The sequence below is a fragment of the Mesorhizobium sp. ORS 3428 genome, from assembly GCF_001854785.1.
Classification (GTDB): Bacteria; Pseudomonadota; Alphaproteobacteria; order Rhizobiales; family Rhizobiaceae; genus Mesorhizobium.
Window position 1 is genome coordinate 398347 of sequence record NZ_MDFL01000115.1, and the last position, 219747, is coordinate 618093.

Genomic DNA, 219747 nt, shown 5'->3' on the forward strand with positions numbered 1-219747 from the left:
TTGATTAGTTCAACCAAGCCGTCCTTCGGCCAATAACAACCAAGGGGCTGCCATCGTATTCTATTTTCAATGATACGGAATTGGCGCTTGGCGGRGGGAGTGGGATTCGAACCCACGGTGAACTTGCGCCCACGCCGGTTTTCAAGACCGGTGCCTTAAACCGCTCGGCCATCCCTCCATCGTGGTATTTCAACCACTTGGGAACATCGCTATCGGTCGATTTTGAGTGGTCGCCACCGAGTTTGGCTCCAGTGGCGTCCGACCGGTTCGCACTTCAATTCCTCTAGTGCGGCAGTTGGGGCTGCGTCAACCGCTACCGCGACGCTGCCCGTGCTTTTGGGCTTTCCATGGCTCCCGTCGGCCGTCCCGGCCAAAATGTCGAGCGTCCCAATTCGGCCCCGCGATTTTCTTGCCATTACAACAGCAAACGCTCATGTTCGGCTGTCTTCGCCAACCTTCGAGGCGGGTGCTTCAATGAAGGAAATTCCGCTGCATTTCTTGCCGCTGCTGATCGCTGCCGTCGTGCGTTTCGCGATCGGAGCGGTGTGGTTCTCACCAATGCTTTTTGGCAAAGCCTTCGCCGCACTGGCGGGCCGTTCGGAACAGGAGATCAGACAGGGGATGGGCAAGGCGATGGTAGCCGACTTCATCGGCAGTCTCGTCCTTTGTTTCGTTCTCGTCCACGCCATCGTCTACGCCGGCGCCACGACATTCGCCCAAGGGGCGGCCGTCGGCTTCTTCAATTGGCTCGGCTTCATCGCCATGCCGATGCTGGCGATGGTGTTTTGGGAACATCAGCCCTGGAAGAAATACGCCATCATAGCCGGCTTCCAGCTTGTGTCCCTGTTGATCATAGGTGCCGGACTGGCCGCCTGGTATCTCTGACCTAGGTGGCTGCCGGGATATCCGAATGCCGCCTGGAAGCTTGGCTTGACCGAGCGGGTCCGGCTCGCAACCCATGCACCCAGGCCGCGGAACTCCATTTCGGCGACCTTTGCTCAGAGGGCGATTTTCAGGCCCAGCTTGCCGCTGATGGTTGTGCTGTCTTCGGACCACTTGCCGCGAATTTCGGGGCTAAGCGTGGTCGAACTCGCCACCTTCAGGTTGAAACCGGAATAGAGCGCCACGGAAAAGTCCGCATCGTCGAACTCGCTCTTCAACCCATCGGCGCCCCGCGCAATAGCAGTCACATTCGCGTCGTCTGACCCCCGAGCCGTTGATTTCTCAGACAAAACATGCTGCTTGTCGCGCCCATGAAAAAGCCCTGCCTGATGGTTCTTGCGTCCCTGACGCTGGTCTGGCCGGCCAAGGCAATGGACAATGCGTTGCGCGCCGGCTTGCTGAAACTCGATCCGCAAACTCGTCTCGAGCAGCGTTGCGACGCCGAAGTGCTCGACCGGATCAGTCACGACGACAACAAATTCAAAGCCGACCGCGTCGTGGCCTATGCCTTCGCCACCCCGCAAATGAGCGCCGATGCTATAAAGAGCCCCGGCGCCGCGTTCCGCAGCAACGGTCAATGGTTCCGGCTGAAGTTCAAGTGCCAGACCGCGCCCGACCACATGCAGGTGCTACAGTTCCGCTACAAGATCGGCGACGAAATTCCCGAAGCCGACTGGGCAAAATACAATCTTTACGACTAATTTTAGCTATAGGCCTTCTCCCTGCCGTCAGCGTTCTTGACGCTGATACACCCGGCCTTTAGGCCCGTCAGGAATTGTCGACGCTCGTTTGAGGCAAGGATTTCTAGTTTATGGAAATATTTTCTGCCGCAGGCCTTTCAGCCCTTCTCCAGGTCGTCGCAATCGATCTCGCGCTCGCGGGTGACAATGCAATCGTGATCGGCCTTGCCGCCGCCGGCCTGCCGGCAGGTCAGCGCAAGCGAGCCATTCTCGTCGGAATTGCGGCGGCCACGGTTCTTCGCATTGTGTTCGCCCTGATCACGCAATGGCTGCTGAGCATCGGGCCGATGCTGCTCATCGCGGGCGGCCTGCTGCTCTTGTGGGTCTGCTGGAAGATGTGGCGCGAGCTGCGCGTCAGCCCCGAAGACGAACGCGACGCGACCGAAGCGCTGTCGAGGGGCGATTACAGCAACGATGGAGCGGTCGCCGGCAAGGGACCGCGCAAGACCTTCTCGCAGGCCGCCTGGCAGATCGTCATCGCCGACGTCTCCATGTCGCTCGACAATGTGCTGGCCGTCGCCGGCGCCGCCATGAAGCACCCGACGGTGCTCGTGATCGGCCTGGCCTTGTCGATCGCGCTGATGGGCTTTGCCGCATCCTTCGTCGCGCGCCTGCTGCACAGATACCGCTGGATTGCCTATCTCGGACTGCTGATCATCCTCTACGTCGCGATCAACATGCTGCTCGAAGGCGCCGTGCAGCAGTTTCCCGATCACTTCGCCTTTCTGGCTCCCTGGTTCGGGCCGGACGGCCACTGACCCTCTACGCCGGGCCGGCCTGGCCCCGCAGCGCATAGCGCGGCCAATTGGCCGGTTTGCTTGGYCCGGGAAGCGTGCTATTGCGCCGCGCGAATTGGCTTGGCCACGCGCGAGAGATCGGTATTTGAAGGCCTTGGCCGAGTTGCGATCTCTCCCTCAATTTCTTGGAAAATTGCTCATGTCCGCCCCACGCGTCAGTTTCGTCAGTCTTGGTTGCCCGAAGGCGCTCGTCGATTCCGAGCGCATCATCACCAGGCTTCGCGCCGAAGGTTACGAGATCGCGCGCAAGCACGACGGCGCCGACCTCGTTGTCGTCAACACCTGCGGCTTCCTCGATTCCGCGCGTGACGAGTCGCTCAACGCCATCGGCTCCGCCCTCTCGGAGAATGGCCGCGTCATCGTCACCGGCTGCCTCGGCGCCGAGCCGGAGGTCATCCGCGAGAAGCACCCCAATGTGCTGGYGATCACCGGTCCGCAGGCCTATGAGAGCGTGATGGCGGCGGTGCATGAGGCGRCTCCCCCCAGCCACGATCCTTACGTCGACCTCCTGCCGCCRCAGGGCGTCAAGCTGACGCCGCGCCACTACGCCTATCTGAAGATTTCGGAAGGCTGCAACAATCGCTGCACCTTCTGCATCATCCCGGCGCTGCGCGGCGATCTCGTCTCGCGACCGGCGGCGGATGTGCTGCGCGAAGCCGAGAAGCTCGCCAAGGCCGGCGTCAAGGAGATCCTCGTCATCTCGCAGGACACGAGCGCCTACGGCGTCGACATAAAGTACCAGACCAGCCTGTTCGGCGATCGCGAGGTGCGAGCGAAATTCCTCGACCTTGCCGAGGAGCTGGGCAAGCTCGGCATCTGGATACGCATGCATTACGTGTACCCCTACCCGCATGTCGCCGACGTCATTCCGCTGATGGCGGAGGGAAAAATCCTTCCTTATCTCGACATCCCGTTCCAGCATGCCTCGCCGCAGGTACTGAAGAACATGCGCCGTCCCGCCCATGGCGAAAAGACGCTGGAGCGCATCCGCGGCTGGCGCGAGATCTGCCCGGATCTTGCCATCCGCTCCACCTTCATCGTCGGCTTCCCCGGCGAGACGGAGGACGATTTCCAGATGCTGCTCGACTGGCTGGACGAAGCAAAGATCGACCGCGCCGGCTGCTTCAAATACGAGCCGGTCAAGGGTGCGYGCTCCAACGACATGGGGCTCGAGCAGGTGCCGCAGGAGATCAAGGAGGCGCGCTGGCACCRCTTCATGCAGCGCCAGCAGAAGATCTCGGCAACGCAGCTCGCCAAGAAGGTCGGCAAACGCCTGCCAGTGCTGATCGACGAAGCGCACGGCACCACCGCCAAGGGCCGCACCAGATACGACGCGCCCGAGATCGATGGGTCGGTGCACATCCAGTCACGGCGGCCGCTGCGCGCCGGCGACATCGTCACCGTCAAGGTCGATCGCGCCCACGCCTACGATCTTTACGGCTCGGCAGTCTGATCACGCTAGACTAGGTTGAGAGCTCATCAGCAGGCAGCCAAATTCGGATTGATGCGAGTTTGGCGAACGCCAGATAGTTGGCTGGAAAGCTTGTCATGTCGGGTCGCGGCAGGCCGATATTGCTTGATCTTGCTGCAAAACCGTTCGGCAAATCAGCAGAGGGAAGCCGTCACCACGAACGATTCTTGGGGGAATGTTAGCTTGTCGTCCGCCAGCATCGAAGCGTCAAGTCGGCAGGCGGCGTCGACGGCAATCGATCCAATCAGGCGCTCGCGCTCTGCYGCATCTTTCTCCTTCAAGAGCGCGGCCATCGGCGTTGCCGTAAGCTGAAAGCGGACATAGTCCAACATTGACGGGAAAGTGATTTGTTTGGCTACGGTGACCACATCGACAACATCGAACCCGGCCTGCTTTACCCACATGCCGACCTCCTCAGCGATGCAGGAAAGATGCTCGGAACGCTTCGTTCGAGAGGACTCCTCTCCCTGATACCTTTCAAGCGCCTGCACGAAGGCGTATGCCGCCGGCGTTCGTTCGATTGCGCTGTAGACGCTCAACCCAGCGCGCCCGCCCGATTTGAGCACGCGCACCATTTCCTGGAGAGCCAACGGACGATTGGGGAAGAACTGCAGCCCTAGCTGGCAGAGCACGACATCAAAACTGTYTGCATCGAACGGCAGGTCCTGCGCGCTACCCTCGACCMATTCGATAGTCGCGGACTTTCGCCGCGCCACCGCGAGCATCGCTGCGTTGAGGTCGATGCCGACTAGCCGCCCGGCGTGCCCGCGCTGCTCTAGCAGCCGCGCCACGACGCCGGTACCGCAGGCAATGTCGAGTACGCTTTCCTCGCGCCTTGGTCCAATTCGGTCGAGCAGATCATTGGCCCATACGGAAGTGATGGCCGGGACGAGATAGCGCTCATAAAGTTCAGGGGCGCTGGCATCCATTTGCCAATGTTCATGGGCCGACATGACTACCCCTGGAATACTCGCAACTGGAAGCCACGCCCCATGCTGGCTGACTTGGCGATAAACTGCAAGGGACGTCCGAAGGCCGGCTTCTGGCCCATCGCGTCGTTCAGCTGTGTTGTGGGCTCAGGCCTAAAAGGAAGGTGCCGCCGGCTGGTGGCGCTGCAAATGAAAAGGGCGCCCGTTGAGGCGCCCTTCCCTTTTGATCTTCCGTTCGCTTATTGCGGCAGCTTGTCGTCGATGCCTTTGACATAAAAATTCATGCCGAGCAGCGTGCCGTCGTCGGCGACCTCGCCGTCCTTCAGCCACGGCGAGCCGTCCTGCTTGGACACCGGACCGGTGAAGGGATTCCAGCCGCCGGCGATCTTCTTCTCGGTCGCCTCGGCCATCGCCTTCACGTCGTCGGGCATGTTGGTGTAGGGGGCCAGCTTGACCGCGCCGTCCTTGATGCCCAGCCAGACATTGTCCGGCTTCCAGGTGCCGTCCAGAGCCGCCTGCACGCGGCTGATGTAGTACGGGCCCCACTCGTCGGTCAGCGAGGTCAGCTGCGCTTTCGGCGCGAACTTGATCATGTCCGACGACTGGCCGAAGCCGTGCAGCTTGCGCTCTTCGGCCACCTGCAGCGCGGCGGTCGAGTCGGTATGCTGGACGATGATGTCGGCGCCCTGGTCGAACAGCGCCTTGGCGGCGTCGGCCTCCTTGCCCGGATCGAACCAGGAATTCACCCACACGATCTTGACCTTGAAGTTGGGATTGATCGACTGCGCGCCAAGCATGAAGGAGTTGATGCCCATCACCACTTCCGGGATCGGGAAGGACACGATGTAGCCGGCGAGGCCCTTCTTCGATTCCTTGGCCGCGATCTGGCCGAGCACATAGCGGCCCTCATAGAAGCGCGCGTTGTAGATGCCGAGATTCTTGCCGGTCTTGTAGCCGGTGGCATGCTCGAACATCACCTTCGGGAACTTCTTGGCGACCTTCACCTCGGCGTCCATGAAGCCAAACGATGTGCCGAAGATGATCTTGCACTTCTCGCGTGCCAGGCGCTCGAAGGCGCGGTCGGCATCGGGGCCTTCCGAGACGTTCTCGAGATAGGCAGTCTCGACCTTGTCGCCCAGCGCCTTCTCCACTTCCAGGCGGCCCTGATCGTGCTGGTAGGAATAGCCGAAGTCGCCGATCGGACCCGTATAGACCCAGYAGGCCTTCAGCTTGTCGGCCGCCTCGGCGGTTGCCGCGAGCGAGAGAGCAGCGGTCGTGGTCATCAGCGCAATAAGCAGTTTCTTCATCGTGTTACCTCTCTGAGTTAAGCCTTGGAGCTTCCCGTCTTTTTGTTGTCGTCAACGATCCGGAACAAATGGCTGCCCCAACGAAGCCGGTGTGTTCATCATCGTCAGCCGCTTGTTGCGCGAGATTAGAACGAGAACCACGATGGTTGCCAGATAGGGGAGCGAAGAAAGAAACTGTGAAGGCACAGGAATGCCAAAAGCCTGTGCATGAAGCTGGCCGATCCACACCGCGCCGAAGATGTAGGCGCCCGCAAGAACCCGCCACGGGCGCCAGGAAGCGAAGACCACCAGCGCCAGCGCGATCCAGCCGCGGCCGGCGCTCATGTTCTCAACCCATTGCGGCGTGTAGACCAGCGACAGATGCCCGCCGGCAAGGCCGGCGCAGGCACCGCCAAAGATCACGGCCAGATAGCGGTAGCGGATGACCTTGATGCCGAGCGCATGCGCCGACGAGTGGCTGTCGCCGATCGAGCGCAGCGTAAGGCCGGTGCGCGTCCTGAACAGGAACCACATCACGGCTGCGGTGAGCGCGATTGAGATGTAGAAGACCGGATCCTGGCCGAAGATCAGCTTGCCGACGACCGGGATCGAGCTCAGGCCGGGGATATAGAGGTTGGGCAGCCTGACACCCGGCTGGCCGACGAAGCTGGTGCCGATCATGCCGGAAAGGCCAAGGCCGAGCAGCGTCAGCGACAGGCCGGTCGCCACCTGGTTGGTGGCCAAGGAGAGCGTCATCACCGCGAAGAGCAGCGAAAACAGCGCGCCGACGATGATCGCGGCCAGCAGGCCGATCCAGGGCGATCCGGTGAGATAGCCCGCCCCGAAGCCGCCGACGGCGCCCATGATCATCATGCCTTCGACGCCGAGGTTGAGCACACCGGAGCGCTCCACGACCAGTTCGCCGATCGCCGCGATCAAGAGCGGCGTCGCCGCGGTCGCAACGGTTAGAAGGATGTTGACGGTGATGTCCATCAGCGGGCCTCCTCAAGCTTCGGCGCGGCCCCGAGTTTCGGCGCGGCAAAGCCGATCAGACGAATGCGGTAGTGGATGAGCGTGTCGCAGCCGAGCACGAAGAACAAAAGCATGCCCTGGAACACCCGCGCCACCTTGTCGGAGATGCCGAGCGCGCTCTGCACCGCCTCGCCGCCGAGATAGGTCAGCGCCAGCACAAGGCCTGCGGCAACGATGCCCAGAGGATTGAGGCGGCCGAGAAAGGCGACGATGATGGCGGTGAAGCCGTAGCCGGGCGAGATCACCGGCTGCAGCTGGCCGATAGCGCCGGAGACTTCCGAGATGCCGGCGAGGCCAGCCAATGCACCGGACAGCAGGAAGGTAAAAAACACCATCCTGTTGAAGCCGAAGCCGGCGAAGCGCCCTGCCCTCGGGCTCGAGCCCAGAACGCGGACCTCGAAACCTTTCAGCATGCGGCTCATCATCAGCCAGATCGCAACGGCCGCGACCAGCGCGAAGACGAAGCCCCAATTGGCGCGCCCGGCATCCGGCATCAGCTCCGGCAGGATGGCCGAATCGCCGAATTGGATCGTCTGCGGGAAGCCGTGGCCTTGCGGATCGCGCCAGGGTCCTCGCACCAGCCAGTCGAGGAAGAGCTGCGCGACATAGACCAGCATCAGGCTGGTCAGGATCTCATTGGTGCTGAAGCGGGTCTTGAGCAGCGCAGGGATCGCGGCATAAAGCGCGCCGCCGACCATGCCGAGCAGGAGCATCAGCGGCAGCACAAACGGACCCTCGAAATCGGGGAACAGCACCGGGACGATCGAGCCGAAGATGCCGCCCAGGATGAACTGGCCCTCGGCGCCGATATTCCAGATATTGGCTTTGTAGCAGACCGACAGGCCGACGGCGATGAGGATCAACGGCGCCGCCTTGATGGCCAGTTCGTGCAACTGCCAGATCTGGCTGATCGGCTCGACGAAATAGATTTCGAAAGCATTGAACGGATTGACACCGAGCAATGCGAACAAAACGGCGCCGGCAATCATCGTCAGCACGAAGGCGATGAAGGGCGAGAGCACCGAAAACAGCGCCGAGCGCTGCGGGCGTTTAACCAGTTCGAGGCGCATCATGCCGTCTCCATGGTGTGTTCGGCGTGGCCTGGCTCGGCGCCGCCCATCAGCAGGCCGATCTTCTCGAAGGTGGCTGCGGCGATGGGCAGCGGCGCGGACAGTTCGCCGTTGTGCATGACCGCGATCGCGTCCGAGAGTTCGAACAATTCGTCGAGGTCCTGGCTGATGACGAGCACCGCCGATCCGCTGCGGGCGAGTTCGATTAGCGCTTGGCGGATATGAGCGGCCGCACCCGCATCCACGCCCCAGGTCGGCTGGTTCACGACCATGACGCTCGGCTTGCGGTCGAGCTCGCGGCCGACGATGAATTTCTGCAGATTGCCGCCGGACAGCGCCGCTGCCTCCGGATCGGCCGCGCTCTTGCGCACATCCATTGCGGCAATGATGCGCTGGGCGGCGCTGTAGACGGAAGAATTCTTGACCATGCCGCCGGAGCCGACGAAGGACCTGCCATCAGTGGCATGGCGCGAAAGCAGCAGATTTTCCGAAAGCTTCATGCGTGGCGCCGCGCCATGGCCGAGGCGCTCTTCCGGCACGAAGGCGGCACCCATAAGCCGCCGGCCGGTGATGGACAGGCCGCCTGCATCCTTGCCGCGGATGCGCACCGAGCCGGGGTCCTGTTGCAGCACCTCGCCGGAGACGGCTTCGAAGAACTCGCCCTGGCCGTTGCCGGCCACACCGGCGATGCCGATCACCTCGCCGGCGCGCACGGAAAGATTGATGTTCTTCAGCGGAATGGCGAAAGGTGTCGCTGGCTTGCGCGTAAGCCCGCGGATCTCCAGCAGCGCGGGCGCGGTCTCGATGCCATCTGYCGGCGCGCGCACCACCGCCTTGACCTCGTTGCCGACCATCATGCGGGCGAGCGACGCGGCCGTCTCCCGGCGCGGATTGCAGTGGCCGACGACTTTGCCGTGGCGCAGCACCGTGGCGCGGTCGCAGATGCGTTTGACCTCTTCCAGCCGGTGCGAGATGTAGAGGATCGACTTGCCTTCGGAGCGCAGCCTTTCCAGCGTTTCGAACAGCTTGTCGGCTTCCTGCGGCGTCAGCACCGAGGTCGGCTCGTCGAGGATGATGAGCTGCGGCGTCTGTAAGAGGCAGYGGATGATCTCGATGCGCTGGCGCTCGCCGACGGAAAGGTCGCCGACCAAGGATTCCGGATCGAGCGRCAGGCCGTAGCTGTAGGAGAGCGCCCTCGCCTTCGCCGCTATGGTGCTGATCGGCGAGCCGTCGTTGAGGGAGAGCGCTATGTTCTCGGCCGCCGTCAGCGCCTCGAACAGCGAGAAGTGCTGGAAGACCATGCCGATGCCGAGCTTCTTGGCGACACCGGGACTGGTGATGATGACGGGCTTGCCGTCCCAGAAGATCTCGCCCGAGTTCGGCTCGAGCGAACCGAACAGCATCTTGACCAGCGTCGACTTGCCGGCGCCGTTCTCGCCGAGCAGCGCGTGGATCTCGCCCTTGGCGATGTTGAGGTCGATGTGATTGCACGCGGTCAGCGTGCCGAAAATCTTCGTAAGGCCACGAACCTCCAGCAGGTTCGCCCTGTCATGATTTGCACTCACAGTGCCTCCCATCCAGTTACCCGGATATGTTCGGTGTTCCCGCTGACATCGTATGCGCGGCAGACTTCGATCGGAAAGCGCCACCCAACTTGAAAGAGCTTCAAGAATTCCAGCGGAAACTCAAGGGGTAAGATACACCTATTGGGAGCTTGCGAAAAACCGGCGGGCCTTTTGGGCAAACCGTGCCCTCATCCACGGCATGGCGCTGAAGAACAAGGCAGCCGGCTTAAAGTGCGTCGCGCTGAAAGCGGACTGAGCGACGCGCTTTAAGCCGRCTGCCTGATGCATGTCGTTCTCCCAAAACCGCTGCGCACTTTTGGGCGACATGCATTAGGGAATGAGGACGGAAGTGCCGGTCGTCTTGCGGCCCTCGAGATCCGATTGCGCCTTTGCCGCATCCTTCAGCGCATAGCGCTGGTTGATCTTGATCTCGACCGCGCCGCTCAGCACCACATCGAAGAGCGCCTGAGCCGACGCCACCAAGTCCTCGCGCCTGGCGTTGTAAACGAAGATCGTCGGTCGGGTTGCGTAGAGCGAGCCTTTCTGCGCGAGAAGCGACATCGAGAAAGGCGGAATCGGCCCTGACGACTGGCCGAAGCTGACGAACATGCCGAGCGGCCTCAGGCAATCGAGCGAGGCGGGAAACGTGTCGTTGCCGACGGAATCGTAGGCGACATCGCATTTCCGGCCAGCGGTGATGGCGGCGACGCCGGCGACGAAATCCTGCTCCCTGTAGTTGATGACATGGTCGAAACCATGCGCCTTGGCGAGCTCGATCTTGTCGGCGGAGCTCGCCGTGCCGATCACGGTCGCGCCGAGATGCTTTGCCCACTGGCCGAGGATGAGACCGACGCCGCCGGCGGCGGCATGGTAGAGGATCGTGTCGCCGGCCTTCACTGGATAAGTGCGGCGCAGCAGATATTCCGCCGTCATGCCCTTCAGCATCATGGCCGCGGCCTGCTCGTCGCTGATGCCGTCCGGCACCTTGACCACGCGGTCGGCGGCGATCACCCGCTGCTCGGAATAAGCGCCCACATTGACGGCATAGGCGATGCGGTCGCCGGGCGTCAGCCAGTCGACGCCGGCGCCGATGGCCAGCACCACGCCGGCCGCCTCGCTGCCCGGGATCAGCGGGAGCCCGCCAGGAGGCGGGTAGAGGCCCGAGCGATGATAGACGTCGATGAAGTTGAGGCCGATCGCGCTGTGGCGGATCAGGATCTGTCCGGCGGCCGGCTCGCCGGGATCGGCATCCTCATAGGTCAAGACTTCGGGGCCGCCATGGGCGTGAATGCGTATTGCCTTGGACATCGCTCAATTCTCCCGGGATGGGGATAGGATTTAGCATGATCCCGAAAAGCAGGAACCGATTTTCGGAAAGGATCATGCTCCAGCAAAAAGTTAGGTCAGGGCTTCTTGGCGCCAAGATTTGGGAACATCTGCATGATGCCCCCGATGCAGGCGAGATAGAGGCCCGTGATGGTGATGCCGATCTTGGTGAAGTTGCTGACCTGTTCACCCAGGACGCCGATCTCGTTGTAAAAGCTGGCCAGTGCGGCCTGCGCCAGCGCCAGCGCACCGAAGGCGCACCACAAAAGGGTCACGCCGAGATTGATCGGTCTCAACCTCACCACCCGCACCGGATGAATGAAGTTGATCGGCAGGAAAGTGAGTATGGCGGCGACCACGACCACGGCGAAAGAGACCCATTGTCCCGGTTCGATGACGAAGAGCGTGAACACCACCATGTTCCAGACGACCGGGAACCCCTTGAAGAAATTCTCCTTCGTCTTCATGCCAGTGTCAGYGTAGTAGATCGCGCTCGACACCACGATGATCGCCGCCGACRGGAAGGAGAGGTTCTCGCCCATGAAGCCGCGCTGGTAGAGCGCGAAGGCCGGTATGAGCACGTAGGTCACGTAGTCGATGATGTTGTCGAGCATTTCGCCCGACCAGGTCGGCAGGATCTCCTTGACCTCCAGCTTCCTGGCGATCGGCCCGTCGATGCCATCGACAAAGAGCGCCAGCCCAAGCCACCAGAACATCGCGGTCCAGCGCTCCTCGCTCGCGGCGACGAGGGACAGGAAAGCCAGAAACGAACCGGACGCGGTGAGCAGGTGCACGGAGAACGCGCGCGCCTGCGGYCACGTCACTTTCTTCTTCGGCCGCGGAATCCGTTGCGCGATCTTCTTGGCCGCTTTTCTGGCTGTTGTGTTCTTGCTCACGGTCCTCGCCAGTCCAGCTTGCAGATCTCAGCCGAGCGGCCGGCGAAATTCCAGTTGCGGCCGAAGGCGCGCATCTTGCTCTTGTCCGACTTCGCCACAATGATTTCCGGCGCGATCCAGTATTCGGAATTGCTGATCACCGTGTCCTTCTCGCGTTCCTTGCCGGCTATGGGCGTCACCGCGCCGTCGATGATCTTCGGTATCTGGAAGACACGCGTCTTGTCGCGCGTCTCATAGGTGATCGGCACCTGCTCGACGCCGAGGAACTTGCCGACCAGGATCGACAGCAGCGACGTGGTGCCGCCGGCCTTGCCGGTGAAGATTTTTGTAAGCGCCTTGACCGCATAGACAGAGGCGCGCTTGTCGATGAACAGGCCGGCAGTCCAGTTGCCGCGGCTCATATAGCCCGGGATCTCCATGATCAGGCCGAGATTGAGGCCGGAGAGATCGACCTCGCCGAAATGGCCGGCATCGATGCGGAAGCCCGCCCAAGTCTGGCAATAGCCCTCGCTCGGCGGGTGACTGCCGAGCGACAGGACGCAAGGGCAAAAAACCGTGCAATTGCAGGAGAGTACCAGCTCTCCCTTCATCGCCCAGCTCTGATCCGTCATCGCATTCTCCCCTCACGCCGAAACTAATAGCAGGGCGGCGGCCCACACAAGCAGTATCGCACCAGCGACCTGGCTTGCCACCCTGCCGGTGGTCTGTTTTTCGATCAGGGTGAACAGGCCGATGAGGGCCATCCAGAAGACGTTCATCGCGCCCACGGCGAACATCACCAGCATAAGCGCCCAGCAGCAGCCGAGGCACCAGACGCCCTGCTCCATCCCCAGGCGAAAGATGYGCCCTGGCCTCGCGCTCCACTTGGCGAACAGGATCGAGAACGGGTTCCGGCATTTCTTCAGGCAGGCCTGCTTCAGGCCGCTGAATTGATAGAGGCCGGCAATCGTCAGCGCGACGGCCCCGGCAAAGCCGACCACAGGATCGAGCACCTGCCCCGAGGCCGCGAACCCATAGACGATAAGCGTCAGCGCGGCGAACGCCACCGAGGCGGCAAGCCAGGTCGTGAGGTATCCCGCGACCAGGACAAGTGGATTGACGACGGGCTCGCCTTTGAACCGGGCCGTGTCGGCAATTTCGCAATACGTGCGGATCATCGGCGACGCCGAAGGCAGCGTCGCCGCCACAGCCGTCAGGAACCACATCAGGACGAGCGCCAGCGCCTGCACGCCCGCCCAGCCTGMCAACGGCGCCGGCGTGAGACAAAGGGCGAAAAACCGGTCGAGGAATTCCGGCAGGGGCAAGTGCGGCAGGCCTTTGAGCAGCACATCGCCCGGGGCGACCCCGGCAAGGCGGCTTTCGGCAGCGCGAATCGCCATGGCGGCAAGGATGAACCATGCAAGAGCAATGCTCGCGCCAACAGTGAGCGTCATCGCTAGGCGCGGGCTGCGCGCAAGTCCTGCCATGGCGCGGCCGGCGCGGTCGAGATTGCTGAAATCATGCTCCTGGCCGGTCATGGCAATCGAATGGGCCGAATCGCAGCGTTGATCAAGCCTGCCGATGTGACCTATATCCACATATGGGCCGATGGGCCGCCCATCACACATATGGAAGCCTGGCGTGGAGCAGAACGACAAAGCCCGGATATTGGTTGCCGGCAGCGGCCCGGCCGGCCTGATCGCGGCACTCGGCTTTGCCGCGGCAGGCTTTGACGTGACGCTCGTTGGCCCGGAGGCCGCCAGCAGCGAYGGCCGCACCACAGCCCTCATGAACCCTTCCCTGAAAGTCCTCGATCGGCTGGGCGTACTGGATGAGCTCCGGCCGCAGGCGGCGCCGTTGAAAGTGATGCGCATCGTCGACGCGACCCGCCGGCTGATCCGCAGCCCGACTGTGACCTTTCGCGCCAGCGAGATCGGCGAGGAGCAGTTCGGGCTCAATCTGCCGAACAATATCCTGATCCCGGTGCTCGCCAAGGCGGTTGCCGCTCACCCCGGTATCGAATGGCGCAAGACGATGGTCGAGACATGGCGGCTGGAGGCCGACCGGGCCTATGCCGGCCTGGCCGATGGCAGCGAGGTCTCCGCGTCACTGGCGGTCGCGGCCGACGGGCGCCTGTCGCCGGCGCGCGAGGCCGCCGGCATCAGGGCCTCCGCGCGTCCCTATCCGCAGTCGGCGCTTGTTCTCAATTTCAGCCATCGCAGCGAACATGGCTTCATCTCGACCGAATTCCACACCGAGACCGGACCGTTCACGCAGGTGCCGCTACCGGGCAAGCGCTCCAGCCTTGTCTGGGTGGTGAAGCCGGAAACGGCGCGGGAACTCGCGGCGTTCGACGATGCCACGCTGTCAGCCCGGGTCGAGGAGCAGATGCAATCCATGCTCGGCCGGATTTCGGTCGAGCCCGGCCGTCAGGTCTATCCACTGTCGGCGGCCTCGCCCGGCCGCTTCGCGCAAAATCGCGTGGCGCTTGTCGGAGAAGCCGCCCATGTCTTCCCGCCGATTGGCGCACAAGGCCTCAACCTCGGCATCAGGGATATCGACGATCTGATCGGAATCGCCAGCGAAAACCGCCGCGATCCAGGCTCGCGATTGAGCCTCGCCGCCTACGACACAAGGCGCCGGCCCGACATACTGGCGCGCAGCAGTGCGGTGAACCTGCTCAACATGTCGCTGCTGTCCGACATGCTCCCTGCCCAACTGGCGCGCAGCGCCGGTCTCAGCCTGCTGGGCAGCTTCGCGCCGCTGCGCGCCTTTTTCATGCGCGAAGGCCTGCGGTCTGGCAGCGGCTTTCGCGCACTCGCAGGCGGCTTCAGGAAACAGGCCACGCGCTGAAACACCACATTTGGACTCTCCGGCCCGAGACCCTTGCGCGCCCCTCGATTCATGGCTTGGCAGCAAGGCGCCGCCGCAGCATTTGAATCGAAACAACGACTACGCCAAGAGGACCAAGCCGAAAGTCGGAGTCGATTTTTGCCTGCCTTATGTGTAGATTCAAGACCTTAGGCGCCCTGCGCGCAAGCCACTGACGGCGCCTCGGACCTAGGTGGTGAATGCGATGAAGACAGCCAAATTCGCGATCGGGCAAGTGGTTCGCCACCGGCTGTTTCCCTTCCGCGGCGTGATCTTCGACGTCGATCCGCAATTCGCCAACACTGAGGAATGGTATGAAGCCATTCCCGCGGATATGCGTCCGAATAAGGACCAGCCCTTCTATCACCTCCTGGCCGAGAATTCCGAGACTGAGTACATCGCCTATGTGTCCGAGCAGAACCTGCTCGAGGACCGGTCGGGCGAGCCGATCAGGCATCCGCAGATCGGCGAGATGTTCGACAAGCTACCCGACGGGCGCTACGAGCCGAAACGCCATTCGAAGCACTGAAGTGCTGAGCTATCGGCAACAAAAAAGCGGGACACTTGCCCCGCTTTTTGTTCTCCGCAGAAACGCTCCGGAAATCAGTTAGAGGTCTTCGCCTTGTCCTGCTCTTCCTTGAGCTTCTTGGCGAAGTCCTGATTGTTCTTGGCGACGAAGTCCTGCAGCTTCTTCTGGCGGTCCTCGATATCCGACTGCTGCAGCGGCGGGCCATCATAGGCGTCGCCGAAGCCCTGCAGCGCGACCTTGATCGGGTTCGGCTGGTTCTGGAAGTTGACTGAGGTGAGCGTGATCTGCTTGCCCTTCTTGAACGAACCGACCAGCTGGTCGGTAAGCGGTACTTCGGCCACGCAACGGTCCGGGAAGCAGATCACATAGTCGAGCTTCTGCGCCTTGCCGGAATCGATCTGCAGGCCGATGCCCGGGGGAACGAGGCGGCCGGTGGGAACCGTCACCTGGAACACCTTGCGGTTCACCTTGCCCTTCAGCTCGATCAGGCTGACGCCGGTGACGAGCTGGCCGTTGCCGGCGGTGACGATGTTCTGCACGTTGCAGATGTCGACGTCTTCCTGCTTGGTGCAGGCTTTGAACCAGCCCTGCGGAATCTGCGGCGGCTGCTGCGCCGAGGCGGTGAAAAGCCCCGCGCCCAGGACGCCGGCCACGCCTGCGGCCAGCACCGAAAGGCGATAAGCGTTGCTCGTCATATGGTGCACTTTCCTCTCAAATGATCCCGGGAGCCGGCTTCTTTGTGCCGTGTGGCCCAGCTACCTGTTGCCCAAATGAGGCAACAGCATGACTTCGGAGCGCGTGTTACACTGCCAGCGCCCCCGAATCCAGCCCGGTTTCCCCGATTTCTTCTGAACTCAATTCCCCATTGGCGCGCCGATTCAATCGGGGGGCGAAATGCTCTAGGGTGCGTGACGAATCACGAAGCTGCTCGGCAAGGAGACGGTCATGGACCGCGTTCTCGTTCGGCTGATCGCCGCGACCTCGTTTCTGGCCCTTTCGCTGCTCCCGGCTTTGTCGGAGCCGAAGCACGGCATCGCCATGCAGGGCGAGCCGGCGCTGCCTCCGGACTATACGCATTTCGACTACGTCAATCCCGACGCGCCGAAGGGCGGCAGCGTCACCTATTGCGTCGTCGGCAGTTTCGACAATCTCAATCCCTTCATCCTGAAGAGCCTGCGCACCACCGCGCGCGGCATGATCGACACCGTCTACGGCAACCTCGTCTTCGAGCCGCTGATGCAGCGCAATTATGATGAGCCCTTCAGCCTCTACGGCCTGCTCGCCGACAGTGCCGACATGGATCCGGACCGCAAGAGCATTGAATTCCACCTCAATCCCAACGCCAAATGGTCCGACGGCCAGCCGGTGACGCCCGAGGATGTGCTGTTCACTTACRATGTCTTCACCGACAAGGGTCGCCCGCCCTACAGCGATCGCATGAGCATGATCGCCAAGCTGGAGAAGACCGGCGACCACAGCGTGAAATTCACCTTCAATGACAAGGCCAATCGCGAATTTCCGCTGATCGTCGCGCTGACCCCGATCATTCCCAAGCACGCCTTCGACAAGGAAACCTTCGACAAGACGACGCTGAAGCCGCTGATCGGCAGCGGCCCCTATACCGTGGATAAGGTGCTGCCCGGCCAGCGCATCGTCTTCAAGCGCAATCCCGATTATTGGGGCAAGGACATTCCTTCCAAGCGCGGCTTCGACAATTTCGACCAGATCACGATCGAATATTTCCTCAACGCCAACGCCAAGACGGAAGCGTTCAAAAAGGGCATCTGCGCCCTCGACGACGAGACCGATCCGGTCAAGCGAGACCGCGATATCGACTTTCCGGCCTTCCACAAGGGTGACGTGACGCAGGAATATTTCGACACCGGCATTCCGCCTGTGGTGATCGGCTTCCTGTTCAACACCAGGCTGCCCAAGTTTTCCAATCCTGTCGTGCGGCGCGCGCTCGGCATGCTCTACGACTTCGAATGGGCGAACAAGAACCTGTTCGGCGGCAAGTTCAACCGCACCATGAGCTTCTGGCAGAACTCGGAGCTGTCCGCGCTCGGCCATCCGGCCGGCGACCGGGAGAAGGCGCTGCTCGCCCCCTACCCCGACCGCGTGCCTCCCGAGGTCATGGACGGGACCTGGCGGCCGCCTGTCACCGACGGTTCCGGCCAGGACCGCAAGGTGCTGAGGGCCGCCTTCGAGCTGTTGAAAGGCGCCGGCTATCACGTCCAGGACGGCCGGATGCTCGATCCTGAGGGAAATCCCTTTGGCTTCGAAATCCTGACGTCGTCGCAGGATGAGGAGCGGCTCGCGGCTCTCTACCAGCGCACGCTGGAGAAGATCGGCATCAGGGTTACCATCCGCAGCTTAGACGGCGACCAGATCCAGTCGCGCAAGCAGCGGTTCGACTTCGAGGTGCTCGTCGGCTCGAGCGGCTTCAACAATTCGCTGTCGCCCGGCAGCGAGCAGGTCGGGCGGTGGGGATCCGGCGCCRCCAGGCAGGAAGGGTCGTTCAACCTTGCCGGCGCCGCCGATCCTGCCATCGATGCGGCGATCAACGCGATGCTGAACGCACGCACCAAGGAAGACTATGTCGCCGCGGTGCGCGTGCTGGACCGGCTGCTGATTTCCGGCAACTACATGGTGCCGATGCAATACAACACCCAGCAGTGGCTCGCCTACTGGAACTATCTGGAACATCCGCAAAAGACCCCCATATTCGGCTATCAGCTGCCTGCCTGGTGGCGGAAGCCCAATTGACCGACCTCTCCGTCCAACCGGCAAGGAGACGACCATGAGCGCCGAGAACTCCATCACCGTCGATGTGGTGTCCGATGTCGTGTGCCCATGGTGCTTCATCGGCCAGAAACGCTTGGACAAGGCGATCGCCGCTGTCGGCGACATCGGCGTGCATGTGCGCTGGCGGCCTTTCCAGCTCGATCCGACCATTCCGCGAGCAGGCGTGGATCGCCGCCAATACATGCTGGGCAAATTCGGCAGCGAGGAGCGCATCCGCCAGATCCATGCGCGCATCGAACCGCTGGGCGAAGCGGAAGGCATCCGCTTCGCTTTCGGCGCYATCAAGGTCGCCCCCAACACGCTGGACGCTCACCGCCTCATCCRTTGGGCGGGCGCCGCCAGCGAGGACGTGCAGAACCGGCTGGTGCGCCGCCTGTTCCAGCTGAATTTCGAGGAAGGCGCCAATCTCGGCGACCATCCGGTGCTGGTCGATGCCGCGCGTGAGGCCGGCATGGATGCTTCGGTGGTCGAGACGCTGCTGCCGACGGACGCCGATGTCGACGCCGTACGCAACGAGATCGCCACCGCCTCGCGCATGGGCATCACCGGCGTGCCCTGCTTCCTGCTCGAAGGCAAATATGCCGTCATGGGCGCGCAGGATGTCGACACGCTTGCCGACGCCATTCGCCAGGTCGCCCAGGCCAAGACACGCGGTGAGCTGGAAACGGCAGGCTAGCCGCCCAGCTGGCGATCGACAAAGAGAACCTCGCCGACAAGAATCATTTCCGGACAGTTCGCAGGCTCTGCAGGTGGCGATTCGGGCAAGCCGGAAGACGTCAAGGACGGCCCATTTCGCCATATTTCGTGACCGCGCGTCAGCGAAACCGGCCGACCGGCACGGTATTTTCGTTCACAAAACTGTGTTTTTAGTTTCCCTAGGGGAAACTCAGCGCTACCGCTAGGCGCTGCCTTCAACGCACTGAAATAACACAGAAAATCGCGCCAGAAGGAGCTTTCTGACGATTCCGTCCTGTTGCCCCCATGCCACTATGGGCAGCCAGATGCACGTTCAGGGGGCAGAAAAATTAACAGAAAATGATCAATTGGTGTTACTCTGTGTAACAAACTAAGAAAGGTTTGGGCGGGATCGTGATTCGGGTCGGCAGACCACGACGTACAGTACCGGCAAAACTAGCTAGCGAGGCGGCAAAGCCCTCGCCCCTGACGCCGGTATCGTCAATGCGCACTTTCTGGGGGCTGATGCGAGCCTACTGGTTCTCCGACCGCTGGAAGGAAGCCTGGACCCTCACCCTGGTCATCGCACTGCTTACAGCACTCTCCAGCAAGGCGGGCGTATGGTTTGCCATGGCCTCGGGTGAGTTGGTGAACTCGATCGCCTTCTTCCACGACGCGGCCAACACCAACCCGCTGCAGTCGCTTCTGACCAATGCCGGCATATTGATGCTGCTGGTCGTGCTCAAGGATGCCGGCTTCACCGGCGTGCGCAATCTGGTCTCCGCGACCTTGCATCGCAAATGGCGCGGATGGCTGAACAGCCAGTTCAACCAGGCGCTGCTCGACGGCAACCATACCCATTTCCATGCCCAGCACGGTTCGGCGGCCGGCGGCATCGTCGCTCCCGACAACATCGACCAGCGGATCCAGGAATCGATCAAGGACATGACCGGCGGCGCCATCGGTCTTGCTATGGGCGTGCTGGGTGTCGCGACCTCGCTCTATTTCGTCGGCGAGAATTTGATCGGGGCCTCGGTCGAGGTCAAAGGGCTGGAGTTTCTCGGCAGCTACGGCAGCGCTGTGCTCGCCTTCCTGGCCGTCGCCACCTATGTGCCCCTCAACACCTGGATCGCGGTCAAGCTCGGTGGCCTGCTCGAACGTCTCAACATACGCATGCAGCAGGCCGAGGGCAGCTATCGCGGCGAACTGACGACGTTCCTGCGCCGCAGCTTCCACGTCGCCGCCTCGCATGGCGAGGATGTGCAGATGGCCATGCACGACCGGCTTTATGTCGACATCGACAAGACCTGGGGGCGACTGAACGTCGTCAACACCAGCTACATGTCGTTCGAGCTGATCTACAATTTCATCGGCGCCCGTATTGTTGCCTACGGACCCGGCCTCGTCCCGTTCATCCACAACGGCTTCGACCTCAAGGGCTACATAACCGGCTCCGAAATGGTCGCCCAGTTGATCAGCCAGTGCTCGTGGTTCATCCATGTGATGCCGGCGATTGCGACGCTGAGGGCCAACAGCCAGCGCGTGACCGAACTCGCCAACGCCATCGAGAACGTCCAGCATCCGCAGGAGTTCTACCGCCAGACCGGCCGTTCGGACTTCAGCTTCGCCACCCAGAACCCAGTGTTCGGCCTGACCATCCAGAAGCTCGAGCTGGCGCATCAGGGCGAGGACGCAACGCCCTTCCTCAGCGCCGCCAATCTGCGCTTCCGGCGCGGCGAGTGGACGTTCCTCAAGGGCGAGTCCGGTTGCGGCAAGACCTCGCTGATCAAGGCGATCAACGGCCTGTGGCCCTATGGCCGCGGCACCATCGTGTTCCCGGAGGGGGTGACGAGCTTCTATGCGGCCCAGGAGGTCAAGCTGCAGCAGGTCTCGCTGAAACAGCTCGTCTGCCTGCCCGGCTCGGAAAGCGATCACGGCGACATGCAGGTGGCGGCGGCCCTGCACAAAGCGGGCCTCGGCGAATTCATCGAGCACCTGGCCGAGGAGAGCCGCGAGGGCAAGATCTGGGATCAGGTCCTGTCCGGCGGCCAGAAGCAGAAGCTGGTGGTCGCCCGCATCATCCTGCAGCAGCCGGGGCTGCTGTTCCTCGACGAAGCGACCGGCGCGCTCGACCCCGAAGGCAAGATCGCCTTCCACGAGGCGATCAAGGCCAACTGCCCCGATGTCACGGTGATCAGCGTGATGCACGAGGCCGTGCCGCCACGGTCCCTTTCCGGCGAGGAATTTTATCACAGCGTCGTCTCAATCACCGACGGCGTCGCGACCAAGAAGCCGCTGGTCCCCACCCTGCCGCGCGAGCTTACGACCATCCTCGCCCAGCCTCGGCCAACGGAGGACAAATGGCTGCGCTTCTCGCGGCGGCTGAAGCAGAAATAGCAGTCTTGCCAGACCTTTGAACGGCCGCCGGGCCGGTGCGACCGATCACAGTCGCGCGATCCGGCGTTTCCTCACCCGATTCCGCGCTCTTCGCGATTGACTCGGCAAAAGGCGCTCCTATGTTGCGCCCGCTCGCGAACTTCAACTCGAACCCGCGAGCAGAAAGGTCAACCCGCCATGCCTGGCGACAGTCACAGTCGAACGCAACCGCCGTCCGCCTTGACGTGACCTGACGGCTCACGTCCTGCCGGACGGCAAGGAGTGAGCCATGAACGAAGTCGCACACGTTTTGGACGACGAAGCCATCGCCGTCGCCCGTGTTCTTGCCAACGACCACGTCGCCGACGTGGTCGAAGCCCTCAACCGCGAATCGCGTGAGACAGCCATCGAGTTGCTCTGCGCGGTGCCGTTCGAACGGCTGGTCGATATCTTCGACCAGCCGGAACTCGAAAGCGCCCCGGAGCTCGCCGAAGCCCTGCCGCGCGACAAGGCAAGCAAGCTGCTGACCGCCATGTCGGTCGACCGCGCGGCAGATATTCTGCGCGAGCTCGACGAGCCGGCGCGTTCCGAGCTGCTCGCCACGCTTGCGCCGCCGCTGCGCGCAACGCTGCTTTCCATCCTCGGCTATCCGGAAGGCAGCGCCGCTTCGATCATGACGACGGAGTTCGTCAGCGTGCCGCCCGACTGGACGGTCGGCCGCACACTCGATTACATCCGCAAGGTCGAGCGGACACGCGAGACGATCTATGCCATCTACATAGTCGATCCGGAAACGCAGCAGCTGCTGCGCTCAACGGGGCTGCGCCGCCTGATCACCGGGGAGCCGGAGGATTCGATTCTGTCGGTGGCGCCGGATCGCATGCCGGTGACGGTCACCCCGCTCACGGATCGCGAAACGCTCGCGCAAATGATCTCCAAATACGATCTTCTTGCCTTGCCGGTTGTGGATCATGGCAGGATCCTCGGCATCGTCACGGTCGACGACATCATCGACACGATGGTCGAGGAAACGACCGAGGACGTGCACCGTTTCGGCGGTATGGAGGCCCTGGACGAGCCCTACATGAAGATGGGCTTCCTCGCCATGATCCAGAAGCGGGCCGGCTGGCTCTGCGCGCTGTTCCTTAGCGAGATGCTGACGGCCAACGCCATGCAGAGCTACGAAGGCGAACTGGAGAAGGCGATCGTGCTCACCCTCTTCATCCCGCTGATCATGAGCTCCGGCGGCAATTCGGGCTCGCAGGCGACCTCGCTGGTCATCCGCGCGCTGGCGTTGCGCGAGATCGGTCTTCGCGACTGGTGGCGGGTAGCGCTGCGCGAGCTTCCGACCGGACTGGCTCTCGGCTCGATCCTCGGCATCGTGGGCATCTGCCGCATTGCGCTCTGGCAGTATCTCGGCCTCTACGACTACGGCCAGCACTGGGTGCTGATCGCGGCAACCGTGGGCGCGGCGCTGATCGGCATCGTCACCTTCGGCTCGCTGTCGGGATCGATGCTGCCTTTCGCGCTGAAGCGCATCGGCTTCGACCCGGCGAGCGCATCGGCGCCGTTCGTGGCGACGCTGGTCGACGTCACAGGGCTGGTGATCTACTTCTCGGTAGCGTTGGTCATCCTCCGCGGCACGCTGCTTTAGCCGCATCGTCATTCACCGTCGCCGGCTCCGCCGGCGGCGGCCTCCACCGTACCGTAAATCGCGTCGCGCTTCGCGTCCGGGAATGCTCCGGCCACGCCGGCGATTGCCGCTTTGGTCAGTGCCACCGTTAGATCTACCGACGGGTCCGCGAATCACGAATGGCCATGGACGCCGCCCCAGCGCCACGTGCCGCAGGCCCGCGCATCAGCACGGTCTACACCGAGGAGTGGGTTTAGATGCGCTCGCCGTTCTTCACACGGTAGGTCGGCTTGTACATGGTGACGAGTTCCTCCGCGGCGGTCGGGTGCACGGCCATCGTGCGGTCGAAGGCGTCCTTGGTGAGCCCGGCTTTCAGCGGAATGCCGAGAAGCTGCGCCATCTCGCCCGCGTCCGGTCCGAGAATATGGGCGCCCAGCACCCTCCGCGATGCACTGTCGACCACAAGTTTCATCAGCATCTTCTCGTCGCGGCCCGACAGCGTATGCCGCATCGGGCGGAAGGAGGCACGGTAGACCTCGATGTCCGGGAAGCGCTTGACCGCCTCATCCTCGGACAGGCCGACAGTGCCGATTTCAGGCTGTGAAAACACGGCTGTCGGAATCGTGTCGTGGTCCACCGCCGTCGGATTGCCCTTGAACGCCGTCTCGACGAAGCACATCGCCTCGTGGATGGCCACCGGCGTCAGTTGCACGCGATGTGTGACGTCGCCGATCGCCCAGATGTTGTCGATGTTGGTGCGGGAATATTCATCGACCACGATCGCGCCCGTCTTGCCGAGTTCCACGCCGACGCCTTCGAGCCCCATATTCTCGGTGTTGGGAATGCGGCCTATCGCCAGCATCACCTGGTCGACCGTCAGCGTCTGGCCGCCGGAAAGCAGAACGTCCAGCCTGCCCTGCGGGTTCTTGCTCACCTTTTCGGAGACCGAGTGGGTGAGGATCCTGATCCCCTTCTTCTCCATGGTCTCGTGCAGCGAGCGGCGAAGGTCCATGTCGAACCGCGACAGAATCTCCCGGCCGCGGTAGACCAGTGTGGTTTCGACGCCGAGCCCATGGAAAATATTGGCGAATTCGACGGCGATGTAACCGCCGCCTTCGATCATCATCGCCTTCGGCAATTCCTTCAGATCGAACGCTTCGTTTGAAAAGATGCAATGCTCGTGGCCGGAAAGCGCCGGATGCGGGGCAGGCCTGCCGCCCGTGGCGATCAGGATCTGGTCGGCGCTGACGGTGCGGTCTTCGGCAACCAGGTAAATGGAATGCCGGTCGACCAGCACGGCGCGCGAATGGAAAGTCTCGCCGCCGGCGCCCGCGACGTTCTTCTTGTAGATCGCCTCCAGCCTGGCGATCTCCTTGTCCTTGTTGGCAACTAGCGTCGGCCAGTCGAAGCTCACCTCCGGCACAGTCCAGCCGTAGCCGGCTGCGTCGGCAAAATGCTCGGGAAACTGCGAAGCATAGACATAGAGTTTTTTCGGCACGCAGCCGCGGATGACGCAGGTGCCACCATAACGATACTCTTCGGCGATGGCGACGCGCTTGCCGAGGGACGCCGCCACACGGGCCGCCCTCACTCCGCCGGAACCGCCGCCGATGACGAAAAGATCATAGTCGTAAGCGGCCATTTGGAAGGCTCCTGCGATAAGATGGGCATCCCGCCAGAGGTAGGCTGCCAAGCGCTAAAAGAAAAGCCCGGGAAACCCGGGCTTTTCTGGTCCAGCGCGCGTCAGCCTGATTGACGCGGATCAGTTCTGCGAATCGTCAGCCGGTGCCGAGTTGTCGGCAGGTGCCTGGTCGTCGGCCGGGGCAGAATTGTCGGAGTTGTCGGGAGCCTTGGCATCCGTCGCAGGAGCCGGCTTCGCCGGAGCAGTGGCCTTGGCCGCGGCGGCGAGCGTCTCGCCGACCTGCTGGGCGAGGTCTCGGGCGACGCCGTTCTGCCAGATGTCGGCAGCCTTCACCAGGTCGCGCGTGACCGCCGGACCGCTGTCCAGCAGCTTCTTGCCGGAATCGGAACTGTAGAACGTGGCGATGTCGTTGAGTTCCTTCTCGGAGAACACCTTGGCGTAGGCAAGAGCGGCCTCCTTCTCGAGGTCGGCGCGGCGTGCCGCCAGGCCCATGGCCTTCTCGGTCACCGTCTTGYCGATCAGCTCCTGCATGTCGGGGTTCTTCTGGATCAGCTGGTTCTCAAGCGCGGCCGCCGCCTGCGGCAGGATATTGTCGAACGGGTCCGTGGCGTGGATCGCCGCCACCGCTGCGCGCGCGGCCTTGAGGTGCGATTCGCTTATATCCTGCGAAAACGCCGGTGAAGATAGGGCAAGGACGACTGAGGCCRCCAGAAGTGTCGAAAGGCGGCGAACCCGTTTATGCAACATCATGGTCGATAGAACTCCCTGGTTTTCGGGCGGCATGGACGGTTTGGATGCCGTCGCCGCCGGCGATGATGGCCGTTGACGCCAGYCCGATGAATAGACCGTGCTCGACAACGCCTGGAATGGCGAAGAGAGCATTCGAAAGCGCTCTTGTATCCGGAATGCGGCCAAAAGATGCATCGAGGATAAAGTGGCCGCCGTCTGTAACAAAAGGCTGGCTCCCCGTCATCCTCAATGTCACCGGGCCGGAAAGGCCGAGGCCTGCCGCGGCCGCGGCGACCGCGATCTCGGTGGCGCGTAGGCCGAACTTGTTGACCTCGATCGGCAGCGGAAACCGGCCCAGCGTGTCGACCATCTTGGATTGGTCGGCAATGACGATCATGCGCTGCGACGCCGCCGCAACGATCTTTTCACGCAGCAGCGCCCCGCCGCCGCCCTTGATCAGGGTCAGCGAAGGGTCGATCTCGTCGGCGCCGTCGATGGTGAGGTCCAGCTCGGGCGTTTCCTCGAGCGTCGACAGCGGCACGCCGAGCTCGCGGCAGAGTGCCGCGGTGCGCTCGGATGTGGGCACGCCGATGACGGTAAGCCCGGTCGCCACCCTTTCAGCGAGAAGCYGGACGAACTCGTCGGCGGTCGTGCCGGTGCCGATGCCGAGCCGCATGCCGTCACTTACGTGGGCAAGGGCCGCGCGTGCGGCCTCGACCTTCAACTGCGTTGCGTCCATGCCGCCATTGCCCCGATTTCGCTGGTTTGGCGCGCCTCCTAGCATTTTTGCCTGTCCCGTCAAAGGCTCTGCCTGTGGACCGATAGAGGCGGCTTGCTTGCCCACCGCGCAGCTTGTATCGGCTGCGGCGTTTCAACCGCTGCAGGACTGGCCATGACCCGACCGATCATCGTGTTCGACCTCGACGGGACAATCATCGATACCGCACCGGATCTGCTGGACAGCCTCAACCACAGCCTGGCGGCCGGCGAGTTGGCGGCGGTCGACGAAGCGGGTTTCAGGCGCTTCGTCGGCCACGGCGGCCGCGTCATGATCGAACGCGCGCATGCTGCACAGAACAGGTCGCTGATGGCCGAAGAGCACGATCGGCTGCTGAAACTCTTCCTCGACCATTACACGCTGAACATTCCCGGAAAGTCGCGCCCCTACCCCGGCGTCATCGCCGCGCTCGACCGCTTTCAGGCGGCCGGCTACCTGATGGCGGTCTGCACCAACAAATACGAGGCCAATTCCGTGGCTCTGATCGGGGCGCTCGGTATGGCCGACTATTTCGCGGCGATCTGCGGCCAGGACACCTTCGCCTTCCGCAAGCCCGACCCGCGCCACCTCACCGAGACGATCAAGCTGGCCGGCGGCGATCCCCACAATGCTTTGATGGTTGGCGATTCGCAGACCGACATCGATACCGCCAAGGCCGCCGGCATTCCGGTGGTTGCGGTCGATTTCGGCTACACGGACCGCCATGTGCGCGAGTTCGAGCCGACACTGGTGATCTCACATTTCGACACGCTGACGCCGGAACTGGCCGAACGGCTGATTGCTGCGGCGCGCTGAGCGGGGTCCAGATCGAACCGGCAAGATGTCGCGAAACCAATCCGCAGGATAACCCCGGYACATTGCCTTGACTTCGCACACCTGCCTCCCTTATATCGCGRCTCGCTTCGGCCTTCGGGCAGCGAGCGGGCGATTAGCTCAGCGGGAGAGCACACCCTTCACACGGGTGGGGTCGCAGGTTCAATCCCTGCATCGCCCACCATCCGACACCATGAGTGTGTTGGATGATCAGGCCGCGGAATTCCCTGTATCTTTTACCAGCAGAGCGGTGGCGCTCGACGCGGCTCTTCAGATCAGCCCTCTGCGCACGCTCAGATGCGTCACCGCCGTCACCAGTATGGCGCCGGTCATGAAATAGAGCGTGGCCAGGATGTTGCCGTGATGGAAATGAACCCCGGCAAGCAGCAGGGCTATTGCCACGGCAAGAAATGCGATGATGCGAACGAGTTCGTCGGGCATGGGGCGATCCACAAATGAAAAGGATGGCCGCCCTCAATCAGCCGAATGCTCAATAGAGCGGTTTTTCGACTTCCGCAATCGATCTGATGCCGGATTGTGATGAGACGCGCCCGTGTCGTGCCGACGTCGATGGGCTGCCAAACCATTCCACTGCGGCGAATAGCGTCAAGCGACGCGCCGCGCACGTTTCCCAACCCTTGTCGGTCGACCAGCTATCGCGCCGGCCGACGCACGCTTCTGTGATCGTCTTCACATACGCCGCGCGAGCTTCGCGCATACGTGTTGCATTGGGGTGGTGCACTGGCTTGTGCTTTGTCGAGCAGGTTCGAAACGGCTTCCAGGCCTGAAAGCCCGGCCGTTCCTCGCAGCAAATTTCGATCACCTAGACATTTTCAGGTTTGCTGTCCGCGCGCGTTGGCCACCTCCCACCCACGTGCGCGGACGGCGTTTCAGATCGAGCGGCGCTCCCGCCACCGGTTCAGTCAAGACAATGCTGGCTAAGTTGCGCGGAACGAAGCTGGTTGCACCCGACCACCGCCGAAAAGCGTGGGTCCCGGTGGCGGCCGTCGCCGATGGAGACGAAGCTTTGATCGAGCATGCACTTGGCCTACAATTTCCGCTCAACGAGAGGCGGAATCGCATCATGTCCACAGTCAGCGCAGACGACAGGAGCGCCCTGCCGCGTCTGGCGCGGATCGATCCGCGTCAGTTCGACCTGCTGTTCGGCGGCTGCAAGGTCGAGCGCTACGCGGCCGGTCAGCATTTGTTCGTCCAGGAGGATGCGTCCGACCGCATTTATGGCGTGATGAGCGGCACTGTCGAAATATCGCTCTATTCGCCGGGCGGCCAGAAGCTGGTGGCCAATATCGAGCTCTCGCGCAGCCTCATCGGAGAGATCGGTGCCTTGGACGGACGCCCTCGCACCGCAACCGCGATCTGTCTCACCGCATGCGAGCTGGTTTCGCTCAACCGAACGCAACTCTTTGATCGCATTGAAAAAAATCCGCCTCTGGCGCGCGCAATGATCGAGCTTCTGTGCGCGCGGCTGCGCTGGGTCAGCGGCGAACTAGGCGACCAGGCCTTCTTCGGCATCGAGGCCCGGCTGGCGAAGCGGCTAGTGTTCCTCAGCAGCGTCATGGCAGACCCGGCCGGCTGGATTCCGATTTCGCAGTCGGAGCTCGGCGAGTTCCTCGGCGCGACGCGCGAATCGGTCAACAAGACGCTCAACGACTGGCGCAACCGGCAGATGATCGCCATCAAGCGCGGCGGGCTGCGTATCACTAATGCCGCAGCGCTCAACCAGATCGCCGCATCGCAGGATGACGACTGAAGCAATTCCAGGAAAAATGTGAAACGGTTTTCCGTTCGGAATTGCGTCAAAACAAAGGGATAGAGCGGTTCTGCGTTTCCGTGACCCGGTGAACCGCTCTAAGCTATTTTGACCCGAATCAGAGCCGCGAGATCAGGTAGCGCAGCGCGGACCGGCTCGGCATGAAGAAGTAGCCGCCGCCCTTGGTAGTGACGAATTGCGGCATATCCTTAAGCACCGTGACCTTTTCCCATGACGGGATCGAGAACCGGCCGCCGCCGTCGCGCGCGCCGATCGTCGGATCCTTTTCGCCGACAAGGCCCTGGAACGAGTTCGACGAAACCCAGGTCTGCTGGATGAACTCATACTGACGCTCGATGTCGGCGTTGAGGCACATGAAGAGGAGGCCCTTCTCTGCCTTGCCGTCCCGGCCCTTCTTCTCATAGGTGCGGCCGACGCGCAGGATGCGATGGCGCTTGCCGATCCTGATCTGCGTCTCGCGATCTTCGCCAAGCGAATCGCGCGGATTCGAGCGGCGTATGTGCGAGCCGAGCGGACAGCGATGCCCCTGCGGGTCCTCCGCGCCGAGCGCGAAATCATTGTCGGCACCGCGGCCCGGCCGTCCGTCGGGGTTACGCACCAGCGAGCTGCCGTCCTGCCAGCGTCCAAGCATCTTGGCGGCCACCCAGCGGGGCGTGACTGTGTCGTCACCGGTCTCCTGCGCGGCCCGCGCGGCAGCGTGCTTGCAGTAGTCGCTGAACAGTTCGACATGCTGCTCGAACTGGCGCACGACCAGGAAGGAGCCGTTGCGGCCAAAGTCGCGCGGCGGCGGAGGCTGGCCGGGAATCTGCCGGTTCCGCCGCACCTGCGACAGGATGCCGGCGCGGTCCTGCGCTGCCTGGACGGAGGGCGAGGCCGGATAGAAGCCGTGCTCGTCGCGATAGCCGAACAGGAACTCGCCGGGCGCCACCAGATGCATGGAAGCCGCCCCCTTGTTGGCGCGCGACGTGCCCTTGACGATCGGTTGCGAGATACCGTCGGCGAAGCCGAAATGCTCATAGGCACGCTGACGCTCCGACCTGCCGTTTTGCTGGGGTTTCGCGCCGTCCGTCTTCGGCTCGCGGTTCACGACAAGCGGCAACTCGGCGACGATTTTCATCCCGGCGCCAGTCGTCTTCCGCTTCGCGGCCGTGATCTCGGCCTTAAGCACGGCCGGCTTCTCGGCGTAGCAGATGACAACCGCGTCGACCGGCGTCCTGGCGGAGCCCCACTGCCACTTGTCGGGCGCGTCCGGGCCGCTGTCGTCAAGGATGCGGCTGCGCTGCGGATTGCCCATGCCGTGGCGAAAGGCGGCTGGAAACGTGTCCAGCGGATCGTCGTCGACRCCGCCCCTAAGCCCGAGACGGCGAAGGCCGTCGGGACCGAAGGCCACCGTCATGGCCCGTCCGACGGGCACACCGTCGCCAAAGCTCGCCTTCTCGATGACGAAGTCCAGCCACGCTCTCCGCTCGATTGCCGGCAGGTCTTCCGGCACCCGGATCGCCAGCATATGCGCGTGGCCGAGTGCGCCGAACGGACCGAAGAAGATGGACTGGATCTCGCCTGACTCCAGTTCCTCAATAGGCGAAGGGGCAGGCTCGCGGCCGACCGCTTCCTCCGCCCTCGCCTGCGGCCGCGGCAACGAGCCGAACAGGCTCACCCAGTCGCGCGCCTCGTTACCGGTCGCCGAGGCAATGCCGCGCCTTATCCTGGAATTGATGCGGATGCGCGTGGTGTTGAGATGGGGATAGGCCGAATACCAGAACAGCGTCGGCACCTGCTGGCGCCGCGCCCAGCGCTTGAAACGGTCGCCGTCGCGCGCACCGTCGAGGAACAGCCAGCGCGTGCGCGGATAACCTTCCGTGTTGCTCCAAACGCCGGTCAGGCCAGCGGAGGCCTTGGCGATGAAGTCCTCCAGATAGCTTTCCCAGCTGCCGCCGTAATTGGAGAAGAACACGAGCCTGTCGGTGCCCGGCAGCAGCACCCAGCGCGCGAAGTGAATGGTGCTGATGTTGGCTAGGAAGCCCGGCCGGAACACTTTCTGCGCCGATATCGAAATCAGGTAGAAGGAAAATCTCAACGCCAGCCGCCGCAAGATGCCGAACTTCATCGTCGAGATCGCGGTGAGATGATTCTGCGCTGCATGGTCCTCGTTGGCGAGGATCTTGTCCAAGGCACCGATATCGACCGGCGTGCTCTGCGGCCGGTCCTTGTCCTCCAGCCGCCGCAGGGCGAGGAAGCACAAGCCCATAAGCACCAAGGCAGTGGCCAGCAGCCCCAGCACTGCCAGCAGAAGCGCGGTGCCGGCTATGGCGATGTTGGTGAAGGTGATGCCGTGCGGGTTTCCGAACACCAGCACATAGGTCATGCGCCAGCAGGCAAGGACGACGATCGCGACGGTGGCCAGCACTGCYGGCGCAAGCAGCGTCGTCGTCAAGGCCTGCCACCAGCGGCCCGGCGGCCGCTCCAGCAGGCTCTCGGCCGGCTCAAAGGCCCAGCCGAACTGTCCGAGGCATTGCACATGCCGCCGCGCCTCGGTCAGCACCGCAAGCGCATTGCCGGTGCCTGCCCGCGGCGTTTCGACAATCTCGCGCACGCTGTCGGCAAGCTTGGCCTCTGCCAGGATGCGGCGCACGGAATGGCCCGGCGTGCCTGAAAAGACCAGCCCCGCCGTGCTGCCGAAGGACGGCGATATATCGATGTGATGCTTCTTCAGGAAATCATCCAGCGAGCCGCCATCCGCCAGACCGCACGCGTCCCTGAAGATCGGCCTCAGCCGGTGGCCAAGGGCTTGCGTGACGGTGCCAATGACATCGTCGGTGCTGCCGTCGCCGGAAATTTCGAACACCAGCGCCCCGGTCTCGATGCCCGATTTCTCGTCCCTGCCGGTTGCTGCGACGGCAAGGCTCGTGAAGTGAATCGTGCCTGCCTTGTCGAGCGCGCCGGCCACCTCGTGGATCGCCGGATTGCCGAGGGCGCCAACCTTGTCGCGCACGGCATCCAGCGGCACCGAGCGCCTGATCGGACAAACTACGGTGACCATGGACTGGTCGACCGTGCGGCAAAGCGGCGAAGGCTCGAAATCGACCTTGAGGTTCGCCGGATAGGCGCCGACATAGGCCAATTTGCCCGCCCTGCCCCGGGCGCGGTTGAGCTTCGGCTTGCTGAACAGGGCGCGAACGCATTCTCCGATCTGTATGCGGGCGATCTCGGCGCCGATGCAGAGATGAATGCCGTGGCCGAAAACCATGTAGTCGCGGTGGGGCCGAGAAGTATCGAACTCGTTTGGCCGCTGCACGATTTCCGGATCGAACATGGCCGACAGCGTCGCCGGCATCACGACTGTTCCGGCTTTTACCCGACGCTCGCGGCGCGTGCCCTTGCCGATCACCGCATCGCGCGCCGCGTAGCGCCACGGGCCGACCCAGATCGGCTTGAAGCGCATCGCTTCGAGTATCGCCCGGTCGAGCTTTTCGACGCTGTTTTCGGCAAGCGCCGCGTCGACGGCCTGCCGCGCATCGGCGCGCGACAGGATCACCTCCAGACAATTGCCGCCGGCAAGCACATTGGTCGGGACAAAGCCCGCGATCATGCCAAGCATGATGGAATGAATGTCGGGCAGCGACAGCCGTCCCTGATCCATGAGCGCGACGAGGCGCGCCAGCGGCCGCCCGTCCTTCCCTGCCCTGTCCCTGATCCCGGCGATGGAACGATCGATGGTCTTGATCAGGCGATCGCCGCCGACGACGGCGAGCTGGCGCGTGGTGGGGCTGGCGGTCGGATCGGAAAAGAACAGCGCGCTGAGCGCAATCGACCAATCGGCGAACTCGGTTTCATCGTCGATCTCGAGGCCGAAATAGTCGCGGCAGATGCGCACCGGCACGATCTTCATCAGCCCGGCGATGGCGTCGAAGCCGGGGCTGGCGCGGGTCATGATCTCGCGCGAATGGCGCTCGGCGACCGGCCTGACGGCGGCCTCGACTTCGGCTGGGGGAAACGCGCTCAGCACAGCCGACTTCATTTGCCGATAGGCGGCACCATCCTGCATGCCGAGAATGAAGTTCGATCCCCTTGCCAGCTCCGCCATTTCCGGTCCGTAGGGCGTTTCGAATTCGTCGCCGCGCTCCAATATGTCGCGCACGTCGATGCCCTTTGTGACGAGCAGGAAATTGCCGAAGGCAAGGTTTGGCCAGAAGCGGCGCAGCAGCGCCAACAGCCAGCGCGGGTCGCTGAGAAAGAAACCGGCGATGCGCGAAGCAAGGCCCTTGGACCGAAGCCGGTTGATGTCGAACGGCGGCATTTCGATGACCGGACGCTGGGCCCTCTGAGCTGCCCGCACAGCAGAGAAATATTTCAGTTTGAACATGCGCGCTCGAGCCCCCCGGCGGTCCACGTCATTGAGATGCCGGCAACCTCATGGCCTAGGTTCGCCTGGGTCCGGCGTATGTGAATTCCATCACAGTCGTCTGCCCTCGGCGCCGGCGATCATGCAATCGACTTGGCTTGATCGAAATTGGCGATCAGGAAATTATTCTTCGCAGCGTCGACGAACGGTATCCAGCGAATCCTCTGCTCGGAAAAATCCGGATGCCTGGTCGCGAAGATGGCAAGTTCCCGCGCGGCCTCATCCCGGCGGCCGCTCCGCATCAAGGCGCCGATTTTCAGGAACCGGGCATAGAAGTAGCCGGGCGAAAGGTTGAGCGAGCGCTCGGCGACGGCAATGGCCGCCGGCCAGTCCTCGACGAAGCAGTAGGCCGCGGCCAATTCCCCGAGATTGTGGAAGCGGTAGAGGTCGAACGGGCTCAGCCGCTCGGTATCCAGGAAGAACGGAATCGCGCCGGCGGCATCGCCGAGCAGCAGGCGCGCGCTGCCCATCGCAGAGCGGGCGAAGGCAAAGCTCGGATTGATATGGATCGCTTCGGCGAGGTGCTCGGCCGCCGATGCCGGCTGGCCGCGCATGATGTCGGCCACGCCGAGATAGGCGTGCGGGCGCGCGTCTAGGCTATCCATCAGGAGTGCCTTGCGCGCGAATGCCTCGACCTTGTCCAGGTCGTCGCTGTCGCCGAAGCGCAGCCAGGCCCGCCAGAAATACCACCATGCCAGCTCGTTCAGCACGGCGCTGGAATTCGGATCTTCCTGGTAGGCCTTGTCGAAGAATTCGAGCGCGATTTCGGTGTCGCGTCGCGTGCGCCTGTTCATGTGCCAGCGCCCGCGCCGCACCAATTGCCAGGTCTCGAGGCTTTCCCACGGCACCTGGAAGGTCCGCACCTGCTCGGCCCTGTCGACCTCCTTGTCGAGGATCGAGACGATCTCGCTGCCGATCTGGTCGCGCAGGCGGAAAATGTCGACGAGGTCGCGGTCGAAGCGCTGCGACCAGACAAGACGTCCGTTTGACGTATCGGTGAGCGAAGCGTTGAGGCGTATCTGCCCGCTGAAGCGCGCCAGTGTGCCGCTGACGATATAGCGCGCGCCAAGTGCGTTGCCGATGAGCCTTGTTCCGAGGCTGTCGTCGCGGAATTGGAAGCTCGAGCCCTTGGCGATCACCGAAAGCCATCGGGTGTTGGAAAGGCCGTAGATGATGTCCTCGGCGACGCCGTCGGCCATGTAGCCGACATCGGGCTCGCTGCCGGTGCTGTGGAACGGCAGCACCGCGATTGCCGGCGGTCCCTTGGGAGAGGGTTTGTAACTACCGGCAGCTGTGGGGATAGCGGCCAGGGGAGCCGTCACCGCCGTGCCGTTGCTGCCGCGCCCGGCAATCAGGACGCGCACCGGCAGGGCGATGTTCTTCAGCATGAACTCGCCGAGGTCGGTGAAGACCGCCGCCGTCTTGTCCTTCACGTGATGCCAGGTGGTTTCCGAAATGGCGAGACCGTCATGCGGGGCGAATTCCTGGAGCCGCGCGGCAATGTTGACGTCATCGCCATAGAGACGGCCTTCGCGGACGATCACGTCGCCGGTATTGATTCCGGCTCGAAACGGCATCCGCATCTCCTCGGCCACAGACGCATTGAGCTCCATGATCCGATCCTGGAAATCGAATGCCGCGCGCAAGGCTTCGATCGGGTTGCCGAACTCGGCCATGATGCTGTCGCCGGCGACGCCAAAGGTGCGGCCTCCATAGGCGCCACAGCTGTCGGAAATGATGTCGCGCCTTTCCTCGAAGGCCGCGACGGCGAGTTCGTCGTCGATGCCCATCAGCCGCGAAAAGCCCACGGCGTCGATGGAAATGATTGTCGCGAGCTGACGGGTGTAGTTCCGTCCAGCCATGGTAGACCCCCCGGTCCCTGCTTTCGGTCCAGAACTGGCGACTTCCGCTCTCAAAACACTTCGCCGTTTGCCGACCCGGCAGGCCCGGCGCGCCGTTGCCACCCTGTTGGCGGAAGTCTAACAGGGTCTGGTCGAAAGCTCTACCACGAACGGCCAATGGAACGCGCCGCGGGTCCAACCCATGGTTAGCCGTTTGCTACCTGAAGCACCAGGTCGCAGAACCCCCATTACATATTGAAATATCGGGGCTTTGAGTAATTCAGGTTTTGCGAACGGACCCTTGCAAGCACTCTTGCCGCCCGGCTGTGGAGCAGGCGTTATCCGCCCGTGGCGGAACCAACTGGCTGGGATGCGAGTTTTCCGCGCACTCATGCCATCCTACGAGATTGAGGGACAGTCATGCGCGCTGTTGTTTTGGCTAGCGGTATTGCGTTCTTCCTTTTCGGAGGATCGGCTTTCGCGGCGGACGATCAAGCGGTGCCGCCGCAAAATGCCATAAAGCTCTCAGACATCGTCGCCAAGGTCGAGAAACGCAACGACTTCCGCTATGTGAAGGAACTCGACTGGAGCCGCGATGGCTACACCGTCACCTATTACACGATCGACAAGGCAAAGGTCGAAATCACCTACGATCCGGTGACGGGCGAGCCGAAGTAGGCGCGCGGCCAGGCCCATTCCCCGGAAATTGGCGTCAACGCGTGTTTGACGGCTGAGATCGCCAGTGCGCGGCGCCGGCTTCGGCCGGCGCTCATCCGAAGCAACCGCAAGAAAGCGCGAGGCGGTTGCCCGTCCGAAATTGCGTGAAACAGCAGCGGCTCAGCGAGACCATCAAAGCTGAACCGCCATTGCTCAGATTGACGGGGCGCGCACCGCTTCGGTGACGTCGAGCGCCTGCATCAGCTTTGCATCGCGACCATAGACGTCGTCGAAATACTCGACCTTGCCGGACATGTCCGGCCAAGCGGTGAAGTAGGCGACGTAGACCGGGATGACGCGCGTGACATTTTCGGTCGAATGGCCATGCTTCAGCTTCTCCGCGATATCGTCGACGGAGATGCCGAGTACTGCGGCCGCCATGCCGCGCGGATCCTGCAGGCGAATGCAGCCGTGGCTCAGCGCGCGCATGTCGCGCTCGAAGAACGACTTCTGCGGCGTGTCATGCATGTAGATGGCGTGCTTGTTGGGGAAGAGTATCTTCAGTTCGCCAAGCGCATTGGCCTCGCTCGGCTGCTGGCGCACGCTGAAGGGGATTTTGGCGCCGTAGGCGCCCCAGTCGACCTCGGCCGAGGGGATTCGCCTGCCGCTGGAATCCGTCACCTCGTAGCCGGCGCGGTCGAGATAGCCCGGATCGCTGCGCAGCCTCGGCAGCATCTCGTTGACGATGATCGACTGCGGCACGCCCCAATAGGGATGGAAATCAACCTGCTTGATCTGATTGTAGAAGAAGGCGGTCTGGTTGGTGACCTTGCCGATGACCGCGCGTGTCTTCAGCTTTTCTTCGCCATTGTCGATATAGCTCGCGGTGAAAGCCGGCTGGTTGATGAAGACACGCGGGCTGCCGAGGTCGGAGGGAAGCCAGCGCAGCTCTTCAAGCGCGACCTTGACCTTCTCGATCTTGTCGGCCTTCGACGTGCCGGCGAGCGTAGCCACCGTGCGCGGGCCGATGACGCCGTCGCCCTTCATGCCGGCCCGTTTCTGCACCGCCTTGATCACCGGCACAAGTTCGGGATCGTAGACCTCGCTCGTGCCGAGCTTGGCGAGGGTCTCGCCATAGTCGCCGCCCATCTCGTCATCGAGATTGCGAGCGATGAGCGTCAGTAGCTTAGGCAGTTCCGGGCTGCTTTCGCCGGGCTTCAGGAGCAGCTTCGGATCGACGACGATCTCGTTCTCCTCGCTCGCCTGAAGCGATTCCAATTCGACGCGCAACGCCTGGTATTCCGGGTTCTGCGGGTGCCGCGATTCGAGATAGGTGCGCACCTCCTGGGTGTGCGCYAGCGTCTTCAGCACAGCTTGGAGATCGAGCGGCTTGGCCGGGAACTCGTAATAGCCGGTCATGCGGTTCGGGTCGACGCGGCCGCTCTGGGCGTCATGTGCATAGCGCAGCACACGCGCCGAAAGCGCCATCTCGAAGCGGACCAGTTCCTTCTTCCGCTCTTCCGGCGTGGCTGAAGTGGTGGCAGCCGGGACTTCGACGGCGTAGTCCGCCGGCGTCAGACCGTAGCTGGCCGCCTCGCCGAGCACCCGCACGGCATCCTGAGCCCTACCGTTGGGGGCGTCGCCGTCCACCCAGATGAAGTCCGGATTGGCCGAGTAGTAGGCGATCAGCGCCTTGGCGATGTCAGGTTCGGCAAAGAGTTCATAGTCGCTCAGCCCGGCCAGTGCGTCGCGGAAGGCAGTGGCCGTCACGGATGGCACAAAGGCGGCGTCCTGCGCGGTCGCAGGCGGCGGCGCCGGCAGCAGCGACTTGAAGTCGACGCGCACAAGCTTGTCGGGCTTGTAGGTGTAATAGGTCGGGCTGTTGATCCTGGCGCCGCCCTCGCCATCGGCGCCTGGCAACACCTTGCGCAGCCTCGGCGGCGGCGGAAATTCACCTTGGGGATTGTGCCGAATGCCGCCGCCAAACAGCATGTCGAACAAGCTTTGCGCGCTCGCCGGCTGCTGCCCGAAGGCAAGTACCGCCGCAATCGCCATCGGCATGACGRCCTTTTTGTTCCCAAGGATTTTCATGCTTCACCCGYACCGGTTGAACCGGTTCCCGTTCCGCGCCGTTTGACGGTCTCGCCCACCGCATGGCGGATGTAAGGCGCGACTATACCGATTCACACCGATTMCGTTAAGCTTCTATAAATTTCCGCAGCCGTGTTGCAGAACGGTTTCACCTCCTTGCCTGTCGGGAACGGATAAGGGCGTTCGCGGTTCCAACTGCTTGAGAACAATCAAGCATTCGCGCCACCATCGATGTTAAGCGCCGCACCGTGACGAAACAGGCTTGGTGGTTGGCGAGTCGCGACGGAGCCAAGCCGGCTGCCCGTGCGATGATAGCACCAAGGGCCATGGCTGTGTGGGCATTAGCCTGCACCCAAGGCGTGAAACATCAGTCAGTGACAAACATTGGTCTTTGTGATCGAAATTTCAGCGGCCGCAAATCGTGGCCGGGAGGATGTGCCATGAAAAAGGGTTATCGTCAGCTTCTCGATGAGGCTAATGCCGAGATCGAAGTCGTGTCGCCTGAGGAAGCGGCGTCCCTGCTTGAGGATGACGAGACGATCTTTGTCGATCTGCGCGATCCCCGCGAAGTCGAGCGCGACGGCAAGATCCCCGGCGCGAAGCACGTGACGCGCGGCATGCTGGAATTCTGGATCGACCCCGAGAGCCCCTACCACAAGCCTTTCTTCGCCTCGGGAAAGACCTTCGTCTTCTTCTGCGCCGGCGGCTGGCGCTCCGCCCTCGCGACCAAGACGGCGCAGGACATGGGCCTTACGCCAGTAAAGCATATTCTGGGCGGCTACACCGCCTGGAAGGCGGCCGGTCTACCGGTCGAGCCAGGTCAAAAGAAAAAGGCCGACTGACTGAATTTTCGCAGTTCCGGCTCAGTCGCGGGACTACCTGCTCAGTGCAGCGTCGATTCGCGCTCCGTCACGAAGCCCACAGCGTGCGCGACAACATCCTTATCGGAAAGGATGCGGCGGTGGCCAAGCCCTTCCGCCCAGTGCAGGCGAACATGGCTGCCCGCTTCCGCATATCGTTTTGCATGGTCGGCATGGACTTCGCGATCGTCCGGCGCGTGGATGACCAGCGTCGGCAGCAACGCCTCGGCGAGCTGGCGGTCGCCTGTGTATTCGCTGAGCGGCCGACCCGACAGGTGTTTCACCCTGTCGGCCATGGCGACCCGGGAGCGCGGCCCGACATTGAGCCTGCGGCTGAAGTCATCGAAAATCGCCGGCAGCGAGCTCGGCGCCGCGATCAGCACCAGCTTTTCAGCAGCCAGCGGCGGCATGCCTTTCACGGAGCCAGCGACCGCATTGGCGGCGACCGCGCCGCCGAAGGAATGGCCGACCACGGCGGCAAAAGGGCCGAACCACTCGCCGGCGACCCGCGCCGCATCCACGGCGGTCACCATGTTGAGATGCCGGCCGAGCGAATGGCCATGGCCCGGCAGGTCGAGCGAGACGACCTTGTGGCCGGCGCCGCGAAACCCTTCGATCAGCGCACGCATATATTCGGTGCGCGAGCGCCAGCCATGGATGACGAGCACGGTGCCGCGATAGCCCTCGCCCGGCTCCGGCCGGAACTCATGCAGCGCGACGCAATCCGTCCTGGTTTTCAGCCTGTGATGGCGCGCCTCGGCCATGAACGCGGCGGCGCGCTCGACAGCGCGGCGCTCGCCATCGCTCAAGGCCTTGACGTTGGGCGTGCGGCAGAACAATTCGAACGCCGCGCGGCCGCTGAGACGTGGCGCGACATGCTCGGCCRCACCAAATACGCCCCGGATGATCTTCAACCCAAATGATGCCATAGTGGCCGTCCACCAATTCGTTCAAGCATGAACATAATAGTTCAAACATGAACATTACGCAAGAGCTGCCCTGGGACAATCCGCGCTTTCGCAACTGGGTTGCGGTGGCACGCGCCTGCCATGTGCTGGAGCGCACGCTGGCGACGAAGCTGGCGCCGCTCGATCTAAAGCCGGCGCAGCTCGACGTGCTGATGAACCTCTACCGCCACCCCGGCATGTCGCAGCACGACCTGGCCCGCAAGCTGCTGGTCGGCCGCTCCAACGTCACCATGCTGTTGCCGCAGCTCGAGGCGCGTGGCCTGCTGCGACGCGAAGGAGATGAGAAGGACAAGCGGGTGCTGCGGCTCAATCTCACGGAAGCCGGCGAGGCTCTGCTGATGCGGGCGCTGAAGGTGCATATGGCGCTGATCGAGAAGGCGATGAGTCAGTCGACGCCGGAGCAATGCGACATGATCGGCGAGCAGATGCGCAAGATCGCCGAGGTGCTGAAGGAAGCCTGAGCACAGGTTTGCTGCGACTCGGCTTAGGTGTGCTGAGATTTCGGTCAGGCGAGTCGAAAATGGTGGGTTCCGAGAACCGGAGCGGAGCGTACTTAAAGTACGTGAACACCGGAAGCGCAGGAGCCCGCCGTTTGCAGGCCGGCCCACCGGAAAATCGGCCCCTCTACCACATCGTCTTTTTGGCCCGCTCCGGCCATTCCCTGTCGTAAGTCTCGCCGTCGATATTCTTGCGGCTGGCGATCTCGAGGATCCGGCCCGGCGTCGGCAGCGCCTTCGGGTCGACATGCTTTGCCGGATTCCACAGATCCGAGCGCACAATGGCGCGGGCGCACTGGAAATAGACGGTGTCGACGGCGATGACCGTGACCGACCGCGCCGGCTTCCCGTCGACGGTGAAGGACGCGCAAAGTGCCGCATCGGTGGTGATATGGGCGCGGCCATTGACCCGCAGCGTCGTGCCGGAGCCAGGCACCAGGAACAGCAGCCCGACGCGCGGGTCGCGAATGATATTCTTCATCGAATCGGCGCGGTTGTTGCCGCGCCGGTCGGGCATCATCAGCGTCTTTTCATCGACAAGGCGAACGAAGCCGGCGAGATCGCCGCGCGGCGAGCAGTCCAGCCCTTCCGGCCCGCAGGTCGCCAGCGCCACGAAGGGCGAGGCCTCGATGAAGGCGGCATATTCGGGAATGACATCGTCGAGTTCCTTGACCAGCGAGGCCTCGCCGGGCCGCCCGTAGAGCGCCTCGAGCTGTTCGACCGATGTGATGAGCGACATCTTTCGCCTCCCGACATTTTGCCGGCGCTACTCCATGTCCATGACGCCTTGACGACGGCCGGCGGTGAAACGGGCAGGCACAGGCTAGCGATCGCGGCTCAAGCCCTTCTCTGCAAGCTCGGCGAGATAGGCCTTCCAGCGCTCGTCCTTCTCATGGCCGAGCGTGTGAAGATAGTTCCAGGTGAAGATGCCGGTGTCGTGGAAATCGTCGAAGGTGATGCGCACCGCGTAATTGCCGACCGGCTCGATCTTGAGGATCGCGACGTTGCGCTTGCCGGGCACGGTCACCCGCTGGTCCGGCGAATGGCCCTGCACCTCGGCCGAAGGCGATGCAACGCGCAGCAGTTCGGCAGGCAGTTCGAACGGGTCATGCCCCGGAAAGGTCACGGTGAGCAGCTTACGGTCCTTCGAGACCCTCAGTTCCTTCGGCGCCGTCATGTATTCTTCCTGTGAGCGTTCACCCTTCCCTACGCTGCTTCGCGCAATGCGAAAAGGTCATGCAAGGCAGCCGACACGCGATGTCGGTCGGGGAATGTTACCAAAGATCAAGACCTTCTATCTTGAATGCGGCACAGGATCGTATCACATAGCCATATATAACGACGCCGCTGAGGCCACGGGAAGCGCTTGCAAATGGACATGATCGACCCCTTCGGTCGCACGATCAGCTATCTGCGCGTGTCGGTTACCGACCGCTGCGATTTCCGCTGCACCTATTGCATGGCCGAGGACATGACCTTCCTGCCGAAGAAGGACCTGCTGTCGCTCGAGGAACTCGACCGGCTTTGCAGCGTCTTCATCGAAAAAGGCGTGAGGAAGCTCCGGCTGACCGGCGGCGAGCCGCTGGTGCGCAAGAACATCATGCATCTGGTTCGGCAGCTGTCGCGGCATCTGGAGAGCGGCGCGCTGGACGAGCTGACGCTCACCACCAACGGCTCGCAATTGTCGCGCTTTGCCGCCGAGCTCGCCGATTGCGGGGTCAAACGCATCAACGTCTCGCTCGACACGCTCGACGCCGACAAATTCCGCCAGATCACCCGCTGGGGCAATTTCGGCAAGGTCATGGAAGGCATCGACGCCRCACAGGCGGCGGGGCTCAAGGTCAAGCTCAACGCCGTGGCGCTGCGCGACTTCAACGACGCCGAAATCCCAGAGATGCTGCGCTGGGCGCACGGCCGTGGCATGGACCTCACCGTTATCGAGACCATGCCGATGGGCGAGATCGATGCCGACCGCACCGACCAGTACCTGCCGCTGTCGCTGCTGCGTGCTTCGCTCGAGCGCCAGTTCACGCTGACCGACATCCCCTACAAGACTGGCGGCCCTGCCCGTTATGTCCATGTCGCCGAGACCGGCGGCAGGCTCGGCTTCATCACGCCGATGACGCACAATTTCTGCGAAAGCTGCAACCGCGTGCGGCTGACCTGTACCGGCACGCTCTACATGTGCCTCGGCCAGGAGGACGCCGCCGACCTGAGAGCGCCGCTGCGCGCGTCCGAAAGCAACGAGCTGGTAAGCGAGGCCATCGACGAGGCGATCGGGCGCAAGCCCAAGGGCCACGATTTCGTCATCGACCGCCGTACCAGCCGTCCCTCGGTGTCGCGCCATATGAGCGTCACCGGCGGCTGATTTTTTCTGAGCAATGGTGCAAGATCGCCCCGGTCACTGACTTTTGGGGGCATCATGACGCGTCTTCATCTCATCCGGCGCTTGCCTTTGGCGATCGCCTTGTCGTCGTTGCCGGCCGTCGTCACGGCAACGGCGGTTGCAAAGCCATTCACCTACGTCAATGCGCGCTTCGGCACCGCCTGCACCTTTCCCGACGAGATTTTCAGCGACCGCTTGCCGGAGCCTGAGAATGGCGACGGGCAACAATGGCTGAGCACTGATGGCGCCAGCCTGACTTGCTCAGGCATCTACAACATCGACAACGATACGCCGAAGAGCTTCGTCACCGGCGAAAGGGCGAACACCGGGCCAGGCTACAAGGTGACCTACAGCAAGACCGGCAAGAACTGGGCAGTGCTGTCCGGCATCAAGGGCGACAAGGTCTTCTACGACCGGCGGCTTTTCGGGAAGGACGGCGTCATCCGCAGCGTCTGGGTCGAATATCCTGCATCGCTCAAGGCGAAATACGATCCGCTGGCCGGCTCAATCGCCGCCAGCCTGCGCGGCCCTTGAGGCGCGCGGGCGCCGCGCAAAAGAAATCGTCCGCGCGGACTTCGGCCCGATTTACCACCGGTCCGTTCCGGCCTAGCCTTCGCAAGCGTTTTCGCATCCAGGGGGTTCTCATGCGCAAATTCTTGCTTTCGCTTGCAATGCTTGGGGTTGCGTCCGTGCCGGCCGCCGGCCAGTCGATCGGCGGCACTTACACTGTCTCCGGCACCAATTTCGACGGTTCGCAGTATGGCGGAGAGGCGACCATCACACTGACCAGCGACACCACCTGCACAATCCATTGGGAAACCGGCGGCTCGTCCTCCGACGGCATCTGCATGCGCAACGACAATGCCTTTTCCGCCGGCTACGTGATGGGCAAGGAAATCGGCCTCGTCGTCTACAAGGTGGAGAAGGACGGCTCGCTGCACGGGCTATGGACCATCGCCGGCCAGAACGGCAATGGCACCGAGACGCTGACGCCGAAATAGGCGTCCGGCATGGCTTGGGGTCGATATTGTGGGCTGCGGAGAAATCCGTGGCCCATTTCTTTGGCGTTGCTGTCTTGCGTTCGACTGCTAGAGGCTTGAACCGAAATAGACGGAAACGCACTTGCCACTCTCACCCAATCTTCGCGGCGCGCTGTTCATGGTCGTGGCCATGATCGGCTTTACTTTGAACGACGCGATCACCAAGTTCTCTTCCGAAACGATGAACATGGCGCAGGTCATGCTCGTGCGCGGTGTTTTTGCCTCGCTCTTCGTCGGCCTGCTCGCCTGGCACCGCGGCGCGCTTGCCAGCCCCGGCACCATGCTGCAGCCCATGGTGGCGGTGCGCGTCGCCGGCGAGGCCGGCGCCACCGTGTCGTTCCTTATCGCGCTTGCCCATTTGCCGATAGGCAACGTCTCGGCTGTGCTGCAGGCGCTGCCGCTGGCGGTGACGATGGGCGCGGCGCTCGTGTTTGGCGAGGGCGTCGGCTGGCGTCGCTGGCTCGCCATCGCTGTCGGCTTTGCCGGCGTCTTGATCATCGTGCGGCCGGGCTTCGAAGGCTTCAGCGTCTACTCGCTGCTGGCGCTGACAAGCGTCGCCTGCTGCGCGGTGCGCGACCTCGCCACCAAGCGGATCCCGCAAGCGATACCGACCATGCTGGTGTCGACGGCGACCGCGCTGGCCATGACGGTCCTGGGAGCGCTGCTGCTGTCGCCGATGGGCGGCTGGACGCCGATGACGGGAAAGGCAACCGCGCTGCTGGCACTGGCGGCGGTGCTGGTTCTCATCGGCTATCAGTTCATCATCATGGCGATGCGCTCGGGCGACATCTCCTTCATCGCGCCCTTCCGCTACACGGCATTGCTGTGGTCGATCCTGCTCGGTCTCGTCATCTTCGGCGACATCCCCGACCTGCCGATGACCATCGGCGCCGTGATCATCATTGGCTCCGGCCTCTATGCGCTCTACCGCGAACGCGTCGTCGGCCGGCGGCAGCCTGCCGCCGAAAGCGCTGGACCCGACATGGCGCCGGACGGCATATAGGCCGATGGACCAAAGCATTGCAGGCATCATCCTGGCCGGCGGCCAGTCGCGCCGGATGGGCGGCGGCGACAAGCCCCTGCTCCCGCTGGGCAAGGGCAGGCTGATCGAGCATGTCGCCGCGCGTCTCGAACCGCAGGTCGACACGCTGGCGCTCAATGCCAATGGCGACCCCGCGCGGTTTTCGGGCACAAACCTTCCGGTGCTGGCCGACACGGTTCAAGGCTATGCCGGCCCGCTGGCCGGCATCCTCACCGGCCTCGGATGGGCGGCGACGGACACCGCCTGCCGCTCGCTGGTGAGCGCGGCGGGCGACACGCCGTTCTTCCCCCGCGACCTCGTCGAACGATTGGCCGCTGCAGCCAGTGAACGGCCCGGAGCGATCGCTGTTGCCAGTTCCAACGGCAGATGGCATCCGACCTTTGCCCTTTGGCCGCTTGGCCTCGGCGATGCCCTGCGCCATTTCCTTGTCGACGAGGACAACCGCCGGGTTTCGGCCTTCATGGAGCGGCACGGTTTTGTCCAGGTGGAGTTTCCGATGATCGAGGCCGAAGGCCAGCGGATCGACCCGTTCTTCAACATCAACACGCCGGACGATCTTGCAGAGGCCGAACGTCTGTTGCAAAGCCTCAAGCCATGAGACGCATATTCGGTATCACCGGCTGGAAGAATTCCGGCAAGACGACACTGACCGAGAAGCTGGTCGCGGAACTGGTGCGGCGCGGCTGGACGGTGTCGACCGTGAAGCATGCCCATCATGACTTCGACATCGACAAGCCGGGAACGGACTCCTTTCGCCACCGGCAGGCCGGCGCCACGGAAGTCGCGGTCGTGTCCGGCCGGCGCTGGGCGCTGATGCATGAACTTCGCGATGAGGACGAGCCGAAGCTGGATGAAATCCTGTCCCGGCTGGCGCCCTCGGACATCGTGCTGGTCGAAGGCTACAAGCGCGAAGCGCACAAGAAGATCGAGGCGCGGCGGCTGGACGCAAAGGACCGAACCCCGCTTTCGATCAATGACCCGAACATCGTCGCCGTCGCCGCGGATTTCAAAGTCGAAGGCGAAACCCTGCCGGTCTTCGACCTCGACGATACGAAATCGATAGCCGACTTTATCGAGCGCGCGACCGGCCTCGTCGGTCCGGGCAACTAACGCTGCGGCAGACCGCGATTGCCGTTTGCGGTTGTTTTGCAGTTGCTTTTTTCTTGGAAAGAGTGGGAGTATCCGCCGCAGCGGGCGGTCAAGACGGCTCCGCCCCCAAGAGCCGCACGGGACAGCGGCCATGACAATATGAGAGGATTATCATGCGTATTGCACTGCGTATCGCGCTTGCCGCTTCGGCCGCGCTGCTGACACTCGGCGTTGCCCAGGCTCAGGAAAAGACCCTGAGGATCGGCACCGAAGGCGCGTATCCGCCCTTCAACAACCTGACCTCGGACGGCCAGTTGGTTGGCTTCGACATCGACATCGCCAAGGCCCTCTGCGACGAAATGAAGGTGAAGTGCACCTTCGTCGCCCAGGACTGGGACGGCATCATCCCGGCGCTCCAGGCCGGCAAGTTCGACGCCATCGTCGCCTCGATGTCGATCACGCCCGAGCGCGCCCAGAAGGTCGACTTCACGCACAAATATTACAACACGCCTTCGGCCATCGCCGTGCCGAAGGATTCGACGCTCAAGGGCGTGACCAAGGCTGACCTTGCCGGCAAGACCATCGGCGTCGCCACCACGACGACGCATTTCAACTATGCCTCGAAGACCTACACGGACAGCACGATCAAGGGCTATCCGAGCAGCCCCGAGGAGCAGGCCGATCTCGCCAACGGCCGCCTCGACGCGATCGAGGACGACATCGTCGTGCTGCAGCAGTGGCTGGATTCGCCCGACGGCGCCTGCTGCAAGATCCTCGGCCAGCCTTCGCCGCAGCCGGTGGATATCTTCGGGCCCGGCGCCGGCATTGCCGTGCGCAAGGGCGAGACCGATCTGGTCAACAAGCTGAATTCCGCGATCGACGCCATCCGCAAAAACGGAAAGTACAAGGAAATCAACGATAAATACTTCAAGTTCGACGTCTACGGCAGCGAGTCCTGATCCTTCAGGGCGGTGAGGAAACTCACCGCCCTTCCTCCATTCCGGGATCGTCACGGAGACCAGACTAGTCGATGCCAGCCCAAAGCATTTGGACACTTCTGAGTTGGGGACCGGAAGGCTGGAGTGACGACATTGCGTCGGGTGTGCTGGTCACGATTGCGCTGGCGCTCGCCACCTTGCCGATCGGCCTGGTGATCGGCTTCTTCGTCGCTTTTGCCAAGCAGCACGAAGAACCGTCGCTGCGGCTGGCGGCCAACGTTTACACCACGGTCTTTCGCGGTCTRCCCGAACTGGTCACACTGTTCCTGTTCTTCTTCGGCATGCCGCTCATCCTGCAGCACCTCGTGCGCTTCTTTTGGCCCGCGGCCACGGTCGACGTAAACAGTTTCGTCGCCGGCTTGATCGTGCTGTCGCTGATCTTCTCCTCTTATACCAGCGAAGTCTTCCTTTCTGCCTTTCGCGCCATTCCCAAGGGCCAGTATGAGGGCGGTTACGCTATCGGCCTTTCGAAATGGCAGACGATGCGGCTGGTGATCCTGCCGCAGCTGCTGCGCATCGCTTTCCCTGGCCTGGAGAACTGCTGGCTCATCCTGCTCAAGGACACGTCGCTGGTATCGGTGGTCAATCTGGCGGAAACCTTGCGCAATGCTGGTGTGGCCGCCCGCGTCACCAAGCATTCGTTCCTCTTCTACAGCGTCGCGGCGCTGGTCTTCCTTCTGCTGGCCATCCTGTCCTCGGTCGCCACCGGCTATATCCTGCGCTCGCTGGGGCGGAAGGAGGCGCGATGAGCATCAGCCAAGCCATTGCAGTCGAGCGCCCCCCGCCGCAGGCCCGCGGCTGGCCGCGCGCCCGCATTGTGGGCTAYGCGCTGGTCGGCCTCTGGATCCTCTTCGGCCTCGGCATCCTGGCTTATCTGGTCTACGCCTGGAACGGCGAATTCTTTGCCAGATACGCGCCCGCCTATCTGCAGGGATTGGGCACGACGCTGTCGCTCGTGACAGTCTCGATGATTGCCGGCGCAATCCTGTCCTTGCCCGTCACTTACGCCCGCATGTCCAAGAACCGGATCCTGTCCGGGCTGGCCTATTGCTACGTCTATTTCTTCCGCGGCACACCGCTGCTCGTTCAGACCTATCTGGTCTATTACGGCATTGGCTCGTTCCGGCCGCAGCTTGAAATGGTCGGACTGTGGTGGTTCTTCCGCGACGCCTTCTATTGCGGCGTCTTTGCCTTCTCGCTCAACACCTCTGCCTACCAGGCTGAAATCCTGCGCGGCGCCATCGAAAGCGTTCCGAGGGGCCAGTGGGAAGGCGCCGCTTCGCTCGGCCTGCACAAGCTGCAGACGCTGCGCAAGGTGATCCTGCCCCAGGCGATTATCGTAGCATTGCGGCCTTACGGCAACGAACTCGTGCTGATGATCAAGGCTTCCGCGATCGTCGCCATCATCACCGTCTACGACCTGATGGGCAATGCGAAGCTCGCCTACGCCAAGTCCTTCGACATCCAGGCCTATATCTGGGTGGCGATGGTCTATCTGGTGATGGTCGAGATCCTGCGCCACGGCGTCGAATGGATCGAGCGCCGGATCACCATCCACCTCAAGCGATGAACCGTTGCGCATCGGCCTGCACCAGTCGATGCCGCTCTCCGTGCCTTGACGAATCCGCTGCAGGGCATAGAGCTTCCGCAGCTGAAAAATCGTTCTCGGAAGGGCTTCTATGGCATCGGTTGCATTTCTCGGTCTTGGCGTCATGGGCTATCCGATGGCCGGTCACCTCAAGAACAAGGGCGGCCACGACGTCACGGTCTATAACCGCACCGCGGCGAAAGCCGAGCAATGGGTAGCCCAGCATGGCGGCAGTGTGGCGCTGACGCCGGCCGAAGCGGCCGAGGGCAAGGATTTCGTCTTCTCCTGCGTCGGCAATGACGACGACCTGCGCTCGGTGACGACCGGCGCCAAGGGCGCCTTCGCCGCGATGAAGAAGGGCTCAGTCTTCATCGACAACACCACGGCCTCGGCGGAGGTCGCGCGCGAACTGGCCGAGGCCGCTGAAAAGGCCGGCTTTTCCTTCCTGGACGCGCCGGTATCGGGCGGCCAGGCGGGCGCCGAGAACGGCGTGCTGACGGTGATGGCCGGCGGCGAGCAGGCCGCCTTCGACAGGGCCAGGCCCGTCATCGACGCCTATGCCCGCATGGTCGGGCTGATGGGGCCGGCAGGCGCCGGCCAGCTCACCAAGATGATCAACCAGATCGCCATTGCCGGCCTCGTTCAGGGGCTGGCGGAAGGCATCCATTTCGGCAAGAAGGCCGGGCTCGACATCGAGAAGGTCATCGAAGTGATCTCCAAGGGCGCTGCCGGCTCCTGGCAGATGGAAAACCGCCACAAGACGATGAATGCCGGAAAATATGATTTCGGCTTCGCCGTCGACTGGATGCGCAAGGATCTCGGCATCTGCCTGGCCGAGGCCAACCGCAACGGCGCCAAGCTGCCGGTGACGGCGCTAGTCGACCAGTTCTACAAAGAGGTCCAGGAAATGGGCGGCCGGCGCTGGGACACATCCTCGCTGCTGGCCCGCCTGGAAAAATAGACGGCAATGACCCTGCCAGATCCGAGCTGGAGCGCCGACGACATTGTCGCGCATTTGCGCTCGATCGGCAGCAAGGAGAATCTTGCCGGCATGGCCCGGTTCGGCATCAACACCGCGACAGCGCTTGGCGTCGGCAATTCCGACCTGCGGCCGCTGGCGCGCAAGCTGAAGAAGAACCACACCCGGGCGCTGCGTCTCTGGGAGAGCGGCATCCGCGAGGCGCGGCTGATGGYGGCATTCACCGGTGAGCCGAAGAAGCTCGACATCGATCAATGCCGGCGCTGGGCGGCCGATTTCGACAGCTGGGAGATCGTCGACACCGTTGCCGACCTGTTTGCCGCAACATCGTTCTGGCGCGAGCTGATCCAGGAATTCGCCGAGGATGAGCGCGAGTTCGTGCGCCGTACCGCCTTTGCCATGCTGGCCTGGGGCGCGGTGCACCTGAAGAAGGAACCGGACACCACCTTTCTTGCCTGTCTATCGCTGATCGAGAAGCATGCCGGCGACCCACGCAACTTCGTCCGCAAGGCGGTCAATTGGGCGCTGCGGCAGATCGGCAAGCGCTCGATGGCGCTGCATGCCCCTGCCGTGGCGCTTGCCGGGAAGCTCGCGTCATCGCAGGACAAGACGGCTCGCTGGATCGGCAAGGATGCGGTGAGGGAACTTTCCGATGCCAAAACGCTCGAACGGCTCGCGGCCGCAAAAGCCTGACCTCGCCGGCCTTCGCTTCATCGAGGTGACGCCGGAAACGCGCAGCCGTTTCGAAGACCTGTTCGCGCAGCCCGGCGCGCCGAAATATTGCTGGTGCATGGCCTGGCGCCATTCCAGCCGCGAGCACGTCCAGAACGACGAGAAGAAGCGCATGATGATGGCGTTGATCGAAAAAAGCACACCGGTTGGCATCGTCGCCGAGCTCGACGGCAGGATCGTCGGCTGGTGCTCGGTCGCGCCGCGCGAGACCTATCGCCGGCTGTCGAAGCAGCAGGACGACAGCGAAACCGGCGTGTGGTCGATCGTCTGCTTTTACGTGCCGAGAGCATTACGCGGTGGCGGCTTCGCCTCCGCCTTGCTCGACGCCGCCATCGACCATGCCTTCGCCAAAGGCGCTTCTACCATCGAAGCCTATCCGGTAGACGAGGCCGCACCGAGCTATCGCTTCATGGGCTTTCGCGACATGTTCACCGCTCGCGGCTTTCATGAGATCGGCACGGCCGGTACGCGCCGGCACGTGATGCGGCTGAGCCGTTGAGCCAGGATCAGTCACGATGTGCTTTTTATCAATTTTGGAAATGGACTGGCCGAGGATGAAGACCATGAGCAGGCGTTTCAAATCACGCGCGAGGCTGATGGCTGTGCTCATGCTCACGGCGAGTGCTGGCGATGCCGCGGCTGAACCCATGCATATCTTCTGGAAGGATCTGCGCCCTGCCACCCAGGCGGTCGCCGAAGACGCCAACCTGCCGATGATCGCGGCAAAACTGCCGGATCATGGCGAAACGCTGTCGCTCAATCTCCAGGACAAGACCGTTCAGCTGGCCGGCTATGCCTTGCCGGTCGATCGCGAGGGCGACCTCGTCTACCAGTTCCTGCTGGTGCCGTGGAYGGGCGCCTGCAGCCACATGCCGACGCCGCCACCCAACCAGATCGTGCTCGTCACGCCGGCGCATCCTTACAAGATGGCGGAGGCCTATCAGCCGGTTTCGGTAACCGGCGTGCTGAAGCCCGGCATGGAGAAGAGCCAGCTCTTCATCCTCGACGGCGTCTCGATCGTCCAGTCAGGCTACACGGTGCGCAATGCCGACGTGGCGAGCGTCGACRCCGTGCCGGACGCCGTCACCCTGCCGGTCAACTCGCCCTGGAATTTCCTCAACAAAARGAAGAATTAAAGCATGTCTCCCGAAAGTGGGAACCGGTTTCGGGACAAAGACATGCGTAGATCAAAACCTAAAGCGGATGGAGCGAGTCTGAAAGATCGCGACGCGCTTTAGGCCCAGTCACTCACGCCGCGTTCGCACCCGCTTCCTTGTCCAGGATCATGTAGTCAAGCGGGATTTCGGTCGTGTATTTGATCTGCTCCATGGCGAAGGACGACGACACGTCGCGGATCTCGATCTTGGCAATCAGCCGCTTGTAGAAGGCGTCATAAGCCGCAATATCGGGCACCACCACGCGCAGCAGATAATCGACGTCACCGCTCATGCGGTAGAACTCGACCACTTCCGGAAATTCCTGGATGACCTCGGAGAAGCGGCGCAGCCACTCATGGCTGTGCGAATTGGTGCGGATCGACACGAAGACGGTGACGCGCACGTTGACCTTCTCGTGGTCGAGAATGGYCACGCGCCGCTTGATGACGCCCTCTTCCTCGAGCTTCTGGATGCGCCGCCAGCACGGCGTAGTCGACAGGCCGACTTTCTTTGCGACATCGGCGACCGCAAGCGTCGCGTCCTCCTGCAGGAGGCGGAGAATTTTTCGGTCAAGGCGGTCCATCGGGAGACTCCAGGGGAATAGTTTCGCTATATTCCCTTTTATCCGGGCCTTCTACAAGAAAGAAATTCTGCCAAAGGCAGCAAAAGCGAGTGATATCTTGCCGAATGCCTAACCGATGCGATAGCGGATTTCCGACCTGAGGAAAGGCAGCAAATCCATTTCGAACCAAGGATTCTTCTTCAGCCAGCCTGTATTTCGCCATGACGGATGCGGCAGCGGCAGCACCTTCGGGCCAGCCGCCGCGTCCCAGATCGCGCGCCAGTTCCTCACCGTCTCCGTCAGCGACGGCCCGCGGGCCCTGCCCATATGCCAGGACTGCGCATAGCCCCCGATCGTCAGCACGAGATCGATCTGCGGCATCAGCGCCATGAGGTCGGCGCGCCAGGCCGGCGCGCATTCGCGGCGCGGCGGCAGGTCGGCGCCGTTGGCATCCTGCCCCGGGAAGCAGAAGCCCATCGGCACGATCGCGAATTTTTCCGTGTCGTAGAATTCTTCGCCGCTCACCCCGAGCCAGCTCCTGAGGCGATCTCCCGAAGCGTCGGTGAACGGCATGCCCGAGATGTGGACCTTGGTGCCCGGCGCCTGGCCGGCAAGCAGGATGCTGGCCTTCGATGACGGCAGCAGCACCGGACGCGGCTCATGCGGCAGCGGCCGGCCGCGCGGATGCTCGATGCAGATGCGGCAGGCCCGCACCCGTGCCGTGAGACTTTCCAGGTCTTCGCTCATGCAGGGCAATCCGTCCAAGCGCAGGCCAGGCCTCAGGCAGCAGCACTTGGCCGGCTGGAGAGCGCGGCGTGCCAGCGCAGCACGTTCGCGCATTCCTCGGGCACCTTGATGCGCGCCGGCTTCATGAAGTCGACGGCGATCAGGCCGGTGATGTCGGCAACCGAATAGAAATCGCCGGCGGCGAATTCCCTGTTCGCCAGTTCGCGGTCGAGGATATGCAGGAACTCGATCGCCTTTGGCTTGTTGGCTTCGCCCCATTCCGGGATCTGCGGCACCTCCCAGTCCTTCATCGCCGGATGGATGTGCCGGAAGGCGGCGGCCACGCAGCTGAACAGGTTGAACTCCATGCGCCTTTGCCACATCTCGACCATGGCCTTCCCGAGCGCGCCCTTTCCGAACAAGGCCGGCTCCGGATGCAGCTCCTCGAAATAACGGCAGATGGCGATGGATTCGGTGATGATGGTGCCGTCGTCGAGCTCGAGCACCGGCAGCCGGCGCAGCGGATTGCGCGATGCCACCGGTTCTTCGCGATGCTCGAGCGCGCCCATGTCGACGGGCACCAGCGGAATGGTGAGCCCCTTCTCCGCCAGGAAAACCCGAACCCGTCTGGGATTCGGCGCGCGGCCGCCATCGAACAGCTTCATTCCATTCTCCCGATCTCCATCAATCATAGGGCGCGCTTTCGCCGATCACCAGAAGCGGAACAACTCGAGCAGCACATCGCCGAGCGAAGCCAGCATGCCGTGCCTCCTTTCGACCGGCTGATCGTGATGGCTGTCGCGCCAGTCCCGCGGCCGCTCGAATGAGCCGGCCCAGATGCCGACCTTGGCCGCCCGCGCAACTGCCTCCTCGGTCTCGAAGTCGCCAAAGGCGACGGCCCATCCGGCCTGCACCTGAGCGCGGTTGAGATCCGTGTCGCCTGCCCTGCAGTTGCCGAGGAGCCGGCCGTAGCGGTCGCGCTGCCAGCCGCTGCAGGACACCCGCCTGTCGGCGATCAGCCTGACCAGCGACTGCCGCGCGAGCTTGCCGCAGGGATAGTCGACGCCGTCCTTGCGGCATGTCTGCGTGTATTCCGGAGCGTCGATGCCGCGCATGCGGATGCGCTCGGCACCCAGCGTGATCGAATCGCCGTCATTGACGATCGCGGTGCCCTGCTCGTTGCGCGTCTCGAAGCGGTCGAGCCGCGCCGCCACCAGGATGAACAGACCAAGCACGATCGCGGCCAGCGCGTAGTCCAGCAACCTGCGCCCGAGGCTTGGCGGCGGGGCTGGTGCATATCGCCGGCGCGGTCTTCGCGACCAGGAACGGCTCATATGGCAAACAGTCTCTTAATCATTCGAACGTAGCTTAACGAACTGGAAATCGCTGCGCGCGGAAATTGAACTTGCATGCCTTTGCTACGCTCGGACACAGCGGACAAATTCATTGTGGACCGCAGGAAACCGCATCGCAACAGCGATGTGGCGCGCGCGGTGCGCAGGACGCGTGACCGCCTTTCGCAGCGAGCCGGCAGCCTCGACTTCGACCGCGAGCTCCTCAAGCTGCACGCGCGCGCCATGGTGGTCAGCGCGGCGGCGATCCCGCTGCTCGTGCTCGCAGTGGCGGCGGTCGGCCGGCTTGCGGGCCTCGACAAGCAGATTGTGGTCTGGGCGCTGTCCACGCTGCTCTGCTACACCATCGTCACTTTCATGGCGCGGCGCGTCGAGCGCACGGAAGCCGCCGAGCTTGACCCGGTACGGACGCGCCGCGAGTTCCTGATCGGCCATTCGCTTTGCGGCCTCGGCTGGGCCTGGTTCGCGTGGCTAGGCTGCGGCGCATGCCAGGTCGACCAGTTCCACGTCGCCAAGGCGATGGTGCTTCTGGTCGCAATGGCGACGACCGCCGTGATGGCATCTTCGCTCGGAGGCGCCCTGCTCGCGACCTTCGCCGTCCCGGTCGCGGTCTATGTCTATGCCGTCGCACGCCTCTGGATGCCGATCGAAGCGATCATGGCGGTGCTTCTGGTCGCCGCCCTGCCCTTCTTCGGCTATGTCGCGCGCCATCTCAACCAGGCCTCGTGGATGGTGCTCTCCTTCCGCTCCGAGAAGGACGCGCTGATCGCAGAAGTCGAGACGGCGAAATCGATGTCCGACGAGGCCAGGCGCCGCGCCGAGGACGCCAATCTGGCGAAGTCGCGCTTTCTCGCYTCCATGAGCCACGAGCTCAGGACGCCGCTCAACGCCATTCTCGGCTTCTCGGAAGTGATGGCCAATGAAGTTCTCGGGCCGATGAACAACCCGACCTATCGCGATTACGCGCACGATGTTCACGAATCCGGCCAGCATCTGCTCGACCTGATCAACGAGATCCTCGACCTCTCGCGCATCGAGGCGGGCCGCTACCAGCTCAACGAGGAACCGGTTGTGCTGGTGACGATCGTCGAGGATTGCTGCCACATGATGGAGCTCAGGGCCCGCAACAAGGACATCCGCGTCATCCAGGAATTCGAGACGACCCTGCCGCGCCTGTTCGCCGACGAGCGCGCCGTCCGCCAGATCACGCTCAACCTGATGTCCAATGCCATCAAGTTCACCCCGTCGGGCGGCGAGGTTCGCGTCCGCGTCGGCTGGACAGCGGGCGGCGGCCAGTACATCTCGGTCAAGGACAACGGTCCCGGCATACCGGAAGAGGAAATCCCTGTGGTGCTTTCCGCCTTCGGCCAGGGCTCGATCGCCATCAAGAGCGCCGAGCAGGGGACCGGTCTCGGCCTGCCGATCGTGCAAGGCCTGCTCGACATGCATGGCGGCGAGTTCGAGCTCAACTCCAAGCTGCGCGAAGGCACCGAGGCAATCGCCATCTTTCCGCTGAGCCGGGTGATGGAAGAATTGCCGGCACTGCCGACTAAGACCGTCGCCGCGCGGCGGCGCTAGAGCAATTCCAGGAAAAGTGTGAAACGGTTTTCCGTTCGGAATTGCGTCAAAACAAAGAGATAGAGCAAGCCGTTCAGTGCCGAACCGCAGCTGCCATGCCGGAGCTGGTGAGCGCCGCGGCCTTGACGAGACCGGCAGCCAACGCGGCTCCTACCCCTTCGCCGTGGCTGACGCCGAGATCGAGCAGCGGCCGCAAACCGAGTCGCTCGGCGACCTTGGCGTGGCCAGGCTCCGGCGACAGGCCGGCGAGCAGGCAATGGTCGAGCGCGGAGGGATTTGCCCTGTACAGCGCCGCGGCCGCCGCGGTCGCCACGAATCCGTCGAGCAGCACCGGGATCTTTTGCATGCGGGCAGCGAGTATGGCGCCGCATATTGCCGCGAACTCGCGCCCACCGACCCGGCGCAACGCTTCGAGCGGTTCGCCGAGGCCGGCGCCATGGAAAGCCTGCGCCCTGTCGACCACTTCGGCCTTGCGCCTGATCATTGCCGCATCGGCGCCCGATCCGGTCCCGACCCAGTCGGCACCCTTGCCGCCGAACAGCGCCGCACCCAGGGCGGCCGCGATCGTGGAATTGCCGACGCCAAGATCGCCCAGGCAAAGAAGGTCAGCGCCGCCTGCGACCGCCTCCATGCCGAATGCCATGGTGGCGGCGCAGCCGCGCTCGTCTAGCGCGGCTTCCTCGGTGATGTCTCCCGTCGGAATGTCGAGCGCCAGATCGAAGACCTTCAGCCCGAGGTCGTTGGCGATGCAGACCTGGTTGATCGCCGCACCGCCGGCGGCGCAAAGCTCGACCGCGTTGGCGGTCGCCGCCACCGGCCGCGGCGAGATGGCATGCCTCACCGCGCCGTGATTGCCGGCGAAGATCGCCACCAGCGGCCGGTTCACCGCAGGCGGCGCGCGCCCGCTCCAGGCCGCGAGCCAGGCGGCGATGTCCTCGACCCGCCCCAGCGAGGCTTTCGGCTTGTCGGCCTTGGCAAACAGTGTGCGGACGCGAGCTTCGGCGGCTGCGTCCGCCGACGGCAGCGTCGCCAGCAGGTTGCGAAAATCATCGAAAGGTTTTGCTGTCATGTCAGATGCGCTCTTTGTAAGGACGAGGCAGCGCGGCATAGCCGCCTTCGCGGCCCGGCACAACCGCGGCAATGCCGCGAAAGCACTGGTCTGCGGCGCATTGCGGAGGGCTTGCATTGGCTTTGCGGTTGCACCATGTGGAGTGAAGGCAAGAGAACAGCATGACCGCCATCGAGTCTCCCTGCATACTCGTCTGCTCGATCGACATGAAAACCGGCTTCTGCTTCGGCTGCGGCCGCACGCGCGATGAGATCGCAGGCTGGATCGCGATGACGCCGGAGGATCGGCGAGCCATCATGGCCGAGTTGCCGGCCAGGCTCGAGACGGTCGAGCGGCGGCCCCGCCGCGAGACGCGGCGCGCCCGCATGGCGCGCGAGCGCGGCGTGCCGTGAGAAAGAGTTCGTCATGAACCGCCTGTTCTGGATCGTCATGCTGGTGATCGGCGTAGGCTTGATCCTGCTGATGATGAACGATTCCGCCGGCAGCACCTTTGGCATCGAGAACCGCGATTTCAGCCGGCTTATCTGGGTGGGTGTCCTGGTGGCGGTGATCGGCGCCAGCCTCGTTCGCTCGGGCCGGCCGCTTGGTGGCCTGGCGCGCAATCTCGGCATCTGGGCGGCTATCGTGCTGGCGCTCATCGCCGCCTACCAATATCGCTACGAGTTGCAGGACGTTGCCAGCCGCGTCACCGCCGGCCTCGTTCCGGGCAGCCCGCTGGCGCTGGGCGTGGACAATGGCCACGCCACGGTGATGCTCGACAAGGCCGACAACGGTCATTTCGAGGCGCGCATAATGGTCAATGGCAGGCCGGTGCGGGCGGTGGTCGACACTGGCGCGACCAGCACGGTGCTGACGGCAGAGGACGCTCAGGCAGCCGGCTTCAACCCGGCCGCGCTCAACTTCACGGTGGCGGTCGCGACCGCCAACGGCATGGCGCGCGCAGCCACCGTCAGGACCAACGAGGTGGCGATCGGCGGCATCGTGCGCAAGGACATGCCCGTGATGGTGGCCGCGCCCGGCATGCTGGAGCAAAGCCTGCTCGGCATGAACTTCATCGGCTCGCTGTCGGGCTTCGACGTGCGCGGCGACCGCATGACCCTGCGCGACTAGGCCATATCTCCCGAAAGTCGGAACCGGTTTCGGGAGCGAATCTGAAAGATCGCGACGCGCTTTGGTACCAGCCGCTCGCAAAAGCGTCAGGCGGCCTCGGCCTCCGCCGCCGCAAAGTCGACTGCCGCGAATGCTGCCTTGAGAATTTCAGGCCCGGCACCGGGTTTGTTGGCATCGCTGGATAGAATCTGCCGGTAGCGGCGCGCGCCGGGCATTCCATGGAACAGCCCGACCATATGGCGCGTGACATGACCGAGCCGCCCGCCCTTCTCGATATGCCGCGCGGCATATTCGGCCATGGCCTCGATCAGCGCCGCATGGTCGAAGGGCGCGGGCGCGTCGCCATAGAAAGCTGCGTCGACGCCGGTCAGGATGCCCGGCGTGTGGTAGGCCGCACGGCCAAGCATGACGCCGTCGACATGGGCAAGATGCGCCGCTGCCTCCTCAAGCGATTGGATGCCGCCATTGATGCCAATGAATTCCTTCGGCTGCCTGGCTTTCAGCCGGTAGACGCGCGGATAATCGAGCGGCGGGATCTCGCGATTTTCCTTGGGGCTCAGCCCCTCCAGCCACGCCTTGCGCGCGTGCACCCATAGCGCATCAGCGCCGGCCGCGAGCACGCCGTCGGCCAGCGTGTCGAGAGCGGGTTCCGGGTCCTGGTCGTCGACGCCGATGCGGCATTTGACGGTGACGGGGACCTTCACCGCGGCCTTCATCGCCGCGACGCATTCCGCCACCAGCACCGGCGTCTTCATCAGGCAGGCGCCGAACGTCCCCGACTGGACGCGGTCGGACGGGCAGCCGACATTGAGGTTGATTTCGTCATAGCCGAACGCCTCGCCGATCACGGCCGCTTCGGCGAGCTTTCTTGGATCGGAACCGCCGAGCTGCAGCGCAACCGGATGCTCGGCATCGTCGAATCCAAGCAGGCGCTCGCGCACGCCGTGGATGACCGCGTCAGCCACCACCATCTCTGTGTAGAGYAGCGCGCGGCGCGTCAACTGACGGTGGAAGAACCGGCAATGCCGATCTGTCCAGTCCATCATTGGTGCTATGGCAAGCATCGTCTGCATTAGGTTCTGTTCATTCTTTCAGGCGGGTCCCGCAGTCAAATTCGCAGCTACGATCTAGTATATTCTCTTTTAATTTCAAACAGTTCGAATCACGGAGGCAAAAGCCCTCCTCCTGAGGGATCATTTCCCTCTTCACAGATCGGTGAAAACAGCAATAGTGCCATTTGAACTTTCCACAAATAAGCGTAAAATTTCTCTGCTCAAGTTTGTGAGCAGGAGGCGTACAGGCAGTCATGCCTGTTGAAGAGGGGCGGGTTGAGTATGCCCTCATCGTCGATGCTTCGTGCCCGCCTGAGGCGGGTTGCCGATGCGCACAGGACGCATCCGCCGAGCAATGTCTAAGGGGGCATGGAGCGGAGGCGTAGTGGCGGCTCCTCCCAACACCCTCTACCCCCTGAGTTAATTCACCCCCAGTTTCGTCTAACGATGGCGCGCAGCGCTGGCCCTGCCAGTGGATGCGTGCCCGTGCGGCCGGTCGCCAGCGTTGGGGCTGAATTCGCGCCTGTCGCATTGAAACCAGGGAGAGTCACGATGGCGCTCGACATCCTGACCGACATCATTATCGACGAGCCCTCCGGCCTCACGAGCGGTCATGTTGATCCGTCCGTGAGACCGCACAAAGCCAAACACCACGCTGCAATGTCTCCTAAGTCGCGACGGTCCGGGCGGACCGACCGCCTTCCCGGCCGACTTCGTGCAGGCCCCATCCACTCGGATGGCTTCAGTGACCATCGGAAATCGAGACTGCGAAACAGAAACGCCGCGGCGCATTCGCCGCTGAGCAGGGAGATACACCATGTCACTTACCATCACCGGCAACGTTATTGAGGACGAAAACCTCGGACTGACAACCCTTGCAACGGACACCGACGCCACCGATCCCGACGACAATGTCACGCTGTCCACCTTTACGGGAAGCATTCCCACCTCGTCCTCGCTCGGCGCCGAACTCAAGACGCTCGGCATCTATCCCGATACGACGACGAACAGCGCCAACGGCACGACCCAGGCGATTGGCATTTCCAAGGACGCGATCGTCAGCAGCGACCTATCGAATTTGATTTTTAGCAACAGCAGCGGCGGAGCGTTGAACGGCGTCGACACGGGCTTCAAGGCCATCGATGGAAATGAGATCTACCTCTTTTCCGACTCGAGCAATCCCGACATCGTGCTCGGCCGCGAGACAAACAGCACCGGCGCGGTCGCCTTCGCGCTCCTCCTGCAGCCGACGAACACCGGCGCGACGATCTGGGTCGTACAGTACGAGGCGCTCACCAACAAAAACCCGGCCGTGGGGGAGGACRCAAACACCCTCGATCTTTCCAACCTCGTCTACGTCAGCGGATCGTCCACGACGTCGTTCAACATCGGCACCAAGCAACCCGGACAGAACTACTGGCTGCCATTCACCAGCAGCGGTGGAACGTCGACCGTCCTTGTGACTGGGCTCGACACCAGTTCGTCCAACCCCGACACGGTCAATACCAGCTCGGTCGGCGACGGCAGCAATAGCCAGGCAATCGGACCAAGCGCTGCCCTGCGCTTCGATTTCGTGTCGAGCTTCTCCGGCGGCTCCACCAAGGACAAGACCTTCCTCACCGACGGTTCGCTCAAGAACCTCGTCTATAACGAAGGCACGGGCGCCAGCTTCGACATCAGCCAGGTGACCCCGACGGGCAAGAGTGTCAACGTCAAAATCATCGCACAGAACGAGTCGAGCACCACGTTCGACGGCACRCAGACGAACACCTCAACGAACACGGTCGCGCTCGGCGAAATCCAAGTCTTCGACAGCACCGGGACCCTGATCGCCGATTCGGCGCAAACCACCGGCAACCACGGCATTACGTTTGGCGGCACGACGAGCGCCCCCGATGGAACTGTCAACGGCCTCAAAGCGGGCGAGAAGGTACAATTCACCTCCTTGAACGGCGCGCAGTTCGACCAGTTCGTGGCCAAGAACATCATGCCCCCGGGCAACACGCCAGGCTTCGACATTCTCAACGTCACGCAGATTCGGACGAATACCGGCACCGGGGAGGTCGGCTCGCACATCATCTTCGAGGATAGCGTGCCGAGCGCAAGGRCCAATACGCAGACGAAGACGGTCGACGAGGACGCGCTGGTCGGCGAGACGACCGGTGAGACCGGCTTCAGCGGCTCGGCCAGCGGCAATGTGTCGAACCTATTCAATTCAGGCACCGACACGCCGCTCACTTACCGCCTGGCGCCCCTCACGCCTGCGCAATTGGCCGCGGCGCTGYCGGCGCTCACCTCGGGCGGAACCGCAGTGACTTATGCGGTCTCGAGCAGCGCTGGTGTCGACACACTGACCGCCAAGGCGGGAACGACAACCGTGTTCACGCTCGCGCTGACCGAGGCGACGGGGGCCTACACCGTGACGCTATTGGCGCCGATTGATCAGGAAACGCCGCAGACCGGCTCGCCGGAAGGCAAGTTCTCCTTCGACGTCAGCTCACTGATCCAGGCAACTGACAAAGACGGCAATTTCGCCGCCGGCGACACCGCCACGGCGGCGGCCAACGCGCTTAGGCTCACGATCATCGACGACCAGCCGACCGCCACGGCGAGCACCACGTCGGGAACGGTCCAAGAAGACGCGCTTTCGACCAATTCCGCTAACAATCTCGACCCGTCCGGCGCGACCGCGACCGCTTCGGGCAGCGTCACGACGCTCTTCAGCTCAGGTGCGGACGTGCCCCTCTCCTTCACGCTGTCCAGCGTAACGTCCAGCCTGACGAGCCAAAACCTAAAGTCGGGCGGGACAGCGCTCGTCTATAGTGTCTCGAGCGATCACACCACACTGACTGCGACCAAGGGTGCAGGTGGAGCGACCGTCTTTACGCTGACGCTAAACACGAGCGGCAACTGGGCGTTCACGCTCTCGGCACCGATCGATCACGCACCGGGCGCGAGCGACTCGAGCAATACGACGATCGACTTCAGCTCGATCTTGCAGGCAAGTGACTTCGACGGCAGCGCGGTGAACGCCGYCGCCAAGGCGTGGACGGTCAAGGTCGTAGACGATGTGYCGGAGAACTTCACGCCGTCCGCGATYACCAGCGCCGACAACTTCCTGGACAAAGCCGGCCAGAATCCGATCACCAAGGATCTGACCGACAACRCCAGCGATCCCTATCCGACGCTCGCCATCGACCAGCACGCCGGCGCCGACGGCTTCGGTGCGCTGAGCTTCATCGGCACGGACGGCGCGAATCTGACCGGCCAACTCGACGGCGGCCCGACCCAGCACCTGCAAGCGAACGGGAGCGACATCTTCCTGTTCGGGTTCGGCACGGGCACGCTGACGGCGACAACCGATCAGACAGGCGCCGGGCTTCCCGGCGGCGCGAGCGGATCCATCAATACGGCGGACGAGGTGTTCACGATCACCCTCAATCACGCCAGCGATCAGTACACTTTCAACCTGCTCCAGGCGATCGGCAACGGCGCGAGCCTCAACTTCAGCGACTTCGCGGACGTGCCGGCCGGCGACTATGCATGGTTCGCGCTCCCCTTCACTCCTCCGCCCAACAATATCCCTCCGGGACCAGTTCAGAACACACAGTCTGTGGTGTTCACCGGCAAGGTCGCCGGCACGGATACTGTCAACCCGAGTTCGATCGGGGTGGGGACCGACAAGCAGGCGGTTGCTCCGGGTGGGGCCATCCGCATGGACTTCGTCGACCATGTTGGCTCGATCAGCACGAAGACGGCGATGTCGTCGCTCACCAATCTCAGCTTCAAAGATCACTACGAGGTCACCAACGCCGGCTTTACGCTCGCCCAGGTCAACCCGACGGGGAAGACCGTGGACATCCGCTTCGACGCGTTCAACGTCCCGACTGCGGCTTCGACCTTACAGACGACGGACACCAACCAGCAGACAATCAATGAAGTCAAGATCGTGACGGAGGATAGCAGCGGCAAAATCACCAGCACCCTTGCCGACTTCACCGCCGATACGAGCAACTACCAGATCAAATTGAACGGCAGCACCGTTGAGACCGTGTCGGTCGATTTCGCTCCCACTGCCGGCACAAGTGACCCCGGCGGCGTGGACGTAACCGGCCTCCAAAACGTTCCGGGGGTCTATGTTCTCGTCGGCACGTCGAGTGGCTTCGACCGACTGCTGGCGACCAACATCGGCTCGGCTTACAACAACAAGGACACGTTCGACGTGGGCGCGGTGTCCGCCGCGACGTTCGCCGCCGGGTCCGACGTCAACATGGCGTTCAACCTCGCGCTGCAAGATTATGACGCATTCAGCAGCGGCGCGAACGTCGACCAGAGTGGGAACCTGATCGAGGCTTCGACGGGCACGCTCAACGTCAAGCTGACCGCGCCGCAGTCCGTGTAACGGTTGCGGTATTCTTCGGCCGAGCTGGGCTCCCGGCTCGGCCTTTTGGGGGCGGCCGTGGACCAGGCGAACGGCGACATGACCGACGTGGCCGCGGAGGCCGAGCCCCCGCCCAAGCCAGCGCGCGCCCCGACGGAGCCGTTCAAATTCAGGCGCCGAAGCGCGCGCGATGGTTTGGCTGCGCTTCTGCCGATCCGGGAGCCCGCCTTGGCCTTGTGGGCGGCAGTGAACCCGGCGAAGAGCGACATGACAGACGCGTCCGCAGAAGCAGAGCCGCCCAAGGTCGAACATCGGCCAACTGAGCCGCTGAGAGTCGAACCCGCGCCTGCGCTCCCTTCCACGCCGATGGACTCTGGCCTGGCTGGACTGGCGGTGATCGCGGGATACTACCGTATCGCCGCCGACCCGGCGCAGATGCGCCATCAGCTCGCGCTGACTGGGCGCTTCGCCGCGGCCGAGGATATCGTCCGCGGCGCCAATATTCTGGAGCTGCGCTCGCGCATCCTGCGCCGAGTCACGGCCAAGCGACTCGCAGCAATTCCCTATCCCGCGCTGATCGGCCTCAAGGACGGCACCTTCGGCGTGCTGGCGGCCTCACCCACGAAGGGGCTCGCCCGGCTGCTCGATCCGATCGCCCGCATTGCCCGGGAGCTGCCGATCGAGGACATCTCGGCGCTCTCCTCGCGCGAGGTCGTGTTGGTCACGCGCCGCTTGGGTGGGGCGGGCACAAACCCCAGAACTTTCGGATTCCGCTGGTTCCTGCCCTCGATCCTACGTTACCGGCGACCCCTCGCCCAGGTCGCGGTCGCGTCGCTCTTCGTGCAACTATTCGCCCTCATCACGCCGGTATTCTTCCAGCTCATCGTCGACAAGGTTCTGGTGCACAAGGGGGTGTCCACCCTCACCGTGCTGATCGTCGGCCTGGTGACACTGGGACTGTTCGAGTCGGTCCTGCAATTCCTGCGCGCCTATACGCTGAGCCACACCACCAACCGGATGGATGTCGAACTCGGTCGGCGCCTGTTCCATCACCTCTTCCGCCTGCCGCTCGCCTATTTCGAGACGCGCGCGACCGGCCAGACCGTAGCGCGCGTGCGAGAGCTCGAGACGATCCGCAACTTCCTGACCGGACAGGGGCTGACCTCGCTGCTCGACCTCGTCTTCACGCTGGTCTTCTTCGTCGTGATGTTCGTCTATTCGCCCACGCTGACGCTGGTCGTGCTCGGCACTGTTCCCGTCTATCTCCTGATTGCGGTGCTGATCCGCCCGGTTCTTAGCGAGCAGATCAATGAAAAGTTCAACCGCGGCGCGCGGTCGCAGCAGTTTCTCGTCGAGTCGATCGTCGGAGCGCCGACCCTCAAGGCGGCGAGCGTCGAGCCGATGATGCAGGCGCAATGGGAAGAGCGGCTTGCGTCCTACGTCCGCACCTCGTTCGACGCCGGTGTCACCGGCGCGCTTGGCCAGAACCTCATCCAATATGTGAGCAAGGTGACGACCGCGCTGATCCTGCTCTTCGGCGCGCAGGCGGTGATCAACGGCGCGATGACGGTCGGCGAGCTGATCGCGTTCAACATGATCGCCTCCCAGGTCGTTGCGCCGATCCTTCGCCTCTCGCAGCTCTGGCAGGACTTCCAGCAGGTCCAGGTTTCGGTGGCACGGCTCGGCGACATCCTGAACACGCCGCCGGAACCCGTGCCTCAGAACCTGCTGACACTGCCGCCCCCCAGGGGCGCGATCGAACTTCGCGGCGTGTCGCTCCGTTATCGGCCCGACGCGGTCGAAGCTCTGCGCAACGTCACGCTTTCGATCGGCGCAGGCGAAGTCATCGGCTTCGTCGGTGCGTCGGGCTCGGGTAAGTCGACGCTGGTCAAGGTGGTGCAACGGCTCTATTCGCCGCAGGTTGGGCAGGTGATGCTCGACGGCATCGACATCGCCCAGCTCGATCCGGGATGGCTTCGCCGCCAGATCGGAGTCGTGTTGCAGGAGAACATCCTGTTCAACCGATCAATCCACGAAAACATCGCGCTCGGCGATCCCGCGGTGCCGCGGGGTTGGGTGATTCAGGCGGCCAGGCTCGCCGGCGCTGACGAGTTCATCGCGCAGATGCCGCAGGGCTACGACACGATTATCGAGGAGCGCGGCGCCAATCTCTCGGGCGGGCAGCGCCAACGCATCGCCATAGCCCGCGCGCTCGCCACCAATCCGCGCATCCTGATCTTCGACGAAGCGACCTCCGCGCTCGACTACGAGAGCGAACGCATCGTCCAGGAGAATATGCGTGCGATCGTGCACGGCCGCACGGTGCTGATCATCGCCCATCGCCTGGCCGCGGTGCGCCCGTGCACGCGCATCGTCGGAATGGAAAGAGGCGAGATCGTCGAGGTCGGAAGCCACGAGGAACTCCTCGCACGCAAAGGCCTCTACGCTCGGCTCTGGGCGCTGCAATCGGATCAAGCGAGGGTCGGAGCATGAACCAAAGAACCGTGCCGCCTCCCTCTCCGGCGCCGCAACCCGCCAACCGATCTGGTGCGGTCATCTGTGGCCGCGATCGCGAATTCCTGCCGGCAGCGATCGAAATCTTGGAAACGCCGGCGCCGCCGTTGCCCGTCGTCACGATGCTGACGATTTGCGCCTTCTTCGCGGCCGCGTTGGCCTGGTCGTTCTACGGGCGACTCGACGTGCACGCGGTGGCGCCCGGCAAAATCGACACGGCCGGGCACGCCAAGGTGATACAGCCGCTCGATCCCGGCAAGGTCGCCGCAATACATGTCGAGAATGGACAGCGCGTGAAGGCGGGAGACCTGCTCCTGGAGTTGGATCCCGCGGAACCGGCGGCTGAGGAGACCGCGCAACGCGACGCGCTCAATGCCAACCTCGCCGAAATCGCGCGCCGGCGCTTCGCCATCGCGACGGCGCGAGCCGTGCTCGACGGTTCGAAATCGGGCGAGGTGGACGAGCACGAGGTCCTAGTTGCGCGGCTGGCGCAAGCCGCGGCCGACCCCGAACCGCAAATCGTCTGGGAGGCAGAGTTGCCGGAAGCGATGCGCTTGCGGGAGGCTTCAGTGCTGACGGCCGACGTCAACCAGCTCATCGGCTCCTTGCAGAGCCTCGACAAGCAAAGTTTGCAGAAGGAGGCGACGCGTCAGCGCCTCAGGATGAGCATCGCCTACCAGAACAAGTTGATCGAAACGCTCACCCAGCTCGTCGGCACCCGCCAGGAGGCGCTCAATCGGCAAGTCGGCAGCAAGGTCAATCTCTACGACTCCACACAGCAGTTGGAAAAATCGCAATCATCGCTTGCCTCGGACGAAGGTGAACTGATCGAGACCGATGCCGCCCTGAGGGAGCTTAAGAGCGAGAAGGTCATGGCGCTCTCGCACTTCGTCGCCGACAACGAGAACAGGCTCGCCGACGCCGAGCGCAAGGCGGACGAAGCCAAACAGGCGGTCGCCAAGGCAGCCGCACGCCTTGCGCGCACCAAGCTCTATTCGCCGACCGGTGGCATCGCGCAACAAGTCGCCGTGACCACGGTCGGCCAAGTCGTGACAACCGGGCAGCAGCTCCTGGTCGTGGCGCCGACGGAAGGCTCACTCCAGGTTGAGGCGCTCGTCGCCAATCTCGACATCGGCTTTGTCAAACCCGGCCAGAGCGCGGTGATCAAGGTCGACGCCTTTCCCTTCACCCGTTTCGGCGTGCTGCACGGCAAAGTGAGCCGCGTCGCACCCGAAGCGGTCGAGGAGCAGGAGGCCAAGCGTGACCTTGCCAATGCGGCAGCCGCGGCCAATGCGAACGCTGCCGCACCTGCCAGCCAGGCCGGACAGCCCCAGAGCTTCGTCTTCCCGGTCACCATCGCGCTCGATGAACAGGCGATGGACATAAACGGGGAGATGATCCCTTTGACTTCAGGCATGACTGTGAGCGTGGAAATCAAAACTGACAGCCGCCGCGTGATCGACTACCTGCTCTCGCCGATCACCAAGGTAACTTCGGAGGCTTTCAGGGAGAGATGATGCTGGCTATCGCGTGACTACACGCATTCGTGAACCGCAGCGATCGGAGCCGGCGTAACCTGCGCCGCCGCCGCGGCGAACCTCCAGAAGAACCTGCCGCTTCCGGCATCGCCGGTGGAGAGGGTTCGCGCAACAACGCCCATTGGAGGACAAGCATGTCAAACCGCCTGATTTCCGCTGCCGTCGCCAGTGCCTTTGCCGCCGCCATAGGCGCCGCCGCCGTTGGCTCTGCATCCGCCGCCATGAGCGAGGCAGAAATGATGAAGATGCGGGAGATGACCAAAAAGGAGGTCGCTTCCGGCAAGATGGAGAAGTGCTTCGGCGTGGCGCTGAAGGGTCATAAYGACTGCTACGCTGGCGCTGGAACCACCTGCGCCGGCACATCCACCAAGAACTACCAGGGCAACGCCTTCAAGCTGGTGAAGAAGGGAACCTGCACCGCCATGACCACACCCAATGGCCATGGCTCGCTGAAGCCGATCAGCTGACCCCAGGGACTCCGGGCAGGTGGCACGGCCACCTGCCTGTTTCGATTGCCTTCTTGGGAGCTCGATCATGGACATTCCTGCGCGCGCCGGGGTGGGACTTAAGCCGCAGCACTACCGCGAGATACTGGAAACGACGCCGGACATCGGCTTTTTCGAGGTTCACGCCGAAAACTACATGGGAGCCGGCGGTCCTCCGCACCGCTACCTTTCCGCAATCCGCGAGCTCTATCCTCTATCGTTGCACGGGGTCGGACTGTCGATCGGCGCGGCGAGGCCCCTCGACCAGGACCATCTGAGGCGCCTGAGGGAGCTGATCGGCCGTTACCAGCCGGGGCTTTTCTCCGAGCATCTAGCGTGGTCGAGTCATGGCGAGGCGTTCCTCAACGATCTCCTGCCGATGCCCTACACGAAGGAAACGCTCCACCGCATCGTCTCTCATATAGACGAGGTGCAGGAAACGCTTGGCCGGCAGATGCTGCTCGAAAATCCTTCCACCTACGTCGCCTTTGCCGAAAGCACCTATGCCGAGCCTGATTTCATCGCCGAGGTGCAGCGGCGCAGTGGCTGCGGGCTACTGCTCGATGTGAGCAACGTCCATGTCGCCTCGACCAATCAGCAATGGGATCCCTTCGCCTATATCGACGCCTATCCGCTTGGCGCCGTCCGGGAAATACACCTTGCGGGCTTCACGCCGGAGACCGACGAGAAAGAGAGACCGCTGCTGATCGACACCCACAACCGGCCGGTCGACCCGCTGGTTTGGCAGCTCTATGCCTATGTGATCGGCAAACTCGGCCCGACGCCGACACTGATCGAATGGGACGCCGACTTGCCATCCTGGGGCGAGTTGCACGCCGAGGCCCGACGCGCCKAAGCATGCATGAAGTCTCATGCGCCACGACAGGAGACGCGCCTTGCAAGGGCTGGCTGAACGACAGCAGGACTTCGCGACTGCCCTGCTTGATCCGGCTCGCGCCGTGCCGCCGGGCATSGTCGGGCCCGATGGCTTGCCAAGTCCGCGTCGCTTTGCGGTTTATCGCAACAATGTCGTGGCCGGCCTCATCGAGACTCTGAAGGAAAACTACCCCGCCGTTCATCGCATCGTCGGGGACGAATTCTTCCGCACCATGRCAGGGCAATTCGCGACCGCCCACCCACCGCGGTCCCCAATCATGCTGGGCTACGGCGCGGACTTCCCGGAATTCATTGGCGGGTTCGAGCCTGTGGCGACGCTTCCCTATCWGGCCGACGTGGCGAGGGTCGAGCGCGCCTGGATCGAGGCTTATCACGCCGCCGATGCGGAGCCGCTTTCCGCCGACGATTTTCTCGCCATCCATCAGGACCGCCTCGCCGATGTCAGGCTGGCGCTCCATCCTTCGCTGCGTGTCACGCAATCGCAGTTTCCCGCCCTCACCATCTGGCGCATGAACATTGCGGTCGGCGAGCCCGCACCTCTCGATATCGACGCGGGCGGCGAGGATACTCTGATCATCCGCCCGGGCGCAGAAGTCCGTGTTCACCAAATCCCGACAGGCGCCGCGGCTCTTGTCAGGAGCCTAGGCGCCGGCAGGCCAGTGGTGGCCGCGGCTCTCGCCGCGTTTGAGGTCACAGTCCACTTCGATCTTAGCGCGACGTTGGCCGGACTGATCGAAGCCGGTGCTTTCATCGGTTGGAGCCTGGAGCAAGAGGCCGGAGGTGAGCCAGCATGACTTCCGCCCCGGAACTGGTCCGTAYGCTGATAAGGTGGCTGTCCTCGGTCGCCATGGCTGTGGCGCCGCTCTTTCTGCGAGCCGCTCTAGCGGTGCCGTTTTTCCGCTCCGGCCTCACCCGTTGGGATGGCTTCCTGCAGCTCTCGGACAGCACCATCTATCTGTTCGAAGAGGAGTTCAAACTGCACATCTTCGGCGCCGAGTACGGTTTCCCCATGCCAGATGCCGTTGCCTATCTGGTGGCGACGGCCGAACTCACCTTGCCGGCACTGCTGGTTCTCGGCCTCGCCACCCGCTTTGCCGCGTTGGCGATGCTCGTCATGACAGCTATTATTCAGCTTGTGGTGCCCGACGGCTGGGCCGACTTCCATCTGCCCTGGGCCGCCATGGCGATCTCCATCATCGCCCTTGGCGCAGGGCCCGTTTCCGTTGACCGGCTGGTCGCGCAACGATTTGCTACCAAGGCGCATAGCCAATGACCAACACGCCCTTCCTGAAACTTGTGGGAGGAGGAACCGCTCCTTCGCCGCAGGTGCGGGAGCTGGATTGGTCGATCCTTATGGCCAGGGCTCAGGACGGCGATGCCAACGCCTACCGGCGGCTCCTCGAGAGCATCACGCCATACCTTCGCGCCCACGCGGCGCGCTGCCACCGCAATCCCAGCGACGTCGAGGATGYGGTGCAGGATATATTGCTCGCCCTGCACGCCGTGCGCCGAACCTATGATCCGGCGCGGCCGTTCGGTCCCTGGCTCACAGCCATTGCCAGGCGCAGGTTGATCGATCGCCTGCGGCGCCAGGGCCGCCGCCGGGCCTTCGAAACGGAATTTGAGCCCGCGCACGAAACCTTTACCGAGCCGCCCGCGAACCTTGAGGACATGACGAAGACCCATGAGATTGCCGCCGCCATCGACCGCCTTCCCTCCAGGCAGCGTCAAGCCGTGCGGTTGACCAAGATCGAAGGACTGTCGCTGAAGGAGGCCTCGGCGGCGAGCGGCATGAGCGTGGCGGCACTCAAGATCGCCACGCACCGCGCCGTCCAACGCTTGCGGCGTTTCTTCTCTGGCGGGAGTGAAACATGATCCCAACGGACGATCTCATCTCCGCCCTTGCGGCCAACCTGAGACCGGTCAGGCGGCTCCGCCCGCCGCTGTTGCGCGCCACCGGATTCCTGCTTCTGGCCGCATTGATCCTCTCCATGGTCGCTGCCGCGCATGGCTGGCGGCCGGGGCTGCTTGATCGCCTGGCCGAAATCCGCTTCGCCTTGAGCCTCGCGGGGGCTCTCTTTACCGGCGTCCTTGCCGCGGTCGCTGCGTTCCTCATCAGCCTTCCCGGCCGTTCACGTCACTGGCTTTGGCTGCCCCTTCCCGCGCTTGCCTTGTGGCTCTTCTCGATCGGCTATCAGTGCCTGGGTTTCTGGACACCGATGGACCCCGGTGGCGCGTCTCCAGGCGAGACGGTTTCGTGCATCGCCACATTGGTGCTGACGAGCGTGCCATTGGCGCTGGCCCTGGGCCTCATGCTTCGCCATGCCGCCAGCTTCAACCCCGGGCCGGTGATCTTCGCCGCAAGTCTTTCGGTAGCCGGGATCACTGCAGCGGCGCTGACCCTTTTTCATCCAATCGACGCCAGCGTCGAGATCCTGATGTTCAATCTCGGCACCGGATTGCTGATYATGCTGTCCGGCGCCGCCATCAACCTTTTCGTGTCGCACCGCGTGGAGACGCCGGAATGATCGAACGATCGCCAATCAGCAACCCAACAGGGTCGCGCACCGCCCTGTCGCTTGCCCTTGGCGGCCTTTCGGCAGGTCTCCTCGCTTCCGCCTGCTGTATCCTTCCCCTCGCCCTGGCTGTCGCGGGAATCAGCGGCGCGTGGATCGCGCGCCTCACCGCGCTTGCGCCCTATCAGCCATACTTCCTCGCGGTCGCGGCCGTCTCCATCGGTCTCGGGTTCTGGCGCCACCGCCGCAGCGAGGACGCCTGCCTTCCAGACTCGCTTTGCGCCAGTCCCGTCTATCGCCGTTCCACCCGCTGGATCCTGTTGGCAGCGAGCCTCATTGCGGTGTCGGCCGCCGCCGTCAATGTCTTCGGGCGGCTCAATCTGTAGGAGGTCCCCATGCGAATTGCGATTGCGATTGTTGTCCCGCTCCTGGCCGCGGTGCCCGCCGTAGCAGCACAGCGCACCGCCACCTTCTCGGTGCCCGACATGACCTGCTCGCTTTGCCCGGTCACTGTTGAGACCGCAATCAGGCACCTCGACGGCATTGTCTCCGTTTCGACCAATGTCGATGCCAAGACTGCAACAGTCGTCTTCGACGACAGCAAGACGAGCGCGACCGCGATCGCCGATGCTTCCACGAACGCCGGCTACCCCGCGGCATTGGTGAAAGAGCAATGATTGAACTCACCAGCACCATCACCTGCCCGGCCTGCGGTCACCGCAGAACAGAGACAATGCCAACCGATGCCTGCCAGTACTTCTACGAATGCGAAAGCTGCAAGGCTCTCCTCAAACCCCTACCGGGAGATTGCTGCGTGTTCTGCTCTTACGGCGATCATCCCTGCCCACCGAAACAGCGAGAGGGCCGGTCCGGTGCAGCGGGCCAACATTGCTGTTGAAGCAACAACGCCTCTCGCCGCGCCAGTTCTGGCGCAGCGCTCCGATTTTTACCGAACTTCCGACTCGGGCCTATCGCCTCAGGGCGTAGACATTGTCCATGGACGGGCCGCCCAGCGGCAGCGCCATGTCGTCGTCGAGCAGCCGCGTGATGCGGGCAAAACCGACGAAGGCCTTTCTAGCTTCCTCGGCGGACATGGTGCCCGCCATCGCCGCCGCACAGCAATTCACGGCGCACTGATAAACGGGGCCGCGTCGTCCCGTTGGCCACTTCCGCAGGAACACCATTGCTTCGGAGACGCCATCGACTTCCTCCAAGGGGTATCCCTGCCCACGCGCAATCCGCACTGGGGTAAAGAAATGCAAGCGATCCATAGTTTCCTCCCGGTCGACCGCAGAGCGGCCGAACACCATTAAACGCATGTCCGGCGACGTGGTTCCAAACAAATTTGGTTGCCGGTCGAAAAAGTTCGAAACCGGCCGCACGGCGTCCCGACCCGGCAAAAAGGCTGGCGCCGACTCAGCCACGACCCAAGTTCACAGTCGYGATAACTGTGATTCTCATTGAATGTCTTTAAGGCGAAAGCCGGCAAATGGGTTGCTTGCCGGTTCCCCAGCGTCAGGCTTAACCTTGATAGTTAACGCGTGAGGGCGCGTTTTGCAAAAAAGGGGAACATTTGCAATGACCATACAAGGCGCATCACCCGGCCTGTACAACGAAGATCTGGCTCCGGCAAGGGTCAGGAATTGGGGACCGTTTTCGATCTTCAACGTTTGGACGTCCGACGTCCATAGCCTCTGGGGCTATTATCTCGCCGCAAGTTTGTTCCTGTTCTGCGGCGGCTTCGTGAACTTCATCATCGCCATCGGCATCGGCTCACTGATCATCTACGGCCTGATGAACCTCGTCGGCTATGCCGGCCTGAAGACCGGCGTCCCCTACCCCGTGCTCGCCCGTGCCTCCTTCGGCATCTGGGGCGCCAACATCCCTGCGCTGGTGCGCGCCGTCGTCGCCTGCTTCTGGTACGGCGCGCAGACGGCTGCGGCGTCGGGCGCGATCGTCGCGCTGCTGACCCGGCTGCAGTGGTTCGATGAATTCAACAAGAACTCGCACCTTCTCGGCCATTCCACCCTGGAAGTGATCTGCTTCGTCGCCATCTGGGCGCTGCAGCTCCTGATCATCCAGAAGGGCATGGAAACGGTGCGCCGTTTCCAGGACTGGGCGGGCCCGGCCGTGTGGGTGATGATGCTGATCCTGGCGATCTATCTCGGCGTGAAGTCAGGCACCTTCGCCTTCACCAGCGACATCCCGATGGACGTGCTGCTCGACAAGACCAAGGATGCAGGCGTGCCCGGCACGCCGGGATCGTGGACCTCGCTGTTTGCGGTGGCGGCGATCTGGGTGACCTACTTCTCGGCGCTCTACCTCAACTTCTGCGACTTCGCCCGCTACGCGCCCGACAACGCGGCGCTGCGCAAGGGCAATATCTGGGGCCTGCCGGTCAACCTTATCCTGTTCTCGCTGGTTGCCGGCGTCACCACGATCGCCGCCTACGACGTCTATCACGAGGTGCTGCTCCATCCCGACCAGATCTCGGCCAAGTTCGACAGCTGGTTCCTGGCGGCTCTCGCGGCGCTGACCTTCGCGGTGGCGACACTCGGCATCAACGTCGTGGCGAACTTCGTCTCGCCGGCCTTCGACTTCTCCAACGTCTTCCCGCGCCAAATCGACTTCAAGAAGGGCGGCTACATCGCGGCGCTGATCGCGCTGGTGCTCTATCCCTTCGCGCCGTGGGAAGGCAGYGCCGCCTCCTTCGTCAACATCATCGGCGCGACGATGGGACCGATCTTCGGGGTGATGATGGTCGACTATTATCTGATCCGGAAGGGCGAGGTCGACGTCTCGGCGCTCTACCGCGAAGACGGCGAGTTCCGCTTCCAGGGCGGGTGGCACGTCAACGCCTTCATCGCTGCCGGCGTCGGTGCGATCTTCTCCTCGATCCTGCCCAATTTCACCAACTGGCTGCCGTCATGGTGGGGCGTCTACGGCTGGTTCTTCGGTGTGGCCATCGCCGGCGCCGTCTATTACGTGCTGCGCACGATGAGGATAGGCGCCGGAGCCAAAGTGGCGAAGGCCTGAGATAAGGCAGTAGGCAGCAGGGACTAGGCAATAGAGAATGCCACCTACTGCCTACTGCCACTGCCTACCATCTCGGCCAGCCTGCGCACCGTGTTCCAGTTGCGCGATGTGCCGATGCCCATGCGCTTGTGATTGGCGGCCGCAAGCAGCCGCGAGCTTGGCCTGTCGCGGGAAAAGACGAGCCAGATGTCGCCGCCGACCAAGAGCACCTTCTCGTCCTCGGCGGCACGGGCCTGAAGCCCTGATACGGCATCGTCGGCTACAGGTTGCCGCATAACCCGCACCGCAACCTGATCGCCGGCTTGCGCCGATTCGGCCGGGAAAGGATTGCCGGCCGCAAGCTTCAGCCAGTTTTCGGCGCTGCGCACGATGATGTCGACATGGCGGCCGAAAGTCGCTTCGAAGGCCTTTTCCAGCCGCAGTTCGAGATCGGGAACTTTGGTCGTCCGCGCCTCGAAGACCAGATTACCCGTCGCCACCAGCGTGCGGACATTCTTGAAGCCGAGTCCCTCGGCCATCGCCTTCAGGTCCGACATGACAAGGCGCCGCCCGTCGCCGAGGCCGATACTGTAGAGCAGCGCGACGTAAGTCTGCATGGCCGATTGCCAGCCGCCCGCTCACACCAGGCGGCTCTGTTCCACCGCGGCCGAGATGAAGCTTGCGAACAACGGATGCGGTTCGAGCGGCCGGCTCTTCAGTTCCGGGTGATACTGCACGCCGATGAACCAGGGATGGTCGGGATATTCAACCGTCTCGGGCAGCACGCCGTCCGGCGACATGCCGGCAAAGACCAGGCCGCATTCCTCGAGCCGCTGCTTGTAGTCGATATTGACCTCGTAGCGGTGCCGGTGGCGCTCCGAAATCTGCGTGTCGCCGTAGATTTCGGCGATCTTCGAGCCCTTGGCGAGATCGGCCTGGTAGGCGCCGAGCCGCATCGTGCCGCCGAGGTCGCCGCTCGCCTTGCGCTTCTCCAGCATGTTGCCCTTCAGCCATTCGGTCATCAGGCCGACGACCGGCTCGTCGGTCGGACCGAACTCCGTCGAAGAGGCGTGCTCGACACCGGCCAGCGACCGCGCCGCCTCGATGCAGGCCATCTGCATGCCGAAGCAGATGCCGAAGTAAGGCACCTTGCGCTCGCGCRCGAACTTTGCCGCCAGGATCTTGCCCTCCGAACCCCGCTCGCCGAAGCCGCCCGGAACGAGGATGCCGTGCACCTTTTCCAGCCAGGGCGTCGGGTCTTCCTTCTCGAAGATCTCGCTCTCGATCCAGTCGAGCTTGACCTTGACCCGGTTGGCGAGGCCGCCATGTGAAAGCGCCTCGATCAGCGATTTGTAGGCGTCCTTGAGGCCGGTATATTTGCCGACCACGGCAATCGTCACTTCGCCTTCCGGATTGTGGATGCGATTGGAGAGCGCCTGCCAGGGCTCCATACGCGGCTTCGGCGCCGGGTCGATGCCGAAGGCGGCCAGCACCTCCGAATCGAGCCCCTCCTTATGGTAGGCCATCGGCACGTCATAGATGTGCGGTACGTCGAGCGCCTGGATGACGGCGCTTTCGCGCACGTTGCAGAAGAGCGAAAGCTTTCTCCGCTCCTCTTTGGGAATCGGCCGGTCGGCGCGCACCAGGAGAATGTCGGGCGCGATGCCGATGCCGCGCAGTTCCTTGACCGAGTGCTGCGTCGGCTTGGTCTTCAATTCGCCGGCGGTCGGGATGTAGGGCATCAGCGTCAGATGCACATAGACCGCGTTGTTGCGCGGCAGATCGTTGCCGAGCTGGCGAATCGCTTCCAGGAACGGCATCGCCTCGATGTCGCCGACCGTGCCGCCGATCTCGCAAAGCACGAAGTCGTAGTCCTCATTGCCGTCGAGGACGAAATGCTTGATCTCGTCGGTGACGTGCGGGATCACCTGCACGGTGGCGCCGAGATAGTCGCCGCGCCGCTCGCGCTCGATGATGTTCTTGTAGATGCGGCCGGTGGTGATGTTGTCCTGCTGGTTGGCCGAGCGGCCGGTGAAGCGCTCGTAATGGCCGAGATCGAGATCGGTCTCGGCGCCGTCATCCGTAACGAAGACTTCGCCATGCTGGTACGGCGACATCGTCCCGGGGTCGACATTGAGGTAAGGGTCGAGCTTTTTGATCCGCGCGCGATAGCCTCGCGCTTGCAGAAGAGCCCCAAGTGCTGCTGCAGCGATGCCCTTTCCGAGTGAGGAAACCACGCCGCCAGTGATGAATACATATCGCGCCATGGGAGTCATCGCTTAACGCGGCCTGATTGATTCCGCCAGAGAAAAAACCGCCGCGAAGGCTTTTTCTCAAAATGGCGCCAGTGCCCGCGATGGGCATTTTCCTGAAGCATGTCGTCCAAAATGCTAAGTAATTTGGAGCAACGACATGCGTCAAAAACAAAGTTTCAAAGCAAAAGGGCCGGCGGTGCCGGCCCTTTCGGCAGTTTGCTTCAACGCGTCAGATGATGACGACCTTGGTGCCGATCTTGACGCGATTGTAGAGGTCCATGACGTGCTCGTTGATCATGCGGAAGCAGCCGTTGGAGGCGCTGGTTCCGATCGACTGCGGCGCGATGGTGCCGTGGATGCGCAGATGCGTGTCCTTCTTGCCGTCATAGAGGTAGATGGCGCGCGCACCGAGCGGATTTTCGCCGCCGCCGGGCATGCCGTCCTTGTACTGGCCATAGTGCTTCGGCTCGCGCTTCTGCATGTCGAGCGTCGGGATCCAGCGCGGCCATTCCTGCTTGTCGCCGACGGCGACCGTGCCCTTGAACTGCAGGCCTTCGCGGCCGACCGCGATGGCGTAGCGGCGCGCCGTCGAATAGCTCTCGACCAGATAGAGGCGACGGGCGTTGGTGTCGATGACGATGGTGCCCGGATCGTAGCCGGAGAAGGCGACGTCCTGCGGCACGAATTCCGGCTTCACCTTGAACGGCCTCTTGGCGTCCTTCTTGGCGAGCGCGGCGTCGAGCGCCCGGGTCTCGGGCAGATAGCTGATCGAGCTCACCGAGGAGCCGCCGAACAGGCCGGCGAACAGCCCGCCGCTGCTCGTCTGCTTCTGCCCGGGCTGCTCGCTGCGCAGCTCACCATTGTTGCCGGTGGTCGTGATCTCCATCGCCTCGGCCGGAATCGGCTCCTCGGTCTGGACGGAAGCGATCGACGCGACGGGCTCGAGCGGCGCGATGATCTTTGTTGTCTTCATCGGCTTGGCATCAGCCACTTCGGCCGTCACCCCCTTCCTGGCGAGCCATTCCTGGCGCGCGGCGTCCGCCTTGGCCTTGGCTGCCTCGCGCATCGCCATCTTGCGGGCTTCGAGCACCTTCTCCTTGGCCGCTTCCTTGTCGGCCGCGATCTTGGCCTCGAGCTTCTTGATTTGGGCGAGGTCGTCCGGGGTCGGGTTTTTCTTCTTCTTCAGAAGCCTCAGCTGCGATGCGTCGCTCTTGGCGGCGACTTTGATGGCGCCCGTCGTCTCGACCGATGGCGAAGTGGCCAGGTTTGCCGGCGAGGCAAAGGCCGCGGATCCCATGCCGAATACGGCACAGAATCCCAAAAGGATGAAGCTGCGAAGCTGCATGGCGAAGATCCGATTTTCTATGCTAGTTGCCCACGGCGTCGCCCGGCGCCCCCCAAGGACGTCGAAAAGTGCCGCGCGCAATCTATAATCGATTAGCCAGCGCCCTCTCAAGCTGAGCAAAGCGCTACATTTGGTTGAATCTTCGTGATCGAGCGGCATTTGCCGCGACTGTGTTCAAAGAACAACAGATCGCGGCTGCAAAGCTTGGCTGACTACTGGTTCGGAACCTGCGGTGTGACCGGCAAGGTGACGCCGTTCGCAGCCGGCGGCGTGGTCGGATTCGCGGGCGCCGGCGTGGCGGGGGCAGTGGCCGGAGCACTCGTCGAGCCGCCATTCGAAAGCGGCGTCGTGGTCGTCGCGCCGCCTGACGGAGCCGCCGGCGCGGCAGGCTTCGAGCCGCCCACCGGACCGTTTGCGCCCGGCAGCTGGTTGAGCACGCCCTTGCCGGCGGTGTTCGACGACGCCGGTGCGCGGTCGAGGATGTCGATCGGCTTCTCGCCGTAGCGGGCGAGGATGGAAAGAGCCAGYGAGGTCACGAAGAACGCCGCGGCAAGGATTGCGGTCGCGCGGGTCAGCGCATTGGCGGCACCCCGCGCCGTCATGAAACCGGAACCGCCGCCAATGCCGAGACCGCCGCCTTCGGAGCGCTGCAGCAGCACCACGCCGACGAGGGCGAGCACGACCATGAGGTGGATGACGATCAGTACGGTTTCCATAATTTATCCTGGCGAGGCCTTGCGCGGCCGCGCATACGACCGGTGATTTGGAGGCGGCTCCTTACAATGCTTTGTCGGCATTTCCAAGCCCGTGGCCGGGAATATGGGGAGCAATCCCGCCGTTGCAACGATTCGGGCCGCGCGCCTGCCGCCGCGGTCGGGCGCCGGCGGCTGTCAGATCTTCATATAGGCTTCCGCTATCGCGAGGAAGTCGGCCGCCTTGAGGCTGGCGCCGCCGACCAGTGCGCCGTCGACATTCTCGACGCCGAGCAGTTCCTCGGCGTTGGACGGCTTGACCGAACCGCCATAGAGAATGCGCATCTTGGCCGCGGCATCGCCGAGCAGCGCGGTGAGCTTGCCGCGTATATGCGCATGTGCCTCGGCGACGTCGGCAGCGGTCGGAGTAAGGCCGGTGCCGATGGCCCAGACCGGCTCATAGGCGATGATGGTGTTGGCGGCGGTGGCGCTCGGCGGAACGGATCCGGCAAGCTGGCGCGACAGGACATCGAGCGTGCTGCCGGCCTCGCGCTCGGCGCGCGTCTCGCCGATGCAGATGATGGCCACCAGCCCTGCCCGCCAGGCGGCCGACGCCTTGGCATTGACGATCGCGTCGTCATCGCCGCATTGCTCGCGGCGCTCGGAATGGCCGACGATGACGTGGCTCGCGCCGGCATCCTTCAGCATCTCGGCAGAAATCTCTCCCGTATAGGCGCCGCTCTCCTTGGGATGGCAATCCTCGCCGCCCGCGCGAACGGGGGTGCGTGACAGGATTTCGGCAGCCTGATGAAGCAGGGTCGCCGGCACGCAAACCAGAGCTTCCGTCTCCGCATCGAGCCCACTCATGAAGCCGTTGCCGATCATCCTCAACTCGTTGAGCGAGGCGCTGGTGCCGTTCATCTTCCAGTTGCCGGCAACGAGCGGACGGATTCCAGGGGTCATGGGGTCGGGTTCTCCAGGCGACATTAGGCAGCGCCCTCACTACCAAAATCAGGCCACAAAGCAATCGACAGTGGGCCGGAAGGACGCTATTGCGCTTGTTTCAGACTCGGCGCATGCGAAAATGCGCAAAAATCGGAAGTAGGCATGCTTGGTTTTTTGAGAAGCGCGGCAAGCACCTGGGTCGCGAAGGCGTTGCTGTCCTTGCTGGTGGTGAGCTTTGCCGTCTGGGGTATTTCCGGGCGCCTGTCGGGAAGTTTGGCCGGCCATCATTCCGTGATCACTGCCGGCGGTACGACGGTCTCGATCAATGAATATCGCCTCGCCTACGATCGCCAGGTCAACCTGCTCTCGCAGCAATATGGCCAGCGCATCACGCATGAGCAGGCGAAGCTGCTGGGCATAGACAACCAGGTTMTGGCGCAGCTCGTTTCGGGCGCCGTGCTTGACGAGCASRCCCRCAAGCTTGGCCTTGGCCTTTCCAAGGACCGGCTGGCCGAGCTGACGCGCGAGGATCCGGCCTTCAAGGGCCCGAGCGGCCAGTTCGACCGCAGGACCTTCGAATATCTACTTCGCCAGGTGGGTATGYGTCCCGAGGACTATCTCAAGAACCGCTCGCAGGTGGCGGTGCGCCAGCAGATCGTCGAGGCGATTTCCGACGGTCTTAAGGCGCCGCAGACCTTCCTGAAGGCGGTCGCGCTCTATCGCGGCGAGGACCGCACGATCGACTATCTCGTACTGCCGAAGACGCTGGTCCAGCCGATCGAGGCGCCGTCCGACAGCGCGCTGAAAACCTATTTCGAAGCCAACAAGAAGAAATACGCTGCGCCGGAATACCGCAAGTTCTCCTATGTCCGGCTGGAGCCGCAGGACATCATGGATCCGTCCGCGGTGACCGATCAGCAGATCGCCGACGACTACAACAAGAACAAGGCGCGCTACACCACACCTGAAATGCGCACCATCGAGCAACTGGTGTTCAAGACGCCGGACGCTGCCAAGTCGGCATATGATTCCCTGAAGGCCGGCGCCACCTTCGACAAGATCGTCACCGCCGAAGGCAAGACCCAGGCCGACACCGTGCTCGGCACGCTGCCCAAGGACAAGATCGCCGACAAGGCGGTGGCGGACGCGGCCTTCTCGCTCAACGTCAATGAAGTGAGCCCCGTCGTCCAGGGCGCCTTCGGCCCGGTGCTGCTGCGCGTCACCGAGATCAAGCCGCAGGTGGTGAAGCCGCTCTCGGAAGTGTCCGACCAGATCCGCAAGGACCTGGCGCTCGGCGAGGCAAGCCGCGTCCTGCTTGACGTGCACGACAACTACGAGGACACCCGCGCTTCCGGCGCCTCGCTCGCCCAGGCAGCCGACAAGCTGAAGCTCAAGGTCGTCACCGTCGACGCCGTCGACCGGAGCGGCCAGCGGCCGGACGGCACGATCGTCAAGGACCTGCCGCAATCGGCCGACCTCATCAAGGCGGTCTTCGACGCCGAGCCGCACACCGAGAACGAGGGCCTGACCACCGCCGACAACGGCTTCGTATTCTACGAAGTCCAGTCGATCACGCCGGCGCGCGACCGCACGCTGGACGAAGCCCGCCAGAAGGTGGCGGCCGACTGGACGGCTGCCGAGACCGACAAGCGGCTCGACGCGAAGGCGCAGGAGCTCGAAAAGCGCCTGAAGGCCGGCGCGACGCTCGATGTCATCGCCGGCGAGCTGAAGCTCGAGAAGCAGACCAAGCGCGGCCTGAAGCGCGAGGCCGACGACGCCGATTTCGGCAAGGAAGGTGCCGCCGCCATGTTCGGCGTCGGCGAAGGCGGCACGGGTCTGATCCCCTCGCCCACCGGCGACGGCCAGATCCTGTTCAAAGTCGCCGAGGTCTTCGAGCCGGCTGGCGCCGATGGCAGCTCGGTTCCGGAAGACGCGCAGAAATCCTTCGGCGCCGGCATGTCCGACGACCTGCTCGACCAACTGGTGGCACAGCTGCAGTCGCAGTATGACGTTCGCATCGATCCGGCCGCCGTTTCGCAAGCACAGACACGATGAGCGCGCTTAAGACACACATAGCCAAGATCGCCACCGGCACCGCGCTCTCCTTCGAGGAGGCGCGCGAGGCCTTCGACATCATCATGTCGGGCGATGCGACGCCCGGCCAGATCGGCGGGTTCCTGATGGCGCTGCGCGTGCGCGGCGAGGCGGTGAGCGAGATTTCCGGAGCGGTCGCCACGATGCGCGCCAAGATRCTGCGCGTCGAAGCCCCCGAGGGCGCCATCGACATCGTCGGCACCGGCGGCGACAATTCCCACAGCGTCAACATCTCGACCGCTTCGGCCTTCGTCATCGCGGCGGCGGGGGTTCCGGTCGCCAAGCACGGCAATCGCGGCCTGTCCTCGCTGACCGGTTCCGCCGACGTGCTTATGGCGCTCGGCGTCAAGATCGACATTTCACCGGAGGCGATCGGCCGCTGCATCCATGAAGCCGGCGTCGGCTTCATGTTCGCGCCGGCGCATCATCAGGCCATGAAGCATGTCGGCCCGATCCGGGGCGAGCTGGGCACGCGCACCATCTTCAACCTGCTCGGACCGTTGTCGAACCCGGCCGGCGTCAGCCGCCAGATGGTCGGCGTCTTCCTGCCCGAGTGGATCATGCCCGTGGCCGAGACGCTGAAGACGCTCGGCGCAGACCATGCGTGGGTCGTGCACGGCGACGGTTACGACGAGATCACCACCACCGGCGAGACGCAGGTGGCCGAACTCGCCGGCGGCGAGATCCGCAGCTTCACGCTCACCCCTGAGGCGGTGGGGCTGAAGCGACACGGCAAGGAAGAACTGCGCGGCGGCGATGCGGCCTACAACGCCAAGGCATTACGCGATATGCTGAGCGGTGCCGCCGGCGCCTATCGCGATACCGTGCTGATGAATGCCGGCGCCGGACTGGTAGTGGCAGGCAAGGCGACGACGCTCGCCGACGGCATCGAAGCCGCCGCGCAAGCCATCGACAGCGGCCGGGCACTTGCTGTGCTCGACAGGCTCGTCGAGATTTCGAACGGTTAGAACTTTGTCCGATATCCTGCGCAAGATCGAAGCCTACAAGCGCGAAGAGATCGCGGCGGCGAAATTCGGCGTGCCGCTTGCCGAGATCAAGGCCAAGGCGAAGGATGCCGAGCCGCCGCGCGGCTTCCTCGCGGCGCTCCAGACCAAGCGCAAGGCCGGCGGCTTCGCGCTGATTGCCGAGATCAAGAAGGCAAGCCCGTCCAAGGGTCTGATCCGCGCCGACTTCGATCCGCCGGCGCTCGCCAAGGCCTATCAGCAGGGCGGCGCGGCCTGCCTTTCGGTGCTGACCGATGCTCCCTCCTTCCAGGGCGCACCCGCATTTCTGACCGCCGCGCGCGCCGCCGTCAGGCTGCCCGCCCTGCGCAAGGACTTCCTCTTCGACCCATATCAGGTTTACGAGGCGCGAGCCTGGGGCGCGGACGCGATCCTGATCATCATGGCAAGCGTCGACGATGCGCTGGCCGGCGAGCTCGAAGCGACCGCCTTCGAGCTCGGCATGGACGCGTTGGTCGAGGTGCATGATGAGACCGAGATGGAGCGCGCGCTCCAGCTGTCGTCGCGTCTCATCGGCATCAACAACCGCGACTTGCGAACCTTCGAGACCAGCCTCGACGTTTCCGAGCGGCTTGCCGCCATGGTGCCGGCGGACCGGCTGCTGGTCAGCGAGAGCGGCATCTTCACTCATCAGGACTGCCGCCGGCTGGAGAAGAGCCGGATCGGCACCTTCCTCGTCGGCGAGAGCCTGATGCGGCAGGCCGATGTGGCAGCCGCGACTGAACTTCTGCTGACGGGCAAGGCGCCGGCCGAGGCCGTTTGACGATGCCCGGCCTCACCCATCTCGGCGCCAAGGGCGAAGCCAACATGGTCGATGTCGGCGACAAGGCCGAGACGAGCCGCACGGCAATCGCCGAAGGGTTCGTCTCGATGCGGCCGGAAACACTGGACATGATCCTGGCCGGCGACGCCAAGAAAGGCGACGTGCTGGGGACCGCGCGCATCGCCGGCATCATGGCGGCGAAGCGCACGCATGAACTCGTTCCGCTCTGTCATCCGTTGCTTCTGACCAAGGTCGCCGTCGAGATCGAGCCCGACCGCTCGCTCCCCGGCCTCAAGGTGACCGCGCTTGCCCGCGTCAGCGGCAAGACAGGGGTGGAGATGGAAGCGCTGACCGCCGCTTCGGTCGCCTGCCTCACCATCTACGACATGGCCAAGGCCGCGGACCGCGCCATGGTGATTTCCGGCATCAGGCTGGTCGAGAAGACCGGCGGCAAGTCGGGCGACTACAAGGCAGGTTCCTAGATGGCCTTGGTTCCGGTCGCCGAGGCGCTCGAACGCCTGCTGCAAGGCGCTGCCGCGCTGCCCGGCGAAAGCGTTCCGCTGTCGGACGCAGCCGGCCGGGTGCTGGCCGAATCGGTGGTGGCGCTGCGCACCCAGCCGCCCTTCAACGCGTCGGCCATGGACGGCTATGCCGCGCGCTCTGCCGATGTGGCGTCGGCACCGGCCCGGCTTTCCGTGATCGGCATGGCGCCCGCGGGGCGCGGCTTTGCCGGCGCCGTCGGCAAGGGCGAGGCCGTGCGCATCTTCACCGGCGCGCCGCTGCCCGGAGGCGCCGACACCGTCGTGATCCAGGAGAATGTCCGCGACCTTGGCGGCGGCAGCGTCGAAGTGACGGAGCCGACCGCGCAAGGCCGCAACGTCCGGCGCCGCGGGCTCGACTTCGGCGAAGGTGACACGGTCCTCGAAAAAGGCCGTGTGCTCGATCCGGCAGCGCTTTCGCTGGCGGCCTCAGCCAACCATCCGAGCCTCAGTGTCGTGCGGCAGCCGCTGGTCGCCATCATCGCCACCGGCGACGAGTTGCTGCCGCCAGGCAGCACGCTCGGTCCCGACCAGATCATTTCGTCCAACGCCTATGGCGTCGCCGCGGTGGCGCAGTCGGTCGGCGCGCGTGCGCTCGACCTTGGCATCGCCGCCGACCGCCAGGATGCGATCGCGGCCCTCGTCGGCAAGGCGGTCGAGGTTGGCGCCGACGTCATCGTCACGCTCGGCGGCGCTTCGGTCGGAGACCATGACCTGATCCACGACGTGCTGACCGGCCAGGGCATGAAGCTCGACTTCTGGAAGATCGCCATGCGCCCCGGCAAACCGTTGATGTTTGGCCGGCTTGGCGGCATCCGCTGCATCGGCCTGCCCGGCAATCCGGTGGCAAGCCTGGTTTGCTCGCAATTGTTCCTCAAGCCGCTTCTGGCGCGTCTCGGCGGCCGCAGCTTCCGGCAGGACATTCGCGCGGCACGGCTGGGTGTCCCCATGCGCGCCAACGATCTCCGGCAGGACTATGTGCGCGCCGTCGTGCGCGAGGATGCCGGAACGCTGATCGCGACGCCGTTCGGCATCCAGGATTCCTCGATGCTGAGGACGCTGGCCGACGCCAACGGCCTGATCGTGCGYGAGCCTTTTGCACCGGCCGCGGAAGCCGGCGCCGAATGCAGCGTTCTGATGTTACGCTGAACAAAACGTCAACACATTCACTAAACTTTAAACGGTTGCGGAACACAACTGGAACAGATAGTGTTTGTTCTGGGTTTGTTTTTCTGATTCTGATTTCAGAACCCATGGGGGCCGCCATGCTGACGCGCAAACAACATGAACTTTTGATGTTCATCCACGAACGGCTCAAGGAAAGCGGCATTCCGCCGTCCTTCGATGAGATGAAGGAGGCGCTCGACCTTGCGTCGAAGTCGGGCATCCACCGCCTGATCACGGCGCTGGAGGAGCGTGGCTTCATTCGCCGGCTGCCGAACCGGGCGCGCGCTCTCGAAGTGCTGCGCCTGCCCGATTCGATCGCTCCCGGCCTTAACGCGGCGAAGAAGTTTTCGCCGAGCGTCATTCAGGGAAGCCTCGGACAAGGCAATCTCAGCCGGCAGGTCAAGCCTGCGGCGCCCTCGCGCACCCCGGCGCCCAGCAATGACGACGACGCCATCCCGGCAGTGTCCATACCGGTGATGGGCCGTATCGCCGCCGGCGTGCCGATCGACGCCATCCAGCACCAGACGCATTCGATCTCGGTGCCGCCGGACATGATCGCTGGCGGTGAGCACTATGCGCTGGAGGTCAAGGGCGACTCGATGATCGAGGCCGGCATCTTCGATGGCGATACGGTGATCATCCGCAACGCCAATACCGCGAGCCCGGGCGAGATCGTGGTGGCGCTGGTCGATGACGAGGAAGCGACGCTGAAGCGCTTCCGCCGCAAGGGCGCCTCGATCGCGCTGGAAGCTGCCAATCCGGCCTACGAGACCCGCATCTTCGGGCCTGATCGCGTCAAGGTTCAGGGCAAGCTCGTCGGGCTCATTCGCCGCTACTGAGTGACTGCGGCGCCTCTGGCTTTYCGGGCTTCTTGTAGGGCGCCAGCCCCCTCGCCTCTCGCGAATAGCTTCGCTGCTCATGCCAGGGACGGTAAGGCTTTTGGACGGCATACTGGACCGCTGGTCGCGCCGTCGCCGATTGCGCGTCGAAGTAAACGGCCGCGCTGCCGTCACGCGCCAGTTGCCGCTTGGTGATGACGAGGATGCGTGGATCACCGCAAGGATTGTAGGCGGTGGCGTCGTTGATGACGACGAGGTCGGCGAAGCCGCAGGCCGGGCGGGCGCTGTCGTGGTTCTCGGCGAGCGCGACGATGGCGCCGGACGGATGCCGGCCAATGCAGAGGTCGCCCGTACAGTAGAAGGGCGATCCCGGCGGCAGGTCGACAGGGTCGGCGATGTCCAGCGCGCCTTTGGCGAATGTCTCCGGCGGCACGATCGTTTCGGCCTCTAGCGCGCGTTTCCAGTTGTCGGTGGTGAATTCGTTCGAGCGGGCACGGTTGATGGCGAGTTCGCCGCCGCCGATCGGCATCGCCACCAGATGGGCGTCCTCGGAGATCAGCAAGTCCGGTGTGCGCACTTGCGAAATCGTCAGCAGGCCGGCCAGCGCGAAGGGAACGGCCGCCAGCCTCAGCCAGGTGGTGGCCATGGTGGCGATGACCAGCGCGACTGTCGTCAGCAGCACCGACTGGATCGAGATCAGCCCCACGGCATCGACCGGCGAGCGTTCCGAAATCCAGGCCGAGATCGCAATCATCGCCGTCAGACCCTTGCCCATGACATAGAGGAATGGACCATCGAGGCCGAATGGCATCGTCAGCGCGCTCAAGACGGCAAACGGCATGACGATCAGCGAAACTATTGGCATGATCCCCAGATTGGCGAGCAAGCTGAGCGGCGACACCCGCTGGAAATRCCAGATCGCGAAAAGGATCGTTGCGCTGCCAGCGATGATCGACGTCATGGCGGCGCCGCCCATTCCAACCGCCAGTTTTCGCGACAGGAACCGCAGGAACGAACGCTTCGCCGGAGGAGCTCTGCCTTTATCGGCGCGGTAGTCGGCCCAACCGGTATAGGCGCCGACAAGGGCAGCCGTGGCCGCGAACGACATCTGGAAGCTCGGGCCCACCACTTCGTGCGGCGACACCAGGATGACGGCGATGGCCGAGATCGCCAGATTGCGCATCGTCAGCGCCGCGCGGTCGAAGAGCACGGCGACCAGCATGACAGCGAGCATGATGAAGCTTCGCTCGGCGGCCACCACCAGGCCGGAGATAACGAGATAGGCGGCGATCGATACCAGCGCGATTGCTGCGGCGTATTTCTTCACCGGACGGCGTGAAGAAAAATCCGGGAACAGTGCGAAGGCGCCGCGCAGCAAGAACATGATCGTGCCGGCGACCAGTGCCATATGCAGGCCGGAAATCGAGATGATGTGATAGATGCCGGTCCGCCGCATCGCTTCGTTGATGTCTTCGGGAATGCCGGCGCGAACGCCGACGATCAGCGCCGCGGCGATCTCGCCCTCGGGACCGCCGACGGTGCTTCTGATGTGCTCCGCAATGGCCTCGCGAGCATTCTCGATGGCGGAGTTGATGMTCGCCCCCATCGGCGGATCGGCGGGCGCTACGACTTTCGGATCGCCAAGGAAAAAGCCGCTGGCGCCGATGCCGGAAAAATAGCTGTCGAAGGAGAAGTCATAGCTTTCGGGGCGCACCGGCCCGGTCGGCGGCAAGAGCCGGGCATAGCCCGTCACCAACGATCCCGCCTTCATGTCGGGCGGGATCCTGCGTGCCGAGAGCCTGACACGATCCGGTGCGTAGCGCAGCTTCGGGTGCGCGGTCGAGATGAGGTCGACGGTCAGCCGCACGCGGCCATTGGCCATTTCCTCGGCGATGGCGACGCGGCCCGTCAGCCGTGTCTGGATCTCGGAGCCGAGCATCGGCGTGGCGGCGCGCCACGTCTCGACCTTCGCGGCGACAAAACCTACTGCGCAGAACAGCGCCGCCATGAAAAGGAGATGCGTCTTCGGCGATGCGCGGGAAACCGCCGCGCAGGCAGCCAACAGCGCTACCGCCGCCAGCGGCCTGTAAAGATCGGGTTCCGTGCTCAGGGAAAAGTAGACGATGACGCCTGCGGCCAGGAACACCGGCACCAGCAGGAAGCCGATGCCGCGGTCAAGCTCCGTGGTGGCGGCCTCGGTGACGTTCCGGCAAAACGCGGGAAGCGAAAGGCGGCGGAGCTGCCTGCGGACCCGGTCGATTGTTGCCGGCGGAGAAGATGCGCCAGAGGTCCTGCCGCCCCGTTCCAGGATCTCCGTAGCCGGACGCGGCAGCGGAAGCGAAATCGGCGTCGCCTCAGCAGGCGCGGTACCGGCAAACAGCAGGCGCTCGCTGACGCCAGCTGTCGTCCCCTCGCCCTCCTCCGAACCCCGGCCACGTCCAGCCATTGGGTCTGCCCCTTGCGCCCCAGACCTCCTATGCTACATGAACGCCGACCGCGCGAAAGTCCGCGCAACGCGCCCGCTTCAGTGCTTTTTCGAGAGTTTCATGTCCGACAAGGTCGTTACCCGTTTTGCCCCTTCGCCTACCGGCTACCTGCATATCGGCGGGGCGCGCACGGCGCTGTTCAACTGGCTCTACGCCAAGCACACCGGCGGCACGATGCTGCTGCGCATCGAGGATACCGACCGCGAGCGCTCGACCGAGGCCGCGACCGCCGCCATTCTGGACGGGCTGACGTGGCTCGGGCTCTCCTGGGACGGCGAGGCCGTATCGCAGTTCGAGCGCGCGCCGCGCCACCGCGAGGTGGCCGAAGAGCTCGTGCGTCTGGGCAAGGCCTATTACAGCTATGAGACGCCCGCAGAACTCGAGGCGATGCGCGAGGCCGCACGCGCCAAGGGCCTGCCGCCGCGCTACAACGGCCAGTGGCGCGACCGCGACCCGTCCGAGGCACCGCCCGGCGTCAAGGGCGCGATCCGCATCAAGGCGCCGACCGAGGGCGAAACGATCGTGCATGACCGCGTGCAGGGCGAGGTGCGCTTTCCGAACAAGGATCTCGATGACTTCATCATCCTGCGCTCGGACGGCAACCCGACCTACATGCATGCCGTCGTCGTCGACGWCCACGACATGGGCGTCACACATATCATCCGCGGCGACGATCATCTGACCAACGCCGCGCGCCAGACCGTGATCTACAACGCCATGGGCTGGGCCGTGCCGTCGATGTCGCACATCCCGCTGATCCATGGCGCCGACGGCGCCAAGCTGTCGAAGCGTCACGGCGCGCTCGGCGTCGAGGCTTATCGCGCAATGKGTTACCTGCCGGAGGCTCTGCTCAACTATCTGGCCAGGCTGGGCTGGAGCCACGGCGACGACGAGGTGATGTCGATCAAGGACATGATCTCCTGGTTCGACATCGACGACGTCAACAAGGGTGCCGCCCGCTTCGACTTCGCCAAGCTCGAGGCACTGAACGGCGTCCATATGCGCAAGATGGACGACAAATCCCTTCTCGACATCTTCGTCGCCACCTTGCCCTATCTCGAAGGCGGACCGGCGCTCGCGGCAAAGCTCGACGACAGGCGCCAGGCCCAATTGCTTGCCGCCATGCCCGGCCTCAAGGAGCGGGCGAAGACGCTGGTAGAGCTCGTCGAGGGCGCCGCCTTCCTGTTCGCGGAGCGGCCCCTGCAGCTCGATGAGAAGGCCGCGGGCTTGCTCGGCGCTGACGCGCGCGCGATTCTGCGCGGCGCCCATGCCGCGCTCGCGGCGATTCCCGGCGAGTGGAGCGCTAGCGCTGCGGAAGCCGCTATTCGTGACTTTGCGCAGGCCGGAGGCCACAAGCTCGGCGCCGTGGCCCAACCGCTGAGAGCCGCGCTCACCGGCCGGAGCACCTCGCCCGGCGTGTTCGACGTGCTTGCCGTGCTGGGCCGCGACGAAAGTCTGGCGCGCATTGGAGATCAAATCGATTAGGAGCGAACTGGCCCAAGAAGATTGGCATTGAAAGGTGTGTTTCGCAGTGCAACATTAGGCCTTGGCCCAATCTGGCACGCACCCCCTAAAATGCGGTGGTAAGTTCGCGCATTCCGGTGATTTCGACGTGTCGTTTGCAGGAATTGCCTTGCCGGCATGAGGAAACATTAAAGGAGTTTGCAATGAGCGAAGCTGCGACAAAGATGGAAACGGGCAGCAAGACGCGCGAGTCGACCGCCAAGCTCGAGCTCGCCGGCAAGACCCACGAATTCAAGGTGCGAAGCGGTTCGGTCGGGCCCGACGTCATCGATATCGGTTCGCTCTACAGCACCACCGGCGCCTTCACCTACGATCCGGGCTTCACCTCGACGGCAAGCTGCGAGTCGGCGATCACCTTCATCGATGGCGATGCCGGCATCCTTCTGCATCGCGGCTATCCGATCGACCAGCTTGCCGAGCATGGCGACTTCCTCGAGGTCTGCTACCTCCTGCTCTACGGCGAACTGCCGACCAAGGCGCAGAAGGACGACTTCGACTATCGCGTGACGCGCCACACCATGGTGCATGAGCAGATGTCGCGCTTCTTCACCGGCTTCCGCCGCGACGCGCACCCGATGGCCGYCATGTGCGGCGTGGTCGGCGCGCTTTCGGCCTTCTACCACGACTCGACCGACATCTCGGACCCGTACCAGCGCATGGTCGCCTCGATGCGGCTGATCGCCAAGATGCCGACCATCGCCGCGATGGCCTACAAGTACCACATCGGCCAGCCCTTCATTTATCCGAAGAACGACCTCGGCTTCGCGGCCAACTTCCTGCACATGTGCTTTGCCGTGCCGTGCGAGGAGTACAAGATCAATCCGGTGCTGGCGCGCGCCATGGAACGCATCTTCATCCTGCACGCCGACCACGAGCAGAACGCATCGACCTCGACGGTGCGCCTTGCCGGTTCGTCGGGTGCCAATCCATTCGCCTGCATCGCCGCCRGCATCGCCTGTCTTTGGGGTCCGGCGCATGGCGGCGCCAATGAGGCGGCCCTCAACATGCTGGGCGAGATCGGCCATGTCGATCACATCCCCGAATTCATCGCCCGCGCCAAGGACAAGAACGATCCGTTCCGCCTGATGGGCTTCGGCCACCGCGTCTACAAGAACTACGATCCGCGCGCCAAGATCATGCAGAAGACCGCGCATGAGGTCCTGGGCGAACTCGGCATCAAGGACGACCCGCTGCTCGACATCGCGATGGAACTGGAGAAGATCGCGCTGACCGACGAATATTTCATCGCCAAGAAGCTCTATCCGAACGTCGACTTCTATTCGGGCATCACGCTGAAGGCGCTGGRCTTCCCCACCACCATGTTCACCGTGCTGTTCGCTGTCGCGCGCACCGTCGGCTGGATCGCGCAGTGGAAGGAAATGATCGAGGACCCGCATCAGAAGATCGGCCGCCCGCGCCAGCTTTACACCGGCGCCACAGAACGCGACTACGTGCCGATTGCGAAGCGGTGATTTGAGCGAATAGCGAAATAGCGAGTAGCGAATAGGGAAGAAAGCTGCGAAGCGCTGAGYGACCCTACCTCGCTATTCGCTACTCCCTGTTCGCTCTCCTTATGCATCCCAGCACCACCTCGGCAGCGATCTCGCCGGAGGGCTTTCCAGTTGCCATGCGCCTGGCGATCTCGGCAAAGCCGGCCTTCTGCCAGGCGCGCATGCCGGTATCGGCAAACAGGCCTTCGAGCTGGCGCGCCAGGTTTTCCGGCCGGACGTACTGATCGTAAAACTCTGGCACCAGCGTGCGGTCGGCGATCAGGTTGGGCAGCAGCGCCGACCACGTCGTCACGAGATGTTGCAGCAGTTGCCTTGCGATCGGATCGAGCTTGTAGCTGGAGACCATCGGGACACCTGACAGCGCAAGCTCAAGTGAGACGGTTCCCGAGGCGATCAATGCCGCGTCGGCTTTGCCGAAAGCCTGCCATTTGCGCTCCGGATCGGTGATGATCTCGGGCTTCTCGTCCCAGTTCGCGACCGACATCTTCACCAGGTCGGCGACTTGCGGCACCGTCGGCAGCAGCAGCCGCAACCGGTGGCCGCGCTGACGCAGGACCGACATCGTCCTGCCGAATGGGTCGATAAGCCGGCGCACCTCGCTGCGGCGCGAGCCTGGCAGCACAAGCAGCGTCTTGACACGATCCTCCGACAGGTCCCGCGGCAGGCTTTGCGCCTTGGCGGCGCTGAGCACGCCAGGGTCCTGCGTCAGCCGGTGGCCGACATAAGTGCCCGGAGGCCCTCCGAGGCGGGCAAGCGCCTTCGCTTCGAAAGGCAGGATGCACAGTATGTGATCCACATAGGGCTTCATCGCCGCAGCCCTTCCCGGCCGCCATGCCCACACGCTCGGGCAGACGTAGTGGATGATCGGGATAGCGGGCGCGGCGGCGCGGACCTTTTTGGCGACGCGCAGCGAAAAGTCGGGGCTGTCGATGGTGATCAGGCAGTCCGGCCGCTCCGCCGCTATGGTGGCGGCGGTCTGGCTGATGCGACGCATCAGCCGCGGCAGGTCGCGCAAGACGGCGCTGAAGCCGATCAGCGCGATCTCGCTGCCGTCGAAGAGCGGCGTCAGTCCAAGTTCCTTGAGATGCCGACCGCCAATGCCGACGAGCTGGATCCTGCGGCCGGTCGTCTTCTCCAGCGCGCGCACGATGTCGGCGCCCAGCAGGTCGCCCGATTCCTCGCCGGCGACGATGGCGATCTTCAATGGCTTCTCACCGGCCATGAGCCGGCTCCGTTGCCGGGAAACCGACGATGAACAAGCCGAGCGCATTGGCGCGCGACATGGTCGTCGGACCTTCGAGAATGAGCGAGCGGCCGGCCTCGACAGCTATGCCGGCCAGGCCTGCGGCATGCGCGGCCTCGACCGTCTGCGGGCCTATCGCGGGCAAGTCGGCGCGCAATTCCTGGCCCGGCTTGGCGCATTTGACAAGAACGCCGCGCGTTCTTCCGGCGAGCCTGCCGTGTTGCCGCAACTCTCTCGTCCGCTCCAGCAGGCCGGCCGTGCCCTCGATGCCTTCCAGCGCGATGACCCGCCCGCCGATCGCAATTGCCGCCTGGCCGATATCCATGGCGCCGATGGCCTTGGCTGCGGCGCGGCCAGCCTCGATATCGCGCCAATCCGCTTTCTGTGGTCCTGCGGCGGTCAACGTGCCCTCGCCGGCGGCGAGGCCCGGAACGACCTCATGCGCGCCGACCACCTTGATGCCCCGCCTCTCTAGGCTCCGCGTCAGCACCTTCAGAAGCCCGTCATCGCCGCGCGCCAGCGCGACGATCACCGATGGCACGATTGCCAGCAGCCCGAAGCTGAGGCGCAGATCGGTCAGCCGCGGCCTGCGCTTGATTTCACCGGCAAGGACCAGATGGGTCACGCCGTGGCTTTTCAGCGTCGCCACCAGGGAGCCGATCTGCTCGAGTGCCATGGTGACGTGTTCGTATCGGCGGAGCTGTGCGCTGTCAGCCTCACCCTCCATCAACAGAATGAAGGGCGCATAACCCTGCGTGGCGAGGCCGTCGGCGACTTCCACTGGAAGGCTGCCGCCCCCGGCGATGATACCGACCCTGGAGCCCGGCGCGAGTGCGAGCGCTGACCCGGCGGGCTCAGCCCTCGTCATCGCCATCGTCATCGCCGCCACCGCCCTTGAGCGGTGGGACGGCATACTGCCGCTTGCCGCGACTGCTGATGAATTCGATCATCTTCATCGCCGTCGGCGAGGAGGCGAATTTCGCCTTGGCAATCTCGACATTCTCACCGACGGTGCGAGAGTGGTCGAAAATCGTCCTGTAAGCCCTGCGCAGCAGGTAGATTTCAGCCCGCGGCAGTCCGGAGCGCTTCAGGCCGATGATGTTGAGCCCGCGCAGCTTGGCACGATTGCCGACGGCTATCGCATAGGGAATGACGTCGCCAACGACCGCCGAGCAGCCGCCGATGAAGGCGTTGTCGCCGATGCGGACAAACTGATGAACGGCGGTCAGGCCGCCGATATAGACGTTGTCGCCGATCTCGCAGTGTCCGCCGAGCGTCGCACCGTTGGCGAAAGTGGCATTCTTGCCGACGACGCAGTCATGGGCGATGTGGGCGTAGGCCAGGAAATTCCCGTTGTTGCCGACGATCGTCTCGCCGCGGCTGGAATCCGTGCCGACATGCATGGTGACGCCTTCACGGATGGTGCAATTTTCGCCGATGACCAGCGTGGTGCGCCCGCCCTTATGCTTGGTGTTCTGCGGCGGCGCTCCCAGCGTTGCCATCGGATAGACCTTGGTCGAGGCGCCGACGGTGGTCGCGCCCATCACCGAGACATGGCTGACCAGCTCGACGCGATCGCCGATGATGGCATCCTGGCCTACATGGCAGAAGGGCCCGATGCGCACGCCTTCGCCGAGCTGCGCACCTTCTTCGACGACCGAGGAAGGATGGATTGATGTCTCAACTTTCATGAGCATTTTCGAACCGTCAGCCGGTGACCATCATGGCCGAAACCTCGGCTTCGGCGGCCTTTGCCCCGTCGACCATGGCCTCGCAGGCGAATTTCAACAGGTTGCCGCGCTTCTTGATCTTCTTGACGTGGATCCTGAGCTGATCGCCCGGCACCACCGGCTTGCGGAACTTCGCGTTGTCGATGGTCATGAAATAGACCAGTGACGGCTTTTCCGTGTTGAGGCTGCGGATGCAGATCGCGCCGGCGGTCTGCGCCATGGCCTCGATGATGAGCACGCCCGGCATCACCGGCTGCTGCGGGAAATGACCCTGAAAATGCGGCTCGTTGATGGTCACGTTCTTGATGCCGACAGCGGAGTCGTCGCCGTCGATGTCGACGATGCGGTCGATCAGCAGGAACGGATAGCGGTGCGGGAGGAGCTTCATAAGCCCCATTATGTCGACCGCTTCGAGTGTCGTCGTAACCATGTCAGCCATTTCCGTCGCCCTGCTTGCGGCTCTTGGCGACCTTGCGCAGCCAGGCGATCTCGCGCAAGGCTTCGGCCATCGGCTGTGCCGGATAACCTGCCCAGATCTCGCCTGCCGGCACGTTGCTCATGAATCCGCTTCTCGCTGCAAGCTTGGCCCCAGGGCCTATGGTCAAATGATCGGCAAGACCGACGCCGCCACCCATTGTGACGTTGTCGCCGACGACGACCGAACCGGAAATACCCGAAAGCCCGGCTATAATGCAATTGCGGCCGATGCGAACGTTGTGGGCGATCTGCACCAGATTGTCGATCTTGGTGCCCTGGCCGATGATCGTGTCGGACATCGCGCCCCGATCGACCGTGCTGTTCGAGCCGATCTCGACATCGTCCTGGATGATGACGCGGCCGATCTGCGGCACGCGCTCGGGCCCCTTGGCGCCGCCAACGAAGCCGAAGCCGTCCTGGCCGATTCTTGCGCCGCCATGGATAATGACGCGGTTGCCGATGAGGGCATATTGGATGCTGGCGCCCGGACCGACGTAACCGTCGCGGCCGATCTTGCACGAGCGGCCAATGACGGCGTTGGGCGCAACGACGGTGCCGCTGCCGATGGACACGCCGGGACCAATCACTGCGCCGGCCTCGACGATGGCGCCGGTTTCCACATGCGCGGACGGGTCGATATGCGCTTGCGGCGAAATGCCGGTTTCGCCCGTCATCGGCCCAGGAGTGGAAGCCTGCGGAAACAGCAGCCGCCCGACCATCGCGAAGGCCTGCTGCGGACGCGGATGCACCAGCACCGCAATCCCCTGCGGCGCTCGGTTGGCAAAGTCGCCGGGGCACAAAACGGCAGCAGCCTTAAGCGACTGCATCAGAGCGAAATTGCGCTTGCCGTCGACGAAAACGAGCGCGCCGTCACCGCCCTCATTGGCAGGTGCCAATGCTTCGATGGCAACATCGGCCTGCGAGGAATCAACGAGATTGGCGCCGGTCAGATTCGCGACCTCGCCGGCCGTATACCGGCGTGAAGGCGCGAAGAATACCGGATCGGTCATTCCAGAAACATATCCAGCTCGGTCGGATCAGCCTATTCCGGGTCGTCAAACGACCCGGAAACATCGCAACCCACGAATTAGAAACGGGTCGCTATGCCGAAGTTGAACTCCTGCACTTTGTCGGTCGGCTCCTTCTTGACCGGAACCGCATAGTCGATGCGGATCGGGCCGAACGGCGAAGCCCACATCAGGCCGACACCGACCGAAGCGCGCCACTGCATGCCAGTTGTCGACGGGTCAACCAGAGCGTCGCCAAGCTTATTGCCATACAACGTCGCTGCATCTGCGAAGACTGCACCACGCAGCCCGAAGCTCTCCGGAATGACCGGCAACGGGAACTGCGCTTCTGCCGAGGCATTGAAATAAGTCGTGCCGCCGAGATGGTCGCCACTGGACCCCACAGCTACGGGACCGATACCACCATACTCGAAGCCGCGTATCATGCGATCATTGCTCTGGAAGTAGTCAAAGATGCGCAGATCGTTGCTACCATAGCCTTCTATGTGGCCAGCGCCACCGGAGACCAGCCCGACCAGGTCAAGCTGCTCGGAAAGAGTCTGGTAAACACTTGCACGCCCGGTCACTTTCACCCACTTGGCATCGCCGCCAAGACCAGCGAACTCTGTCGTGCCGGTGATGTAGAGACCCTCATGCGGGTTCTTCATGTCGTCGATGGTGTTGTAAACCAGACCCAGGCTGACCGAAGACTTCAGCCAAGGGCTTTCCTCAATACCATTTAGAATGGCCTGAGAGATGTCACAGCCGGGGTCAGGAACTCCGTCGCCATTGGCATCGCAGCTGTCGGAAAGCTTATATTTCTCCTGCGCGATGTTATACGCCAGTTGGGTCGAGATGTTGTCGGTAATCGGTAAGCCGAAACGGATGGTCGCGCCGGTGACGTCGCTGTCATAGTGCTTGTATTCGCGGGTCGACTTATAGATATCGAAGCCCGCGGCGATGCGCCGACCGAGGAAATACGGCTCGGTGAAGGAAATGCTGTAGTCGCGCGAATGCCTGYCACCGCCGGCCGCCAGCTTGATGTACTGGCCGCGGCCGAGGAAGTTGCGCTCGGTGATCGAGCCCTCGACGGACGGACCCGGCGTGTCGCCGCCGGTCGAATAGCCGGCGCCGATCGAGAACTCGCCGGTCGACTTCTCGACCACGTCGACCACCAGGACAACCTGATCGGGAGCCGACCCGGGAACAGTCGAGATATCGACTTTCTCAAAATAATCCAGAGCTTCCAGCCGCTTCTTCGCGCGCTGGATGAGGACCTGGTTGAACGCATCGCCTTCGCTGACGTCGAATTCGCGACGGATGACGTAGTCGCGCGTGCGGTCGTTGCCGCGGATCTCGATGCGCTCGATATACGCCTTGGTGCCCTGATCGATGGTGTAGACGATCGAGATCGTGTGGTTTTCGAAATTGCGGTCGCCGCGCGGCGTCACCTGGGCAAAGGGATAGCCGGATCCCGCGACCTTCTCGGTGAGCGCGACGAGCGTGTCCTCGACGTCCTTGGCATTGTAGACGTCGCCCTTGTGGGTTTCGACCACTGATTGCAGCGCCTTCGAGTCGACCTCGGGGATGGTGCTTTCGACGCTGATGTCGCCGAAGGTGTAGCGCTCGCCTTCCTGCACCGTGATCGTGACCGTGTATTTGTTGGTGGCCTCATCCAACTCGCCGACAGCCGAGACGACCTGGAAGTCGGCATAGCCGTGATTGTAGTAGAACCGGCGCAGCAATTCCTGGTCGGCGCGCAGCTTGTCCTCGTCATAGACGTCGTCGCGCAGCACGAAGGAAAGCCAGGACGAACGCTTGGTGTTGATCACGTCCGACAGGCGACGGCTGGAAAAGGCGCTGTTGCCAACGAAGTTGATGGCCGCGATCTGYGTGCGCGCGCCTTCATTGATGTTGAAGACGACGTTCACGCGATTGTCGCCGAGATCCATGATCTGCGTGGTGACGGCGGCGTCGTCGCGGCCGATGCGCTTGTAGGCCGCCTTGATCGCCTCGACGTCGGCATCGAGCGCCTGCTGCGAGAAAGTCGCGCGCGGCTTCAGCTGAATGGCCGCCTGAAGGGCGTTGTCCTTGATCTTCTTGTTGCCCTGGAACAGGACCTGGTTGACGACCTTGTATTCGGAAACCTTGACGACCAGCGTCGAGCCGACCTGGTTGATCTGCACGTCCGAAAACAGCCCGGTGCCGAACAACGCCTTCACTGCTGCGTCGATGTCAGCGCTGGAGAAGGCCTTGCCAGGCTTGATCGAAATGTAATTGCGGATGGTTTCGGCATCGACACGCTGGTTGCCGCGGACCTCGACCCTGCTGACAACCGCTGCTTCAGCTACCGATGTGGCAACGAACTGCACTGCGAGCGCGCCTGGCATAACCAGCGCGGCGGACAAAGCCGCCGCGGACGCGGCGCTCAGAAACTTGGATGCTGCCTTCATCGGGCTTTTGTACCTTTTTCTCGTAGTCCCCACGGCGAGAAAACCGGACGTGCGGTATTTTCCCTTACCGTATTAACCGGATTTTCCCTACACGCAAGGCTCCCGGTTAATTTGTATTTACTTAACCCTGTTGCGTGGCTTTCGCGTCACGCATATCCCCACGCATGGTAAACGGCGTCTCAACAGGGTCGGGGCCGAAGCCAAATTCCTTCATGATTTCAGCACCCAAACAGATCATTCCAAAAAACGAAGCCCATGAAGCCGAGCACCAGGATGAGACCGGTCCGATAGGCCATCTCCATCATCCGCTCCGACACGGGCCGCCTTATGACGGCCTCGACGCCGTAGAACAACAGGTGGCCGCCGTCGAGAGGGGGAATCGGCAGAAGGTTGAGAATCCCTATACCGACTGACAGAAATGCCACAAGCTGCACCAGCCACTCGAAGCCGAGTTTGGCGGCCTGACCCGACATTTTTGYAATCTTGATCGGTCCGCCCAGCTGGCATCTGTCCTCGCGTCCGACGACAAACCGCTTCAGGAACTGGCCGGTGCGCTCAATGACGTGCCCGGTTTCCTCGACGGCCGCCGAAAGCGCACCGGCGGGGGTGTAGGAGATCAGTCTCGGCTGCCCGAGCTCGGCGTTGTTGGCGACGCCGATGATCGCGACCTTGACCTTGTTGCCCAGGGCATCCTGCTGCTCCATCAGCTCTGGCGCCGCCGTGACGGTGATTTCCTTGCCGTCGCGAAGCATGGTGAAAGTGATGGTGTCGCCGGCGCGGCCCGAGACCAGACGCTGAACGTCGGCGAAGGTCTCCACCTTGGCGCCGTCGACTTTGACGAATCGGTCGCCAGGCTGGATGCCTGCCCGCGCCGCCGGACTGCCGGCGGTGACTTCGGCCACCATGGGCTCCATGACCGGACGGCCGTAAAGCGAAAACAGCACCGCGAAGACAGCGATCGTCAGCAGGAAATTGAACAGCGGCCCGGCAACGACCGTCGCCGCGCGCTTCCAGATCGGCTGGGTGTGGAAGGCGACCTCGCGCTCGGCCTCGGTCAATGATTCGATATCTTCGGCGCTCGGCTGGCTCGACGTCGCGTTCATGTCGCCGACGAATTTGACATAGCCGCCAAGCGGAATGGCGCAAAGCTTCCAGCGCGTGCCGCGGCGATCGTTGAAGCCGAAGAGTTCCGGGCCGAAGCCGATGGAGAAGGCCTTCACGCCGATGCCGCACCAGCGGCCGATGAGATAGTGGCCCATCTCGTGCACGAACACCACGGCGGTGAGCACGAACACAAACGGAACGAGCGTGCCAAGGACGAACCCTTGAGTGCTGAAGAGCGTGTGAAGAATATCGTTCAAGTCATGCCCTCAAATTAGCCCAGCGCGACACTCGGACGCGACTGTGGCATCAATCCGGGCGAATCCGCGGTCCGCGTCGTTTTTCGCCCCGCGGCGACGCCATTCAGTTCGGAAACAGCCCCATTGCCGGATGGTCGGCGCCCGCCGCGATCCAACCAATGACGTACAGGGTGAAGGCGGCCGCGACAAGTCCGTCCACCCTATCCATGATTCCGCCATGGCCGGGAATCAGATTGCTCGAATCCTTGCAGCCGTGCCGGCGCTTGACCCAGGATTCGAACAGGTCGCCGATCTGCGAAACGACCGAGAGCGCCAAGGCCACAACACCCAGCATGACGAGATTGCCGGCCCCGGTCACGATTGCCAGCAGCAACCCGGCGACAACGCCGCCGACGGCCCCGCCAAGCGCGCCGCTTTGCGTCTTGCCGGGCGAGATAGACGGCGCGAGCTTCGGACCGCCGACCGCGCGGCCGACGAAATAGGCCGCTATGTCGGTCGCCCAGACCACCGCGAACAGGAAGAGGATAGCGATCAGTCCGGAATGGTTGTCACCGCGCAGGTAGGCGAGCGAAAGGCCGGACAGGGCCGCGTAAACCAGTCCCGACGCCTCCCATTGCGCGGTCCCTTGGATGCTTGTGGCCGTTGCGGCGATCGCGGCTAGTACTGCGATCACAAGCAGCAGCCACAGAGCCGGCAGCCCGGCAATCAACGCGACAACGAAGACCGCGATCAGCGCTTCCGGCAGAAAGCCTGACCTGGCGCCGCTTGCGGAACGGGACATGCGCGTCCATTCGTAGAAGATCAGTGCCGCGATCGCCGCGCAGAACAGGCGGAACGGCAGCCCGCCGAGCCAGGTGAGAACAAGCGTAACGGCCGCCATCACGATGGCCGAGATGACGCGCTGCTGGAGGTTGCTCATCTGCGTCGGCGCTACAAGGCGACGTCTCGGGCGGCGAGCCCGCCGAAGCGGCGTTCGCGACCGGCAAAGTCTCGCAGGGCTTCGGCCAGATGCTCCCGGCTGAAGTCCGGCCAGTAGCAGGGCAGGAAGACGAGCTCGCTATAGGCGGCCTGCCACAACAGGAAGTTCGACAACCTGAGCTCACCGCTGGTGCGGATCACCAGGTCCGGATCGGGAATGCCTTCGGTGTCGAGCGAACCGGCAAAGCTCTCCATCGTGATCGCGTCGCTGTCCATCTCGCCGCGCGCGACGGCTGCGGCGAGCTTGCGCGCGGTGCGCACGATCTCGTCGCGGCCGCCATAGTTGAAGGCGATGACAAGCGTCAGCGCCTCATTGCCCGCAGTCAGCGATTCGGCTTCCTGCAGCAGGCCCCTGATGTCGGGCTGCAGCCCTTCCCTGTCGCCGATCACCCTTACCCGCACGCCGTTCTGGTGCAGCTCGGCGAGGTCGCGACGGATGAAGAGTTTCAACAGACCCATCAGGTCGCTGACTTCCGATTTCGGCCGCGACCAGTTTTCCGACGAGAAGGCGTAGACCGTCAGACAGGAAATGCCGAGCTCGGGCGCGGCGCGCACCGTCTTGCGCAGAGCCTCCACGCCGGCACGGTGGCCGGCAAGCCGCGGCATGCCGCGCGCCTTGGCCCAGCGTCCGTTTCCATCCATGATGATCGCGACATGCGCGGGCGTTGCCATGGTCTCGCTTCCGAGCCGGTAAAAACCGACCCTAAACCTGCATGATCTCAGCTTCCTTATCGGAAAGCAGGTGATCGATGGTGCTGATCATCTCGTCGGTCAGCTTCTGAACCTGGTCGGAGCGCTTGCGATGATCGTCTTCGCTGAGCGTGCCGTCCTTTTCGGCCTTTTTCAGGAAATCCATGCCGTCGCGGCGCACATGGCGCACCGCGACGCGCGCATTCTCGGCATAGCTATGCGAGATCTTGACCAGTTCCTTGCGGCGCTGCTCGTTGAGTTCGGGCAGCGGAATCCTAAGCGTGGTGCCGTCGACGATCGGGTTGAAACCGAGATTGGACTCGCGGATGGCGCGGTCGACGGCGCCGACCATCGACTTGTCCCACACTGAAACCGACAGCATACGCGGCTCCGGTACCGAGATGTTGGCCACCTGGTTGATCGGCATCGCCGTGCCGTAGGCCTGGACCTGGATTGCGTCGAGCAGGTTGCTGGACGCGCGGCCGGTGCGCAGCGAAGCGAGATCGTGCTTGAAGGCCGCGATGGCTCCGTCCATGCGCCGCTTGAGGTCGTCGTACTCGCCACTCATGATCATCTCCTCGACCCGTTCGCCGGGTTCACTGTTTGTGTTCTGGCTTCCCGCGAAACCAGCGCTCGCCTAACGATCCCGGCCTCGGTCAATTGTCRGCGACGATCGTGCAATGGCCGCCGCCTCTCAGAATTTCGCCGAAACCACCTTTTTCGTGGATCGAATAGACGATTATCGGAATGTTGTTTTCGCGCGCAAGTGCAATCGCGGCCGTATCCATGATCGTAAGCCCGCGTTTGATAACCTCGGCATGACTTATGCGGTCGAAACGGATCGCGTTCGGATCCTTCTTAGGGTCGGCCGAATAGACGCCGTCGACCTGGGTGCCCTTGAAGAGCGCGTCGGCGCCGATCTCGGCGGCGCGAAGCGCGGCGGCCGAATCGGTGGTGAAGAACGGATTGYCGGTGCCGCCGGCGAAGATGACCACCTTGCCCTGGTTCATGTAGGCCGTCGCCTGGCGCTGCGAGAAGCTCTCGCAGAGCTCCGGCATGGCGATGGCCGACAGCACGACGGCGTCGACGCCGATCTTGTTGAGCGAGGTGCGCAGCGCCAGCGAGTTGATCACGGTGGCCAACATGCCCATGTGGTCGCCGGTGACGCGGTCGCCGCCCTTGGAGGCGACGGCCACGCCGCGGAAGATGTTGCCGCCGCCGATGACGACGCCGACTTCGATGCCGAGCGCCCTCGCCTCGGCAATGTCGGCGGCGATGCGGTCGACGACCGAAACGTCGATGCCGAAATGCTGTTCTCCCATCAACGCTTCGCCCGAAGCTTTCAGCAAGACACGTCGATAGAGGGGCTTCACCGTCATCTGGTTCCTCGAAAATCTCGGCGCGGGCAAATCTGGAGGCGAAAGCTGCCCCGCTTCGCCTGGCGGCGCTGGCATGATGGTTCGACCCGATACACGAAGGGCGCGGCGATGTCACGCGAGGCGCGCCCATTCCCGGACCTTTCACGCGGCCGCCGTTTACCGATCTCTCCCGGGCCTAACTTTCAATACACGGGCCATTGGCTCTGGGTTCGGTCCCGCTTGACACTATGTCGCGGAGGACAATTCTGCACTTAGACCGACCGGTCGGTCTAAGTGCAAGGGAGGTTAAGTTGCATATCGCAAAGGAAATGATCGACGTGAGGCTGAACGTGCCCGGAGCCGTCGTCCGGCAGCAATTGGGATTTGGCGACGCCACTGGCTACAGCCAGATAAGCGGCGAGTACTTCAGCCTTGCCGCCGGTGTGGATACAGCGCCATTGTTCGAAGGGCTGGACGGCAACATGTGCCAGTGTCCGCATTGGGGCTTTGTCCTACGCGGCCAACTGACGACAACGGACGCGGCAGGGCAATCTGAGACTGTGAAGACCGACGATCTCTTCTATTGGCCGCCGGGCCATAATGTTAAGGTCGACGAGGATGCCGAGATCGTGATGTTCAGCCCACAGCACGAACACAGCCATGTGATCGATCACATGATCGCGCGGACCAAGAAATAGACATCAGCCGGAAGGCAGGCTGGGAGAGAGCAGCGCGTGAGTGCAGTCAAGGAGCGCATGATCGAGGAAGGCCTGCGGATGCTGCTCGAACGGGGCTACAACGGGCTCGGCGTTCAGGCCGTGCTGGAGACAACCAATAGTCCCAAGGGCTCATTCTATCATTATTTCAGAAGCAAGGAGGACTTTGCCCTGAAGGTGATAGACACCTACGTTGCCGGCGTTCACGCGCTGCTCGATCGCTGCATGAGCGATCGAGCGTTGCCGCCGCTGCAGCGGATCAGGCTGTTCTTTGAGACGGTCGCTCGATCCTATCGGGACGAGGGGTATCTGGGTTGCCTGATGGGTGGGCTGGGGCAGGAACTGTCCGGCGTCAGCGAAGTCTTTCGGGAGAAGATCGAATGGTGCTTTTCTTCCATCGCCCAACGCCTGGCGCCGGCCATCGAGGATGGCGCAACTGGCCGGGACTGTGCCGGCAACAACCGATGCGCGTCATCTCGCCGATCTGCTTGTCGACTGTTGGGAGGGCGCCGCTCTGCGCAGCAGGTTGCGACGTGACCCAACGCGCTGATGGCGATGCTGGATTTCTATCTCAACTCTTTGACTGCCGCCGCCGATTGAGCGGGCTCATAGCAAGACGGTGCGGGGCGCCGCGCGATTCGCAACGCCCTGCATAATTACCCGCCAACGCGGCGCAACCTATCAGTTGCTGCTGATGCTCACCGCCTCGCCTTCGACCAGGACCGGCGGCGAATAGCCGGACGGCTTGTCGCCGGTCACGACACCGCCGGTCACCCTGACCTGGATCTCGGGTCCAAAAAAGCAATGCGGGAACGGCGCCGGCGCGCTGCTTGCCGAATCGAGCCGCTTGCGAAGCTCGGGCGGAATCGAAAAGTCGAGAGCCGCGAGATTGTCCTGCAACTGGGCAAGCTTCGTCGCGCCGAGGATGACACTGGCGACACCGGGCTGCGTCGCCGCCCAGTTGAGCGCAACCTGGGCCATGCTGCGCCCGAGTTCGGCGGCCACCTTTTCGAGCTCCGCTACGATGGCCCAGTTGCGGTCGCTGAATTTCTGGAAGCCCGGATGCGTGGTCTTGCGGAAACCGTCGAGCCTTCCGGCATTGCCGGCTTGCGTCGGACGGTATTTGCCGCTGAGCAGGCCGCTGGCCAGCGGGCTCCACACCATGATGCCGGCGCCGTGACGTGTGGCGAAAGGCACGAATTCATGCTCGATCGAGCGTTCGGCCAGCGAATATTCGAGCTGCAGGGCCGAGACCGGCTCATAGCCGCGCAGTTCCGTGATCGCCTGCGCCCGCCCTGCATACCAGGCCGGCACGTCGGAGAGGCCGATATGGCGCACCTTGCCCGCACGCACCAGGTCGTCCAGCGTGCGCAGCACCTCCTCGGCCGGCGTCAGCCTGTCCCACACATGCATGAGATAGAGGTCGATATAGTCGGTACCGAGCCGTTTCAGCGAAGCGTCGACGGCGCGCATGATGTTCTTGCGGCCATTGCCGCCGGCATTCGGATTGCCGGGCTCCTTGTTCATCGTGAATTTGGTGGCGATCACCGCCTTGTCGCGCAAGCCCCGCTCGGCGACGAACTCGCCGAGCCAGGTCTCGGCCGTGCCGCCGGTGTAGAGGTCGGCGGTGTCGAAGAAATTGCCGCCGGCCTCGACATACGCATCGAACATGGCGCGGGCGGTATCCCTGTCCGCGCCCCAGCCCCATTCGGTGCCGAAGGTCATGGTGCCGAGTGCCAGCCGGCTGACGCGCAGGCCGCTGTTGCCGAGCGTGTAGTAGTTCATGGTCATGATGGTCTCCGATCCTGTCTGCTTATTGGCCCGGGGTCATCTTGACCCACGGATTGCCGCGCTCATGCGTCATGCGGAAGATGAAGCCGTCGACCTTCCAGCCGGCGCCGGAGCGGATAAGGTGGTGCTCATAGGTGCCCCAGACTTCCCAGAGCGGGTCGCCATTGCCTTCCATCCGGTTCCAGGCATAGCCGTTGGAACTGACCGTCGCATCGGCTTCGATAACGACATGATGGTTGGTGCGCAGGTGGAGGCTCGTCTTGCTTCCCTTGAGATTCGCCGCCCAGGTGCCGATCAGGTCGTCGGAGGCGATGGTCGCGGGCGGCTGTCCGGAAAGACTGCTGAAGTCGACGGCGACGCGGTCGGCGAAATAGCTGCGGGCCAGCTTCCAGTCCTGCGCATCGACGGCGCGGTCGATGGCGTCTGCAATGCGGATGACGGCGCGCTCATCGGCGAGCGCCTTCCAATCCGCTCGCTYAGCGCCGCCGGCATCGACCGGCGCCAGTGCCAATCCTGCAGCGAAGGTAACGTGCTTCAACGCGTTCATGTCTGTCTCCTGTTTCATCAGCCCCACCGCCGATGTGTTGGAGACAATGTGGAGCAGGACGCCGACATCGATAAGATTGCATTATTTGCAAGGACCATGCGATATCGTTCATGAATGGACCGCGACCTGCTCACCCATCTCCCTGTCATCGTTGCCGTGGCTCGTCGTGGCGGCTTTGCGCTTGCCGCGGCCGAACTCGGCATGAGCCCGTCTGCGGTCAGCCACGCGGTGCGGCTGGTCGAGGAGCGCATCGGCCAGCCGCTGTTTGCGCGCACGACGCGCAGCGTTTCGCTGACCGAAGCCGGGAAGGCATTGGTGGAGACGGCGGCCCCTGCCCTCCAGGACATCATGGAGCGCATGGACCGCATCCGCGGCGTCAAGGGCAGGCCCTCAGGCCTGCTCAGGATCAATGCCTCCAACATCGCGATCCCCCTGGCGGTGACGCCGGTGGTTGCGGCGATGGCCGAGCGCTACCCGGACGTGACGGTCGAGGTTTTCGCCGACCAGGCCCTGGTCGATATCGTCGGAGAGGGGTTTGATGCCGGCATCAGGCTGGGCGAGATGATCGCGCAGGATATGGTCGCCGTGCGGCTCACGTCGCCCTTCAAGGCGGTGATCGTCGCTTCGCCTGGCTATATCGGAAAGCACGGCCGCCCGCGCGACGTGGCCGACCTCGCCAACCACAACTGCATCGGCTACCGGCTCGTCCGCTCGGGCGGGCTCTATCGCTGGGATTTGAACGAAGACGGCAAGGATGTCGTGGTCGAGACGCACGGCACGGCGGTCGTCACAGATTCGTTGGCAGCGATCGATCTTGCGCTTGCAGGGGTCGGACTCGCCTATGTTTTCGAGCCGCTGGTGCGCGCCGATCTTGCCGCCGGTCGCCTCGTCCAAATCCTGCCGAAGACGGCGATAGAGGAGCCTGGCCTCTTCCTCCACTTCCCGCGCCGGGCGTCGATGGCGCCGAAGCTGCGGGCCTTTATCGATACCGCGCAAGAAATCGGCCGGGCATCCATGCGGACACCCGGCCGAGTTGCCTGAGCTCTCTAGCCTTACCTTTGCTTTGGGCTATTTCTTGACCGCGGCCGCGACTTCCGCCGCGAAATCGGTCGTTTCTTTTTCGATGCCTTCGCCGAGCGCGAAGCGCAGGTAGGCGCTGATCTTGGCCGGAGCGCCGATCTCCTTCTCGGCATCCTTCAGAGCCTTCTCGACGGTGATGTCGGGATTGAGCACGAAGGCCTGCTTCAGAAGCACCACTTCCTCATAGAACTTGCGCAGCCGCCCTTCGACCATCTTCTCGATGATCGCCTCCGGCTTGCCGGACTGGCGCGCCTGGTCGGAGAAGATCGCCTTCTCGCGCTCGACCAGCGCCGGGTCGACTTCCTCGGCGGTCAGCGCGACGGGGTTGGTCGCCGCGACATGCATGGCGACCTGGCGGCCGAAAGCATTCGCGGCATGCTCGTTGCCGGTGGTTTCGATCGCGACCAGCACGCCGAGCTTGCCGAGGCCATCGGCGACGGCATTGTGGACATAGGTCGCAACCGCGCCATGCGGCACAGTGAGCTTGGCCGAACGGCGGAAGCCCATGTTCTCGCCGATGGTGCCGACGGCGTCCTTGATGGTGTCGGTGACCGACTTGTCGGAGCCCGGGTAGTTGGCTGCGGCCACCGCCTCGCTCGTGCCGTAGGCGAGCGCAACCTTGGCGACCTTGGCGACGATCTCCTGGAAGGCGGCATTGCGCGCGACGAAGTCGGTCTCGGAATTGACCTCGACGACGGCTGCCTCGCGGACACCGGAATCGACCCCGATCAGGCCCTCCGCCGCTGTGCGGCCGGCCTTCTTGTCGGCCTTGGAGATGCCCTTCTTGCGCAGCCAGTCGACGGCCGCTTCCATGTCGCCGTTGGTTTCGTTCAACGCCGCCTTGCAGTCCATCATGCCCGCGCCGGTCAAGTCGCGGAGTTCTTTGACCTGTGCAGCCGAAATGCTCATTGTCGCCTCTTTGTTTCAAATGCGCCGACGCACCATCGAATCCGATGATGCGCCCGGCAAAAGCGCTTTAGCGCGCCAACTTATTGGAAAGATGAAGGCCGAAACCGGCCTTCGCTTCTCAAGCTTCCGGAGCCTCGGCAGCCGGGGTGTCGAGCGCCGGCTCGACCGGAGCCTCGGCAGCCGCGCCGATATCCATGCCGAGCGCGCCCTGCTGGCGGGCGATACCGTCGATCGCAGCCTTGGCGACAAGATCGCAATAGAGCTGGATGGCGCGGGCCGCGTCGTCATTGCCGGGGATCGGGAAGTCGATCTTGTCCGGGTCGCAGTTCGAATCGATGATGGCGACGACCGGAATGCCGAGGCGCTTGGCCTCGAGGATGGCGATCGCTTCCTTGTTGGTGTCGATGACGAACATCAGGTCCGGCGTCGAGCCCATGTCCTTGATGCCGCCCAGTGCCTTGTTGAGCTTCTCGCGCTCGCGGTCGAGGTTGAGGCGCTCCTTCTTGGTGAGGCCCTGGGCCTCGCCGGCGAGCGTCTCGTCGAGCTTGCGCAGGCGCTGAATCGAGTTCGAGATCGTCTTCCAGTTGGTCAGCATGCCGCCCAGCCAACGCGAGTTGACATAGTATTGGGCCGAACGCTGCGCCGCGTCGGCGACAATGTCCGAGGCCTGGCGCTTGGTACCGACGAACAGCACGCGGCCGCCCTTGGCGACGACGTCGGACACCTGCTTCAGAGCCTGGTGGAGCAACGGCACGGTCTGCGACAGATCGATGATGTGGATGTTGTTGCGAGCGCCGTAGATGTAGGGCGCCATCTTCGGGTTCCAGCGGTGGGTCTGGTGGCCGAAGTGAACACCAGCTTCCAAAAGCTGGCGCATGCTGAAATCAGGCAGAGCCATTCTTAGTTCCTTTCCGGTTGGCCTCCACGGACGCAGGCATTTTCGGACGGATGTCCTCGAACGCCACCGGAGGTTTCAGCCGGATTTCTCCCGGACAGACACCAAAGTCCGTGTGTGGAATGAGCGCGCATATAGAGGGGAAGCGCCCTAAAGGCAAGCCGGCTGCCGGAAAACGCTTCCGCCTGCGGCGATCCGCGCAGTTTCAGCGTTTTAGCTTGCCGTTAGGCACCCGAACGCGGCGGAAGACCGCCACGATCTCCTCGCGGCTGCATTCGACCGCGCCGAGCCGCACGGCGCGGTCGCGCTCGAAGCCGGTAATATCGTAATGCGGCGCCGAAGTCTTCGGCGGCCCCTGATAGGAGGAGCGCTTGATGCCGAGCTCGGCCGCGAAACGGTGCAGTTCTTCGGTGTCGTCGGCGAGCAGATGGCACCAGCGATGGCCGGCCCATTTCCAGATCGCCGCATCGACATAGACAGCCATCGAACTTGCCGCACTCCAACCGACATGGCCAGCCCCGCCCACAATCACCGGGGCAACCTCAAGTCAGCGATGATAGAAGGGATTCGGATAGGAAATGAAGCCGCCGGCGGCTTCGCGCTCGGTGACGATCCTGGTCACGGCTTCCTGCATACGTGAGCGCAGCTCGGCGAGCGCCCCGTCGACCGAACCTTCATAGGCATGCAGCGCCAGCGGCTCGGGCACGCGGATATGAGCGCAGCGCGGCCCCGCGGGTTGCGGGATGAAGCGGTTGATCGTGTCGCGCAACGTGCTTTTGCAATAGTCGTTGCGGATGCGCTTCAGATGCTCGGCGATCTCCTCCTGCGTGATCGTTTGCTTGGCGAAGGCCCAGGGGCCGACGCGCTGGATGCGCTGGATCGTTTCCACCCGTTTTCGCACCCGCTTCTGYGTTTCGCCGTCCGCATTGCCTTCGCGCAGCCAGCGGCGCGAGCGCCGCAGCAGTTCGGGCAGGTCGAGACCGGTCTCGGCTGCGAGGTCTTCGGCAAGCCGCCGGCCAAGCTCGTTGAGCGCGYGTTGCTGGCGAACAGCATAGGACGCGCCCTCCTCCGCCGTCAGGCCGCAGGCCTGCTCGTCCCGGGACAGCAGGGCCRAATAGATGCGGTAGACGCGATCCGGAAGCGAACGATCGCGAGGATCGCCAATCCTCAGGCTTTTTTCCACATAGGCGCATTCCCTGGCGAGCGGCCGTTCGACATTGCCGGTGAAGGCGAGCTTCCAGACAACCGGAGCAACCCAGGCCTTGAAATCCCCGTTCGTTTCGCGGCCGCGCTTCAGCGCCTCGAACCCCATCTCCACCGCACCGGGAAGCAACGGCCCGACATGATTGCTATGCCAGCCGACGCCGCCTTCCGGGTGGAGCAGCACGCCATGCCCCTTGAGCGCCCAGTCCACCGAATGCGCCTTGGCGGCCTCGCTGTTGCCGGGGATCTGCGCGATCAGATTGTTGGCCAGCCAGAATTTCTGCATCAGCCTGCCGAGGCCGTTGACGACGCCATGCGTCGCCCATGAAGCGGCGAGCGGGCTGACGCGCGAGACGACCTCCTTGTCGATCATCCAGTCGGTGAAGAATTCCGGATGGTTGGGCGTGATCAATGTCGCCTGTCCGGCTCCACAGCAGGCCTCCAGCCTTTGCTGGTCGGCGGCAGGAAAATCCAAGTGGCGGACATTGGCAACGCCGCGCAGGCCGGCCAACCGGTTGAACGGCAGCAGGTCGCGGAACCCGGGAACCCCATGCAGCATGACGACGCGGTTAACGACCGTCATCGCCCTGATCAGCRCCGGATTTGGTCGCGGCGCCACGAACACGTCGATCCTGCCCAAGCTGTCTCCCCCGAAACGCCCTTGGGGAAGGTTGGAACCGGATTGCGGCGCCTTCAAGTCAGGCCGTGTGGGCGGGCGGCGTCTTGGTTAACACGTCGCTATTTCTTCGAAGCCGGGCAAGGCTTGGCCTGGTCGAACAGCGACAGGTTCACCAGCTTGCCGGTCATCGAGAAGTCGCCATAGTCCATGACGAGGTCGCGCGTAATGCCGTTCTCATGCAGCTTGAAGCTGATCCGGTATTCCGGCACCTCCTCGCCGCTTTTATCGGTATCGTCGAAATAGGCGATGTCGACCGGCCAGTATTTGTCGGCGGCGAGCTTGGCGAGCGCAGGCGCTTCCGGGTCCGACTTGTCGGCCACGGTCTGCTTGCCGACGACAACGGTGGTCGTCATCACCTTGTTGGCATCCTCTGAGCCGTCGAACAAATTGGTCTGATAGAAGCTCTCGCCCTTTTCGGCCTTGCCGATCAGCTCGACCAGGTGCTGGGTGGGAAACTGCGTGGCGGCAAGTTCCAGCGTGCTCTTCTCAGGCTTGTCGATATCGACCTTGAGGCCCTTCGGCTCCCTCGTCGCCACGCCCTTGACTTCCTTGTCCAGGTTCTGGTCGACAAAGGATTTCGTCACGAAGGAGAAGGTCTTGCCTTCGGCGTCCTCGAATGTCGTCGTCTGCTGGTCTGTCAGTCGGGTGTTGTCGTTGGTGACGATCTGGGTGACGAAGCGGAACTTCACCGTATAGCCCTCGCAGGCCGAGCCATTGAACTCATACACCATCCGGCCGGAAATGCCGGTGATGCCCGAGCGGTCGGAGGCCTTGTTGAGGGTGAGATCGTAGACGGCGCGGTGCGCCTGCAGCGCGGCCACGGCGTAGGCTGGAGCCATCGGGACGGCCGCCGACAGGAGGGCTGCGGAAAGGAAAAGGCGCGTCACGCGCATGAAGTGCTCCGATCGTCGCGACCGATGGCAGGCCGCAGGGAAACATGGTCCAGCTTAAAAAAAGTCGTGGCGGAAGCGAGGCAAAAATAGCAATTTCGGCCCAACCAACGCGGCGTCTTCCAGCAATAAGGAAATCCAATGAGCGAAACAATCGAAAAGCGGCTAAGCGATCTCGGCGTCACCCTTCCGGCTGCCGCCGCCCCCGCCGCCAACTACGTGCCCTACTGCCGCACCGGCAACACGCTGTTCACCGCCGGCCAGTTGCCGCTGAAGGACGGGAAGCTGCAGGCAAGCGGGCTGCTCGGGCGCGACATCGATACGGCCGCCGGCAAGGAGGGCGCGAAGTTCTGCGCCATCAACATCCTGGCGCAGGCCAAGGCGGCGCTCGGCGATCTCGAGAAGATCCGCCGGCTGGTCAAGATTACCGTCTTCGTCGCCTCGGCACCGGACTTCGTCGAGCAGCATCTGGTCGCCAACGGCGCTTCCGATTTCCTGGTCGCCGTGCTCGGCGAACGCGGCAAGCATGCCCGCTCCGCCGTCGGCACCGCCTCGCTGCCGCTCAATGCCGCGGTGGAAATCGAAGCGATCTTCGAAGTCGAGTAGACGAGCCTGACATGACCGATCTTTCCTGGCTGATTGCCCGCCCGGTCGCGCACCGCGGCTTTCACGACATGAACAAGACGCGCTGGGAGAACACGCTGTCGGCCTTCGCGGCGGCGGCCGAGCGCGGCTACGCGATCGAATGCGACGTCCATATTTCGTCGGACGGGGTCCCGATCATCATTCATGACGGCGACCTGAAACGGCTGACCGGCTCGGACGGCTTTGTCTGGCAGCGCACTGCGGCCGAACTCACGGCACTCAAGGTGGGCGGCACCAAGGACCATGTGCCGACGCTGCAGGAAGCGCTCGACCTGATCGACGGCCGGGTGCCGCTGGTGGTCGAGTTGAAGGGCGTTCCTGGCCATGATGAAGGGCTGGTGGCAAGCGTCGGCAGACTGCTCAGGCGTTACCACGGCAAGGTCGCGATCATGTCGTTCGACCACTGGCTGATCCGCGATTTCGCCAAGGATGCGCCAGGGATCCCGAGCGGGCTGACCGCCTATGGCAAGGACAATCAGCTGATCGAAGCGCATTTCGCCATGCTGGCGCACGGCATCGCCTTCACGTCCTACGCAGCCGGCGATCTGCCCAACCCGTTCGTCAGCTTTGTGCGCGAAAAGCTCAGGATGCCCGTCATCACCTGGACGGTGCACGATCAGCCGGCGATCGACCTCACCTTCAAATATGCCGACCAGATGACGTTCGAGGGTTTTGAGCCCGATCTGGTCAAGGTCGCCTGAGGCGGTGTCCGAAACGTGACTTGCGACGGCCCTGCCTGCRCTTAAATAAGCCCCCATGGATCAGGGTGAAAACGACGATGGACGGGAAACGAACGCGGCGTATGCGATCCGCGTCGCGGCGGGCATAGGCGCGTTCACCTGCGATGAATGGAACGGCTTCGCCGGAACCACGCGTGATGATAAGGAAAGCGGCTACAACCCGCTCGTTTCATTCGCTTTTCTGAGCGCGCTGGAGGACTCCGGCTGCGCTGTCCGGCGCACCGGCTGGCAGGGCCATCACCTGAGGCTCGAGACGGCGCAGGGCAGGCTGCTGGGTGCGGTGCCCTGCTATCTCAAGTCACACAGCCAGGGCGAATATGTCTTCGATCACGGCTGGTCGGATGCGTTCGAGCGCGCCGGCGGGCGCTATTACCCCAAGCTGCAATGTTCGGTGCCGTTCACACCGGTCACCGGCCCTCGCCTGCTGGTCGGCAGGGGCGAGGRCACCGCCTCCGTCAAAGCCGGCCTAGCCGCCGGCCTGAAGATGGTGACCGACAAGCTCGGCGTGTCTTCCGCGCATGTCACCTTCGCGGCTGAGCCGGACATTGCAACGCTRGAAGCGGCCGGTTTCCTGCATCGCACGGACCAGCAGTTCCATTTCTTCAACGAAGGCTATTCCAGCTATGACGATTTCCTCGCCACGCTTGCCTCGCGCAAGCGCAAGGCGATGAAGAAGGAGCGGCGCGAGGCGCTGGCGGACGGCATCAGCATCGACTGGCTGACCGGCAGGGATATCACGGAAAGCGCCTGGGACGACTTCTTCGCCTTCTACATGGATACCGGCGGCCGCAAATGGGGCCGGCCATACCTCAACYGCCAGTTCTTCTCGCTGATCGGCGAGCGCATGGCCGATGACATCCTGCTGGTGATGGCCAGGCGCAACGGCCGCTACATTGCGGGTGCGATCAACTTCATCGGCTCGGACGCGCTCTACGGCCGCAACTGGGGCTGCATCGAGGATCATCCTTTCCTGCATTTCGAGGTTTGCTACCACCAGGCCATCGACTTCGCGATCGAGCGCAAGCTGAAGGTGGTGGAAGCAGGCGCGCAAGGCGAGCACAAGCTGGCGCGCGGCTATCAGCCGGTGACCATGCATTCGGCGCATTACATCGCCCATCCCGGCCTGCGCAACGCGGTGGCCGACTATCTGCGCCGCGAGCGGCGCGAGGTGGAGCGGATGGGCGAATATCTCGAAGAGCACACGCCGTTCCGCAGGGACCTCAAGGAATAGGCCGCAGCGCGCTAGCTTGCGATCATTGCGGCTTTCGAGCCGCGATCGGGACAAGGAACGAAAAGCATGCGACCAGGAAGAAGATGCCGCCTGCAAGCGTCAGCAGATCGCCCGCGCGCCATGCCGCGGCGATGAAGAACAGCGCCGACACGATGAACAAAAGCCAACCTGCTATGATCCACTTCATGGGCGCTCCATCTTGACGCTGCCCCCTCCGGCGACAAAACATCGTCGATCATAAAACAGCGAGGGACCATGACCGTCTACGACACGAACAACATTTTCGCAAAAATCCTGCGCGGCGAAATCCCCTCGCATCGCGTCTATGAAGACGATGCGGTCGTTGCCTTCATGGATGCGATGCCGCAGGGCGTCGGCCACACGCTGGTGGTGCCGAAGGCACCGTCGCGCAATATCCTCGACGCCGATCCGGCAACCTTCGGTCCGCTGTTTGCGGTGGCACAGAAAGTGGCGGTGGCTGTTAAGAAGGCCTTCAACGCCGACGGCGTCACCCTGATGCAGTTCAACGAGCCGGCCTCCGGGCAGAGCGTCTACCACCTCCACGTCCATGTCATCCCACGTTTCGACGGCGTGCCGCTCAAGCCGCATTCCGGTCAGATGGAGAAGCCGGAAGTGCTGGCCGAAAACGCCGACAAGATCCGGGCGGCGCTGGGAAATTGAAACCCGCAAGTCCGTCGACCGTACCAGGCGGATCGAAAGCCTCGAACTGACAAGCCCGATTCAGTTTACCGCGAGAACCTTCGCGCAGCCTGATGTCTTTTCGAGCCCCGGCGGTTGCGTTGCCGCGCCGGGTGCGATCGTTTGCACTCGAATTGTCTGGTTAGGAAATATCAAACCATCTCGCACTAAAAATGCGGCGGCGAGCGATCGGGGTTTCAAAAAAACCATGGAAAATTCGGTTGTGAAGTCGCCCCTGGCGAGGACGGCTGTCGGACGCGTCTTTCTGATTGCCCTGGCGAATGCCTTTCGACGGCACAGGCTGCTGCACGCAATGGCCGCAACTGCGCTGCTTCTGGCTACAGCGGTCGGCATGCATACCGGARACATGCCGGATTTCGGCGTATTGGACGAATACACTGAGTATCTATTTATTGCTTTCTGGATCTGCGGCAGCGTCTTTGCGCTTGGCGTCTTTCTCCACCTGGCACTCGTCAAGCGGGATCCCGAACCGCTCGGCACCTTCCTGAAATCGCTCGGCGACTTCTTCGGCGACGCCGAACGCATTGCCAACGGCCTGAACGGCCTGGCCGCGAGCATCGTCTTCACATCTGCCTTCGGCGTGCTGAAAGGAGCCATCGCAATCCTCTCCCCATTCGCATGGGACGAGGCGCTGGCTGACGCGGATCGCATCCTGCATTTCGGCCGCGCGCCTGACGAATGGCTATGGTTCATCGTCCAGTCGCCAGTTGCCTTGAGAATGCTTAATCTCGCGTACAATTTCTGGTTCGTCGTGCTCATCGCCACGGTTTTCACTGCCTGCATCACTCGCAACGATACGAAGCTGCGTCACCAGTTCCTGATGAGCTTCATGCTGGTGTGGACTCTTGGCGGCTTTTTCCTGGCGATGGGGCTGTCGTCGGCCGGGCCGTGCTTCTTTGAGCGGCTGGGACTCGGCGATGACTTTCGCCCGCTTATGCAATCACTTGCCGCCGCCGATCGCATCTATCCGATCTGGGCACTCAGCACGCAAGACATGCTGTGGAACGGCTATACCGGTGCGACCAGCGGCAGCATAGGAATATCCGCCTTCCCTTCCATGCACGTAGCGATCGCGGTGCTTTTTGCCCTTTACGCGAGGCGCCGCTCCTGGCTGGTCGGTATGCTGATGTGGGTATTCGCTGGCATAATTATGGTCGGCTCGGTCGTGCTCGGCTGGCACTATGCCCTGGACGGCTACGCGGGCGCGCTCTTGTCGATCGTGATCTGGAAGGCATGCGGCCATTTCCTGATCCGCTTCGGGCCCGAGGACCTGGCTTGAGCTCCGCAACCGGCAAGTCATGAAAAAAGCCCCGTTGCCGGGGCTTTTTTGGACTTCCAGGCCGATCAGCCTTTGCGGGGCAGTTGCGGCACCAGGCTGCGCTTGCCGCCGTCCTTGCCCTTCGGCTCCGGCTTCCGCCCCACCGCCTTCTTGGCGGCCGGCTTTTTCGCCGCCTTCCGCGRCCTCGGCGCATCCTCCGGCTCTTCCTTCTTCGGCTTCACCGGGGCTTCGTCGGCGAGCGACTCGAGCTTCAGGCCGGTCTCGCCGGTTTCCTTCTTCTCGACGGTGACGCGCACCGTGCCGCCCTTCTTCAGCTTGCCGAACAGCACCTCGTCAGCCAGCGGCTTCTTGATGTGCTCCTGGATGACGCGGCCGAGCGGACGTGCGCCCATGCGCTCGTCATAGCCCTTGTCGGCCAGCCAGGCGATCGCCTCGGGTGCGAGGTCGAAGGTGACGCCACGCTCGGAGAGCTGGGCCTCCAGCTGCATGACGAACTTCTGCACCACCTGATGGATGACTGGCACCGGCAGCGAGCTGAACGGGATGATCGCATCGAGACGGTTGCGGAACTCCGGCGTGAACAGCCGGTTGATCGCCTCGACGTCGTCGCCCTCGCGCTTGGTCGAGCCGAAGCCGATCGCCGCGCGCTGAGCGTCASACGCGCCCGCATTGGTCGTCATGATCAGGATGACATTGCGGAAGTCGATCTGCTTGCCGTTATGGTCGGTCAGCTTGCCGTGGTCCATCACCTGCAACAGGATGTTGAACAGGTCCGGATGCGCCTTCTCGACCTCGTCGAGCAGCAGCACGCAATGCGGATGCTGGTCGACACCGTCGGTCAACAGGCCGCCCTGGTCGAAGCCGACATAGCCGGGAGGCGCACCGATCAGCCGCGATACGGTATGGCGTTCCATGTATTCCGACATGTCGAAGCGGATCAGCTCGACGCCGAGCGAGGCCGCGAGTTGCTTGGCGACTTCGGTCTTGCCGACGCCGGTCGGGCCCGAGAACAGGTAGGAGCCGATCGGCTTCTCCGGCTCGCGCAGGCCGGCCCGCGCCAGCTTGATCGCCGATGTCRGCGCGGTGATGGCGGTGTCCTGGCCGTAGACGACGCGCTTCAGCTCGACATCGAGGCCCTGCAGCACCTTCTCGTCGTCGGCCGAAACCGTCTTCGGCGGGATGCGCGCCATCGTGGCGATAGTCGCCTCGATCTCTTTGATGCCGATCGTCTTCTTGCGCTTGCTCTCCGGCACCAGCATCTGCGAGGCGCCGGTCTCGTCGATCACGTCGATCGCCTTGTCAGGCAGCTTGCGGTCGCTGATGTAGCGGGCCGAGAGCTCGACCGAAGCCTTGATCGCTTCGCTCGTATAGCGGACCTTGTGGAACTCCTCGAAATAGGGCTTCAGGCCCTTCATGATCTCGATGGCGTCCTCGACGGTCGGCTCGTTGACGTCGATCTTCTGGAAGCGCCGCACCAGCGCGCGGTCCTTCTCGAAGAACTGGCGGAACTCCTTGTAGGTGGTCGAGCCGATGCAGCGGATCGCACCCGACGACAGCGCCGGCTTCAAGAGGTTCGACGCATCCATGGCGCCGCCGGAAGTCGCCCCTGCCCCAATCACGGTATGGATCTCGTCGATGAACAGCACCGCGCCGGGATAGTCCTCGAGTTCCTTGACCACCTGCTTCAGCCGCTCCTCGAAGTCGCCGCGGTAGCGGGTGCCGGCCAACAGCGTGCCCATGTCGAGCGCGAAGATGGTGGCATCCTGCAGCACCTCGGGAACGTCGCCTTCGACGATGYGCTTGGCGAGGCCCTCGGCGATCGCCGTCTTGCCGACGCCGGGGTCACCAACATAGAGCGGGTTGTTCTTGGAGCGGCGGCACAGCACCTGGATGGTGCGGTTGATCTCGCTCTCACGGCCGATCAGCGGATCGATCTTGCCGGACCGCGCTTTGTTGTTGAGGTTGATGCAGTAGGCCGACAGCGCGTCCTGCGGCTTCTTCTTGCCGCCGTCCTCCTGCGGCTCGGCGCCGTTCTGACCGCCCTGCTCGTCTTCGGCGCCGCGCGGCGTGCGCGTCTCCGAAGCACCGGGGCGCTTGGCAATGCCGTGCGAGATGTAGTTGACCGCGTCGTAGCGGGTCATCTGCTGTTCCTGCAGGAAATAGGCGGCGTGACTCTCGYGCTCGGCGAAGATGGCGACGAGCACATTTGCACCCGACACTTCCTCGCGGCCGGATGACTGCACATGGATGACGGCGCGCTGGATGACGCGCTGGAATCCGGCGGTCGGCTTGGAATCCTCGTCGTAGCCGGTGACGAGGTTGTCAAGCTCGGTGTCAATATAGGTCAGAACGGTGTGCTTGAGCTCGTCGAGATCGACATTGCAGGCGCGCATGACGGCGGCCGCCTCGGTGTCGTCGATCAGCGCGAGCAGCAGGTGCTCGAGCGTTGCATATTCATGATGTCGTTCATTGGCGAATGTCAGCGCCTGATGTAGCGCCTTTTCCAGGCCTTGGGAGAAAGCCGGCATGTTACCTCACTTCTTCTCCATCACGCATTGCAGCGGATGCTGATTCTGTCGGGCGAAATCCATGAYCTGAGACACTTTGGTCTCGGYCACCTCGAATGTGTACACCCCGCACTCGCCCACTCCATGATTGTGAACATGCAGCATGATGCGTGTGGCGGCCTCGCGGTCCTTCTGGAAAAAGCGCTCCAGGACGTGAACCACGAACTCCATTGGAGTGTAGTCGTCGTTGAGAATGAGGACCCTGTAGAGGCTGGGTTTCTTGGTCTTGGTTTTGGTGCGCGTAATGACGGCTGTGCCGCGACCGGAGTCGTTTCGGTCACCGTCACCTTGCATTCGCACCACGCCTGCCGTGGCAGTCAAACCGATCGTCACGTGTCCTGCCTTTTCGAATCCTCATGCGAGTTCAACATGTAGGTCTTCGATGAACGATTTTAAGCCCTTCTGTTTAGCTGACAATATGGCTAGGTGGCCAAACTTCAGCGTTTTTCTCAATCGTGAATGCGGCAAGGCCCGGGCGGTTGCGGCCGCGCATGAAAAAACCCGGCCGCGCTTCCGCGACCGGGTCCTTTCTGTAAGCCGGCTGGCCGTGCCGGGCGTGCCCGGACGAAATTACTTCGCCTTGGCGACGACCGATTCGAACGGCTTGTAGGCTTCCTTGGCGAGCTCGGCATAGAGGTTGCCGATCTTGCTGGCCTCGGCCACGAAGCTCTCGTAGCTCTGCTTGGCGTAGTCGGTCTGGATCTCGATGGCCTTCTCGATCGACTTGGYGGAGAACAGCTTCTCGAAGGCGGCGCTGCCGGCCTCGAAGCTCTTCTTGGTGTATTCGCCGGCCTCGGTGGCGATCGCCTGCGCGCCCTTGGTGAGCGAGGCGAAGCTCTTCAGCCCGCTGTCGGCAAACTCCTTGCCGTATTTCGTGAAGTCCTCATAGGTCTGGGTCATTTCATACTTCCCTTGGTTTGAAACGCCCATTAGCCCCGGGCGCCCTTGTGCAATGCACCTCAATATATTGTGCATTGCACAAAAGTCAAGATTCCCTTGCACGGCAAGGGGTCTCGAAAGCGCTGCGACGGTTCAAATTCGAATAAACAGAAGCTCAAATCGCYGGAAATTGGTGAACGCCGCGGTTACCATAAACGGATTGGTAACGCTGACCGCGATAGCTTGGCCGGACGCGGGGCAGGCACTCCTCGGCCGCCTCCGGGGCAACAAGAATTCAGGGTAAATTGCGGTGCGTCAGGCGTTGTCGGGCTTCGTCTCCAAATCTTCATTCTCCTTCAAGGCAGTCATGATCGCCGCGCTCGCGGTGACGATTGTCGCCGCTGACGTCGCCACGGCTCTTGCCGCCAAGTCCGCGGCCATCGTCGTCGACGCCAAGACCGGCAAGGTGCTCTATTCGGCCGACGCCAACGGCAGGCGCTACCCCGCCTCGCTCACCAAGATGATGACGCTCTACCTCACCTTCGAGGCGCTGGCGAAAGGCAGGATCAGCAAGAACACGCCGGTGCCGTTTTCGGCCCATGCGGCGGCAGAGCCGCCRACCAAGCTCGGCGTGCGCGCCGGCGGTTCGGTGCCGGTCGAGACCGCGATCCTGTCGATGGTGACGAAGTCGGCCAACGACTCAGCGACCGCGCTGGGCGAACTGCTCGGCGGCAGCGAAGACAATTTCGCCCGCATGATGACGGCCAAGGCGCGCCAGCTCGGCATGAACGGCACCGTCTTCCGCAACGCCAACGGCCTGCCCGATCCCGGCCAGTTCACCACGGCACATGACATGGCCATGCTTGGCATCGCGCTCAGGGAGCATTTCCCGCAATACTACGGCTATTTCTCGCAGCGCTCATTCCTTTATGGCCGCCAACGCATCAACGGCCACAATCGCCTGCTCGGCCGAATCAGGGGTGTCGACGGCATCAAGACCGGCTACACGCGCGCCTCCGGTTACAACCTGGTTTCCTCCGTCGCCGACGGCGACCGCCGCCTTGTCGCCGTGGTGATGGGCGGCGCTTCCGGCCGCAGCCGCGACAACCAGATGGCCTCGCTGATCAACACCTATCTGCCGCGCGCCTCGACCCGCGGCGGCGGCAACCTGATCGCCAAGGCCGGCGGCGACGGTCCGGTCAAGACCTTGGCGAAGGTCTTCTTGCCGAAGCAAGACGCGCCGACCCCGGACGAGAAGCCGGCCGTCGATGACACCGCCGTCGCGTCGGCCGACGACAGCGCCCCTGTCGCCGAGGAGACCAAGCCGGTGATCCAGGTCAGGAAGGTGAAGACGCTTGCGGTCGCCGCCATGGCTCCGGCGCCTGCTCCGCAAGAAACCGCATCACAGACCGAAACCACATCCCAGACGGTTGCCGCCTATGCCGAACAGACTCCCGCGGCTGCGCCGACCGTCGATCCGGTCAAGACGGCGTCGGTGCCGTCGGGATGGGCTGTGCAGGTCGCCTCCTCGCCCACGCAGTCGGGGGCCAAGGCTCTACTCGACAAGACGAGCAAGCAGGCGCCGAAGATCCTCGCCGATGCCGAGGGCTTCACGGTCGCGTTCGACAAGGGAGGCGTCACCTACTACCGCGCCCGCTTCGGCGGCTTCGGCTCGAAGGACGCGGCCTGGAAGGCCTGCGATGCCCTGAAGCGAAAGAAGATCTCGTGCTACGCCGTCCAGCAATAGGCGGCTTTTGAAATCTCCCCGGAAGGTTCTGCGTCGAAGGAGACTAGTCGTGATTGGAGAGCAAGACGTCCTTGGCTTCATTGATTCGCGCCGCCAGGACAGACGTCCCGCCGACATCGGCGTTCAGGCGCTGCATCAGGCGGCGGTGCGCCTTGCGGATATCCGCCGCGGCAGCCCCCGCTTCAAGACCAAGGATCTTGTAGGCCTCCTCCTTAGTCATGGCGCCCGCACCTGGCGCAACACCCAGCCCTTCGCCACTGTCAGGCTGCGTGTCCTCGCGCCAGACGGGAAAACGGCCGTCAAGATACGTCTCTAAGAGCTGGCGGCTCTCCGGATCGGGGCGCAGCTCGGCATAAAGTTGCTGCAGGTCCGCGATGCCCATGGTGCCCAGCATTTTACCCTCATAGCGGYCGGCCAGAACCAGCCCATCGAGCTTGCCGCTGTCGTGGTCGAGGTCAATTTCGAGAGCCGCAGTACGCACGGTCGAGCGCATGGCCGAGATCGCTTTCGCCGGCGGCCGTCCGGCCCGCATCCAGGCATACCAGCCTGCCGCTGCGACCATGAGCAGGCCGCCGAAGCTGCTGCGGCCAACCACGAGCATCGTCGCACCGATCAGGCCCAGCAGTGCAGGTCCAAGGGTTCTGAGATTGTCCGCCATCCTGGCGGCGTCGGCGCGTACGAAGATCGTCGCGGCGCCGAAAAGCACCAGCAGCAGGGCCGCCAACGCGATGATCACGCCCATCGGTTTGCATCATCCGGATGATTGCGCCTGTAGATMAGGATGGGGTTTGGACTCGATGCTTGCAAGCCCCATATCGCATGAGCCGAAGGACCAGCRCAAAATGACAGCGCAGTGCTGGGTTAGAGCAGGCCGAGTTCGGCAAGCTCCATTCGCAGTTTCGGCGGCATCTCGGCCAGTGCAGCCTTGCCCTTGCCGAGATCGGCCGGGGCATCGGAAGGCTTGAGATAGCGCCAGCCCTGGAAGGCGCGGCGCGGCTGCCAATCGGTGCGCACAACTTCGGGATCAAGGACGAGGTGGCAGCGGCCGATGCCGTCGTCATCGACGAAGGGCCGGATCTCGGTGATCAGTTGCCGACACTGGACATTGCCCTTGATCACCCAGTAGAGCGAGCCACCTTCGGTGATTTCGGCGCCCCGCGTCGGCACCATGCGGGTGGTGTGCCAGTGCTCGGCCGGCTCCCCGGCGCGGCGCCGCTCGTCGAGACGGAAGGCAATCCACTCTTCCAGATCCTCGACGCTGTCGCAGCCGACGCACAGTTTGATGAGATTGAGCATTCTTGCAATCTAGCGACCGCAAGGTGGGGGTTCAACGCCCCGAGTGGTTTTGCACAGGCAAGGTACCGCTGACTCAAGACGCCTGAGTTGCTGTCTCGATAGCCTCGGCGACCCATTCGTTGAGGCTCTTGTTTTCGGCTGCCGCTGCTGTGACGGCGGCTTCATGCACTCGGGGGTCAAGACGGACGTTGAATCGACCGGAAAACTCTCGAAACGGTTTGATGCCCTTTTCTCTGCATATGGCGAGGAAAACCTCTAGGGATTTCGCCCCTTCCCTATAGAGCTGCTCGACGTTCTGGGCATAGAAATCTGCGCCTCCCGCAAGTCCCAAAAACTCACCCCTGAGCATTCCGATCTCCGGATCGAAAGCGACGGATGCCTTGTGACCGTCGATCTCAATGATGTTCTTCATGGTCTCACTCCATGGCTATCCAGCCATTTCCTGATGCTGGTAACCGCCCCCTTGTCCGTATCCGGTGTCGGATGTGGTCGATGAAAGAMCCGCACCTCCCCGAACAAGAAAACTCCCACACGCGATCCTTMGCGCTCACTCACCTCAGCACCCAACGCAACAAGCAAGGCCTCAATATCCGACCATCGAATCGTGCCGCTTACCGGCCGCGCGAAAATCTGTTCCAGCGTCGCAAGGTGTTTGCGCTTCATGCGCTGTAGTACCATAAAATGGTATCAGCGAACAAGAAATCAACTGCCAGATTAGAAAAACGGGCTCAGCACTCGACCACGTTTACGGCCAGTCCGCCGAGGCTGGTTTCCTTGTACTTCTCGTTCATGTCGAGTCCGGTCTGGCGCATGGTCTCGATCGCCGCGTCGAGCGGCACGAAATGCGTGCCGTCGCCCTTGATGGYGAGCGAGGCAGCCGTAACAGCCTTCACAGCGCCCAGCGCGTTGCGCTCGATACAGGGCACCTGCACGAGGCCGCCCACGGGATCGCATGTCATGCCGAGATGATGCTCGAGCGCGATCTCGGCGGCGTTCTCGACCTGCTCCGGAGTGCCGCCCATGACGGCGCACAGCCCCGCCGCCGCCATTGCGGAGGCCGAACCTACTTCGCCCTGGCAACCGACCTCGGCGCCGGAAATCGAGGCGTTGGACTTGATGATGCCGCCGACGGCCGCAGCCGTCAGCAGGAAGTCGCGGATGCTCGGCTGGTCGGCTTCGGGATGGAAATGCAGCCAGTAGCGCAGAACCGCCGGCAGCGTTCCGGCCGCACCGTTGGTCGGCGCGGTCACCACGCGCCCGCCGGCCGCGTTCTCCTCGTTGACCGCCATGGCGTAGATCGACAGCCAGTCATTGGCGAGCAAAGGGTTGGGCCGGTTCTGCTGCCACTGTTCCTGCAGCTTGTCGTGCAGTTGGCGCGCGCGGCGGCGCACCTTGAGCCCGCCCGGCATGATGCCGTCCTGCGAAAGGCCGCGGTCGATGCAGCCCTTCATCGCGCTCCAGATCGCATCGAGACCAGCGTCGAGTTCCTCGCGCGACATCTGCGTCTCCTCGTTGACGCGCTTCATCTCGGCGATGGAGAGCCCGCTCTTTGCCGCCATCTTCAGCATCTCGATGGCGTTCTTGAAGGGGTACGGTACCTTCTTGCCTTCCGTCGTCGCCGAGCCCTTGGCCTTCATGCGCTGCAATTCTTCCTCGGAAACGACGAAGCCGCCGCCGATCGAATAATAGATGCGCTTCAGCAGCAGCCGGTCGGATGCGTCGTAGGCGTAGAACGCCATGCCGTTGGCGTGGCCGGTCAGCGGTGTCTTGCGGTCGAGCACAAGGTCCTTGGCGGGGTCGAAGCGATAGGTCGGATGTCCAGGCGGCGAAATCCGCTTCTCCGCCCCGATGCGGGCAACGATGCCATCCGCCTCGTCAGGATCGACGGTTTGCGGCAGCTCGCCCGCCAGGCCGAGGATGACGGCGCGGTCCGAGCCATGGCCGATGCCGGTATAGGCAAGCGAGYCGTGCAGGCTGGCACCGATGCGATCGACCTTTACGCCGGCCGGGCGCGGCCAGTCGCCGGCGAGGACCTCGTCCAGGAACCGGCGCGCGGCCGTCATCGGCCCCATCGTGTGCGAGCTCGACGGTCCGATGCCGATCTTGAACAGGTCGAAAACCGAAAGGAACACGGGTCTGTCGTCTCCTGAGGCCGTGGTGAAAATCTACATATAGGAATTCCTATGACGTTTCCGCTGTTTTGCGTGTCGCGTCGCTGCGTCAGCCGACCTTGTTTGCTCCGCCAGCGACATCGCCAAGCGCTTGCCTGGGCCGTCGAAGAGCCTACGGGCCCTGTGGTAAAAGGCGTGCATGGGCGATTCCATCCATCTTTCAGCCGCCGATCTGGCGGCGCTGGCTTTCTTCCTGGTCGTCTGGGTGCTGCACACGCTCGCCTCGGACGGCAAGCTCGTCAGCCGCGTGTCGCTAACCACCRCGATGAACGCCCAGCGCGAAGCCTGGATGCGCAACATGGCCGAGCGCGAGGTGCGCATCGTCGACGCCGCCATCATGAACGGCCTGCAGCAAGGCACCGCCTTCTTCGCGTCGAGCTCGCTGATCGCGCTCGGCGGGTGCTTCGCCCTGCTTGGYGCATCCGACCGCGTCCTCCAGGTTCTGGCCGACCTGCCGTTCGGCGCGGCCTCGTCGCGCGAAGCCTTCCAGACCAAGGTTTTCGGCCTGGTGCTGATCCTCGCCTTCGCCTTCTTCAAGTTCGGCTGGGCCTACCGCCTGTTCAACTACTGCTCGATCCTCATCGGCGCCGTGCCGATCCCGCATGGCACGGCCGCGCGCAATCCCGTCAGCGAGACGGCGGTGTGGCGCGCGACGCGCATGAACGTGCTTGCCGGCAAGCATTTCAATTCCGGCTTGCGCGCCGTCTTCTTCTCGATCGGCTATCTCGGCTGGTTCGTCGATCCGACGGTGTTCGTGCTGTCGACGCTCGTGCTGCTTGCCGTGCTGGTGCGGCGCCAGTTCTTCTCGGCCGCACGCCAAGCAGTGCTCGGTCAGCCGCCCGGCGCTGGGAAAGGCTGATCGATGCGGCCTGAAAGCCAGTAGGCGAACAGCCCGATCCATTCACGGATCGCCACCGTGGTCGCCTGCAGCGAATCTGCCGGATTGTCGCGGAACAGACCGATGCCTTCCCTGCCCGAGGTACGATAGTCGACTGGCCAGGGAATAGTCGGAAACCCCGCCTTGTCGAACAGCGCCTTGGCGCGCGGCATGTGGAATGCGGAGGTGACCAGCAGCCAGGTTTCTCCCGCTTCGGTTGCACCAGCCTGCGCGAGAAGACGGCATTCTCATATGTGTTGCGCGACTTGTTCTCGAGGATCAGGCGATCGGCCGAGACGCCAAGAGCGGTCAACAGGCGCGGCGCGGTGTCGGCATCGCCCTCGCCGTCCAAGAAAAGCTCGCCATTGCCGCCGGTGACGACCACTTTCGCTTGCGGGAAGCGCCGCGCGAGGATCGCCGTCTCCACCATGCGGTCGCCGCCGCTGTTCAGCTCATAGCCGCCGCGCGCAAGGTTGATGGCGCCCTCGAAGCCGCCGCCGAGCACGACGATGCCGTCGACCTTTTCCGGCAGCGGCGGCTTGGGAAAACGCTCCTCCAGCGGGGTGAGCATCATCGCGCCAAGCGAGGTCCAGGCCGAAAGGACGAGGATCAGGAAGGCAAGCACGCTGCCGGTAGCTGCAAGCCTCCTCCGGCCGAAAAGCGCCGCCAGCAGTCCGGCAAGCAGCAGGAAGATCGCCAGGTTGAGCGGTTGGATGAAGAACCAGAGTATCTTGGAAAGATAGTAGAACATTCCCTCACCCCATTACAGCGCCGCGCGTCATTTTGGACGCGCAAAGGACGCTGTAACACTTAATGAACTAGATGAGGGATGATCCTACCACCACTTGTCCGGCTGGAACCTGCCCGCCGCCTGCTCGATGACATGCGCGGTCTGGAACAGCGTTTCCTCGTCGAACGGCCGGCCGATGAGCTGCAGGCCAAGCGGCAGGCCCTTGCCGTCGAGGCCGGCAGGCACCGAGATGCCGGGCAGTCCGGCCATGTTCACCGTGACGGTGAAAATGTCGTTGAGATACATTTTCACCGGATCGGAGTTCATGTCCTCGTCGGCGACGCCGAAAGCGGCGGACGGCGTTGCCGGCGTCAGGATGACGTCGACGCCGGCGGCAAAGACATTTTCGAAGTCGCGCTTGATCAGCGTGCGCACCTTCTGCGCCTGCAGATAGTAGGCATCGTAGTAGCCCGCCGAGAGCACATAGGTGCCGATCATGATGCGGCGCTTGACCTCGCGGCCGAAACCGGCGGCGCGGGTCTTCTCATACATCTCGACAATGTCCTTGCCGGGCACGCGCAACCCGTAGCGCACGCCGTCGTAGCGGGCGAGGTTGGACGAGGCTTCGGCGGGCGCAACGATGTAATAGGCCGGCAGCGCGTATTTGGTGTGCGGCAGCGAGATGTCGACGATCTCCGCGCCGGCTTCCTTCAGCCAGGCAATGCCCTTCTGCCACAGCGCCTCGATATCCTCCGGCATACCCTCGACGCGGTATTCCTTCGGAATGCCGACCTTCATGCCCTTGATCGGCCTGCCGATCACGGCTTCGTAATCCGGCACCGGCCGGTCGACCGAGGTCGTGTCCTTCGGATCGGAGGAAGCCATCGACTTCAACAGGATAGCGGCGTCGCGCACGTCGCGCGCGATCGGCCCAGCCTGGTCGAGCGACGAAGCGAAGGCGACCACGCCCCAGCGCGAGCAGCGGCCGTAGGTCGGCTTGATGCCGACCGTGCCAGTGAAGGCCGCGGGCTGGCGGATCGAGCCGCCGGTGTCGGTCGCGGTGGCGCCGGCGCAGAGGAAGGCGGCGACGGCCGAAGCCGACCCGCCGGAGGAGCCGCCCGGCACCAACTGGGCGTTGTCCAGGGTGCGCGCGGTCTTCGCGCCACCGGCCGACACAAAGCCGCCGTCGCCGTGATGCGTCGTCGGCATCACTACCGTGTCGAGGCGCGAGCGCCGCCACGGATTGATGACGGGGCCGTAGTAGGACGTCTCGTTGGACGAGCCCATGGCGAACTCGTCCATGTTGAGCTTGCCGAGCATGACGGCGCCATCGGCCCAGAGATTGGACGTGACGGTCGATTCGTAGTGCGGCTTGAAGCCGTCCAGCACATGGCTGCAGGCCTGGGTGTGAATTCCTTCGGTCGCGAACAGATCCTTGATGCCGAGCGGAATGCCTTCGAGTGCTCCGCCTTCGCCCCGGGCGAGCTTGGCGTCGGAGGCCTTGGCCATCTCGCGCGCCTTGTCGGCGGTCACCGCGACATAGGCGTTCAGCACCGGATTGGCGCGCTCGATCGCCGAAAGATAGGCTTCCGTGATCTCGGCCGCGGTGATCTCCTTGCCGCGCAGCTTGGCGCGGGCCTCGGAAATGGTGAGATGTGTGAGGTCGCTCATCAGGCAAGGCTCTTTTCGTAAAACACCGACCACTCGGAGTCGGGATAATCCAGCACCGGGCCGCAACGCGAAAACCCGGCGCGTTCATAGACGGTCCAGGCGGCGGGATGGCGGTCGCCGGTCTCGAGAACCAGGCGTTTCAACCCTTCCTCCCGCGCCAGCGCTTCGACCCGCGCGACGATCTGCGCGCCGATTTTCTGGCCGCGATGGGAGGGCCGCGTGTACATGCGCTTGACCTCGCCGATCGCGCCGTCGTGGCGCTTCAGCGCGCCGCAGCCGACGGCAAGACCACCGTCGCGGGCGATGAACACGGTCGTGTCCTTGCCGGCCATCTGCTCGACGGTCAGGTGATAGCAATGTTCCGGCGGCGTCAGTTCGAGCAGCGCGGCGTTCAGTTCCGCGACCAGCGCGCGCACGTCGTCCTGCAGAGGCGTCTCGACGGCGATCTCGACGGCCATCGTGCCCTACTCCACCACCTTCGGGACGAGGAAGAAGTTCTCGTCGGTGGCCGGCGCGTTGGCGACGATGTCGGCCGCCTTGTCGCCGTCGGTGACGACGTCCTGCCGCTTCTTCATCTCCATCGGCGTGACCGAAGTCATCGGCTCGACGCCGGATACGTCGACCTCGTTCAACTGCTCGACGAAGCCCAGGATGGCGTTCAATTCGCCGGTCATGCGTTCGGCGTCCTCCTCGCTCACCGCAATGCGGGCAAGGTGCGCGACGCGCTTCACGGTCTGAAGATCAACGGACATATCTATCGCCTCGGGAAAACCAGTGCGGGCTATAGCGGCGCGACGCTTGCGACGCAACATCGATCCATGCCGGACGGAACGGCATGCCGATGTTTCCGGCGCCGCGTAAAGCAGCGCAACCCCGTCGCCGCGTGGCGGAACGCCTTAGATCGTGATCGGCTTGCCGATTTCCGGGAGCGCCACCTGGACGCCGGACCCTTCCATGCCGGCCACGAATTTGTCGGCGGTCTGGTCGATGATCGGGAAGGTGCCGAAATGGCAGGGAATGACCGTATCGAAGTTGAAAAAGCGCCGGCAGGCAAGGGCTGCCACTGCGCCGCCCATGGTGAAGCGGTCGCCGACGGGCACGATGCCGATCTTCGGCTCATGCAGTTCGTTGATCAGTCCCATGTCGGAGAAGATGTCGRTGTCGCCCATGTGGTAAAGCGTCTTGTCCTGCGGGAAATGCAGCACGAGCCCGCCCGGATTGCCGAGATAGGTGTTGGYGCCGCCTTGCCCGCCGAACGAGGAGGAGTGCAGCGCCTGGACAAAGGTTGTGGTGAAGGGACCGCAATCGACCGTGCCGCCGATATTACCGGGGTTGATCTTTTGGTCGCTGACGCCCTGGYCGACGAGATACATGCAGATCTCGAAATTGGCGACCAGCATGGCGCCGCTCTTCTTCAGCACCTCGACCGAACCGCTGACATGGTCGTTGTGGCCATGGGTGAGCAGAACATGCGTCACACCTTCCGCCGGCCCTTCCCAGCCGCCCGTCCAAGACGGATTGCCGACCAGATACGGGTCGATGAGGATGGTTGCGTCCTTTGTTTCGATGCGAAATGCCGAATGGCCGTACCAGGTCAGTTTCATGAACGCGTTCCTCGATTTTCCTGTCGTCAAAGGATAGAACGCCGACGGCAAATTGAAAGTCCCGCGGCTCGTCAAAAAGTCGCATAGAGAAAGAGCGGATAGAGCTGTTGAGCATTATCAGCATTGATGAATTGCCGGCGCGGCTTGCGGGCGGTCGCACGCTCGCCGGCCTCGATCTGGGCGACAAGAYGATCGGGGTCGCGGTGTCGGACCGTGGGCTTTCCTTCGCCCATCCGCGCCCGGTCATCCTGCGCAAGAAATTCTCAATCGACGCCGCCCAGTTGCTTGCGCAGCTTGAGAAGGACAATGTCGGCGCGGTCGTGCTCGGTCTTCCTGTCAACATGGACGGATCGGAAGGGCCGCGCGCCCAGAAATCGCGCGCCTTCGCGCGCAACATGGCCGGCTTGTCCGACCTGCCCTTCGTACTGTGGGACGAGAGACTGTCGACGGTCGCCGCCGAAAGGACGCTGATCGAGATGGATTTCTCGCGCAAGAAGCGCGCCGGCAAGATCGATTCGGCGGCGGCTGCCTTTATTCTGCAGGGAGCGTTGGACCGGCTTCAGTCGCTCGGCCGAGCCCCTCAGGACTGACCGGACCTTCCCGGCGCTGCCTGATCCATTCGGCGATCTGGCGCCGGCGGCGGAAAGCTACCAGTCCGAGCAACAGAAAACTGTCGAACACGCAGGCCCGTGCGACCATTCCCGGGATGATCGCCGGATCGATGCCGAGCATCTGGCCGTAGAGCTGGAAGACAAGGTCGTGCAGTTGGCGGCTCAGCATGACGTAGCCGAAATTCATGTCGTTGAGCGACAGGAAGAACCAGCCCCAGAACAGGACCAGCGGAGCCGCCCAGAATGCGAACAGGGCGCGCATCAGCGGCGGCCTCCCGGCCTCGTTTCCGGATGGCCGGAGATGCGGGAAAGCAGCGAACTGTGCGCGGCGCCCGTCGCCATTCGGTAGGCAGCCAGTCGCGCTTCGCTCTCATGCAGAGCCGTTGCGGCGAGTGAGGAGCGTCGCTCGGCGAGCACCGCGACGTAAGATGCGAGCAGCGCCGTCATCTGGATGGCTACCACCATGAACAGCCCGTTGATCCCTTGCGCGGCACCGCCCACGAGGATGATCGAAAGCAGGAAAGAGGCGGAGATGAAGGCGATGCGCACCACCGCATCGCCAGCATCCGGCCTTGTCGCGATGTTGAGCAGCGTTTCGAGGAAGGCCCAGCAGAACAGCAACGCGACAATCAGCAGAGCGATCACAAGCGGCGCCACGACGACGGCGTGTTCCAGACCCTGGAAACGGCTGCTTTGCACCGATACGCCAAGCACGCCGAGCGCCGACGCGATGCCGCGATTGCCATCCATGCAGATGTAGGCCAGCAGGGCGAAGACGACCGCCCAGTGCAAGGCCAGAAATGATGTCAACACGTGTCGCATGCGCTTCCTGCCTGGTAGAGCACGGGAGGCTCATGGTTAACCCTTCCCTACTCCAGCAGGCAGAGAGTGGGCCCTGCACACACTCCCCGCAATGGAAACCAATTGTTAAGGTTAACGGTGATCCACAGGCGGTCGATACGACCGTGTTTCAGGCAGGCTCAGGTCAGGGGCGGATAGAGAGTGTCGATGATCATGCGCGCGTCATGGCGCGAATCGAGCATGCCGTAGGTGGTACGCCACTGGCCACCGAGGCGCGTCTCCACGAAGGCGTCGGCAATCCGCCCTGCTCCGAGCCGGCGCAGTTCTGCCGCTGCCGCCGACAGCGCCAGTTGTTCGGTGAGCAGCCTCGCCGACCCCTGGTCGGTCGAAGCCACCTGCATCGCCGCCTTGAGCACGCCGATGGTGCCGCGGCCGCCGGCGCCGAGGTCGCGGTCGATGCCGGCCAGCACCTCGTCGAACAGGGCCGGCGCGCGGCCAAGCACGCGCAGCACGTCGAGCGCCATGACATTGCCCGAGCCTTCCCAGATCGCGTTGACCGGAGCCTCTCTATAATAGCGGGCGAGCGGTGCTTCCTCGACATAGCCATTGCCGCCGAGGCACTCCATGGCCTCGTAAAGCAGTGCCGGCGCGATCTTGCAGACCCAGTATTTGACCACCGGCGTCATGGCACGGGCAAAGGCAGCCTCGCCGCGATCGCTCGCCGCCTCATCGAAGGAGCGCGCCAGCCGGAACGACAGCGCCGTCGCGGCGGCAACGTCGAGCGCCATGTCGGCCAGCACGCGCTGCATCAGCGGCTGGTCGACCAGATTGTTGCCGAACACCTGCCGATGGCGGCTGTGGTGGATAGCCTCGGCGAGCCCCGCCCGCATGATCGCCGACGAGGCGACCGCGCAGTCGAGCCTGGTCAGGGTGACCATATCCATGATCGTCTTGATACCGGCGCCGGGCTCGCCGACCATCTCGCCGATCGCGTTGACGAATTCCACTTCCGACGAGGCATTGGAGCGGTTGCCGAGCTTATCCTTGAGCCGCTGGAAGCGGAAGCCGTTGCCGGAGCCGTCACCCAGGATGCGCGGAACAAGGAAGCAGGACAGACCTTCCGACACCTGGGCCAGCACCAGGAAGGCATCGGACATCGGCGCCGACATGAACCATTTGTGCCCGGTGAGCCGATAGAAGCCGTTTCCCGCGCGCTCGGCTCTTGTAATGTTGGCGCGCACGTCGGTGCCACCCTGTTTTTCGGTCATGCCCATGCCGAGCGTCAGGCCGGTCTTCTGCACCGGCGGCTTCTGGGTCTGGTCGTATTTGCGTGTCGTCACGCGCGGCGCCCACTCACGGAACAGTTTTGGGCTCGCCATCAGCGCCGCCAGCGAGGCGCTGGTCATAGTGATCGGGCAGAGATGCCCTGTCTCGAGTTCGGCGGTCAGGTAGAAGCGCGCCGCCCTCACCTGATGGCGGCGACCGATTTCGGCGTCGCCATTTTCCCAGACCGAGGAGTGCAGCCCGTTGGCAACCGAGCGCCGCATCAGCGCATGGTAGGCGGGATGGAACTCGACGAAATCGATGCGCCGGCCCTGGCGGTCATGCGTTCTGAGCTTCGGCGTATCGGTGTTGGCGAGGCGGGCAAGCTCCTGCGCCTCCTGCGTCATGACGAACCGGCCGAGCCCGTCGAGGTCCTTGCGCACCGGATCGGAAAAGCGCTCGCCAAGCTGGATGAGCAACGGATCGCCGCGCCATGCATTGCCGCCCGTCAATGGCGGCGGCTGGTTGATCACGTCGTCGTTCACGCCCAATCCTTCAGTCGGCAGAGAGGTCCTTACCATCTCAAGGCCGCGGTCGCGAATCCGAAGCCACCGGGCCTTATAGCCCAAGCAACACAAGGCGCGCGACGAAAATACCGGGGAGAAAGCGCGCAATCCAAAGCTGGCGCTTGCGGCAGGCAGGAGCGCACCCTATAGCAGCGCCTTGAGATGACCGACGCTTCGTCCCTGCCGCTCTTTCCCCACCGCCATCTTCTGGGCATCCGCGACCTTTCCCCGGCCGATATCGAGCTGCTGCTCGACCGCGCCGATCAGGCCGTGTCGATCTCGCGCCAGCCGCAGAAGAAGACCTCGACGCTGCGCGGCCGCACCCAGATCAACCTCTTCTACGAGGCCTCGACGCGCACGCAGTCGTCCTTCGAGCTGGCGGGAAAACGCCTCGGCGCCGATGTCATGAACATGTCGGTGGCAAGCTCCTCGGTAAAGAAGGGCGAGACGCTGATCGACACCGCCATGACGCTTAACGCGATGCGGCCGGACATCCTGATCATCCRCCATCAATCGGCCGGCGCGGCTGCGCTTCTGGCGCAGAAGGTCGGCTGCTCGGTGGTCAATGCTGGCGACGGCGCGCATGAGCATCCCACGCAGGCGCTGCTTGACGCGCTGACCATCCGCCGCGCCAAGGGGCCGCTGTCGAAGCTGATCGTTGCGATCTGCGGCGACATCCTGCATTCGCGCGTCGCCCGCTCCAACATCATGCTGCTCAACGCGCTCGGCGCGCAGGTGCGGGTCGTGGCCCCCTCGACGCTGCTGCCGTCCGGCATAGACAGGATGGGCGTGATCGTCGCGCGCTCGATGGCCGAGGGGCTGAAGGATGCCGACGTGGTGATGATGCTGCGCCTGCAGCGCGAGCGCATGGAAGGCGCCTTCGTGCCTTCGGTCCGCGAATATTTCCGCTATTTCGGCCTCGACGCCGAAAAGCTGAAAGCGGCGAAGGACGATGCGCTGGTCATGCATCCGGGACCGATGAACCGCGGCGTGGAGATCGCCTCGGAGATCGCCGACGGGCCGCAGAGCGTCATCCAGGAACAGGTGGAGATGGGCGTAGCCGTGCGCATGGCGGTGATGGAAGCGCTGCTCGACCCTCGCCGCAATTCTGAGGGCCGCAACCATGAGGGACGCGGCGCATGAGCGTGACGGTCTTCAGCAAGGCGCACATCGTCGATCCCTCGCGCGGCGTCGACGAGATCGGCAGCGTCATCGTCGACGGCCGCAAGATCGCCGCTGCCGGCAAGGCGGCGCTCAACCAGGGCGTGCCGGAAGGCGCCGCCGTCATCGACTGCGCCGGCAAGACGATCATTCCAGGCCTGATCGACGCGCGCGTCTTCATCGGCGAACCCGGCGGCGAGCATCGCGAGACGATTGCCTCGGCAAGCGTAGCAGCGGCGACCGGCGGCGTCACCTCCATCGTCATGATGCCCGACACCAACCCGGTGATCGACAATGTCGCGCTGGTCGAGTTCGTGCTGCGCACCGCAAGAGACACTGCGAGCGTCAACATCTTCCCGGCGGCAGCGATCACCAAGGGCCTCGACGGCCGCGAGATGACCGAGTTCGGGCTGCTGCGCGAGGCCGGCGCCGTCGCCTTCACCGATGGCCGGCACACGATCGCCAGTGCGCTGGTGATGCGCCGGGCGCTGACCTATGCGAGCGATTTCGGCGGCGTCATCGCGCATGAGACCCAGGATGCGGACCTCGCCTCGGCCGGCGTGATGAACGAGGGTCTTTATGCGAGCTGGCTTGGCCTGTCCGGCATTCCGCGCGAAGCCGAGCTCATTCCGCTGGAGCGTGATCTGGCGCTGGCGCGGCTGACAGGCGGCGCCTATCACGCCGCCAAGATCTCGACGGCGATGGCGGCTGGAGCCGTGAGCCGGGCCAAGGCTGACGGCGCCAATGTCACGGCCGGCGTCGCCATCCACAACCTGTCGCTCAACGAGAACGATGTCGGCGAATACCGCACCTTCTTCCGGCTGACGCCGCCCTTGCGCGCCGAGGATGACCGGCTGGCGATGATCGAAGCGATCAAGGACGGAACCGTCGACATCATCGTCTCCTCGCACGACCCGCAGGATGTCGACACCAAGCGCCTGCCCTTCGCCGACGCCGCCGCAGGCGCGATTGGGCTCGAAACGCTCCTTGGCGCGGCACTTCGGCTCTACCACAATGGCGACGTGCCGCTGCTCAGGCTCGTCGAAACGCTCTCCACTGCGCCGGCAAGACTGTTCGGCCTTCCGGGCGGCACGCTGAAACCGGGCGCGCTGGCCGACCTCGCCGTGGTCGACCTCGACGAGCCCTGGATCGTCAGCGAGAGCGGGCTGCGCTCGCGTTCCAAGAACACCTGCTTCGAAGGCGCGCGCCTGCAGGGCAAGGTCTTGCAAACGATGGTGGCGGGCCGCACAGTGTTTTCGGCCTAGGATGCATCGGGTTCAGGTGAAGGCGGCCTGACCTGAAGCATTACACGTTCGTCGATGATCGCTTGGGGATTTTGTGGGGGAAACAATGGGTTACGTTCTCGCGCTCATCTTCGGCTACCTGCTCGGCTCGATCCCTTTCGGCCTGCTGATCACCCGTGCGGCCGGCCTCGGCGATGTACGCAACATCGGCTCCGGCAATATCGGCGCGACCAATGTGCTGCGCACAGGCAACAAGGGCCTCGCCGCCGCGACGCTGCTGCTTGACGCGCTGAAGGGCACCGCCGCCGTGCTGATTGCTGGTCGTTTCGCGCCCGAGTTCGCGCTGACCGCCGGCTTCGGCGCGTTCCTCGGCCATCTTTTCCCGGTCTGGCTCGGCTTGAAGGGCGGCAAGGGTGTCRCCACCTATCTCGGTGTGCTGCTCGGCCTTTCCTGGCAAGGCATGCTGGTCTTCGCCGTTGTCTGGCTCGCCATGGCCTTCCTGTTCCGCTACTCCTCGCTGGCAGCCCTGACGGCGGCTGTTGTCGTGCCGATCGCGCTTTATTTCATCAGCGCGCCTCAGATCGCCGGACTGTTCGCGCTGATGAGCCTGATCGTCTTCGTCAAGCATCGCGCCAACATCTCGCGGCTGCTCGCCGGCAACGAGAGCAAGATCGGGGCGCACGGGTGAGCGGGCCTACCGCCGGCCCGCGCCTCAGCGACCGGCAGCGGCTTGCCTGGCTTCGCCTCATCCGCACGCCGAATGTCGGCCCGGCCTCGTTTCGCGAGCTGATCAATCGCTTCGGCTCGGCCGAAGCCGCGCTCGAAATGCTGCCCGAACTGATGATTTCGGGCGGCGCCAGCCGCATCGTGCGCATTCCGCCGGTGGCTGAAGCCGAAGCGGAGTTGGAAAGGGCCGGCCGCGCCGGCGCCCGCTTCGTAGGTATCGGCGAGGCCGACTATCCGTCCATGCTGAAGACCACGGACAACCCGCCGCCGCTGCTGGCGGTGAAGGGCGAAGGCGCGGTGTTCCGCCTGCCGGCGGTGGCGATCGTCGGCGCCCGCAACGCCTCGCTCGCTGGTATCAAGATGGCGCGCATGCTGGCGGCAGATCTCGGTCGCGACGGCTACGCAATCGTGTCTGGCGTGGCGCGCGGCATCGACACTGCGGCGCATCAGGGCAGTCTTTCCACGGGCACCATCGGCGTGCTGGCCGGCGGTCTCGATGTCCCCTACCCGCCGGAGAACGCCGGCCTGTGCGAGGACATCGCCGAGCGCGGCGGCGCCATCGTTTCGGAAATGCCTTTCGGTTGGCAGCCGCGGGCGCAGGATTTTCCGCGCCGCAACCGGCTTGTTGCCGGCATGGCGCTCGGACTGGTTGTGGTCGAAGCCGCACAGCGCTCCGGCTCGCTGATCAGCGCCCGTCTTGGCAACGAGATGGGCCGGCTGGTCTTCGCCGTGCCGGGCTCGCCGCTCGACCCGCGCGCCGCGGGCTCCAACGCCCTGCTCAAGGACGGCGCCACGCTCGTCACCGAAGCCGCCGACGTCCTGGCCGCGCTGGCACCACTCGCCGGCGTTCGCGTTTCCCGCCACGCGCCGCTCGCCGAGGCGCCCGACCTGTCGGCAATGCCGCCGCCGGGCGACAATGAGCGCGCCGACGTGCTGGAAGCGCTTGGGCCCACGCCTGTCGCCGTCGACGAGATCATCCGCCACACCGGCCTGAGCGCCGCGCAGATTGCGATGGTGCTGCTGGAACTCGACCTCGCCGGACGGCTCGAGCGCCACGCCGGCGGGAATGTCTCGCTGGTTTTCGGGCACTCATGAAATCGCTCTAGCGGAACAAATAACGCGAGACCTCCGGGTTGCCGCGCCGCCACATCACGTTATCCAGGAAATAGTGGTGCACGTTGATGAAGATCAGCACGATGAAGAAGAACAGCGAGGATCCGAGGACTTGCCTGTCGTAGGGGATCAAAGCTGTCATCGCCATCGGGATTAGCCAGAAACCGAGATATCCTAGCGCCCCGCCCCCGACGATAAATCCCAGCACCCGCAGCCTGTAGAGCGGTCCAAGAAAGGACAGTATCCTTGGTTCCGGCTCTCCTGCGGCATCCGGAACGTCGCGCTCGACATTGGTCTGATATCGCCAGACCACCGCCAGATATTGCAGCGAGTGAAGCGTGGGTATCACGAGCAGCCAGAGCGGATTTATTCTCGCAATCAGGATCCACAGATAGAGCGACGCCACGTAGGCCACGATGCCGTTATACGGCAGGGCACGGCCATTTCTTCGCCAGCGATTGACCAACATCAGAACCGTGGCTGCCGTCGATGYGACGGCCGCCAGCAGGGCAATGCCAGCGATCCAGGAAGGAGCCGCGAATGTGTAATAATCCAGGCCGTAATATTTCCCCTGGGTGACTGCCGTGTTCGTCTGCAGCCATGCCAGGATCCACACGGCGTAGCTGTTGACCAGCAGCACCTTCTTGTCCCGGTCGTTAAAGAATTTGCGCTTCAGGACGGCGTCCACCATCAGCATGCCGTAGCCCTGCTTGACGTAGTGCCAGCCCACGAAAAAGAACATGGCATTGGCCGCATAGCCCAGCAGGCGTGCGTTCGCCGTCGCCGCGCCATAGGCAAAGAAGGAAGTCATTACCAGGGGAACAACGATGCCCGCGAAAATGTAGCGAAACTGCAGGCCTCGATCGTACCCGTCCCCGCTCACCTTCCGTCCGAAATTGCGATAGAAAATCTGGTATGAGTGGGCGAAGTGGGGATAGTTGATCAGATACGCCACGACCACCATTGTTGCGGCGACGACAGCTTCATATTCGAGCGGCACCAACAACAGAATTGGCAGGATCACAAACGCACTGCCGCCGAGCATGAGGAAGTCGACGACCGGGCCGAAGAGATACTTGCCGGGCGTCGCCGCCTTTGGGGCAGACGCATCTACCGAAAGGTGAAGTGCCATTATGGAGCCTCCCTCGGGAGGCCGACTTTAACCACCGCCCCGCCTGGCCACAAGCTTGGCGCCGCTGCTCTGCGCTGATGCTGAAATGAATGCCCTGCTAGATAGGCAGCTGTGTCCGCTTCGGCGACTGCAGTTCGCGCCCCATCTTCGCCGCCTGAAAAATCGTCATCAAGATCAGGATCGGCTCGCCTTCGGTCGGGTTGATCGTCACCGCCACACGGCCAAGCTCGTCGCTCATGACGCAGGTCCAGTCTTTGACTGCGATCACCTTCTTCTCGGCCAATTTCGCCCCCCCCTTAAGCCTGTCCGCAACGGGACGCTACGCGAGTCATCCAGATGGATAAGACTGGACACGGGAACGCAATCGGCCGCAGACACTGATCGATCCTTCTTGCATGGCGGCCACGGTGCCCGCCCCGATTCAACTTCCGTCCTCGCCGAAGCGATCGGCATTTCGGGTAAGCCTTCAGCGGCATTGGTCTCGCGTCAGCATTAGTGCCTCCCTCACCCACGCCAACGTTATATTAGCACTTGCTTGCATTCAATTCCGGCTAGGAGCATAATAATCAACGAGCGTACGAGGAGCTTTGAGGGAGGTTCCGATGCGACCGATCCTTCTGATCGCCGCCGCCGTCGCTGCGTTCTTTGTCTGGGATGGCTTGGCAAATAAGAGCGCATATCGCATTGCGCTGATGAAGAGCGTTGACCAAGCAGAGAACTTCCAAGGGCTCGTTCGGATCTCCTGGAATTAGGACTGCAAGAAGGGAAACGGGTCGACAGCCAAGCACCCTTCGGCGCTGCGCTTCAGCGTGTATGATTGAGCAGCCTGGTGGCGGTGGCTTCACGACCGTGTTCGGAATTGGCGCGATCGATCCCTTCCACGGTGATCGCCAGCATCCCGTTTTCGATCCTGCATATCCAGCCTTTTGCTTTCAGATACCAGAGATGAAACTCCAGATGTTCGCGCGGGCAGCCCGACAAGCGTTCGAGTTCCGAGTCGCCGATGCCGGGATGATTGACGTCTTGCCGGCGTTTTACATAAAGAAGTGAGAGAAGTTTCGCTTGAATGACGGAATCCCGTTCGACGCTTTTGGGATCGGCCGCCTCCTCGGTCAGCTCGCGACGGAGAATCAATTGGTCCCTATACCGAACGTCGTACTGCGCGCGCTTGACCGGGTCTTTGAGCGTATTATGGGCCTCCACGATTTCGCTGAAGCGTGATTCATTGCCGGTTTCCCGATTGTCGGGATGGTAGCGCATTGCAAAATAACGGAATATCCGCTCGATCGTTTCCGAGTTTGCGTTCGGGCTGATTTCCAGAACTTCGTAATAGTCAACAAACATAGTGGTGTGYTTTCCACGGAATCGACATTACGAACACCACTCCCCGCAAGCAGCATTGCGCAACCGCTCCGCCCATGCAAGCCGGCTGCCCGTGCCGGTGGACAATTCCGGCGGATGACTGCCAAGCCAATTGGCAACCGCAGCACTCCACGAATTTTCCGGAAATCTTGGTGAGCGCGATGGGATTCGAACCCATGACCTACTGATTAAAAGTCAGTTGCTCTACCGGCTGAGCTACGCGCTCCCGCGGGCTGGAAACGCCGCCCTCGAAATTGCGCGGGAACATAGGGAGAGTGCATCGGCCGGTCAACCGGAAAAAGAGCGTCCGCAAGGCTTGCTTTTCGCGACATCAGGGCCCTCCCCGAACCTTGCCTCCGGCAAGCTCGGCGGAGAGACGCATCCCTCGGGCATGTCGTCTTGATCGGATTCGCGCATAAGAGATTAAGTTATTGTTTTAATTAATGTTCTTGTTCCGAGCCGGCTGCCTGTGTCGACGGCCGTGGCTCATTGAACGCGGTGTGGCGATTAACGGAACAATTGCACTGCCGGTCCCGTTTGCCTCCTGCAAGGGACGGCAACAATCCACGAGGAGAAAACCATGACCAAGATTTCATCGGGTCTGCTGGCGACCGCTCTATCGGTTTCTTTCGCCGCGGCGGAGATCGTGCCAGTCAATGCGCAGCCGAATTATGTGCCACAAGGCCCGGACCTGTCGAATGTCCAGACAGTACAGTACCAGGACTGGAGGAAGCGCCGTAGTTTCAATCGGAGCGGCATTTATGAACGCAATGGTGCCGTGTACTGGAACGGCCATCGCGGCTATCGCGAATATCACCGCGGCTACCGCCGTCACGGCGATTTCTGGTTCCCGCTGGCCGCGTTCGCCACCGGCGCGCTGATCACCGGCGCCATCGTCAACAGCGAGAACAACCGTATCTACCGCGGCGACGCACATGTGCAGTGGTGCTACGACCACTACAGAACCTATCGCGCCTCGGACAACACCTACATTTCCAGCGGCGGCGTAAGGCGTGAGTGCCGATCCCCTTACTGAGGGCATTCAGTACCCCCGGGGACCGTTGACCGAGCCCGCGCCGCGGCGCGGGCTCTCTCTTTGACGAGCCTTACCGCGCACTCAGCGTCCTGCGAACAGCATCGCGCCATCCCGCGAGTTTCGCCGAGCGCGTAGCTGAATCCATCTCCGGCTTGAAGCGCCGGTCGAGCGCCCAGGTCTTCGCAAAGTCCTTCGCCTTTGGCCACACGCCGGCTTTCGATCCGGCTAGCCAGGCCGCGCCCAGCGCGGTCGTCTCCAGGATCGTCGGCCGGTCGACCGGCGCGTCGAGAATGTCGGCCAGCCGCTGCATGGTCCAGTCGGAGGCCACCATGCCGCCGTCGACGCGAAGCACGGTCTTGGCAGAGGCGCTCTTCCAGTCCTTGCGCATGGCGTCGAGCAGGTCGCGCGTCTGGAAAGCGACGGATTCGAGCGCGGCGCGCGCGAACTCCGCCGGCCCCGTATTGCGTGTCAGCCCAAAGATTGCGCCGCGCGCGTCCGCGTCCCAGTGCGGCGCGGCGAGCCCGACGAAAGCCGGCACCAGATAGACCTGCTGCGCGGGATCGGCGGCGGCCGCCAGCGCACCGCTCTGTTCGGCCTTACCGATCACCTTGATGCCGTCACGCAGCCACTGCACGGCGGCGCCCGCGATGAAGATCGAGCCTTCCAGAGCATAGGTCGTCTTGCCGTCCAGCCGGTAGGCGATGGTGGTCAGCAAACGGTTCTTCGAGCGCACCAGATCGGCGCCAGTGTTGAGCAGCGCAAAGCAGCCGGTGCCGTAGGTAGATTTCAGCATGCCTGGCTCGAAACAGGCCTGGCCGATGGTCGCCGCATGCTGGTCGCCGGCGACACCCAGTATCCTCATCTCGGCGCCGAAGAGGCTCTCTTCGGTGACGCCGAAATCGTCGGCGCAATCCTTCACCTGCGGCAGGAGCGCGGCCGGTATGTTCAGGATGGCCAGCAGTTCGTCGTCCCAGACATTCTTCTCGATGTTGTACACCAGCGTGCGCGAGGCATTGGTCGCGTCGGTGGCGTGCACCTTGCCGCCGGTGAGCCGCCAGATCAGGAAACTGTCGATCGTGCCGGCGAGCAGTTCGCCCTTCTCGGCGCGCTTCCTTGCGCCCTTCACCTTGTCCAGCATCCAGGCGATCTTGGTGCCTGAGAAATAGGGGTCGAGCAGCAGCCCGGTCTTGCGGGTGAATTTCTTCTCCAGCCCCTGTTTCCTGAGCTTCTGGCAGAGCGGCGCGGTGCGACGGTCCTGCCACACGATGGCATTGTGGATCGGCTTGCCGGTCGCCTTGTCCCAGATGACGACGGTCTCGCGCTGGTTGGTGATGCCGATTGCCGCCACATCGGAAGCCGTGCGGCCGGCCGCCTTCAGCGCCGCCTTCACCGTCGCGACCACGCTTCCCCAGATGTCTTCCGGGTCATGCTCGACCCAGCCGGAAGCCGGATAATGCTGCGTGAATTCCTGCTGGCCGACGCCTGCCACCTTCATCCTGTCGTCGAACAGGATCGCTCGCGTCGATGTCGTTCCCTGGTCGATAGCCAGCACAAAACCGCTCATTCCGTCCCTCCGCTTCTCATGCAACAGGGGAGACGGCAAAGCCGCCTCCCCCGCATTTCCTGGATGGGCGAGCACGCCCAAGCCATGCAGTTACTTCTGCCAGCTCTTGACCAGCTCGTCATAGTTGACGGTGATCGGCTTGTCCTTCTCGTTCTCGACCTTGAGCTGCGGCGCAAGGTTGCCCTTCGAGACGGCTTCCTTGTTCCAGTAGTCGAGGTCGTGCTCCTCGGCCATCTTCGGGCCGATGTCGCCCTGGACGCCCGACTTCTCGAGACGCTCCAGCACTTTCTCCTGGTCGGCGCAGAGCGCATCCATCGCTTCCTGTGCGCTCTTGGCGCCCGAAGAGGCGTCGCCGATATTCTGCCACCAGAGCTGCGCCAGCTTCGGATAGTCCGGAACGTTGGTGCCGGTYGGGGTCCACTGCACGCGTGCCGGCGAGCGGTAGAACTCGATCAGACCACCGAGTTTCGGAGCCCGTTCGGTGAAGCTCTTGTCGTGGATGGTGGAGTCGCGGATGAAGGTGAGACCGACATGGCTCTTCTTCACGTCGACCGTCTTCGACACCACGAACTGTGCATAGAGCCAGGCGGCCTTGGCGCGGTCGGTCGGCGTCGACTTCAGCAGCGTCCACGAACCGGCGTCCTGGTAGCCGAGCTTCATGCCGTCCTTCCAGTAGACGCCGTGCGGCGACGGTGCGACGCGCCATTTCGGCGTGCCGTCGTCGTTCACGACAGGCAGGCCAGGCTTGGCCATGTCAGCGGTGAAGGCCGTGTACCAGAAGATCTGCTGGGCGACCGCGCCCTGCGAGGGCACCGGACCCGATTCGGAGAAGGTCATGCCCTGCGCTTCCGGCGGCGCATAGGCCTTCAGCCAGTCGAGGTACTTCTGGATGGCGTAGACCGAAGCCGGGCCGTTGGTGTCGCCGCCTCGGGCGACGCAGGAGCCGACGGGGCGCGAGTTCTCGTCGACCTTGATGCCCCACTCGTCGACCGGCTTGCCGTTCGGGATGCCCTTGTCGCCATTGCCGGCCATGGAGAGCCATGCGTCGGTGAAGCGCCAGCCGAGCGAGGGGTCCTTCTTGCCGTAGTCCATGTGGCCGAAGACCTTCTTGCCGTCGATCTCGCGGCCGGTGAAGAATTCGGCGATGTCCTCATAAGCCGACCAGTTGACCGGAACGCCGAGGTCGTAGCCGTATTTGGCCTTGAAGTCGGCCTTGTTCTTCTCATCGTTGAACCAGTCGTAGCGGAACCAGTAGAGGTTGGCGAACTGCTGGTCGGGCAGCTGGTAGAGCTTGCTGTCCGGCGCCGTGGTGAACGACTTGCCGATGAAATCGTCGACGTCGAGCATCGGATCGGTGACGTCCTTGCCTTCGCCCGCCATCCAGTCCGTCAGGTTGCGCACCTGCTGGTAGCGCCAGTGCGTGCCAATAAGGTCGGAGTCGTTAACCCAGCCGTCATAGAGGTTCTGGCCGGTCTGCATCTGGGTCTGGATCTTCTCGACGACGTCGCCTTCCTGGATGGTGTCGTGCGTCACCTTGATGCCGGTGATGGCGGAAAAGGCCGGCGCGAGCACCTGCGATTCATAGGAATGGGTGGCGATGGTTTCCGACACGACCTTGATTTCCATGCCGGCAAACGGCTTGGCCGCGTCGATAAACCACTGCATCTCCTTTTCCTGGTCGGCGCGCGAAAGCGTCGAAAGGTCGCCTATCTCCTTGTCCAGAAAGGATTTTGCCTCGTCCATCCCGGCATAGGCATTCCCGGCCCCGAGCAATAGTACGAGCGCCGTCGTTGATGTTAAAATTTGCCGTCGCATGTGTCTCCTCCAGTCTTAGGTTGCAAGTGCGATCTGGGGCGGCCGCCGGCACGCGGCCGCTCCAACATTTCCCCCTCTATACGTATCGGAATACGCCAATCGCGTAGACCACGGAGAGAGCGAGAGCCCACCACAGGTTGGGCCCAATCAGACCCAGCCAAGCGAGATGGATGAAGGCGCTGCCGAGCAGCGAAACGAAAAGGCGGTCGCCGCGCGTCGTCTCGAAGCGCAGCACGCCGACGCGCGGATTGCCGCCGGGCGAGACATATTCCCACACGCCCATGCCGCAGAGCATCAACGCGATGACGATGAAGAAGGCGGCCGTAGGCCAAGTCCACGCCATCCAGGAGAAGTCGAGGTTCATGGATCAGATCCTCCCCGGGACGAGGCCATCGGTGACGGCATTGCGGACGAATTCCTGCGTTCGTCTCATCACACCCTCCCCAGGGCGAAGCCCTTGGCGATGTAATTGCGGACAAACCAGATGACGAGCGCGCCGGGGATCAGCGTCAGCACCCCGGCGGCGGCGAGCAGGCCCCAGTCCATTCCGGCGGCCGAGACGGTGCGGGTCATGGTCGCGGCGATCGGCTTGGCGTCGGTCGTGGTCAGCGTGCGCGCGATCAGGAGTTCCACCCACGAGAACATGAAACAGAAGAAGCAGGCCACCCCGATGCCGCTCGCGATCAGGGGCATGAAGATCTTCAGAAAGAAGCGCGGGAAGGAATAGCCGTCGATATAGGCGGTCTCGTCGATCTCCTTCGGCACGCCGGACATGAAGCCTTCGAGGATCCACACCGCCAGCGGCACATTGAACAGGCAGTGCGCCAGCGCCACCGCGATATGCGTGTCGATGAGCCCGAAGGCCGAGTAGAGCTGGAAGAACGGCAGCGCGAACACCGCCGGCGGCGCCATGCGGTTGGTGAGCAGCCAGAAGAACAGGTGCTTGTCGCCGAGGAAGCGGTAGCGCGAGAAGGCATAAGCCGCCRGCAGCGCCACCGCCACCGAGATCACCATGTTCATCACCACATAGGTGATCGAATTGATGTAGCCGGAATACCAGGACCTGTCGGTGAAGATGATCGTGTAATTGCGCAGCGTCGGCTCGTGCGGAAAGAGCGTCAGCGAGGATACGATCTCCTGGTTGGTCTTGAAGCTCATGTTGATGAGCCAGTAGATCGGTAGCAAAAGCACGATGATGTAGATCGTCGGCACGATCCACCACCAGCGCGATTCCTCGCCGCGACGCCGCATCAGCCGGRAGACTTCGTCCTGCGACAGCTTGCTGCCCACTTCGGTGATGGCGGTTTCGCCCACGCTGGTCGCTCTCTCGTTCGCGCCCGCCATATCAGCRCTCCGCGTCGTAGTTGGTCATCACGGTGTAGAACACCCATGACAACAGCAGGATGATGAGGAAGTAGACGAGCGACATTGCCGCCGCCGGACCGAGGTCGAACTGGCCGAGCGCCATCTTGACGAGGTCGATCGACAGGAAAGTCGTCGAATTGCCGGGACCGCCACCGGTAACGACGAAGGGCTCGGTGTAGATCATGAAGCTATCCATGAAGCGCAGCAGCACGGCGATCAGAAGCACGCGCTGCATCTTCGGCAGCTGGATGTAGCGGAACACCGCCCAGCGCGACGCGCCGTCGATCTTGGCCGCCTGATAGAAGGCGTCCGGGATCGAGACCAGGCCGGCATAGCAGAGCAGCACGACCAGGCTCGTCCAGTGCCAGATGTCCATGATGATGACGGTGACCCAGGCGTCGAACGGATCCTGGACGTAGTTGTAGTTGAAGCCGAGCGCGTTGACGTAATAGCCGAGCAGGCCGATGTCGTTGCGACCGAACACCTGCCAGATCGTTCCGACCACATTCCATGGAATGAGCAGCGGCAGCGCCATCGCCACCAGGCAGACCGGCACGCCCCAGCCCTTCTTCGGCATGTTGAGAGCGATGAAGATGCCGAGCGGCACTTCGATCGCCAGGATGATGAAGGAGAAGACAAGGTTCCGCGCCATCGCTTCCCAGAAGCGCTTGGAGTGCAGCAGATCCTCGAACCACTCCGTGCCGGCCCAGAAGAAGACGTTGTTGCCGAAAGTGTCCTGCACCGAATAGTTGACGACGGTCATCAGCGGGATGACGGCCGAGAACGCCACCAGCACCAGCACCGGCAGGACAAGGAACCAGGCCCTGTTGTTCCAGGTCTTTTCCATCTATGCCCCCATCTCGACGCGCCATGAACCGGCATAGATGTTGATGCCGGCCGGGTCGAAACGGACCCTGGGTTCGGCCGGCACCTCGTCGTCCTCGCCGATCACGGCGGCGATCTCCTTGCCCTCGAGAGTGGCGCGAACCACCTTGTGGCGGCCGACGTCTTCGACCTTGCTGACCGACACGGCCATCCCATCACGGCCGAGTCGCACATATTCGGGGCGGATCCCGAGCTCGACGGCGCCGGCTTCGGCATTCGGCACGCCCGGCAGTTCGATGCGCTGCGAGCCGAGCATCGCCACCTTGCCCTCGAGGGCGACCGGCAGGACGTTCATGCCCGGCGAGCCGATGAAATAGCCGACGAATGTATGGCGCGGGCGCTCGAACAGTTCGGCCGGCGTGCCGATCTGCACGATCTCGCCGTCATACATGACCACGACGCGGTCGGCGAAGGTCAGCGCCTCGGTCTGGTCGTGCGTGACGTAGACCATGGTGTAGCCGAAGCGGCGGTGCAGTTGCTTGAGCTGCGAGCGAAGCACCCACTTCATGTGCGGGTCGATGACCGTGAGCGGCTCGTCGAACAGGATGGCGTTGACGTCCGAGCGCACCAGGCCGCGGCCGAGCGAAATCTTCTGCTTCTGGTCCGCGGTCAGCCGGCGCGCCTTCCTGTTGGCCATCGAGGCGAGATCGATCATTTCGAGCGTCTCGCGCACCTTGCGGTCGACATCGGCCTCCGGCACGCGGCGATTGCGCAGCGGAAAGGCCAGATTATCGTACAGGGTCATGGTGTCGTAGATGACCGGGAACTGGAACACCTGGGCGATATTGCGCTCCTGCGTCGAAAGCCTGGTCACATCCCGACCGTTGAACAGYAGCCGGCCATGCGACGGGTGGAGCAGCCCCGAGATGATGTTGAGCAGGGTGGTCTTGCCGCAGCCCGACGGCCCGAGCAGCGCATAGGCGCCGCCATCCTCGAAAGTGTGGTGGACTTCCTTCAGCGCAAAGTCCGAATCCTTGCGCGGGTTGGGCAGATAGGAGTGGCGGATGTGGTKGACCTCGATGCGCGCCATCGCTTCCTCCTCAGGCCGCCAGCTTCGAGGCCGTCACGGCGCGGCCGTTCTGGTCGAAAACCATGATGTGGCGCGGGTCGATGAACACCTCGACCTCGTCGTCGGTCTCGAAATCGAGGACGCCGTGCGCCAGCATCACCCAGCGCGCGTCGGCGAAGTCGAGATGCACGAAACTCTCCGAGCCGGTGATCTCGGTGACGGTCACCTTGGCCCGCACCGGCACGGCGCTGGCATTGGGACGTTCGAGCGACAGGTGGTGCGGTTGGAAGCCGATCGTATAGCCGGCGTCCGGGATGCCGAGCAGTTCCGGCGGCACCGGCAGCTTGACGCCGCCATCAAGCAGGAAATCCGATCCCCTTTTGGCAAGCACGATGGTGTTGAGCGGCGGATCGGCAAAGGTCCGCGCCGTCACCAGGTCGACCGGCTTGCGGAACACTTCGACGGTCGGACCGAATTGCGTGACGCGGCCTTCCGACAGCGTTGCCGTGTTGCCGCCGAGCAAAAGCGCCTCATGCGGCTCGGTGGTCGCGTAGACGAAGATGGTGCCGGCGGCGGCAAAGATCTTCGGCAGCTCGGCCCGCAATTCCTCGCGCAGCTTGTAGTCGAGATTGGCGAGCGGCTCGTCGAGCAGAACTAGGCTCGCGTTCTTGACGATGGCGCGGGCGAGCGCCGTGCGCTGCTGCTGGCCGCCAGACAGGCTGAGCGGCGTGCGGTCGAGATAGGGCGTGAGCTTGAGCAGCGCCGCGGCGCTGCGCACTTCCTTGTCGATCCTGGCCTGCTCGACGCCGGCGACCCGCAGCGGCGAGGCGATGTTCTCGTAGACCGTCATCGCCGGATAGTTGATGAACTGCTGGTAGACCATGGCGACGTTGCGCTTCTGCACCGGCTGCCCGGTGACATCTTTGCCGTCGAACCAGACGGAGCCGGATGTCGGCGCGTCGAGGCCCGCCATCAGCCGCATCAGGCTGGTCTTGCCGGAAAGCGTCGGGCCGAGCAGGACGTTCAGCGAGCCGTGCTGAAGGGTCAGCGACACGTCGCGGATATGCTCCTGCGCGCCGACCGTCTTCGTCACGTTCCTCAACTCCAGCATCACGCCTCCTCCCAGGCCCAGCGCATTATCGGGCGGTCGTCACTCGGCCGCCGCGACGTGGCGCCGGTTTAGTCCATGCATGAATTCTTCGAGCGCCGCTGTCTGCTCGCGGCTGAAATGCAGGCCGCGCTTTGTCCTGCGCCACAGCACATCCTCGGCGGTGACCGCCCATTCGTTCTGGGCGAGGTAGCGCACCTCGGCCTCGTAAAGGTCGGCGCCGAAATTGCGGCCGAGATCGGCAGCCGACTTGGCAAGGCCGAGCAGTTTCTCGGCGCGCGTGCCGTAGAGCCGGGTGAGACGGCGCGCCAGCCGCTGGTCGAGGAACGGATAGGCGTTCTTCAGCCTGGCAACCTGCGCATCGAACTCGGTCGCGGGGAAATCGCCGCCGGGCAGCGGTGCATTGGCGGTCCATGGCTTGCCGCGCTTGCCGAGAAACCCTTCGATCTTCTCCAGCATCGATTCCGCCAGCCGGCGGAACGTCGTGATCTTGCCGCCGAAGGCGTTGAGCAAGGGGGCCGCGCCCTCCCCGCCTTCGGCCTTCAGCACATAGTCGCGCGTCGCCTCCTGCGCCTTCGAGGCGCCGTCGTCATAGAGCGGGCGCACGGCCGAATAGGTCCAGACGATGTCCGACCGTTTGACGGGTTGCGCGAAATATTCGCTCGCCGCGGCGCACAAATAGTCGATCTCGGCGTCGCTGATCTTCACGTCATGCGGATCGCCCGGATAGTCGCGATCGGTCGTGCCGATCAGCGTGAACTCTTCCTCATAGGGAATGGCGAAGATGATGCGCCCGTCCTTGTTCTGGAAGAAGTAGGCGCGCGGGTCGTCGAACTTCTTGCCGACGACGATGTGGCTGCCCTGCACCAGGCGGACATTGTGCACGTCGTTCTGGCCGACTGCTTTTGCCAGCACCTGATCGACCCACGGCCCGGCCGCGTTGACGAGGAGGCGCGCGCGGACTTCCTCGCTCTCACCGGTCAGCGCATTCTGGATCTTGATCGTCCACAGCGGACCGTCGCGGCGCGCGCTGGTGACTTTGGTGCGGGTGCGGATGACGGCGCCACGGTCGGCCGCGTCGCGGGCATTGAGCGCCACCAGGCGGGCATCATTGACCCAGCCGTCGGAATATTCGAACGCCTTGCGGAACAGCGGCTTCAACGGCTTGCCGGCCGGATCGGTGGCCATGTCCAGCGTCTTGGTCGCCGGCAGCAGCTTGCGCCCGCCGATATGGTCGTAGAGGAACAGGCCGAGCCTGATCAGCCAGGCCGGGCGCAGGCCCTTGGCATAGGGCAGCACGAAGCGCATCGGCCAGATGATGTGCGGCGCGTTCTTCCACAGCACCTCGCGCTCCATCAGCGCTTCGCGCACCAGTCGGAACTCGTAAAATTCGAGATAGCGCAGGCCGCCATGGATCAGCTTGGTCGAGCCGGAGGACGTCCCGCTGGCGAGATCGTTCATCTCGGCCAGGAAAACCGAAAATCCGCGGCCAACGGCGTCGCGGGCGATGCCGCAGCCATTGATGCCGCCACCTATGACGAAAATGTCATGGATCGGGGATGCGTTCACAGGGTTCCTCCACGATTTCGCATTGCACCATTTTCGTGTTTCGCGAAACCGTGGCGGAATTATTTCGAACTAAGAACGAATGTCAAACGAAATATCACAGGCGTGTGAGCTGCTTGTGAAAACGCGTTATCCGAGCGCCGTCTCGATCAAACGAACCTCCGTTTCCTCACAGATCCTGCGCACCGAAGGGATGTCGCAACGGTCGGTGATGAAGGTGTTGACCTGCGACAGATGGCCGATGCGAACCGGCGCCGTGCGCTCGAATTTGGTCTGGTCGGAGACGAGTATCACGTGACGCGCATTGGCGATGATGGCTTGCGCCACCTTAACCTCGCGAAAATCGAAGTCGAGCAGCGCGCCGTCATGGTCGATGGCCGAGGCGCCGATGACGGCGTAGTCGACCTTGAACTGCCGGATGAAATCGACGGCGGCCTCGCCGACGACACCGCCGTCGGAGCCGCGCACCACGCCGCCGGCGATCACCACCTCTATCGAAGGATAGATGCGCATCCTGTTGGCAACATTGATATTATTGGTGATGACCATAAGCCCGTTATGGTCGAGTAGCGCCTTGCTGACGGCTTCCGTCGTGGTGCCGATGTTGATGAACAGCGAGGCGTTGTCGGGGATCAGCCTGGCGGCGGCGCGACCGATCGCCTCCTTCTCCTCGGCGGCGATCTTGCGCCGCGCCTCGTATTCCATGTTCTCGATGCCGGACGGGAACAGCGCCCCGCCATGGATGCGCGTCAGCAGGCGCTGATCGCATAGATCATTGAGGTCCTTGCGGATCGTCTGCGGCGTCACGTTGAAATGGGTCGCAAGATCTTCGACCAGCACCCGGCCATGGTCCTTCGCCATCTGAATGATCTCGGCATGGCGTGGCGAAAGAAACATCCGGCAATCCTCCCATTTTCGTTTTTCACGTCTATATCGGAAAACGAAAGCGATGAAAAGGTTTAAGCCGGCTAATGAACTTCATGTGATTGCAAAGGCAAACCTGTCCGCAACCGGCGAGCGTCCTCATGGCGCGGATGCTGCAAATGCGTAATCAGCTGAACACGATCTTCGCTTCGAAACCGCCGAAGATTTTCGATCGGCTCGGCGGTCTAAGGTGGAGAGGCCTCGATACTCCGGAATTTTCTCGCCTGGTGCGATTGYCGGCCGCACGCCTCGACCAGTTGCGGAAATTCTTCGTTGTTCATGCAGCCCGCCGAATGGGCGGCACATCGGGCCGCTTCAGCTTTCAGTCATGTTGAGGCAACGGGGCCGCGTGYGTTGCAGCGCCCTACCCCGGAAAGTCCGGCAGACTGGCGAAGRCCGTCTTGAGCGCGCTCGACCAGCCCTCGGAAATGGCGCGGTAATACTGGTCGTCCARGCCGATCCGCTTGTTGAGGGCGACCGTGAAGACGTCCTTCTCCAGGAAGAGCAAGTCGAGCGGCAGGCCGACCGACAGGTTCGATTTCAGCGTCRAGTCGAAGGAAACCAGGAGCAGCTTGACCGTCTCGGCAAGGCTCATCGCGCGGTCATAGGCGCGGATGATGATCGGCTTGCCGTACTTCGTCTCGCCGATCTGGAAGAACGGTGTGTCGTCGGTCGCCTCGATGAAATTGCCCTCTGGATAGATCATGAACAGCCGCGGCGGACTACCCTTGATCTGGCCGCCGAGGATGAAGGAGGCGTTGAAATAGGAATCGGCCTTGTCGCCGTTCGGCGACGAATGCGCGATCACCTCCTTCACCGTTTCGCCGACCAGCCGCACCGCCTGGTACATCGATGGTGTCTCGAGCAGCTTCTCATGGCGATCCGTGACCGCCTTGTTGCGCTCGTCCAGCAGGCTGACGACGGCTTGGGTGGTGGCAAGGTTGCCCGCCGACATCAACACGATGACACGTTCGCCGGGTTCTTCCCAGACATGCATCTTCTTGAAGGTCGAGATCGAATCCATGCCGGCATTGGTGCGCGTGTCCGACATGAACACGAGCCCGCGATCGATCTTGAGGCCAACGCAATAGGTCATGGTCGCTCTTTCACCAGCGAATCGTGCCGCGATTACTGCTCGACCGTGACAGTGACGGCAAGCTTCTCTTGCGCCTGTCCGAGCAATATTCCCGACACCGGCGAGGCATCGCGATAGTCGCGGCCCGTTGCCACCCTCACATAGCGTTCGTCGGGGGAGATGYCGTTGGCKGGGTCGAAGGCGACCCAACCGAGGCCCGCTACATGCGCCTCGGCCCAGGCATGGCTCGCCGCCTGCTCGACGGACGCGTCCATCATCAGATAGCCGCTGACATAGCGGGCGGGAAAACCCATGACGCGCGCCGCGGCGGTGAAGATATGGYTGTGGTCCTGGCAGACGCCGCTCTTCAACACCAGGGCCTCTTCCGCCGGCGTCACAACGCTGGTCGCGCCGGGCTTGTAGGCGACGCGCTCGCGAATGCTGCTCATCAGCCTGTGAAGCCGCTCGATATCAGGCCCCTCACCCACCTCTCGAGCGAGCTYGCGGATGCCATCGCCGGCGGCGGTGAGTTGCGTTTCCTGGCCGAAAAGCCAGAGCGGCGCCAATCCACGGTGCGGGCCTGACACGCCGGTCGTGTCGCGCGTCATCACTTCGCCAGCTGCCTCGACAGTGATGGTGTTGTGGCCGCCATCGGCGCTCACGAGTCGCGTGTCGTTGCCGAAATGGTCGTTGAAACGCACCTCCTCGCGCGCGCCGTCGATCTTGATTGCCCAGGAAGACACGGTCTGCGTATGCCCGTTCATCGGCAGCAGGCGAAGCCGCTGCAGCAGATACTGCACCGGCGCGTCGTAGCGATACTCGGTCCGGTGGGTGATCTTGAGCCGCATGATGCCCGCCCCTTCGGCGCTCAGTAGAACCGGTAGTCCTGGGCGATCTCATCGCCCAGCCTGGTGTTGTCGCGAATGAACTCGGCCAGGAACTCGTGCAGGCCGTGGTCGAATATGTCCTTGATCGAGCCCTTCTTCAGCATCGCCTGGATCTTCTCGGCGGTTGCATGGCACGCGTGGCGCTCGCCATAGTCGTCRGCGAGGAACCTCAGGTGCTCGCCGAGGAAGCGGTAGCAGAAGGTCAGCGAGCGGGGCATGCGCACGTTGAGGATCAGATAGTCGGCAATGTTGGTCGGCTTGTAGTCGGCGTCATAGACCCAGCGATAGGAGCGGTGCGCCGACACCGAACGAAGGATCGACTCCCATTGATAGTTGTCGAGCGTCGAGCCCACCCAGGAGATCGACGGCAGCAGCACATAATATTTCACATCGAGGATGCGGGCCGTGTTGTCGGCGCGCTCGACATAGGTGCCGAGCTGCGAGAAGTCGAAGATCTCGTTGCGCAGCATGGTGCCGTAGAAGGATCCGCGGATCAGCGCCGTCTCGCGCTTGATGGCGTCGAGCACGGTCGGCAGGTCGCGCTCGTCGATCGGCCTTGCCAGCATGCGCTTCAGCGACATCCAGGCTTCGTTGATGCTCTCCCAGGTCTCGCGGGTCAGCGCGGTGCGCACCATGCGCGCATTGTTGCGCGCCGTCTCGATCGACGCCATCGTGCTGGACGGGTTTGACGTATCGCGCAGCAGGAAATCGGAGACGTTGGCAGCCGTATAGTCCTTATATTTCAGCGAAAAGGCATGGTCGGAGCCGGCGCTGAGCAGCACCGAATTCCATTCCTCRGACGCGTCTTGTGTCCGCGTCAGCGCCATGCGCAGGYCCGCATCGACCAGGCGCGCCATGTTTTCGGCCCGCTCGATATAGCGGTTCATCCAGTAGAGACCGTTGGCGGTGCGRCCGAGTAGCATGTCAGGTTGCCCTAATGCTGAGCGAATAGCCAATAGGGAATAGCGAATAGAGAAAATTCACATTCATGATTTCTGCTGCAAACTCCTGATCACCGATCGGAGCATTTTGCCAACTTCTTCAGCCTGGTTGAGCAAGCGGACCAACTCTTTCTCGACCAACAAACCAACCTTTTCCGACAAGATCACGTGCGTTTCCAACTCCTTGAGGGAGCCTTGCGCCATTCGAAGAAATTGGATGAAGGATCCGGTATTCTCTCGGCCATGACTTTCCGCGACGTTTGCGGCAATAGAGGCAGCCGAGCGTCGTGTTTGGGAAGTCATTCCATACGCCTCGCTGTTCGGAAAGCCTTTCGTCGCCGAGTAGCAATCTACCGCCAAGTCCAAGGCCGCCTTCCAAACAATCAGATCTCTGTAGGAATTGATCGCCGTCTTATCCCCCTCTTTCGCTATTCGCTATTCCCTACTGCCTATTCCCTTGTCTCAATCATCCAGCACCCACGTATCCTTCGTCCCGCCGCCCTGCGAGGAATTGACGACCAGCGAGCCTTCCTTGAGCGCAACCCGCGTCAGGCCGCCGGGCACGATCTGGATGCGGTCCGAGACCAGCACGTAAGGCCTGAGATCCACATGCCGCGGCGACAGCCCCTTCTCGGTCAGGATCGGGCAGGTCGACAGCGCCAGCGTCGGCTGGGCGATGTAATTCGCCGGCTTCGCCTGCAGCTTCTTGGCGAACGCCTCACATTCCTTCCTGGTCGCCGCCGGGCCCACCAGCATGCCGTAACCGCCGGAGCCGTGCACTTCCTTGATGACCAACTCGCCGATGTGCTCCAGCACATATTTCAGGCTGTCCGGCTCCGAACAGCGCCAGGTCGGGATGTTGCCGAGGATCGCCTTGCGGCCGGTGTAGAACTCGACGATTTCAGGCATGTAGGAATAGATCGCCTTGTCGTCGGCGATACCGGTTCCCGGCGCGTTGGCGATGGTGATGTTGCCGGCGCGGTAGACGTCCATGATGCCGGGAACGCCCAGCGCGGAATCCGGCCTAAACGTCAGCGGATCGAGGAAGGCGTCGTCGACGCGCCGGTAGAGCACGTCGATCTGCTTGTAACCTTCGGTCGTGCGCATGGTGACATGGCCGTCGACGACGCGCAGATCCTGCCCCTCGACCAGTTGCACGCCCATCTGGTCGGCAAGGAAGGCGTGCTCGAAATAGGCGGAGTTGTAGCTGCCCGGCGTCAGCACGGCGATGGTGGGCGCGCCCTTGGCACTCTGCGGCCGCACCGCGGCAAGCGACTGGCGCAGCAGCTGCGGGTAGTTCTCGACCGGCCGCACTTTGATCTGCTGGAACAGCTCCGGGAAGAGCTGCATCATCGTCTCGCGGTTCTCCAGCATGTAGGAGACGCCCGACGGCGTGCGGGCATTGTCCTCCAGGACGTAGAATTCGTTCTCGCTGATGCGGACGATGTCGACGCCGATGATGTGGGTATAGACGCCGGCCGGCGGCTTCACCCCGATCATCTCTGGCAGGAACGCATCGTTCTTCGCCACGAGTTCTCTCGGAACGCGTCCGGCGCGCAGAATTTCCTGGCGGTGATAGATGTCGTCGAGGAAGGCATTGAGCGCCTGCACGCGCTGCTCGATGCCCTGCGTCAGCCGGCGCCATTCCTGGCCGGAAATGATGCGCGGAACGATGTCGAAGGGGATCAGCCGCTCCGAGGCTTCCTGTTCGCCATAGACGGCGAAGGTGATGCCGGTCTTGCGGAAGACCCGCTCGGCATCCTGCATTTTCTGGGTAAGCCTGGCCGGGTCCTGTTGCTTCAGCCAGCGATCGTAAGCCTGATATGGTCTTCTCAGTCCGGAGGTTTCCGGAAGCATTTCATCGAACGCTGCCAATCGCGTGCTCCCCTCTGGAAGCCATTTCACTGGCCTCGCCGAAGAAAATCAAGCGCAATCGGTGATTTGGACGGCGGCGGCAGCCGCTCTATGCAAATTGCCTAAGATTAGGGCAGGACAAACCACTTCAGGTCAGGCTCTGCCTCGCAGCAGAGCAATGCCAGCCGGTCAGAAGGCCCGGAAGGTGACGATGGTGAACGTGTCCTTGATGCCGGGAAGAATCTGCACCTTCTCGTTGACGAAGTGGCCGATGTCCTCCTCGTCCTCGAGATAGAATTTGGCGAGCAGATCGTAATTGCCGGCGGTCGAGTAGATTTCGGAGGCGATCTCGGCATCGGCAAGCGCGCTGGCAACCTCATAGGCCTTGCCCAGATCGCACTTTATCTGCACGAAAAATGCCTTCATTGCCCGGTCCTGCCAGCTTCTACGCGAATAAGCGGCCCTTGTGGCAGACTGCCGTCCGGCTTTCAAGCATCGGACAGCACGCGCCTTGGCGACCGCTTGCCGCAATTTCGCGGCCATAGATCATCGCACCGGCAAGAATCTTCCGACGGCGATGAAACCGCGGCGCCCGGGCCGGCGTATGTTAGACTGCACGCTCGCAACGCGAATTCCGGGAAACAGGCCATGCGCCGCGCTTTGTTAGCATTCGCTCTCGTTCCGATCTTGGCAACCATGGCCTATGCCGGCGATGCCGAAATCAAGGCGGCGCAAACGGTCATCGAGAGCCAGCTCAAAGCTTTCCTCGCCGACGACGGCGCCACCGCCTACAGTTTCGCGGCGCCGAACATCAAGCGGATATTCCCGACCGTCGACACCTTCATGAACATGGTGACCAACGGCTACGCGCCGGTGCGCAAGCCGCAAAGCTATTCCTTCGGCAAGGTGGAGCAGACCGGGCCGGCCTCGATCATCCAGCAGGTGCYGATCGTCGGACCCGACGGCAAGKACTACGAAGCGGTCTATACGCTGGAGCAGCAGCCGGACGGCACCTTCAAGATCACCGGCTGCAGCCTGCGGGCGGCGAACTCGGTAAGCACTTGAGCCTTTACAACGCCGGAATATCGCCCCTCGCCCAGCCTTCCGAAATCTCCCCGGCGCGCGCTTCGAAGGCCTGAGCCTCGATGGCAGCACGGAGGTCCTGCATCAGCTTCTGGTAATAATACAAATTGTTCCAGGTGAGCAGCATCGCACCAAGCGATTCCTGCGACCGCACGAGGTGATGCAGATAGGCGCGCGAGTAATCGCGCGCGGCCGGGCAATCGCTTTCCTCGTCCAGCGGACGCGGATCGTCGGCATGGCGGGCGTTGCGCAGGTTGATCTTGCCCCGGCGTGTATAGGCCAGGCCATGGCGGCCGGCGCGCGTCGGCATCACGCAATCGAACATGTCGATGCCACGCGCTACCGACTTCACGATATCCTCCGGCGTGCCGACGCCCATCAGATAGCGCGGCCGGTCGGCCGGCAGTTCCGGACAGGTGATGTCGAGCATCTCCAGCATGACCGCCTGCGGCTCGCCGACCGCGAGCCCGCCGATGGCATAGCCTTTGAGATCCATCGCCGTCAGCGCCTGCGCCGAGCGCAGGCGCATCGCTGCGCTGTCGCCGCCCTGAACGATGCCGAACATCGCCTTGCCCGGCTGGTTGCCGAACGCCGTCTTGCAGCGCTCGGCCCAGCGCAAAGACAATTCCATCGCGCGCTCGATTTCCCTGGGCTTGGCCGGCAGCGCCGTGCATTCGTCGAGTTGCATCTGGATGTCGGCATCGAGCAGCCCCTGGATCTCGATCGACCGCYCGGGCGACATCTCGTAGCGCGCGCCGTCGATATGCGAGCGGAAGGTGACGCCCTTCTCGCTGAGCTTTCTCAGCTTCGCCAGCGACATTACCTGGAACCCGCCGCTGTCGGTCAGGATCGGGTATGGCCAGCGGGTGAATGCATGCAGGCCGCCAAGCTTCGCCACGCGTTCGGCGCCTGGCCTGAGCATCAGGTGATAGGTGTTGCCGAGTATGATGTCGGCGCCGACGCCGCGCACCTGTTCCATATACATGGCTTTGACGGTGCCGCCGGTGCCGACGGGCATGAAGGCCGGCGTGCGGATCTCGCCGCGCGGCATGCTGATCACGCCGCGCCGCGCCTTGCCGTCGGTGGCGAGCACCTTGAAGGAGAAGGTGTCAGTCATTGCGTTCCTTTTCGGGCGTCTCGGCTCGGAAAAGCAGGCAGGAATCGCCGTAGGAGTAGAACCTGTAGCGGCTCTCGATGGCATGCGCATAGGCCGAACGCATCGTCTCCAGCCCACTGAAGGCCGAGACAAGCATGAAGAGCGTCGAGCGCGGCAGGTGGAAATTGGTCATCAGCATGTCGGCGGTGCGGAAACGGTAGCCTGGCGTGATGAAGATATCGGTCGGTCCCGACCAGGGGTCGATCCTGCCGTCTTCGCGCGCTGCGCTTTCCAAGAGACGCAGCGACGTCGTGCCGACGGATATGATCCGCCCTCCCCGCGCCTTTGCCGCATTGAGCGCGTCCGCCGTCTCGGCGCTCACCGAGCCGGTTTCGGCATGCATCTTGTGATCGGCGGTATCGTCGGCCTTCACCGGCAGGAAGGTGCCGGCGCCGACATGCAGCGTGACGAAGCGGCGCTCGACCCCCCTGGCGTCGAGCGCGGCAAACAGCTCCGGCGTGAAATGCAAGCCAGCGGTGGGGGCGGCGACTGCGCCCTCCTCCTTGGCATAGATGGTCTGGTAGTCGCTGCGGTCGCGCTCGTCGTCGTCGCGTTTCGAGGCGATGTAGGGCGGCAGCGGAATGTGGCCGACGGCCTGGAGCGCCTCGTCGAGGAACGGACCGGAGAGATCGAAGCCGAGCAGCGCCTCGCCCGCCTCGCCCTTCTCGATCACTGTGGCGTCGAGTTGGCCGAGGAAGCAGGAATTCTGGTCATGGCCGAAATGGATGCGGTCGCCGACGGCAACGCGCTTGCCCGGCCGCATGAACGCCCGCCAGCGGTCCGGCGCCACGCGCATATGCAGCGTGGCCTCGACCTGCGCCATAGCCTCGCCGCGCTTGCGGATGCCTTTCAGTTGCGCCGGGATGACCCGGGTGTCGTTGAACACCAGCACGTCGCCCGGCTTGAGCAGCGACGGCAGCTCGCGCACGATCCGGTCTTCCACGCCTTGACCCGGCCTGACGACCAGCTGCCTGGCGCTGTCGCGCGGCTCGGCCGGGCGCAGCGCGATGCGCTCCTCCGGCAGATCGAAGTCGAACAGGTCGACGCGCATCAGAACAACCGGATGAGCAGCGCTCCGGCCAGCAGCAACACGGCGCCGGCAACGCGGCCAAGCGAGATTTCGCGGACGGTAACGCCGAGGAAGCCGGCGCGGTCGACGAGCATGCCGGCAATCAGCTGGCCGGCGACCAGGAAGGCCATCAGCGCCGCCGCGCCGATACGTGGCGTGAGGATGGTGGAGAGCGTGACATAGAAGCCGCCGAGCACACCGCCGGCGACGAACAGCCACGGCTCCGGCGCCTTCCAATCGAGCGAGATGCCCTGCAGCTTCACCACCGAGACGGAGATGATGCCGAGCACGATGGCGCCGGACAGGAAGGAAAAGGCCGCGGCCGCCACCGGAAGGCCGAGGCCGCGCGCCAATTGCGAATTGATCGGCGCCTGGATGGCGATGAAGGCGCCGGACAGGATGCCAAGCAGGGACCAGACTGCGCCCATCATCATTCTCAAGCCTTACTGGACGTCGGCCGCAACCTTCAGCGACACGATCTTGTCGGGATCCTGCACCGGCTCGCCGCGCTTGATCTTGTCGACATTCTCCATGCCTTCGATGACCTGGCCCCACACCGTGTATTGGCGATTGAGGAAGGAAGCGTCGTCGAAGCAGATGAAGAACTGTGAATTCGCCGAATTCGGGTTCTGCGCGCGCGCCATCGAGCAGGTGCCGCGGCCATGATTGGCATTGGAGAATTCGGCCTTGAGGTCCGGCTTGTCGGAGCCGCCCATGCCTGCGCGAGACGGCGCGTAGGTGGGTTTCGAGGAATTGCCGAACTTGACGTCGCCGGTCTGCGCCATGAAGCCGTCGATGACGCGGTGGAAGACCACGCCGTCATAAGCACCTTCACGCACCAGTTCCTTGATGCGGGCGACGTGGCCGGGCGCAAGGTCCGGATACATTTCGATCACGACGTTGCCCTTGGTCGTTTCCATGATGAGCGCGTTCTCGCGGTCCTTGATCTCAGCCATGTCAGAAAATCCTTTTAAAATTGAGTGGGTTACTTGCTGTCGGCAGCGATCCGGACCTTGATCATGCGATCGGGGTCCGTGACCGTGCCATTGTCCGCCTCATCGCCCTTCTTGATCTTGTCCACCAGTTCCATGCCGCTGACGACCTTGCCGACAATGGTGTACTGGCCGTCGAGGTTCGGCGCCGGYGCGAACATGATGAAGAACTGGGAATTGGCCGAATTCGGATCCTGCGAGCGGGCCATGCCGACGACGCCGCGCGTGAACTGCTCGGTCTTCGAGAACTCGGCCGGCAGGTCGGGAAGATCGGAACCGCCCGTGCCGACAGCCTCGGGGTTGAAACCCTTCTTCATGTTGCCGAACTTGACGTCGCCGGTCTGGGCCATGAAGCCGTCGATCACGCGATGGAAGGCGACGTTGTCGTAGGCGCCCTCGCGCACCAGCTTCTTGATCTGGGCGACATGCTTGGGCGCGAGATCGGGACGCAGCGCAATCGTCACGTCGCCGTCCTTCAGCGTGATGATCATGGTGTTTTCCTTGTCGGCGGCAAAAGCCGGGAACGATGCCGCCAAAAGGCCGGCAAGCACGACAACAAACGAAGCGAGCTTCTTCAGCTGCATGAACTCTTCTCCGAGGTCTTTGTTGCATGCATGCCGTTGCCCCAAAACCGGGATCCACTTTTGGGCGACATGCACTTATTTCGCGAATTTGGCAGTGAGCGCGCCGGCGACGGCGGCCGGCACGAACGGGCGGATGTCGCCGCCCATCGAGGCAATCTGGCGGACAAGTGTGGCGGTAATGGTGCGCACCGAGGGGCTGGCCGGCAGGAATAGCGTCTGCAGTTCCGGCGCCATCGTCTCGTTCATGCCGGCCATCTGCATCTCGTAGTCGAGATCGGTGCCGTCGCGCAGGCCACGGATGATGATCGAGGCGCCGTGCCTCCTGGCGGCGTCGATGACCAGGCCATCGAACGATACGACCTTGATGCGGTCACCATCGCGACCGAACTCCGCCTTGGTCGCGGCCTCGATCAGCTTCACGCGTTCCTCGAAGGAAAACAGCGGCGTCTTGCCCGGATGGATGCCGATCGCTGCGTACACGGTGTCGGCCACCGCCAGCGAAGCCTTCAAGACGTCGAGATGGCCGTTGGTCAGCGGGTCGAAGGAGCCGGCGTAAAGGGCGATGCGTTCGGTCATGGCAGGCTTCTAGAGCAATTCCAGGAAAAGTGTGAGCGGTTTTCCGTCCGGAATTGCGCAAAACAAAAAGATAAAGCGGTTCGCCGTTTCCTTGAAACGGTGAGACGCTTTGAAACGGTGAGACGCTTTAGCGAGCCTCTCCAACAAAGGCAAATCCCATCGATGCGCCCGGCCGTGAACCTTTCACGGAGATGAACGACGGATGAAGGCGACAATCACGAATGCTTCACGCTGCGTTCACTAGGTTGCCGCTTCAGGAGATGAAACCAAAGCACCACCTTATCGTTAGCACGGTAGGAGAACACGCAAATGCTGATCTACATGCTTGCTACTGCAATGACCATCGTGATGCTGATCGCAACCGCATTCGGGCTGCATCAGGAAGCGGCGCGGGTGCGCGTCAAGGCCAACGCCAAGCGGCTCGAAGGGCTCGCCGGCCGCAAGGCTGATCGTCACTTTTGATCTCACGCACCGGCCCAAAGGCCGGTGATGACAGAGCAATTCCAGGGGAAAGCATCTAGCGGTCTTCCGTTGGGGATTGCGCGAAGACAGATGGTTAGACGCCTATTCGGGACTTCCTTGGCCCGTATCCTCGGTGCCCGCCTCGCCTGACACCTCTTCGGCTTCCTCTTCGGCCTGCGGTTCCGAAATCCGCTCCACCGACACCACTTTCTCGCCTTCGGCCGTGTTGAAGATGGTCACGCCCTTGGTGGCACGGCTGGCGAAGCGTATGCCGTTGACCGGCACGCGGATGACGGTGCCACCGTCCGACACCAGCATGATCTGATCGTCATTGCCGACCGGGAAGGTCGCGACGAGGCGTCCGATCTCGGCCGTCCTCGACACGTCGGTGGCGCGGATACCCTTGCCGCCGCGGCCCGTCAGGCGGAAATCGTAGGACGACGAGCGCTTGCCGTAGCCGTACTCGGTCACCGTCAGCACGAACCGCTCGTGCGCCTTGAGGAACTCGTAACGCTCGTCGGAAAGCTCGGCTTCCTCGCCGACCTCCTCATTGGTGAGCGCAATCTCTTCCTCCTCGCCGGCCGTGCCGGGAGCAAATCGCCGCTCGGCCGCTGCACGCCTCAGATAAGCGGCGCGTTCGGCGGGCGAAGCATCGACATGCTCGATGATGGACATCGAGATCACGCGGTCCRTCTCGGCCATGGCGATGCCGCGCACGCCGACGGAGTTGCGACTCTGAAAGACGCGCACGTCACTGACCGAGAAGCGGATGCACTGGCCGGAATTCGCGGTCAACAGCACGTCGTCATTGTCGGTGCAGGTCTCCACCCCGAGGATCTCGTCGCCCTCTTCGTCCAGCTTCATGGCGATCTTGCCGTTGCGGTTGACCTGGACGAAGTCGGACAGCTTGTTGCGGCGCACCGTGCCGCGCGTGGTGGCGAATATCACGTCGAGCTCGCCCCAGCTCGTCTCGTCCTCGGGAAGCGGCATGATGGTGGTGATGCGCTCRCCCTGCTCAAGCGGCAGCATGTTGATCAGCGCCTTGCCACGCGACTGTGGATTGCCAACCGGCAGGCGCCACACCTTTTCCTTGTATACGATGCCTCGCGAGGAAAAGAACAGCACCGGCGTGTGCGTGTTGGCGACGAACAGGCGGGTGACGAAATCCTCGTCCTTGGTCGACATGCCGGAGCGGCCCTTGCCGCCGCGGCGCTGCGCCCGATAGAGCGACAACGGCACGCGCTTGATGTAGCCGGAATGGCTGACGGTGACGACCATGTCCTCGCGCTGGATCAGGTCCTCGTCTTCCATGTCCGCCCCGCCCTCGGAGAGCTCGGTGCGGCGTGGCGTGCCGAACTCATCGCGGACGGCGATCAGCTCGTCCTTGACGATCTGYTGGATGCGTGCGCGGGAAGACAAAATGTCAAGGTAATCAACAATTTCGGCGCCGATCTTGTTCAACTCGTCGGCGATCTCGTCGCGGCCAAGCGCGGTCAGGCGCTGCAGGCGCAGATCCAGGATGGCGCGCGCCTGCTCCTCGGAAAGATTGTAGGTGCCGTCCTCATTGATGCGATGGCGCGGATCGTCGATCAGCTGGATCAGCGGAGCGACGTCATGGGAGGGCCAGCGCCGTTCCATCAACTGCTCGCGCGCCGTCTGCGGATCGGGCGCCGTGCGGATCAGCTTGATCACCTCGTCGATATTGGCGACCGCGATCGCAAGACCGACCAACACATGGGCGCGCTCGCGCGCCTTGCGCAAGAGATACTTCGTGCGGCGGCTGATCACCTCCTCGCGGAAGCCGACAAAGGCCTTCAGCATGTCGATCAGCGTCAGCACTTCCGGCTTGCCGCCATTCAGCGCCACCATGTTGGCGCCGAAGGAGGTCTGCAGCGGCGTGAAGCGATAGAGCTGGTTGAGAATGACGTCGGCGACGGCCTCGCGCCTCAATTCGATGACGACGCGGTAGCCCTGGCGGTCGCTCTCGTCGCGAATGTCGGTGATGCCCTCGATGCGCTTCTCGCGCACCAGTTCGGCCATCTTCTCGATCATCGCCGCCTTGTTCACCTGATAGGGAATCTCGGTGATGACGATCGATTCACGGTCGTTGCCGCGCGCTTCTATGCTGACGCGGCCGCGCATGACGATCGAGYCGCGGCCCGTCGAATAGGCGTTGTAGATGCCGGAACGGCCAAGGATGATGCCGCCGGTCGGGAAATCCGGGCCGGGCACGATCTCCATCAGTGACGCTAGGTCGATGGCTGGGTTGTCGATGACGGCGATGGCGCCGTTGCATACCTCGGCCAGATTGTGCGGCGGAATGTTGGTGGCCATGCCGACGGCGATGCCCCCCGAGCCGTTGACCAGCAGATTCGGGAAGCGTGCCGGCAGCACCCGCGGCTCGGTGGCGGAGGCGTCGTAAGTGTCCTGGAAATCGACGGTTTCCTTGTCGATGTCTYCCAGCAGCTCATGCGCAACCTTGGTCAGCCTGGACTCGGTGTAACGCATCGCCGCCGGCGGATCGCCGTCGATGGAGCCGAAATTGCCCTGCCCGTCGATCAGCGGCACGCGCATGGACCAGTTCTGCGCCATGCGCACCAGCGCGTCGTAGATCGAGGCGTCGCCATGCGGATGGTATTTACCCATCACGTCGGCGACGGGGCGCGCCGACTTCACATATTTGCGGTTCCAGTGGTAGCCGCTTTCATGCGAGGCATAGAGGATGCGGCGGTGAACGGGCTTCAAACCATCGCGCACGTCGGGYAGCGCGCGGCTGACGATCACGCTCATGGCGTAATCGAGATAGGAGCGCTGCATCTCCTCGATGATCGAAATCGGCTCGATGCCGTTGKGGCCGCCCTCCGGCCCGCGCGGTGTATTCTGGTCGGTCAAATCAGGTCACAATCCAGTCGGGAATCACTGACCGGTTATATAGGAAGCCCGGCCAAAACTCCAATATCGGCGCGACTTTTCCAGAGACAATTTTGGTGGTAATTTCAAATGGATACCGCTGATTGCGACGATATGGCCAAGGTCGGTTTCGCCGCCGCGCGGCGAGGTCGGCGATGGATCGAGCGAAAACCGAAAGCGCAATGAACCGGGCCTCATGGTTGCCTCTGCGAGCGCTCAGCGGCTGGACAGCAAAGGACCTTAACCGCGATCTGGCGGCCGGCATCAGGTGCCGATCGAGCTGGCGCAGGTCCGGGTACTTCGGTCTGGTGGCCGCCGAGCGGCTCCGCCGCCGGCGAGCAGCACCCCGGCGTGCTGGTCGCGGCATTCCAGGCGCCGCTTTCCTTCGTCAACGCCGACCGTTTCAAGCGCGGCCTGCTCGACCTGATCGATGCAAAGGGCGAAAGCGTCAAGCTCATGGTCCTGGAGGCCAGCAACATCGTCGAGATCGACTATACCGCCGCGCAGACGCTGATCGACACCATCCGCCATTGTCGCGACAAAGGCGCAGTGTTCGCTATAGCGCGCATGGAGTCGCTGCGCGCGCAGCAGGCGCTGGCAAAATTCGGCATCGCCGATCTGGTCGGTCCGCAGCGGATATTCCACAGCGTCGACGACGCCATCAAGGCGCTCGGCCCAGGACAGACCCAACAGCAGGACGATGTGCAATGACCAGCCAACGCGAACCCATCCTTACTCCCGTGGCCGTCAAGGAACTGCGGCCGACGCAGATCACAGTCGGCATGCGCGAGGTGGAGTTGAAACGCCAGATGATCCGCGCGCAAAGCGGCAAGGAAACCGGCACTTTCCTCGGCCGTCACATGGTGCCCGTGGTGYTCGGCCCCAAGAAGCGCAACTATGTTGTCGACCATCACCACATGGCGCGGGCCCTGCTCGAGGAAGGCATCAAGGACGTGCTGGTGACGGTAACCAGCGATCTGTCGAAGCTCGACAAGGACGCCTTCCTCATCGTGCTCGATAATCGCGGCTGGATGCACCCGTTCGACGAGAACGGCAAGCGGCGCGACTATGATGCGCTGCCCAAGAGCATGGCCGATCTAGTCGATGACCCCTACCGCAGCCTCGCCGGCGAGTTGCGGCGGCAAGGCGGCTTCGCCAAGGACACGACGCCGTTCAGCGAGTTCCTGTGGGCGGATTTCCTGCGCCGGCGCATCGACCGGAATGCGGTCGCGAAGAATTTCGACAAGGCGATGAACAAGGCCCTGGCGCTCGCCAAGAGCAAGGAAGCGGACTATCTGCCGGGCTGGTGCGGTCCGATAGCGGACTGACTGCAGCGGCGTAGAGCACATCGCAGTCTTCACGCGGGCTCAAGGATCCCGGAAAACCGCTTCATCGTGGGCCTTAGCTCCGGCTTGAAACGAGAATAAGCCGCTCCAATTCCCTCCAGCAGGCTCTGCTTGCATATGAGGGCGGCCATGGACGTCTTTTCTGCCAAGACCGGATTGCACTCCGCTGGAATTCGGTTTCTCGCTTTCGCTTCGGTTGTGACGGTCGCCTTCGGTTTGGACCTCGGCCCGACGCAGGCCGCGCTGCTTGCCCGCRTTCCTGCCGCGCGCGAAATGGCGGTCTGCGGCGACACGTTGTTCGTCGGCACCAAAGGCTCCTCGGTCTATTCCTTGCCTGTGTCGGGCGGCCGCGCCCGAGTGGCCGCCTCCGGATTCTCGGCTGCGAACGGCGTCGCATGCTCCGGCAGTCGACTGTTCGTAGCCTCGCGAAACAGCGTGACCGCTTTCGAGATCGGGCCGGGCGGCGCTCTGAGCGGCCGGCGTGACATTCGCCGAGGGCTCGCGAATTCCGGCGTCCACAGCTTGCGCTATATCGGCGACGGGCCGGATTCCAGGCTCTACGTCTCGTTGGGGTCGCCCTGCAACATCTGCTTGCCGCATGGACTGCAAGGCACGATCGTCAGCATGAAGCAGGACGGGTCCGACTTTCGGCGCGTCGCCTGGGGCGTGCGCAATTCGGTCGGCTTCGACTGGCAAGGCGGCACCATGTTCTTCACCGACAATGGCGCCGACCGCATGGGCGACAACATCCCGCCTGACGAACTGAACGCGCTCCGGCCTGGCGGCTTCTACGGCTTCCCCTATTTCGGCGGACGAATCCGGCTCAAGGGATTCGAGGACGCGCGGCCGCCCGCGCAGCAGATTTCACCCGTCTTCGACTTCCAGGCGCATGTCGCAACGCTGGGAATCCATTTCTTCCGCAGCCTCGGCGGCGACGCCCTGGTCGCCGAGCACGGAAGCTGGAACAGGTCGGTTCCGGTCGGCCGGCAGGTCGTGCGCGTGCGCTTCCGCGGTGGGCGGCCGGTGTCGGCGACGACTTTCCTCCGAGGCGTCGGCCGGCCCGTGGATGTCAAGGAAGCGCCGAACGGTTCCGTCCTCGTATCCGACGACAGCGGGGGCGCGATTTACGTCTTCAGGCAATGACACGCGGCAACCTTCCCAGCTTCTGACTGGAGAACCGGAGGCGTCCCCCGGTCACGGCGAAGTTGCAAGTCCAATCAACAAGTCCAATCAAAAAGCGTCCGGCTCTATCACATGCCGGATCCTGACGCGATAGGCGCCGGGCGCCTCCCCCATCTCGCGCCGGAACCGGCGGTTGAAGGTCGAAAGATCGTTGAAGCCGACGTCGAAGGCGATCGTCGAGATCGCCTCGTTCGACATGCGCAGCCGCACGGCTGCCCGGTGCAGCCTGGTCCTCAGCAGGAACTGGTAGGGCGTCATGCCGGCCACGTACCGGAAGGTGCGCAGGAAATGATACGGACTGGTGGCCGTGCCGTTGGCCAATTCCGTGAGCGACAGTGGCCGTTCGGCATTGAGCTCGATCAGCCGGACCGCTTCGGCGACGCGTTTCTGGTCGCGACGGCTGGGCGTCCGGACAGCCTTGGCGGAGCCGGGCGCATTCGCGACCACCGCGCCGGCAATGCGCAGGCCGAGCTCCTCGAATGCGTCGCCATCCCCCGTTTCCCGCGCGGCCTCCGCTTCCGCCAGCAACGATGCCAGCGCCGGCAACGGCGGCAGGCGCGGAGCGGTGAAATCGAGATGCTTCACTCCGGGCACATCGGCGACGACGCGCTCCATATAGGCGGGAGAAAAATGGAAGGAGAGGCAGCGGTCGCCGGCACCATGCTCATGCCCGCATTCGTAGCAGGCGCCGGGATTTCCGAGCAGGATGRCACCGGGAGCAAGCACCGCCGTGCCCTGGCGCGTCCGGTAGCGGAACGTGCCTCGCGTTACCGCGGCGACGCAAAAGCTGCGGTGCTCCTCCTCGAACGGCCTGTCGCCGGCGCGGGCCGTGCAGACTACGTCGGACACCTGCCAGCCATGCCCGGAGCCAAGTTTTTCCTCAGTCGTCGTCATGGGCAAAAAAGGTAGCAATTTTTCCCAAGCGCAGAACCCGACCATGGGCCTATTGCTCACCCTCTCCTGACAAACGAGGCAGCAGCCATGACCGACCCCTTTGCCGAAGCCCTGCACAGCGACGAGCCTGATCCGGATCTCGCCGAAAAGCTCAAGCTCTACGGCCGCTTCATCGGCGCTTGGACATTTGACGCCACGCGTACTTTGGAGGACGGCACCCGGCTTACCGGTCGCGGCGAAGTGCATTTCGGCTGGGTTCTGGAAGGCAAGGCCGTTCAGGACGTCTGGATCCTGCCGGCGCGGGACGCCGGCCCCTCGCCGTCGCTCGGGCCATGGACCTTCTATGGCACGACCTTGCGCGTCTACGATCCCGGCCTCGACGCCTGGCACATCTTCTGGAGCGATCCGCGAAGCCGCTATTTCAGCCGCCAGCTCGGCCGCGCCGAAGGCGACACGATCGTCCAGCAGGGCGTCGACGACACCGGCTCCTCGGTGCGCTGGAGCTTCTCGCGCATCACCGAGAACTCGTTCCGCTGGCTGGGCGAACGCTCTCATGACGGCGGCGCGACCTGGCGCATCGAGGTCGAGTTTCTGGCCCGGCGCTTGGGTGAAAGTTGATGCCTGTCCAAGGTCGCAGCGGCGTGAAATGAGGGCCTTGGCGATCCTTCGCGCCGGCTTTCGCCCTTCGCACATCATTTCGGTTGTCCCTGTTTCCAGCGCCCCGGCTTTGCTCTACCAATTGCAAAGCTTGGGCTTCGCCCCGGCGGGAGGGGACCAGCGATGCCGAGCTTCGACAGCCTGTTCAACGCCTTCGTCACCATATTGGTGACCATCGACCCGCCGGGGCTGGCGCCGCTCTTCCTCGCCATCACGCGCGGCATGAACCGCGAGGAGCGTCACCAGGTTTCCGTCCGCGCTTCGGTGATCGGCTTTCTGGTGATGGCATTGTTCGCCGTTGCCGGCGCGGCGATTCTGTCGGTGTTCGGCATCACGCTGCYGGCCTTCCGTGTCGCCGGCGGTTTCCTGCTCWTCTTCATCGCCTTCGAAATGGTGTTCGAGCGCCGTCAGGACCGCAAGGAGAAGATCGGCGACGTCGCCATCACCAAGGACATGATCCACAACATCGCCGCCTTCCCGCTGGCGATCCCGCTGATCGCCGGCCCCGGCGCGATTTCTGCAACCGTGCTGCTGTCGGGACACTTCGAGGGTTTTGCCGCGCAAGCAGCCCTGGTCGRCATCATTGCGATCTGCCTTGTGCTCACCTTTCTGGTGTTCGTGCTGGCCGAGCGCATTGACCGCATCCTCGGCCAGACCGGCCGCTCGATCCTGACCAGGCTGCTCGGCGTCATCCTGGCGGCGCTTGCCGTGCAATTCGTCGCCGACGGCGTCAGGGCACTCATGGCTGCTTGAGCAGCATCCCTACTGCCTACATACCGACGGCCTACTTCACCGCCGTATCGACAACCTCGAAGTCATGCGTCACGGTCGCCGTCTTGGCCATCATGGCGGTGGCGGAACAGTATTTCTCGATCGAGAGGTCGATTGCCCGTTTGACCTTGTCGCGTGAGAGCGACCGACCCTTGACGATGAAATGCATATGGATGCGGGTAAACACCCGGGGTTCGGTCTCGGCCCGGTCGGCATCGAGCTCGACCACGCAGTCCTCGACCGCTTCGCGGCCTTTTTCGAGGATATGGACGACGTCATAGGCCGAGCAGCTGCCGGTGCCGATCAGCACCAGTTCCATCGGGCTTGGCCCCGGCGTCCTGCCTTCAGGCCCGTGCGCCGTGCCCAGCACGACCTTGTGACCGCTGCCGGACTCGCCGACGAAGGTGCGTTCCTCGACCCATTTGACGCGTGCTTTCACGATAATCTTCCTTGCGAGCTTGCTTCGCGGCGGACGAGTGGCCCGCTGCAAATGTTTGTTTTGACGCAATTCCGGACGCAAAACCGCTGCGCACTTTTCCTGGAATTGCCCTTTGTTTATACGCAATTCCGGACGGAAAACCGCTGCGCACTTTTCCTGGAATTGCTCACTGGCCGAACACGACCGCGTGCATGATCCGGCCGGGCAGCAGCGTGAAGATGCCGGCGCCGATCAGTGCGAACAGATAGAGCTTTATCATGGCGCTGCGATGCGCCGCCACCTTATGGGTGTGTGCATACCAGACCGCCAGCGGCGCCGTGACCAGAACGAGGATCGACAGGAGATGGATCGGGCTGAACGGCCCGAACAATCGAATCTGCTGGATCCAGAAGCTGCTGAGCGCGACAACCAGCATCAGTCCTGCCCAGAGATACCCCAACGCGCGGTGACGCGGCGTGCCTTTCGGCAATGCCAGTTGCGCTCCGCCTATAGCCAGCGCGGCAAAAGCGRCAAATGCGTGCCAGGGAATGGGAGGCGGCGCCGATAGGAGCGGTCCGAGCGACATCGCGCCTCCCTCAAATGGTCATCGCGATTTTGATGCTCAGAACGGAATCTYGTCGTCAAGCTCGCGCGAGCCGCCACCGCCGCCGCCCCTGGAGCCGCCACCGCCACCGCGGCTGAAGCCTTCGTTCGGGCCGGACTGGCCGAAATCAGAGCCACGGCCGCCGCCGGAATAGCTGCCGACCTGGCCGCCACCCTCGCCGCGCGCGTCGAGCATCTGCAATTCGCCGCGGAATTTCTGCAGCACGACCTCTGTCGTGTAGCGGTCATTGCCGGTCTGGTCCTGCCATTTGCGCGTCTGCAACTGGCCCTCGACATAGACCTTCATGCCCTTCTTCAGATACTGCTCGGCCACTTTTGCGAGCTGGTCATTGAAGATGACGACATTGTGCCACTCGGTCTTGTCCTTGCGCTCGCCAGTGTTCTTGTCACGCCAGCTTTCCGACGTGGCGATGCGGAAGTTGACGACCGGGTCACCCGAATTCAGGCGGCGGATTTCAGGGTCCGCCCCGAGGTTGCCCACCAGAATGACCTTGTTGACGCTACCCGCCATCGCACTTCTCCGCGCTCATCCGAAACAAAATTTACGTCGCCGCACCTTACAGCCTGCGGGTCGCTGCCGCCCGCTAAGGCTGGCTTTTCCCACAAGGTTTTTGTTCTCTTTTCGTTCTAGCCGCGACCAGCAGTCCTGTCAAGGAATGTCGGCAAAGACGTGGTCGGACCGGCACATCCTGATATGGCGATTAAATAGCAGCTTGCCAAACCAATAAGTATCGACTTATGCTTTGGCAATGATCGAAACAGAGATTTTCAGGGCCTTGGCCGATCCAACGCGCCGCGCCGTTTATGAGCGGCTGGCGGCCGGCGAGATGACTGTCTCCGAGCTGCGCGCCGGCATGAGCGTGTCGCAGCCTGCGGTCTCTCAGCACCTTGCCGTGCTGCGCGGCGCCGGCCTCGTGGCCGAGCGGCGCGCCGGTCGCAACGCCTATTACCGCGCCGAGCCGCAAGGCCTCGATCCGCTGCTCGGCTGGATCGAGCGCTACCGTGCCTTCTGGCCGGAGCGCATCGAGAAGTTGAAGACCGTTCTGAAGGAAATGGACCAATGACGGCAACAAAGCACCCGACAGCGACCGACGCGCCGCTCTGCTTCGAATGCGAGCTTGCCGAGCCGCCGGAGAAGGTCTGGCGAGCGCTGACGGAACCCGAACTGCTCGCCGCCTGGATGATGCCGAACGACATGAAGCCGGAGGCAGGCGGGCGCTTCGCCTTCGCCGGACCCGACACGCTGATCGACTGCGAAGTGCTCGACGCCGAACCGGGCAGGCTGCTGCGCTATTCCTGGTGCGCGCGGCCCCGCGCCGACACAGCCGACCGGCCGCCGGCATTCGACAGCCCCGCCTTCGACAGCCCCTCTTTTGACAGCATCGTCACCTTCACACTCGAGCGCACGGTCTCCGGYGGCACGCATCTTCGCATCGTTCATGACAGCTTCGTGTCGGCGGCGAAGCCAGTCGTTGCCGTGGCCGGCGCCGGCTGCGGTTTGTCGCTCAACGCCCGCAAGAATCCCACGGCCGCCAACGCCCCCCGCATGATGCTGCGCGCGGCCTGACCAAAGACAAATCGAGGAGATTAGGCCATGAGCGCCCTTGCCAACCTGGTGCCGATGGTGATCGAGCAGTCGAGCCGCGGCGAACGCGCCTTCGACATCTTCTCGCGGCTTTTGCGCGAGCGCATCGTCTTCATCAACGGCGAGATCAATGACGGCGTGTCGGCACTGGTCTGCGCACAGCTCTTGTCGCTGGAATCGGACAATCCCGACAAGGAGATATCGATCTACATCAACTCGCCGGGCGGCGTGGTGACCAGCGGCTTCGCCATCTACGACACGATGCAATACATCTCCTGCCCGGTGTCGACGGTGTGCATGGGTTTCGCGGCGTCGATGGGCTCCTTCCTTTTGATGGCCGGCTCGCCGGGGCGGCGCATCGCGCTGCCCAACACCAGGATCGTGCTRCATCAGCCGCTGGGCGGTTTCCAGGGCCAGGCCTCCGACATCCAGCGCCACGCCGAGGACATCCTGCGCACCAAGCGCCACATGACGGAGCTCTACGCCAAGCATTGCGGCCGAACTTACGAAGAGGTCGAGCGAACGCTCGACCGCGACTATTTCATGACCGCCGAGGAAGCCAAGGCCTGGGGTCTCGTCGATCACGTCTACGACACCCGCAAGAAGGCGGCCTGATGTGGACGGACGACGCGCGGCAAATTGATCGCCGCGCGACTGGCCTCGCCTTCGGCGCGCCTCTATAGTCGGTGGATGATCCGAGATCGATCCCTGAAGAATCTGGGCGTTGCCGTTGCCGCGCTCGCCGGTGCGACGATGGTTGGCACGGCAGCCTTTGCGGATGATAATTCAACGCAAAAACTGCCCGGTGTCAGCGGCGACTACCGCATCGTCAAGCCGGCTCCGCAGCCTGAGCCGGACGACGCACAGCCCGCCAGCGGCAACGGCCAGTTCAAGATCGGCGATACCGATGTCAGGATTTCCGGCAGCATAACCGTCGATATGGGAGCGGGCGGTATCAGACTTCCCAATCACTGATCGCGCGGCACGCCGCAGAAATACTCTGCCTGCAAAATGTAAGCCCCGCCGCTGCTTCCGCAGGTGGACGGGGCTTTCATGGATCTGAAAATCCAACTTTAGCCGGGAGTGGACTGCCGGCGTTCTGTTTCGGATGCAACGCGGCTTTCAGCCGACGATCCGACTATAGTCTCTGATTGTAAGCAATCGGYAGGTCACGGTTTATCGGGCTGGCGCTTACGCCTGCCCTTGGCCCTTAGGCCCGCCGCGGCTCCATCACTGTGTGGAGCCTCAAGGGACTGTCCGGTGGCGTCATGCTCCGCTCCTTCTGTCCATTGCGACCATTGTCCTGCGAAGCTCTAATCGCTAACGCCTGCGGCGTCTCGCAGGCCACCTTAAGGTGGCGAGGCCATCGAAAGACGGCCGGCTTCGCTGACACCCCGACACTGCCCCCGCGGCTCGCCGGCGTCAACAGTTCAATAGCCGGTTACCGAAAAATGTGATCGCCCGGAGGTTACGTGTGGGTAAGCCGACTGTGGATCAATGTTACGGACATGGGGAGCGGGTGTTTCCACAGCGGTTTGTCAGGAGCATGTTCGACCTTTGTTCTTTCCGCTTGCCCGCTCGCGCGAAAGGCGGTTAAACGCTTGATGCGTTACCCCGAAAAACGGCACCGTTTTTCGGAAAGGATCGAGAGTGTGGCGTCACTCGACGCGGCGGCGAGACTACCTACATAGGGGATGGCCGGGACAAACCCGCCAATCCAGCAAATTCCAGACCTGAGGCGGCGACCGGCAATGGCCGACCAAAAATACCTTTCCATTCGCGGGGCGCGCGAACACAATCTCAAGAACGTCGATCTCGACCTGCCGCGCGACAGCCTGATCGTCATGACCGGTCTGTCAGGGTCCGGCAAGTCGTCGCTCGCCTTCGACACCATCTATGCCGAGGGCCAGCGCCGCTATGTCGAAAGCCTGTCGGCCTATGCCCGCCAGTTCCTGGAGATGATGCAGAAGCCGGATGTCGACCAGATCGACGGCCTCTCGCCCGCCATCTCGATCGAGCAGAAGACGACCTCGCGCAATCCGCGCTCGACGGTCGGCACCGTCACCGAAATCTACGATTACATGCGCCTGCTGTTCGCACGCGTCGGCATCCCCTATTCGCCGGCCACCGGCCTGCCGATCGAGAGCCAGACGGTCAGCCAGATGGTAGACCGCGTACTGGCGCTGGACGAAGGCACACGCCTCTATCTGCTGGCGCCGATCGTGCGCGGCCGCAAGGGCGAGTACCGCAAGGAACTGCTGGAGCTGCAGAAGAAGGGTTTCCAGCGCGTCAAAGTCGACGGCGTCTTCTACGAGATCGCCGACGTGCCGGCGCTGGACAAGAAATACAAGCACGACATCGACGTGGTCGTCGACCGTATCGTCGTGCGCGGCGATCTGGCGACACGGCTGGCGGACTCGATGGAAACCGCACTCAAGCTCGCCGACGGGCTGGCGGTAGCCGAATTCGCCGACAGGCCGCTCGATGCCAGCCAGACCGGCGAGGACTCGGTCAACAAGTCGAAGAACGAGACGAATGAACGCATCATGTTCTCGGAAAAATTTGCCTGCCCGGTCTCCGGCTTCACCATTCCCGAGATCGAGCCCAGGCTGTTCTCCTTCAACAACCCGTTCGGCGCCTGCCCGACCTGCGACGGCCTCGGCAGCCAGCGCGCCATCGACGCCAAACTCGTCGTGCCGGACGAGAATGTGTCGCTGCGCGACGGCGCCATCAGCCCCTGGGCGAAATCGACTTCGCCCTATTACGCGCAGACGCTGGAGGCGCTCGGCAAGGCCTATGGCTTCAAGCTCGGCGACAAGTTCAAGGATCTCAGCGTTGAGGCGCAGCAGGCCGTGCTGCACGGCACCGGCGAGCGCGAAATCACCTTCCAGTATGACGACGGCCTGCGCTCCTACAAGACAACCAAGACCTTCGAGGGCGTCATTCCCAATCTCGAGCGGCGCTGGAAGGAGACCGAGTCGGCGTGGATGCGCGAGGAGATCGAGCCCTTCATGTCGGCCACCCCCTGCCCGGCCTGCAACGGCTACCRCCTAAAGCCGGAAGCGCTGGCGGTGAAGATCGCCGGAAAGCATATCGGCGAGGTCACGGAGCTGTCGATCCGCAAGGCGGACATTTGGTTCAACGAATTGCCGGCGCAGCTCAATGAGAAGCAGAACGAGATCGCGGTCAGGGTGCTCAAGGAAATCCGCGAGCGGCTGCGCTTCCTCAACGATGTCGGCCTCGACTATCTGACCCTGTCGCGCAATTCCGGCACGCTGTCGGGCGGCGAGAGCCAGCGCATCCGCCTGGCCTCGCAGATCGGCTCCGGTCTCACCGGCGTGCTCTATGTGCTGGACGAACCGTCGATCGGCCTGCACCAGCGCGACAATGCGCGCCTGCTCGATACGCTGAAGCACCTGCGCGACATCGGCAACACGGTGATCGTCGTCGAGCATGACGAGGACGCCATCCTCCATGCCGACTATGTCGTCGACATCGGTCCGGCCGCCGGCATCCATGGCGGCCAGATCATCGCGCAAGGCACACCGCAGCAGATCACGGCCACCCCCGCCTCGATCACCGGCAAATATTTGTCTGGCGAGCTCGAAGTGGCGACGCCGGAGCTGCGCCGCGAGGCGAAGAAGAACCGGCGGATCAAGGTCGTCGGCGCGCGCGGCAACAATCTGAAGAACGTGACGGCCGAGATCCCGCTCGGCACGTTCAGCTGCGTGACCGGCGTGTCCGGCGGCGGCAAGTCGACCTTCCTCATCGAGACGCTGTTCAAGGCGGCGTCGCGCCGCATCATGGGCTCGCGCGAGCATCCGGCCGAGCATGACCGTATCGAGGGGCTGGAGTTCCTCGACAAGGTCATCGACATCGACCAGTCGCCGATCGGCCGCACTCCTCGCTCCAACCCGGCCACCTATACCGGCGCCTTCACGCCGATCCGCGACTGGTTCGCCGGCCTGCCCGAGGCCAAGGCGCGCGGCTACCAGCCCGGCCRCTTCTCCTTCAACGTCAAGGGCGGCCGCTGCGAGGCCTGCCAGGGCGACGGCGTCATAAAGATCGAGATGCACTTCCTGCCCGACGTCTACGTCACCTGCGACGTCTGCCACGGCAAGCGCTACAACCGCGAGACGCTGGACGTCTTGTTCAAGGGCAAGTCGATCGCCGACGTGCTCGACATGACGGTCGAGGAAGGCGTCGAGTTCTTCGCGGCGGTGCCGGCCGTGCGCGACAAGCTGGAGACGCTGAAGCAGGTCGGCCTCGGCTATATCCACATCGGCCAGCAGGCGACGACGCTGTCCGGCGGCGAGGCGCAGCGCATCAAGCTCGCCAAGGAATTGTCGCGCAAGGCGACCGGCAAGACCCTCTACATCCTCGACGAGCCGACCACCGGCCTGCATTTCCACGACGTCGCCAAGCTGCTCGAAGTGCTGCACGAGCTGGTCGACCAGGGCAACACGGTTGTGGTGATCGAGCACAATCTCGAAGTCATCAAGACCGCGGACTGGGTGCTCGACCTCGGTCCCGAGGGCGGCGACGGCGGCGGCGAGTTGGTCGCCTCCGGGCCGCCGGAAGCGATCGTGCGCGAGAAGCGCAGCTATACCGGCCAGTTCCTGAAGGAGCTTCTGGAGCGGCGGCCCGGAGGCAAGCGCGAAGCGGCTGAGTGAGCACGCAAATCGTTGGTGCCTGGAGAGCGTTTGAATGACCCTTAGAAGAGCGCTTGCCGGCGATCTCCAGGCAGTAGTCTCCCTGACCACCGAAGCCTACGCCCCCTACACCGCCCTGTTTGGCGCGCCGCCGATCCCGGTGACGGAAGACTATGCGCCGCGCATCGAGCGCGGCGAGATCTGGCTGCTGGAAGAAGGCCCCGAACTGGCCGGGCTGATCGTCCTCGAACGGCATCCTGACCACGCCATGATTTTCAGCGTCGCGGTGACGCCGGCCTTCCAGGGCAAGGGCCTCGGCATCAGGCTGCTCAACTTCGCCGACGAGCAGGCGCGGTCATGGCACGTACCGGAGGTGCGGCTCTACACCAATTCGCGGATGGAGCGGAACATCGCGCTCTACAGCGCCTACGGCTATCGCGAAACGGGTCGCCGGCCCAATCCGTACCGGCCGGGATGGGCCGTCGTCGACATGGCCAAACCGGTCGGCAAAGCCGCCTGATCGCAAACTGGGAGGAAGACGATGACCAGCCTAGGAAAGATCCGCTCAGGCATGGGCGGCTGGACCTTCGAGCCCTGGGACACCTCCTTCTATCCGGACAAGCTCRCCAAAGCCAAGCAGTTGCACTACGCAAGCCGCCAGGTGCCGACCATCGAGGTCAACGGCACGTTTTATTCCAGCTTCAAGGAACCGACCTTCGTGAAATGGGCCGGCGACGCGCCCGACGGTTTCGTCTTTTCGCTCAAGGGCAACCGCTTCGTCACCAATCRCCGCGTGCTCGGCGAGGCCGGGGAATCGATGATGCGCTTCCTCGGCTCCGGCGTCGCCGCGCTCGGCGAGAAGCTCGGACCGATCCTGTGGCAGTTCGCGCCGACAAAGAAGTTCGATGCCGATGATTTCGAGGCCTTCCTGAAGCTGCTGCCGGAAAAACAGGACGGCGTGGCGCTACGCCACGCGCTCGAAGTCCGGCACGACAGCTTCATCGTCCCGGAATTTGTGGGCCTGGCGCGCAAGTACAATGCCGCGATCGTCTATGCCGACCATGCCAAATATCCGGCGATCGCCGACGTCACGAGCGATTTCGTCTATGCACGGCTGCAGACCGGCAGCGACGACAATCCCGACTGCTACACGCCGAAGGGGCTCGACGAATGGGCCGCGCGGACAAAGACCTGGGCGCAAGGCAAGCAGCCGGCCGACCTGCCGCGTGTCGATCCCAAGACCGATGTGCCGGTCAAGCCGCGTGACGTGTTCGTCTACTTCATCACTGAGGGCAAGGTGCGCGCCCCCTTCGGCGCCATGGCGCTGATGAAACGGGTGACGGCGTAGCGAAGCGGAAAACTGCGCAGCGAAATTTCTCGCAACTCGCCGGTTCGTAACGTAATCGATACTTCTTGCTCCACTAATGCACCTACGCCAGGTTGCAGAAGCCCGGCGCGGCAAGGACGGGTGCATGCTGCTCGACTACAACTCATTGCTGCTGGCCGTCGGCTTCTCCGCGGCCTGCCTCAGCCTCACGCTGTTCGGATCCTGGCTGACCGCCCGCTCCGACAGGTTCCTGCTGACATGGGCAAATCAGTGTGCTTGTGGTTGTGGTCGAGGTCTTTGGCTATGACGCCTATATCGAAGCGCCCGGAACGGCACTCGGGGTGCTGACTGTGGCACTGCTCCTGCTCGGCTTCTCGGTGATGCTGGGCGCCGCCCACCAGTTCCGTACCGGCCGCTCGCCGCTGCCGCGCATCGCGCTTGGCACCGGCATCTCCTTTGCACTGGCGTTGCCGCCTATGGCGCTCGGCTATGACGGGCTGGGCTTCATGCTGGAGAATTTCCTCGCCGCGCTGCTCCTGTTCGCCACCGCACATGAATATTGGAAGGGCCGCGAGGAGGCGCCGGCGCAGCTCGTCGGCGTGGCGCTGCTCTACTCGCTGGTTGCAGCTTCCTTCGTATTGTGCGGGGCGGTACTGGCATGGGACGGCAAGCTGACCCTCGGCCACGCGCCGAGCAACTGGGCGGAGGACCTGAGCCTGATCATTGTCATCGCCTCGATGACCGGTATCGGCGCGCTGTCGCTGGCGCTCAACCAGGGGCGGCTCGCGCGCCACCACAAGCGCGAGGCCGAGACCGATGCGTTGACCGGGCTGCTTAACCGCCGCGCGCTGTTCGATCTGCACGGCAATGCGCCCGTCGGTGCTTTCATGGCCGTGGTGGTGTTCGATCTCGACGGTTTCAAGGCGATCAACGACCGGTTCGGCCACGCCGCCGGCGACGAGGTGTTGAAGGTCTTCGCCGCAGAACTGTCCTGCAACCTGCGCCCGAACGACATCGCCGCCCGCATGGGTGGCGAGGAATTCGCCTTGGTGCTGAAACGCGCCTCGCCCGAGATGGTCGAAGRCACGGCCGAACGGATCAGGGCTTCGTTCGCGGCCCGGACGATAGAAACCGAGACGGGCCGTCTCAAATGTACCGTGAGCGCCGGCATCGCCTTCGGCAGCGGCGAAGGCATGAGTTTCGACAGGGTGYTCAGCGCCGCCGACAAGGCGCTTTATGCAGCAAAGCGCGGCGGCCGCAACCGTGTGCTCGACATCCGCCGCTGCGCCTGAAGCTTCGAGCAATTCCAGGAAAAGTGCGAAGCGGTCTCCCCTCCGGAATTGCGTCAAAGCAAATAGGACGGGTCCGTGCTTCTTTGCGCCGTCAGTGCTGCCCAATCACTTCATTGAAGGCGTCGAGGTCCACGTAAAAGACCTTGGTCATTTCTCCAAGCAGTTCGTCCTCGTCATAGCCTTGCGACATGAGGATGTTGATCGCGGTCATGATGTCGACGCGTTCGGTGAGGCGTCGCTTCTGATAGTCTTCGGCAAAACGTTCCATCGCCTTCCCCTGGCAAGGTCTTGTTGGACGCATCGACCGACAATCACTGCGGAGAAGCTAGGCGGGATTGCTTGCGTGGAACTTGCCGGCGAGCCCGCGCCTTGCCCCCATTCGCGACTGGTACGGAAAGCGGCCGACTCACCAAGGCCAAGGAAAGACTAGCACGCGGCCTTCAGCGCGCCAGGGTTGTCTATCGTAGTATGGACGAAAGAATAGGCGAGGTGCAGCGAGCGCCGTGACTTCCTCTTCCTTRGGCCTATTCTGCTCCCCTGCACTTTTCGGCCGATCTCATGCGGCACGAATACGATGCCCGACCGGGCGCAGTCATACGCCGCGCTCCGGCCGGGCGCCTTCCCCTCGAAGGCTATGCTGTCGCTCGTCAGCCTTCGGTGGCTGGCGAATGATCTCGTCGGCGCCTCCAGGCCGCCGCACAACATGCTTTGCAATCGACATGCCAGATCGAAGGGTTCTATCGCAAGCTGAAGATAATATAGTCTTTTCAATGTGTTACAGTTCAAGGCGCTTACCCGCCGACGCAATGCGCGTTGCGGGCATTTGAGAAAACTTTGCGCAGCACTGCCTAGATTTCGCCCAGACGCTTGAGGCGCCTGGATTTTTGACCTCAACCGCAAATCAGCCAGTTCCGAACTGTTGCGAGGCGACCGCGAAATGGGGCAAGGTCGCCGCCGAAATGAGCGAACCGCATGGCTTTTCCAAATCGCATTGTTCTGAGCTTCCTGCTTCTCGTGTCCGCCGCGAGCGGCGCCCGGGCCGAATTCTCGGAAGGCAAGCTGCCGGACGGCATCTATCGCTGCGAGGTCTACCTGCTCGGCATGTTCCTCAACCTCGGCGACATCACCATCAAGGGCAGCCTCTACAGCGGCCCGGTGACTTTCGGCAGCGCGCCGCAAGCCTACAACTACCAGATGGACGCCAATGGCGAGATCAGCTGGCTCGGCCCGCTTGGCGGCTACACCAGCGGCGGGAATTCGATCTCCTTGACGCAGGCGACATTGGACGGCCCGGGCGCGCCCGCCTTCGACATCATCATGAAACAGCCCGACGGTGCCTTCACCGCATCCACCTGCACCAGGAATTGACCTGACAAAAAGGGCGCGGAACCCTGTCGGGTCCCGCGCCAGCAGGCAGTCGGGAGGTAGTACTAGATGTCTTTGGCCGATATCTGGGCGGCGATGTAGTCGGCCTGGCGGATGGCCAGCGACACGATGGTCAGAGTCGGATTTTCGGCGCCGCCGGTGGTGAACTGGCTGCCGTCCGAGACGAACAGGTTCTTGATGTCGTGCGTCTGGCCATGCTTGTTGACGACGCCGTCGGCAGGCTTCTCGCTCATCCGGTTGGTGCCGAGATTGTGGGTCGAGGGATAGGGCGGCGTCGGGAAGGTCCTTGTCGCCCCGACCGCGGCGTAGAGCGCCTGCCCCTGCTTGTAGGCGTGGTCGCGCATTGCCGTGTCGTTGGGGTGATCGTCGAAATGGACGTCGGCAATCGGCATGCCGTGTTCGTCCTTTTCGTCGGCATGCAGCGTGATGCGGTTCTCCTCGCGCGGCATGTCCTCGCCGACGATCCACAGGCCGGCCATGTGGTCATAATGGTCGAGCGCCGTGGTAAAGGAGCGACCCCAGCCGCCCGGATTGAGGAAGGCCGCCATGAACGGCAGACCGAGCGACAGCGTCTCCATCTCGTAGCCCCCGACGAAGCCGCGCGAGGGATCGTGCCGCGCCTCGTCGCGGATGATGCCGGCCATCGTGGTGCCGCGATACATGTGCACCGGCTTGTCGAAGACGGCATAGACCGAGCCCGTGGTGTGGCGCATGTAATTCCTGCCAACCTGCCCCGACGAATTGGCGAGACCGTGCGGGAATTTGCTCGATTCGGAGTTGAGCAGCAGCCGCGGGCTCTCGATGGAGTTGCCGGCGACTGCAACGACGCGGGCCTTCTGCTCCTRCAGCTTGCCGTCCTTGTCGGCATAGACGACGCCCGTCACCTTGCCGCTGGCGTCATGGTTGATCTTGATCGCCATGGAGTTCGGCCGCACCTCGAGATGGCCGGTCGCCTCGCCCTTCGGGATCTCCGTATAGAGCGTCGACCATTTGGCGCCCCATTTGCAGCCCTGGAAGCAGAAGCCGGTCTGCTGGCAGGAATTGCGGTCGTCGCGCTGCACCGAATTGATGGCCATGTTGCCGGTATGGCATTCCTTGTAGCCGAGCTTGTCGGCGCCGGCCTTGAGCACTTTGAAATTGTTGTTGCCGGGCAGCCTTGGCCAGTTGTTGGTGCCGGTCACGCCCATCTTGGCCTCGGCTTTGGTATAATAGGGCTCCATTTCGGCGAGCGTCACCGGCCAGTCGAGAAGGTTCGCGCCCTTCACCTTGCCGTAGGTCGAAAGCGTCTTGAATTCATGCTCTTGGAAGCGCAGCGAAGCTCCCGCCCAGTGTGTGGTAGAGCCGCCGACGGACTTGACGATCCAGGCCGGCAGGTTCGGGAAATCCTTCGCCACGCGCCAGTCGCCCGAGGTGGTGCGCTTGTCCTTCCAGGCGAGTTGGGTGAAGGAATCCCACTCGTCATTGATGAAGTCGTCATACTCGTGACGGGCGCCCGCCTCGAGTATGACGACGTCTATGCCTTTCTGCGCAAGCTCGTTGCCGAGGGTGCCGCCGCCGGCGCCCGAGCCGATGATAACGACCACGCCGTCGTTCTTGAGATCAAATTGTGCTGCCATGGTTTCCTCCCATGAAATCGGTCAAAAGYGGTTCATCCGGTCGGAGCGGTTCAGCGACAGAGCGGCTCAGAGCCACTCGATGTCGTTGAAGCCGCGCGCGATGTAGCCGCCCTTGGAATAGGACTCGCCCTCGTAGCCGAAGATCGGCCACACTTCCTTCTGGTTGTAGAGGCTGACGACGAGGCCGCTGCGCACCGTCTGGAAGAACGGCGTCTTCTCGACCTCCTTCAGCAAGGCCACCCGCTGTTCTTCCCAGCCGAGCCCGCGATAGCCGCCCTTGCCGGCCTTCTTGTCGAGCTCGGCTATGCCCTTCTCGATCAGCTCCTTGTGGGCCGGATCCTTGGCTGCCGTTTCGTCATGGCCCTTGACGGCGATGGCGTAGTATTTGTCCGGCACCTGATCGTGCGGATAGATGTCGCGCGCCACCTGGATCAGTGTCGCCATCGTCTCGGGCTTCAAGGCCGAGGTCTCGAGGCCCCAGGCATGTTCGGGGCTGATGACGGCGCTGCCCGAAATGATCAGCAGCGCGCCTGCGCCGCCGCGTTTGAGAAGCTCGCGCCGCGAAAGGCCAGGCTTCCTCTCATGCGGCTGCCCTTCATAGATCGTGACCATGATTTTCCTCCCTGCTTGTTGGTCGCACTCAAAAGAGTGCCGTTGCTGGCGCCGCGCCGGCCCGCGCGGCCCGTTGTCCCCTATAGGAAGCGCCCTCCCCGTTGCAGGACCTCGATCTTGTAGCCGTCGGGGTCTTCGATGAAGAAAAAGCGGGCGATGAGCGCCCCGTCGCGGTTGAACTCGACGATCTTCTTCGGATTGAAGCCGAGCGCGCCGAGCCGGTCGTGCTCGCTGTCGAGATCGGCGACCGAGACCGCAAGATGGCCGTAGCCGTCGCCCAGCGCATAGGGCTCGGTGCGCCCCTTGTTGACGGTCAGCTCTACTTCGAACGAAGTGTCGGCATTGCTGAGATAGATCAGCGTGAATGTCTCGAAATCGAGCCGCTGCGCGACATCGAGGCCGAAGGCCTTGTTGTAGAAATCGACGGACCGGGCCTCGTCGAGAACCCGGATCATGGTGTGGATCGCCTTCGCCAAATCGGACTCCGCAGCTTTCATGCTCTCGAAGGCGATTATGCGCGCCGGCGAAAAAAAGTGGTGGCAGCCGATTACCACGCGTGCGCCCGCAAAATGGGTAATGTCGCCCCCGTTCCTAAGGACGAAAGTCCGATTGCCGTTGCCGGCCGTCAGGCCGAAGATGGCAATTGCAGGCAGTATTCAAGAGAGGCGCCAACCGGTTCAATCGGCGCCCAAGACCGACAAGAACGGGAGGTAACGATGTGCAGAGTCTTTGCCGGGCAGGATCCGGAAGGCTACCGGCAGATCAACCGGTCGATCCGCATAGACGGCCATTCGACGAGCATTCAGCTCGAGGCGACATTCTGGGCGCTGCTCGACGAGATCGCCGAGAGCCAGGGATTGACGACGCCCAAATTCATCTCGACCCTCTATGACGAGGCGATCGAGATCAACGGCCAGATCCCCAACTTCGCCTCGATGCTGCGCACCACCTGCGCGCTCTATCTGCGCGGTCACCGGCCGACAGCAGGGGAACGGGCAGCGCTGAAGCAGGTGGCTGCCTAATCCATGTCGCCCAAAGTGCGCAGCGGTTTTGGCGGAACGGCATGCATCAAACGAGACTTGAAGCGCATCGCCTGAATCCGTTGCAACGCGACGCGCTCAACTTGCCGTCGCGATTTCGAGCGCCAGCCGCGTCATGTCTCTGAACAGCGCCTGGCGTTCTGCGTAATCGGTCTGCTCGTCCGTGGCGACATGGTCGACCACGGTCAGCAGCGACAGCGCACGCGCGCCGAACTGCGCCGCGATGCGGTAGAGCGCGCTGGTTTCCATATCGACCGCCAGCGCGCCGGCCGCCCTCGGCCCGTCAAACCGTGCGCGGCCGTCTGGATGATGGAATATGTCGCTGCACACTGTCAGCCCGGCGCGGCAGGCTATGCCGAGATCGGCGGCTAGCTGCAGTGCCAGTGCGTGGAGCGCCGGATCCGGTCCCGCCGGCTGGTATAGTCCGAACACCTGTCCGCTCATGGCGCCCTCGGCGCTCACGGCACTGGAAATGACCAGGCCGCGCAGCGGCACATCCTCGGACAGGGCGCCGCATGTGCCGGTGCGGATCAGCGTTTTGGCGCCGTGGAAGTCGAGGAGTTCATAGGCATAGATCAGGAAGGACGAAACGCCGATGCCAGTTGCCTGGATGCTGACCGGCTTGCCGCGGAAGCGGCCTGTGAAGCCGAGGGCGCCGCGACGGCGATTGACGCAGCGCGGCGACTTCAGAAAGGTCTTCGCCATCCATTGAGCGCGCTCGGGATCGCCCGGCAGCAAGATCGTCTCGGCATAGTCGCCCCTGTGCGCCTCGATGTGCGGCGTCATGCATGACCCCCATCACGCAGCCATCCCATGTCATCATGGCAGGGTCGCCCAGATGCGCAAGCATCTTGTCAGGATTCCAGAACGTCCTTGACGATGGTGGCCAGTTGCTTGAGCGAGAAGGGCTTGGGCAGGAAACCGAAATGCGCGTCGGCCGGCAGGTTTTTGGCGAAGGCGTCCTCGGCATAGCCGGAGACGAAGACGAACTTGACGTCCGGCTGCCGCTTGCGCAGTTCGCCGAGCAGCGTCGGACCGTCCATCTCCGGCATCACCACGTCGGAGACGACGATGTCGACCTTGCCGCCGAGGGCTTCGAAGACCTCCAGCGCCTCGACGCCGGAAGACGCTTCATGGACGGTGTAGCCGCGCGAAGTCAGCGCCCGCACGCCGCCCATGCGAACGGCGTCCTCGTCCTCGACCAGCAGCACCGTCGCCGAACCTGAGAGATCCTTCACGGTGTCGGCCGGCTTGGGCGGCGCCGACGCCGCCGCGGCCGGCGCCTCACTTTGCTCGATGACCTTCTTCACCTCGGCGACGTGGCGTGGCAGGAAGATGCGGAACACCGTTCCTTTGCCCACTTCGGAATCGCAATAGATGAAGCCGCCGGTCTGCTTGATGATGCCGTAGACCATGGACAAGCCAAGGCCAGTTCCCTTGCCGACCTCCTTGGTGGTGAAGAACGGCTCGAAGATCTTCTTCAGCACATCCGGCGCGATGCCGCTGCCGGTGTCCTCGACCTCGACGAGGACATAGTCGGCCGCGGTAAGCTCGCGATAGCCGAAGGACTTGCACTCATCGGCCGCGACGTTGCGGGTGCGCACCGTAAGATCGCCGCCGGCAGGCATAGCGTCGCGCGCGTTGACGGCAAGATTGACCACCACCTGCTCGAATTGGCCGATATCGACCCTGACCGGCCACAGGTCGCGGCCATGGTCGATCTTGAGGCGGATGTCGTTGCCGACCAGGCGGGCAAGCAGCATCCGTAGGTCGGCGAGCACGTCGGTGAGGTTGAGCACTTCCGGCCGCAGCGTCTGCTTGCGCGAGAAGGCGAGCAATTGCCTCACCAGGGACGCCGCGCGGTTGGCGTTCTGCTTGATGTTCATGATGTCGGGGAAGGACGGGTCCGACGGCCGGTGGTTGGTGAGCAGAAGGTCCGACGCCATGATGATGGCGGTGAGCACGTTGTTGAAGTCGTGCGCGATGCCGCCGGCGAGCTGGYCGACCGCCTGCATCTTCTGGCTTTGCGCCATCTGGCCCTCGAGCGCCTTCTGCTCGGTGGTCTCGACCGCGTAGACGATGGCCGACTCCTCCGCACCTCCGCCGCCGGCGCCGTCGACGACGGCGTTAACGTAGAAGCGGATGTGGCGCTCCTCATTGCCGGGCAGCAGCGAGTCGATCGGCTCGATATTGGCCTGGCGCTGCCGCGCCTTTTCGAAGGCGGCGGCAAAGCTGGGCCGATCGCGCTCATGCACCACGGTCTCGAAGCGCACGCGGCGGTCGACCGCGTCGCGGTCGACGACGGATGAAAACAGCGACAGGAACGGCGCGTTGGTGCGCAGGATGCGCCCGCTGGCATCGACACCGGCAATCGCCATCGGGGTCGAATTGAAGAAGCGGGTGAAACGGACCTCCGAGGCACGCAGGTCGGCGGAAGCGTCCTCGCCTTGGGTGCGGTTGAGAACGATGGTGCGGGTCGGCCCGTTCACTCCCTCGCGGCTCGCCGAAACGCGGTGCATGAAGCGGACCGGCAGGGCCTGGCCGCTCATTGTGGTGAGGTCGAGATCGATCACCGCGTTGCGCGTGGCGCCGGGGTCCGCCTTGACCGAGCGAACAAGCGCCATGCCGTCGCCGGCCACGATTTCCGGCAGCGTGACGGCGCCGGGAGTGAAGCTGGCAAGGTCGATGCCCAGCCATTCGGCAAGCGTCGCGTTGATATAGGTTACGCGGCCTTCCTGGTCGGCGGAGAAGAAGCCGGCCGGCGCATGGTCGAGATGGTCTATCGCCTTTTGCAGGTCGAGGAAAAAGCGCTCCTGCTCGGCCCGCTCCTGCGAGATATCGGCGATCTGCCAGGCGAGCATCGGCAGCCGCTGGCCGGGCACGTTGAAGGCACGGGCGCGGGCGCGATACCAGCGCGCGCCAGGCTCGGCCCCGGGCTTGATCGACTGCGCCAGGCGGAATTCACCGTCGCCGGCCTGGCCGTCGCGCAGGCCGGAGGCCAGCCGGTAGATGGTCGTCGAGGCCTCGGGAACATCCGAAAGCAGCCCCTCGACCGTCTTGAGGTCGGCCGCCGATGCGGCGCCTGTCATGTCGGCATAGGCCCGGTTGGCATAGATGACGCGCCCCTTGGTGTCGGTGACCAGGAGGCCCTGCGACATCGAATCGACGAAAGCCTTCGACAACTCGTCGCCGGTCGAGCGCGGAGCGATCTGCACGAAGCCGATCGCGGTCGCAAACAGGAAGCCGACGCCGATCATGGCGAGCACGCCCAGCATGCCGAGCAGGAAAGGATCGCCAAGGCGCTCGCGGAAGAGCCCGAAGACGATTGCGGCGCCGGTCAGAACAACGATGAAGACGATCAGCCTGGTGACGGCGCCCGGACGCGTGTTCTGGTCGATGATTGGTACCGGATAGAAATCGCCGCGCGTTTCCTTGGCCATGTGCCCCCTGCTCGTGATTCCCATGCCCCGACACACCCGCGAACGGCAGCTTGAATCACATTCTCCTGTCTCGGAAAAGGCCCCGGGGGCRAATGTCCGATAAAATCAACGATTCATGTTTCAAACTGTTCACGATGCTTGATGCGAACTTGCGGCGGGCCGCCGCAACGGTCTAGTGTCGCGTCACCTCACAAATGGCGATTGGGTGTACCGATGCTACAGTGGCTGGATAGCGTAGCGGGTCCGGGTTATGTCGCTGCAATCCTGTGGACGTTTGCGGCCCTCATCCTGCTGGTCGTGGTCCTCCTCGTCATCAAGGTGGTCCGCAACCTGACCTTCGGCACCTTCGTTGCCGGCGGCAGGAACCGCAAGACGCGGCTCGCCGTCATGGACGCCACCGCCATCGACAGCCACCGCCGGTTGGTGCTGGTGCGGCGAGACGATATCGAGCACCTGATCCTGATCGGCGGTCCGACGGACGTCGTGGTCGAACGCGACATCAGGCTGGCAGCACCTCGCCGCCCGGCGCTGACCGGCGACAGCGGCCAGCAGCAGCCTGCCGCACCGCGCCCGCGCGCGCCCCAACCCGCGCCAGCGCCGGCGAGACAGCCGCCGGCACCTGCGCCGGCTCCGGCCAGCGAGCCCGCGGCGCGTCCGCGCTCGACCACGTCCGCGCCCAAGCCGATGGCACCGAGCCAGTCGACCACCGCAAAGGTCATGCCGCTGCCGGCCTATGGCTCGGCGAACAACAGCATGCGGCATCCCCCGCCGCCGCCCTCCAACGATTCGGTCGACGATACGCTGATGCACGAGCTCGAGGCATCGCTGGACGAGTCGCACCCCAAGCCGGCAAGCAGCAAGCCGGCGACCAAGCCCTCGCTCGACGACGAGATGACCAAGCTTCTCGGCGAGCTCGCCAGCCACAAACGCTGACGTGTCGGCGCGCGGCCGTGGTTGGCCGGCGGCTTATCGACCTGGAAGCGTTCGAGGCAGGTCGAACCATGGCAGCACAGTGTTTTCGAACCTGGTCATGGCGCAGATCCTATTCCCGGACAGCGTCAACACGATGAGGCCGATCCCGTGGCTGATTCCGTCGGTCCCGCGCAGATAGGCGCCGAAGGCCGGTTGGCCGTTGGCCCTGGTCGCCACAAGGTCGAACCTGCGCCCCGCGCCGAATATGCCGGCGCAGAAACGAACCACGAGATCCCGCCCCTGGTATTCGAGCGGCATTGGCGGCATCGAGATGAAGACGTCGTCGGTGAGCAGCGTTACCAGCGTGTCGAGATCGGCGGCTTCATAGGCTCCGACGAACTTCGCCACGATCGCCTTTTCCTGTGCTGAATGGGCGGCAGGCGCCGGCTCGCGGCTGGCTGATGGCAGCGTCCGACGCTGCATGCCGGCGCGCGCCCGCTTGAGGGCGCTGTTGGCCGATTCCACCGTCGAATCCAGCATCTCGGCAACCTCTTTGGCCTCGAACCCGAGAACATCGCGAAGGATGAGGATGGCGAGTTGGCGGGGCGGCAGCACCTGCATGGCGGTGACGAAGGCCAGTGAAATGGACTGCGTCCGCTCGTAGAGCGCATCCGGGCCAAGCGGCGCATCGAAGGCCCCTTCAAGCAGGCTGTCGGGAAACGGCTCCAGCCAAACGACCTCACCGAGCCCGGTCGGTTCGGGCGGTTCGACGCCGGGAATGTCCCAGGCCTTGGCGGGCCGCCGGCTGGCGGCGCGCCGTGCGTTGAGGCAGCGGTTGGTGGCAATCCGGTAGAGCCATGTGCGCAGCGAGGCGAGACCTTCGAAGCTGTTGAAACCCTGCCAAGCCGACAGCAGCGTGTCCTGGAGAGCGTCCTCGGCATCCTGGAAGGACCCCAGCATGCGGTAGCAATGCAGCTGTAGTTCGCGCCGGTGCGGCGCAATCAGGTTCCGGAACGCGTCGCCATCCCCTGCCCGGGCCTTGTCGATCAGGTCGGCCATGCTCGTCATCGCGCTTCCCCGCGTCTCCTTTCGCCTCATCCCGTTAGACACCGGCCGACGTTCGAAATGGGCGGCGCCCAGTTTTGCGAGGCGGCGGTGTCTCTATCGGCGGACGGCTCCAACGCGCGGACGCGTTCGAGCGGCCAGGAACCAAAAACGAAAGGAACAGGACATGTTGCTGAAGGGCAAGATAGCGGTGATCTACGGCGCAGCCGGAGCGATCGGCGGCGCCGTCGCACGTGCATTTGCAAGCGAGGGTGCCAGGGTCTTTTTGACGGGGCACATCCAGGCGCCTGTCGAGGCTGTCGTAAAGGACGTGGTATGGGCCGGCGGCGCCGCCGAGGCGGCGGCCGTTGACGCACTCGACGAGCAGTCCGTGGAGACACACCTGCAATCGGTGGTCGACAAGGCCGGCCGCATCGACATCTCGTTCAATGCTATCGGCATGGCGGCACCCGCGATATTGGGCGTGCCGCTGGCCAAGATGGACGTCGCACAGTTCTCCCTGGCAATCGCGACCTACACGAGGTCCTATTTCCTGACGGCGCGCACGGCAGCGAGGCACATGATCCCGCAGAAATCCGGGGTGATCATGACAGTTACCGCATTGCCGGCGCGGATCGGCACCCCGCTCAACGGCGGCTACGGGCCGGCCCAGGCGGCCAAGGAAGCGCTCACYCGGGACCTGTCCTACGAGCTTGCGCCGCAGGGCATTCGCGTTGTCGGCTTGCGGYCGCACGGCCTTCCCGAAACCGGCACGATGCGCGATGTCTTCGAAGTTAAGGCAGAGGCCTCGGGCATGAACTGGGACCAGTTCCAGGCCTATCTCGCCGGCACAACGCATCCCAAGCGAGTCATGGCGCTCGACGAGGTTGCCAACATGGCGGCCTTCATGGCCTCGGACAGGGCAAGCGGGATGACCGGAACCACCGTCAACCTGACCATGGGGGCTTTGAACGAGTAGCCGCCGTCGGGGGGATTGCCCATGCTGTAGCCTTGCGGAGGTAGCCCAAAGAAAAATGGCCGGGGAAAATCCCGGCCATTTTGCAATTCCATGCCTGTCCGCTCAGTCGTCGCGGTAGACCTTCTCGCGGCGCTCGTGGCGCTCCTGCGCCTCGATCGACAGCGTCGCGATCGGGCGAGCGTCGAGCCGCTTCAGCGCGATCGGCTCGCCCGTTTCCTCGCAATAGCCATAGGTGCCTTCATCGATGCGCTGCAGCGCGGAATCGATTTTCGAGATCAGCTTGCGCTGGCGATCGCGGGCGCGAAGTTCGATGGCTCGGTCGGTTTCGGAGGAGGCTCGGTCGGCTAGGTCGGGGTGGTTTGCGTTTTCTTGCTGGAGGATTTCGAGGGTTTCACGCGCTTCGCGAAGGATGTCATTCTTCCAAGTGATCAGCTTCTGTCGGAAGTATGATTTCTGCCGTTCGTTCATGAACGGCTCGTCTTCGGAGGGTACGTAATCGGCGGTTACGATATCGTTCATTCGACTCACCCAACAACCCCAAATTTGGCGCCTATATATTCGCGGACAAGGGGCTGCACAAGCACAAACGTTAACAGTTTCACGCATTTGTTAGCCTCGCAGAGGCAAGCATCCGCGATGGCCTTTTTTTGAAAGCGGAGGTCGAATTCCTCCATGAGTCGGCGTCGTTGCGTGTCGCCGCCCATTGTGYACGACGCCGTTCTGGTGACTAATCGCCAAAACGCTCAGCGCATTCAGCATAATGGGGGAACCGGTTGAGCAGACTTTATCTGTTGAGGCATGCCAAGGCCGGATGGGCGCTGCCAGGCGTTCGTGATTTCGATCGACCGCTCGACGAAGCGGGCATGGCCGACGCCGAGGCGATGGGCGATGCCATGCGGGCGCGCAACTACGTGCCCGACACCACGCTTTGCTCCAACGCCAAGCGCGCCCGGCAGACGCTGGAAGGTCTCGCGGGCCGCACCGACACCGGCCGGGTGCTGTTCTTCGACACGCTCTACAGCGAGGATGCCGCCGGCTATCTCGAGATTATCCGCCAGAATGGCGGGGCCGGCTCGCTTCTGGTGATCGGCCACAACCCGATGACGGAGGATCTTGCCATGGCGCTGTCTGGCGACGGCGACGAGGCGGCGCGCGGCCTGCTCAACCATGGCTTTCCCACCTCCGGCCTCGCTGTCGTGCGTTTTCCCGGCAATCTCGGTGAGGCAGCTCCGGGCAATGGCTATCTCGAGGCCTTTCTCACCCTTGCCAATCTTTGACACCGTTTCAAACGGCGGCGTCAGCGCCTATATCGGAGCCAACCAGCGCCCGGGGATCTGTCTTGGCTTCATCGCTGACCACATTTGCCGACGAGGCGAGGATTGCCCTGGACACGCTGTCGGGCCGAGCCGCCGGGCTCTTCTCTCCAACGCTGCGCCTGGGCGTCACCGGCCTTTCCCGTGCCGGCAAAACCGTCTTCATTTCCGCCCTCGTGCATAACCTCATCCATGGCGGGCGGCTGCCGCTGTTCGAAGCGCAAAAGTCGGGCCGCATCGCCCGCGCCTTCCTTGAAGAACAGCCGGACGATGCCGTTCCGCGCTTCCAGTACGAGGACCATGTTGCTGCCCTGGTCAACGACCGCACCTGGCCGGATTCGACGCGTGCCATTTCCGAGTTGCGGCTCACCATCGAATATGAGTCGGCCTCCGGCTGGAACCGCCTGTTCTCGGCCGGAAAACTGTCACTCGACATCGTCGACTATCCCGGCGAATGGCTGCTCGATCTGCCGCTGCTCGGCAAATCCTTCGCCGATTTTTCGCGCGAGGCGGTGGAACTCGCGGCCCTGCCCGTGCGCTCGGACCTTTCGCAGGCCTGGCGCGAGCTGGCCTCCGCAATCGATCCGAACGCCGATGCCGACGAAATGACGGCGCGCCGCCTCGCCGAAAGCTTCGCCGCCTACCTCAGGGCCTGCAAGTTCGACGAACGCGCGCTGTCGACGCTGCCGCCAGGTCGGTTCCTGATGCCGGGCGATCTCGAAGGCTCRCCGGCGCTGACCTTTGCGCCGCTGATGAAGCTTTCCGAGGGACGACCCCGTTCCGGCTCGCTGCAAGCGATGATGGAGCGGCGTTTTGAGGCCTACAAGACCCATGTCGTAAAGCCGTTCTTTCGCGAGCACATCACCCGGCTCGACCGGCAAATCGTGCTGATCGACGCCATGCAGGCGCTCAATGCCGGCCCTGCCGCCATGGCCGATCTCGAACGGGCCGTCACGGAAATCCTCTCCTGTTTTCGGCCCGGCCGGGGCAATTTCGTCACCGACCTTTTTTCGAGGCGCATCGATCGCATCCTGGTGGCGGCGACCAAGGCCGACCAGCTGCACCATGAAAGCCATGACCGCCTGCAGGCGATCGTGCGCCGGCTGGCGGACCGGGCGGTGGCGCGGGCGAATTTCAGCGGCGCCGACGTCGACGTGGTCGCCATGGCGGCGGTGCGTTCGACCCGCGAGGGCACGGTCAAGCAAGGCCGCGAGACATTGCCGGTCATCATCGGCGCGCCGCTGAAAGGCGAGAGGATCGACGGCGAGACATTCGACGGCAAAACCGAAACCGCCATTTTCCCCGGCGATTTGCCGGAAAAGGTCGACGCGGTGTTCGACCTTTCCGGAAAGCCGGAAGACAATGAGCCGTCGATCCGCTTCGTCCGCTTCCGCCCGCCGAAGCTCGAGCGCACGGCTGAAGGCGTCACGCTCTCGCTGCCGCATATCCGGCTCGACCGCGCGCTGCAGTTCCTGATCGGAGATCATCTGGCATGACCCCGCCCCGCAAACCGGCGGCCTTCCGCATCGAGCCCGAGGCGCCGCCCAGGCAGGAGGGCACGCAGAAGCATCGCACCGAGGAACCCCACGCGCGCAAACCGCACGCCGCCAGGGCTGATGCCGCGGTCGTCATCCCTTCGGAAATCGACGTCTTCGACGAACCGGACCTCGAGCAGGCCGCGCCGCCGCCGGCAACCGCTCCAAGGAGACGGTCGCTGCTGGCGCGCCTGTTTTTCGGCGCCTTCGGCGTGCTCGTCTCGCTCGCGGTCGGCCTGTGGACGGACCAGCTCATTCGCGACCTCTTCGCGCGCGCCGAATGGCTGGGCTGGCTGGCGGCCGGCATGGCGGCGATCGCGCTTTTGTCGCTGCTTATCATACTGATCCGAGAGTTCCTGGCGATCGCGCGCCTTGCCGAAGTGGAAAAGCTGCAGCGTCGCGCCCTGGATGCGGTGGCGCGCGACGATCCCAAAGCGGYGCGCGCCCTGGTCGACGAGCTTTCCGCCTTTGTCGCGGCAAAACCCGAGACCGCTGCCGGGAGGCGCTCGCTCGCCGAATTGCGCGGCGAGATCATCGACGGCGGCAATCTGGTTCGGCTCGCCGAGACCGAGATACTGTCGCCCCTCGATGCCCGCGCCAGGACGATGATCCTGGAGGCCGCCAAGCGCGTCTCGCTGGTGACGGCGGTCAGCCCGCGCGCGCTCGTCGATGTCGCCTATGTCGTGTTCGAAGCCGGGCGACTGATCCGACGCCTCTCGGAACTCTATGGCGGGCGCCCGGGCACGCTGGGCTTCTTCCGGCTGGCCAGGAGTGTGCTCGCCCATCTTGCGGTTACCGGATCGATCGCCGTCGGCGACAGTTTCGTGCAGCAGATCGTCGGCCATGGCCTGGCCGCGAAACTCTCCGCAAAGCTTGGCGAAGGCGTAGTCAACGGCATGATGACGGCGCGCATCGGCATTGCGGCGATGGAAACAGCACGCCCCCTGCCGTTCATTGCGGCAAGGCGTCCGGGACTTGGCGACTTCCTCTCGGCGCTCACCTCGTTCGCGGCACGCAAGGATGACCAAAGCGAGCAACGCCGAGCAACAAGGTAAACGGAGAAACGGCCGTCAGTGACGAAGCATTAACCAATCTTCTTCATGGTCGCTTCTGTTCCAAGAACAGACTCTGTTGTGCCGGGTGTTGTCCATGAAAAGCGTGATCTTGTCCTGCGTCCTGCCTGTGACGGTTGCGGTTGCCGCACCGCTCGGCCTCGTCGAAAAGGCCTTAGGAGCAGAGCCTGACAAGCAGTTTTTCCACTCGGTCGAAGGCAAATGGGTCGGCCCTGGCGAAATCATCGCCGGCAAGTACAAGGGCACCAAATTCACCTGCAATTTCAATGGCTCTACGCCTGACGGCAAGGTCGGCATGACGCTCGACGGCGACTGCCGGGTCGGCATGTTCACCCAGAAGATGTCGGCATCCGTCGAACGCAAAGGCCGCGACGGCTACAAGGGCAATTTCATGGGCGGCGCGGCGGGCGACGGGCTCGACATCATCGGCGGCAATGTCGTCGATCCGCAGAAAGTGGTCTTCACCATCAACCGCAATCAGTTGAACGGCGTCATGCAGGCCCGTATCCCCGACGACAACTCGATGACCGTGACGGTCGCCGTGCGCGTCAACAAGCAGCTGGTGCCGGTGATCGGCATGAGCCTGAAGCGGGTCGACACGGTTGAGGTCGGTTCCATCGCCAAGAACTGATCGCGGCTCACCTTTTCCAGGAATAGTGCCGTGCAGCTTTGCGTCCGCGGCCATCCAAATGGCCTGCGGTTTTCGAAGCGCCGGTCGGCTCAGCTCAGTGTCGGGAAGTGGCAGGCAACCTTACGGCCGGCCTGACGCTCCTTCAGTTCCGGCCGCTCCGTCCGGCACCGTTCCACCGCGATCGGGCACCTGGGATGGAAGCGGCAGCCGCTCGGAGGCTTGAGCGGGCTCGGAACGTCGCCGTTGAGGATGATGCGCTTGCGCGCTCCGCCGGGCGTCGCCTCCACGACAGGAACCGCCGAGATCAGCGCCTGGCTGTAGGGATGCGCCGGGGCTGTGAACACCTCTTCCGCCGGGCCTTCCTCGACGATCGAGCCGAGATACATGACGGCGATCCGAGTCGAAACCTGACGCACCACGGAGAGATCGTGGGCGATGAAGATGTAGGTGAGTTGCAGCTTTTCCTGGAGGTCGGCAAGCAGGTTGACGATCTGGGCCTGCACCGACACGTCGAGCGCGGAGACGGGTTCGTCCAGCACGACCAGATCGGGATTCAACGCAATCGCCCGCGCTATGCCGACGCGCTGGCGCTGGCCACCGGAGAATTCGTGCGGATAGCGCATCACATGGTCGGGCAGCAATCCGACCAGATCGAACAATTCGGCGACGCGCCCGGCGATCGCCCGGGATGAAAGCTTGCTGTGGATGCGCAGCGGCTCGGCCACGAGATCGCCGACACGGCGGCGCGGATTGAGCGAGGCCGACGGATCCTGGAAGACCATTTGCAGGCGCCGCCGCAGCGGCCTGAGCTCGGATAGCGACTTCGAGGCGATATCTTCTCCCTCGAACAGGAGCTCGCCGTCGGTGATGTCGTAGAGCCTCACTAGGCAGCGCGCCAGGGTGGACTTGCCGCATCCGGATTCTCCGACCAGCCCCACGGTTTCGCCTCGCCGCACCGCGAGCGAAACATTGTCGACGGCATGGACGGCCCGCCTGCCCTCAGCGGAAAAGCGGCTGCCGATCGAGAATCGCTTGCCCAGCGATCGCGTCTCGAGGATTGGCCGGTCGTTGTCGCTCATCGATCCACCCATGACTAGGCCACCCGGAAGCATGCCGCGGCATGAACGTTGGTCCCGAGGTCCGGTTTTCCGGTCGCGCATGGCTCATAACGGACAGGACAGCGCGGCCCGAAGGCACAGCCTTGCGGCAGCCGCAGCAGCGACGGCGGAGACCCCGGAATGGCCGGGAGCCGGCGCGGCTTTTCGCCGGTCAATGGTGGGATCGAACCAAGCAAGGCCTGCGTGTAGGGGTGGAGCGGGACGGAGAACAGGTCCGCCCGGTCGCCTCGTTCCACGACGCGTCCCGCATACATGACCATGACCTTGTCGGCGAGCTCCGAGACCACGCCCATGTCATGCGTGATGAAAACCACGGCGGAATTATGCGTCGCCCGCAGCTTGCGGACGAGATCGAGGATGCCGGCCTGCACCGTGACGTCGAGCGCCGTGGTCGGCTCGTCCGCCACCAGCAGCGCCGGATCGCAGGAGAGCGCCATGGCGATAACCGCGCGCTGCCGCATGCCTCCGGAGAGCTGGTGCGGATAGCGCGACATGGCCTCATGCGGATTGGGGAAATTCACCTCGGCCAGCAATTGCTCTGCGCGCTCCAGCGCCTTGGCCTTGCTGACGCTGCGATGAGCACGGATCTGTTCCGCGATCTGCCAGCCGATCGTGTATACCGGCGTCAGCGCCGTCATCGGGTCCTGGAAGATCATCGCGATCTCGTTGCCGCGCAGGCGTCTCAATTCGCGCGCCGGCAGTCCGACAAGCTCGCGGCCTTTGTAGCTGATAGAGCCTTCGATCGTGGCGTTGGGATCGGTGATGAGGCCCATGACGGCCAGCAGCGAGACGGTCTTGCCTGATCCGGATTCGCCGACGACGCCGAGAATCTCGCCCTCTTCGAGATCGAACGAAACGCCGTCGATGGCGCGCACCGGACCATCCTCGGTCCGGAAGGAAACCCTGAGGTCGCGCACGGAAAGTATCATGACGTCCTCAGGCGCGGATCGAGAAGAATGTAGACGAAGTCGACCACCGCGTTGGCGACGACCACGAACATGGAAGCGTACATCACCGTCGCCATGATCATCGGCAGATCGAGATTCTGCAGCGCGTCATAGGTGAGCTTACCGATGCCGTGCAGGCCGAACACGACTTCGGTCAGCAGAGCCGAGCCGCCCACCAACGCGCCGAAGTCGAGGCCGAACAGCGTGACGAAAGCGATGAGCGATGTGCGCAGCGCATGGCGAAACAGGATCCGGGTCTCCGACAGGCCCTTAGCGCGCGCAGTGCGGATATAGTCTTCCTGCATGGATTCGATGATGGCCGCGCGCAGCACACGCCCGTAGATGCCGATATAGAGAACGGCAAGCGTGATCCATGGGATGATCAGCGTCAGGAACCAGCCCTTGGGATCGTCGGAAAAGTTCTTGTAGCCGAGCGGCGGCACCCAGGAGAACGCCCAGCTGTCGTGATACCGGCTCTGGGTGACCAGGTTCATCACCTCACCCAACCAATAGACCGGCATGGAAATGCCGAGCAGGCCCAGCGCCATCAGGAGCTTGTCCAGCCAGCTGTCACGGGTGGCCGCGGCGACGATGCCGATGATGATAGAGACGACCACCCACAGGATCGCCGCGCCGAAGACCAGCGAGAGAGTGACGGGGATCGAATCCATCACGGCCGGCACGACCTTCCAGCCGCGATTGACGAAGGAGGTCAGATCGCCGGTAACGAAGATCTTCTCCATCATCCGCGCATATTGCACGTAGAGCGGCTGGTCGAAGCCGAAGCTGTGGCGCACCGCCGCCAGCACCTCCGGAGAAGCGTTGCGGCCGGCAATGCGCGCGGCAGGATCGGCGCCGGGCGTGGCGAAGAAGATCAGGAACACGATGACCGAGATGCCGAACATCACGAACAGCATCTGACCGAAACGGCGCAGGATGGCATAAAGCATCAGTCGCGCCCCAGCCGGACCTTGGAGCGCGGGTCGAGCGCATCGCGCAGGCCGTCGCCGAAGACATTGAGCGCCATGACGGAAATGGCGATCGCGAGCCCCGGCACCAGCGCCACCAGCGGCCGGGTGTAGAGCAAGGCCTGCCCATCCTGGATGATGGTGCCCCAGCTTGCGGCCGGTGGCTGCACGCCGATCGACAGGAAGGAAAGCGCCGATTCCGTCAGCATGTTCAGCGCCATCATCAGCGGCACGAAGACGATGAGCGTGGTGGTGATATTGGGCAGGATATCGCGCAACAGGATGCGCCAGCCCGGCACGCCCAGATTGATCGCGGCAAGCACGAACTCGCTGTGGCTCAGCGCAAGGACCTGCCCGCGTATCGGGCGTGCGACATAGGGTATATAGACGATGCCTATGATGATGATCGGCAGCCACAGGCTGCCCGATTGAATTTCGATCGGTCCGATCGAGATGCCCTGCGCGATGGTGACGATGGAAAGCGAAATCGCCAGCAGATAGATCGGAAATGCCCACAGCACGTCCAGGAAACGCGACAGCACCGTGTCGGTGATGCCGCCGAAATAGCCGGCGATCAATCCCGCCAGCGTGCCGAAAATGAGCGTGAAGATGGTGGCCGCGCCGGAAATCGCCAGCGAGTTCAGGCCGCCATAGAGCAGCCTTGCCATGACATCACGCCCCTGRCTGTCGGCGCCGAGGAAATAGTTGCCGAGCCGCCAGGTCGGACCGATCGGCGTGTAGCCAAGCCCCAGTCCCTCGGTCGACTGTTCCATCACCGGAACGTCGGCGCCGTCGATCTGGATAACGGCGTCGAGCGTCGAGGCGAACGGGTCCTTGCCTGCCCACTTGGCGTAGAGCGGCGCGCTGAAACAAGCGAGAACGATGATCAGGAACACGGCCAGGGAAGCCATGGCGGCCCTGTCCGTTGCCAGCTTCGCAAACGCGACGGCCCACGGCCCTCGCGTCTTGCGCGGCATGGCGGCGACTTGGCTGGACACGATATGTGCCTTCCGCGGTTCGTTACTGCACCCAGGACTGGGTGATAATCCAGTTGAACTGCGGGTTGAACTTGAAATTGCCGACGCGCTTGCTGACGAAATCAAGCCGCTTCGGCGTGAACAGGCCGACCGCGGGCGCCTTGTCCGTGACCTGCTTGTCGATCGCGGCCCACAGCTTGTCGGCCGCCTTCTGGTCGGTCACGCCCACGTCCAGCGCCTTCTGCATCTGTGCGTCGATATCCTTGTCGCAGAAGCCGGAAATGTTGATCGAGGCGTCCGAGCCTTCGCGATAGGAGGCGCAGCTGAACAGGATGTTCAGGAAGTCCGAAGCCGCGGGATAGTCCTTGTACCACTGGGTGACGGACATCTGCACTTTGTTGTTGGTGTTCTGGATATAGGTGAACTGGAGGTTGGACGAGATCGGCTTGACGTCGGCGACGTAGCCGATGTTGGTCAACACGCTCTGCAGATAGACGCCGATGGACCGTGAGATGGCGGTGTCCTCGACGATGATGGTCACCTTCTGGCCCTTCGTGCCCGATTCCTCGACCTGCTGCTTGGCCTTTTCGACATCCGGAGCCGACCATTTGGCGCCCGGGTTCTTGGTGAAGGGGCAATAATCCTCATGGCCGGGGAAATCCGGAGGCAGAACCTGGCAGACCGGCGAAGCCAGCACCTTGCCGCCGAACAGCTTGACCAGCGTGTTGCGGTCGACTGCGTAAGCCACGGCCTGGCGGGCCTTTTCATTGTCGAACGGAGCCATACGGGTGTTCAGCGGCGCATACCACCAGGCCGAAAGCGGCGAGATGTGGAGCTGGTCCATGGACTTGCTGCCGAGTTCGCCAAGACGGTCGCTGGGCAGCGCGTCGAACATCCAGTCCGCTTCGCCGTTCTGGATCGCCGTCACGGCCGCTTCCTCCGACAGGCCGAAATCATACTGCACGACATCCGGGTAGCCGTCCGGCTGGGCTTCCTCGCTCCACTGCTTGAAGTTGGGATTGCGGGAAACCGTCATGCCCTTGTTGGGATCGAAGGCCGAGATCATGTACGGGCCGGTGCTGGGGATCGGCTTGGAGCCCATGTCCTCCGCCGGCGTGTCCGCCGGCAGGATCACGGCATGCGGCAAGGCAAGCTTGTAGAGGATCTCGGCGTCCGGCTTGGTGAGGTTGAGGGTGATCGTACCGGCCGCCTCGTCGGCGACGACGCCACCTTCCAGCGTGCAGCTCTTGGTGTCGGCCAGGCATTTGTCGGCGCCGACGATGCCGGCATAGAAGGTGCCCGATGTCGGCCCGGAAACCTTGAAGATGCGCCGGAAAGAGGCGACGACGTCCTTCACCCCGAGATCCTGTCCGTTGGAGAACTTGATGCCCTTGCGCAGCTTGAAGGTGAAGGTCTTGCCGTCATTGCTCACCTGCGGCAGCGACTCGGCGAGGTCGGGAACAACGGTAAAGCCGTCGACGCCCTCGGCCTTGCGGAAGGCGACGAGGCCGTCATAGATCGGCTGGTACATCTGCCAGCCTTGGTCCGTGTAGTTGATGTGCGGATCGAGCGTCCCCGCAGCGGAGCGCGCCAGCAGGCGGATCGTGCCGCCCCGGTGTTCCTTGAGATATTCGGCCTGCGCCGGGGCGAGCCACGAGCCGGCCAGCAATGCCGCGGCGGACGCCGCCAAAAGCAGTTTCTTCATGTCGCTATTCCCCTTTTCTCAGTTGTCGTTGTCGTCCAGGAAGTCTCCGACCACCCGCATGCAGGCGTCCTGCTCCTCGACATGCGGCATGTGGCTGGAATGCTCGAATATCTCCCACCGCGAGCCCTTGATGCCGTCCCTATAGGGCTGYACGGTCGCTGGCGTGGCTTCGTCGTGGCGTCCGGAGATGATCAGCGTGGGAACGTCGATGGCCGGCAGGCGGTCGATGATGCTCCAGCTCTTCAGCGTTCCGATCACATGGAACTCGTTCGGCCCGTTCATCACGTTGTAGACGGTCGGATTGCGCACGATTTGGGCGAAAGTCTCCGTCACCTCGGGCGGGAACGGCACGACCCGGCAGACATGCCGCTCATAGAACCGCATCGTCGCTTCCTGGTAGGCCGGATCGTCCGTCGTGCCGGCCTGTTCGTGACGGGTCAGTGTCTCCTGCACATCCCGGGGCAGATCGGCGCGCAGCCGGCCGGCTTCCTCGACCCAGAGCTTCATAGAGGCCGGAGAGTTGGCGATGGTCAGCGACTTCAGGCCTTTCGGCCGCATCACACCATATTCGGCGCCCAGCATGCCGCCCCAGCTCTGCCCGAGCACGTGGAAGCCGCCGCGTATGCCGAGATGATCCACGAGGTTTTCAAGCTCGTCGATGAAGAGCCTGGGAGTCCAGAAATCGGCGCCCTTTTGGAGCAAGAGGGTGGAATTGCCGCAGCCCAATTGGTCGTAATGGACGACGRCGCGGCCGCCCCAGGCAAGAAGCTTGTAGGCGTCGACGTAATTATGGGCGGCGCCCGGCCCGCCGTGCAGGATCACGACCGGAGCCTTGCCGGCATCGAGGTCGCCGCTGATCCGATACCAGGTTTCATAGGCACCGAAGCCGGCACGCCCTTCCCTGCTGACGATCTCGGACGGCATTGCGGCTCCCTGCGTGACTGAAGACATGCTGCTGTCGCCTAATTCGCCGCCCGGCCGGACTGCACCCACTCTTCCAGCATCTGCACGCCGAATGCCGTGGCGCCTTCCCGACCCAGCGGCCGATCCTTGTCGGCCATTTCCTTGCCGGCAATGTCGAGATGCACCCAGGGACGGTCTTCGGTGAAATTCCGCAGGAAGGCCGCGGCATAGGGCGCGTCGCCGTCTTCCATGTTCTTGGCGTGGTGCCGGATATCGGCGAAGGGCGATTGCAGCCCCTCGTCATAGGCCCGGTCGAGCGGCAGCTGCCAGAACCGCTCGCCGACCTTTTCCCCGGCCGCAATCATCCGCGACGCGATGGTATCGTCGGTGCTGAAAAGTCCGGCAAATACAGATCCCAGGCCCCGCATCACCGAATAGGTCAGCGTGGCCAGATCGACGATCACCGAGGGATTGAAGCGCGAGGCGGCATAATAGAGGCAGTCGGCCAGGATGAGGCGCCCTTCCGCATCCGTATCGAACACCTCGACCGTCTGCCCGGATGCCGTGGTGATGATGTCGCGCGGCTTGAGCGCGGTGCCGGACGGCATATTCTCGGCAATGCCGAGCACGCCGACGGCATGCACTGGGCTCTCTTGCCGGGCCAGCGCGATCAACAGGCCTACCACCGCGGCCGCGCCGCCCATATCGGCCTTCATGTCGAACATCTGCTCGCCGCGCTTTATGCACAGGCCGCCGGAATCGAAGCACACGCCCTTGCCGACGAACGCCAATGGCTGCGCGGGAGCGCCTTTACCGCGATAGCGCAGGACCGCGACGCGCGGCGCTCGTGCCGAACCTGAGCCGACGGCCAGGATCGCGTTCATGCCGAGTTCCTTCAGCCGCGCCGCATCCAGGATCTCGACATCGATGCCGGCCTCGCGCAGCGGCTCCAGGTGATCATGGAAATTGTCGGGGTGCAGATGGTTCGGCGGCAGGTTGACCAGCGTGCGCGCATATTCGACGCCGTCCGCGATGGCGTTGACCCGCGCCAGAGCCGAGCTCAGCTCCGGACCGGCCGCCCCGATCAGCCGCACCCGCAAGGTGCGGTCGGCGCCTGCCCCTTGCCGCCGGTTGCGCATGTCGAAGCGATAGCGCCGCAGCCGCATGCCGAGCGCGACCCGCGCCAGGATTTCCGCCGCGGGCAGCTCGACGCCGGCGAGCGGATCCAGCACCAGGGTGGCCGCGCATTCGCCCTTACCTTCCAGATGCGCGGCAAGCAGACCGCCGGCGCGCGCCAGGGAAAGCGTGGTCACGGCCTCGGCCTTGCCCAACGCCAGCACCACCACGCGCCGGGCCGATACGGTCCTGGGGGCGATGACATCGACGCAGGTCCCGAATTCCGAAAACGCAGCCGGATGGGCGCAGGCGCGGGACAATATCCCGTTCATTTCAGTATCGAGCGCCGCCGCCCGGGGGCCAAAACCGTTTTGAGCGGTTTGCAGGATCACGACGACCGAAGTTTCCGCGGAAATCTCGTCCGCCGTTTCAAAGACCGCCGCCGGCGACTGAGGCATGAAAGCTCGTTCTCCCATTCCAGGGCACTCCCGCCAAGGCTTGGCCTGCGTCACGCACAAAGCTTCGCCGGCCACCGGTGGAAACCGGTCATGCCGGTCTCCGCCGCTGGTGGAACGGCATCGGAGTGCCCAAATAATCGTTTTCGGATGGCGACTTGGTCGCTCTTGCCTTTGCGTATCTCCGAACCGGCCAGGCGATCAAACGCCAATTTTACCCAAGTCGATTGACAAAAACTCAACTGACAATTCATGATCGGGCAATGGCCCTGCCGTCACTCAATGGCATGCGCGCTTTCGAGGCCGCCGCGCGCCTCGGCAGCATCAAGGATGCAGCGGAGGAGCTGCATCTGACGCCTTCGGCCGTCAGCCGTCACATCCGTGCGCTTGAGCGCAACCTCGGCCAGGACCTGTTCGTGCGCGGCTTTCGCCAGATCACCCCGACCATCAGAGGCTCATATTATGCGCGCTCCCTGTCCGAGGCATTCGAGGCCATCTGGCGCGCCACCGACGATGTCAGCTTCGTCGATGGGCCGGGACACGGCAGGACCCAGCGTGTCAGGGTGCTCTGTGTACCGGCGGTCCTGAACCTCTGGCTGGCGGATCGGTTGCCGAATTTCCGCAAGCTGCACCCGTCCGTGGACCTGGAGATCTCGACGTCAGGCAAGCGCGCCAATTTCGATTTGGCCATAGTCGACGAGTTCGTCTACAAGGCCGGCCCGGCCTTGACGCTGCTGATCCCTTTGGTTCTGACGCCGGTCTGCGCGCCCTCGCTGCTGGAAGGGCCGGTGCCGCTCAGAACGCCCGCCGATCTGGTCAATCATCACCTTATCCACGAATGCGAGAGCATGCGATGGAAACGATGGCTGGAACAGGAAGGCGTTTTGGATACCACGCCGAAATCCAGCACGACCCTTGATGATTGCACTCTGATCATGCGCGAGGCGATGAACGGCACGGGAATAGCTTTGGCCGACACCATGATGGCGCAGGATCTTCYGCAGCAAGGCAAGCTTGTCGCCCCGTTCAGCGCCCGCCATACCTATCCTGCCGGAATCTACCTGCATCAGCGCCGTAGCATCGGAAACAAGCCTGGTACCGGCCTGTTCCAGGATTGGCTGCTCGCCGAGATCGCCGACCATAAGCGGGTAATGGCTATCGCGTAGTGCGCCGCAATCAAAAAGGCGGCGGCCGCCTGGCCACCGCCTCCACATTCGTCGACGACTTCGCTCAACCCTTGATGGCGGCGGTCACCTCGTCATAGGCCTTGCAGGCTTCGTCGAGCGTCGTGGCGTTCTGGTATTTGGTCGTCACCGCCTGCACCTTGGCGGTCAGATCGGCCGCCTTGCTCGGATCCTTGGTGATCGCTTCCTGAAGCGCGGCGGCCATCTCCTGCGCCTTCTTGGCGGCGGTCTCCTGCGTGCATTCCGGTCCCTTCGAGCAGGCCGAAACGGCCAACGCCGCAACACCAACGGCAACGAGCAAAAACTTCTTCATGTCAATCCTCTCCTCAAAAAAGGCTGCGGCCCATCGCCGCTGCCTCCCAATGGCCGAAGCCGAGCGTGGCTTAACCTCTGATTGTGGCGGCACGCAACGACCGGTCCGCATAAACTTGTGCAATGCGCCTGCAACAGGAGTTTGGCGGGCAGGCGCGCCCTTGTTTCCGGCCAAGGCCCCTGCCCGTCCTGCCAGGCTCCCCGCCCTTGCCACTCGCTCCCCCTGCATGCAAGGAGTGCTTTGAGATGAAAGGACGACAGGCATGGCGGCTGAGGCATCGAGCGGCGATCTCGTACAGGTAGTGGCGCTGCTTGCTGCCGGCGTCGTCGCCGTGCCGATCTTCAAGCGCATGGGGCTGGGCTCCATCCTCGGCTACCTCGCGGCAGGCGTGGTCATYGGGCCGTTCGGCCTTCGCGTCTTTTCCGAATCGGGGGCCATCCTTCACGTCGCCGAACTCGGCGTCGTCATGTTCCTGTTCATCATCGGGCTCGAAATGCAGCCGTCGCGGCTCTGGAGCCTGCGCCGCGAGATCTTCGGTCTCGGCGCGCTGCAGGTCGGCGTCTGCGCCCTGCTTTTGACCGGCGTCGGATTGGCCGGAGGCTTTCCGATTGCGCAGTCCTTCGTTGCCGGTGCCGGCTTCGTGCTGACCTCGACCGCCATCGTCATGCAACTGCTCGAGGAACGCGGCGAGATCGCCACGCCCAAGGGCCAGCGCATCGTTTCCGTCCTGCTGCTGGAAGACCTGATGATCGTGCCGCTCTTGGCGCTGGTGGCGTTCCTTGCGCCCGGCGGCACCAACACCACGCTGTCCGAACGGTTCGCCGAGGTCGGCATCGGCGTCGCGGCCATTGTCGGGCTGGTGGTGGCCGGGCGCTATCTGCTCAATCCGCTCTTCCGCATCCTGGCGGATGCCCGCGCCCGCGAGGTGATGACGGCCGCTGCCCTGCTGGTGGTGCTCGGGTCGGCGCTTGCCATGCAACTGTCCGGCCTGTCGATGGCGATGGGCGCTTTCCTCGCCGGCGTGCTGCTCTCCGAATCGACTTTCCGACACCAGCTCGAAGCCGACATCGAGCCGTTCCGCGGCATCCTGCTCGGCCTGTTCTTCCTTGCAGTCGGCATGTCGCTCGACCTCGGCGTCGTCGCCCAGAACTGGCGCCTCGTCGCCATCTACGTCGTCGCCTACATGATCATGAAGGCACTCGGCATCTACATCGTCGCGCGCATGTTGAGGGCCGGTCACCGCGAAGCGCTCGAGCGCGCGGTCTTCATGGCGCAGGGCGGCGAATTCGCCTTCGTGCTCTATTCCTCGGCGGCAGCCGTCGGCATCATCGACGCCCAGGCGAATGCGACGCTGACAGCCATTATCATCATCTCGATGGTGTTGACGCCCTTGGCGATCGTCGCGCTGCGCTACCTCACGCCGCGCGACGAGCAGTCGCTGGAAGGCGTCGATATCGCTGACGGCCTTACCGGCAGCGTGCTGATCATCGGCTTCGGCCGCTTCGGCCAGATCGCCAGCCAGCCGCTGCTTTTGCGCGGCCTCGACGTTTCGATCATCGATAACGAGGTCGAGATGATCCAGGCGGCGGCCGATTTCGGCTTCAAGGTCTATTACGGCGACGGCACCCGGCTCGACATCCTGCACGCGGCCGGCGCCGGCCGGGCGCGCGCGGTGCTGATCTGCGTCGACAAGCCAGACGCGGCAGTGCGCATCGCGCAGCTGATCAAGGCGGAATTCCCGCTGGTCACCATACTGGCGCGCGCCTTCGACCGCGGTACCGCGCTGCAGCTTGTCCGCGTCGGCGTCGACTATCAGTTACGCGAGACCTTCGAATCCGCGCTGGTCTTCGGCGGCTCGGCACTGGAGGCGCTGGGCGTCGATCCGCAAGAGGTCGCCGAGGTGATCGAGGATGTCCGCCGCCGCGACGAGGCGCGTTTTGAGACGCAACTGGCCGAGGGCGTGCGCGCCGGCCAGCGCTTCCTCAAGGGCAATATCGGCACGCCGATCCCGACGCCGCTGACGCAGCCGCGCCGCGCCGGCCGAGCACTCAACGAAGAAACGGCCGGCGTGTTGAACAAGGCAGAGACCAAGAGCTGAGGAGTAACGCATGGCAGAACTCGACGCGCGAGCGCTTTCCGTCACCAAATTCTGGCGCGATGCCGGCGAGGACGCCTGGTTCGAAAAGAACGACGCCTTCGACACGGATTTCCGCAACTGCTTCCTCGAGTTGCACTATGCCGCTGCGCGCCGCGAATGCGACGACTGGAACGCGCATGCCGAAGGATCGCTGGCGCTGATGATCCTGCTCGACCAATTTCCGCGCAATTGCTTCCGCGGCACCGGACATATGTATGCGACCGACCCGCTAGCCAGGCATTTCGCCGACCGGGCGATCGCCGCCGGCCAGGATATGGCCCTCGAAGAGTCCCTCCGGGTCTTCCTCTACCTGCCCTTCGAGCACTCGGAATCGCTCGCCGATCAGCAGCGTTCGGTGGAACTCACTGCCGCGCGGGCGCCGGACTACCTCAAATTCGCCAAAGAGCACATGGAGATTATCCAGCGCTTCGGCCGCTTCCCGCATCGAAACAAAATGCTGGGCCGCGAGACGACGCCGGAGGAAAAGGCATTTCTCGACGGCGGCGGATTTTCCGGCTGATATTTCAGCCCAGCCACCACTCCCGGCCGGAAGGCAGCCGCTCGATCCCCGAGGTGTCGACGGCTTCAAGCCGTTCCGACACGCTTTTTCCGCCGACCGCGAGTTCGGGTGCGATCTCGGCCAGCGGCGCCAGCACGAAGGCCCGCTCCAGCATGCGAGGATGYGGCACTTCGAGGCCGGTCTCGTGGATCACTAGGTCGCCGAACACCAGGATGTCGATGTCGATCAGGCGCGGCCCCCAGCGCTCCTCGCGCACCCGCTTCAACCGCCTTTCGACGTCGAGGCATAGTTCGAGCAAATCGCGCGGCGACAGCGCGGTTTCGATCGCCGCCGCAGCGTTGAGGAAATCCGGCTGGTCGAGCTTGCCCCAGGGCGGCGTGYGGTAGAGCGAGGAGACGGCGGTGACGCGCGTCCTGTCGTCGCCATCCAGCATGCGCAGTGCCGCGGCCATGGACTTTGCCGGGTCGCCGAGGTTGCCGCCGAGACTGAGATAGACGGCGCTATTGTGGCCAGACAACGCTCACCTCGACATGATCGAGCACGCCCGGCACCGGGGCGTTCGGCTTGCGCACCGTGACCTCGGCTCTCCTGATCTGCGGAAAGCGCGCCGCCAGCGCCTTCGCCACTTCCAGCGCCAGCGCCTCGATCAGGAAACGGCGCTGCCCGGTGACGATCTTCTCGATGACCGCGAAGGCAACGCCGTAATTGACGGTGTCCTCGATGGAGTCTGCCTCCAGCGGGCGGCTGGGTTCTACGGTCAGTTCGGCATCGACATAGAAACGCTGGCCAAGCGTCTCCTCTTCGTCCAGCACGCCATGCCGGGCAAAGAAGGCGCAGTTCTTCATGCGGATGACATACATGTTCAGCGTCTCGGAGAGGGGTCGTTTTCGCGTGCCAGCATAGCATCGGCCACCGCAAGCGCGTCCACGTTGATTGCGACATCGTGGACGCGAAAAAGATCGGCGCCCTTGAGCCGTAGGATGACGCTGGTGGCCGCCGTGCCCACCGCTCGCTCGGCCGGCTCGCGCCCCGTGACGCCGCCGATGAACCGCTTTCGCGACGTCCCCGCCATCATCGGAAAGCCGAGCGCCCGAAGCTCGGAAAACCGCGCCATCAGGTCGAGGTTTTCCTCCGTCGTCTCCTTGGCGAAGCCGAAGCCGGCGTCGAGCACGATCTGGCCGTCTCCAACGCCGCTGTCGCGCGCTATCTCCAGTGATTTGCGCAGGAACAGGAGCTGATCCTCGATCACGTCCGGCAGCTTCTCCCGCTCGCGTCCTGTATGCATGATGATGAGGCCGGCGCCCGTCTCGGCGGCGATGCGCGCGATGCCAGGCTCGCGCTGCAGGCCCCAGACATCGTTGACGATATGCGCGCCGGCGGCGACGGCGCGCCGCGCGGTGTCCTCGCGATAGGTGTCGACTGAAATCAGCGCCTCACCCGACGATGCCAGCGCCTCGATGACCGGCAGCACCCGCGCCTGCTCTTCCTCGGCGGTGATCGGTGCAAAACCCGGCCGCGTCGATTCCCCGCCGACGTCGATGATGGCGGCCCCCTCTTCCACCATGCGGTGCGCCTGGGCGATCGCCTTCTCTGGCGCTATGAATAGCCCGCCGTCGGAAAAACTGTCCGGCGTGACGTTGAGGATGCCGACGACGACCGCTTTGGGGCCGAGGTCGAGATGGCGTCCATGCGCGAGTTGCCATCGCCTTGTCGTCATTGTCCATCAACCATGTGTGATCCGCGCGAAATCAATTCCGTTGCGCCCGCATCGGCCGTAAAGCAAGGTGCATAAAGAGGCAACATGATGAACCGTCCCCTGCTCTGCGCCTTGATGCTTTCGCTCGCCGTCATGCCGGCCGGCGCGGCCAATCTGGTGAAGACCTACAGCTATTTCAGCGTCAGCGGCCGCACGCTGGACGACATCGCGGCCCAGCTGTCGAAATACGGGCCCGAGGTAAAGAGCACGGGCTCCAGGCATCCAGGCGCCACGCAGATGGCCTTCACCACCCGCGTCAGCTACGCGCAGACCCCGAGTTCCTGCCGGATTGCGAACGCCCAGGTGACCGTGAAGGTCAAGGTGATCCTTCCTGAATGGCGGCGTCCGCGCAAGGCCGATCCCGGAGTGAGACTTTTCTGGGATACGCTCTCGGCGGACATCAAGCGCCACGAGGAGCGCCATGTCGAGATCGCCAAGAACCACGCGAGCGAGCTCGAGGACGCGCTGAAGGCGACTTATCCGCAAAAAACCTGCGAGGCGGCGAAAGCCAAGGCTGCCGAGATCTCGACCGCCATCCTGGCCAAGCACGACCGCGCCCAGATGCAATTCGACCGCGTCGAAGGCGTCAACTTCGAGAGCCGGATCGTCCGGCTTCTGCGCTACCGGATGGAGCGCATTCAAAGCGGCCAGTTGCCGCCGGGCTGACCGTGGAGCGCGGCGGCCTCCGCGAAGGCCAATCTCACGGAAACGTAGTGCCAGATTCCAAAAAACTTTCGAGCGGCGGTCGAAAACGGCCTATATCGAACGACATATAGTACGAGGTTCGCCCTAGGCGGACCCAGAAACGAGACACGAACGACAGGCGGAAGACGCCACCCGGGGACCGGCCGCTTCTTGCGGACCGTGCACCAGCCGTTGAAAGAATGCCCATGGACCAGACCGTCGACAATCGCACGACGATGGGAACAACAAGCTCGGCGCCGATCAGCGAAAGCGAGAAGAACACCATCATCGGTGGCGTGCTGCTGGCGATGCTTCTGGCAGCCCTTGACCAGACCATCGTCGCTCCCGCCCTGCCGACGATCGCGCGCGCACTCGGCCATGCCGAATACCTGCCCTGGATCGTCACCGGATATCTTTTGACGGCGACCGCGATGGCGCCGCTCTACGGCAAGATTTCCGATGTCTACGGCCGCCGACTGGTGATCCACGCCGCCGTGCTGATCTTTCTGCTTGGATCGCTGGTCAGCGCCTTGGCTCCCAACATGCTGGTGCTGGTCATCGGTCGGGCGATCCAGGGTGCGGGTGGCGGCGGCCTGTTCGCGCTCGCCCAAACGGTTATCGGCGACTTGGTGCCGCCGCGCGAGCGCGCCCGCTATGCCGCGTGGATATCGGGCACTTGGGCGGTCGCCAGTGTTGCCGGGCCGTTGCTCGGCGGCACCTTCGCCGAACATCTGCACTGGTCGCTGATCTTCTGGATCAACCTGCCGCTCGGCTTCCTGGCGATGGCCATCATCAACAATCCGCTGAAGAAGCTGCCGATCGCGGCAAAGCATCATCGCATCGACGGGCTGGGTGCCGTGCTTTTGGTGATCGCGACGGCGCTGCTGCTGCTGGCGCTCAACTGGGGCGGCAGCGCCTATCCCTGGTTCTCTCCGGAAATCCTTGGGCTGGTGGGCAGCTCGGCCGTGTTCTGGGCGCTGTTCGCGCTGAGGCTGCTCAGGGCCTCCGAGCCGCTGATCTCGCTCGAAGTGCTCGGCAACCCGATCGTGCTCGCCGGCACGCTGTCGATGTTCCTGCTGCAGGCTGCAAACATTGGCGCCTCGGTCTACCTGCCGGTCTACCTGCAGTCCGTCGTCGGGCTCTCGGTCAGCGAATCCGGCACGGCCATGCTGGGTCTTCTGCTCGGCACAGTTGCCGGCGCCACTTTCAGCGGCCGCATGATCCCGCGCTTCGTCCACTATAAGCGCATCGCCATGGTCGGTGTCACTTTGGCAATCATCTGCATCGGCGTGCTCAGCGCGATAGCCGGGCATGCCTCGCTGCTCGAAGTGGAGATCCTGACCACGCTGATCGGCCTCGGCAGCGGAACGACGTTCCCGGTCAGCACCGTCTCGGTGCAGAATGYTGTCGACCGCGCGCATCTCGGTGTCGCGACCGGAGTGCTGACCTTCTTGCGTTCGCTGGGCGGCGCGCTCGGTGTTGCCCTGCTTGGCGCGGTTGCGCTGGGCTACGGCTTGCCGCTTGCCTCAGAGGGCTCCCTCGCGCATGTCGAGGTCACCTCGGCGACGCCCTTCGTGATGATCTTCCTCACCGCCGGCATCACACTGGTTCTGACGCTCCTCGCGCTGGCGCTCATGCCCGAAAAGCCGCTGCGCGGCCATGCCGAGCACCCGCCGGCGATGGCGGAATAATAGGGCGGCCGCTCATCCGGGGGAGCTACTCGTGGACGCCGAGCTTCTTCTGCAGGCTTGTCGACGAGGTCGTGTACTGGAAGACGATGCGCTCGCCTGGGCTGACGATGCGCTTGGCCGCCTGCGCCATCAGGGCGACCTCATGGAAGCCTGACAGGATCAGCTTCAGCTTGCCGGGATACCAGTTGATGTCACCGACGGCGAAGATGCCGGGGATCGATGTCTGGAATTTCTCGGTGTYAACCGGGATCAGGTTCTCGTGCAGGTTCAGCCCCCATTCGGCGATCGGCCCGAGCTTCATGGTGAGGCCGAAGAACGGCAGCATGCGGGTGCAAGGCACCTCGACGTCGCCGTCCGGGYCGCCCTTGATGGTTGCGGATGAGAGCTGTCCGCCGGCGCCGGTGAGCCCGCTCACCTGGCCAACCAGAAATTCGAGCTGCTTCATCTCCTGCATGGCGTACATCTTGTTGACGCTGTCCGGCGCCGCCCGGAATTCCGGACGCCGGTGAACGAGCGTCACACTTTTGGCGATCGGCTGCAGGTTCAGTGTCCAGTCGAGCGCCGAGTCGCCGCCGCCGACGATGACGAGATCCTGGCCGCGGAAATCCTCAATGCGCCGGACGGAATAGAAGACGCTCTTGCCTTCATAGTCCTCGATGCCCGGGATCGGCGGGCGCTTGGGCTGAAACGAGCCGCCGCCGGCGGCGATGACCACCACCTTGGCCTCGAACACCTCACCCTCGTCGGTGGTGACGCGGAAGGTGCCGTCCTCGAGCTTCTCGAGGCTGGAGACCATGCGGTTGAAGGTGAAGTCCGRCTTGAACGGGTGGATCTGCTCGAGCAGCTTATCGACCAAGCCCTGCGCCGTGATGATAGGCCAGCCGGGAATGTCGTAGATCGGCTTTTCCGGATAGAGCTCGGCGCACTGCCCGCCCGGACGGTCGAGGATATCTATGAGATGGCACTTCATGTCGAAGAGGCCGAGCTCGAATACGGCGAACAGGCCGATCGGCCCTGCCCCGACAATAAGTACGTCCGTCTTGATCGTGTCCGTCATCAGCTCCGCCCCGTTTGCGCATGGCCCCCGAAAATCGGAATCGATTTCGGAAATATCATGCACCAATCAAAGCTACAGCGTCCTTGGCGCGTCCCAGAGGGCGCGCGGCGCTGTAGTGAAAACGGGTGCGACACTGCATGAGCATTTGCCCGCTGCCAAGCAGTCAAGGGCAAAATTGGAAAATGGAAAGTTGGTTCAGCCTTGGCGTTCGGGCACGCGCACGACGAGGCCGTCAAGCGCGTCGCGCACCTTGATCTGGCAGGACAGGCGCGAGTTCGGCCGGACGTCGTAGGCGAAGTCCAGCATATCCTCCTCCATCGCCTCCGGCTCGCCGACCTCCGCCGTCCACGCCTCGTCGACATAGACATGGCAGGTCGCGCAGGCGCAGGCGCCGCCGCATTCGGCCTCGATGCCCGGCACCGCGTTGCGGATCGCGTTTTCCATGACGGTCGAGCCGTTCTCGGCATCCACGTCGAATTGAGTGCCGTCATTGGCGATGTAAGTCAGCTTGGTCATTGGTCACCTGAGAGTCGCAGCGGAGATAATCACTCCGCCGGACAAGTCAACTGCGGCGCGAAAGCGCCACCGCATGACGCTTTTCAGAAGGTGGCCATTTGCAGGCTTTAAGAGAGGTCTCCTGGAAGTGGGAACCGGTTCGGGACAAAGACATGCGCAATATCAAAAACCTAAGGCGCTGAAGCGAATCAGGAAGGATCGCGACGCGCTTTAGCGGCTGATGGAGGCGATGAAGTCCCGCACTTCGTCGATCAGCGCGCCGAGCTTCTTCAAGGCGCGCGCATCYTCGGGCTGCTGTTCGATCGCTTCGGCGCATTCGGCGACGGCAAATGCGCCGATGCCGCGCGCCGAGCCTTTCAGGGCGTGCGCCAGAAGCACCCGTTCCCTGGCATCCGCGTCGAGGATCTCGTCGCGCACCGAAAGCGCCTGCTGCACGAACAGCGCCAGCACCTCCTGTTCAAGCGCGCGATCATCCATCGTGTGCCGCGCCAAATGGGCCATATCCACAGGTCGCGACCCTGCCCTTCCCGACACGTCTCCGCCGGGCATCGAAAACGCGATTCCACTTTCGCCACGCATTCGCACTGCAACTCCGAAAARGGCGGGCTGGCGGCCAAAAAAATAGGCGATCCGCGTCGCCATCGGGTTAATGGGGTAGCGGGAAAAAATGTTGTCACGGAGGCAGCCAAATCACGCTTCCGTTAACCTTATATTTAAAGTTTTACGTATCACCCGGAATGCATGTTTTCTTTACCCCGGTGTGTCATTACGATACGAGGTTCCATTTTCAGCCTCTAGCGCGGGACAAGACAAGCCGGATTCAGGCCAAAATCATAAGTCCCGCGGCAGCTAGTACAGGGTAGCGAAGGCATGGCTAAGAAACCAACGACGACGAAGTCTCTCGAGAGCGACGTGGCTGCGGAGCTGGAAAAGGCGCTTGACCTCGACCTCAGCGGCGACGAGGGCGGCCTCGACATGGCGGCGTCGATGGAAGACCTGGAGGCCCAGATATCGGCTGCCGCGGACGAATTGGCGCGCGAGGGTCGCAGCCAGCGAATCGAACCGGCGAACCAGCCTCAGGCCGCCGCGAATGCGGCGCCTCAGCCAAAGCCGGCAGAGCTGCGCCCGGTCGAGCCGCGCGGTTCGCAAGCGGCGGGTTTCACGCCGGCTAACGACGACCGCCAGAAGGATTACCGGACGCTTTYGCACGGCCTCAACCGGCGCGCGTCGAGCACCGTCTACTGGGTGGTCGCTTTCATTTCGCTTGCCTGGATCGGGGGCGCGGTCGGGCTCGCCAACCTCCTGTTCGGCCCGGGCATCTGGAAGATCGGCGCCTTCAACCAATTCTTCGCTCGCCCTGAGCTGATCGGCCTGGCGGTCGCGGCGATCATTCCGGTCATTCTGTTCTGGGCCTTCGCCGCCATGATCCGGCGCGCGCAGGAAATGCGCATCGCCGCGCAATCGATGACCGAAGTGGCCTTCCGCCTCGCCGAGCCGGAAAACATCGCCCAGGACCGAGTCATGATGATCGGCCAGGCCGTTCGCCGCGAAGTGGCGGCAATGGGCGAAGGCATCGAACGCACCCTGGCGCGCGCCGTGGAGCTCGAAACGCTGGTCCACAGCGAAGTCAGCCAGATCGAGCGCTCCTATTCCGAGAACGAAGCCCGCATCCGGTCGCTGGTCGATGGTCTCGGCAGCGAGCGCGAAGCGGTTGTCTCCCATGCCGAGCGCGTGCGCGCCTCGATTGCGAGCGCCCATGAGACGCTGCGCGACGAGATCGGCTCGGCCAGCGACATCATCCGTGATTCCATCCTCAACGCATCGACCAAGCTGTCGATGACGATCAACAATTCCGGCGACACCCTGATCGATCGCATCAACGAAAGCTCGATGTCGATCTTCGATTCGGTGGAAAACCGGCTCGATTCGATCACCGACCGCCTATCGACCTCGGGCGAGGCCTTCGCCAGCCTGCTGGACACCCGCATCGCCAAGCTGACCGACACCACGGACGGCCTCACCCGCTCGCTGACCGACCTGCTCGACGACCGCACCAACGGCATGGTCTCGCTGCTCGGTGGTGCCGCGCGCACGCTGAGCTCGGAGTTCGAATCGAGCCTCAGCGGCATCGAGCGGACGCTGGCCGAACGCGGCCAGGCGCTGATCAGCGAGTTCCAGACCCGCGCCGAGGCGCTCGATACCGGCACGCAAAAGCTCAATGCCGCGCTCGAAGCCCGTGCCCGCCAGATCAACGAGACTCTGGTCGAACGCGCGCGCGAGATCGCCAACACTTTCGCCGAAAGCAAGGACACGCTGTCGGCGATGATCGACCAGGGCAAGACGCAGATCGGCGCCGACATGGCCGACATCATCTCGTCGACATCGTCCATGCTCGAGGCCCGCGCCACCGATTTCGCCGGGCGCATGGAGGCCGCGCGCCACGTCGTGTCGCGTTCCTTCGACGCCGACATCCAGCGGCTGTCCGATGCCCGTGTYGGTATCGACGAAGCCGTCGAGAACCWCAGCCGGATGCTTTCCGAAAGCCGCGAACGCATGGCCGCCGCCATGCAGGAGGATCTGGCGAAATTCGCGGAAGGGCGCGCCGAGATCGATGCCGCCGTCACCAACCAGGTGCAGAAGCTGGCGGAAGGCCGCGGCCTGATCTCGCGCGCGCTGGAGGAGGATCTGCGCAAGGTCAACGAGTCGCGCGCCGCCATCGATGCATCGCTGGGCAGCCATCTCGAACAGCTGGAAGAGGGTCGCAACCGCCTCGCCCAGGCGTTGAACGAAGACTCCGGCAGACTCGTGGAAGCCCGCACGATGATTGACGAAATGGTCTCTGGCCATGTCGGCAAGCTGGCCGAGGGGCGCAACATTCTGGCGCGTGCGCTGGAAGCCGATCTCGGTAAGCTGGCAGACAGCCGCGCCTCGATAGAAGGCCTGGTCGCAGGCCAGGTCGAGAAGATCGCCGAGGGCCGCGCCGTGCTCGCCAAGGCGCTCGAGACCGACATGCTCGGCATCAGGAACCTGCTCGAAACCCACTCTGCGAAGCTCGCCGAGGACCGCGGCGAACTCAGCCGCGCGCTGGAGAGCGACCTCGGCAGCATCCGCGGCCTGATCGACAGCCACGCCGACAAGCTCGCGGAGGACCGCAGCCTGCTGTCGCAGACGCTGGAAGCCGACCTCGCCAAGCTCGCCGAAAGCCGCGCCAGCATCGACGGCCTCGTCGCCGGCCAGGTCGAGAAGCTCGCCGAAGGCCGCGATATCCTGAAGCGCGCGCTGGAAGCAGACATCAACAGCATCAGGGGTGCCATCGCGGGACACTCCGGAAAGGTAGAGGAGGAACGCGCGCAACTGTCCAAGGCCCTGGAGGCCGACCTGCAGGCGATCAGCGGCGCAATCTCCGATCACCAGGACAGGCTTGTGCAGGACCGCGCGGGGCTGTCGAAGTCGCTCGAGGACGATCTGGCCAAACTCGCCGACAGCCGCTCCAGCATCGACGGCCTGGTCGCCGGCCAGGTCGAGAAGCTGGCCGAAGGCCGCGATATCCTCAAGCGCGCCCTGGAAGCCGATCTCAACACCATCCAGGGCGCGATCGTCGATCATTCGCAGAAGATCGCCGACCAGCGCGCCGAACTCTCGCGCGCCCTCGATACCGACATGGCCAATGCCAGCGGCCTGATGCAGACCCATGCCGACAGGCTGGCGCAGGACCGCGCGACGCTGTCCAGGGCCCTGGAGGACGATCTCGCCAAGCTGGCCGAAAGCCGTGCCAGCATCGACGGACTGGTCGCCGGCCAGGTCGAGAAGCTCGCCGAAGGCCGCGACATCCTCACGCGTGCCCTGGAAGCAGACCTCGCCAAGCTCGCCGAAAGCCGCGCCAGCATCGACGGGCTTGTTGCCGGCCAGGTCGAGAAGCTCGCCGAAGGCCGCGACATCCTCACGCGTGCCCTCGAGGCCGATCTCGCAAAGCTTGCCGAGAGCCGCGCGGGTATCGACGGGCTGGTCTCCGGCCAGGTGGAAAAGCTCGCCGAGGGTCGCGACATCCTCAAGCGCGCCCTCGAAACCGATCTGCAGAAGCTGGCGGAAAGCCGCTCGGAGATCGACAACGTCATCGCCGGCCATGTCGGCAAGCTGTCCGAGGGCCGCGACATGCTGGCCCGCGCCCTGGAGGACGATCTCGCCAAGCTCGCCGAGGCACGCGAGGACATCGACCGTTCGGTGTCCGGCCATATCGACCAGATCGCGGCCAAGAGCGGCGACATCTCGGCAGCGATCGCCGCCGATGTCGAGAAGATCGAGCAGGCCTTCAGCCGGCAGACCAGCATCATCGAAGAACGCGCCGGCACCATGGAGCGTGCGCTCTCGACCGGTGTCGACAATGTCCGCGGCGTTCTCGAAAAGACCGCCGTCTTCGTCGCCGGCGCGTTGCGCGACAAGGTCATGGAAGTGACCAGCGCGCTGCATGAGCAGGCCGGAGCAGYCTTCAGCGACGCGGATCGCAAGATCGCCGAACGCGCCGAGCAGACCTCGGCCGCGCTGCTTGCCAGGGCCGAAGACATCGCCAACGCTTTCGAGGCGGCGGACCGGCGCCTGCACGAGCGCGCCCAGGACACTTCCAGCATGTTGATGGCGCGCGCCGACGACGCGTCCAATTCGCTGATGGCCCGGGCCGAGGAAACCGCCGACAAGCTGGCCGCCCGCGCCAGCGAGATCGCCGGCACCTTCGACGCCGCCGACCAGAAGCTGGTCGCCCGCGCGGTCGAGACGGCGCAGTCGTTGGCGGAGCGCGCCGGCGACATCCTGCGCAACTTCGAGGGCGCCGACGAGCGGCTGAGCCAGCGCATCACCGAATCGGCCGAGGCTCTGGCCGCGCGTGCCTCCGATCTCGGCCGCATCTTCGATGCCGCCGACCAGCATCTTGGCTCGCGCATCGCCGAGGGCTCGGAGGCGCTGTCGTCGCGGGCGTCCGAAATCGCCCGCATTTTCGACGAGGCCGACAATCGGCTGGTGTCGCGCATCGCCAGCAGCACCTCGACGATCGGCGAGCATGCCGACACCATTGTCGGCGCTTTTGCCGCCACCGAGCAGCGCGTCGCCGACCGTGCCCAGCAGACCGGCCAGGAACTCGCTGCCCATGCCCGCGAGTTCGAACAGGCGCTTGCCGGTGCCGACGAGCGGCTGGCATCGAGCGCGGCCGCTGCCGCGGCCCGCGTCGAGGAGCAGCTGGCGAGCGTCGAAAACCGGCTCTCCTCCAGTGCCGAAACGATGGGCCAGAAGCTCAACGACCAGGTCTCCAGCGCCGAGGCCCAGCTCATCTCGCGCGCCAACGTCATCGCCGAGACCTTCACGGCGGTCGGCCAGCATATCGGCCAGAGCACCAACGATGCGGCAAAGACCATCGGTGCCAACACCCGTGAGCTCAACACCATGCTTGCGGCGCGCTCCGCCGAAATGTCGAGGATCCTCGACGAGACGGCGCGTCCTCTGGTCGAGCGCTTCGCCCAGGGCGGTTCCGAGCTGCAAAGGAGCATGGAAGAGGTCACCGAGCGGGCGACCGAGAGGCTGCGCAGCGAAAACGCCGCCCTCGTCAACGCGCTTGCCAACCGCACGGCCGAGACGCTTTCGGCCGTTGAGGGCGCGCGCTCGACGCTGGCCRACAGCGTTGCCGACCTTATCGGCCGCATGACGACCTCAAGCCAGCAGCTCGGCCAATTGATCGAGCAGGCGGCCGTCAACCTCGGCCAGGTCGAGGATCGCCTCGCCGGCAGCACACAGAGCTTCGCCGCGACCACCGAAAAGGCAGCCCAGACCTTCGCCAGCTCGGCGCGTCTGGTCGATTCCAACACAACGCGGCTGACCGATCTCTCTTCGGCGACGCTGCGCGAAGTTGCCTCGATCGCCACCAAGTTCGACGAGCACAGCCGCCTTTTGTCGAGCGCCTCCGATCTGCTCGGCTCGGCGCAGAGCAATCTCGAGCACACGCTTGAGCGGCAGTCCTCGCTGGAGGATCTCGCCGTCGGCCTGGTCAAGAAGTCGGAAGACCTCGAAAAGGTCATGCGCTCCTTCGAGAACTTGGTCGGCCAGACGATGCAGAACGCCGAGGGCCGGACGATGGAATCGGCGGAGAAGATCCGCACGGCCATCGCCGAGGTCGTCGATTCGGCGACGCGGCGCTTCGCCGACGCGACCGAGGAGATGCGGCGCACCGCGGGCTCCATCAAGAGCGAGCTGGACCTGACCCGCGCCGAGCTCAAGAAGGGCGTCATCGAGATGCCGGAGGAGGCCAAGGAATCGACCTCAGCCATCCGCCGCGCCGTCGCGGAGCAGATCAACGCGCTCAAGGAACTCTCTGACATCGTTGCGAAATCGGGCCGCAGCGGCAGCAGCGAGACCGGCGAGCCGCGCGGCTTGCGCCCTGCACCGCAGGCGCCTGCCCGCCCGGTCGAGCAGTCGCTGCGCCGTCCCGCGCCGCAGCAGCCTCAGCCGGAGCCTCGGGCGCCGCAGGCGCCGCTGGCTGAGACGACGTTGCGCGGCACGCTCGACATCGAGCGTCCCGCGGAAGCCCCGCGGCGCGAGCCCAACGGCCGCTCGCCGCAAGGCGGCGGCTGGGTGCGCGATCTGCTGACCAACGCGTCACGCGACGAGGACCTGAAGCCGGCGGCCCCGGCGGAAGCGCCGCGTGCGGCGCCTGCCCAGCGCTCGCCCCTGCATGTCATGGAGTCGCTCAACTCGCTCTCCGTCGACATCGCGCGCGCCATCGACCACGACGCCTCGATCGAGCTGTGGAACCGCTATCGCCGCGGCGAGCGCGACGTGTTCACGCGCCGCCTGTACACGCTAAAGGGCCAGCAGACCTTCGACGATATCCGCCGCAAGTACCAGGCCGAAGCCGAGTTCCGCGCCGCCGTCGACCGCTATTGCGACGATTTCGAGAAGCTGCTCAAGGACGTGTCGCGCAACGACCGCGACAACATCATGGCGCAGACCTATCTCACGTCGGACACCGGCAAGGTCTACACCATGCTGGCCCACGCCAGCGGCCGCCTGCGCTGAGCCGGGTTTGAACGAACAACAAAAAGGCGGGACCTGCTCCCGCCTTTTTGTTTGTCCGAGCGGATGCTTGTGACGTAGACAGCGATAGATATCATCTGTCGGCGCCGCCCCTCATCCGCCTGCCGGCACCTTCTCCCCGTTTAGTGACCAGGGGAATCGCATATGGCTTTTTGGGACTTGAAGTTGGCCTGAGAAAGGATTCTTTGGGYAGGCAGTCGAGYGAGGRAGAGACTGCCATTTCCAGCCTTGAGAGCTATTTCGGCGCGGTGCCTGATCCGCGTGCTGGCAACGCCACGCATCGGCTTGGCGACCTGATCGTGATGATGATCGC

The 219747-nt window shown here is 63.5% G+C and carries 217 protein-coding genes, 3 tRNA genes and 2 pseudogenes; 99 read left to right on the top strand and 123 right to left on the bottom strand.

Annotation, left to right across the window (positions count from 1 at the left end):
* Positions 1-88: 88 nt before the first annotated feature.
* A tRNA-Ser gene (locus ORS3428_RS15100) sits at positions 89-178 on the bottom strand.
* Between the two features lie 296 nt (positions 179-474).
* Between ORS3428_RS15100 and ORS3428_RS33315 the strand changes: the two genes are divergently transcribed.
* Positions 475-885: a DUF1761 domain-containing protein gene (locus ORS3428_RS33315; protein ID WP_071099013.1), complete on the top strand. Its 411-nt coding sequence runs from the start codon at positions 475-477 to the stop codon at positions 883-885.
* Positions 886-998: 113 nt separating this feature from the next.
* Here the strand turns inward: ORS3428_RS33315 and ORS3428_RS33320 are convergent, their stop codons facing one another.
* On the bottom strand, positions 999-1160 hold the full coding sequence (locus tag ORS3428_RS33320; protein ID WP_157895963.1) for a hypothetical protein: 162 nt from the start codon (positions 1158-1160) through the stop codon (positions 999-1001).
* 75 nt (positions 1161-1235) lie between these two features.
* Between ORS3428_RS33320 and ORS3428_RS15110 the strand changes: the two genes are divergently transcribed.
* The 3 genes from ORS3428_RS15110 to rimO all read left to right on the top strand — a co-directional run bounded on the left by ORS3428_RS15110 (position 1236) and on the right by rimO (position 3932).
* Positions 1236-1643, top strand: a complete 408-nt coding sequence (locus ORS3428_RS15110) for a DUF930 domain-containing protein (protein WP_071099015.1) — start codon at positions 1236-1238, stop codon at positions 1641-1643.
* 110 nt (positions 1644-1753) lie between these two features.
* Positions 1754-2440 (top strand): TerC family protein, encoded by a 687-nt coding sequence (locus ORS3428_RS15115; RefSeq protein WP_071099017.1) that lies wholly within the window; start codon positions 1754-1756, stop codon positions 2438-2440.
* Positions 2441-2618: 178 nt separating this feature from the next.
* Positions 2619-3932: a 30S ribosomal protein S12 methylthiotransferase RimO gene (gene rimO, locus ORS3428_RS15120; protein WP_071099019.1), complete on the top strand. Its 1314-nt coding sequence runs from the start codon at positions 2619-2621 to the stop codon at positions 3930-3932.
* Between the two features lie 152 nt (positions 3933-4084).
* Here rimO and ORS3428_RS15125 read toward each other — a convergent pair whose 3' ends face one another.
* The 9 genes from ORS3428_RS15125 to ORS3428_RS15170 form a co-directional block, all read right to left on the bottom strand.
* Positions 4085-4903, bottom strand: coding sequence for a class I SAM-dependent methyltransferase (locus ORS3428_RS15125; RefSeq protein WP_071099021.1), 819 nt, complete (start codon positions 4901-4903; stop codon positions 4085-4087).
* A 215-nt stretch (positions 4904-5118) separates the two neighbouring features.
* Complete coding sequence (locus ORS3428_RS15130) at positions 5119-6186, bottom strand: BMP family ABC transporter substrate-binding protein (protein ID WP_071099023.1); 1068 nt, start codon at positions 6184-6186, stop codon at positions 5119-5121.
* A 51-nt stretch (positions 6187-6237) separates the two neighbouring features.
* Complete coding sequence (locus ORS3428_RS15135) at positions 6238-7158, bottom strand: ABC transporter permease (RefSeq protein ID WP_071099025.1); 921 nt, start codon at positions 7156-7158, stop codon at positions 6238-6240.
* A complete protein-coding gene (locus tag ORS3428_RS15140; protein WP_071099027.1) occupies positions 7158-8270 on the bottom strand; it encodes an ABC transporter permease in 1113 nt (370 codons plus the stop codon). The genes ORS3428_RS15135 and ORS3428_RS15140 overlap by 1 nt, the downstream gene beginning before the upstream one ends.
* Positions 8267-9844 carry an ABC transporter ATP-binding protein gene (locus ORS3428_RS15145; RefSeq protein WP_071099029.1) on the bottom strand — a complete coding sequence of 526 codons (1578 nt, stop codon included), beginning with the start codon at positions 9842-9844 and terminating at the stop codon, positions 8267-8269. The genes ORS3428_RS15140 and ORS3428_RS15145 overlap by 4 nt, the downstream gene beginning before the upstream one ends.
* A 318-nt stretch (positions 9845-10162) precedes the next feature.
* Positions 10163-11140 (bottom strand): quinone oxidoreductase family protein, encoded by a 978-nt coding sequence (locus tag ORS3428_RS15155; RefSeq protein WP_071099034.1) that lies wholly within the window; start codon positions 11138-11140, stop codon positions 10163-10165.
* 95 nt (positions 11141-11235) lie between these two features.
* The gene (gene pcsA / locus ORS3428_RS15160) at positions 11236-12003 is read right to left on the bottom strand and encodes a phosphatidylcholine synthase (protein WP_201788318.1); all 768 of its coding nucleotides are present in this window, start codon (positions 12001-12003) and stop codon (positions 11236-11238) included.
* 47 nt (positions 12004-12050) lie between these two features.
* Positions 12051-12665, bottom strand: coding sequence for a DUF1326 domain-containing protein (locus tag ORS3428_RS15165; protein WP_071099040.1), 615 nt, complete (start codon positions 12663-12665; stop codon positions 12051-12053).
* Between the two features lie 12 nt (positions 12666-12677).
* Positions 12678-13382, bottom strand: a complete 705-nt coding sequence (locus ORS3428_RS15170) for a DUF2182 domain-containing protein (protein WP_338011935.1) — start codon at positions 13380-13382, stop codon at positions 12678-12680.
* Between the two features lie 292 nt (positions 13383-13674).
* Between ORS3428_RS15170 and ORS3428_RS15175 the strand changes: the two genes are divergently transcribed.
* Entirely contained in the window at positions 13675-14886 is a 1212-nt protein-coding gene (locus ORS3428_RS15175; protein WP_071099044.1) for a UbiH/UbiF family hydroxylase, read from the top strand.
* 223 nt (positions 14887-15109) lie between these two features.
* A complete protein-coding gene (gene hspQ / locus ORS3428_RS15180; RefSeq protein ID WP_071099046.1) occupies positions 15110-15433 on the top strand; it encodes a heat shock protein HspQ in 324 nt (107 codons plus the stop codon).
* Between the two features lie 74 nt (positions 15434-15507).
* Here hspQ and ORS3428_RS15185 read toward each other — a convergent pair whose 3' ends face one another.
* Positions 15508-16128, bottom strand: coding sequence for an invasion associated locus B family protein (locus tag ORS3428_RS15185; RefSeq protein ID WP_071099048.1), 621 nt, complete (start codon positions 16126-16128; stop codon positions 15508-15510).
* Positions 16129-16378: 250 nt separating this feature from the next.
* On the opposite strand from ORS3428_RS15185, the gene ORS3428_RS15190 reads away from it, so the two are divergent.
* The 4 genes from ORS3428_RS15190 (at position 16379) to mgtE (ending at position 22943) form a co-directional block, all read left to right on the top strand.
* On the top strand, positions 16379-18199 hold the full coding sequence (locus ORS3428_RS15190; protein WP_071099050.1) for an extracellular solute-binding protein: 1821 nt from the start codon (positions 16379-16381) through the stop codon (positions 18197-18199).
* 34 nt (positions 18200-18233) lie between these two features.
* Complete coding sequence (locus tag ORS3428_RS15195) at positions 18234-18914, top strand: DsbA family oxidoreductase (protein WP_071099052.1); 681 nt, start codon at positions 18234-18236, stop codon at positions 18912-18914.
* A gap of 503 nt (positions 18915-19417) precedes the next feature.
* A complete protein-coding gene (locus ORS3428_RS15200; RefSeq protein ID WP_071099055.1) occupies positions 19418-21310 on the top strand; it encodes an ABC transporter ATP-binding protein/permease in 1893 nt (630 codons plus the stop codon).
* Between the two features lie 268 nt (positions 21311-21578).
* Complete coding sequence (gene mgtE / locus ORS3428_RS15205) at positions 21579-22943, top strand: magnesium transporter (protein WP_071099057.1); 1365 nt, start codon at positions 21579-21581, stop codon at positions 22941-22943.
* Positions 22944-23175: 232 nt separating this feature from the next.
* Here the strand turns inward: mgtE and gor are convergent, their stop codons facing one another.
* The 3 genes from gor to rpiA all read right to left on the bottom strand — a co-directional run bounded on the left by gor (position 23176) and on the right by rpiA (position 26032).
* On the bottom strand, positions 23176-24564 hold the full coding sequence (gene gor, locus ORS3428_RS15210; protein ID WP_071099059.1) for a glutathione-disulfide reductase: 1389 nt from the start codon (positions 24562-24564) through the stop codon (positions 23176-23178).
* Positions 24565-24684: 120 nt separating this feature from the next.
* Positions 24685-25314: a DUF2059 domain-containing protein gene (locus ORS3428_RS15215; RefSeq protein WP_071099061.1), complete on the bottom strand. Its 630-nt coding sequence runs from the start codon at positions 25312-25314 to the stop codon at positions 24685-24687.
* A complete protein-coding gene (gene rpiA / locus ORS3428_RS15220) occupies positions 25301-26032 on the bottom strand; it encodes a ribose-5-phosphate isomerase RpiA (RefSeq protein WP_071099064.1) in 732 nt (243 codons plus the stop codon). Before rpiA ends, ORS3428_RS15215 begins: the two co-directional genes overlap by 14 nt.
* Before the next feature lie 153 nt (positions 26033-26185).
* Here rpiA and ORS3428_RS15225 point away from each other — a divergent pair, with 153 nt between their 5' ends.
* Together ORS3428_RS15225 and ORS3428_RS15230 are read left to right on the top strand one after the other, a co-directional pair.
* The gene (locus ORS3428_RS15225) at positions 26186-26866 is read left to right on the top strand and encodes a phosphoglycolate phosphatase (protein ID WP_071099066.1); all 681 of its coding nucleotides are present in this window, start codon (positions 26186-26188) and stop codon (positions 26864-26866) included.
* 127 nt (positions 26867-26993) lie between these two features.
* A tRNA-Val gene (locus ORS3428_RS15230) sits at positions 26994-27068 on the top strand.
* A gap of 86 nt (positions 27069-27154) precedes the next feature.
* Here ORS3428_RS15230 and ORS3428_RS33515 read toward each other — a convergent pair.
* A complete protein-coding gene (locus ORS3428_RS33515) occupies positions 27155-27325 on the bottom strand; it encodes a hypothetical protein (protein WP_172833691.1) in 171 nt (56 codons plus the stop codon).
* A 643-nt stretch (positions 27326-27968) separates the two neighbouring features.
* Here ORS3428_RS33515 and ORS3428_RS15235 point away from each other — a divergent pair.
* The gene (locus tag ORS3428_RS15235) at positions 27969-28655 is read left to right on the top strand and encodes a Crp/Fnr family transcriptional regulator (RefSeq protein WP_071099280.1); all 687 of its coding nucleotides are present in this window, start codon (positions 27969-27971) and stop codon (positions 28653-28655) included.
* A gap of 118 nt (positions 28656-28773) precedes the next feature.
* Here the strand turns inward: ORS3428_RS15235 and ORS3428_RS15240 are convergent, their stop codons facing one another.
* Positions 28774-33039 (bottom strand): cytochrome P450, encoded by a 4266-nt coding sequence (locus ORS3428_RS15240; protein WP_071099069.1) that lies wholly within the window; start codon positions 33037-33039, stop codon positions 28774-28776.
* A gap of 119 nt (positions 33040-33158) precedes the next feature.
* Positions 33159-34940: an adenylate/guanylate cyclase domain-containing protein gene (locus ORS3428_RS15245; RefSeq protein WP_071099071.1), complete on the bottom strand. Its 1782-nt coding sequence runs from the start codon at positions 34938-34940 to the stop codon at positions 33159-33161.
* Positions 34941-35339: 399 nt separating this feature from the next.
* Here ORS3428_RS15245 and ORS3428_RS15250 point away from each other — a divergent pair, with 399 nt between their 5' ends.
* A complete protein-coding gene (locus tag ORS3428_RS15250) occupies positions 35340-35597 on the top strand; it encodes a PepSY domain-containing protein (protein ID WP_071099073.1) in 258 nt (85 codons plus the stop codon).
* A gap of 192 nt (positions 35598-35789) precedes the next feature.
* Here the strand turns inward: ORS3428_RS15250 and ORS3428_RS15255 are convergent, their stop codons facing one another.
* Positions 35790-37667 carry a L,D-transpeptidase family protein gene (locus ORS3428_RS15255; RefSeq protein ID WP_071099075.1) on the bottom strand — a complete coding sequence of 626 codons (1878 nt, stop codon included), beginning with the start codon at positions 37665-37667 and terminating at the stop codon, positions 35790-35792.
* Between the two features lie 440 nt (positions 37668-38107).
* On the opposite strand from ORS3428_RS15255, the gene ORS3428_RS15260 reads away from it, so the two are divergent.
* Complete coding sequence (locus ORS3428_RS15260; protein ID WP_071099076.1) at positions 38108-38509, top strand: rhodanese-like domain-containing protein; 402 nt, start codon at positions 38108-38110, stop codon at positions 38507-38509.
* 41 nt (positions 38510-38550) lie between these two features.
* Here the strand turns inward: ORS3428_RS15260 and ORS3428_RS15265 are convergent, their stop codons facing one another.
* A complete protein-coding gene (locus ORS3428_RS15265; RefSeq protein ID WP_071099077.1) occupies positions 38551-39456 on the bottom strand; it encodes an alpha/beta hydrolase in 906 nt (301 codons plus the stop codon).
* A gap of 47 nt (positions 39457-39503) precedes the next feature.
* Between ORS3428_RS15265 and ORS3428_RS15270 the strand changes: the two genes are divergently transcribed.
* Entirely contained in the window at positions 39504-39956 is a 453-nt protein-coding gene (locus ORS3428_RS15270; RefSeq protein ID WP_071099078.1) for a MarR family winged helix-turn-helix transcriptional regulator, read from the top strand.
* 163 nt (positions 39957-40119) lie between these two features.
* Here the strand turns inward: ORS3428_RS15270 and ORS3428_RS15275 are convergent, their stop codons facing one another.
* Together ORS3428_RS15275 and ORS3428_RS15280 are read right to left on the bottom strand one after the other, a co-directional pair.
* Complete coding sequence (locus tag ORS3428_RS15275) at positions 40120-40731, bottom strand: pyridoxamine 5'-phosphate oxidase family protein (RefSeq protein ID WP_071099079.1); 612 nt, start codon at positions 40729-40731, stop codon at positions 40120-40122.
* Positions 40732-40815: 84 nt separating this feature from the next.
* On the bottom strand, positions 40816-41169 hold the full coding sequence (locus ORS3428_RS15280) for a gamma-butyrobetaine hydroxylase-like domain-containing protein (RefSeq protein WP_071099080.1): 354 nt from the start codon (positions 41167-41169) through the stop codon (positions 40816-40818).
* Positions 41170-41364: 195 nt separating this feature from the next.
* Between ORS3428_RS15280 and moaA the strand changes: the two genes are divergently transcribed.
* The 13 genes from moaA (at position 41365) to ORS3428_RS15345 (ending at position 50982) form a co-directional block, all read left to right on the top strand.
* Positions 41365-42360, top strand: a complete 996-nt coding sequence (gene moaA, locus ORS3428_RS15285) for a GTP 3',8-cyclase MoaA (protein ID WP_071099081.1) — start codon at positions 41365-41367, stop codon at positions 42358-42360.
* A gap of 54 nt (positions 42361-42414) precedes the next feature.
* Positions 42415-42912: a hypothetical protein gene (locus ORS3428_RS15290; protein ID WP_071099082.1), complete on the top strand. Its 498-nt coding sequence runs from the start codon at positions 42415-42417 to the stop codon at positions 42910-42912.
* 110 nt (positions 42913-43022) lie between these two features.
* Complete coding sequence (locus ORS3428_RS15295; protein WP_071099083.1) at positions 43023-43379, top strand: hypothetical protein; 357 nt, start codon at positions 43023-43025, stop codon at positions 43377-43379.
* A gap of 121 nt (positions 43380-43500) precedes the next feature.
* Positions 43501-44421 (top strand): DMT family transporter, encoded by a 921-nt coding sequence (locus tag ORS3428_RS15300; protein ID WP_071099084.1) that lies wholly within the window; start codon positions 43501-43503, stop codon positions 44419-44421.
* Between the two features lie 4 nt (positions 44422-44425).
* Positions 44426-45058 (top strand): molybdenum cofactor guanylyltransferase MobA, encoded by a 633-nt coding sequence (gene mobA / locus ORS3428_RS15305; protein ID WP_071099085.1) that lies wholly within the window; start codon positions 44426-44428, stop codon positions 45056-45058.
* Positions 45055-45570, top strand: coding sequence for a molybdopterin-guanine dinucleotide biosynthesis protein B (gene mobB / locus ORS3428_RS15310; protein ID WP_071099086.1), 516 nt, complete (start codon positions 45055-45057; stop codon positions 45568-45570). Before mobA ends, mobB begins: the two co-directional genes overlap by 4 nt.
* 152 nt (positions 45571-45722) lie before the next feature.
* Positions 45723-46508: an ABC transporter substrate-binding protein gene (locus ORS3428_RS15315; protein WP_071099087.1), complete on the top strand. Its 786-nt coding sequence runs from the start codon at positions 45723-45725 to the stop codon at positions 46506-46508.
* A 71-nt stretch (positions 46509-46579) separates the two neighbouring features.
* Positions 46580-47296 (top strand): ABC transporter permease, encoded by a 717-nt coding sequence (locus ORS3428_RS15320; RefSeq protein WP_071099088.1) that lies wholly within the window; start codon positions 46580-46582, stop codon positions 47294-47296.
* Positions 47293-48117 (top strand): ABC transporter permease, encoded by an 825-nt coding sequence (locus ORS3428_RS15325; protein ID WP_071099089.1) that lies wholly within the window; start codon positions 47293-47295, stop codon positions 48115-48117. The genes ORS3428_RS15320 and ORS3428_RS15325 overlap by 4 nt, the downstream gene beginning before the upstream one ends.
* A gap of 88 nt (positions 48118-48205) precedes the next feature.
* Positions 48206-49096 carry an NAD(P)-dependent oxidoreductase gene (locus ORS3428_RS15330; protein ID WP_338011939.1) on the top strand — a complete coding sequence of 297 codons (891 nt, stop codon included), beginning with the start codon at positions 48206-48208 and terminating at the stop codon, positions 49094-49096.
* 6 nt (positions 49097-49102) lie between these two features.
* Positions 49103-49807, top strand: coding sequence for a DNA alkylation repair protein (locus tag ORS3428_RS15335; RefSeq protein WP_071099091.1), 705 nt, complete (start codon positions 49103-49105; stop codon positions 49805-49807).
* Positions 49767-50345: a GNAT family N-acetyltransferase gene (locus ORS3428_RS15340; RefSeq protein WP_083355140.1), complete on the top strand. Its 579-nt coding sequence runs from the start codon at positions 49767-49769 to the stop codon at positions 50343-50345. The genes ORS3428_RS15335 and ORS3428_RS15340 overlap by 41 nt, the downstream gene beginning before the upstream one ends.
* A 64-nt stretch (positions 50346-50409) precedes the next feature.
* Positions 50410-50982, top strand: a complete 573-nt coding sequence (locus ORS3428_RS15345; RefSeq protein ID WP_071099282.1) for a DUF3299 domain-containing protein — start codon at positions 50410-50412, stop codon at positions 50980-50982.
* A gap of 112 nt (positions 50983-51094) precedes the next feature.
* Here ORS3428_RS15345 and ORS3428_RS15350 read toward each other — a convergent pair whose 3' ends face one another.
* The 4 genes from ORS3428_RS15350 to ORS3428_RS15365 form a co-directional block, all read right to left on the bottom strand.
* The gene (locus tag ORS3428_RS15350) at positions 51095-51586 is read right to left on the bottom strand and encodes an Lrp/AsnC family transcriptional regulator (protein ID WP_071099093.1); all 492 of its coding nucleotides are present in this window, start codon (positions 51584-51586) and stop codon (positions 51095-51097) included.
* 108 nt (positions 51587-51694) lie between these two features.
* Positions 51695-52312, bottom strand: coding sequence for a uracil-DNA glycosylase family protein (locus ORS3428_RS15355; protein WP_244507963.1), 618 nt, complete (start codon positions 52310-52312; stop codon positions 51695-51697).
* Between the two features lie 32 nt (positions 52313-52344).
* A complete protein-coding gene (locus ORS3428_RS15360) occupies positions 52345-52956 on the bottom strand; it encodes a glutathione S-transferase (RefSeq protein WP_071099097.1) in 612 nt (203 codons plus the stop codon).
* Positions 52957-53001: 45 nt separating this feature from the next.
* Positions 53002-53625: a thermonuclease family protein gene (locus ORS3428_RS15365; RefSeq protein ID WP_071099098.1), complete on the bottom strand. Its 624-nt coding sequence runs from the start codon at positions 53623-53625 to the stop codon at positions 53002-53004.
* A 75-nt stretch (positions 53626-53700) separates the two neighbouring features.
* Between ORS3428_RS15365 and ORS3428_RS15370 the strand changes: the two genes are divergently transcribed.
* Positions 53701-55221, top strand: coding sequence for a sensor histidine kinase (locus ORS3428_RS15370; RefSeq protein WP_071099099.1), 1521 nt, complete (start codon positions 53701-53703; stop codon positions 55219-55221).
* Positions 55222-55294: 73 nt separating this feature from the next.
* Here ORS3428_RS15370 and ORS3428_RS15375 read toward each other — a convergent pair whose 3' ends face one another.
* On the bottom strand, positions 55295-56290 hold the full coding sequence (locus tag ORS3428_RS15375; protein WP_071099283.1) for a nicotinate-nucleotide--dimethylbenzimidazole phosphoribosyltransferase: 996 nt from the start codon (positions 56288-56290) through the stop codon (positions 55295-55297).
* A gap of 1 nt (position 56291) precedes the next feature.
* On the bottom strand, positions 56292-56462 hold the full coding sequence (locus tag ORS3428_RS33325) for a hypothetical protein (protein WP_157895964.1): 171 nt from the start codon (positions 56460-56462) through the stop codon (positions 56292-56294).
* Between ORS3428_RS33325 and ORS3428_RS15380 the strand changes: the two genes are divergently transcribed.
* On the top strand, positions 56452-56682 hold the full coding sequence (locus tag ORS3428_RS15380) for a DUF1289 domain-containing protein (protein ID WP_071099100.1): 231 nt from the start codon (positions 56452-56454) through the stop codon (positions 56680-56682). The genes ORS3428_RS33325 and ORS3428_RS15380 overlap by 11 nt on opposite strands.
* 13 nt (positions 56683-56695) lie before the next feature.
* Positions 56696-57400 carry a TIGR02281 family clan AA aspartic protease gene (locus tag ORS3428_RS15385; RefSeq protein ID WP_071099101.1) on the top strand — a complete coding sequence of 235 codons (705 nt, stop codon included), beginning with the start codon at positions 56696-56698 and terminating at the stop codon, positions 57398-57400.
* 86 nt (positions 57401-57486) lie between these two features.
* Here ORS3428_RS15385 and dusA read toward each other — a convergent pair whose 3' ends face one another.
* Entirely contained in the window at positions 57487-58473 is a 987-nt protein-coding gene (dusA, locus tag ORS3428_RS15390) for a tRNA dihydrouridine(20/20a) synthase DusA (RefSeq protein ID WP_071099102.1), read from the bottom strand.
* A 796-nt stretch (positions 58474-59269) separates the two neighbouring features.
* On the opposite strand from dusA, the gene ORS3428_RS15395 reads away from it, so the two are divergent.
* The 12 genes from ORS3428_RS15395 (at position 59270) to ORS3428_RS33980 (ending at position 71681) form a co-directional block, all read left to right on the top strand.
* Positions 59270-62854 carry a hypothetical protein gene (locus ORS3428_RS15395; RefSeq protein WP_071099103.1) on the top strand — a complete coding sequence of 1195 codons (3585 nt, stop codon included), beginning with the start codon at positions 59270-59272 and terminating at the stop codon, positions 62852-62854.
* Between the two features lie 345 nt (positions 62855-63199).
* Positions 63200-65326, top strand: coding sequence for a type I secretion system permease/ATPase (locus ORS3428_RS15400; protein WP_071099284.1), 2127 nt, complete (start codon positions 63200-63202; stop codon positions 65324-65326).
* Positions 65323-66864 (top strand): HlyD family type I secretion periplasmic adaptor subunit, encoded by a 1542-nt coding sequence (locus ORS3428_RS15405; RefSeq protein WP_071099104.1) that lies wholly within the window; start codon positions 65323-65325, stop codon positions 66862-66864. Before ORS3428_RS15400 ends, ORS3428_RS15405 begins: the two co-directional genes overlap by 4 nt.
* Before the next feature lie 155 nt (positions 66865-67019).
* Positions 67020-67352 carry a BufA1 family periplasmic bufferin-type metallophore gene (locus tag ORS3428_RS15410; RefSeq protein ID WP_071099105.1) on the top strand — a complete coding sequence of 111 codons (333 nt, stop codon included), beginning with the start codon at positions 67020-67022 and terminating at the stop codon, positions 67350-67352.
* Between the two features lie 67 nt (positions 67353-67419).
* Positions 67420-68283, top strand: a complete 864-nt coding sequence (bufB, locus tag ORS3428_RS15415) for an MNIO family bufferin maturase (RefSeq protein ID WP_071099106.1) — start codon at positions 67420-67422, stop codon at positions 68281-68283.
* On the top strand, positions 68267-69061 hold the full coding sequence (locus ORS3428_RS15420) for an HvfC/BufC N-terminal domain-containing protein (RefSeq protein WP_108723071.1): 795 nt from the start codon (positions 68267-68269) through the stop codon (positions 69059-69061). Before bufB ends, ORS3428_RS15420 begins: the two co-directional genes overlap by 17 nt.
* A gap of 53 nt (positions 69062-69114) precedes the next feature.
* Positions 69115-69540: a DoxX family protein gene (locus ORS3428_RS15425; RefSeq protein WP_338011936.1), complete on the top strand. Its 426-nt coding sequence runs from the start codon at positions 69115-69117 to the stop codon at positions 69538-69540.
* Positions 69537-70142, top strand: coding sequence for a sigma-70 family RNA polymerase sigma factor (locus ORS3428_RS15430; RefSeq protein ID WP_071099109.1), 606 nt, complete (start codon positions 69537-69539; stop codon positions 70140-70142). The genes ORS3428_RS15425 and ORS3428_RS15430 overlap by 4 nt, the downstream gene beginning before the upstream one ends.
* On the top strand, positions 70139-70795 hold the full coding sequence (locus ORS3428_RS15435) for an NrsF family protein (protein ID WP_071099110.1): 657 nt from the start codon (positions 70139-70141) through the stop codon (positions 70793-70795). Before ORS3428_RS15430 ends, ORS3428_RS15435 begins: the two co-directional genes overlap by 4 nt.
* Complete coding sequence (locus ORS3428_RS15440; RefSeq protein WP_071099111.1) at positions 70792-71169, top strand: mercuric transporter MerT family protein; 378 nt, start codon at positions 70792-70794, stop codon at positions 71167-71169. The genes ORS3428_RS15435 and ORS3428_RS15440 overlap by 4 nt, the downstream gene beginning before the upstream one ends.
* Positions 71170-71178: 9 nt before the next feature.
* Positions 71179-71460 (top strand): heavy-metal-associated domain-containing protein, encoded by a 282-nt coding sequence (locus tag ORS3428_RS15445; RefSeq protein WP_071099112.1) that lies wholly within the window; start codon positions 71179-71181, stop codon positions 71458-71460.
* A complete protein-coding gene (locus tag ORS3428_RS33980) occupies positions 71460-71681 on the top strand; it encodes a GDCCVxC domain-containing (seleno)protein (RefSeq protein ID WP_244507971.1) in 222 nt (73 codons plus the stop codon). Before ORS3428_RS15445 ends, ORS3428_RS33980 begins: the two co-directional genes overlap by 1 nt.
* A gap of 70 nt (positions 71682-71751) precedes the next feature.
* Here ORS3428_RS33980 and ORS3428_RS15450 read toward each other — a convergent pair whose 3' ends face one another.
* Complete coding sequence (locus ORS3428_RS15450; RefSeq protein ID WP_244507968.1) at positions 71752-72207, bottom strand: DUF982 domain-containing protein; 456 nt, start codon at positions 72205-72207, stop codon at positions 71752-71754.
* A gap of 154 nt (positions 72208-72361) precedes the next feature.
* Here ORS3428_RS15450 and ORS3428_RS15455 point away from each other — a divergent pair, with 154 nt between their 5' ends.
* The gene (locus ORS3428_RS15455; protein ID WP_071099113.1) at positions 72362-73819 is read left to right on the top strand and encodes an NCS1 family nucleobase:cation symporter-1; all 1458 of its coding nucleotides are present in this window, start codon (positions 72362-72364) and stop codon (positions 73817-73819) included.
* 44 nt (positions 73820-73863) lie between these two features.
* On the opposite strand, the gene ORS3428_RS15460 is transcribed toward ORS3428_RS15455, so the two are convergent.
* The 5 genes from ORS3428_RS15460 to tpiA all read right to left on the bottom strand — a co-directional run bounded on the left by ORS3428_RS15460 (position 73864) and on the right by tpiA (position 79053).
* On the bottom strand, positions 73864-74415 hold the full coding sequence (locus ORS3428_RS15460; protein ID WP_071099114.1) for a DUF1697 domain-containing protein: 552 nt from the start codon (positions 74413-74415) through the stop codon (positions 73864-73866).
* A gap of 21 nt (positions 74416-74436) precedes the next feature.
* Positions 74437-76074 carry a CTP synthase gene (locus ORS3428_RS15465; RefSeq protein ID WP_108723072.1) on the bottom strand — a complete coding sequence of 546 codons (1638 nt, stop codon included), beginning with the start codon at positions 76072-76074 and terminating at the stop codon, positions 74437-74439.
* A gap of 208 nt (positions 76075-76282) precedes the next feature.
* Positions 76283-77398: a L,D-transpeptidase gene (locus ORS3428_RS15470; protein WP_071099115.1), complete on the bottom strand. Its 1116-nt coding sequence runs from the start codon at positions 77396-77398 to the stop codon at positions 76283-76285.
* A gap of 212 nt (positions 77399-77610) precedes the next feature.
* Positions 77611-78114, bottom strand: coding sequence for a preprotein translocase subunit SecG (secG, locus tag ORS3428_RS15475; protein WP_071099116.1), 504 nt, complete (start codon positions 78112-78114; stop codon positions 77611-77613).
* A gap of 174 nt (positions 78115-78288) precedes the next feature.
* Complete coding sequence (gene tpiA / locus ORS3428_RS15480; RefSeq protein WP_071099117.1) at positions 78289-79053, bottom strand: triose-phosphate isomerase; 765 nt, start codon at positions 79051-79053, stop codon at positions 78289-78291.
* A 144-nt stretch (positions 79054-79197) separates the two neighbouring features.
* Between tpiA and ORS3428_RS15485 the strand changes: the two genes are divergently transcribed.
* From ORS3428_RS15485 to lexA, 6 genes are all read left to right on the top strand, one after another.
* A complete protein-coding gene (locus tag ORS3428_RS15485) occupies positions 79198-81090 on the top strand; it encodes a peptidyl-prolyl cis-trans isomerase (protein ID WP_071099118.1) in 1893 nt (630 codons plus the stop codon).
* Positions 81087-82097: an anthranilate phosphoribosyltransferase gene (gene trpD, locus ORS3428_RS15490; RefSeq protein ID WP_071099119.1), complete on the top strand. Its 1011-nt coding sequence runs from the start codon at positions 81087-81089 to the stop codon at positions 82095-82097. Before ORS3428_RS15485 ends, trpD begins: the two co-directional genes overlap by 4 nt.
* Positions 82098-82101: 4 nt before the next feature.
* Complete coding sequence (gene trpC / locus ORS3428_RS15495) at positions 82102-82914, top strand: indole-3-glycerol phosphate synthase TrpC (protein WP_071099120.1); 813 nt, start codon at positions 82102-82104, stop codon at positions 82912-82914.
* Positions 82915-82916: 2 nt separating this feature from the next.
* Entirely contained in the window at positions 82917-83396 is a 480-nt protein-coding gene (gene moaC, locus ORS3428_RS15500; RefSeq protein ID WP_071099121.1) for a cyclic pyranopterin monophosphate synthase MoaC, read from the top strand.
* The gene (locus ORS3428_RS15505; RefSeq protein ID WP_071099122.1) at positions 83397-84602 is read left to right on the top strand and encodes a molybdopterin molybdotransferase MoeA; all 1206 of its coding nucleotides are present in this window, start codon (positions 83397-83399) and stop codon (positions 84600-84602) included.
* Positions 84603-84718: 116 nt separating this feature from the next.
* A complete protein-coding gene (lexA, locus tag ORS3428_RS15510; RefSeq protein WP_071099287.1) occupies positions 84719-85459 on the top strand; it encodes a transcriptional repressor LexA in 741 nt (246 codons plus the stop codon).
* On the opposite strand, the gene ORS3428_RS15515 is transcribed toward lexA, so the two are convergent.
* Complete coding sequence (locus ORS3428_RS15515) at positions 85443-87905, bottom strand: ComEC/Rec2 family competence protein (protein ID WP_071099123.1); 2463 nt, start codon at positions 87903-87905, stop codon at positions 85443-85445. The two genes, lexA and ORS3428_RS15515, sit on opposite strands and share 17 nt — an antisense overlap.
* A 100-nt stretch (positions 87906-88005) precedes the next feature.
* Here ORS3428_RS15515 and gltX point away from each other — a divergent pair, with 100 nt between their 5' ends.
* Entirely contained in the window at positions 88006-89430 is a 1425-nt protein-coding gene (gene gltX, locus ORS3428_RS15520; protein WP_071099288.1) for a glutamate--tRNA ligase, read from the top strand.
* A 182-nt stretch (positions 89431-89612) separates the two neighbouring features.
* Positions 89613-90941, top strand: a complete 1329-nt coding sequence (gene gltA / locus ORS3428_RS15525; RefSeq protein WP_071099124.1) for a citrate synthase — start codon at positions 89613-89615, stop codon at positions 90939-90941.
* A 79-nt stretch (positions 90942-91020) separates the two neighbouring features.
* On the opposite strand, the gene lpxB is transcribed toward gltA, so the two are convergent.
* The 11 genes from lpxB to pyrH form a co-directional block, all read right to left on the bottom strand.
* Positions 91021-92202 carry a lipid-A-disaccharide synthase gene (gene lpxB / locus ORS3428_RS15530; RefSeq protein ID WP_071099125.1) on the bottom strand — a complete coding sequence of 394 codons (1182 nt, stop codon included), beginning with the start codon at positions 92200-92202 and terminating at the stop codon, positions 91021-91023.
* Positions 92192-93091 carry an LpxI family protein gene (locus ORS3428_RS15535; protein ID WP_071099290.1) on the bottom strand — a complete coding sequence of 300 codons (900 nt, stop codon included), beginning with the start codon at positions 93089-93091 and terminating at the stop codon, positions 92192-92194. Before ORS3428_RS15535 ends, lpxB begins: the two co-directional genes overlap by 11 nt.
* Positions 93078-93914: an acyl-ACP--UDP-N-acetylglucosamine O-acyltransferase gene (gene lpxA, locus ORS3428_RS15540; RefSeq protein ID WP_071099289.1), complete on the bottom strand. Its 837-nt coding sequence runs from the start codon at positions 93912-93914 to the stop codon at positions 93078-93080. The genes ORS3428_RS15535 and lpxA overlap by 14 nt, the downstream gene beginning before the upstream one ends.
* A 16-nt stretch (positions 93915-93930) precedes the next feature.
* Positions 93931-94392 (bottom strand): 3-hydroxyacyl-ACP dehydratase FabZ, encoded by a 462-nt coding sequence (fabZ, locus tag ORS3428_RS15545; protein WP_071099126.1) that lies wholly within the window; start codon positions 94390-94392, stop codon positions 93931-93933.
* On the bottom strand, positions 94385-95440 hold the full coding sequence (gene lpxD, locus ORS3428_RS15550) for a UDP-3-O-(3-hydroxymyristoyl)glucosamine N-acyltransferase (protein WP_071099127.1): 1056 nt from the start codon (positions 95438-95440) through the stop codon (positions 94385-94387). The genes fabZ and lpxD overlap by 8 nt, the downstream gene beginning before the upstream one ends.
* A 77-nt stretch (positions 95441-95517) precedes the next feature.
* A complete protein-coding gene (bamA, locus tag ORS3428_RS15555) occupies positions 95518-97890 on the bottom strand; it encodes an outer membrane protein assembly factor BamA (protein WP_071099128.1) in 2373 nt (790 codons plus the stop codon).
* Positions 97891-98108: 218 nt separating this feature from the next.
* Positions 98109-99251, bottom strand: coding sequence for an RIP metalloprotease RseP (gene rseP, locus ORS3428_RS15560; RefSeq protein ID WP_071099129.1), 1143 nt, complete (start codon positions 99249-99251; stop codon positions 98109-98111).
* A gap of 103 nt (positions 99252-99354) precedes the next feature.
* Complete coding sequence (locus tag ORS3428_RS15565) at positions 99355-100170, bottom strand: phosphatidate cytidylyltransferase (protein ID WP_071099130.1); 816 nt, start codon at positions 100168-100170, stop codon at positions 99355-99357.
* A gap of 11 nt (positions 100171-100181) precedes the next feature.
* Positions 100182-100901 carry an isoprenyl transferase gene (locus tag ORS3428_RS15570; protein ID WP_083355142.1) on the bottom strand — a complete coding sequence of 240 codons (720 nt, stop codon included), beginning with the start codon at positions 100899-100901 and terminating at the stop codon, positions 100182-100184.
* A 31-nt stretch (positions 100902-100932) separates the two neighbouring features.
* Positions 100933-101487: a ribosome recycling factor gene (gene frr, locus ORS3428_RS15575; protein WP_083355152.1), complete on the bottom strand. Its 555-nt coding sequence runs from the start codon at positions 101485-101487 to the stop codon at positions 100933-100935.
* Positions 101488-101575: 88 nt separating this feature from the next.
* Positions 101576-102298, bottom strand: coding sequence for a UMP kinase (pyrH, locus tag ORS3428_RS15580; RefSeq protein WP_071099132.1), 723 nt, complete (start codon positions 102296-102298; stop codon positions 101576-101578).
* A 290-nt stretch (positions 102299-102588) separates the two neighbouring features.
* Between pyrH and ORS3428_RS15585 the strand changes: the two genes are divergently transcribed.
* Both ORS3428_RS15585 and ORS3428_RS15590 read left to right on the top strand, forming a co-directional pair.
* A complete protein-coding gene (locus tag ORS3428_RS15585; protein WP_071099292.1) occupies positions 102589-102975 on the top strand; it encodes a hypothetical protein in 387 nt (128 codons plus the stop codon).
* 36 nt (positions 102976-103011) lie between these two features.
* Complete coding sequence (locus tag ORS3428_RS15590; protein WP_201788316.1) at positions 103012-103530, top strand: TetR/AcrR family transcriptional regulator; 519 nt, start codon at positions 103012-103014, stop codon at positions 103528-103530.
* Between the two features lie 144 nt (positions 103531-103674).
* On the opposite strand, the gene ORS3428_RS15595 is transcribed toward ORS3428_RS15590, so the two are convergent.
* Positions 103675-104784, bottom strand: a complete 1110-nt coding sequence (locus tag ORS3428_RS15595; RefSeq protein ID WP_071099133.1) for an aldo/keto reductase — start codon at positions 104782-104784, stop codon at positions 103675-103677.
* Between the two features lie 22 nt (positions 104785-104806).
* A complete protein-coding gene (locus ORS3428_RS15600) occupies positions 104807-105331 on the bottom strand; it encodes a nuclear transport factor 2 family protein (protein ID WP_071099293.1) in 525 nt (174 codons plus the stop codon).
* 114 nt (positions 105332-105445) lie between these two features.
* On the opposite strand from ORS3428_RS15600, the gene ORS3428_RS15605 reads away from it, so the two are divergent.
* On the top strand, positions 105446-106372 hold the full coding sequence (locus ORS3428_RS15605; RefSeq protein ID WP_071099134.1) for a LysR family transcriptional regulator: 927 nt from the start codon (positions 105446-105448) through the stop codon (positions 106370-106372).
* A gap of 27 nt (positions 106373-106399) precedes the next feature.
* Here the strand turns inward: ORS3428_RS15605 and tsf are convergent, their stop codons facing one another.
* The 5 genes from tsf to ORS3428_RS15630 all read right to left on the bottom strand — a co-directional run bounded on the left by tsf (position 106400) and on the right by ORS3428_RS15630 (position 110990).
* Entirely contained in the window at positions 106400-107320 is a 921-nt protein-coding gene (gene tsf, locus ORS3428_RS15610) for a translation elongation factor Ts (protein WP_071099135.1), read from the bottom strand.
* Between the two features lie 118 nt (positions 107321-107438).
* Positions 107439-108218, bottom strand: a complete 780-nt coding sequence (gene rpsB / locus ORS3428_RS15615; protein WP_071099136.1) for a 30S ribosomal protein S2 — start codon at positions 108216-108218, stop codon at positions 107439-107441.
* 202 nt (positions 108219-108420) lie between these two features.
* Positions 108421-108699, bottom strand: coding sequence for a DUF4031 domain-containing protein (locus tag ORS3428_RS15620; protein ID WP_071099137.1), 279 nt, complete (start codon positions 108697-108699; stop codon positions 108421-108423).
* Positions 108700-108762: 63 nt separating this feature from the next.
* Positions 108763-110058 (bottom strand): hypothetical protein, encoded by a 1296-nt coding sequence (locus ORS3428_RS15625; protein ID WP_071099138.1) that lies wholly within the window; start codon positions 110056-110058, stop codon positions 108763-108765.
* 98 nt (positions 110059-110156) lie between these two features.
* Positions 110157-110990 (bottom strand): cell envelope integrity EipB family protein, encoded by an 834-nt coding sequence (locus tag ORS3428_RS15630; protein ID WP_071099139.1) that lies wholly within the window; start codon positions 110988-110990, stop codon positions 110157-110159.
* Positions 110991-111128: 138 nt separating this feature from the next.
* Between ORS3428_RS15630 and ORS3428_RS15635 the strand changes: the two genes are divergently transcribed.
* The 3 genes from ORS3428_RS15635 to ORS3428_RS15645 are packed head-to-tail and all read left to right on the top strand — an operon-like array spanning position 111129 to position 113603.
* Positions 111129-111593 (top strand): RidA family protein, encoded by a 465-nt coding sequence (locus ORS3428_RS15635; RefSeq protein ID WP_071099140.1) that lies wholly within the window; start codon positions 111129-111131, stop codon positions 111591-111593.
* Positions 111594-111604: 11 nt separating this feature from the next.
* Positions 111605-112333 (top strand): glycerophosphodiester phosphodiesterase, encoded by a 729-nt coding sequence (locus tag ORS3428_RS15640; RefSeq protein WP_071099141.1) that lies wholly within the window; start codon positions 111605-111607, stop codon positions 112331-112333.
* A 55-nt stretch (positions 112334-112388) separates the two neighbouring features.
* A complete protein-coding gene (locus ORS3428_RS15645) occupies positions 112389-113603 on the top strand; it encodes a GNAT family N-acetyltransferase (RefSeq protein ID WP_071099142.1) in 1215 nt (404 codons plus the stop codon).
* A gap of 22 nt (positions 113604-113625) precedes the next feature.
* Here ORS3428_RS15645 and ORS3428_RS32480 read toward each other — a convergent pair whose 3' ends face one another.
* Complete coding sequence (locus ORS3428_RS32480) at positions 113626-113790, bottom strand: cytochrome oxidase subunit III (RefSeq protein ID WP_108723073.1); 165 nt, start codon at positions 113788-113790, stop codon at positions 113626-113628.
* A gap of 68 nt (positions 113791-113858) precedes the next feature.
* Between ORS3428_RS32480 and ORS3428_RS15650 the strand changes: the two genes are divergently transcribed.
* Complete coding sequence (locus ORS3428_RS15650; RefSeq protein WP_071099143.1) at positions 113859-114284, top strand: HIT family protein; 426 nt, start codon at positions 113859-113861, stop codon at positions 114282-114284.
* Between the two features lie 331 nt (positions 114285-114615).
* A complete protein-coding gene (locus ORS3428_RS15655; RefSeq protein ID WP_244507969.1) occupies positions 114616-115602 on the top strand; it encodes a phosphatase PAP2 family protein in 987 nt (328 codons plus the stop codon).
* Positions 115603-115667: 65 nt separating this feature from the next.
* Here ORS3428_RS15655 and clpA read toward each other — a convergent pair whose 3' ends face one another.
* From clpA to ORS3428_RS15670, 3 genes are all read right to left on the bottom strand, one after another.
* On the bottom strand, positions 115668-118130 hold the full coding sequence (gene clpA / locus ORS3428_RS15660) for an ATP-dependent Clp protease ATP-binding subunit ClpA (RefSeq protein WP_071099144.1): 2463 nt from the start codon (positions 118128-118130) through the stop codon (positions 115668-115670).
* A gap of 6 nt (positions 118131-118136) precedes the next feature.
* Positions 118137-118463 (bottom strand): ATP-dependent Clp protease adapter ClpS, encoded by a 327-nt coding sequence (clpS, locus tag ORS3428_RS15665; RefSeq protein WP_071099145.1) that lies wholly within the window; start codon positions 118461-118463, stop codon positions 118137-118139.
* Positions 118464-118739: 276 nt separating this feature from the next.
* Positions 118740-119069: a phasin family protein gene (locus tag ORS3428_RS15670; RefSeq protein WP_071099146.1), complete on the bottom strand. Its 330-nt coding sequence runs from the start codon at positions 119067-119069 to the stop codon at positions 118740-118742.
* Between the two features lie 289 nt (positions 119070-119358).
* Here ORS3428_RS15670 and ORS3428_RS15675 point away from each other — a divergent pair, with 289 nt between their 5' ends.
* Entirely contained in the window at positions 119359-120795 is a 1437-nt protein-coding gene (locus ORS3428_RS15675; RefSeq protein WP_071099147.1) for a D-alanyl-D-alanine carboxypeptidase, read from the top strand.
* Between the two features lie 43 nt (positions 120796-120838).
* On the opposite strand, the gene ORS3428_RS15680 is transcribed toward ORS3428_RS15675, so the two are convergent.
* The 5 genes from ORS3428_RS15680 to ORS3428_RS15700 form a co-directional block, all read right to left on the bottom strand.
* Positions 120839-121537, bottom strand: a complete 699-nt coding sequence (locus ORS3428_RS15680; RefSeq protein ID WP_071099148.1) for a molecular chaperone DnaJ — start codon at positions 121535-121537, stop codon at positions 120839-120841.
* A 119-nt stretch (positions 121538-121656) separates the two neighbouring features.
* On the bottom strand, positions 121657-122091 hold the full coding sequence (locus tag ORS3428_RS15685) for a DUF1489 family protein (RefSeq protein ID WP_071099149.1): 435 nt from the start codon (positions 122089-122091) through the stop codon (positions 121657-121659).
* Positions 122092-122164: 73 nt separating this feature from the next.
* Positions 122165-122503: a type II toxin-antitoxin system HicB family antitoxin gene (locus tag ORS3428_RS33985; protein WP_071099150.1), complete on the bottom strand. Its 339-nt coding sequence runs from the start codon at positions 122501-122503 to the stop codon at positions 122165-122167.
* Complete coding sequence (locus tag ORS3428_RS15695; protein ID WP_338011938.1) at positions 122500-122769, bottom strand: type II toxin-antitoxin system HicA family toxin; 270 nt, start codon at positions 122767-122769, stop codon at positions 122500-122502. The genes ORS3428_RS33985 and ORS3428_RS15695 overlap by 4 nt, the downstream gene beginning before the upstream one ends.
* 50 nt (positions 122770-122819) lie before the next feature.
* Complete coding sequence (locus tag ORS3428_RS15700; RefSeq protein ID WP_071099151.1) at positions 122820-124223, bottom strand: L-serine ammonia-lyase; 1404 nt, start codon at positions 124221-124223, stop codon at positions 122820-122822.
* Positions 124224-124401: 178 nt separating this feature from the next.
* Between ORS3428_RS15700 and ORS3428_RS15705 the strand changes: the two genes are divergently transcribed.
* Positions 124402-125121, top strand: a complete 720-nt coding sequence (locus tag ORS3428_RS15705; protein WP_071099152.1) for a DUF599 domain-containing protein — start codon at positions 124402-124404, stop codon at positions 125119-125121.
* On the opposite strand, the pseudogene ORS3428_RS15710 reads toward ORS3428_RS15705, so the two are convergent.
* The 5 genes and pseudogenes from ORS3428_RS15710 to ORS3428_RS15730 form a co-directional block, all read right to left on the bottom strand.
* Positions 125094-125890, bottom strand: a pseudogene (locus ORS3428_RS15710) (YdcF family protein). The gene ORS3428_RS15705 and the pseudogene ORS3428_RS15710 sit on opposite strands and share 28 nt — an antisense overlap.
* Before the next feature lie 84 nt (positions 125891-125974).
* Entirely contained in the window at positions 125975-127540 is a 1566-nt protein-coding gene (locus ORS3428_RS15715) for an amidase (protein WP_071099153.1), read from the bottom strand.
* Positions 127540-127998, bottom strand: a complete 459-nt coding sequence (locus tag ORS3428_RS15720) for a GNAT family N-acetyltransferase (RefSeq protein WP_071099154.1) — start codon at positions 127996-127998, stop codon at positions 127540-127542. Before ORS3428_RS15720 ends, ORS3428_RS15715 begins: the two co-directional genes overlap by 1 nt.
* A 6-nt stretch (positions 127999-128004) precedes the next feature.
* Entirely contained in the window at positions 128005-128292 is a 288-nt protein-coding gene (gene gatC, locus ORS3428_RS15725) for an Asp-tRNA(Asn)/Glu-tRNA(Gln) amidotransferase subunit GatC (protein ID WP_071099155.1), read from the bottom strand.
* 144 nt (positions 128293-128436) lie between these two features.
* Positions 128437-129144 carry a metal-dependent hydrolase gene (locus ORS3428_RS15730; RefSeq protein ID WP_071099156.1) on the bottom strand — a complete coding sequence of 236 codons (708 nt, stop codon included), beginning with the start codon at positions 129142-129144 and terminating at the stop codon, positions 128437-128439.
* A 107-nt stretch (positions 129145-129251) separates the two neighbouring features.
* On the opposite strand from ORS3428_RS15730, the gene ruvX reads away from it, so the two are divergent.
* A complete protein-coding gene (ruvX, locus tag ORS3428_RS15735) occupies positions 129252-129734 on the top strand; it encodes a Holliday junction resolvase RuvX (protein ID WP_071099157.1) in 483 nt (160 codons plus the stop codon).
* Here ruvX and ORS3428_RS15740 read toward each other — a convergent pair.
* The 3 genes from ORS3428_RS15740 to ORS3428_RS15750 all read right to left on the bottom strand — a co-directional run bounded on the left by ORS3428_RS15740 (position 129676) and on the right by ORS3428_RS15750 (position 132400).
* Complete coding sequence (locus ORS3428_RS15740; RefSeq protein WP_071099158.1) at positions 129676-130017, bottom strand: DUF6105 family protein; 342 nt, start codon at positions 130015-130017, stop codon at positions 129676-129678. The genes ruvX and ORS3428_RS15740 overlap by 59 nt on opposite strands.
* Positions 130017-130577: a hypothetical protein gene (locus tag ORS3428_RS15745; RefSeq protein WP_071099159.1), complete on the bottom strand. Its 561-nt coding sequence runs from the start codon at positions 130575-130577 to the stop codon at positions 130017-130019. The genes ORS3428_RS15740 and ORS3428_RS15745 overlap by 1 nt, the downstream gene beginning before the upstream one ends.
* Positions 130578-130735: 158 nt before the next feature.
* Positions 130736-132400, bottom strand: a complete 1665-nt coding sequence (locus tag ORS3428_RS15750) for a DNA alkylation response protein (RefSeq protein ID WP_443136856.1) — start codon at positions 132398-132400, stop codon at positions 130736-130738.
* Between the two features lie 147 nt (positions 132401-132547).
* Between ORS3428_RS15750 and ORS3428_RS15755 the strand changes: the two genes are divergently transcribed.
* The 4 genes from ORS3428_RS15755 (at position 132548) to dprA (ending at position 136611) form a co-directional block, all read left to right on the top strand.
* Positions 132548-133528, top strand: a complete 981-nt coding sequence (locus ORS3428_RS15755) for an aspartate carbamoyltransferase catalytic subunit (protein ID WP_071099161.1) — start codon at positions 132548-132550, stop codon at positions 133526-133528.
* Complete coding sequence (locus ORS3428_RS15760) at positions 133525-134811, top strand: dihydroorotase (protein ID WP_071099162.1); 1287 nt, start codon at positions 133525-133527, stop codon at positions 134809-134811. The genes ORS3428_RS15755 and ORS3428_RS15760 overlap by 4 nt, the downstream gene beginning before the upstream one ends.
* An 85-nt stretch (positions 134812-134896) precedes the next feature.
* On the top strand, positions 134897-135478 hold the full coding sequence (gene plsY, locus ORS3428_RS15765) for a glycerol-3-phosphate 1-O-acyltransferase PlsY (protein WP_071099163.1): 582 nt from the start codon (positions 134897-134899) through the stop codon (positions 135476-135478).
* Positions 135475-136611 (top strand): DNA-processing protein DprA, encoded by a 1137-nt coding sequence (gene dprA, locus ORS3428_RS15770; protein WP_071099164.1) that lies wholly within the window; start codon positions 135475-135477, stop codon positions 136609-136611. Before plsY ends, dprA begins: the two co-directional genes overlap by 4 nt.
* Before the next feature lie 7 nt (positions 136612-136618).
* Here the strand turns inward: dprA and ORS3428_RS15775 are convergent, their stop codons facing one another.
* Entirely contained in the window at positions 136619-137761 is a 1143-nt protein-coding gene (locus tag ORS3428_RS15775) for a hypothetical protein (RefSeq protein WP_071099165.1), read from the bottom strand.
* 97 nt (positions 137762-137858) lie between these two features.
* Positions 137859-138044, bottom strand: coding sequence for a hypothetical protein (locus ORS3428_RS15780; RefSeq protein WP_071099166.1), 186 nt, complete (start codon positions 138042-138044; stop codon positions 137859-137861).
* A gap of 319 nt (positions 138045-138363) precedes the next feature.
* Here ORS3428_RS15780 and ORS3428_RS33330 point away from each other — a divergent pair, with 319 nt between their 5' ends.
* Entirely contained in the window at positions 138364-138513 is a 150-nt protein-coding gene (locus ORS3428_RS33330; protein ID WP_157895965.1) for a hypothetical protein, read from the top strand.
* 52 nt (positions 138514-138565) lie between these two features.
* Here ORS3428_RS33330 and ORS3428_RS15785 read toward each other — a convergent pair whose 3' ends face one another.
* Complete coding sequence (locus tag ORS3428_RS15785) at positions 138566-139105, bottom strand: J domain-containing protein (protein ID WP_071099167.1); 540 nt, start codon at positions 139103-139105, stop codon at positions 138566-138568.
* Positions 139106-139273: 168 nt separating this feature from the next.
* A tRNA-Lys gene (locus ORS3428_RS15790) sits at positions 139274-139349 on the bottom strand.
* A 354-nt stretch (positions 139350-139703) separates the two neighbouring features.
* Between ORS3428_RS15790 and ORS3428_RS15795 the strand changes: the two genes are divergently transcribed.
* A complete protein-coding gene (locus ORS3428_RS15795; protein ID WP_071099168.1) occupies positions 139704-140159 on the top strand; it encodes a BA14K family protein in 456 nt (151 codons plus the stop codon).
* A 70-nt stretch (positions 140160-140229) separates the two neighbouring features.
* On the opposite strand, the gene glpK is transcribed toward ORS3428_RS15795, so the two are convergent.
* From glpK to ORS3428_RS15870, 15 genes are all read right to left on the bottom strand, one after another.
* On the bottom strand, positions 140230-141723 hold the full coding sequence (gene glpK / locus ORS3428_RS15800) for a glycerol kinase GlpK (protein WP_071099169.1): 1494 nt from the start codon (positions 141721-141723) through the stop codon (positions 140230-140232).
* A 90-nt stretch (positions 141724-141813) separates the two neighbouring features.
* Entirely contained in the window at positions 141814-143538 is a 1725-nt protein-coding gene (locus ORS3428_RS15805) for an ABC transporter substrate-binding protein (RefSeq protein ID WP_071099170.1), read from the bottom strand.
* A gap of 76 nt (positions 143539-143614) precedes the next feature.
* Positions 143615-143902 carry a DUF2160 domain-containing protein gene (locus tag ORS3428_RS15810; protein WP_071099171.1) on the bottom strand — a complete coding sequence of 96 codons (288 nt, stop codon included), beginning with the start codon at positions 143900-143902 and terminating at the stop codon, positions 143615-143617.
* 68 nt (positions 143903-143970) lie between these two features.
* Entirely contained in the window at positions 143971-144789 is an 819-nt protein-coding gene (locus ORS3428_RS15815) for a carbohydrate ABC transporter permease (RefSeq protein WP_071099296.1), read from the bottom strand.
* Between the two features lie 94 nt (positions 144790-144883).
* A complete protein-coding gene (locus tag ORS3428_RS15820) occupies positions 144884-145750 on the bottom strand; it encodes a carbohydrate ABC transporter permease (protein ID WP_071099172.1) in 867 nt (288 codons plus the stop codon).
* Positions 145751-146818 carry an ABC transporter ATP-binding protein gene (locus ORS3428_RS15825; protein WP_071099173.1) on the bottom strand — a complete coding sequence of 356 codons (1068 nt, stop codon included), beginning with the start codon at positions 146816-146818 and terminating at the stop codon, positions 145751-145753.
* A 10-nt stretch (positions 146819-146828) separates the two neighbouring features.
* Positions 146829-147908, bottom strand: coding sequence for an ABC transporter ATP-binding protein (locus tag ORS3428_RS15830; protein WP_071099174.1), 1080 nt, complete (start codon positions 147906-147908; stop codon positions 146829-146831).
* Positions 147909-147947: 39 nt separating this feature from the next.
* Positions 147948-149474, bottom strand: a complete 1527-nt coding sequence (gene glpD, locus ORS3428_RS15835; RefSeq protein ID WP_071099175.1) for a glycerol-3-phosphate dehydrogenase — start codon at positions 149472-149474, stop codon at positions 147948-147950.
* 126 nt (positions 149475-149600) lie between these two features.
* A complete protein-coding gene (locus tag ORS3428_RS15840) occupies positions 149601-150368 on the bottom strand; it encodes a DeoR/GlpR family DNA-binding transcription regulator (protein ID WP_071099176.1) in 768 nt (255 codons plus the stop codon).
* A 391-nt stretch (positions 150369-150759) separates the two neighbouring features.
* A complete protein-coding gene (locus tag ORS3428_RS15845) occupies positions 150760-151491 on the bottom strand; it encodes a peptidase (RefSeq protein WP_071099177.1) in 732 nt (243 codons plus the stop codon).
* 32 nt (positions 151492-151523) lie between these two features.
* Complete coding sequence (locus ORS3428_RS15850; protein WP_071099178.1) at positions 151524-152318, bottom strand: transglutaminase family protein; 795 nt, start codon at positions 152316-152318, stop codon at positions 151524-151526.
* 20 nt (positions 152319-152338) lie between these two features.
* Positions 152339-153280: an alpha-E domain-containing protein gene (locus ORS3428_RS15855; protein ID WP_071099179.1), complete on the bottom strand. Its 942-nt coding sequence runs from the start codon at positions 153278-153280 to the stop codon at positions 152339-152341.
* Between the two features lie 63 nt (positions 153281-153343).
* On the bottom strand, positions 153344-153703 hold the full coding sequence (locus ORS3428_RS15860; protein WP_274534811.1) for a four helix bundle protein: 360 nt from the start codon (positions 153701-153703) through the stop codon (positions 153344-153346).
* A 57-nt stretch (positions 153704-153760) separates the two neighbouring features.
* Complete coding sequence (locus tag ORS3428_RS15865; RefSeq protein WP_071099180.1) at positions 153761-155173, bottom strand: circularly permuted type 2 ATP-grasp protein; 1413 nt, start codon at positions 155171-155173, stop codon at positions 153761-153763.
* Between the two features lie 168 nt (positions 155174-155341).
* Positions 155342-155578, bottom strand: coding sequence for an Lrp/AsnC ligand binding domain-containing protein (locus ORS3428_RS15870; RefSeq protein WP_071099181.1), 237 nt, complete (start codon positions 155576-155578; stop codon positions 155342-155344).
* Between the two features lie 222 nt (positions 155579-155800).
* Between ORS3428_RS15870 and ORS3428_RS15875 the strand changes: the two genes are divergently transcribed.
* A complete protein-coding gene (locus ORS3428_RS15875; protein ID WP_071099182.1) occupies positions 155801-156217 on the top strand; it encodes a DUF4864 domain-containing protein in 417 nt (138 codons plus the stop codon).
* 4 nt (positions 156218-156221) lie between these two features.
* On the opposite strand, the gene tgt is transcribed toward ORS3428_RS15875, so the two are convergent.
* The 6 genes from tgt to coaD form a co-directional block, all read right to left on the bottom strand.
* The gene (gene tgt, locus ORS3428_RS15880; RefSeq protein WP_071099183.1) at positions 156222-157352 is read right to left on the bottom strand and encodes a tRNA guanosine(34) transglycosylase Tgt; all 1131 of its coding nucleotides are present in this window, start codon (positions 157350-157352) and stop codon (positions 156222-156224) included.
* Positions 157345-158442: a tRNA preQ1(34) S-adenosylmethionine ribosyltransferase-isomerase QueA gene (gene queA / locus ORS3428_RS15885; RefSeq protein ID WP_071099184.1), complete on the bottom strand. Its 1098-nt coding sequence runs from the start codon at positions 158440-158442 to the stop codon at positions 157345-157347. The genes tgt and queA overlap by 8 nt, the downstream gene beginning before the upstream one ends.
* A complete protein-coding gene (locus tag ORS3428_RS15890) occupies positions 158442-158891 on the bottom strand; it encodes a DMT family transporter (RefSeq protein ID WP_071099298.1) in 450 nt (149 codons plus the stop codon). Before ORS3428_RS15890 ends, queA begins: the two co-directional genes overlap by 1 nt.
* 12 nt (positions 158892-158903) lie before the next feature.
* Positions 158904-159416 carry a peptidylprolyl isomerase gene (locus ORS3428_RS15895; protein ID WP_071099185.1) on the bottom strand — a complete coding sequence of 171 codons (513 nt, stop codon included), beginning with the start codon at positions 159414-159416 and terminating at the stop codon, positions 158904-158906.
* 29 nt (positions 159417-159445) lie between these two features.
* Positions 159446-159943, bottom strand: coding sequence for a peptidylprolyl isomerase (locus ORS3428_RS15900; protein WP_244507972.1), 498 nt, complete (start codon positions 159941-159943; stop codon positions 159446-159448).
* Positions 159944-160111: 168 nt separating this feature from the next.
* Entirely contained in the window at positions 160112-160612 is a 501-nt protein-coding gene (gene coaD, locus ORS3428_RS15905) for a pantetheine-phosphate adenylyltransferase (protein ID WP_071099187.1), read from the bottom strand.
* A gap of 309 nt (positions 160613-160921) precedes the next feature.
* On the opposite strand from coaD, the gene ORS3428_RS33520 reads away from it, so the two are divergent.
* Positions 160922-161074: a hypothetical protein gene (locus tag ORS3428_RS33520; RefSeq protein ID WP_172833692.1), complete on the top strand. Its 153-nt coding sequence runs from the start codon at positions 160922-160924 to the stop codon at positions 161072-161074.
* A gap of 102 nt (positions 161075-161176) precedes the next feature.
* On the opposite strand, the gene gyrA is transcribed toward ORS3428_RS33520, so the two are convergent.
* Positions 161177-163966 carry a DNA gyrase subunit A gene (gene gyrA, locus ORS3428_RS15910; protein WP_071099188.1) on the bottom strand — a complete coding sequence of 930 codons (2790 nt, stop codon included), beginning with the start codon at positions 163964-163966 and terminating at the stop codon, positions 161177-161179.
* A gap of 369 nt (positions 163967-164335) precedes the next feature.
* Between gyrA and ORS3428_RS15915 the strand changes: the two genes are divergently transcribed.
* The 3 genes from ORS3428_RS15915 to ORS3428_RS15925 all read left to right on the top strand — a co-directional run bounded on the left by ORS3428_RS15915 (position 164336) and on the right by ORS3428_RS15925 (position 166473).
* Positions 164336-164695: a sodium-independent anion transporter gene (locus ORS3428_RS15915; RefSeq protein WP_071099189.1), complete on the top strand. Its 360-nt coding sequence runs from the start codon at positions 164336-164338 to the stop codon at positions 164693-164695.
* Positions 164692-165312 carry a ParB-like protein gene (locus ORS3428_RS15920; protein ID WP_071099190.1) on the top strand — a complete coding sequence of 207 codons (621 nt, stop codon included), beginning with the start codon at positions 164692-164694 and terminating at the stop codon, positions 165310-165312. The genes ORS3428_RS15915 and ORS3428_RS15920 overlap by 4 nt, the downstream gene beginning before the upstream one ends.
* 147 nt (positions 165313-165459) lie before the next feature.
* Positions 165460-166473: a PQQ-dependent sugar dehydrogenase gene (locus tag ORS3428_RS15925; protein WP_071099191.1), complete on the top strand. Its 1014-nt coding sequence runs from the start codon at positions 165460-165462 to the stop codon at positions 166471-166473.
* 87 nt (positions 166474-166560) lie between these two features.
* Here ORS3428_RS15925 and ORS3428_RS15930 read toward each other — a convergent pair whose 3' ends face one another.
* Positions 166561-167406, bottom strand: coding sequence for a helix-turn-helix transcriptional regulator (locus tag ORS3428_RS15930; RefSeq protein WP_071099192.1), 846 nt, complete (start codon positions 167404-167406; stop codon positions 166561-166563).
* A gap of 87 nt (positions 167407-167493) precedes the next feature.
* Here ORS3428_RS15930 and ORS3428_RS15935 point away from each other — a divergent pair, with 87 nt between their 5' ends.
* Both ORS3428_RS15935 and ORS3428_RS15940 read left to right on the top strand, forming a co-directional pair.
* Entirely contained in the window at positions 167494-168024 is a 531-nt protein-coding gene (locus tag ORS3428_RS15935) for a hypothetical protein (protein WP_071099193.1), read from the top strand.
* A gap of 162 nt (positions 168025-168186) precedes the next feature.
* A complete protein-coding gene (locus ORS3428_RS15940; protein WP_071099194.1) occupies positions 168187-168816 on the top strand; it encodes a MarC family protein in 630 nt (209 codons plus the stop codon).
* Positions 168817-168847: 31 nt separating this feature from the next.
* On the opposite strand, the gene ORS3428_RS15945 is transcribed toward ORS3428_RS15940, so the two are convergent.
* The 3 genes from ORS3428_RS15945 to ssb form a co-directional block, all read right to left on the bottom strand.
* The gene (locus ORS3428_RS15945) at positions 168848-169273 is read right to left on the bottom strand and encodes an OsmC family protein (protein ID WP_071099299.1); all 426 of its coding nucleotides are present in this window, start codon (positions 169271-169273) and stop codon (positions 168848-168850) included.
* A gap of 166 nt (positions 169274-169439) precedes the next feature.
* On the bottom strand, positions 169440-169838 hold the full coding sequence (locus ORS3428_RS15950) for a DUF2306 domain-containing protein (protein ID WP_071099195.1): 399 nt from the start codon (positions 169836-169838) through the stop codon (positions 169440-169442).
* A gap of 36 nt (positions 169839-169874) precedes the next feature.
* The gene (gene ssb, locus ORS3428_RS15955; RefSeq protein WP_071099196.1) at positions 169875-170387 is read right to left on the bottom strand and encodes a single-stranded DNA-binding protein; all 513 of its coding nucleotides are present in this window, start codon (positions 170385-170387) and stop codon (positions 169875-169877) included.
* A gap of 238 nt (positions 170388-170625) precedes the next feature.
* Here ssb and ORS3428_RS15960 point away from each other — a divergent pair, with 238 nt between their 5' ends.
* The 8 genes and pseudogenes from ORS3428_RS15960 to ORS3428_RS15995 all read left to right on the top strand — a co-directional run bounded on the left by ORS3428_RS15960 (position 170626) and on the right by ORS3428_RS15995 (position 178732).
* The gene (locus ORS3428_RS15960) at positions 170626-170940 is read left to right on the top strand and encodes an ArsR/SmtB family transcription factor (protein WP_071099197.1); all 315 of its coding nucleotides are present in this window, start codon (positions 170626-170628) and stop codon (positions 170938-170940) included.
* A complete protein-coding gene (locus tag ORS3428_RS15965) occupies positions 170937-171443 on the top strand; it encodes an SRPBCC family protein (RefSeq protein WP_071099198.1) in 507 nt (168 codons plus the stop codon). The genes ORS3428_RS15960 and ORS3428_RS15965 overlap by 4 nt, the downstream gene beginning before the upstream one ends.
* Positions 171444-171470: 27 nt before the next feature.
* Entirely contained in the window at positions 171471-172076 is a 606-nt protein-coding gene (locus tag ORS3428_RS15970) for an ATP-dependent Clp protease proteolytic subunit (RefSeq protein ID WP_071099199.1), read from the top strand.
* 24 nt (positions 172077-172100) lie between these two features.
* Positions 172101-172436 (top strand): hypothetical protein, encoded by a 336-nt coding sequence (locus ORS3428_RS15975; RefSeq protein WP_443136857.1) that lies wholly within the window; start codon positions 172101-172103, stop codon positions 172434-172436.
* A gap of 776 nt (positions 172437-173212) precedes the next feature.
* On the top strand, positions 173213-176134 hold the full coding sequence (uvrA, locus tag ORS3428_RS15980) for an excinuclease ABC subunit UvrA (RefSeq protein ID WP_071099201.1): 2922 nt from the start codon (positions 173213-173215) through the stop codon (positions 176132-176134).
* Between the two features lie 34 nt (positions 176135-176168).
* Positions 176169-176633 carry a GNAT family N-acetyltransferase gene (locus tag ORS3428_RS15985; protein WP_071099202.1) on the top strand — a complete coding sequence of 155 codons (465 nt, stop codon included), beginning with the start codon at positions 176169-176171 and terminating at the stop codon, positions 176631-176633.
* Positions 176634-176654: 21 nt separating this feature from the next.
* The gene (locus ORS3428_RS15990; protein ID WP_071099203.1) at positions 176655-177461 is read left to right on the top strand and encodes a DUF72 domain-containing protein; all 807 of its coding nucleotides are present in this window, start codon (positions 176655-176657) and stop codon (positions 177459-177461) included.
* 124 nt (positions 177462-177585) lie between these two features.
* A pseudogene (locus ORS3428_RS15995) lies at positions 177586-178732 on the top strand (diguanylate cyclase).
* Positions 178733-178823: 91 nt separating this feature from the next.
* On the opposite strand, the gene ORS3428_RS33525 reads toward ORS3428_RS15995, so the two are convergent.
* Positions 178824-179000, bottom strand: coding sequence for a hypothetical protein (locus tag ORS3428_RS33525; protein ID WP_172833693.1), 177 nt, complete (start codon positions 178998-179000; stop codon positions 178824-178826).
* Between the two features lie 704 nt (positions 179001-179704).
* Between ORS3428_RS33525 and ORS3428_RS16005 the strand changes: the two genes are divergently transcribed.
* Positions 179705-180100 carry a hypothetical protein gene (locus tag ORS3428_RS16005; RefSeq protein ID WP_071099205.1) on the top strand — a complete coding sequence of 132 codons (396 nt, stop codon included), beginning with the start codon at positions 179705-179707 and terminating at the stop codon, positions 180098-180100.
* Positions 180101-180162: 62 nt separating this feature from the next.
* Here ORS3428_RS16005 and ORS3428_RS16010 read toward each other — a convergent pair whose 3' ends face one another.
* The 3 genes from ORS3428_RS16010 to ORS3428_RS16020 all read right to left on the bottom strand — a co-directional run bounded on the left by ORS3428_RS16010 (position 180163) and on the right by ORS3428_RS16020 (position 182822).
* On the bottom strand, positions 180163-181734 hold the full coding sequence (locus ORS3428_RS16010) for a GMC family oxidoreductase (protein ID WP_071099206.1): 1572 nt from the start codon (positions 181732-181734) through the stop codon (positions 180163-180165).
* A gap of 66 nt (positions 181735-181800) precedes the next feature.
* Positions 181801-182346, bottom strand: a complete 546-nt coding sequence (locus tag ORS3428_RS16015; protein ID WP_071099207.1) for a Twin-arginine translocation pathway signal — start codon at positions 182344-182346, stop codon at positions 181801-181803.
* 80 nt (positions 182347-182426) lie between these two features.
* Positions 182427-182822: a VOC family protein gene (locus tag ORS3428_RS16020; protein WP_071099300.1), complete on the bottom strand. Its 396-nt coding sequence runs from the start codon at positions 182820-182822 to the stop codon at positions 182427-182429.
* A gap of 240 nt (positions 182823-183062) precedes the next feature.
* Between ORS3428_RS16020 and ORS3428_RS16030 the strand changes: the two genes are divergently transcribed.
* On the top strand, positions 183063-183368 hold the full coding sequence (locus ORS3428_RS16030) for a ribbon-helix-helix domain-containing protein (RefSeq protein WP_071099209.1): 306 nt from the start codon (positions 183063-183065) through the stop codon (positions 183366-183368).
* Positions 183369-183464: 96 nt separating this feature from the next.
* Here ORS3428_RS16030 and ORS3428_RS16035 read toward each other — a convergent pair whose 3' ends face one another.
* A complete protein-coding gene (locus ORS3428_RS16035; protein WP_071099210.1) occupies positions 183465-184172 on the bottom strand; it encodes a DeoD-type purine-nucleoside phosphorylase in 708 nt (235 codons plus the stop codon).
* 68 nt (positions 184173-184240) lie between these two features.
* Positions 184241-186826 (bottom strand): cell cycle histidine kinase CckA, encoded by a 2586-nt coding sequence (gene cckA, locus ORS3428_RS16040; RefSeq protein ID WP_071099211.1) that lies wholly within the window; start codon positions 186824-186826, stop codon positions 184241-184243.
* 213 nt (positions 186827-187039) lie between these two features.
* Between cckA and ORS3428_RS16045 the strand changes: the two genes are divergently transcribed.
* Positions 187040-187759, top strand: a complete 720-nt coding sequence (locus ORS3428_RS16045) for a flagellar biosynthetic protein FliO (RefSeq protein WP_071099212.1) — start codon at positions 187040-187042, stop codon at positions 187757-187759.
* A 33-nt stretch (positions 187760-187792) separates the two neighbouring features.
* On the opposite strand, the gene ORS3428_RS16050 is transcribed toward ORS3428_RS16045, so the two are convergent.
* Complete coding sequence (locus ORS3428_RS16050; protein WP_071099301.1) at positions 187793-188806, bottom strand: sigma-70 family RNA polymerase sigma factor; 1014 nt, start codon at positions 188804-188806, stop codon at positions 187793-187795.
* Between the two features lie 163 nt (positions 188807-188969).
* Between ORS3428_RS16050 and ORS3428_RS16055 the strand changes: the two genes are divergently transcribed.
* Positions 188970-189761: an SDR family NAD(P)-dependent oxidoreductase gene (locus ORS3428_RS16055; RefSeq protein WP_071099213.1), complete on the top strand. Its 792-nt coding sequence runs from the start codon at positions 188970-188972 to the stop codon at positions 189759-189761.
* A 102-nt stretch (positions 189762-189863) separates the two neighbouring features.
* On the opposite strand, the gene dksA is transcribed toward ORS3428_RS16055, so the two are convergent.
* A complete protein-coding gene (gene dksA / locus ORS3428_RS16060) occupies positions 189864-190280 on the bottom strand; it encodes an RNA polymerase-binding protein DksA (protein ID WP_040972254.1) in 417 nt (138 codons plus the stop codon).
* Positions 190281-190534: 254 nt separating this feature from the next.
* Here dksA and ORS3428_RS16070 point away from each other — a divergent pair, with 254 nt between their 5' ends.
* The 4 genes from ORS3428_RS16070 to ORS3428_RS16085 all read left to right on the top strand — a co-directional run bounded on the left by ORS3428_RS16070 (position 190535) and on the right by ORS3428_RS16085 (position 194313).
* Positions 190535-191038, top strand: coding sequence for a SixA phosphatase family protein (locus ORS3428_RS16070; protein WP_071099215.1), 504 nt, complete (start codon positions 190535-190537; stop codon positions 191036-191038).
* Between the two features lie 62 nt (positions 191039-191100).
* Positions 191101-192570 carry a YcjX family protein gene (locus ORS3428_RS16075; protein ID WP_071099216.1) on the top strand — a complete coding sequence of 490 codons (1470 nt, stop codon included), beginning with the start codon at positions 191101-191103 and terminating at the stop codon, positions 192568-192570.
* A complete protein-coding gene (locus ORS3428_RS16080; protein WP_071099217.1) occupies positions 192567-193664 on the top strand; it encodes a YcjF family protein in 1098 nt (365 codons plus the stop codon). The genes ORS3428_RS16075 and ORS3428_RS16080 overlap by 4 nt, the downstream gene beginning before the upstream one ends.
* Positions 193665-193758: 94 nt before the next feature.
* Positions 193759-194313, top strand: coding sequence for a hypothetical protein (locus ORS3428_RS16085; protein WP_071099218.1), 555 nt, complete (start codon positions 193759-193761; stop codon positions 194311-194313).
* Positions 194314-194402: 89 nt separating this feature from the next.
* On the opposite strand, the gene ORS3428_RS16090 is transcribed toward ORS3428_RS16085, so the two are convergent.
* Genes ORS3428_RS16090 through ORS3428_RS16120 form a run of 7 tightly spaced genes read right to left on the bottom strand, consistent with a single transcriptional unit; the run spans position 194403 to position 202505 of the window.
* Positions 194403-195392, bottom strand: coding sequence for an ABC transporter ATP-binding protein (locus ORS3428_RS16090; protein ID WP_071099302.1), 990 nt, complete (start codon positions 195390-195392; stop codon positions 194403-194405).
* A gap of 14 nt (positions 195393-195406) precedes the next feature.
* Complete coding sequence (locus ORS3428_RS16095) at positions 195407-196360, bottom strand: ABC transporter ATP-binding protein (protein ID WP_071099219.1); 954 nt, start codon at positions 196358-196360, stop codon at positions 195407-195409.
* Positions 196357-197328: an ABC transporter permease gene (locus tag ORS3428_RS16100; protein WP_071099220.1), complete on the bottom strand. Its 972-nt coding sequence runs from the start codon at positions 197326-197328 to the stop codon at positions 196357-196359. Before ORS3428_RS16100 ends, ORS3428_RS16095 begins: the two co-directional genes overlap by 4 nt.
* Entirely contained in the window at positions 197328-198323 is a 996-nt protein-coding gene (locus ORS3428_RS16105) for an ABC transporter permease (RefSeq protein WP_071099221.1), read from the bottom strand. The genes ORS3428_RS16100 and ORS3428_RS16105 overlap by 1 nt, the downstream gene beginning before the upstream one ends.
* A 43-nt stretch (positions 198324-198366) precedes the next feature.
* A complete protein-coding gene (locus tag ORS3428_RS16110; protein ID WP_071099222.1) occupies positions 198367-200028 on the bottom strand; it encodes an ABC transporter substrate-binding protein in 1662 nt (553 codons plus the stop codon).
* 18 nt (positions 200029-200046) lie between these two features.
* Positions 200047-200952 (bottom strand): proline iminopeptidase-family hydrolase, encoded by a 906-nt coding sequence (locus ORS3428_RS16115; RefSeq protein WP_071099223.1) that lies wholly within the window; start codon positions 200950-200952, stop codon positions 200047-200049.
* A gap of 38 nt (positions 200953-200990) precedes the next feature.
* Positions 200991-202505: a leucyl aminopeptidase gene (locus ORS3428_RS16120; RefSeq protein ID WP_071099224.1), complete on the bottom strand. Its 1515-nt coding sequence runs from the start codon at positions 202503-202505 to the stop codon at positions 200991-200993.
* A 155-nt stretch (positions 202506-202660) separates the two neighbouring features.
* Here ORS3428_RS16120 and ORS3428_RS16125 point away from each other — a divergent pair, with 155 nt between their 5' ends.
* A complete protein-coding gene (locus ORS3428_RS16125) occupies positions 202661-203668 on the top strand; it encodes a LysR substrate-binding domain-containing protein (protein WP_244507970.1) in 1008 nt (335 codons plus the stop codon).
* A gap of 64 nt (positions 203669-203732) precedes the next feature.
* Here ORS3428_RS16125 and ORS3428_RS16130 read toward each other — a convergent pair whose 3' ends face one another.
* The gene (locus ORS3428_RS16130) at positions 203733-203999 is read right to left on the bottom strand and encodes a hypothetical protein (RefSeq protein WP_071099226.1); all 267 of its coding nucleotides are present in this window, start codon (positions 203997-203999) and stop codon (positions 203733-203735) included.
* Between the two features lie 262 nt (positions 204000-204261).
* Here ORS3428_RS16130 and ORS3428_RS16135 point away from each other — a divergent pair, with 262 nt between their 5' ends.
* Complete coding sequence (locus ORS3428_RS16135) at positions 204262-206097, top strand: monovalent cation:proton antiporter-2 (CPA2) family protein (RefSeq protein ID WP_071099227.1); 1836 nt, start codon at positions 204262-204264, stop codon at positions 206095-206097.
* 10 nt (positions 206098-206107) lie between these two features.
* Complete coding sequence (locus ORS3428_RS16140; protein ID WP_071099228.1) at positions 206108-206656, top strand: DUF924 family protein; 549 nt, start codon at positions 206108-206110, stop codon at positions 206654-206656.
* 4 nt (positions 206657-206660) lie between these two features.
* Here ORS3428_RS16140 and folK read toward each other — a convergent pair whose 3' ends face one another.
* From folK to folP, 3 genes are read right to left on the bottom strand one after another with little or no spacing between them, the layout of a single operon-like run.
* On the bottom strand, positions 206661-207173 hold the full coding sequence (gene folK / locus ORS3428_RS16145) for a 2-amino-4-hydroxy-6-hydroxymethyldihydropteridine diphosphokinase (RefSeq protein ID WP_071099229.1): 513 nt from the start codon (positions 207171-207173) through the stop codon (positions 206661-206663).
* Positions 207157-207516, bottom strand: a complete 360-nt coding sequence (folB, locus tag ORS3428_RS16150; protein ID WP_071099230.1) for a dihydroneopterin aldolase — start codon at positions 207514-207516, stop codon at positions 207157-207159. Before folB ends, folK begins: the two co-directional genes overlap by 17 nt.
* A 2-nt stretch (positions 207517-207518) precedes the next feature.
* Positions 207519-208373: a dihydropteroate synthase gene (gene folP, locus ORS3428_RS16155; protein ID WP_071099231.1), complete on the bottom strand. Its 855-nt coding sequence runs from the start codon at positions 208371-208373 to the stop codon at positions 207519-207521.
* A gap of 84 nt (positions 208374-208457) precedes the next feature.
* Between folP and ORS3428_RS16160 the strand changes: the two genes are divergently transcribed.
* Together ORS3428_RS16160 and ORS3428_RS16165 are read left to right on the top strand one after the other, a co-directional pair.
* Entirely contained in the window at positions 208458-209078 is a 621-nt protein-coding gene (locus ORS3428_RS16160; RefSeq protein ID WP_071099232.1) for a DUF922 domain-containing Zn-dependent protease, read from the top strand.
* 224 nt (positions 209079-209302) lie between these two features.
* Entirely contained in the window at positions 209303-210787 is a 1485-nt protein-coding gene (locus tag ORS3428_RS16165) for an MDR family MFS transporter (protein WP_071099233.1), read from the top strand.
* A 25-nt stretch (positions 210788-210812) separates the two neighbouring features.
* On the opposite strand, the gene ORS3428_RS16170 is transcribed toward ORS3428_RS16165, so the two are convergent.
* From ORS3428_RS16170 to ORS3428_RS16180, 3 genes are all read right to left on the bottom strand, one after another.
* A complete protein-coding gene (locus ORS3428_RS16170) occupies positions 210813-211844 on the bottom strand; it encodes an NAD(P)/FAD-dependent oxidoreductase (protein ID WP_071099234.1) in 1032 nt (343 codons plus the stop codon).
* A gap of 195 nt (positions 211845-212039) precedes the next feature.
* Complete coding sequence (locus ORS3428_RS16175; RefSeq protein ID WP_071099235.1) at positions 212040-212360, bottom strand: 2Fe-2S iron-sulfur cluster-binding protein; 321 nt, start codon at positions 212358-212360, stop codon at positions 212040-212042.
* 210 nt (positions 212361-212570) lie between these two features.
* Positions 212571-212939 carry an Hpt domain-containing protein gene (locus ORS3428_RS16180; RefSeq protein WP_071099303.1) on the bottom strand — a complete coding sequence of 123 codons (369 nt, stop codon included), beginning with the start codon at positions 212937-212939 and terminating at the stop codon, positions 212571-212573.
* Positions 212940-213230: 291 nt separating this feature from the next.
* Here ORS3428_RS16180 and ORS3428_RS16185 point away from each other — a divergent pair, with 291 nt between their 5' ends.
* Complete coding sequence (locus ORS3428_RS16185; protein ID WP_071099236.1) at positions 213231-219416, top strand: kinesin; 6186 nt, start codon at positions 213231-213233, stop codon at positions 219414-219416.
* Positions 219417-219747: the final 331 nt, after the last annotated feature.

What these genes read in the sequence shown, in the direction of transcription:
- ORS3428_RS15110 (WP_071099015.1), top strand. Translation starts at nt 1,236, where the DNA reads ATGCTGCTTGTCGCGCCCATGAAAAAGCCCTGCCTGATGGTTCTTGCG.
- ORS3428_RS15385 (WP_071099101.1), top strand. Translation starts at nt 56,696, where the DNA reads ATGAACCGCCTGTTCTGGATCGTCATGCTGGTGATCGGCGTAGGCTTG.
- rpsB (WP_071099136.1), bottom strand. Translation starts at nt 108,218, where the DNA reads ATGGCTCTGCCTGATTTCAGCATGCGCCAGCTTTTGGAAGCTGGTGTT.
- ORS3428_RS15200 (WP_071099055.1), top strand. Translation starts at nt 19,418, where the DNA reads ATGCGCACTTTCTGGGGGCTGATGCGAGCCTACTGGTTCTCCGACCGC.
- ORS3428_RS15760 (WP_071099162.1), top strand. Translation starts at nt 133,525, where the DNA reads ATGAGCGTGACGGTCTTCAGCAAGGCGCACATCGTCGATCCCTCGCGC.
- ORS3428_RS16030 (WP_071099209.1), top strand. Translation starts at nt 183,063, where the DNA reads ATGTGCAGAGTCTTTGCCGGGCAGGATCCGGAAGGCTACCGGCAGATC.
- tsf (WP_071099135.1), bottom strand. Translation starts at nt 107,320, where the DNA reads ATGAGCATTTCGGCTGCACAGGTCAAAGAACTCCGCGACTTGACCGGC.
- ORS3428_RS15635 (WP_071099140.1), top strand. Translation starts at nt 111,129, where the DNA reads ATGAGCGAAACAATCGAAAAGCGGCTAAGCGATCTCGGCGTCACCCTT.
- ORS3428_RS33325 (WP_157895964.1), bottom strand. Translation starts at nt 56,462, where the DNA reads ATGGCGGTCATGCTGTTCTCTTGCCTTCACTCCACATGGTGCAACCGC.
- ORS3428_RS16045 (WP_071099212.1), top strand. Translation starts at nt 187,040, where the DNA reads ATGCTACAGTGGCTGGATAGCGTAGCGGGTCCGGGTTATGTCGCTGCA.
- ORS3428_RS16175 (WP_071099235.1), bottom strand. Translation starts at nt 212,360, where the DNA reads ATGACCAAGCTGACTTACATCGCCAATGACGGCACTCAATTCGACGTG.
- ORS3428_RS16100 (WP_071099220.1), bottom strand. Translation starts at nt 197,328, where the DNA reads ATGCTTTATGCCATCCTGCGCCGTTTCGGTCAGATGCTGTTCGTGATG.
- ORS3428_RS15565 (WP_071099130.1), bottom strand. Translation starts at nt 100,170, where the DNA reads ATGAGCAACCTCCAGCAGCGCGTCATCTCGGCCATCGTGATGGCGGCC.
- ORS3428_RS15185 (WP_071099048.1), bottom strand. Translation starts at nt 16,128, where the DNA reads ATGACGAGCAACGCTTATCGCCTTTCGGTGCTGGCCGCAGGCGTGGCC.
- lpxD (WP_071099127.1), bottom strand. Translation starts at nt 95,440, where the DNA reads ATGACCGATCCGGTATTCTTCGCGCCTTCACGCCGGTATACGGCCGGC.
- ORS3428_RS15985 (WP_071099202.1), top strand. Translation starts at nt 176,169, where the DNA reads ATGACCCTTAGAAGAGCGCTTGCCGGCGATCTCCAGGCAGTAGTCTCC.
- ORS3428_RS15425 (WP_338011936.1), top strand. Translation starts at nt 69,115, where the DNA reads ATGGCTGTGGCGCCGCTCTTTCTGCGAGCCGCTCTAGCGGTGCCGTTT.
- ORS3428_RS15290 (WP_071099082.1), top strand. Translation starts at nt 42,415, where the DNA reads ATGACGCGTCTTCATCTCATCCGGCGCTTGCCTTTGGCGATCGCCTTG.
- folB (WP_071099230.1), bottom strand. Translation starts at nt 207,516, where the DNA reads ATGTATGTCATCCGCATGAAGAACTGCGCCTTCTTTGCCCGGCATGGC.
- gatC (WP_071099155.1), bottom strand. Translation starts at nt 128,292, where the DNA reads ATGTCCGTTGATCTTCAGACCGTGAAGCGCGTCGCGCACCTTGCCCGC.
- ORS3428_RS16050 (WP_071099301.1), bottom strand. Translation starts at nt 188,806, where the DNA reads ATGACGAGCATGGCCGACCTGATCGACAAGGCCCGGGCAGGGGATGGC.
- hspQ (WP_071099046.1), top strand. Translation starts at nt 15,110, where the DNA reads ATGAAGACAGCCAAATTCGCGATCGGGCAAGTGGTTCGCCACCGGCTG.
- queA (WP_071099184.1), bottom strand. Translation starts at nt 158,442, where the DNA reads ATGCGCGTCGACCTGTTCGACTTCGATCTGCCGGAGGAGCGCATCGCG.
- ORS3428_RS15115 (WP_071099017.1), top strand. Translation starts at nt 1,754, where the DNA reads ATGGAAATATTTTCTGCCGCAGGCCTTTCAGCCCTTCTCCAGGTCGTC.
- ORS3428_RS16085 (WP_071099218.1), top strand. Translation starts at nt 193,759, where the DNA reads ATGAAAAGCGTGATCTTGTCCTGCGTCCTGCCTGTGACGGTTGCGGTT.
- ORS3428_RS16015 (WP_071099207.1), bottom strand. Translation starts at nt 182,346, where the DNA reads ATGGTCACGATCTATGAAGGGCAGCCGCATGAGAGGAAGCCTGGCCTT.
- ORS3428_RS15235 (WP_071099280.1), top strand. Translation starts at nt 27,969, where the DNA reads ATGTCCACAGTCAGCGCAGACGACAGGAGCGCCCTGCCGCGTCTGGCG.
- ORS3428_RS15535 (WP_071099290.1), bottom strand. Translation starts at nt 93,091, where the DNA reads ATGACGAGGGCTGAGCCCGCCGGGTCAGCGCTCGCACTCGCGCCGGGC.
- ORS3428_RS32480 (WP_108723073.1), bottom strand. Translation starts at nt 113,790, where the DNA reads ATGAAGTGGATCATAGCAGGTTGGCTTTTGTTCATCGTGTCGGCGCTG.
- ORS3428_RS33515 (WP_172833691.1), bottom strand. Translation starts at nt 27,325, where the DNA reads ATGCCCGACGAACTCGTTCGCATCATCGCATTTCTTGCCGTGGCAATA.
- ORS3428_RS15890 (WP_071099298.1), bottom strand. Translation starts at nt 158,891, where the DNA reads ATGATGGGCGCAGTCTGGTCCCTGCTTGGCATCCTGTCCGGCGCCTTC.
- moaC (WP_071099121.1), top strand. Translation starts at nt 82,917, where the DNA reads ATGCCCGGCCTCACCCATCTCGGCGCCAAGGGCGAAGCCAACATGGTC.
- ORS3428_RS16110 (WP_071099222.1), bottom strand. Translation starts at nt 200,028, where the DNA reads ATGAAGAAACTGCTTTTGGCGGCGTCCGCCGCGGCATTGCTGGCCGGC.
- frr (WP_083355152.1), bottom strand. Translation starts at nt 101,487, where the DNA reads ATGAGTGGCGAGTACGACGACCTCAAGCGGCGCATGGACGGAGCCATC.
- ORS3428_RS16035 (WP_071099210.1), bottom strand. Translation starts at nt 184,172, where the DNA reads ATGACGCCGCACATCGAGGCGCACAGGGGCGACTATGCCGAGACGATC.
- ORS3428_RS15595 (WP_071099133.1), bottom strand. Translation starts at nt 104,784, where the DNA reads ATGACCATGAACTACTACACGCTCGGCAACAGCGGCCTGCGCGTCAGC.
- ORS3428_RS15720 (WP_071099154.1), bottom strand. Translation starts at nt 127,998, where the DNA reads ATGGCCGTCGAGATCGCCGTCGAGACGCCTCTGCAGGACGACGTGCGC.
- ORS3428_RS33985 (WP_071099150.1), bottom strand. Translation starts at nt 122,503, where the DNA reads ATGAAGAACATCATTGAGATCGACGGTCACAAGGCATCCGTCGCTTTC.
- ORS3428_RS15375 (WP_071099283.1), bottom strand. Translation starts at nt 56,290, where the DNA reads ATGACAGCAAAACCTTTCGATGATTTTCGCAACCTGCTGGCGACGCTG.
- ORS3428_RS15250 (WP_071099073.1), top strand. Translation starts at nt 35,340, where the DNA reads ATGCGCGCTGTTGTTTTGGCTAGCGGTATTGCGTTCTTCCTTTTCGGA.
- ORS3428_RS15785 (WP_071099167.1), bottom strand. Translation starts at nt 139,105, where the DNA reads ATGTTTGTTGACTATTACGAAGTTCTGGAAATCAGCCCGAACGCAAAC.
- lexA (WP_071099287.1), top strand. Translation starts at nt 84,719, where the DNA reads ATGCTGACGCGCAAACAACATGAACTTTTGATGTTCATCCACGAACGG.
- ORS3428_RS16090 (WP_071099302.1), bottom strand. Translation starts at nt 195,392, where the DNA reads ATGAGCGACAACGACCGGCCAATCCTCGAGACGCGATCGCTGGGCAAG.
- ORS3428_RS15840 (WP_071099176.1), bottom strand. Translation starts at nt 150,368, where the DNA reads ATGTTTCTTTCGCCACGCCATGCCGAGATCATTCAGATGGCGAAGGAC.
- glpK (WP_071099169.1), bottom strand. Translation starts at nt 141,723, where the DNA reads ATGAGCGGTTTTGTGCTGGCTATCGACCAGGGAACGACATCGACGCGA.
- ORS3428_RS15405 (WP_071099104.1), top strand. Translation starts at nt 65,323, where the DNA reads ATGAACCAAAGAACCGTGCCGCCTCCCTCTCCGGCGCCGCAACCCGCC.
- ORS3428_RS15740 (WP_071099158.1), bottom strand. Translation starts at nt 130,017, where the DNA reads ATGCGCGCCCTGTTCGCATTCTGGGCGGCTCCGCTGGTCCTGTTCTGG.
- coaD (WP_071099187.1), bottom strand. Translation starts at nt 160,612, where the DNA reads ATGACCGAACGCATCGCCCTTTACGCCGGCTCCTTCGACCCGCTGACC.
- ORS3428_RS15570 (WP_083355142.1), bottom strand. Translation starts at nt 100,901, where the DNA reads ATGGCAACGCCCGCGCATGTCGCGATCATCATGGATGGAAACGGACGC.
- ORS3428_RS15360 (WP_071099097.1), bottom strand. Translation starts at nt 52,956, where the DNA reads ATGAAGCTGTTCGATGGCGGCCGCGCGCCGAATCCCAGACGGGTTCGG.
- lpxB (WP_071099125.1), bottom strand. Translation starts at nt 92,202, where the DNA reads ATGGCCGGTGAGAAGCCATTGAAGATCGCCATCGTCGCCGGCGAGGAA.
- dksA (WP_040972254.1), bottom strand. Translation starts at nt 190,280, where the DNA reads ATGAACGATATCGTAACCGCCGATTACGTACCCTCCGAAGACGAGCCG.
- ORS3428_RS16120 (WP_071099224.1), bottom strand. Translation starts at nt 202,505, where the DNA reads ATGCCTCAGTCGCCGGCGGCGGTCTTTGAAACGGCGGACGAGATTTCC.
- ORS3428_RS15470 (WP_071099115.1), bottom strand. Translation starts at nt 77,398, where the DNA reads ATGCAGCTTCGCAGCTTCATCCTTTTGGGATTCTGTGCCGTATTCGGC.
- ORS3428_RS15630 (WP_071099139.1), bottom strand. Translation starts at nt 110,990, where the DNA reads ATGCGCGTGACGCGCCTTTTCCTTTCCGCAGCCCTCCTGTCGGCGGCC.
- ORS3428_RS15315 (WP_071099087.1), top strand. Translation starts at nt 45,723, where the DNA reads ATGCGTATTGCACTGCGTATCGCGCTTGCCGCTTCGGCCGCGCTGCTG.
- ORS3428_RS15810 (WP_071099171.1), bottom strand. Translation starts at nt 143,902, where the DNA reads ATGAACCTCGACTTCTCCTGGATGGCGTGGACTTGGCCTACGGCCGCC.
- ORS3428_RS33315 (WP_071099013.1), top strand. Translation starts at nt 475, where the DNA reads ATGAAGGAAATTCCGCTGCATTTCTTGCCGCTGCTGATCGCTGCCGTC.
- ORS3428_RS15400 (WP_071099284.1), top strand. Translation starts at nt 63,200, where the DNA reads ATGGACTCTGGCCTGGCTGGACTGGCGGTGATCGCGGGATACTACCGT.
- ORS3428_RS33525 (WP_172833693.1), bottom strand. Translation starts at nt 179,000, where the DNA reads ATGGAACGTTTTGCCGAAGACTATCAGAAGCGACGCCTCACCGAACGC.
- ORS3428_RS33520 (WP_172833692.1), top strand. Translation starts at nt 160,922, where the DNA reads ATGCTGATCTACATGCTTGCTACTGCAATGACCATCGTGATGCTGATC.
- ORS3428_RS33330 (WP_157895965.1), top strand. Translation starts at nt 138,364, where the DNA reads ATGCGACCGATCCTTCTGATCGCCGCCGCCGTCGCTGCGTTCTTTGTC.
- ORS3428_RS15445 (WP_071099112.1), top strand. Translation starts at nt 71,179, where the DNA reads ATGCGAATTGCGATTGCGATTGTTGTCCCGCTCCTGGCCGCGGTGCCC.
- ORS3428_RS15155 (WP_071099034.1), bottom strand. Translation starts at nt 11,140, where the DNA reads ATGTCCAAGGCAATACGCATTCACGCCCATGGCGGCCCCGAAGTCTTG.
- ORS3428_RS15745 (WP_071099159.1), bottom strand. Translation starts at nt 130,577, where the DNA reads ATGCGACACGTGTTGACATCATTTCTGGCCTTGCACTGGGCGGTCGTC.
- tpiA (WP_071099117.1), bottom strand. Translation starts at nt 79,053, where the DNA reads ATGACCCCTGGAATCCGTCCGCTCGTTGCCGGCAACTGGAAGATGAAC.
- ORS3428_RS15870 (WP_071099181.1), bottom strand. Translation starts at nt 155,578, where the DNA reads ATGAAGGCATTTTTCGTGCAGATAAAGTGCGATCTGGGCAAGGCCTAT.
- mobA (WP_071099085.1), top strand. Translation starts at nt 44,426, where the DNA reads ATGGACCAAAGCATTGCAGGCATCATCCTGGCCGGCGGCCAGTCGCGC.
- ORS3428_RS15935 (WP_071099193.1), top strand. Translation starts at nt 167,494, where the DNA reads ATGACCGACCCCTTTGCCGAAGCCCTGCACAGCGACGAGCCTGATCCG.
- ORS3428_RS15270 (WP_071099078.1), top strand. Translation starts at nt 39,504, where the DNA reads ATGAACATTACGCAAGAGCTGCCCTGGGACAATCCGCGCTTTCGCAAC.
- ORS3428_RS15620 (WP_071099137.1), bottom strand. Translation starts at nt 108,699, where the DNA reads ATGGCTGTCTATGTCGATGCGGCGATCTGGAAATGGGCCGGCCATCGC.
- gor (WP_071099059.1), bottom strand. Translation starts at nt 24,564, where the DNA reads ATGGCCGCTTACGACTATGATCTTTTCGTCATCGGCGGCGGTTCCGGC.
- ORS3428_RS15650 (WP_071099143.1), top strand. Translation starts at nt 113,859, where the DNA reads ATGACCGTCTACGACACGAACAACATTTTCGCAAAAATCCTGCGCGGC.
- ORS3428_RS16095 (WP_071099219.1), bottom strand. Translation starts at nt 196,360, where the DNA reads ATGATACTTTCCGTGCGCGACCTCAGGGTTTCCTTCCGGACCGAGGAT.
- ORS3428_RS15165 (WP_071099040.1), bottom strand. Translation starts at nt 12,665, where the DNA reads ATGACGGATCAGAGCTGGGCGATGAAGGGAGAGCTGGTACTCTCCTGC.
- ORS3428_RS15140 (WP_071099027.1), bottom strand. Translation starts at nt 8,270, where the DNA reads ATGATGCGCCTCGAACTGGTTAAACGCCCGCAGCGCTCGGCGCTGTTT.
- ORS3428_RS15460 (WP_071099114.1), bottom strand. Translation starts at nt 74,415, where the DNA reads ATGCAGACTTACGTCGCGCTGCTCTACAGTATCGGCCTCGGCGACGGG.
- mobB (WP_071099086.1), top strand. Translation starts at nt 45,055, where the DNA reads ATGAGACGCATATTCGGTATCACCGGCTGGAAGAATTCCGGCAAGACG.
- folP (WP_071099231.1), bottom strand. Translation starts at nt 208,373, where the DNA reads ATGACGACAAGGCGATGGCAACTCGCGCATGGACGCCATCTCGACCTC.
- ORS3428_RS15895 (WP_071099185.1), bottom strand. Translation starts at nt 159,416, where the DNA reads ATGGCTGAGATCAAGGACCGCGAGAACGCGCTCATCATGGAAACGACC.
- ORS3428_RS15135 (WP_071099025.1), bottom strand. Translation starts at nt 7,158, where the DNA reads ATGGACATCACCGTCAACATCCTTCTAACCGTTGCGACCGCGGCGACG.
- ORS3428_RS16140 (WP_071099228.1), top strand. Translation starts at nt 206,108, where the DNA reads ATGGCAGAACTCGACGCGCGAGCGCTTTCCGTCACCAAATTCTGGCGC.
- ORS3428_RS15795 (WP_071099168.1), top strand. Translation starts at nt 139,704, where the DNA reads ATGACCAAGATTTCATCGGGTCTGCTGGCGACCGCTCTATCGGTTTCT.
- ORS3428_RS15355 (WP_244507963.1), bottom strand. Translation starts at nt 52,312, where the DNA reads ATGAGCGAAGACCTGGAAAGTCTCACGGCACGGGTGCGGGCCTGCCGC.
- ORS3428_RS15260 (WP_071099076.1), top strand. Translation starts at nt 38,108, where the DNA reads ATGAAAAAGGGTTATCGTCAGCTTCTCGATGAGGCTAATGCCGAGATC.
- ORS3428_RS15715 (WP_071099153.1), bottom strand. Translation starts at nt 127,540, where the DNA reads ATGAGCGACCTCACACATCTCACCATTTCCGAGGCCCGCGCCAAGCTG.
- ORS3428_RS15280 (WP_071099080.1), bottom strand. Translation starts at nt 41,169, where the DNA reads ATGACGGCGCCGAAGGAACTGAGGGTCTCGAAGGACCGTAAGCTGCTC.
- ORS3428_RS15340 (WP_083355140.1), top strand. Translation starts at nt 49,767, where the DNA reads ATGCCAAAACGCTCGAACGGCTCGCGGCCGCAAAAGCCTGACCTCGCC.
- ORS3428_RS15440 (WP_071099111.1), top strand. Translation starts at nt 70,792, where the DNA reads ATGATCGAACGATCGCCAATCAGCAACCCAACAGGGTCGCGCACCGCC.
- ORS3428_RS15275 (WP_071099079.1), bottom strand. Translation starts at nt 40,731, where the DNA reads ATGTCGCTCATCACATCGGTCGAACAGCTCGAGGCGCTCTACGGGCGG.
- mgtE (WP_071099057.1), top strand. Translation starts at nt 21,579, where the DNA reads ATGAACGAAGTCGCACACGTTTTGGACGACGAAGCCATCGCCGTCGCC.
- ORS3428_RS15750 (WP_443136856.1), bottom strand. Translation starts at nt 132,400, where the DNA reads ATGGTAAGGACCTCTCTGCCGACTGAAGGATTGGGCGTGAACGACGAC.
- ORS3428_RS16130 (WP_071099226.1), bottom strand. Translation starts at nt 203,999, where the DNA reads ATGAAGAAGTTTTTGCTCGTTGCCGTTGGTGTTGCGGCGTTGGCCGTT.
- ORS3428_RS15365 (WP_071099098.1), bottom strand. Translation starts at nt 53,625, where the DNA reads ATGAGCCGTTCCTGGTCGCGAAGACCGCGCCGGCGATATGCACCAGCC.
- lpxA (WP_071099289.1), bottom strand. Translation starts at nt 93,914, where the DNA reads ATGAAAGTTGAGACATCAATCCATCCTTCCTCGGTCGTCGAAGAAGGT.
- ORS3428_RS16005 (WP_071099205.1), top strand. Translation starts at nt 179,705, where the DNA reads ATGGCTTTTCCAAATCGCATTGTTCTGAGCTTCCTGCTTCTCGTGTCC.
- ORS3428_RS15960 (WP_071099197.1), top strand. Translation starts at nt 170,626, where the DNA reads ATGATCGAAACAGAGATTTTCAGGGCCTTGGCCGATCCAACGCGCCGC.
- fabZ (WP_071099126.1), bottom strand. Translation starts at nt 94,392, where the DNA reads ATGGCTGACATGGTTACGACGACACTCGAAGCGGTCGACATAATGGGG.
- ORS3428_RS15830 (WP_071099174.1), bottom strand. Translation starts at nt 147,908, where the DNA reads ATGCTGGAGTTGAGGAACGTGACGAAGACGGTCGGCGCGCAGGAGCAT.
- ORS3428_RS15295 (WP_071099083.1), top strand. Translation starts at nt 43,023, where the DNA reads ATGCGCAAATTCTTGCTTTCGCTTGCAATGCTTGGGGTTGCGTCCGTG.
- ORS3428_RS15380 (WP_071099100.1), top strand. Translation starts at nt 56,452, where the DNA reads ATGACCGCCATCGAGTCTCCCTGCATACTCGTCTGCTCGATCGACATG.
- ORS3428_RS16160 (WP_071099232.1), top strand. Translation starts at nt 208,458, where the DNA reads ATGATGAACCGTCCCCTGCTCTGCGCCTTGATGCTTTCGCTCGCCGTC.
- ORS3428_RS15640 (WP_071099141.1), top strand. Translation starts at nt 111,605, where the DNA reads ATGACCGATCTTTCCTGGCTGATTGCCCGCCCGGTCGCGCACCGCGGC.
- ORS3428_RS15225 (WP_071099066.1), top strand. Translation starts at nt 26,186, where the DNA reads ATGACCCGACCGATCATCGTGTTCGACCTCGACGGGACAATCATCGAT.
- ORS3428_RS15605 (WP_071099134.1), top strand. Translation starts at nt 105,446, where the DNA reads ATGGACCGCGACCTGCTCACCCATCTCCCTGTCATCGTTGCCGTGGCT.
- ORS3428_RS15245 (WP_071099071.1), bottom strand. Translation starts at nt 34,940, where the DNA reads ATGGCTGGACGGAACTACACCCGTCAGCTCGCGACAATCATTTCCATC.
- ORS3428_RS15685 (WP_071099149.1), bottom strand. Translation starts at nt 122,091, where the DNA reads ATGCTCAATCTCATCAAACTGTGCGTCGGCTGCGACAGCGTCGAGGAT.